The 162,885-nt window shown below is 36.5% G+C and carries 157 protein-coding genes, 1 tRNA gene and 2 pseudogenes; 122 read left to right on the forward strand and 38 right to left on the reverse strand.

Annotation, left to right across the window (positions count from 1 at the left end; all coding sequences use genetic code 11):
- The 3 genes and pseudogenes from JEOSCH030_RS04830 to JEOSCH030_RS04835 all read left to right on the forward strand — a co-directional run.
- On the forward strand, positions 1–437 hold a 437-nt coding region (locus JEOSCH030_RS04830; protein WP_235962222.1), incomplete at its 5' end, for a hypothetical protein.
- 26 nt (positions 438–463) lie between these two features.
- A complete protein-coding gene (locus tag JEOSCH030_RS10940) occupies positions 464–535 on the forward strand; it encodes a hypothetical protein (RefSeq protein ID WP_407929467.1) in 72 nt (23 codons plus the stop codon).
- Positions 536–751: 216 nt separating this feature from the next.
- Positions 752–2,090, forward strand: a pseudogene (locus JEOSCH030_RS04835) (transposase); the annotation flags it as partial.
- Positions 2,091–2,149: 59 nt separating this feature from the next.
- Here the strand turns inward: JEOSCH030_RS04835 and crcB are convergent.
- The 4 genes from crcB to JEOSCH030_RS04855 all read right to left on the reverse strand — a co-directional run bounded on the left by crcB (position 2,150) and on the right by JEOSCH030_RS04855 (position 4,474).
- Entirely contained in the window at positions 2,150–2,512 is a 363-nt protein-coding gene (gene crcB / locus JEOSCH030_RS04840) for a fluoride efflux transporter CrcB (RefSeq protein ID WP_185125501.1), read from the reverse strand.
- On the reverse strand, positions 2,505–2,870 hold the full coding sequence (locus JEOSCH030_RS04845) for a fluoride efflux transporter FluC (protein WP_185125502.1): 366 nt from the start codon (positions 2,868–2,870) through the stop codon (positions 2,505–2,507). Before JEOSCH030_RS04845 ends, crcB begins: the two co-directional genes overlap by 8 nt.
- A 19-nt stretch (positions 2,871–2,889) precedes the next feature.
- Positions 2,890–3,876, reverse strand: a complete 987-nt coding sequence (locus JEOSCH030_RS04850; RefSeq protein WP_185125503.1) for a proline dehydrogenase family protein — start codon at positions 3,874–3,876, stop codon at positions 2,890–2,892.
- Between the two features lie 94 nt (positions 3,877–3,970).
- Entirely contained in the window at positions 3,971–4,474 is a 504-nt protein-coding gene (locus JEOSCH030_RS04855; RefSeq protein WP_185125504.1) for a gamma carbonic anhydrase, read from the reverse strand.
- Positions 4,475–4,553: 79 nt separating this feature from the next.
- Here JEOSCH030_RS04855 and JEOSCH030_RS04860 point away from each other — a divergent pair, with 79 nt between their 5' ends.
- Positions 4,554–5,360 carry an alpha/beta fold hydrolase gene (locus JEOSCH030_RS04860; RefSeq protein ID WP_185125505.1) on the forward strand — a complete coding sequence of 269 codons (807 nt, stop codon included), beginning with the start codon at positions 4,554–4,556 and terminating at the stop codon, positions 5,358–5,360.
- On the opposite strand, the gene JEOSCH030_RS04865 is transcribed toward JEOSCH030_RS04860, so the two are convergent.
- Positions 5,361–5,915, reverse strand: coding sequence for a tRNA (mnm(5)s(2)U34)-methyltransferase (locus tag JEOSCH030_RS04865; RefSeq protein WP_185125506.1), 555 nt, complete (start codon positions 5,913–5,915; stop codon positions 5,361–5,363).
- 45 nt (positions 5,916–5,960) lie between these two features.
- On the opposite strand from JEOSCH030_RS04865, the gene JEOSCH030_RS04870 reads away from it, so the two are divergent.
- From JEOSCH030_RS04870 to leuS, 4 genes are all read left to right on the forward strand, one after another.
- Entirely contained in the window at positions 5,961–6,707 is a 747-nt protein-coding gene (locus JEOSCH030_RS04870; protein ID WP_185125507.1) for an ABC transporter ATP-binding protein, read from the forward strand.
- A complete protein-coding gene (locus JEOSCH030_RS04875; protein WP_185125508.1) occupies positions 6,682–8,229 on the forward strand; it encodes a hypothetical protein in 1,548 nt (515 codons plus the stop codon). Before JEOSCH030_RS04870 ends, JEOSCH030_RS04875 begins: the two co-directional genes overlap by 26 nt.
- A gap of 4 nt (positions 8,230–8,233) precedes the next feature.
- Positions 8,234–8,698: a methylated-DNA--[protein]-cysteine S-methyltransferase gene (locus tag JEOSCH030_RS04880; protein ID WP_185125509.1), complete on the forward strand. Its 465-nt coding sequence runs from the start codon at positions 8,234–8,236 to the stop codon at positions 8,696–8,698.
- A 233-nt stretch (positions 8,699–8,931) separates the two neighbouring features.
- Entirely contained in the window at positions 8,932–11,346 is a 2,415-nt protein-coding gene (leuS, locus tag JEOSCH030_RS04885; RefSeq protein ID WP_185125510.1) for a leucine--tRNA ligase, read from the forward strand.
- An 83-nt stretch (positions 11,347–11,429) separates the two neighbouring features.
- Here leuS and JEOSCH030_RS04890 read toward each other — a convergent pair whose 3' ends face one another.
- Positions 11,430–12,683, reverse strand: coding sequence for a BaiN/RdsA family NAD(P)/FAD-dependent oxidoreductase (locus tag JEOSCH030_RS04890; protein WP_185125511.1), 1,254 nt, complete (start codon positions 12,681–12,683; stop codon positions 11,430–11,432).
- A gap of 82 nt (positions 12,684–12,765) precedes the next feature.
- Between JEOSCH030_RS04890 and JEOSCH030_RS04895 the strand changes: the two genes are divergently transcribed.
- From JEOSCH030_RS04895 to JEOSCH030_RS04925, 7 genes are all read left to right on the forward strand, one after another.
- A complete protein-coding gene (locus JEOSCH030_RS04895; protein WP_185125512.1) occupies positions 12,766–14,400 on the forward strand; it encodes a putative polysaccharide biosynthesis protein in 1,635 nt (544 codons plus the stop codon).
- The gene (locus tag JEOSCH030_RS04900; RefSeq protein WP_185125513.1) at positions 14,400–15,089 is read left to right on the forward strand and encodes a pseudouridine synthase; all 690 of its coding nucleotides are present in this window, start codon (positions 14,400–14,402) and stop codon (positions 15,087–15,089) included. The genes JEOSCH030_RS04895 and JEOSCH030_RS04900 overlap by 1 nt, the downstream gene beginning before the upstream one ends.
- 75 nt (positions 15,090–15,164) lie before the next feature.
- Positions 15,165–15,848, forward strand: coding sequence for a hypothetical protein (locus JEOSCH030_RS04905; protein ID WP_185125514.1), 684 nt, complete (start codon positions 15,165–15,167; stop codon positions 15,846–15,848).
- Positions 15,849–15,941: 93 nt separating this feature from the next.
- A complete protein-coding gene (pepV, locus tag JEOSCH030_RS04910) occupies positions 15,942–17,348 on the forward strand; it encodes a dipeptidase PepV (protein WP_185125515.1) in 1,407 nt (468 codons plus the stop codon).
- Positions 17,349–17,647: 299 nt separating this feature from the next.
- The gene (locus JEOSCH030_RS04915; protein WP_185125516.1) at positions 17,648–18,439 is read left to right on the forward strand and encodes a phosphotransferase family protein; all 792 of its coding nucleotides are present in this window, start codon (positions 17,648–17,650) and stop codon (positions 18,437–18,439) included.
- Between the two features lie 21 nt (positions 18,440–18,460).
- Complete coding sequence (gene trmB / locus JEOSCH030_RS04920; RefSeq protein WP_185125517.1) at positions 18,461–19,093, forward strand: tRNA (guanosine(46)-N7)-methyltransferase TrmB; 633 nt, start codon at positions 18,461–18,463, stop codon at positions 19,091–19,093.
- A gap of 84 nt (positions 19,094–19,177) precedes the next feature.
- A complete protein-coding gene (locus JEOSCH030_RS04925; RefSeq protein WP_185125518.1) occupies positions 19,178–20,371 on the forward strand; it encodes a MalY/PatB family protein in 1,194 nt (397 codons plus the stop codon).
- A gap of 14 nt (positions 20,372–20,385) precedes the next feature.
- Here the strand turns inward: JEOSCH030_RS04925 and JEOSCH030_RS04930 are convergent, their stop codons facing one another.
- Positions 20,386–20,682, reverse strand: a complete 297-nt coding sequence (locus JEOSCH030_RS04930) for a hypothetical protein (protein ID WP_185125519.1) — start codon at positions 20,680–20,682, stop codon at positions 20,386–20,388.
- A 69-nt stretch (positions 20,683–20,751) separates the two neighbouring features.
- On the opposite strand from JEOSCH030_RS04930, the gene JEOSCH030_RS04935 reads away from it, so the two are divergent.
- From JEOSCH030_RS04935 to ccpA, 9 genes are all read left to right on the forward strand, one after another.
- On the forward strand, positions 20,752–21,825 hold the full coding sequence (locus JEOSCH030_RS04935) for a M42 family metallopeptidase (RefSeq protein WP_185125520.1): 1,074 nt from the start codon (positions 20,752–20,754) through the stop codon (positions 21,823–21,825).
- Between the two features lie 3 nt (positions 21,826–21,828).
- On the forward strand, positions 21,829–22,818 hold the full coding sequence (locus JEOSCH030_RS04940; protein WP_185125521.1) for a PTS transporter subunit IIC: 990 nt from the start codon (positions 21,829–21,831) through the stop codon (positions 22,816–22,818).
- Between the two features lie 13 nt (positions 22,819–22,831).
- On the forward strand, positions 22,832–23,650 hold the full coding sequence (locus tag JEOSCH030_RS04945; protein ID WP_185125522.1) for a DUF1444 family protein: 819 nt from the start codon (positions 22,832–22,834) through the stop codon (positions 23,648–23,650).
- Positions 23,651–23,661: 11 nt separating this feature from the next.
- Complete coding sequence (gene ytpR, locus JEOSCH030_RS04950; protein ID WP_185125523.1) at positions 23,662–24,246, forward strand: YtpR family tRNA-binding protein; 585 nt, start codon at positions 23,662–23,664, stop codon at positions 24,244–24,246.
- Between the two features lie 16 nt (positions 24,247–24,262).
- Positions 24,263–25,948: a DNA translocase FtsK gene (locus tag JEOSCH030_RS04955; RefSeq protein ID WP_185125524.1), complete on the forward strand. Its 1,686-nt coding sequence runs from the start codon at positions 24,263–24,265 to the stop codon at positions 25,946–25,948.
- A gap of 15 nt (positions 25,949–25,963) precedes the next feature.
- On the forward strand, positions 25,964–27,265 hold the full coding sequence (murC, locus tag JEOSCH030_RS04960) for a UDP-N-acetylmuramate--L-alanine ligase (protein ID WP_185125525.1): 1,302 nt from the start codon (positions 25,964–25,966) through the stop codon (positions 27,263–27,265).
- A gap of 89 nt (positions 27,266–27,354) precedes the next feature.
- A complete protein-coding gene (locus tag JEOSCH030_RS04965; protein ID WP_185125526.1) occupies positions 27,355–27,825 on the forward strand; it encodes a DUF948 domain-containing protein in 471 nt (156 codons plus the stop codon).
- A 31-nt stretch (positions 27,826–27,856) separates the two neighbouring features.
- The gene (locus tag JEOSCH030_RS04970) at positions 27,857–28,279 is read left to right on the forward strand and encodes a YtxH domain-containing protein (protein ID WP_185125527.1); all 423 of its coding nucleotides are present in this window, start codon (positions 27,857–27,859) and stop codon (positions 28,277–28,279) included.
- A gap of 160 nt (positions 28,280–28,439) precedes the next feature.
- On the forward strand, positions 28,440–29,429 hold the full coding sequence (gene ccpA, locus JEOSCH030_RS04975) for a catabolite control protein A (protein ID WP_185125528.1): 990 nt from the start codon (positions 28,440–28,442) through the stop codon (positions 29,427–29,429).
- A gap of 36 nt (positions 29,430–29,465) precedes the next feature.
- Here ccpA and JEOSCH030_RS04980 read toward each other — a convergent pair whose 3' ends face one another.
- Genes JEOSCH030_RS04980 through JEOSCH030_RS04990 form a run of 3 tightly spaced genes read right to left on the reverse strand, consistent with a single transcriptional unit; the run spans position 29,466 to position 31,897 of the window.
- Positions 29,466–30,611 (reverse strand): acetoin utilization protein AcuC, encoded by a 1,146-nt coding sequence (locus JEOSCH030_RS04980; RefSeq protein WP_185125529.1) that lies wholly within the window; start codon positions 30,609–30,611, stop codon positions 29,466–29,468.
- Positions 30,611–31,246 (reverse strand): CBS and ACT domain-containing protein, encoded by a 636-nt coding sequence (locus JEOSCH030_RS04985; RefSeq protein WP_185125530.1) that lies wholly within the window; start codon positions 31,244–31,246, stop codon positions 30,611–30,613. Before JEOSCH030_RS04985 ends, JEOSCH030_RS04980 begins: the two co-directional genes overlap by 1 nt.
- Before the next feature lie 18 nt (positions 31,247–31,264).
- On the reverse strand, positions 31,265–31,897 hold the full coding sequence (locus tag JEOSCH030_RS04990; protein ID WP_185125531.1) for a GNAT family N-acetyltransferase: 633 nt from the start codon (positions 31,895–31,897) through the stop codon (positions 31,265–31,267).
- A 197-nt stretch (positions 31,898–32,094) separates the two neighbouring features.
- Between JEOSCH030_RS04990 and acsA the strand changes: the two genes are divergently transcribed.
- The gene (gene acsA / locus JEOSCH030_RS04995) at positions 32,095–33,804 is read left to right on the forward strand and encodes an acetate--CoA ligase (protein ID WP_185125532.1); all 1,710 of its coding nucleotides are present in this window, start codon (positions 32,095–32,097) and stop codon (positions 33,802–33,804) included.
- A gap of 139 nt (positions 33,805–33,943) precedes the next feature.
- Positions 33,944–35,611, forward strand: a complete 1,668-nt coding sequence (locus JEOSCH030_RS05000; RefSeq protein WP_185125533.1) for a formate--tetrahydrofolate ligase — start codon at positions 33,944–33,946, stop codon at positions 35,609–35,611.
- A 109-nt stretch (positions 35,612–35,720) separates the two neighbouring features.
- On the opposite strand, the gene JEOSCH030_RS05005 is transcribed toward JEOSCH030_RS05000, so the two are convergent.
- Positions 35,721–38,228, reverse strand: a complete 2,508-nt coding sequence (locus JEOSCH030_RS05005; protein ID WP_185125534.1) for a transglycosylase domain-containing protein — start codon at positions 38,226–38,228, stop codon at positions 35,721–35,723.
- Between the two features lie 412 nt (positions 38,229–38,640).
- Between JEOSCH030_RS05005 and tyrS the strand changes: the two genes are divergently transcribed.
- Complete coding sequence (gene tyrS / locus JEOSCH030_RS05010; RefSeq protein WP_235962229.1) at positions 38,641–39,903, forward strand: tyrosine--tRNA ligase; 1,263 nt, start codon at positions 38,641–38,643, stop codon at positions 39,901–39,903.
- Between the two features lie 63 nt (positions 39,904–39,966).
- Here tyrS and JEOSCH030_RS05015 read toward each other — a convergent pair whose 3' ends face one another.
- From JEOSCH030_RS05015 to JEOSCH030_RS05030, 4 genes are all read right to left on the reverse strand, one after another.
- Positions 39,967–40,701 carry a glucose 1-dehydrogenase gene (locus JEOSCH030_RS05015; protein WP_185125536.1) on the reverse strand — a complete coding sequence of 245 codons (735 nt, stop codon included), beginning with the start codon at positions 40,699–40,701 and terminating at the stop codon, positions 39,967–39,969.
- 44 nt (positions 40,702–40,745) lie between these two features.
- Positions 40,746–41,495: an SDR family NAD(P)-dependent oxidoreductase gene (locus JEOSCH030_RS05020; protein ID WP_185125537.1), complete on the reverse strand. Its 750-nt coding sequence runs from the start codon at positions 41,493–41,495 to the stop codon at positions 40,746–40,748.
- A 30-nt stretch (positions 41,496–41,525) separates the two neighbouring features.
- Positions 41,526–41,939, reverse strand: a complete 414-nt coding sequence (locus JEOSCH030_RS05025; protein ID WP_185125538.1) for a MarR family winged helix-turn-helix transcriptional regulator — start codon at positions 41,937–41,939, stop codon at positions 41,526–41,528.
- 290 nt (positions 41,940–42,229) lie between these two features.
- A complete protein-coding gene (locus JEOSCH030_RS05030) occupies positions 42,230–43,558 on the reverse strand; it encodes a YjiH family protein (RefSeq protein ID WP_185125539.1) in 1,329 nt (442 codons plus the stop codon).
- A 138-nt stretch (positions 43,559–43,696) separates the two neighbouring features.
- Here JEOSCH030_RS05030 and JEOSCH030_RS05035 point away from each other — a divergent pair, with 138 nt between their 5' ends.
- Positions 43,697–44,644 (forward strand): dipeptidase, encoded by a 948-nt coding sequence (locus JEOSCH030_RS05035; RefSeq protein WP_185125540.1) that lies wholly within the window; start codon positions 43,697–43,699, stop codon positions 44,642–44,644.
- 77 nt (positions 44,645–44,721) lie between these two features.
- Here the strand turns inward: JEOSCH030_RS05035 and JEOSCH030_RS05040 are convergent, their stop codons facing one another.
- Positions 44,722–44,883: a hypothetical protein gene (locus tag JEOSCH030_RS05040; RefSeq protein WP_185125541.1), complete on the reverse strand. Its 162-nt coding sequence runs from the start codon at positions 44,881–44,883 to the stop codon at positions 44,722–44,724.
- A gap of 31 nt (positions 44,884–44,914) precedes the next feature.
- On the reverse strand, positions 44,915–45,169 hold the full coding sequence (locus tag JEOSCH030_RS05045; protein ID WP_185125542.1) for a hypothetical protein: 255 nt from the start codon (positions 45,167–45,169) through the stop codon (positions 44,915–44,917).
- Between the two features lie 109 nt (positions 45,170–45,278).
- On the opposite strand from JEOSCH030_RS05045, the gene JEOSCH030_RS05050 reads away from it, so the two are divergent.
- From JEOSCH030_RS05050 to JEOSCH030_RS05080, 7 genes are all read left to right on the forward strand, one after another.
- The gene (locus JEOSCH030_RS05050; RefSeq protein WP_185125543.1) at positions 45,279–46,430 is read left to right on the forward strand and encodes an MFS transporter; all 1,152 of its coding nucleotides are present in this window, start codon (positions 45,279–45,281) and stop codon (positions 46,428–46,430) included.
- Between the two features lie 55 nt (positions 46,431–46,485).
- The gene (locus tag JEOSCH030_RS05055; RefSeq protein ID WP_185125544.1) at positions 46,486–46,755 is read left to right on the forward strand and encodes a hypothetical protein; all 270 of its coding nucleotides are present in this window, start codon (positions 46,486–46,488) and stop codon (positions 46,753–46,755) included.
- 94 nt (positions 46,756–46,849) lie between these two features.
- Entirely contained in the window at positions 46,850–48,043 is a 1,194-nt protein-coding gene (locus JEOSCH030_RS05060; protein ID WP_235962224.1) for a DUF418 domain-containing protein, read from the forward strand.
- Positions 48,043–48,717: a response regulator transcription factor gene (locus JEOSCH030_RS05065; RefSeq protein ID WP_185125545.1), complete on the forward strand. Its 675-nt coding sequence runs from the start codon at positions 48,043–48,045 to the stop codon at positions 48,715–48,717. The genes JEOSCH030_RS05060 and JEOSCH030_RS05065 overlap by 1 nt, the downstream gene beginning before the upstream one ends.
- A gap of 3 nt (positions 48,718–48,720) precedes the next feature.
- Positions 48,721–49,713 carry a sensor histidine kinase gene (locus tag JEOSCH030_RS05070; RefSeq protein WP_185125546.1) on the forward strand — a complete coding sequence of 331 codons (993 nt, stop codon included), beginning with the start codon at positions 48,721–48,723 and terminating at the stop codon, positions 49,711–49,713.
- A gap of 101 nt (positions 49,714–49,814) precedes the next feature.
- Entirely contained in the window at positions 49,815–50,576 is a 762-nt protein-coding gene (locus JEOSCH030_RS05075) for an ABC transporter ATP-binding protein (protein ID WP_185125547.1), read from the forward strand.
- A complete protein-coding gene (locus JEOSCH030_RS05080) occupies positions 50,563–52,482 on the forward strand; it encodes an FtsX-like permease family protein (RefSeq protein WP_185125548.1) in 1,920 nt (639 codons plus the stop codon). Before JEOSCH030_RS05075 ends, JEOSCH030_RS05080 begins: the two co-directional genes overlap by 14 nt.
- 67 nt (positions 52,483–52,549) lie before the next feature.
- On the opposite strand, the gene queF is transcribed toward JEOSCH030_RS05080, so the two are convergent.
- Positions 52,550–53,038: a preQ(1) synthase gene (gene queF, locus JEOSCH030_RS05085; protein ID WP_185125549.1), complete on the reverse strand. Its 489-nt coding sequence runs from the start codon at positions 53,036–53,038 to the stop codon at positions 52,550–52,552.
- Positions 53,039–53,170: 132 nt separating this feature from the next.
- On the opposite strand from queF, the gene JEOSCH030_RS05090 reads away from it, so the two are divergent.
- The 7 genes from JEOSCH030_RS05090 to JEOSCH030_RS05120 all read left to right on the forward strand — a co-directional run bounded on the left by JEOSCH030_RS05090 (position 53,171) and on the right by JEOSCH030_RS05120 (position 62,554).
- On the forward strand, positions 53,171–54,076 hold the full coding sequence (locus JEOSCH030_RS05090; RefSeq protein WP_185125550.1) for an alpha/beta hydrolase: 906 nt from the start codon (positions 53,171–53,173) through the stop codon (positions 54,074–54,076).
- 312 nt (positions 54,077–54,388) lie between these two features.
- On the forward strand, positions 54,389–55,012 hold the full coding sequence (locus JEOSCH030_RS05095; RefSeq protein WP_185125551.1) for a GNAT family N-acetyltransferase: 624 nt from the start codon (positions 54,389–54,391) through the stop codon (positions 55,010–55,012).
- A 31-nt stretch (positions 55,013–55,043) separates the two neighbouring features.
- Complete coding sequence (locus JEOSCH030_RS05100; RefSeq protein WP_185125552.1) at positions 55,044–56,225, forward strand: M20 metallopeptidase family protein; 1,182 nt, start codon at positions 55,044–55,046, stop codon at positions 56,223–56,225.
- Position 56,226: 1 nt separating this feature from the next.
- Positions 56,227–57,501: an amidohydrolase gene (locus tag JEOSCH030_RS05105; protein ID WP_235962225.1), complete on the forward strand. Its 1,275-nt coding sequence runs from the start codon at positions 56,227–56,229 to the stop codon at positions 57,499–57,501.
- Between the two features lie 118 nt (positions 57,502–57,619).
- Positions 57,620–59,161: an L-glutamate gamma-semialdehyde dehydrogenase gene (gene pruA, locus JEOSCH030_RS05110; protein ID WP_185125554.1), complete on the forward strand. Its 1,542-nt coding sequence runs from the start codon at positions 57,620–57,622 to the stop codon at positions 59,159–59,161.
- Between the two features lie 254 nt (positions 59,162–59,415).
- Positions 59,416–59,616, forward strand: coding sequence for a cold-shock protein (locus tag JEOSCH030_RS05115; RefSeq protein WP_185125555.1), 201 nt, complete (start codon positions 59,416–59,418; stop codon positions 59,614–59,616).
- Between the two features lie 127 nt (positions 59,617–59,743).
- Positions 59,744–62,554: an AAA family ATPase gene (locus JEOSCH030_RS05120; protein WP_185125556.1), complete on the forward strand. Its 2,811-nt coding sequence runs from the start codon at positions 59,744–59,746 to the stop codon at positions 62,552–62,554.
- Positions 62,555–62,569: 15 nt separating this feature from the next.
- On the opposite strand, the gene JEOSCH030_RS05125 is transcribed toward JEOSCH030_RS05120, so the two are convergent.
- The 4 genes from JEOSCH030_RS05125 to JEOSCH030_RS05140 all read right to left on the reverse strand — a co-directional run bounded on the left by JEOSCH030_RS05125 (position 62,570) and on the right by JEOSCH030_RS05140 (position 65,482).
- Positions 62,570–63,331: an ABC transporter permease gene (locus JEOSCH030_RS05125; protein WP_185125557.1), complete on the reverse strand. Its 762-nt coding sequence runs from the start codon at positions 63,329–63,331 to the stop codon at positions 62,570–62,572.
- Positions 63,328–64,032, reverse strand: coding sequence for an ABC transporter ATP-binding protein (locus JEOSCH030_RS05130; protein WP_185125558.1), 705 nt, complete (start codon positions 64,030–64,032; stop codon positions 63,328–63,330). The genes JEOSCH030_RS05125 and JEOSCH030_RS05130 overlap by 4 nt, the downstream gene beginning before the upstream one ends.
- A 154-nt stretch (positions 64,033–64,186) precedes the next feature.
- A complete protein-coding gene (gene rpsD / locus JEOSCH030_RS05135; protein WP_185125559.1) occupies positions 64,187–64,789 on the reverse strand; it encodes a 30S ribosomal protein S4 in 603 nt (200 codons plus the stop codon).
- Between the two features lie 222 nt (positions 64,790–65,011).
- The gene (locus JEOSCH030_RS05140) at positions 65,012–65,482 is read right to left on the reverse strand and encodes a GAF domain-containing protein (RefSeq protein ID WP_185125560.1); all 471 of its coding nucleotides are present in this window, start codon (positions 65,480–65,482) and stop codon (positions 65,012–65,014) included.
- A gap of 109 nt (positions 65,483–65,591) precedes the next feature.
- Here JEOSCH030_RS05140 and JEOSCH030_RS05145 point away from each other — a divergent pair, with 109 nt between their 5' ends.
- From JEOSCH030_RS05145 to thiI, 3 genes are read left to right on the forward strand one after another with little or no spacing between them, the layout of a single operon-like run.
- Positions 65,592–67,283: a septation ring formation regulator EzrA gene (locus tag JEOSCH030_RS05145; protein ID WP_185125561.1), complete on the forward strand. Its 1,692-nt coding sequence runs from the start codon at positions 65,592–65,594 to the stop codon at positions 67,281–67,283.
- Positions 67,284–67,336: 53 nt separating this feature from the next.
- On the forward strand, positions 67,337–68,464 hold the full coding sequence (locus JEOSCH030_RS05150) for a cysteine desulfurase family protein (RefSeq protein WP_185125562.1): 1,128 nt from the start codon (positions 67,337–67,339) through the stop codon (positions 68,462–68,464).
- Positions 68,461–69,663: a tRNA uracil 4-sulfurtransferase ThiI gene (gene thiI, locus JEOSCH030_RS05155; RefSeq protein ID WP_185125563.1), complete on the forward strand. Its 1,203-nt coding sequence runs from the start codon at positions 68,461–68,463 to the stop codon at positions 69,661–69,663. The genes JEOSCH030_RS05150 and thiI overlap by 4 nt, the downstream gene beginning before the upstream one ends.
- A 177-nt stretch (positions 69,664–69,840) precedes the next feature.
- Here thiI and JEOSCH030_RS05160 read toward each other — a convergent pair whose 3' ends face one another.
- On the reverse strand, positions 69,841–70,638 hold the full coding sequence (locus JEOSCH030_RS05160; protein ID WP_185125564.1) for an NAD kinase: 798 nt from the start codon (positions 70,636–70,638) through the stop codon (positions 69,841–69,843).
- A 185-nt stretch (positions 70,639–70,823) separates the two neighbouring features.
- Between JEOSCH030_RS05160 and sppA the strand changes: the two genes are divergently transcribed.
- The 6 genes from sppA to JEOSCH030_RS05190 all read left to right on the forward strand — a co-directional run bounded on the left by sppA (position 70,824) and on the right by JEOSCH030_RS05190 (position 75,433).
- Positions 70,824–71,825 (forward strand): signal peptide peptidase SppA, encoded by a 1,002-nt coding sequence (sppA, locus tag JEOSCH030_RS05165; RefSeq protein ID WP_185125565.1) that lies wholly within the window; start codon positions 70,824–70,826, stop codon positions 71,823–71,825.
- 13 nt (positions 71,826–71,838) lie between these two features.
- Positions 71,839–72,417: an RDD family protein gene (locus JEOSCH030_RS05170; protein ID WP_185125566.1), complete on the forward strand. Its 579-nt coding sequence runs from the start codon at positions 71,839–71,841 to the stop codon at positions 72,415–72,417.
- Positions 72,418–72,517: 100 nt separating this feature from the next.
- Positions 72,518–73,414 (forward strand): class I SAM-dependent methyltransferase, encoded by an 897-nt coding sequence (locus tag JEOSCH030_RS05175; RefSeq protein WP_185125567.1) that lies wholly within the window; start codon positions 72,518–72,520, stop codon positions 73,412–73,414.
- An 8-nt stretch (positions 73,415–73,422) separates the two neighbouring features.
- Positions 73,423–74,613 carry an acetate kinase gene (locus JEOSCH030_RS05180; RefSeq protein WP_185125568.1) on the forward strand — a complete coding sequence of 397 codons (1,191 nt, stop codon included), beginning with the start codon at positions 73,423–73,425 and terminating at the stop codon, positions 74,611–74,613.
- 205 nt (positions 74,614–74,818) lie between these two features.
- Complete coding sequence (locus tag JEOSCH030_RS05185; protein ID WP_185125569.1) at positions 74,819–75,130, forward strand: type II toxin-antitoxin system Phd/YefM family antitoxin; 312 nt, start codon at positions 74,819–74,821, stop codon at positions 75,128–75,130.
- Between the two features lie 3 nt (positions 75,131–75,133).
- Positions 75,134–75,433: a type II toxin-antitoxin system RelE family toxin gene (locus JEOSCH030_RS05190; RefSeq protein WP_185125570.1), complete on the forward strand. Its 300-nt coding sequence runs from the start codon at positions 75,134–75,136 to the stop codon at positions 75,431–75,433.
- 252 nt (positions 75,434–75,685) lie between these two features.
- Here JEOSCH030_RS05190 and JEOSCH030_RS05195 read toward each other — a convergent pair whose 3' ends face one another.
- Positions 75,686–76,738 carry an LLM class flavin-dependent oxidoreductase gene (locus tag JEOSCH030_RS05195; protein WP_185125571.1) on the reverse strand — a complete coding sequence of 351 codons (1,053 nt, stop codon included), beginning with the start codon at positions 76,736–76,738 and terminating at the stop codon, positions 75,686–75,688.
- Positions 76,739–76,839: 101 nt separating this feature from the next.
- A complete protein-coding gene (locus tag JEOSCH030_RS05200) occupies positions 76,840–77,340 on the reverse strand; it encodes a universal stress protein (protein WP_185125572.1) in 501 nt (166 codons plus the stop codon).
- Between the two features lie 144 nt (positions 77,341–77,484).
- On the opposite strand from JEOSCH030_RS05200, the gene ald reads away from it, so the two are divergent.
- Positions 77,485–78,600 carry an alanine dehydrogenase gene (gene ald, locus JEOSCH030_RS05205; protein WP_185125573.1) on the forward strand — a complete coding sequence of 372 codons (1,116 nt, stop codon included), beginning with the start codon at positions 77,485–77,487 and terminating at the stop codon, positions 78,598–78,600.
- Positions 78,601–79,350: 750 nt separating this feature from the next.
- Here the strand turns inward: ald and JEOSCH030_RS05210 are convergent.
- Positions 79,351–79,944, reverse strand: coding sequence for a hypothetical protein (locus JEOSCH030_RS05210; RefSeq protein ID WP_185125574.1), 594 nt, complete (start codon positions 79,942–79,944; stop codon positions 79,351–79,353).
- 84 nt (positions 79,945–80,028) lie between these two features.
- Between JEOSCH030_RS05210 and JEOSCH030_RS05215 the strand changes: the two genes are divergently transcribed.
- The gene (locus tag JEOSCH030_RS05215) at positions 80,029–80,712 is read left to right on the forward strand and encodes a metal-dependent hydrolase (RefSeq protein WP_185125575.1); all 684 of its coding nucleotides are present in this window, start codon (positions 80,029–80,031) and stop codon (positions 80,710–80,712) included.
- A 105-nt stretch (positions 80,713–80,817) separates the two neighbouring features.
- Complete coding sequence (locus tag JEOSCH030_RS05220; protein WP_185125576.1) at positions 80,818–82,080, forward strand: DRTGG domain-containing protein; 1,263 nt, start codon at positions 80,818–80,820, stop codon at positions 82,078–82,080.
- Between the two features lie 38 nt (positions 82,081–82,118).
- On the opposite strand, the gene JEOSCH030_RS05225 is transcribed toward JEOSCH030_RS05220, so the two are convergent.
- The gene (locus JEOSCH030_RS05225; RefSeq protein ID WP_185125577.1) at positions 82,119–82,487 is read right to left on the reverse strand and encodes a YtpI family protein; all 369 of its coding nucleotides are present in this window, start codon (positions 82,485–82,487) and stop codon (positions 82,119–82,121) included.
- A gap of 76 nt (positions 82,488–82,563) precedes the next feature.
- Between JEOSCH030_RS05225 and JEOSCH030_RS05230 the strand changes: the two genes are divergently transcribed.
- From JEOSCH030_RS05230 to JEOSCH030_RS05455, 46 genes are all read left to right on the forward strand, one after another.
- Entirely contained in the window at positions 82,564–83,523 is a 960-nt protein-coding gene (locus JEOSCH030_RS05230) for a DHH family phosphoesterase (RefSeq protein ID WP_185125578.1), read from the forward strand.
- Positions 83,524–83,537: 14 nt separating this feature from the next.
- Positions 83,538–86,687, forward strand: a complete 3,150-nt coding sequence (locus JEOSCH030_RS05235) for a DNA polymerase III subunit alpha (protein WP_185125579.1) — start codon at positions 83,538–83,540, stop codon at positions 86,685–86,687.
- A 66-nt stretch (positions 86,688–86,753) separates the two neighbouring features.
- On the forward strand, positions 86,754–87,992 hold the full coding sequence (locus JEOSCH030_RS05240; RefSeq protein ID WP_185125580.1) for an NAD(P)-dependent malic enzyme: 1,239 nt from the start codon (positions 86,754–86,756) through the stop codon (positions 87,990–87,992).
- Positions 87,992–88,414: a FadR/GntR family transcriptional regulator gene (locus JEOSCH030_RS05245; protein ID WP_185125581.1), complete on the forward strand. Its 423-nt coding sequence runs from the start codon at positions 87,992–87,994 to the stop codon at positions 88,412–88,414. The genes JEOSCH030_RS05240 and JEOSCH030_RS05245 overlap by 1 nt, the downstream gene beginning before the upstream one ends.
- Before the next feature lie 24 nt (positions 88,415–88,438).
- Positions 88,439–89,290, forward strand: coding sequence for an acetyl-CoA carboxylase, carboxyltransferase subunit beta (accD, locus tag JEOSCH030_RS05250; RefSeq protein ID WP_185125582.1), 852 nt, complete (start codon positions 88,439–88,441; stop codon positions 89,288–89,290).
- A 2-nt stretch (positions 89,291–89,292) separates the two neighbouring features.
- Positions 89,293–90,240, forward strand: a complete 948-nt coding sequence (locus JEOSCH030_RS05255; RefSeq protein WP_185125583.1) for an acetyl-CoA carboxylase carboxyltransferase subunit alpha — start codon at positions 89,293–89,295, stop codon at positions 90,238–90,240.
- A 103-nt stretch (positions 90,241–90,343) separates the two neighbouring features.
- Positions 90,344–91,303: a 6-phosphofructokinase gene (gene pfkA, locus JEOSCH030_RS05260; protein WP_185125584.1), complete on the forward strand. Its 960-nt coding sequence runs from the start codon at positions 90,344–90,346 to the stop codon at positions 91,301–91,303.
- Positions 91,304–91,315: 12 nt separating this feature from the next.
- Positions 91,316–93,076, forward strand: coding sequence for a pyruvate kinase (pyk, locus tag JEOSCH030_RS05265; protein ID WP_185125585.1), 1,761 nt, complete (start codon positions 91,316–91,318; stop codon positions 93,074–93,076).
- A gap of 18 nt (positions 93,077–93,094) precedes the next feature.
- Positions 93,095–93,841: a hypothetical protein gene (locus JEOSCH030_RS05270; RefSeq protein WP_185125586.1), complete on the forward strand. Its 747-nt coding sequence runs from the start codon at positions 93,095–93,097 to the stop codon at positions 93,839–93,841.
- A 383-nt stretch (positions 93,842–94,224) separates the two neighbouring features.
- Positions 94,225–95,340, forward strand: coding sequence for a citrate synthase (gene citZ, locus JEOSCH030_RS05275; protein WP_185125587.1), 1,116 nt, complete (start codon positions 94,225–94,227; stop codon positions 95,338–95,340).
- A 17-nt stretch (positions 95,341–95,357) separates the two neighbouring features.
- Complete coding sequence (gene icd, locus JEOSCH030_RS05280) at positions 95,358–96,623, forward strand: NADP-dependent isocitrate dehydrogenase (protein WP_185125588.1); 1,266 nt, start codon at positions 95,358–95,360, stop codon at positions 96,621–96,623.
- 96 nt (positions 96,624–96,719) lie between these two features.
- Entirely contained in the window at positions 96,720–98,294 is a 1,575-nt protein-coding gene (locus JEOSCH030_RS05285) for an AbgT family transporter (RefSeq protein WP_185125589.1), read from the forward strand.
- Positions 98,295–98,433: 139 nt separating this feature from the next.
- Positions 98,434–101,037 carry a DNA polymerase I gene (gene polA / locus JEOSCH030_RS05290; RefSeq protein WP_185125590.1) on the forward strand — a complete coding sequence of 868 codons (2,604 nt, stop codon included), beginning with the start codon at positions 98,434–98,436 and terminating at the stop codon, positions 101,035–101,037.
- 8 nt (positions 101,038–101,045) lie between these two features.
- Positions 101,046–101,909: a bifunctional DNA-formamidopyrimidine glycosylase/DNA-(apurinic or apyrimidinic site) lyase gene (gene mutM / locus JEOSCH030_RS05295; RefSeq protein WP_185125591.1), complete on the forward strand. Its 864-nt coding sequence runs from the start codon at positions 101,046–101,048 to the stop codon at positions 101,907–101,909.
- Between the two features lie 4 nt (positions 101,910–101,913).
- Positions 101,914–102,507: a dephospho-CoA kinase gene (gene coaE, locus JEOSCH030_RS05300; RefSeq protein ID WP_185125592.1), complete on the forward strand. Its 594-nt coding sequence runs from the start codon at positions 101,914–101,916 to the stop codon at positions 102,505–102,507.
- Positions 102,508–102,579: 72 nt separating this feature from the next.
- Positions 102,580–103,587 (forward strand): type I glyceraldehyde-3-phosphate dehydrogenase, encoded by a 1,008-nt coding sequence (gene gap / locus JEOSCH030_RS05305; RefSeq protein WP_185125593.1) that lies wholly within the window; start codon positions 102,580–102,582, stop codon positions 103,585–103,587.
- Between the two features lie 77 nt (positions 103,588–103,664).
- A complete protein-coding gene (locus JEOSCH030_RS05310; RefSeq protein ID WP_185125594.1) occupies positions 103,665–104,084 on the forward strand; it encodes an antibiotic biosynthesis monooxygenase family protein in 420 nt (139 codons plus the stop codon).
- 112 nt (positions 104,085–104,196) lie between these two features.
- Entirely contained in the window at positions 104,197–104,667 is a 471-nt protein-coding gene (gene nrdR, locus JEOSCH030_RS05315) for a transcriptional regulator NrdR (RefSeq protein ID WP_185125595.1), read from the forward strand.
- Positions 104,651–105,976, forward strand: a complete 1,326-nt coding sequence (locus tag JEOSCH030_RS05320) for a replication initiation and membrane attachment family protein (protein WP_235962226.1) — start codon at positions 104,651–104,653, stop codon at positions 105,974–105,976. Before nrdR ends, JEOSCH030_RS05320 begins: the two co-directional genes overlap by 17 nt.
- Before the next feature lie 8 nt (positions 105,977–105,984).
- Positions 105,985–106,905, forward strand: a complete 921-nt coding sequence (gene dnaI / locus JEOSCH030_RS05325) for a primosomal protein DnaI (RefSeq protein ID WP_185125596.1) — start codon at positions 105,985–105,987, stop codon at positions 106,903–106,905.
- Between the two features lie 305 nt (positions 106,906–107,210).
- Complete coding sequence (gene thrS, locus JEOSCH030_RS05330; protein WP_185125597.1) at positions 107,211–109,142, forward strand: threonine--tRNA ligase; 1,932 nt, start codon at positions 107,211–107,213, stop codon at positions 109,140–109,142.
- 192 nt (positions 109,143–109,334) lie between these two features.
- On the forward strand, positions 109,335–109,865 hold the full coding sequence (gene infC / locus JEOSCH030_RS05335; protein WP_185125650.1) for a translation initiation factor IF-3: 531 nt from the start codon (positions 109,335–109,337) through the stop codon (positions 109,863–109,865).
- 21 nt (positions 109,866–109,886) lie between these two features.
- Complete coding sequence (rpmI, locus tag JEOSCH030_RS05340) at positions 109,887–110,090, forward strand: 50S ribosomal protein L35 (RefSeq protein WP_185125598.1); 204 nt, start codon at positions 109,887–109,889, stop codon at positions 110,088–110,090.
- A gap of 21 nt (positions 110,091–110,111) precedes the next feature.
- Positions 110,112–110,468, forward strand: coding sequence for a 50S ribosomal protein L20 (rplT, locus tag JEOSCH030_RS05345; RefSeq protein WP_185125599.1), 357 nt, complete (start codon positions 110,112–110,114; stop codon positions 110,466–110,468).
- Positions 110,469–110,660: 192 nt separating this feature from the next.
- Positions 110,661–110,849, forward strand: a complete 189-nt coding sequence (locus JEOSCH030_RS05350) for a hypothetical protein (protein WP_185125600.1) — start codon at positions 110,661–110,663, stop codon at positions 110,847–110,849.
- Positions 110,850–111,337: 488 nt separating this feature from the next.
- Positions 111,338–112,111: a YhfC family intramembrane metalloprotease gene (locus JEOSCH030_RS05355; RefSeq protein WP_185125601.1), complete on the forward strand. Its 774-nt coding sequence runs from the start codon at positions 111,338–111,340 to the stop codon at positions 112,109–112,111.
- 180 nt (positions 112,112–112,291) lie between these two features.
- Complete coding sequence (locus JEOSCH030_RS05360; protein WP_185125651.1) at positions 112,292–113,851, forward strand: alanine/glycine:cation symporter family protein; 1,560 nt, start codon at positions 112,292–112,294, stop codon at positions 113,849–113,851.
- A gap of 108 nt (positions 113,852–113,959) precedes the next feature.
- Positions 113,960–115,036, forward strand: a complete 1,077-nt coding sequence (locus JEOSCH030_RS05365; RefSeq protein WP_185125602.1) for a M42 family metallopeptidase — start codon at positions 113,960–113,962, stop codon at positions 115,034–115,036.
- Positions 115,030–115,773 carry a TrmH family RNA methyltransferase gene (locus JEOSCH030_RS05370; protein WP_185125603.1) on the forward strand — a complete coding sequence of 248 codons (744 nt, stop codon included), beginning with the start codon at positions 115,030–115,032 and terminating at the stop codon, positions 115,771–115,773. Before JEOSCH030_RS05365 ends, JEOSCH030_RS05370 begins: the two co-directional genes overlap by 7 nt.
- A 292-nt stretch (positions 115,774–116,065) precedes the next feature.
- The gene (pheS, locus tag JEOSCH030_RS05375; RefSeq protein ID WP_235962230.1) at positions 116,066–117,118 is read left to right on the forward strand and encodes a phenylalanine--tRNA ligase subunit alpha; all 1,053 of its coding nucleotides are present in this window, start codon (positions 116,066–116,068) and stop codon (positions 117,116–117,118) included.
- On the forward strand, positions 117,105–119,504 hold the full coding sequence (gene pheT / locus JEOSCH030_RS05380) for a phenylalanine--tRNA ligase subunit beta (protein ID WP_185125605.1): 2,400 nt from the start codon (positions 117,105–117,107) through the stop codon (positions 119,502–119,504). The genes pheS and pheT overlap by 14 nt, the downstream gene beginning before the upstream one ends.
- A 115-nt stretch (positions 119,505–119,619) precedes the next feature.
- Positions 119,620–119,883: a cell division protein ZapA gene (zapA, locus tag JEOSCH030_RS05385; RefSeq protein WP_185125606.1), complete on the forward strand. Its 264-nt coding sequence runs from the start codon at positions 119,620–119,622 to the stop codon at positions 119,881–119,883.
- A 3-nt stretch (positions 119,884–119,886) separates the two neighbouring features.
- A complete protein-coding gene (locus tag JEOSCH030_RS05390) occupies positions 119,887–120,414 on the forward strand; it encodes a CvpA family protein (protein WP_185125607.1) in 528 nt (175 codons plus the stop codon).
- 28 nt (positions 120,415–120,442) lie between these two features.
- On the forward strand, positions 120,443–122,152 hold the full coding sequence (gene polX / locus JEOSCH030_RS05395) for a DNA polymerase/3'-5' exonuclease PolX (protein WP_185125608.1): 1,710 nt from the start codon (positions 120,443–120,445) through the stop codon (positions 122,150–122,152).
- The gene (locus JEOSCH030_RS05400; RefSeq protein WP_185125609.1) at positions 122,145–124,472 is read left to right on the forward strand and encodes an endonuclease MutS2; all 2,328 of its coding nucleotides are present in this window, start codon (positions 122,145–122,147) and stop codon (positions 124,470–124,472) included. Before polX ends, JEOSCH030_RS05400 begins: the two co-directional genes overlap by 8 nt.
- A gap of 177 nt (positions 124,473–124,649) precedes the next feature.
- Complete coding sequence (trxA, locus tag JEOSCH030_RS05405) at positions 124,650–124,964, forward strand: thioredoxin (RefSeq protein WP_185125610.1); 315 nt, start codon at positions 124,650–124,652, stop codon at positions 124,962–124,964.
- 49 nt (positions 124,965–125,013) lie between these two features.
- Positions 125,014–126,783, forward strand: coding sequence for an excinuclease ABC subunit UvrC (gene uvrC / locus JEOSCH030_RS05410; RefSeq protein WP_185125611.1), 1,770 nt, complete (start codon positions 125,014–125,016; stop codon positions 126,781–126,783).
- 119 nt (positions 126,784–126,902) lie between these two features.
- Entirely contained in the window at positions 126,903–127,514 is a 612-nt protein-coding gene (locus JEOSCH030_RS05415; protein WP_185125612.1) for a succinate dehydrogenase cytochrome b558 subunit, read from the forward strand.
- Positions 127,515–127,528: 14 nt separating this feature from the next.
- Positions 127,529–129,280 (forward strand): succinate dehydrogenase flavoprotein subunit, encoded by a 1,752-nt coding sequence (sdhA, locus tag JEOSCH030_RS05420; protein WP_185125613.1) that lies wholly within the window; start codon positions 127,529–127,531, stop codon positions 129,278–129,280.
- Between the two features lie 19 nt (positions 129,281–129,299).
- Complete coding sequence (gene sdhB / locus JEOSCH030_RS05425) at positions 129,300–130,076, forward strand: succinate dehydrogenase iron-sulfur subunit (protein WP_185125614.1); 777 nt, start codon at positions 129,300–129,302, stop codon at positions 130,074–130,076.
- Between the two features lie 292 nt (positions 130,077–130,368).
- Positions 130,369–130,812: a MarR family winged helix-turn-helix transcriptional regulator gene (locus JEOSCH030_RS05430; RefSeq protein WP_185125615.1), complete on the forward strand. Its 444-nt coding sequence runs from the start codon at positions 130,369–130,371 to the stop codon at positions 130,810–130,812.
- A complete protein-coding gene (gene murI / locus JEOSCH030_RS05435; protein WP_185125616.1) occupies positions 130,805–131,614 on the forward strand; it encodes a glutamate racemase in 810 nt (269 codons plus the stop codon). The genes JEOSCH030_RS05430 and murI overlap by 8 nt, the downstream gene beginning before the upstream one ends.
- Before the next feature lies 1 nt (position 131,615).
- Complete coding sequence (locus JEOSCH030_RS05440; RefSeq protein WP_185125617.1) at positions 131,616–132,206, forward strand: XTP/dITP diphosphatase; 591 nt, start codon at positions 131,616–131,618, stop codon at positions 132,204–132,206.
- Between the two features lie 12 nt (positions 132,207–132,218).
- Positions 132,219–132,704, forward strand: a complete 486-nt coding sequence (locus tag JEOSCH030_RS05445) for a metallophosphoesterase family protein (protein ID WP_185125618.1) — start codon at positions 132,219–132,221, stop codon at positions 132,702–132,704.
- A 12-nt stretch (positions 132,705–132,716) separates the two neighbouring features.
- The gene (locus JEOSCH030_RS05450) at positions 132,717–133,262 is read left to right on the forward strand and encodes a GNAT family N-acetyltransferase (protein ID WP_185125619.1); all 546 of its coding nucleotides are present in this window, start codon (positions 132,717–132,719) and stop codon (positions 133,260–133,262) included.
- Between the two features lie 77 nt (positions 133,263–133,339).
- Positions 133,340–133,413, forward strand: a tRNA-Arg gene (locus tag JEOSCH030_RS05455).
- 133 nt (positions 133,414–133,546) lie between these two features.
- Here JEOSCH030_RS05455 and JEOSCH030_RS10945 read toward each other — a convergent pair.
- The 5 genes from JEOSCH030_RS10945 to JEOSCH030_RS05480 all read right to left on the reverse strand — a co-directional run bounded on the left by JEOSCH030_RS10945 (position 133,547) and on the right by JEOSCH030_RS05480 (position 136,381).
- Positions 133,547–134,035 carry a tyrosine-type recombinase/integrase gene (locus JEOSCH030_RS10945; protein WP_185125652.1) on the reverse strand — a complete coding sequence of 163 codons (489 nt, stop codon included), beginning with the start codon at positions 134,033–134,035 and terminating at the stop codon, positions 133,547–133,549.
- Entirely contained in the window at positions 133,987–134,586 is a 600-nt protein-coding gene (locus JEOSCH030_RS05465; protein WP_185125620.1) for a phage integrase SAM-like domain-containing protein, read from the reverse strand. The genes JEOSCH030_RS10945 and JEOSCH030_RS05465 overlap by 49 nt, the downstream gene beginning before the upstream one ends.
- Positions 134,587–134,596: 10 nt before the next feature.
- Positions 134,597–135,046: an ImmA/IrrE family metallo-endopeptidase gene (locus JEOSCH030_RS05470; RefSeq protein ID WP_185125621.1), complete on the reverse strand. Its 450-nt coding sequence runs from the start codon at positions 135,044–135,046 to the stop codon at positions 134,597–134,599.
- A 90-nt stretch (positions 135,047–135,136) separates the two neighbouring features.
- On the reverse strand, positions 135,137–135,964 hold the full coding sequence (locus JEOSCH030_RS05475; RefSeq protein ID WP_235962227.1) for a DUF4352 domain-containing protein: 828 nt from the start codon (positions 135,962–135,964) through the stop codon (positions 135,137–135,139).
- 66 nt (positions 135,965–136,030) lie between these two features.
- Entirely contained in the window at positions 136,031–136,381 is a 351-nt protein-coding gene (locus JEOSCH030_RS05480) for a helix-turn-helix domain-containing protein (protein ID WP_185125622.1), read from the reverse strand.
- Positions 136,382–136,769: 388 nt separating this feature from the next.
- Here JEOSCH030_RS05480 and JEOSCH030_RS05485 point away from each other — a divergent pair, with 388 nt between their 5' ends.
- Together JEOSCH030_RS05485 and JEOSCH030_RS05490 are read left to right on the forward strand one after the other, a co-directional pair.
- Positions 136,770–137,153: a LysM peptidoglycan-binding domain-containing protein gene (locus JEOSCH030_RS05485; RefSeq protein WP_185125623.1), complete on the forward strand. Its 384-nt coding sequence runs from the start codon at positions 136,770–136,772 to the stop codon at positions 137,151–137,153.
- Positions 137,137–137,304: a LysM peptidoglycan-binding domain-containing protein gene (locus JEOSCH030_RS05490; RefSeq protein ID WP_407929466.1), complete on the forward strand. Its 168-nt coding sequence runs from the start codon at positions 137,137–137,139 to the stop codon at positions 137,302–137,304. Before JEOSCH030_RS05485 ends, JEOSCH030_RS05490 begins: the two co-directional genes overlap by 17 nt.
- Positions 137,305–137,631: 327 nt before the next feature.
- On the opposite strand, the gene JEOSCH030_RS10790 is transcribed toward JEOSCH030_RS05490, so the two are convergent.
- Entirely contained in the window at positions 137,632–138,591 is a 960-nt protein-coding gene (locus tag JEOSCH030_RS10790; protein ID WP_208454282.1) for a hypothetical protein, read from the reverse strand.
- Positions 138,592–138,682: 91 nt separating this feature from the next.
- Here JEOSCH030_RS10790 and JEOSCH030_RS05500 point away from each other — a divergent pair, with 91 nt between their 5' ends.
- Positions 138,683–139,057 carry a YolD-like family protein gene (locus JEOSCH030_RS05500; protein ID WP_185125625.1) on the forward strand — a complete coding sequence of 125 codons (375 nt, stop codon included), beginning with the start codon at positions 138,683–138,685 and terminating at the stop codon, positions 139,055–139,057.
- A 49-nt stretch (positions 139,058–139,106) separates the two neighbouring features.
- Here JEOSCH030_RS05500 and JEOSCH030_RS05505 read toward each other — a convergent pair whose 3' ends face one another.
- Together JEOSCH030_RS05505 and JEOSCH030_RS05510 are read right to left on the reverse strand one after the other, a co-directional pair.
- On the reverse strand, positions 139,107–139,880 hold the full coding sequence (locus JEOSCH030_RS05505; RefSeq protein WP_185125626.1) for a hypothetical protein: 774 nt from the start codon (positions 139,878–139,880) through the stop codon (positions 139,107–139,109).
- A gap of 32 nt (positions 139,881–139,912) precedes the next feature.
- On the reverse strand, positions 139,913–140,122 hold the full coding sequence (locus JEOSCH030_RS05510; protein ID WP_185125627.1) for a helix-turn-helix transcriptional regulator: 210 nt from the start codon (positions 140,120–140,122) through the stop codon (positions 139,913–139,915).
- 950 nt (positions 140,123–141,072) lie between these two features.
- On the opposite strand from JEOSCH030_RS05510, the gene JEOSCH030_RS05515 reads away from it, so the two are divergent.
- The gene (locus tag JEOSCH030_RS05515) at positions 141,073–141,267 is read left to right on the forward strand and encodes a hypothetical protein (RefSeq protein ID WP_185125628.1); all 195 of its coding nucleotides are present in this window, start codon (positions 141,073–141,075) and stop codon (positions 141,265–141,267) included.
- Positions 141,268–141,754: 487 nt separating this feature from the next.
- Here the strand turns inward: JEOSCH030_RS05515 and JEOSCH030_RS10950 are convergent.
- Positions 141,755–142,300: pseudogene (locus JEOSCH030_RS10950) on the reverse strand (hypothetical protein); the annotation flags it as partial.
- Positions 142,301–142,661: 361 nt separating this feature from the next.
- Complete coding sequence (locus JEOSCH030_RS05525) at positions 142,662–142,853, reverse strand: hypothetical protein (RefSeq protein WP_185125629.1); 192 nt, start codon at positions 142,851–142,853, stop codon at positions 142,662–142,664.
- Between the two features lie 584 nt (positions 142,854–143,437).
- On the opposite strand from JEOSCH030_RS05525, the gene JEOSCH030_RS05530 reads away from it, so the two are divergent.
- Both JEOSCH030_RS05530 and JEOSCH030_RS05535 read left to right on the forward strand, forming a co-directional pair.
- On the forward strand, positions 143,438–144,850 hold the full coding sequence (locus tag JEOSCH030_RS05530) for a DHA2 family efflux MFS transporter permease subunit (protein WP_185125630.1): 1,413 nt from the start codon (positions 143,438–143,440) through the stop codon (positions 144,848–144,850).
- A gap of 132 nt (positions 144,851–144,982) precedes the next feature.
- A complete protein-coding gene (locus tag JEOSCH030_RS05535) occupies positions 144,983–145,612 on the forward strand; it encodes a phosphoribulokinase (RefSeq protein ID WP_185125631.1) in 630 nt (209 codons plus the stop codon).
- Between the two features lie 39 nt (positions 145,613–145,651).
- On the opposite strand, the gene JEOSCH030_RS05540 is transcribed toward JEOSCH030_RS05535, so the two are convergent.
- Positions 145,652–145,972: a MazG nucleotide pyrophosphohydrolase domain-containing protein gene (locus JEOSCH030_RS05540; RefSeq protein WP_185125632.1), complete on the reverse strand. Its 321-nt coding sequence runs from the start codon at positions 145,970–145,972 to the stop codon at positions 145,652–145,654.
- Between the two features lie 147 nt (positions 145,973–146,119).
- On the opposite strand from JEOSCH030_RS05540, the gene JEOSCH030_RS05545 reads away from it, so the two are divergent.
- The 16 genes from JEOSCH030_RS05545 to JEOSCH030_RS05620 all read left to right on the forward strand — a co-directional run bounded on the left by JEOSCH030_RS05545 (position 146,120) and on the right by JEOSCH030_RS05620 (position 162,206).
- Positions 146,120–146,518, forward strand: a complete 399-nt coding sequence (locus JEOSCH030_RS05545; RefSeq protein WP_185125633.1) for a YolD-like family protein — start codon at positions 146,120–146,122, stop codon at positions 146,516–146,518.
- A 112-nt stretch (positions 146,519–146,630) separates the two neighbouring features.
- Entirely contained in the window at positions 146,631–147,263 is a 633-nt protein-coding gene (locus tag JEOSCH030_RS05550) for a DUF1643 domain-containing protein (protein WP_185125634.1), read from the forward strand.
- Between the two features lie 126 nt (positions 147,264–147,389).
- The gene (locus tag JEOSCH030_RS05555; RefSeq protein ID WP_185125635.1) at positions 147,390–148,808 is read left to right on the forward strand and encodes a thermonuclease family protein; all 1,419 of its coding nucleotides are present in this window, start codon (positions 147,390–147,392) and stop codon (positions 148,806–148,808) included.
- Between the two features lie 125 nt (positions 148,809–148,933).
- Positions 148,934–149,488: a VUT family protein gene (locus JEOSCH030_RS05560; RefSeq protein WP_185125636.1), complete on the forward strand. Its 555-nt coding sequence runs from the start codon at positions 148,934–148,936 to the stop codon at positions 149,486–149,488.
- Between the two features lie 1,024 nt (positions 149,489–150,512).
- Positions 150,513–151,127: an NUDIX domain-containing protein gene (locus JEOSCH030_RS05565; protein WP_185125637.1), complete on the forward strand. Its 615-nt coding sequence runs from the start codon at positions 150,513–150,515 to the stop codon at positions 151,125–151,127.
- Positions 151,117–152,064: a hypothetical protein gene (locus JEOSCH030_RS05570; protein WP_185125638.1), complete on the forward strand. Its 948-nt coding sequence runs from the start codon at positions 151,117–151,119 to the stop codon at positions 152,062–152,064. Before JEOSCH030_RS05565 ends, JEOSCH030_RS05570 begins: the two co-directional genes overlap by 11 nt.
- Positions 152,065–152,147: 83 nt before the next feature.
- Positions 152,148–153,437 carry a trigger factor gene (gene tig, locus JEOSCH030_RS05575; protein ID WP_185125639.1) on the forward strand — a complete coding sequence of 430 codons (1,290 nt, stop codon included), beginning with the start codon at positions 152,148–152,150 and terminating at the stop codon, positions 153,435–153,437.
- Between the two features lie 138 nt (positions 153,438–153,575).
- Positions 153,576–154,841, forward strand: a complete 1,266-nt coding sequence (clpX, locus tag JEOSCH030_RS05580) for an ATP-dependent Clp protease ATP-binding subunit ClpX (protein WP_185125640.1) — start codon at positions 153,576–153,578, stop codon at positions 154,839–154,841.
- A gap of 48 nt (positions 154,842–154,889) precedes the next feature.
- Positions 154,890–155,477 (forward strand): ribosome biogenesis GTP-binding protein YihA/YsxC, encoded by a 588-nt coding sequence (gene yihA / locus JEOSCH030_RS05585; protein WP_185125641.1) that lies wholly within the window; start codon positions 154,890–154,892, stop codon positions 155,475–155,477.
- An 82-nt stretch (positions 155,478–155,559) separates the two neighbouring features.
- The gene (gene hemA / locus JEOSCH030_RS05590; protein ID WP_185125642.1) at positions 155,560–156,906 is read left to right on the forward strand and encodes a glutamyl-tRNA reductase; all 1,347 of its coding nucleotides are present in this window, start codon (positions 155,560–155,562) and stop codon (positions 156,904–156,906) included.
- Positions 156,907–156,919: 13 nt separating this feature from the next.
- Positions 156,920–157,744 (forward strand): cytochrome c biogenesis protein CcsA, encoded by an 825-nt coding sequence (ccsA, locus tag JEOSCH030_RS05595; protein ID WP_185125643.1) that lies wholly within the window; start codon positions 156,920–156,922, stop codon positions 157,742–157,744.
- Positions 157,745–157,756: 12 nt separating this feature from the next.
- The gene (hemC, locus tag JEOSCH030_RS05600) at positions 157,757–158,680 is read left to right on the forward strand and encodes a hydroxymethylbilane synthase (RefSeq protein ID WP_185125644.1); all 924 of its coding nucleotides are present in this window, start codon (positions 157,757–157,759) and stop codon (positions 158,678–158,680) included.
- Positions 158,670–159,356, forward strand: a complete 687-nt coding sequence (locus JEOSCH030_RS05605; RefSeq protein ID WP_185125645.1) for a uroporphyrinogen-III synthase — start codon at positions 158,670–158,672, stop codon at positions 159,354–159,356. The genes hemC and JEOSCH030_RS05605 overlap by 11 nt, the downstream gene beginning before the upstream one ends.
- Entirely contained in the window at positions 159,353–160,333 is a 981-nt protein-coding gene (gene hemB / locus JEOSCH030_RS05610; protein ID WP_185125646.1) for a porphobilinogen synthase, read from the forward strand. The genes JEOSCH030_RS05605 and hemB overlap by 4 nt, the downstream gene beginning before the upstream one ends.
- Positions 160,334–161,620, forward strand: coding sequence for a glutamate-1-semialdehyde 2,1-aminomutase (hemL, locus tag JEOSCH030_RS05615; protein ID WP_185125647.1), 1,287 nt, complete (start codon positions 160,334–160,336; stop codon positions 161,618–161,620).
- A 76-nt stretch (positions 161,621–161,696) separates the two neighbouring features.
- Complete coding sequence (locus JEOSCH030_RS05620; protein WP_235962228.1) at positions 161,697–162,206, forward strand: c-type cytochrome; 510 nt, start codon at positions 161,697–161,699, stop codon at positions 162,204–162,206.
- The last annotated feature ends 679 nt before the right edge of the window (positions 162,207–162,885 follow it).

Genomic DNA, 162,885 nt, shown 5'->3' on the forward strand with positions numbered 1-162,885 from the left:
CGATGCAGATGCAGACGCCGATGCCGATGCAGATGCAGACGCCGATGCAGACGCCGATGCAGATGCCGACGCCGACGCTGATGCCGATGCTGATGCGGACGCTGATGCCGACGCTGACGCCGATGCTGATGCCGACGCCGACGCGGACGCCGATGCAGACGCCGATGCGGATGCAGACGCTGATGCAGATGCCGACGCCGATGCCGATGCAGATGCAGACGCCGATGCTGATGCAGACGCTGATGCCGATGCTGATGCAGACGCCGACGCTGATGCAGACGCTGATGCCGATGCTGATGCTGACGCCGACGCTGATGCCGATGCTGATGCCGATGCTGATGCCGACGCCGATGCTGATGCTGATGCTGATGCGGACGCTGATGCCGATAGTGAAATATCTAATGATTCTGATGATCGTGAAGATAGCTTACCATTAACAGGTATTGCTGCTGCACCTGTCGGAATTGTAGCTACAATGCTATTAGTAGCAGGGTCAGTATTGACATTCTTCAGAAGAAAAAATAAAAATAAATAAATAAAATTAAAGGGGCTGGGACATAAGTCCAGTTCCTAAATCAAAAAGCGCACTTGCTTTTCTGGGGCGTCGCGTGAGCCTGTAGTCTCACGCAGACGCTACTCCCCAAGAAGTCAAGTGCGCTTTTTTTATATGAAAATATACGATATCGCTACAAAAAAATAAGACCCTCAGATACAATGTAGTTACGACACAAACAATGAAAAGAGGAATCTTATGTATAAACATTATAACATGAACCAGATTACACTACCACTGGAAACAGAAGTCCTCATTCCAGATAACGATATATCAAAGGCAGTACATACACTGGTCGAGAGTATGCCAGAAGCGATATTTGAAGGCTTCAGACAATCTCAAGGCGCATCATCTAATCACCCTAAAATGATGCTGAAAATCTTACTCTGTGCTTACAGCCAATCGACTTTTTCTGGTCGTAAAATCGAAGCCTTACTTCATGATAGTATTCGAATGCGATGGCTAGCTCAAGAGCAGACGCCATCGTACCGAACCATTAATCGATTTCGTGTGCACCCCAAGATGGCGGCACTGCTTCAATCTGCCTTCATTCAATTTAGAACCCAGCTGGAGTCCAATGGTTTGATTGACTCAGATGCGATATTTATAGATGGCACTAAAATTGAAGCGAGTGCCAACAAGTGTACTTTTGTCTTTAGAAAAAATATCGACCGGCATGAATCGGCTCTGCTGGAAAAATCCAAAGCAAAATATGAAGCACTCGTCGAATCCGAAGTGATTCCGGAAATGATTCGGGAATCAGATGAACCCTTGACGGCATCAGAATTAGCACACATTCACACGCAATTAGAGGATATTGACACTGAACTCACTGAACAGATTAACGGGACTGAAGATATGCCCACTCGAAAAGCCACTCGCTCGGTGCGCTAAGAGATTCGTCAATCTAAGAAAGCCATGAAAGATTACTTGGACCGACGCCTCCATTATCAAACCCAACGCGCACTGATGAGAGAACGGAATAGCTATTCTAAAACAGATCCGGATGCGACCTTCATGCGGATGAAGGATGATCACATGCAGAATGGTCAGCTGAAAGCCGGATATAATCTACAAATTGCCACGAACCATCATTATGTCTTAGGTTATGATGTCTTTTGGAATCCAACGGATACACGGACACTGGATCCGTTTCTCTATACAATGCAGCACACGTTCCAACACTTACCAGAATATATTGTCGCAGATGCTGGATATGGCAGTGAATCCAATTATGAGTGTGTCATCGATAAATATGAACCTGGCGTATTTTAAAGCTCAGGTGAAGCAGACGCTTTCAAGTCCAGACGGCCGTCATCGATATGCGCAACGCAAAATTGATGTCGAAACCACTTTTGGAAACTTGAAGGCGAATTTGGGTTTCACTCGGATGTCGGTTCGCGGGCATCAGTCGGTGCGAAACGAACTTGGCATTGCCTTAATGGCAGTGAACTTGAGAAAACTGGCCCGACACTCTGTCGGTATTTTGCTCAAATTAACAAAAACTGGGTTTGGAATCTTAAAATCAAGATTCCAAACCCAGTTCTATTATTTCTTTAGGGCTTTTGTCCCAGCCCCTTTTTTTAAATATGATATTTATAGAAATACGCTCCCTATAATTAAGCCAAGTGCAGTTGATGCTAATGAAAAAAACATACTTGATAAAGAGTATTTAAAAAACTCTTTAGTTTTCTTCTCCTTTAACAAATTAAATTGGTCTAAGGCAAACTGTGAATAGGTCGTAAATCCACCTAAAAAGCCTGTGGTGATAACGAAATAATACTGTGAGTTTGCAAGGAGTACCATAGCTGATACCCCCATAAGAAATGAGCCAATTAAATTCACGACCATCGTGCCATAAGGCACATCTATTTTCTTAAATATATCTAAATTAGAAATGTACACACGTAGTGCTGCGCCTAATCCTGCTGCGACCATCATAGTAATTAAATTAAGCATTTAATTTCTTACCTCCTAGCGTAAAGCCTAGGAAGACTGAAATTAAACCTAAGAAAAGATTAATTGCGAGATAGATGATAAACACCAGGATATCACCGTAGGATAATAGTAAATACATTTCATAAGATAAAAGAGAAAAAGTTGTAAAACTTCCTAAAAAGCCTTTGATCCAAAACCCATATTTTCCTGGTGCTAATTCTTTGGCGACTAAAAATCCAATGAGTAAAGCACCTGCAACATTTACAAGTAGTGTTCCTGTAAAAAATGGAACTGCTAGAGACATAGTCCCGAGTGAAATTAGAAAGCGTAGGAGTGCACCGAGCATAGCTCCTACGCCTATTAGTAAGTAATTATTCATAAAAATCCTAACTGTCTATTTATTTCTTTAATAATTTTAAGATTCCATAAAGCGCGGCTGCACCCGCAAGTACTGATGCACCAATTTTAACATTTTTATTAGTAGTCACTGATTTAACTACTAAATTTAAGTTTTGTGGTCTTTCTGCAAGACGTCTCATAAAGTAAGCATACCAATCAGTCCCAAATGGTACATAGACACACATATTATATCCGCGTTCAACTAATTCTTCTTGGTAATCTTTACGGAAACCATAAAGCATCTGGAATTCGTACTGATCAGTTGATATATTTTCGCTTTCAGCAAAACGAATCGTCTTTTCAATAATATTATGGTCATGAGTTGCAATAGAAGTAAAACCATTACCTTCTAATAGGTGACTCTTAATAATTTCAAAGAATGATTGATCAATATCAGCCTTGTTTTGGTAGGCTAAAGTACTTGGTTCTTTGTAAGCCCCTTTTACTAGTCTGACTTGTAAGTCTTTATACTTGCGAACATCTTTTTTAGCGTCATAGTAATACGCTTGAATGACTGTTCCTACATTATCAAACTCTTGAAGTAATCTGTCTAAAATAACAAGGGTTGGTGCTTTTGATACGAAATTTTCCATGTCTAAATTGACGAACATGTTTGTTTTCTTAGCAACTGTTAGTATTTCTTTTATGTTGTTATAGCAGAATTCTTCATCTATATGCAGGCCGATTTGACTTAATTTAACTGAAGGATAAGCAGTTAATCCTTCTTCCTGCACTCTTTCAATCATTTTAAGAATATTATTTTTTTCTTTTGTAGCTTCATTTTTGTCGGAAATGAATTCCCCTAAGTTATCAAATGTAACACTCATTCCTTGGTCATTGATGCTAGAGATACACTCTAAAGTGTCTTCAATTCCCGTACCACCAACAACTTTTTTAGCTCCAAAACGTAACCCCATCTGTTTTGATGCATCGTTGAGTGTCTTATTTTCTGATAAACCAATAAATACGTCTCTTACTACTCCCATTACTAATCCTCCTATGAATAAAGCGTTTTCTTTTTATTGCCTAGGACTATTATATATCCTTTTATCTTTAATGTGGTGTAAAATATTAAAATTTTTAATTTTTATAGTTCGCTATATGACCAACATAAGTATCATTAATGCGTTTCATTTCTTCGAGATCCTCTTCTGTGAGTTCACGTACAACTTTTGCCGGTCTACCAAAAGCCATCGTATTCGGAGGAATGACAGTTCCACCTGTTACCAGTGAACCCGCACCAATAAAGGCATTTTCTCCAATTACGGCTTCATCGAGTACAGTAGAATCCATTCCTATTAAAGCACCTTTTTTGATCGTACAACTATGAAGAGTGACCTTATGTCCGACTGTCACATTATCTTCAATAATTAAAGGAATATTTGGGGTTTCATGTAAGACAGATAAGTCTTGTATATTTGTTCTCTTACCAATTCTAACTGGAGCAATATCACCGCGCACAACAGCACCAAAAAGCACTGATGACTCGTCACCAATTTCGACATCACCAATTACTGTCGCGTTAGGTGCGATAAAGGCTTGATCACTAATTTTAGGATTGTGATTCTTATAATCTAATATCATTTTAAATTTCCTTTCTTTTCTAGAGTGTTATAATAAATTCATCATATCAAATTCTTTAAGTATTGTAAGGAGAAAGCTTATGTGGAAGTGGGAAACTGAAAATGAACCTAAGGGTGTTGTCGTCATTGTTCATGATCTTTTAGAACATCATGAGTATTATGATGAATTGATTGTTCAACTCCGTCGTGATGGCTATCATGTTGTTATTGGAGATTTACCAGGTCACGGTCAAACAACACGTGTAAATAAGGGGCATATTAGTAGTTTTGAGCAATATACTGAACGTTTAAGAGAATGGCATAAATTAGCAGAGAGCTACGAGCTACCTACTTTTGTGATGGGCCAAGGCTTAGGTGGGTTAATCGCCCTAGAGGCAGAGCGATTAGGAAAAATCCAACCTGATGGACTGATTGTTCTCAATCCTTTACTGTCATTTAAACAATCATTTATGAATAGAAAAAATACGATTTTAACAAGTGTGAGGATGACGAGTGATGAGTCACGTTTTAATCCTGGCATTAAACACTCATACTTTACAGCAGATAAACACTTCTTAAATCGCTATAAGACTGACGAATTACTTGTCGATAAAGTCTCATATCAATGGTATAAGACAGTGATCAATCAGATGAAGATCACTTCAGAGAATATGGAAGAAATTAATACAGTACCAATCTTATGTATTATGACAGATGATAATCAGATTATTAATCCATATCTATCTGCAAAATTCATTAAAAGAACGCTGTCATCTGACTTTCGTTTTATTATGCTTAATTCAAACGAACATAGCATATTCCAAAGGGAAGATATTGAATATCCTTATTATATAATGAATCAATTTATTCATTCACAGTTGTATTCCATCGGTGTCGTTGTTGATTAATCAGAGATTTTTTTCTATCAGTATTAAAAAAGGTGCATTATTTTTCTGATTAATATATTGATACTGTAAGACAGTTGCTCTATCTTGTGGCCACGTGGCGAGCTCACTTAGTAAAGCATCACGTTCTGTTTGTCCTGATGGATGACCATGATAGATCACTATAGCAATGCGGCCATGTGGAGCAAGTAGCTTAAAGATCTCTTCTAAAGCAAGTTTAGTTGTAGGAAAGTTCGTAGTGATTGCCTTATCTCCACCTGGTAGATAGCCTAGATTAAAAATAGCACCTTTAACAGGTGAAGTAACATATTGACTGACATGCTCATGGCCATCGTGAATATAAGTCACGTTATCGAGTGTGTACTTTTCTTGAGCATTTTCTAGAGCTTCCTTTTGGATGTCAAAGCTGTAGACATGTCCCTGATTGACGAGTTGACTCAAAAAAGCAGTATCATGTCCGTTGCCACAAGTCGCATCGATGACAGTATCTGTTGGCAGTGTAATATCTTCTAGGTAGGATTTAGCTGTAGTAATAATTTTTTGTAACATCTTTATCATCCTTTCAAGTAAACTTATTTTATCACATGAAACGAGTGTCAATTTATGATAGAAGTAAAAGACTTAAGTAAAAAATATGGAGAGAAACATGCCGTAAATTCAGTAGATTTCACTGTAAATGCTGGAGAAATGTTTGCCTATCTTGGGCCAAACGGTTCAGGTAAATCGACTACAATTAAAATGTTAACAGGACTTTTAGAACCAAGCTCAGGTCAGATAAAAATTTTTGATCAAACTTATAGTTTAGATGATATTGCGCTCAAAAAGCGTATGAGTTTTGTTGGCGATACCCCAGATGTTATGGGTAAGCTGACAGGTTCAGACTATTTAAATTTTATAGCTAGCATATATGAAATGGAAGAAAATCGGTATAAGGAAAAACGGCAAGAACTCACAGAGATGTTTAATCTAGAAGATGCTTTAAATCAATTAGTTGAGGAATACTCACACGGTATGAGACAAAAATTAGTACTAACCGCGGCTCTAATGCACGAACCAGAACTCTTATTTTTAGATGAGCCAACTGTTGGACTTGATCCTAAGAGTAACCGTCTCTTAAAGGATTATTTAAAAGCACATGTCAACAAAGGGAATACGGTGTTTTTAACCACACATACTTTGAGTTTAGCAGAAGAAATTGCAGATAGAATTTGCATTATTTATCAAGGAGAAATTAAAGCGCTTGGCACTTTAGAAGAATTGAGAAGCGGTAGTGCACATTCTTTAGAAGAGATATTCCTTGAACTGACTGATGGAGAAGACGTTTATGAACAAACAACTCTTGAAAATTGAATTTAAATCAACAGTCAATTACTTTAAATCACTAGAGACCGCCAAGATTATTGTCTATGTATTCTTGGCTTTTATTATTGCCATGTGGTTGTTACCAATATTATGGATGGTGTCTTCATCATTCTTTATTCAGGCAGATAACATATTAATCGCTAAAGCCTTGTTTATCATTACCATCGGCTTAATTATTGTTCATGCACTTTTCTTAGTAAATGGTCTGATAAAGGACTTGTTTATGGACAGTAGTATTAAGAGTATGTTGCTCTTACCGCTTAAACCAAGAAGTTTATTTTTCGTAAAAATATTTAAGCAGTATATTTTAAAAGTATTTCCTATTAGTGTCTTACTAAGCATTATTATTGGCTTCCCGTTATATATTTCTAGTGGTTCTGTCATTATTCTTATCACTAACGTCTTGTACTTTTTCACCTTAGGTATCATCAGCTTAAGTTTGTCATATTGCTTAGTATTTCTAGTCACAAAAATAACTTCAGCAAAAAAAGTAGGGGAGATACTGACTTTTTTAGGTGCGTTTTTAAGTATCACACCTTATTTATTTATTTTTATGGGTGGACAAAATCTCAGACCAATTATAGATGCATTACCTGACTTTAGTTTTCTTTATGAGAATGTCCTATACGGTGGCTTTAGTATAAAAATGCTGGCAGCTATAGTTGTATGTCTACTTATATTATACTTTTTAAGTCACATAGTGATTACTGCAGTAACAAATATTTTTACAAGTAGTCAGCTTGAATCCACAGTAGTTAAAAGCCGTGGCAAAGAAAAAGTACAAGTGTTTTCAAGAACTCGGTCATTAATACAAAAAGATTTACAATTAACAGTGAGAGATTTCAAAGAGTGGTCTATAGTTTTACCACATTATTTGTTTCCATTTCTGTTTTTATTCCTCATCTCTTCAAATCCAGCAATGTTTGGTGGAAGTAGCAATCCTGATCAAATGATTTTGGCCATTTCTTTGGCAGGATCGGTCATGATATCTTTATTTGTTTCAGCGATGAACACTGCAAGAGATGCTAGAGATTATCAGTTTTATAAAGTCTTACCAATTGATGGTAAAATAATTATAAGAGCAAAATACCTGTTTAATTCTTTAACTATCTTACCTGTCTATTTAGTGATTAATATACTGATGTACCTTTTTATTCAAGCATCTTTATCATCTTTAATATACGCTGTTATCATCTCAATTTTGGTTGTCTTAACAACTGTTCCTATTGGTATGTTTATCGGCACAATTAATCCAGTTGTGTCTAAAAAGAATCCAAGTAATCGACTTGATATTGCAGGAAACGTCATGATTACAATGACAGTGTTTATCATAATTTTTGCAGTAGGTAGGGTGTCATCTTTCTTCTTTATCGGTAATGATATTAATCACCAAGTCATTTTACTCACAATAGGTGTTTTATTTATAACAAGTGCAATATCTGCGTACATAATCTTAAATCGTATAGCAAAAAGATACGACCAAGGTTATCACATCACTTATAAGGACTGATATAATGACAAAAATATCGTATTATAAAGAATTTCCAGTCGGCTGGCTTGAAATACAAGCCAACGGCTCTGCCATTACAAATATCGATTACAGAGAAGAAGGTAAGAGCAATTCCGAAGAAAATGAAATAATTAAGCAGTGCATTGATGAGCTAGAAGAATACTTTCAGGGCAAGCGTCAAGTGTTTGATGTCCCAATAGACGTCAGAGAGCAAGGTACAGAATTTCAAAGAAAAGTTTGGCAAGAACTCACAAAAATTCCGTACGGTGAAACGATTAGCTATAAAACCTTAGCAGGTAGAATATCAGGTAGTAATTATTCAAGAGCAGTGGCTAATGCGAACGGCAAAAACCCAATTTCTATTATTATTCCGTGTCATCGAGTCATTGCAAGTGATGGTGGACTCGGTGGCTATACAGGTGGATTAAATCGTAAAAAAGTATTACTGAATATTGAAGCATCTTGCTAATATTCTGTTTTTCGACTATATTATTAATATTAGGAGTAGTAGCAAATATTTTTATCATAGAGAGCTGATGTGTGGTGGAAATCAGTTAAAATCATTTGTGAACTTACCTGTCGAGAACTGAATATTTATAAGAGTTGCACATTTTTTGTGAATGCGGGTGGTACCGCGGTCTATATAGATCGTCCCATATCTTTTTTAGATATGGGATTTTTTAAATCCAGGAGGAGAAAGAAATGACTTTTAAGCATAGAGACATCGAAAAAAAATGGCAAGAGTTTTGGGAAACGAACAAAACATTTAAAACAGAAGAAAAAGAAGGGAATAAGAAATTTTACGCCTTAGATATGTTCCCTTACCCATCAGGTGCAGGTTTACATGTTGGGCATCCTGAAGGGTATACAGCAACTGATATTGTTAGCCGTATGAAACGCATGCAAGGCTATGATGTATTACATCCAATGGGTTGGGATGCTTTTGGTTTACCTGCTGAACAGTATGCCATTGATACTGGTAATGATATTCATGCCTTTAATGAAAAGAATATTGATAATTTCCGTCGTCAAATTAAAGCACTTGGATTTTCTTACGATTGGGACCGTGAAATCAATACGACGGACCCAGACTATTATAAGTGGACACAATGGATTTTTATCCAACTATATAATAAAGGATTAGCTTATGTTGATGAAGTGCCAGTCAATTGGTGTGAAGCACTTGGAACAGTTTTAGCTAACGAAGAAGTCATCGATGGTAAGAGTGAAAGAGGCGGACATCCAGTTGTGAGAAAACCGATGAGACAGTGGGTACTCAGAATTACAGAATATGCTGACCGTCTACTAGAGGACTTAGATGATTTAGATTGGCCTGAGTCTCTAAAAGATATGCAACGTAACTGGATTGGTAAATCTGAAGGGGCAAATGTAACCTTTGAAATTGCGGATAGCGATTTATCTTTTGAAGCATTTACCACACGTCCAGACACTATTTATGGTGCAACTTATGCAGTACTGGCACCAGAAAATAAATTAGTGGATAAAATTACGACTGATGCACAACTTAAAGAAGTTAAAGACTATCAAGAACAAGCTCAACATAAATCAGAACTTGAAAGAACTGAACTCACTAAAGAAAAATCTGGTGTCTTCACAGGTGCCTATGCAATAAATCCTTTGAGTGGTAATAAGTTACCAATTTGGATTTCAGACTATGTTATTGCATCGTATGGAACAGGTGCGATTATGGCAGTTCCTGCACATGATCAGCGTGACTATGAATTCGCTAAAAAGTTTGATTTAGAAATTATTCCAGTCCTAGAAGGTGGCAATATTGAAACAGAAGCATTTACCGGTGAAGGTGTGCATATCAACTCAGGCCCACTGAATGGACTTAATTTAAAAGATGGTATTCAAAAAGCAATTGAATTGCTAGAAGAAAAAAATAGTGGTGAGGCTAAAATTACTTACCGTCTAAGAGACTGGTTATTTAGTCGTCAAAGATATTGGGGTGAGCCAATTCCAGTTATACATTGGGAAGACGGTACAATGACAACAGTACCTGAAGATGAGTTGCCTTTAGAATTACCAGTAATGACTCAAATTAAACCATCTGGTACAGGTGAATCTCCACTTGCTAATAATACCGAATGGGTCAATGTAGTTAGAGAAGACGGTGTTAAAGGACGTCGTGAAACAAATACAATGCCGCAGTGGGCTGGCTCAAGCTGGTATTTCCTACGCTATATTGATCCGCATAATCAAGAGATGATTGCTGATCCAGAAAAACTTAAACACTGGTTACCTGTTGACCTTTATATCGGTGGTGCAGAACATGCAGTACTTCACCTTCTTTATGCGAGATTCTGGCATAAAGTACTTTACGATATCGGAGTCGTACCGACAAAAGAACCATTCCAAAAACTATACAACCAAGGAATGATACTCGGCGAAGGTAATGAGAAAATGAGTAAGTCTAAAGGTAACGTCGTTAACCCAGATGATATTGTTTACTCTCATGGCGCTGATACTTTAAGACTATATGAAATGTTTATGGGACCGCTAGACGCATCAATTGCTTGGAGTGAAAATGGCTTAGACGGGGCAAGACGTTTCTTAGACCGCGCATGGCGTTTAATCATTAATGAAGAAGATGGTTCAATTTCAAGTAAAATTGTAGATAAAGAAACACCTGACTTAGATAAGGTATATCATGAAACTGTCAAAAAAGTGACTCATGATTTTGAATCCCTATTATTCAATACAGGTATCTCTCAGTTGATGGTCTTTGTTAATGAAGCATATAAACAAGAAGAAGTAAGCAAGTTTTATATTGAAGGCTTTGTTAAATTACTTTCACCAGTCGCACCACACCTTGCAGAAGAATTATGGCAAAGACTTGGTAATGAAGAAACAATTGCTTATACAGCATGGCCTGAATTTGATGACTCTAAACTAGTCGAAGATGAAGTTGAAATCGTTGTTCAGGTAAATGGAAAAGTGAAAACGAAGCTTAAAATTGCTAAAGATCTAGATAAAGACAGCATTGAAAAAGAAGCTTTAAATAATTCAACAATACAAGGACAAATCGAAGGGAAGACGGTTAGAAAAGTAATCGTTGTACCTGGTAAACTTGTTAATATTGTTGCTAACTAAAAGTATTAGGGATAATAATAAGTCTAGTCAAATCAACAAAAATACGACTTAGGAATCTTAAAATTAAAGATTCCTAAGTCGTTTTATTTATGTGAAGCGTGAAACCCTGCAGTATAGCCTGTCACCAAGGCACTGGTAATATTGTAGCCCCCGGTGTAACCGTGAATATCTAATACTTCACCAGCAAAGTGCAAGCCATCTATGATTTTACTCGACATAGTGGAGGGATGAATCTCTTTGAGATTAACGCCGCCTCCGGTGACGAAGGCTTTCTCTATAGACTGGGTACCATTGACAGTGAAAGTAAAGCGTTTAAAGAAATTGATTATTTTATCTTTGTCAGCATTAAGAATGTGATGTCCGCTTGTGGAGCCATCGATATTTAAATATTCAAGCATGAAGACAATCAGACGTTCTTGTTGAATTTGCTTTAAAATATTTTTAAGACTTTTATCTATATTTTCCTTTATTAAAGCATTGATTTTCTCTTGAAATTTACCATAAGGAATATCTGGATAAAAATCTAATTGCATTTTTATATCCTGACGCTTTTGGGCTTGTTGTTCTTTATAAACAAACTGACTGCAGCGGAGGGCAGCTGGACCTGATACACCGAAATGAGTGAAAATCATATCCATCTGATGTGTTACCCGAGCTTTACCATTTTTCTTCAAGACGGATAAGGCGACATCGTCTAAAGAGATACCTTTTAATTTTTCTTCTTTAAAGAATGCTTCAGATGAGGTAATTGGGACTTCTGTAGGGAATAGTTCAGTAACTGTATGTCCGAGCATCTTAGCAAATTTATGACCGTCTCCAGTTGATCCTGTTTGAGGAACGCTTTTGCCACCTGTGGTCACAATGACATTATTTGCTTTAAAAGTTTGACCATCACTACATTTTACTCCTTTTATTTTACTATCTTCAGACAGTATGGCAGCAACTTCAGTTGAGAAAAGGATTTCCACTTTATTTTCTTCGAGCTTATTTAAAAAAACATTGAGCACATCTCGGGCTTTGTTGGACACGGGGAACATTCGTCCATGATCTTCTTCTTTTAACTTCACACCATTAGATTCAACAAATTTTATGATGGATTCATTATCGAAAACTGAAAAAGGACCATATAAAAACTTACCGTTTCCAGGAATATGTTTAATAATTTCTTCGTAAGGGAGTCGGTTGGTCACATTACAACGACCACCACCGGATATGAGTAATTTCTTACCTAGCTTTTTATTTTTTTCAATCAACAACACTTTATTGTCATTTAAACTAGCGGCATAAGCAGCCATAATTCCACTTACACCGCCACCTATTACTATCGTATCGTACATATACTTTCTCCTTTTAGTTTTAAAGTCTCTGTTTATCCATTATAATAATTTGTATGTTTATTATAGATAAGAGGGTTAATTTATGTCGGATCAGAAAAAATTGTTTCGCGGCACATTTTTATTAACGGCCGCAACATTCACTACACAGTTATTAGGAATGCTTTATCTCATTCCATTTTACAGCATAATGGGCGGAGAAGAAAATCTAGCTCTCTACGGATATGCTTATACACCGTACACTATTATGTTGTCCATTGCAGCTGCAGGTGTACCAGGTGCGGTATCAAAGTTTGTGGCTAAGTACAATGCACTTGGTGCTTACGAGACAAGTCGTAAGCTCTATAAATCCAGTTTAATCGTGATGATGGTTACTGGTATTCTTGCCTTCTTGGCACTTTTCTTTTTAGCGCCTTATATAGCAGAAGCACAAAGTGCTGCTGGAGGTAGTGGAGATCATCGCTGGTCGAGTGATGATATCGCAAGTGTTATTAGAGTTGTAAGTTTTGCAGTCATTGTCGTACCATTTATGGCGACTTGGAGAGGGATATTCCAAGGGCATGAATCGTTTGGACCGACGAGTGCGTCTTCTGTCGTTGAACAGATTTTACGTATTGTTGTCTTACTATCTGGAGCTTACATTGTCATCAATGTTATGGGTGGTTCAATTAAAACTGCTAACCAAATTGCAGTATTCGCTGCTTTTATTGGTGCAATCGGTGCAACGATTACCTTAGCTATCTTCTGGAAAAAAAGAAGACCAATGATGCAAGAGCAAACTGCTACAGATAAGTCAGGTATATCTTTAAGTTATGTTGATATGTACAAGGAGATCATTCGTTACGGGCTACCGTTTATTATTGTCAGTGTCAGTATTCCAGTCCTATTATTTATAGACCAAATGACACATAATAATGCTCTGTCTCTAGCAGGTGTACCAGGATCACTTCAGGATTCTTGGTTCGGGATGTTAAACTTAACTACCCATAAACTGGTGATGATCCCAACAGCATTTGCATCAGCTTTTGCCATCACGATCCTGCCATTTATAACGAAAAACTATCAGCAAAAATTATTTGATAATGTTCACGAGCAAGTAAAATCAATGATACTGATGCTCTTGTTCTTCGTTGTACCTGCAGGTTTAGGAATGATGATTTTAGCAGCACCAATCTACACAGCATTTTATAGCTTCAATGAGATTGGGATTATGATTCTAACAATTTATGCGCCAGTCAGTATTGTCATATCTTTATTCTCTGTAACGTGTTCCATCGTGCAAGGTATCGATAAACAGCATCTAACATTTTATGTGGTCATTACTATGTTAATCGTTAAAGCAGCCATTAATATACCATTAATCATGCAGTTCTATACTGTCGGTGCAGTCTTAGGAACAGCGATTGCACTTGGAGTTGGCGTGATTATGAATTTAATTATCATTAAAAAATACGGCAAAATTCGCTTTTCAGCCTTTGTCGCTCCAATCTTTAAAATTATTGTTTTATCGTTTGCCATGTTACTTGCAGTAGAGATTGTATACTACTTCATGATAACTAGAATAGATGAATTCACATCATTTAATTCAATCATCACACTGCTTATCACAGTTCCAGTTGGTGTTTTAGTGTATCTCTTTAACGCCTTTAAAACTGGTCTAGCAGATGAAGTACTTGGGGAACGTGCAGCTAAAATAAGAGCTAAGTTGAGGTTTTTATAATGCGGTTAGATAAATACCTATCGAACGCTAAAATAGGTAGTCGTAAAGAAGTTGGAAAATGGATCAGGAAAGGTTTAGTGACAGTCAATGGTGGAGTAGAAAAAAATCCAAAAACGGATGTCAGTTACCATGATGAAATCTACTTTAAAGATGACTTGGTTAAGCTTGAGGAGTTTATCTATATCATGATGAATAAGCCAAAAGGTGTCATATCATCTACAGAAGATGGGCCGAGTCAGACTGTGATAGATTTGATTGATCATCCACAAAAAGATGAGCTGTTCCCAGTTGGCAGATTAGATAAGGATACGACTGGTTTGATGTTTATTACTAATGATGGAAAGCTTGCTCATAGGATTTTGTCACCCAAAAATGAACATTTTAAAACTTATCATGTCACGCTAAGAGACCAAGTCTCATTAAGTGACATTAAAAGATTAGAAGAAGGTATCGAACTCTCTGATTTTACAACAAAACGAGCAGTGGCAGAGAAAGTTAATGATCATGTAGTCCTTCTCTCAATCAGTGAAGGTAAATTTCATCAAGTAAAAAGAATGTTTGGCGCTCTAGATAATGAAGTGATTGAATTAAAGAGGATAAGCATGAGTAGTCTAGAACTTGATGAGAGCTTGTCACTAGGTGAATATCGTTTCTTAACTGAAGAAGAAATGAAAAATTTAAGTAATTAGGTTTAGTATGAACTGTGTCGGGTATATTTTATATTAAGCGTTAATAATAACAATAACTAATATGAGGTGTATCAGATGGGTAGATTATTTAATTTTGTATTTAAAGTCGGTGCAGTACTTGGTATTGCATATGCAGCTAAAAAATTAGCTGATAATAAAGATGTTGTGAAAGCTGAATATGATAAGGCGAAAGAAGATCCTAAAGCTTATGCACAAAACGTACAAGAAAAAGCTGTAGCTAAAGCACAAGATGTGCAAGACAAAGCTAAAGTAGAGTACAACAAAGCAAAAGAGGATCCTAAAGCATACGCACAAAATGTTCAGGAAAAAGCATCTAATAAAGCTCAAGAAGTACAGACAAAAGCAAATGAAAAAGTAGATGAAGCAAAAGTTGCTGCAAAAGATGTACAAAACAAGGCTAAAGAAGAATATTCTAAAGCCAAAGAAGATCCTGAAGCTTATAAGGAAAACTTAAAAGCTAAAGGTAAAGAAAAAGCTGAAGAAGTAAAAAAAGAAGCTAAAGAAGTAAAAAAAGACGTTGAGGCTAAAACACAAGACGAAGTTGATGCAAAACCGGATAAGGAAACACCTGATAATCTAGCTGAAAGAGAAGCAACACTTGCAGATGAGGGTGGTTTGACTGAAGACGAAATACAAAACTTCGAAAAAGAGCACAACGTAGATGTTACTAATGACGAGGGCGATTTAAACGAAAATCATAATGTCCACGTTGTTACTGACAAAAAGAAAAATAAATAATCTCTTTTATTTTAACTGGAATCATTGATTCCAGTTTTTTTATTTGTGAGTATAGTTATATAATAAAGTAAAAGTAGAATTGGAGTGGACGACATGGATGCTAAATTATTGGTAGAAAAATATAAGGACCAAATGATAGAGGACTTAATCGGTCTCTTAAAAATCAATAGTGTCAAAGGCGAAAGTACAAATGAAGCACCTTTAGGTCAAGGACCAAAGGAAGCTTTAAATTATATGCTAGAACTAGGTCAAAAAGAAAATTTAACGACAAAAAATATTGAAAATCTTGCCGGTCATATTGAATTTGGTCAAGGAGATAAAATATTCGGGATTTTAGGACACGTCGATGTCGTTCCAGCTGGAAATGGTTGGACAAGTGATCCTTTTGAACCTATTATTAAGAACGGAAATATTTATGCTAGGGGCGTTCAAGATGATAAAGGCCCAACAATAGCTGCCTTTTATGCTTTAAAAATTTTAGAAAATGAAGGCTATCACTTTAATCAGAGAGTGCGTTTGATCATCGGTACTGATGAGGAATCAGATTGGACTTGTACTAAAGCATATTTTGAATCTGAAGAAATGCCGCATGCAGGTTTTTCACCTGATGCTGAGTTTCCTGTTATCCACGGTGAAAAAGGGATGACAACTTTTAATCTTGTACAAACAAAAATTGATAATGAGTTTATCGATGGAGATATTCAACTTAAAGCTTTCGTTTCTGGTGAACGCTATAATATGGTTCCTGATACAGCCGAAGCCAAGTTAAATGTCTTAACAAACATGAGTGCTGTCATTCAAAGTTTCGAAGGCTTTATTAGAAAAACTGGACATAAAGGGTCTTATGAGATCGATCGTGGCTTTTTAAACTTGCAGCTAAATGGTCAAAGTGCACATGGTTCAACACCAGAAGAAGGTGTGAATGCAGGTTTAGAATTACTGAAGTTTTTAACTCTGTTAGAACTTGATCCAAGCGGGCGGAAATTTGTAAACTTTGCAGCGGATTATATCATTGATAACTTTAAAGGTGAGCAGTTTAAAATGAATTACGCTCATGAAGAAATGGGGGAAGTGAGCGTTAATACAGGTATCATCAATTACACTGAAGTCGACGGTGGAGAATTCGGAGTCAACTTACGTTATCCAATCGGCTTTGATTTTGACAGTGGGATTGAACAATATAAAGAAGCAATCCAGGATGAAGGTTTTACAGTCGAAGATGTAACAAATCAAGACGCTCACTACGTTGATAAAAATGATCCACTAGTTCAAACACTACTTGAAAGTTATAGAAGTCATGTTGATGATGAAAGAGAAGCCTTTACTATTGGTGGCGGGACTTATGCTAGAACTCTTGAAAGAGGCGTCGCTTTTGGCGCAATGTTTAAAGATACGGAAGATTCTATGCATCAAAAAGACGAACATATGGCAATAGATGAATTACTTTTAGCAACAACAATTTATTTAGAAGCACTTTATCGATTAACAGTTAATGAATAGACTTTTTCCTATTCCCAGAAAGGTTAAAAACTGTTATACTATTCTTTCGAATGAATCCGTATATTTAACATGTTCTAGTTAAGTTAACTTTAAACAACATCTATTTTTTTATTAATTATAAATATAGAGTTGAATCACAGTAATTCAAGGCTAACATTTAGTTGTCAAAAGTATTCATGCTTTTGGTGCTTGAATTATATGTGTAAACCATATAAAATTTTAATCACGAATTAAATTTGCGCTATTCAACTTTTTGCTAGCGCAAATTTTTATTTGAACGAGGAAACGAGGTGTGAGAATTGGATCATTTCTATCAGCTCGGCTGGCAATTAGACCCTTTAGGAGGTTCATCAGGTGAAGCTTATAAAGCTGAACAAGATGGAAGAAAGCTCTTCTTAAAGCGTAATGCCAGCCCGTTCCTTGCTGCTTTATCTGCCGAAGGTATCGTGCCCAAACTCGTTTGGACTAAACGAATCGAAACGGGAGAAGTCGTCACTGCGCAGCATTGGAAAAATGGCCGGGAGTTGACAAAAGAAGACATGGGTGGTGCAAGAGTTGCTCAGTTAATGAGAAAAATTCACACATCTGAACCTTTACTCACCATGTTGAAACGATTAGGCATGAAGCCTATGCTTCCGGAGTTATTACTATTTAAAATTCAGTCATCGTTGTCGCCTAAAGTGAATGCACATCATGTTGTGAGACAAGCGATCCAATATCTCGAAAACAATGTACCTGCAATCGACATAAAAGATTGCCGAGTATGTCATGGAGATGTTAATCATCATAACTGGTTGCTCTCTGATACGGATGAGCTGTTCCTAGTAGATTGGGAAGGTGCGATGATAGCAGACCCTGCGATCGATCTTGGCATGATTTTATATCCATATGTCAACCGTCGAGATTGGCAAGAATGGCTAAGTGGCTACGGTGTTAAACTATCTAATGATCTACTGGCAAGAATGAAGTGGTATACATTCGTTCAAGCAATTACCATGATTCAATGGTATGAGGATCGTAAAAGATTTAAAGAAATGAATGATTGGATTTTATTCCTCTCTAAAGTAATTGAAAAAGATCGACTTATATAAAAGTGAGAGTAGTGAAGATTTTTGAGAATGCGCAATAAACCATGGGCGTTTGACTATTTAAAGTCAAACGCTCATCTCGTGGATGTCGAAGAAAACTATAAAGGTAGAATCAAGGAGTTTTTCCCTAAAGAACAAGACCTTCATATTGAAATTGGTACAGGTATGGGAACTTTCATTACTAGTTTAGCTGCTAGAAATCCTAATATAAATTATCTCGGTATTGAAATTGATAAAAATGTTATGATTAGAGTTGTGGAAAAAGCTGAAGCATTAAAGCTCGACAACCTAAGACTCGTCTTACTCGATGCAAATCATCTTAATGACTACTTCCAAGTTAGTGAAGTGGATAAAATCTATTTAAACTTCTCAGATCCTTGGCCGAAAAATAGGCATGCTAAAAGACGACTAACTCATAGTACTTTTCTAACATCGTATAAAAGTATTTTAAGAGAAGATGCAATAGTTGAATTCAAGACCGATAATCGGGGACTATTTGAATTTTCCTTGATGTCGATGAATGAATTTGGCATGACTTTTCAAAATATTAATCTTGATGTTCACGCCGAAGAACCAGAAGAAAATATTCGTACAGAATACGAAGAGAAGTTCTCTAGTCAAGGCCATAAAATTTATTGGATACAAGCATCTTTCTAAGGAAAGGTGCTTTTTTATATTCGTGTAATATATGCTAAAGAATGCTAGAATAAAAGGATAAGAAACTAGGAGTGGGTGGATAATATGACACAATTTGATTTTAATAAACCGACAAGTCGTGAAGGTACATACAGTGTGCAATATGATGGCACTGAAGCACTTTTTGGAAAGAAAGGTTTACAACCATTTTGGATTGCGGATATGGATATTCAGACGCCTCAAGCAGTACGCGATGCAATTAAAGCGCGTATAGATAATGGTATTTTTGGCTACACAATGTGGCAAAACGAACGCTTTTATGGCCCAATTAAACACTGGTGGTCTACGCGTTTTAATATTGAATTAGATGAGGCAGACATTCATTATGCAGCTTCTGTCTTATACACTGTCGGTGAGGTCATCAGACAAGTGACAAATGAAGGTGATGGTATCATCTTAACGACACCTTCATATAACTCGTTTCCTAACTTGATTAAAGGGAATGATCGTCAAATTGTTGAGTCTCCTTTATTGTTTGATGAGAATAAAAGAGAGTATCGCCTAGACGTAGAAGGATTTACTGAGCTTTGTCAGAGAGATGATGTGACTTTATATATTCACTGTAATCCTCATAATCCAACAGGAAAAGTCTGGGATAAAGCAGAATTAGAAGAAATCAAAGCAATCTGTCAAGAAAATGATGTGTATTTAATTTCTGATGAAATCCATATGGACTTTGTTAGACCTAAGACGGATTTTGTATCTATGGCGTCACTTTTAAAAGAAAATGATCCTGTACTTGTGACAACATGTTTAGGAAAATCCTTTAACTTAGCAAGTCTGCCGCATTCATATTTTATTACTAAAGACCGTAAAATTATTAAGAATATCAATGATGCGATGGGTGGTAGATACAACGTTAATACAGCATCGAGCTTAGCACTTGCTGCAATTGAAGCGGCTTATTTAGAGTGTGGGGAATGGTTAGATCAATTAAATGAACACATCGATTCTAACTTCCAATTAATCAGTGATTATATCGATGAACATTTAAGCGATAGTTTATCATTTGATATTCCTAAAGCTACTTATTTAGGTTGGGTGAGTTTTGAAAAGTCTGGACTCGATGCAGACACTGTCCATAAAGCCTTGGTAGACATTGGTGGCATCGCCTTATCACCTGGTAAATTGTACTTAGACCATGAGAATAAACACTTCAGATTTAATGTCGCTTCACCACAAGCTAGAATTGAGGATGGCTTAGAGAGAATTAAGAAGACTTTTGATGCTTTAAAATAAAAAAATCATGGGGATTACTGTACAGTAATCTCCATGATTTCAGCTGTATAAGGATCTGCTAAGAAGTTGTATTTCACAGCGTCTGGTTCACTTCCTACATGTAACACTCCGCTAATTGTGTTGGTGTTTAAGCCGAATCTATTTTGACCGTCAGCTTGATAGTCGAGTGAGATGAAAGTAATGTCCTCAAACTGTAAGTGTAAGTTGTCGACAATCTTCTTTGTGTCCACTCTACGGTGTAGTAGTAACCAAACGACAATAGGTATCACTGTTACGCTTAATAGTGTAAATATTAGTAAATTACGCTTCATATGTACATCCTCCTTAGATTTAGTTTACCATAGAAAATTAAAAAATTAATAAGAAAAAGGGGTATTTTAATGGAACTATCACAAAAAACTTTAGAGCGTATGAAAACTTTAACAGAGCTTCATGGAGCACCAGGCTTTGAAGATCAAGTGAGAAACTACATGAAAGAATCTTTATCAGAGTACGCGGATGAAGTGATTCAAGATGGACTTGGGGGAGTCTTCGCAGTTAAGAAAAGTAAGAAAAAAAATGCGCCTAAGGTTATGGTTGCAGCGCACATGGATGAAGTCGGCTTTATGGTGACTGAACTTACAGACAATGGTTTTATCAAGTTCACGCCACTAGGTGGTTGGTCAACGGATGTACTACTCAGCCAGCGCTTTTCAGTCAGAACATCGACGAATGAAGAGATTACGGGCGTCATTGGCAGTGTGCCAGTGCACTTTAGACGTGGGGAATCTAAAGAAACTAAAATCTCAGATATGATGTTAGATGTTGGTGCAGATTCAAAAGAAGAACTCCTTGAAATGGGAATTCAAGAAGGGGACTCAATTGTGCCTAAAGTTGAATTTCAAGTATTGAAAAACGATAAAAAGCTTTTAGCAAAAGCTTGGGATAACCGCTATGGTTGTTTAATTGCTATTGAAGTTCTTGAAGCACTGAAAGATACTGACCTAGATTGTGATCTATACATCGGAGCAAACGTCCAAGAAGAAGTTGGTTTACGTGGTGCTAAGGCGAGTGCCAATATGATTGATCCAGATATTGCCTTTGTCGTAGACTGCTCACCAGCAAATGACATGATGGGTAAAAAAGAGGATATAGGTAAAATTGGAGAAGGTACCTTACTGAGATTATTTGATAGAACAATGATTTTAGCACCAAAAATGAGAAACTTTTTACTTGAAACAGCTGAAAAAGAAAATATTAAATATCAATATTATCATTCACCAGGTGGCACAGATGCGGGCAGCATTCATGTCTCTAACAACGGTGTTATGACAGCAGTAGTTGGTATTTGTTCTAGATACATTCACACAGCAAATTCTATTATTAATTACGAAGACTATCTAAACGCACATAAATTACTTAAAACGCTTATTGTGAATACAAATAAAGAAACAGTTGATAAATTGAGAGGCTAAGCTATGAAAAGAATTCTTCATCGTTGGTTTATAGAGGCTATGTCATTTATGGCACTTGGCTTATTTGGCTCCTTGATTATCGGCTTAATTATCAATACTGCAGCAAGTTATATTCCAGGCCTTGGGTCTTTATCGGTCATAGGTGATGCGGCTCAATCGGTCACTGGAGCAGCTATTGGAGCAGCGATTGCTTACGGTTTGAAATCTCCACCACTCGTTATTTTTTCAGCGATCGCTGTCAGCCAGTTCGCCTATGATTTAGGCGGTGCAGCATCATCATATATCGTCTCTCTCATCGTGATTGAACTGGCAAGACTCTACGCTTCAAAAACTAAATTGGATATAATAATCACGCCTTTAGTTACGCTAATCATTGGATATTTTTCAGCGAGTTTAATCGGAGAAGCAGTTGGTGGTTTAATGACAGGCTTAGGTGAAATTATCATCTTCAGTGTCAGCCAACAACCTTTTGTTATGGGTATATTGGTCAGCGTAATTTTTGGAGTGACACTAACAGCCCCCTTATCGAGTGCAGCACTTGCTTTAATGTTAGACTTAAGTGGACTCGCAGCTGGTGCAGCTGTGATCGGATGTTGTTGTCATATGGTTGGTCTTAGCGCCACGAGTTATCGAGACAATGGAATATCTGGAGTGATTTCCATTGGAATTGGAACTTCTATGTTACAGGTACCAAACATCTTGAAAAATCCTTTTATCATCGTTCCACCAGTCTTATCCAGTGCGATTATTGCACCGATTATGACAGTCTTTTTCCCGATGGAAAACAACGCTGCAGGAGCGGGAATGGGGACAAGTGGTTTTGTCGGACAAATCATGGCAATTGAGACGATGGGCCTCTCAATGAATACGATTATTTTAATCTTAGTATTTCATATTATTTTACCTCTGATTATTACTTTGATATTCTATAAGCTGTTTAGACACTTCGGCTTAATTAAGGATCAGGACCAGCTGATTAGTTTAGGAAAATGATTTGGAGGCAAACATGAATATTTATAAATTTCGTGATTTGATTTTAGAAAAATTAAATGACAATCAAGTCACATACAATCATAAATTTGATCGAGAAAAAGAAGAGTTAAGAGTTGAAAGACCAGATAATAATAAAGGTATTACCATCGCTTTATCTAAAGCGGTAAATAAAGCTAAAAATGATATTAAACTAGTTGATGAAATCGCTTATTATGTAGAAGAGACTCTTAAGCGTATGGCAGATGATGAAGGCATAGATGCAGCTGAAGCGGTAATTTATCCAGTTGTTAGAGCGACAAGCTTTGCCAAGGAATCTAAACAAGGCGATCCTTTTATCATCACACCACACACCAATGAAACTAATATTTATTATGCAGTTGATTTTGACAAATCTTATCGCTTGATAGATCAAAAGCTCTTGGAAGATATGGACATGACTAAAGAAGATTTAACAGTTGTGGCGCATAATAATTTGATGAGTCTACCAATAGACGTGAAGATGGAAACCATTCAGGATAATGACTTTTATTTCGTCAATCACAACGATGGTTATGATTCATCAAGAATACTGAACACAGATTTCTTAAATGACATGTTTTCTAAGATGGAAGGCGAAATGATGGTTGGCTTACCACATCAAGACGTATTGATTATTGCAGATTGTAAAAACAATGTAGGCTATGACATTATGGCACAGATGATGATGCAGTATTTTGCTGAAGGTCTGACACCGATTACGTCTCTATCATTTTCATACGATGGCAATAAATTCCAACCGGTATTTATCCTAGGTAAACAAAAGAATTACAATAAAAACAAAGACAAAGAATAGAGGTAAACAATTTGAGAATCACATATAATTTGGACCATATTGGTGATGTTTTGCTAGTGTCACTTAAGAAGAGCGACCAAGTAACATACGAAAAAAAGGGAGATATTACCCTTATTAAAGATGGACAAGAAGTCATCGGCTTAAATATTTTTAATGCTTCAAAAAACCTTGACTTCACTAGTGATCAAGTTGATGATTATGAAATTCTAGTGCCAAAAATTAATAACTTCCTTAAGAAAAATGACATTGAACCTTTAGAATTCGATATTTCACCAAAGTTTATTGTGGGTAAAGTTATTGAAAAATCGGCGCATCCTGATGCTGATAAACTTAATGTGACTAAAGTTGACATAGGTACAGAATTGCTACAAATCGTTTGTGGAGCACCAAATGTTGAAGTGGACCAAAAGGTCGTTGTTGCAACAGTTGGAGCCATTATGCCTGATGGGCTCTACATTAAGCCATCAAGTTTACGCGGGGTAAATTCGAACGGCATGATATGTTCAAAGAAAGAAATGAACTTAGAAGATGATGGAAAAAAAGGAATCTATGTGCTAGATGATTCATATGAAATAGGGCAAGTATTCCCAGTTTAAGTAAAGGTGAGATTATATGGTGAGAAGAAGACGAGAGTTTAATAAAGACAGTCGCATCAATGATAATAAAAGAGAATCGTTTAAGTTTCCGCTTGATATAGACAATTCAAGTCTATCCAATGATGACCAAGACGTAAGGACTCCGTCTGATCAACCATCTGTATATAACAAGCGTGATTCCAAAGAAGAAAAATATCAGTTAACAAGACCTTCTGTAAAAAGACCAACTAGACATACTATCCTTAAAGCAAGAGACATACCGTCTGCAATATACGGCTCTAAGAGAAAGCAACCTGAACGAGATAGTAAAGAAGTATATGGTGAGAAATTTAAAAACTATAATTCGATTATTGTCAGTCAAATCGTTAAGGAACGTAAAGAGAAGGAACAGCGACAAAGAGATATCAAGAAAAAAGAAAATCAGCGTCGAGCTCAACTAGCAGCAGAAGAAAAAAGAAGAAAAGCGCGTATACAGAATGGCGAAATTTCTGATAAAAAAACTGGTGCTAAAAAGAAAGAAAAAGAGCGTCTTAGTGTTCTTGGATCTAAAGAAGAAGTGTTGAGGAAAAAACAGTTACAAAATCAGTCTAAAAGATTAGGCCCGAGTATGAGTCAACCAGGTATCAGTATACTTGGAGACTATCAAGAAACGGATTATCAAGAAGCGGATAAGTTGTTAATTAACCGAATTAACGAAGCTTTTGATACACTAGGTGTTGAGGGTAAAGTAATCGGTTATGTGTCAAATGGAATCATAGGTCGTTATGAAGTGAAGCTAAACCGTTCTTTTAGAGTGGCGAATGTTCCACACTTAAATCAAGCCTTGAAAAAGAATCTAGGATTAGATCATTTGAGAATTATGAGTCCACTGATTGGCACTTCAAACATTGGCTTAGAAGTCCCATTATCAGAAGTTAATCCTATTACTTTTAGAACCTTATTTGAATCAAGTAGTTTAAAACTTCGTAAAAATGACTTTAAATTTGTCTTAGGTAAAACAGTAGATGATAAAATATTTAGTTATGAACTTAGTAAGGCTGGCCATATCTTGGTCTACGGCAATCAAACACTTTATGATACACAACCTGTAGATATGATTCTCTTAAGTCTACTGATGAATCACAGTCCACATGATTTAAGGATTTCAGTCATTGCTGAAGATGATAGCTATGATGATTACTTGGATGTCCCTCACCTATTCGGACACAAAGTGAGCCCGAGTTCAGAACATGCTTTACTAGATGTATTAACTGAGTTAAACAATAGAAATGTACAATTTAGACGCGCGCATGTTAGAAATATACAGAGTTATAATAATCGAGTGAAATTTGAATCAGAGAAAGCGACTATGGTAGTTGTCATCGATGACCTTCAAGGTATTTTAACAAACGAAAATCCAGAAGTTCCACGTGCACTGATTCAAATTCTAAGACAAGGTAAACCACTCGGTATTCATGTAATTGCAAATTATAAAAACACTGATCAAAATATTAGATATGAATTACTACAATTGATGCAAACAAAAATCTCATTTTATGATGAGGACAGTGATGTGGTAAATAGTTCGAATGAACTGACTGAAGGGAATGATACTTTAGTAGTGATTCCAACTTCTAATAAACCGAATCGCGTCTCTATCGGTCAGGTGAGTAAACTGGTCAGACAAAGTGTCTTTGACCATATAAAACATAATAATCGATGAAAGCTTGGTGTAATCGTGAATAAATATCATTTTATCGGAATCAAAGGTGCAGGAATGAGTGCCTTAGCCCAGGTACTGCATGACATTGGTCACACTGTACAGGGTTCAGATATTACCGCAGAGGTGTTTACAGAAGGGCCTTTGCGTAAAAAAAATATAAAGATACTTCCTTTTTCCGAAGATAATGTCGTAGAAGGTTTTACCTACATTGCAGGTAATGCTTTCAAAGATGATCATCCAGAGATTAAAAAAGCAAGAGAAAAAGGTTACGAAGTGATTCGTTATCACATCTTCCTAGCAGACTTTATGAGTAAATATATATCTATTGCAGTCACTGGTTCACATGGTAAAACGTCGACGACCGGTTTACTTTCTCATGTAATGAACGGGTCTGTGGATACAACTTATTTAATCGGTGATGGAACAGGTTTTGGTTTACCTAAAAGTGAATACTTTGCTTTTGAATCTTGTGAATACAAACGACATTTCTTAAGTTATTATCCCGATTATGCAATCATTACCAACATAGATTTTGATCACCCTGACTATTTTGAAGATATTGCTGACGTAGTGGACGCCTTTAAGGAAATGGCCTCACAAGTTCAAAAATGTATTGTAATGTATGGTGGAGATCCATATGTTTCTGATATTAAAAAAGTATCAAAACGTGTCTTAACTTACGGTATAGACAGTGATGATGATATTGTTGCATCCAATGTAGAAGTCAGTGAAGAGGGGACATCTTTTGATGTCACTATTAATGGAAAATATTTAGATAGATTCCAAACGCCAATGTTCGGAGACCATCTAATTTTAAATTCCTTGGCTGTGATTGGTGTTTCTTACCTAGATAACTTAGACTTAGAAGCGATTAAAGCATCCTTTTTATCATACGGTGGAGTCAAGCGCCGTTTTTCAGAAACTAAGTTACACAATATGGTTATTGTTGATGACTATGCTCACCATCCAAAAGAAATAGAGGCAACCTTAGAGACTGCTCGTAAAAAATATCCAGAGCGTGAAATTATATCAGTCTTTCAACCACATACATTTTCAAGAACTGAAAAGTTTTTAAATGAATTTGCCAGTGCACTATCACTGTCAGATAAAGCTTATATTGTAGATATTTTTGGCTCTGCTAGAGAAGAGAGTGGCAATTTATCTTCTAAAGATCTAGTAGATATTATCCCTGGTTCAGAACTTTTAACTGAAGCAAATTTAGAAGGTTTAGACCGTCACTCTGATGGTGTAATTATCTTTATGGGTGCTGGAGATATTCAAAAATATGAGAAACGCTTTACAGAATTATTATCTTAGTAATAAAAGTAATTAATTTTATGTTTATTTTGTTGCCAATTAGGCTATGATAATTAAGAATACAGTTAAGATATAATGGAGGCGTTAAAATGGATTGGCAAATAGTTTTATACATTGCCGCAGGCATAGCAGCAATTGCATTCTTAGTTCTATGTATTGCGATTGCAGTTGTATTATTCTCAGTTAAGAAAAACCTAGACCATGTAGCAAACACATTGGATGGTTTAGATGGACAAATTCAAGGTATTACACGTGAATCAACTGACTTACTTCACAAATCAAATAGACTTGTTGAAGACATTCAAGGTAAATCAGAAAAACTTAATGCAGTGGTTGATGCTGTACAAGGCGTTGGTTACTCAGTAACTAACTTAAATGACTCAGTTGACCGTGTAACAAATTCTATTACTCACAATATTTCACAAAATGAGGAAAAAATTTCTCAAGTTGTGCAATGGTCAAATGTTGCAATGGAAATAGCTGACAAATGGCAAGTAAGACAAAAACAACGTAACAATGCTTATAACAAAGTAAACGTTGATGCCAAAAATAATCTATAAGTGCTTTTAAACTCTGTTAGGAGGTTAGCATATGGAGACGTACAATCGAGATCGATATATCAAAGGCTTAGATAGCTATGATATTGATGTAGAAAAATCAACCGGAAGAGATTTTACTTTTGGTTTAGCAGTAGGACTCTTAGTAGGGGTCGTTGGTGGTCTCTTTATTGCTCCTAAATCTGGAGATGCTTTACGCGATGATTTAAATCGTATAAAAGAATCGGTCAATAATGATTCAAATGATGGTCCATCATTGACTGAAACTCTAGACGAAAAATTTTCTGATGTTAAAGAAAAATTTGTTAACAAGAAAGCTGAAATGGATGAAAAATCTAGAATTAAAAAACTAGATAACTCAGAAGTTCAAGCTCAGAAAAGAGCAATTCAAGATGAAGTTTCAGATGAACAACTGAAAAATGCCAACGTTGTCGATATGTCAAAATATCGAGAATAAATTACAAATAAATGATGATTTTTGTAGAAATATTCAGTCACTTTTAGTGGCTGAATTTTTTTGGTATAATATTGGTATATTTATGCTTTAGCAAACGGGAAAAATTTGTTATCATATATAAAACGCTTACATTATTTGCGAGAAGACTCGGAGGGATAGTATGACAGTAACGATATATGACGTGGCGAGAGAAGCGAAAGTCTCTATGGCAACAGTTTCTAGAGTCTTGAACGGCAATCCAAATGTCAAACCAGAAACAAGAAAAAAAGTAAAAGATGTCATTGATCGACTTAACTATAGACCAAATGCGGTAGCACGTGGTTTAGCAAGTAAAAAAACAACAACAGTAGGTGTCATTATTCCTGATATTTCAGACCTTTACTATTCAGCTTTAGCAAGAGGGCTAGAGGACGTTGCTGAAATGTATAATTACCAAATTATTATAACTAATACTGATCAGGATAGTCAAAAAGAAGAAAATGCCTTTTTAAACCTTGTATCTAAACAAGTCGATGGAATTATTTTCTTAGGTGGTAAATTAAGCGGGAAAGTTAGAGAAGATATTGAGCGTGCTAACATTCCTGTTGTAATTTGCGGAAGTGGTCAAGATGCAATAGAGGTACCAAGTGTTAATATTAATTATTATGAAGCTGCTAAAGAAATCGCAAGTAAATTTATTGCAGATGATACTAAACATCTTGGCTTTGTCACTGGTGGATATTCACGTTACCAAGAAAATCTTATGCTCGAAGGCATGAAAGCTGCTTTTAGTGATGCAGGTTTAAACGGTGATGATTATATCATGCTTGAAGAAGCACGTGATTATGATTCAGGGCGTGACATCTTCCCTAAATTAATTGACAATAACCGTGATGCAGTCATTGTTGTTAGTGATGAAGCTGCAATTGGCATTTTACATGGAGGACATGATCATGGTGTGGCAATGCCACAACGCTTACAAATCGTGTCATGTTCAAATACTAGATTAGTGACTATGGTAAGACCTAAAATCTCTAGTATTTCTGTTCCTTTATATGACATCGGAGCAGTTGGCATGCGGCTTTTAACTAAGTTAATGAATGAAGAAAAAGTTGATTCAAGTGTGGTTGAATTACCTTATTCAGTTGAATATAGAACGACTACAAGATAAAAACAGATCGGAGTAAAACTCCGATCTGTTTTTATCTTATTGGTCAAAATACATAAGTATTCGGTCCAAAGTACTCCTATTTTTTTCGGTAATTTCTATTTTTCTTGGTATTGTCATATAGTCATCTAAGTCATCTTCCCATTTATTTGGAAAAAGAACCTGACACTGATCTTTATAACTTGATATAAATTGATCAGGTAAATATCCTCTCGGCGCATCAATGTCTTTCATTGCTAACCATATTTGACTCCACATACGTGGAACGACTTGCCAAATATTGTAGCCACCGCCACCAAGTGCGATCCATTTTCCATCAGTATACTTATCTGCCATTTCCTTAACGAATCTTGGTATTTTTTCATAAGACTTTGAAGTTAAGGATAGGTGAGTCATCGGGTCTCTGTAGTGAGCATCAACACCGTTTTGACTTAAAATAATATCTGGTTGAAACTTTTGTATCGCTTTTTCTAAACTCTCTGTAAATACCTCGATAAAAGAATCATCTTCTGTAAAAGCATCGATTGGGATATTGACTGTATAGCCAAAACCTTCTTCGGTTCCTCGCTCAGTTGCACTGCCTGTACCAGGGAAAAGATAGCGGCCAGTTTCATGGATGGAATATGTAACGATATCATTACGTGCATAAAATGACCATTGTACTCCGTCACCGTGATGAGCATCTGTATCAACATAAAGCACTTTTTTAGCATATTTTCTAGTGATATATTCACATGCAATTGCTGCATCATTGTAGATACAAAAACCACTCGCTTTACCTTGGAAGCCGTGGTGTAAACCGCCTGCTAAACTCACAGCTTGCTTAGTTGCACCAGACATGACTAAGTCCACTGCAGTTAAACTTGCACCGACGATTAAAGAACATTTTTCATGCATATCTTGAAAGTTCGGAGTATCATCGGTATTCAAACCATATTTGATCTCATCTTCATGACTTAATTCCCCATGACCAGCTTTTTGTACAGCTGAAATATAATCATGTGAATGGACTAACTCTAACTCTTCTAAGGTAGCTGTTCTTGGCTTGACTAGATCACTTTCTTTAAGAAAATCAGAATCCATTAATAAATCTTTAGTTAATTTTAGTCTCATCTGATTAAAGGGATGAGTATCGCTAAAGCGATATTTTAATAATTCATCATCGTAAACAAAAAGAGGTTTCATCAGTGCATCCCACCCGGACTGATTACATTGAATCCAGCTTCTTCCAGCTTTTCAATGGCTATAAGTGGGTTCATAGCTTCAATTCTTAAGACAATAATCTTATGACCTTTTTTCTCTGAATTCGCGTAGATAGAAATACTTGCGATTTTTATATTTAAATCCTTAAAAATTTTACCGAGATCATAGATGATTCCCATACGATCTTGAATATCAATTTCAATAATAGATCCAGGTTCTCTAATACCTGTAAGTTCTAAAAAGGTATTGAGCATATCTTTTTGAGTCACAATACCTACAATTTTTTTCCCACGCATGACAGGAATTGCTCCAATTCCGTAATGATAAAAATCCTTAGCAATTTCTTCAACAAAATCAAGTGGATGACAAGTTGTGACTTGTTGACGCATTATTTTATTGAGTTGTAAATCTAGTGAGATATCTTGATCTTCTCCTGCTATGGAAGGGAGTGCTAGATTCAGGTCTTTATCAGAAACAATACCGACTAAATCATTATTATCATCAACGATGGGGATGTGACGAAAAGAGAGTCTACTCATTAAATTCATGGCGGAGTGGATCGTGTCGTCCTCGTGCAGTGTTTCTACAGGGCTGGTCATTATTCTTTCAACTAACATGATAAATTTCACCTTTCGTCAGATCAAAAATCTATTTTTAAAACGTATTTCGTCAAATTGTTGCATCTGTCTATCATTGATATTTTTACCGATTCTAGCCATCAAAGTATTTGCAGGATGGCCAGTGATTTCAGGATCATTAGTTTGGAATACTTCAAACCCTGCAACTTTCATCAGCTTAATCATTAAATCTTTATATTCATATACATCGAGGCCTGAGTTTTTCAAGTCCCAATGCCAATAGTACTCAGTGGTAATGATAATATAATTTTCTACAAAGTCGTCCTTGATTGATAACTCTAGCATGAGACTCGCTAAGCTTAAACCTCTATAGGCTAAAGATACTTCGATGGCACCGAGTTCCATGATGAAAGGATGATTACCATCAGACCATCTTTCTAAAGGATCTGGATGTAGAAAAGTAACGTAGCCAATGATGGTATCTTCGACACGACAAATAATAATTCTACCTTCATCTAAATCAGCGATTTCTTTCAGCGCTTTAAATTGATCATCAGGGCGTCTAAAAGCAGTCAAACTTTGATCAAAATTATACTGCTCAAGTGTTTTAGCTGGTAGTGGCCCTTCGATAATTATCGTTTGACCTTCTTGTTTAATCTTACTTTGAAAAAAGGTTTTATGATGTTTCAACAAAACACCCCTTAATTTAAGTCACTATAATATACTTTATATTATATATGAGAGCGCTTATATAAAAAAGTGAAAACGGTTTAATTATATATGAGAAAATTTGCTTTATTTAGACTTTTTCATAGAATTTCAAGTATACTTTCAATATAATAGCTTTATACAAAAAAATAAAATTACAAATAGGGGGCGTCGTTAAGATGAAAGTAGAAATATACAAAGCGACCGATCAACATGCCAATATGCCGAATTATGATGAGGCACAAGAAAATTTATCATGGGATGAGGTAGAAAAAGCATTTAGTTGGTATGACACAGGAAAAATTAATATGGCCTATGAGACTATTGATAGACATGTCCATGATGGTTATGGCGATAAGATTGCCTTACATTATAAATTAGATGATGATATTCAATCATACACTTTTAAAGAAATGATGGAAAACTCAAACAAAGCAGCGAATGTCTTAAAAGATATCGGTGTTAAAAAAGGAGATCGTGTTTTCATATTTATGGCACGTTCACCTGAGCTGTATTTTACTTTATTAGGCGCTTTAAAAATTGGTGCGATCGTTGGACCTTTATTTGAAGCATTTATGGAAAAAGCAGTCAAAGACCGCTTAGAAAACTCTGAAGCATCTACTATTATTACAACAAGTGAACTGGTAGGTAGAGTACCAGTGGATGAGCTGCCTGATTTACAGCATGTCGTCGTTGTAGGAGACCAAGTAGATGAAGATCAAATTAACTTTAGAGAATTGTACCAAGATGCAAGTGATGAATTCGATATAGAGTGGCTAGATAAGGAAGATGGCTTAATCCTTCACTATACATCAGGATCTACTGGACAACCAAAAGGTGTCTTACATGTTCAAGAAGCGATGGTTCAACAGTATATTTCAGGTAAATACGTCTTGGATTTAAAAGAGGATGACATCTACTGGTGTACAGCAGATCCAGGCTGGGTAACAGGGACATCCTATGGAATTTTCGCACCATGGTTAAACCGTACAACTAACGTTGTTGTAGGCGGTAGATTTTCTCCAGAATCATGGTACGACGCACTTGAAAAACTAAAAGTGACTGTTTGGTATTCAGCTCCAACAGCCTTTAGAATGCTGATGGGTGCGAGTGATGATATCATCGAAAAATATGATTTATCATCGCTAAGACATGTTTTATCAGTTGGTGAACCTCTAAACCCTGAAGTTGTAAAATGGGGAATGGATGTTTATAAACTTAGAATCCATGACACTTGGTGGATGACTGAAACTGGTGCGCATATGATCGTTAATTTCCCTTCTCTTGATATTAAGGCAGGGTCTATGGGTAAACCATTACCAGGCGTTGAAGCAACAATTATAGATGATCAAGGTAATGAGCTTCCACCTAACCGTATGGGGAATCTCGCACTGAAAAAAGGCTGGCCAGCTATGATGCGTGAAATTTGGAAGAATAAGCCTAAATATGATTCATACTTCATTGGAGATTGGTATATTTCTGGTGACTCAGCTTATAAAGATGAAGAAGGGTATTTCTGGTTCCAAGGTCGTGTAGACGATGTCATCATGACAGCAGGTGAACGTGTGGGACCGTTTGAAATTGAATCCAAACTCGTCGAGCATGAAGCGGTACAAGAAGCTGGAGTCATTGGTAAGCCAGATCCAATACGTGGTGAAATTGTCAAAGCCTTTATCGCTTTAAGAGAAGGTTATGAACCGACAGATGAATTAAAAGAAGAAATTAGAGTGTTTGTTAAAAATGGTTTAGCTGCTCATGCAGCCCCTAGAGAAATAGAATTTAAAGATAGCCTACCAAAAACACGTTCAGGTAAAATTATGAGACGTGTGCTCAAGGCTTGGGAATTAGACTTGCCTGCTGGCGATTTATCATCTATGGATGATAACTAATTGCGGATTTATAAGGAAAATTTCTCAAATTTAGGAAAGTAGACCGTTTTCATGGTCTGCTTTCATTTTTTATGTAATAATGATTATGGAGTTGTGAAATCGATTTACAACGTACAATTACTTTTTAGGAGCTGAGAAGATGGCACATTTGACTGACCAAGAAATTGCGTCCCAAGCAACACTACAACCAATTCAAGATATCGCTGAAAAAGCAGGTATTCCTGAAGATGCGTTAGAAATGTATGGGAAGTACAAAGCGAAAGTAGACATCCACAAACTCGAAGGAGACAAAGAAAAATCTAAGATTGTTCTTGTTTCTGCGATGAACCCAACACCAGCTGGTGAAGGTAAATCTACAGTTACTGTTGGCTTGAGTGATGCTTTCAACAAAATTGGTAAAAATGTAATGGTCGCTTTACGTGAACCTTCACTAGGACCTGTAATGGGTGTTAAAGGTGGAGCAACAGGTGGCGGACAAGCACAAGTACTACCAATGGAAGAAATTAACTTACATTTTAATGGTGACTTGCACGCAATTACTACAGCAAACAATGCCCTAAGTGCATTCATCGATAACCATATTCACCAAGGTAATAAATTAAATATTGATCCACGTCGCGTTTCTTGGAAACGTGTAATTGACATGAACGACCGCGCTTTACGTGAAGTTGTCGTAGGACTAGGTGGACCGACTAAAGGTGTTCCACGTCAAGATGGTTTTGATATTACTGTTGCTAGTGAGATTATGGCTATACTTTGCTTATCAAATGATATCATCGATCTTAAAGAAAAATTATCTAAGATTGTATTCGGTTATACTTATGACAAAAAACCTGTCACAGTTGGAGAATTAGAAGTTGAAGGTGCTTTAGCACTACTACTTAAAGAAGCAATTAAACCAAACCTTGTACAAACAATGGAAGGTACTCCAGCACTTATTCATGGTGGACCATTCGCTAACATTGCACACGGTTGTAACTCAATCATTGCAACAAACACTGCTAGACAGCTTGCAGATATTGTTGTTACTGAATGTGGTTTTGGTTCAGACTTAGGTGGAGAGAAATTCATGGATATTAAAGCACGTATGGGTGGCTTTAAACCTGATGCGATTGTTTTAGTCGCAACAATCCGTGCACTTAAGATGAATGGTGGAGTTGCTAAATCTGATTTAGGTGAAGCTAATGTCGATGCACTTAAAGACGGTGTAGCTAACCTAGGTAAACACATCGAAAACGCTCGTAAATTTGGTGTTGAACCAGTAATCGCACTAAACGATTTTGTTACAGACACAGATGAAGAAAGAAACTTTGTACTAGACTGGTGTAGAGAACAAAATGTACGCGTTGCACTTACACAAGTTTGGGAAAAAGGTGGCGACGGTGGTGTCGAACTAGCTGAACAAGTTCTAGAAGCAATTGAAGCTGGTAATGACTTCCGTCATCTATATGAAGATGAACTACCAATCGCAGATAAAATTAATAAAATTGTTACTGAAGTTTATGGTGGTGACGGCGTTGTTCTTACTGATAAAGCTAAGAAACAAATTGCTGACATCGAAGCTAACGGTTGGGGCAACTTCCCAGTATGTATGGCTAAAACTCAGTACTCACTTTCAGATGATCCTAAGAAACTTGGTCGTCCAAGTGGATTTACAGTAACAGTTCGTGAAGTAGTTGCTAAAGCAGGTGCAGGATTCGTTGTTGCACTGACTGGTGACATCATGACTATGCCTGGACTTCCAAAAGTTCCTTCAGCTATTAACATGGATGTTAATGCAGATGGTAGCTCAACTGGATTATTCTAAGAAGTATTTCTTTAAGTACCTAACTTGTTTTAAAACAAGTTAGGTACTTTTTTTGTAGTTATATAATAGAAGCATGAAAATATCCCTAGCATATGCTAGGGATATTTTCTTAATCGTCGTCTTTGTCTTTTTTAGAACTAGATTTTGATGAACGTCCTCCAACTGAATATCGATCATCGTAGGTTCTTGTGACCGTTCCTCTTAATGATGAGTTAGATAGGCTAGAGTCAATCGATGAGCCCATACGTGATTGAATTGCAGGGTCATTTAGAGAACTTTTATCGGTGAAGATAGTGTCTTCAGCAATCAAACCAGTAATTGGTTTGTCCATGCTACTAGAACAATCATCTTCTAATTCCATAGTCAGAGCACAGAATTTTTCTGATCTCACTGATGATGGTTGTTCGAATTTTTCATAAGCTCCCATTACTTCAGGGGCTGCTTGACTGAGTGCATCAGCCATATAACTCCAGTTATAAATATGAGGGTGTGTTTCATCATCTGTGTCATAGACTTGTGGAATATTTCTGTCATAACCCATCCAAATTCCTAGGGTTACTTTAGGATTAAAACCAATCATCCATGAGTCTACAAAATTCTCTGATGTACCCGTCTTAGCTGACCAATCATAAACGTCTTTTACTGAGTTGTAGTAATCTTTAATGTGGTAAACAGAACCAGTTAAGAATGATTCTTTCAGCATATCTGCAACTAAGAAAGAAGTAGATTCTTTGAAGACTCTAACAGGATCTTCTTGATGTTCGTAAACGATATCTCCATCAGGTGCTGTGATTTTTTGAATCATATAACTTTCGTTCATTTCTCCTTGATTACCGAAAGTAGAGAAAGCATCGACATTATTTTCTACTGTAGTATCTAAAGGACCAAGTGGCAGTGAAGTGATACCAACTAGTTGTTCTGGGATACTCATATTCATTGCATCTAAGTATTGATATGGATTATGATTCCTAACTTCTGACCATAATCTTAAAGTAGATAAGTTATAAGAGTTACTTAGTGCATGTTTGGCAGAAACTAAACCATACTCATCTCCAGAGTAGTTGGCTGGTTCATAACCATTATTGTTAAATTCCTTATCGAGCAGTACCGTATCCGGTACGATTAGGCCTTGATCGATAGCTGGTGCATAGGTACTTAACGGTTTCATAGTTGAACCGGCTTGACGAGAAGTTTGAGTGGCGTGATTGACTTCAGAATTTTCATAATTACGTCCACCGACAAAACCTAGTATCTTACCTGTGTCATTTTCTTTAAGGACAGCACCGACTTCGTGATCTAATATTTCTTCTTCTTCACCTTCAACAGCGTTGATTGCATCTAAACTTGAGCGTTCACCGTAGTAATAAAAACTATTTTCTTTTGTCTCTTGCATGGTGTCGTATATATTTTTATCAATGGTTGTTTCTATTTGATACCCTTGATTTCTTAAGGCATCATTTGCTTTTTGTGTATATTCTTGATTCAGTAGAGGTGTTGAATCGACATCTTCACGAGAGACACCTTCTTCTTCAGCTAAAATATACTTAATAACTTCTACACCGCGTCTTTCGATTTCATCAGTTAAGAATGGATAGTTCTGATTTGGTACAACGACACTTGAAGCCATATTGTCATAGATATTATAAGCTAAAGCTTGATCATGTTCTTCTTGACTGATCACACCTTCAGTTAGCATTCTTGAAAGCACAAATTCCTGACGGTTCTTACCAGCTTCTAGCATATCTGCTTCTTTTAAACTACCATCTTGATTGAATGGTGTATATGCATATGGATTTTGTGGTAGGCCGGCTAAGAAGGCACTCTCAGCAATGTTTAACTCACTTGCTGACTTACCAAACACCCCTTCAGCAGCGGATTCAATTCCCGCTATATTTTGGCCGTTTGCATTTCTACCAAAAGATACCGCATTTAAGTAAGCTTCAAGAATTTCTTCTTTAGATAATATATTTTCAACGCGGAAGGCTAATAAGAGTTCTGTGGCTTTTCTATCAAAGGTTGGGTCATTCGTTAACATTTGATTTTTTACCAGTTGTTGGGTAATTGTACTACCACCAGATCCCGCTTCACTACCTGATAATTCCTGCAGTGAGGCACGCATAAAGGCTTTTGGAACCACACCATTATGTTCATAAAAATGTTCATCTTCGGTAGCGATTAAAGCCTGAGTCACGTTTTCTGATATATCATCATATTTCACTGTTTCGCGTATTAAGTCTGAGCGAAGTGTCCCGAGTTCTTCCCCGGAGCCAAATGTCACAGTCGTACTCTCTGTCATTTCGGTTAAGTTTGTTTTAATTTCGTCTTCTGCAAGCACTTCTTCATCTGATACAAGTGCAGCAAAGTAACCTAGACCGATACTGAAGAGAAATAAACCAATAAGAGTAACTGTTAAAAGTAAGAATAAGATAACATTCCAAATCGTATCATAAGCTGTAAAAAAAGATACTCTTAGAGGAGAACCTGCTTTTTTAAAGCGGGCGACTATATTATTATATTTGTCTTTCGCTGTTTCTCCGTGAATTCTGTCTGTCTTCTTCTCGGAATCAGAACGCGAAAACATCTTCTTTATATTTTCAATAAAGTCATTTTTCTTCATGTCAACCTCCTATTAAAAAGATTATATCATATGTCTATTAAGCTCTCCTAGTAATATAAGGCTATCAGAGAATAGAAATCTAACCATATCATGATAGCTTAAATAGAGTATTTTTCAAGTGAAAACACTTGGCTTTCAAATCGCAATCTTGACTTTTAGCTCTATCAATACTATACTTATATAAATTTAAGATTAGAATCAAACTGTGAGAGAAGTAGTGACTTACTTGATTTAGAGAGCAGGCGGTTGGTGAAAGTCTGTGAAAAGTAAGTTGATGAATACACTCACATATTATGGTTTGATCCGTCAGAAGACGTAACTTCTACAATGAGTAAAATTGTTTGGTGGTACCGTGTCAGCACCCATACTAAAAAAGTATGGGTGTTTTTTATATTAAAAATCAATGGAGGGTATTATGACAACTTTAATAGAAGATTTAAAATATCGTGGTATTGTGTATCAAATGACAGATGAAGAAGAAATTGAAAAAATGCTAGAAACAGAGAAGATTTCTATCTATTGTGGTGCAGATCCGACAGCGGATAGCTTACATATCGGACACTTAGTACCATTTTTAGCACTAAGACGTTTCCAAAAATATGGACACCGTCCGGTTATTTTGATTGGTGGGGGAACAGGAATGATTGGAGACCCATCATTTAAAGCTGATGAAAGAAAATTATTAAGTGAAGAAGAAGTCGATAAAAATGTTCTTGCAATCAAGGACCAATTAGCAAGTATCTTTGATTTTGAAGATGAGAATAGTGCAGTCCTTGTTAATAATAAAGACTGGTTGAAAAATATTAGTTTAATTTCTTTCTTAAGAGATTATGGTAAACATGTTGGTTTGAATTACATGTTATCAAAAGATGCGATTCAAACGCGTTTAGAAACTGGTATTTCATACACTGAATTCACTTACACTATTTTACAAGCTATTGATTTTGGGCACTTAAATAAAGAATTTGATGTGCGTTTACAAATCGGTGGCTCTGACCAGTGGGGTAATATTACTAGTGGCTTAGAATTAATGAGAAGAATGTATGGTACAACAAATTCTGAAGGTTTAACCATTCCTTTAATTACAAAAGCAGATGGTAAGAAATTTGGTAAAACTGAATCCGGTAATATTTGGTTAGATAGAAACCGTACATCACCATATGAATTTTATCAGTTCTGGTTAAATCAATCAGATGACGATGTGGTTAAGTTCTTAAAACTATTTACTTTCTTAGATAGAGATGAAATAGACAACTTACAACAATCTGTAGAAGAAGAACCTCACTTAAGAAAAGCACAGAGAAAACTAGGTGAAGAAATCACTAGATTGATTCATGGTCAAGAAGGTTTAGATGAGGCACTTAAAGTAACAGATGCACTGTTTTCTGGAGACTTTAAAGCGCTTGAATCCTCTCAAATTAAAGACGCGCTTAAAGATGCGCCTTCACAAGAGGTAGATAAAGAAACGACAAAACTTGTGGACTTACTAGTAGAAGCTAATATTTCTTCATCTAAAAGACAGGCAAGAGAAGACATCCAAAATGGTGCGATTTATGTAAATGGAGAAAGACAGCAAGACCTTGACTATGAAATTACTGATGCAGATAAATTTGATCAGGAATTTACAGTCTTTAGAAGAGGGAAGAAGAAGTACACAATTGTAACTTATAAATAAATCATAAAAAGCACACTAATTTCAGATGGAAATTAGTGTGCTTTTTCTTATAAAGGTGCTTATCTATTGTGCAGTCAAACCGCCATCAGCAACAAATTCTGAACCTGTTGAGTAAGATGAATCATCGGAAGCAAGATAAAGAACAAGTTCCGTGATTTCCTCGGGTTGAGCGACTCTTTGTAAAGGAATGAATTTTGAAAATGCTTTGATTTGTTCCGCCGCATCGCCTTGTTTAATCATAGGAGTCTCTATTACTCCAGGATGTACTGAATTGACACGTATACCAAGAGGTGCGAGCTGAAGCGCAGCTGCTTTAGTGAAACCTCTCACTGCAAATTTTGTATCTGTATATCCAACAGCCCCTCCGACAAGACCATTAATGGATGATACATTTACAATAGACCCTTTACCTAGTTCTGTCATTGTCGGGACGACTGCTTGTGTACCTAAAAAGACAGAGACTTGATTAATATCTACTATTCTACGGTAGTCCTCTTCAGTCATTTCCATCATCGGCTTGTTTACACTAATTCCCGCATTGTTCACAAGGATATCAATTTGTCCAAAGGTGTCGTTCGCTTCCTTAACCACCTTGTCCCAATCTTCTTTTTTAGTGACGTCTTGTTTGATAAATTTAGCATCTTTACCAAGACTTTTTTCAAGTGTTTTACCAGCTTCTTCGTTGATGTCAGTAATAATAACTTTAGCACCTTCACTGACAAAACGTGTAGCGTGTGAAGCGCCCATACCTTGTGCGCCACCTGTAACAATCGCAACTTTACCTTCTAATCTGTTCATAAAACTACCTCCTGAAATTTAAATATTTTATATTAAAACAAAAACTATCTAAGTTTGATTGAACCGCCATCTACCATTATTGTTTGTCCGGTCACATAATCTGCATCACTACTTGATAAGAAGACCGCAACTCTACCAATATCTTCCTCAGGGTCTCCAAGTTTTCTTAAAGGAATATTATTAATCATCGCATCATATAATTCTGGAGAATCTTTCTTCCATTGTTCAACCCCACCAGTGAGTGCAATTGGAGAGATGATATTCACATTAATTCCTTCAGGTCCCCATTCATTGGCAGCAACTCTAGAAATTCCTCTAATTGCTTCTTTGGCAGCAGCATATGAAGTTTGTGTTGGCTGACCGTTAAGACCCGCACCAGATGCGAAATTAATAACTTTACCTTTAGATTTCTTCAGTTCAGGATAGGCCACTTGCATAAAGTTAAAAGTAGGATAAAAACCTGTACCAAACGATAGGTCAAACATTTCTTGATTGGTCTCAATAAAAGATGCTTGTTTAGAAGCATGTGCATTGTTGATAAGAATATCTAACTTGCCTCGTTTTTTGACTACTTCAGAAACAACATATTCTACATTTTCTCTTTTGGAAATGTCTGAGATGAAGAGCATGCCTTCAGTATGTTGATTAATTTCTGCTAAAGTTTTCTTACCCATCTCTTCATTAACATCTACAATAGCAACATGAGCACCTTCTTTAGCTAAAGCAAGCGCCATACCTCTACCAATACCAGAAGCACTTCCAGTAATAATTGCAACTTTTCCTTCTAATCTCATTTTAACTATCTCCTTTATAATATTAATTATTTATTGATTTAACTTTTTATATAAGGTGAGCAGTTGTTGTCTTTCATCATCTGTAAGTTTTAAAAATACCTCTTTACGTAAAACTTGCCCGCTTTCAATTGCCTTTTCTAAGATGTCTTGTCCTTGTTTAGTAATAACTAAATATATGATACGCCGATCATTTTCATTTGCTTGTCGTTCAACTAAGCCCTTTTTAACTAATTTATTCACTAGGTGAGTCACCGTTGGTGGCGTGAGTCCTAAAGCTTTTGAAACATCAGAAGGACGCGACGATTCATTATGTTGTAAGAAAGATAAGGTAAGTATATGAGATACGCCTAAATCTTCATTAAAAATTTTATTCCAACGAATCGTCATCTGATTCGTGAATGTATCCATTTGATGGAGGAGGTCAAATATATTTTTATTGGTCATTATTTTCACCTCTCATTAACTTTCATGTCTAATAGTTAGATGTCTAACAATATACTTTTATTATATATATTTTGATAAAACTAGGCAAGGTAAAGATGATTTTGTCTATTTGATATCATTTTTGACATGTCTAATAGACTTTTCCGCTCATTTTGTCTATTCGATATCATTTTTGACACGTCTAATAGACTTTTTAACCGAGAAATATGTATCACAAAATAAACTCCCTTAAAAAGACAAGAAAAATCGTCCACCTTCTTTAAAGAAAGTAGACGATTTAATAGAGATATTTAGAAAATGATAAATGCTGCAACAATAATGATTGGTAGAGTAATGACTGTTCTCATTAAGAAGATAACAAAGAGTTTTCCTAGACCTAATGGAATCTTAGAACCTAAGATTACGCCACCGACTTCTGATAAATAAATCAGTTGAGTAATACTCATTGCACCAACGATGAAGCGAGTCATATCACTTTGAACGCCTTCAATGAGAATAGCTGGTAGGAACATATCAGTAAAACCGATAAAGAGTGTTTCTGACATTGCTGCTGCTTCAGGAATACCAATCCATTGTAGTAATGGAACAAAAGGTAGACCTAACCAAGTGAATATTGGTGTATACTCAGCCAAGATTGTTCCTAATGTACCAATAGCCATTACGACAGGTAAGACACCAAACCAAGTATCAAAGACTGTTTTAACGCCTTCTTTTGCTAAAGAGAACAGGTTAGGTGATTTTTCTGCTTTTAACATCGCCTGATGATAGCCCCAAGAAAATGGGTTGTGTCCTTCAGGTATTGTCTCCTCAAGTTCAGATCCATCATTGTAATAAGTATCTTCAATTCTTGAGAGTGGTGGAATGCGTGGCATAATTAAAGCTGCAATAACACCTGCGACGATGATCGTTAAATAGAACGGACCAAATAAGTGCATCAAACCGATTAAATCTAGTATGACAATAGTGAAGGTAATCGAGACGACTGAGAAAGTCGATGCAATGACACTGGCTTCACGTTTTGAATAAAATCCATCTTCATACTGTTTACTTGTTAAGATGACCCCAACGGTACCATCTCCAACCCAAGATGCTAAGTTATCAACAGTAGAACGGCCAGGTAAAGTAAAGACTGGACGCATAAACTTAGCAAAAATAGTTCCAACGAACTCTAACAAACCGTAATTTAAAAGTAGAGGTAAGAAGAAACCTGCAATAATAAAGACTGTAAATAGAGTAGGTTGTAAATCGTTTAAGATCATGCCACCTGTAGAGTCTGACCAAATCATTTCTGGACCAAACTTAAAGTAACTAAACAAGGCAAATATTGCACCGATTGTTCTTAAAGTGACCCAAAAACTTGAAGTGTAAAAAATGCTTGCCCAAAAACCGGTATCAATTTTTAAGACCCAAGTGTAGATAATGCTTAAAACTGCTGCAATGACAACTGTAATTACGACTAAGAGCGTAATGATCTCTACGGTAATTAAATCATTAATAAAAGTTGCTAAAAAGGCAACTGGTACAGTAGTTTCACCGTCAATGTTTAGTGGTATGAGAAACATGAATATCCCAATTAGAGATGGGATTAAAAATTTTAAAAAGGTAGTTGTATTTTTCATAAGTTAACCTCATTTGTCTTGAATAAGTTATTATATTAAATAATTATACGTAATAATGAATAATTGTAAAGGAGTAAACGTTTTCATTATGTATAAATTATATTATAATAGATTGATAAAGAAAAGGAGAGGATTTTAATGAATATTATTGATACACATTGTGATGCTCTATTGAAACTCCAAGGGGATAAAAGGAATACATACGGATACTTCGGACGAAAGAGACAGTTGGACTATTTAGACTCTGATGAACTTCATACCAACATGAAGCGGAGAATTAAAGGGAAAGTCAAAGTCCAATTTTATGCAATATTCATCTCTCCTGGCATTCCAGATAATGAAAAATGGCAGCATGCCTTAGAACAAATCGATGCCTTTTATAACGAAGTACTGACTATGGATAAGATGGTACACATTAAAAAATTATCCGATATTAAGAATTTAAAAGAAGATGAGTATGGTGCTGTTTTAACTCTAGAAGGTGCAGATGCCTTTGGTAATGATTTAATGAAGCTAAGAACACTCTTTAGATTAGGAGTACTCGCTGTCGGTTTAGTTTGGAACAATGGCAACCTAGTGGCTGATGGTGTCGGTGAAACTAGAGGGACTGGCTTAAGTAAATTAGGTCATCAAGTCGTCGAAGAGTGCAACAAAAATAATGTCTTAATAGATGTGAGTCATTTAAACGTTCACGGCTTTGAAGATGTTATTGAACATGGTAAGTATGTATTTGCTAGTCACTCTAATGCCAGAAGTATTCAGGATCATCCTAGAAATTTATATGATGAGCAAATTGTTAAGCTTATCAACAAGGGTGGAATGATTAATATCGTCTTTTGTCCAGACTTTGTAGCTGATGGGGAAGTAACGATTGATGATTTGCTTTCGCATATCGATAAAATTATTGAACTCGGTGGAGAAAAACATATTGGTTTAGGATCTGACTTCGATGGCATTGTGGACTTTGTCAAAGACCTTGAACACTCTGGAGATTATCAAAACTTACTGACTGCTATAGAAAATAAATATGGTGAAGGCTTCACAAGAGGAATCGCCTCAGAAAACTTTATCAGAGTGTTTTGTTAAAAAAGAGAGCTGGAAAGTATTTTCCAGCTCTTTACTATAAAGCATTTATTTAGCCGTCAATGTTTTGACATCATTTTTTAAATTACTAACCTTTCTTCTTGGTTTTTGATTTCATTGAGTTGCTTCCCAACGCTATCTTCCATAGATTCATCATTTAAAGGATTAACCATAAAAAATTCGGAGTTTAAATCAGAATACATCTTTAATAGTTTTTTAGTTTCTTCTAAATAAGAAAGCATAGACTCTTGTACTTTGACATGTTCATCATCTTCAAGCTGATAGTTTTTTCACTGTTTGCTGAAAATCTTCAATTTGTGGAATCAACTTATCATTAATATCATGGAGCGCCTTATCTCTATTTCTATCCTCTTCGATATTCTTCGTCGTTTCTTCAAAGGCTTTATTTAATCTACTATCATTTCTTTCAAAGCTAGTTAGCAACTGTTGGTAATTTTCTTCTGCTTGATTATTACAAGCACTTAAAATAAGTAAGACAAGCATAAGTATTGGTATTTTTATTTTCATAGATTCACTCCTGATTTTTTTAATAGTTATCGTAATTGAAAGCATATATATTTATTGTATAATAGAAGAGTTGCACTTTAAAATTATTTGAAACTTGGAGAATACATAAATGAATAAAAAGTTAATTGTTACATTTACCGTCGGTATCTTTTTACTAGGTATGATGGAACTTATTGTATCTGGTATTTTAGAACTCATGAGTAGTGATTTAGGAATCAGTCACGCACTTACAGGTCAGTTAATTACAGTCTATGCGGTCAGTTTTGCCTTATTTGGGCCTTTACTCATTCGACTAACCGAAAATATGTCATCAAAATTAGTCGTACTTCTATCTTTAGTTGTCTTTATTATTGGTAATGTTGTCTTTGGCTTATCTTCTACATTTGTCATGTTGTCAGTGGGGCGTGTGATTACCGCTATGGCAGCAGCTGTCTTTATCGTTAAGATTTTAGATATAACGGTTGTCTTATCAGAACCGAGAGTTAGAGGAAAAATGTTAGCAACAGTCTATATGGGCTTTTCAGCAGCTAATGTTTTCGGGATTCCAATTGGGACTATAATCGGTGCTCAATTTGGTTGGCGAGTAATTTTTGCTGTAGTGATTGTCATTGCGATTTTAGTAGGTCTTGGGGTTCTCTTCTTTGTTAACTCTGAAGCTCTAAATGCTGACGTTGCACCAGGTGAGGTCAAGAGTAAGATTACATCTAAGAGAAATGTGACCTTATATATTACAGTTACACTAGCGGTGCTCATTGGTAACTATATTATTTTAGGATATATATCACCGCTCATGACGTCACATGGTTACACTTTAGAGAATGTGTCATTCGCCTTATTGATAACAGGGATTGGCGGTATGACAGGCACTTATCTTGGTGGTAATTTAGTGGATAAAATCGGCGCTAAAATGACAGTCATATCGATGCTTTCACTATTTTTAGTCAGCCTCTTTGTAATGCCTTTTCTCTACGGGACACCAATCTTATTTTACATTAACGTCTTTTGTTGGGCGCTGTTCCAATGGGCAACATCTCCAGCAATTCAAGGTGGTTTAGTAGAAAATATTGAAGGATCAAGCTCTAATGTGTTTTCTTGGAATATGTCCGCTTTAAATTTAGGCATTGGGGTTGGGGCAGTGATTGGTGGAATATTCATCAATAACTTCGATATTTCTTATGGACCATGGCTTGGTTTTGTCATTGTTGCACTCGGAATGGTTGCTGCGATTAACATTAAAACAGGTCAAAAACAAGAGGTTTAAAGTTTCATATCAGTTTAAATTCTTGTATATTTAAGTGATTAGGAGGACGGATTCTATGTTAATGCGCTTGGTTTTAATCGTCATACTCAGTATAGTATCTATCTTTATCATTAACTACACAGGTTATGCATCACTTGAATATACACCGAAAAATATACTGTATGCTTCTATTTTTATAATAGTGGCAACGATTATTTATAAAATACTCATTCGCTTTTTAAAGCTGTTTTTATTTGTAGTCATCGTTGTACCAGTTTTATTTATCTGTTACTACTATCTTTACACATATATTACTGGCGCACCACCAGAATTCATGCAATTTTAATTAATCGCATTTCTTTTATAAAAGAAATGCGATTTTTTAATTTTATTAGTAAGATTAGGATAAGTGAAAATTAATAAGACTAAGAGGTGTGAGTTTGAATAATAATCAGCCAATCCAATTTAAAGAACGGATTCATGAAATCGATGGTATTCGTGGTTTTGCCTTATTAGGAATTCTAATGATGAATATTATGGCTTTTGCTGGACCTGATATTGAAGATGGTCTATCCAGTGAAAGAAGTGAGATTTATACAGGATTTTGGAATGAATTATCTCTGTTTTTTATAAACGTATTTTTTACGACTAACTTTTTTACAATGTTTTCATTTTTATTCGGCCTAGGCTTTTATATTTTCTTATCTAGAGCAGAAGCCAAAGGAAGAAAACTCATACCCTTATTTTATAGAAGGATGTTTGTCCTACTAATATTCGGTTTACTACATGGCATTTTCTTATGGTACGGTGATATTTTATGGACTTACGCGGTAGCAGGTGCCTTGCTCTTTTTCTTCTATAAGGTGAACGCTAAAATGAATTTAATCATTGCAATTCTTTTACTATCAGTGATTTCAGTTTTTATTCTCTTAGGGAGTCTACTTATATTTGTCAGTGGCCAAGAGATGAACGGTTATATTTTTGAACTTGGAATGACCGATGATATTTTGAACGGGACTTATAGTGATATTGTAGAAATGAACATAACTTTACTCGGCATTTCATTTTCTGGCATCATCTTTGTTGTACCAATTGTTTTAGCCATGTTTTTAATTGGTCTCTATTTCGGTCAAAGAAAAATATTCAACAATATTGATGACAATTTAAGCTTATTTAAAAAATTAGCAGCATTTGGATTGGGTCTTGGTCTACCAATTAAACTATTAACAGGCTACTGGACAACTTATGCCGGGGGAGATGTCTTATATTCAACGCTCGGTGAACTATCGAGTTCTTTAGGTGGTCCGCTTATGGCACTAGGGTATGTATCACTCTTAGTGCTATTAATGAAGAAATACAAAGCAATTGTTAAAATACTACAACCAGTCGGTCAGATGGCTTTAACGAATTATATTGGACAAACAGTGATCATGCTCTTGGTTTTCTATGTAGCGAATCTATTTAATAGTATCGATGCAATTTACTTTGTCCCTATAGTTCTACTAGTCTTTACCTTACAAATTGGCTTATCAAAATTGTGGATGTCTAAATTTGCCTATGGCCCACTTGAGTGGATTTGGAGATGTCTGACTTATTTAAGTTTCATGTCGATAAAGAAAAAGGAGTCTAGCTAATGAAGTTACTCATTATTGAAGATGATAAAGTCCTATTAGACGAACTGATTCACCGATTTAATGAATGGGATATAGAAAGCCAAGGAATCAATGATTTTTCAGACGTTATGACTGACTTTATAGATGTTAAGCCAAATCTTGTGATCATTGATATCACGCTACCAAAATACGATGGTTTTTACTGGTGTCGAATGATTAGAAATATTTCTAGCGTACCTATTATCTTTTTATCGTCTAGAGATCACCCTCAGGATATGGTTATGAGTATGCAAATGGGGGCAGATGATTATGTGCAAAAACCATTTAACTTTGAAGTACTCAATGCTAAAGTTCAAGCACTCTTAAGACGGACTTATGAATATAAATCAAGAGATTTTGATGTCTTTAAATATAGAGATGCGGTCTTTGATTTTAAAAAGTTGATTATTACTAGAGGAGACGATGAGGTAGAGTTGACTAAAAATGAATCTTTTATTCTATCTGTTTTATCTCAAAAAATGAATGAAGTTGTCTTAAGAAATGAGATTATAGAAGCACTTTGGGACGATTCAAGATTTATAAGTGATAATACCTTAACGGTGAATGTCAATCGCTTAAGAAAAAAATTGGAATTGATTGGTTTAAACAATGCTGTAGAAACAAAAACTGGTAGCGGCTATATCTTAAAGGGGTAGAACATGTATTTTAAAGAAAATATTAGTGTGATTATTTTATTTCTCATAATGAATAGCTTTATAGTCTTAGTTGGCTTAGTAGATAGTGGTATTCCAAATGTCTCTATCATTTACTTAGTTCTTTTCAATCTATTAATACTAGTAATTTACTTAGCTTGGGATTTTAATAGGAAAAGAACTTTTAGTAAAGAATTTGATGGTTTAAAGACCTTAAACGATATGGAAGGTATTAATAAACCTCATGTGAATGCTCAAAAACAAGTCTATGAAAAATTAGATGAGCTTAGAACTTATCACCAGACGCTCTTAGAAGAAGAAGCGGGGAAAACTAAAGAAAATTTAGATGAACTCACACGTTTTATTCATGATATGAAGATGCCTGTAACAACGATGAAATTAATGATTGATGACTTAGAAGGCACAGACCACGATAAGCTCGCAAGTGAGTGGACAAGACTGAATAACATGTTGAACGAAGTGCTCTATCTACAACGTTTACCTAATATTAAAAACGACTTATATATTGAACGCTTGAATATTAATGATTTAGTAAAAAGGTCTATATTAAAGCTTAGAAGTATTTGTATAAGAAAAAATATTGGCTTTGATGTTAACTTTCAAACAGATTATATTTATTCAGATAAGAAATGGCTGCAATTTGTGATCGATCAAATACTAGCCAACTGTGTTAAATATTCAAGTGATAATGATATCGTCATTGTCGGTATCATGGAAGATGAGCATTTCAAGTTATCAGTGACTGATTTTGGACGTGGAATTAAAGAGAAAGATATCGATAATATTTTCCAAGCAGGCTTTACTTCAACATCTGATCACGATGACGATCAGTCAACAGGTATGGGCTTATATTTAAGTAAGGAAGTTTGTGATATTTTAAATATTAAATTGACTGCTCAATCAGAGTACCAAGAGTACACCACCATGACTTTAAGCTTCAATAAAGCAAATAACTTCTCTAATATCACTATGAAGTGACAATTCTGTCACTTCATAGTGCTTTTTGTTAGGAGAATCAAACGATAAAAGAGTATATAGAGTTTAAACTGTAGTTAATCATTAATACAGGAGGAATTGACATGTTATTACAAGCGAGCAATATTAAAAAAAGTTATGGCAATAAATTTAATCGTACAGAAGTTTTAAAAGGTATAGATTTAAGTTTAGGAAAAGGGGAGTTTGTCTCCATTATGGGGGCATCAGGATCAGGTAAAACGACTTTACTAAATGTGCTTAGCTCAATCGATAAGGTGACAAGTGGACATATATACATCGATGGCTTTGATTTTACAACTTTAAAGGATAAAAAATTGGCAGACTTTAGAAAGACAGACTTAGGTTTTATCTTCCAAGAATATAACCTCTTAGACACTTTGACAATTAAAGAGAATATCATGCTACCACTATCGATACGTTCCATGTCTAAAAAAGAAGCAGAAGATCAATTTAATACGATTTCACAGCAACTAGGCATCAGTGAATTAGCGGATAAATACCCTAGCCAAATCTCAGGGGGACAAGCTCAAAGAACAAGTGCTGCAAGAGCATTTATTCATCAACCTAAAATTATCTTTGCAGATGAACCGACTGGCGCACTAGATTCTAAATCAGCGAGTGATCTTTTGAAAAAATTACAGCAACTCAATGAAAACTTAAATACAAGTGTACTTATGGTCACCCATGATGCTACTGCAGCGAGTTTCTCTAACCGAGTTGTCTTCTTAAAAGATGGTTTAGTCTACACCTCTTTAACACGTGGAGACATGAGTCAGGATGATTACTATAGTGAAATCCTAGATACCCAGCGCGTCTTAGGTGGTGTACTTGATGAATCTAAATAGTTTAATTATCAAGAACTTTTCTAGAAACCTTAAGAATTATGGCTTGTATATATTTGCTTTAGTCTTTAGTGTGTCACTCTTCTTTTCACTTTTGACTTTGACCTTAGATGACAAGGCAAGTAAAGAGATATCACAAAGTACAATGATGACCTCTTTATTCTCAGTTGGTGCCTTTGTCATTGTCATTATTATCATTTTCTTTGTCATGTATGCGAATTTAATTTTTATCAAAAGAAGACATAGAGAACTTGCCTTATTTCAACTTATCGGCATGAATAAGTCTAAAGTGTTTAGAATTTTACTCGTTGAAAACTTCTTCATTTACTTCGGCAGCTTAATTTGTGGAATTATTTTAGGATTCTTTATCTCAAGACTCCTATTGATGATCTTAATGAACATTATTGGCGTTGACCTCTTAGTTGAAATGAACTTTTCTATAACAGCTGCCCTTGTTACAGCAGGAATCTTTATCTTAATTTTTATCTTTTTGCTGATACAAAACAAATACTTTTTACACCGTCATCAGTTAATTGACTTGTTGAAACTGAATAAAGTCTCAGAAGCTAGTCAAAAACCGATTGGACTTGCTACAGGACTATTCGGTGTTTTAGGTATTATTATGGTTGCAGTGGGTTATTTCTTATCGACTAAAATGTTTGAATGGGCGATGGAAAATCCAATACTGTTGCCGGTCTTAATGATTGGTATTCTCGTTCTAACAATCGTCGGAAGCTATCTCTTATTCAAATGTGGGATTGCTTTAATCTTAAATATTTTCAGAAAGAGAAAAGCAGGCCATGTTAACGTCAATGATGTGCTGTCAACAACATCAATCATGTTTAAAATGCGTTCAAATGCCTTCTTGCTGACAGTAATTACAGTGATTACAGCAATCAGTATAACTGCGATGTCGCTATCATATATCAATTACTATTCTACAGAAAAAATGTTAGAGAGTACTGAGCCTTATGACTATACAGTAGAGAATAAAGAAGACCTTGATTATTACGAAACTCTCTTAAAAGATCATGGTTATGACATAGAAAAATATGAAAAAACTTTTATGAGTTCTCATGTTGAGATGGATATGGAGAGTCCATTACCTGAACAAGAAATCAGCTATCCTATTGTCAGCGATGAAGAATTTGAAGGGTATGACTTAAAAAATAATGAAGTGTATGTCACAGGAACCTTAGCAATCTTAGACTTTTTCACTAACATGGAGGAAGGGACAGCCGTTACTTTCGTGAATGATGATAGTTACGAAAAGACTTTAGAAATTACTAAAGTATATACAGAAGGTATTCTACCTTCTAGGCTGACATTTGGTATGCCTGTTTTAATCGTAGACGATCAAATCTATCAGGAGTTAAAAGAAAATGAAGCCTATGAAAAAGAGCATGACATGCCGACGGAGTTATTCGCCTTTAATATCGTTGATGGTGATAACGATGAGATATTAGAGTTAATGGATAAAGAAGAAAATCCTAGCTTTACATCTAAGCAAAAATCTTATGATGAAATGATTCAAATGTCAGGCATGTTGATGTTTATCTTAGGATATCTCGGATTCGCTTTCCTTCTCACATCAGGTTGTATTTTATACTTCAAACAAATTGATGAGTGTGAGAATGAAAAAGGATCATATAGAGTTTTAAGAAAACTCGGCTTTACAAACAATGAAATCTTAAGAGGACTTATCTATAAGATGATTATCTCATTTGGTATTCCACTGATTATCGGTCTACTGCATTCACTATTTGCAGTTAAATCAGGCTGGTTCATTTTCGGTATTGAAATGTGGAAACCGACTCTAATTGTCATGCTAGTCTATACGATTCTGTACTCAATCTTTAGCTTAATGTCACTGTTATATTATAAGAGAACAGTGAACAATAGCTTATAAAATATAAGATCACTAGACCAAGTGTCTAGTGATCTTTTTTACTTATTTATAATAATTGCCTACGCAATTATCTATTATCTACTTTTTCAGGGTACATATCATGATTCATCATTCTGTGATTACTCATCTCTTCATATTTAGTCCCTGGTCTTCCGTAATTGACATAAGGATCGATGGAGATACCACCACGTGGTGTGAATTTACCCCAAACTTCAATATATTTAGGATCCATTAATTTCACCAAGTCATCTAAAATCATATTCATACTCGACTCATGAAAACCACCATGGTTTCTATAAGAAAATAAATAGAGTTTTAATGATTTACTTTCGACCATCTTAACATCGGGTATGTATGAAATATATACTGTTGCAAAATCCGGCTGACCAGTCATTGGACATAAAGTCGTAAACTCAGGACAATTAAATTTAACGAAATAATCTCTATTTGGAAAGTCGTTGTCGAAGGTTTCTAAGACTTCAGGATTGTATTCGTAATTGTACGGTACTTCTTGGTTACCTAGTAAAGTTAAATCTTTTGAATAATCTTTTGACATGTTTGAATTCTCCTAGATTAATATTATTCAGTCACGATTTCATTATACAATTCTTTCAAATAGTTGTCTTTTATATATCTTACTTTGAATTTTTTGATAATATTGAAGTAAGAAAGAGAGGCTCGACATATTATGAAGATAAAAAAGTTTAAAATCGGTGACTATCATGCCGAAGTGACCGCTATTCTTGGGGAGACTGGTGTTAAGTTTGAGAAGAAACCAGCTATCGTCATATGTCCAGGTGGTTCTTATATGTATGTATCTAAAAGAGAAAGTGAAGCTGTTGCATATGATTTTCTTAAAAGAGGCTATCAAGTATTCATTTTAAACTATTCTACAATTGGCACCATGATAGAAAGAGAAGGTCGACAAGCCTCAAGAGATGAACTTTATCAAATTGCTTCTATGGTAGAAGATGATAGGGTGTTAGGTTCAGAGTTTCCAAATCCGCTTATTGAACTTGCTTTAACCTTTGCACATATCCGTGAACATATTCATGAATATAATGTTGATTCTGATAATATTGGAGTGATTGGTTTTTCTGCTGGTGGACATCTAGCCGCTAGTTTAAGTGTACATTGGAATACGGACTGGTTAAGTGATTTAGTTGGCAAGGAAGCCAGATGGTTTAGACCGAATTTTCAAGTGTTAGCTTATCCAATTCTTGATTATGAATTGAACGGCGAAATCGCAAAAGAACGTGGTGTTGGTGACCCGATTTATATGTCCATGGCTAGCCGTATGGTTTTTGGTGCTAAAATAGAAGATGACATACTTGATAAGGCAACCTTAAAAAATCATGTGAGCTCAGATACCCCTAAGACTTTTATTTGGCACACAGTGGGCGACCGCTTAGTATACGTAAAAAATGCTTTAGACTTTGCTGATGCACTAGAAAAGGCTGGAGTACCATGGGAAATTCATACTTTTAACAAAGGTGATCACGGTTTAAGTGTGGCGAGTGAAATTACGGGTACTGTCAATACTCACGTGCAAAAATGGATACCCTTAATGTTTGAATGGTTAGAAGGAAAATAAAAAAAGCCGCTAGTACTAGCGGCTCACATAATCCAAGTGATATTCAGTATACAATTCTGAATGGTAAGGATAAATCAACTGGACGATCAGATCATTTTCATCAAGGTCGGGATGATTTGTAACACATTCATATACAAAATCGTTTACTGAGGATCGCTCCTCTTGTATGTTATGGATTATTTTAAAGAATTTGTGATTTTCATTGGAGTTCATACATTTTATTAATATGTTCATGCTAACCAACTCCTCAGTATGAATATAACCAAACAGAAGAATAGCTAAACATCATATATAAGAAAGAAGGGATTTTATATGAACTTTGTAAAATTAACTAAGAATGACGTCGATGATATGTGCCTATTACAGGACTCTGTCTATGAATTTTTAGAGCAAAAAGAAGTCTTACAAAAATTGACTAGAGAAGAGTTTGAAAAGGGTGTTGAACAAGGTTATACAGCAGGAGTCTTTGTAGATGGTCAACTGGTAGCCCTCCGAACTATGTATTTACCAGATCTAGATGAAGAAGAGCACTTGGCTGACGACGTTGGTGTCCCTCGTGAACGCTCTATTTATTCGGAAATATCACTTGTTCATCCGAATCATAGAGGACAAGGTTTACAGACGAAGATGGGTGAGTTCTTAATTGATCAAGTGAAAGGTTCAGGAGACTTTGACTATATATTCTCTACTGTTATGCCATCCAACTTAGCGAGTCTAAAAGATAAGTTTAAACTCGGCTTCAAAATCATGAGAACACGTCTAAAGTATAATGGTAAAAGAAGACACATCTTGTATTTACCATTAGAAAGTGAACTTAAAGCAGATAACGAAATGATTAAAGTTAAGTATGACAACTATGATTGGATGATGAACGATGGTCAAAATTATATTGGCTGGAAACTAGACGGAGAATTTATAGAGTACTATAAGAAATAAGATAAAAAACGTAAATAAGGGCGGGAAATGAATGTTAAAAATTGAAGAAAAACTTATTCAAGATGCAATAGATTTTAGAAGAGTCTTGCACCAATATCCAGAACTTAGTGCAGAAGAAGTTGAAACTTCTAAAAGAATCCAAGAAAAATTAAAGGAGTATGGTATTCCTTTTCAAACAGGGTTTGCAGACACTGGCATATTAGGAATTATAAAAGGGGAACAAGAAGGTAAAGTGATAGGTATAAGAGCAGATATTGATGCTTTACCTATGGAAGAAATTTCTGGTGTGGACTTTTCTTCAAAAAATGATGGGGTCATGCATGCATGTGGACATGATGCTCATACTTCTATGCTTATTCATGCAGGTAAAATTTTAAACGATAATAAAAAGGATTTAAAAGGGACAATCTTATTGATATTCCAACCAGCTGAAGAGTTATCACCAACAGGTGGATCTCAAAGAATGATGGATGACGGTGTCTTTAATGAATATGAACCGGAGATGCTCTTAGCGCAACATGTCTGGCCAGACTTAGAAGTTGGGAAGTTTGGCGTTATGGCAGGACCAATTATGGGTAATTCGGATAAATTTAAAATTATTATTAAAGGTTCTGGTGGTCATGCCTCCATGCCACATAGCACAACAGATGCTCTGATTACGGCAAATCAAGTCGTCAATGTATTACAAACTCTAGTGAGTAGAAATGCTAATCCTATGGAACCTGCAGTGTTAACTGTCGGCCGATTTGAAGCGGGGACTAAACATAATGTCATTGCAGAGACTGCAGAACTTGAAGGTACGATTAGAACTCAGTCTGATGAAACAAAAGCTATGATGAAAAAACGCTTCTTTGAAGTCGTAGAGAATGTAGTGCATTCCATGGGAGCAGAGTGTGAAATTATTTTTGATGACGGTTACCCTGCAACGGTAAATGATGAAAGATGGGCATCTGCACTAAGACAATCCCTTGTGAAACTTTACGGAGAATCTGCTGTACCATCCCTACAACCAAGTTTAGCTGGAGAAGACTTCTCTAGATTTTTACAAAAATATCCTGGTGTCTATTACTGGCTAGGTACTTCTGTTGGAGAGGGTCAAAAACCTTTACACAATCCTGCCTTCCGCTTAAATGAAGATGCTTTTAAATACGGCATTACAGGCATGGTTAATATGGCTGTAGATACCTTAAATGCACTGTCGGAGGAAGCGTAATATGAGTGAAAGTTTGACTCAAATGAGACGGAGATTCCATCGTTTTCCAGAAGTAGGTTTCACTGAATATATTACGACTTATGAAATTTATCGTGCTCTAGAAGGTACTGGTTTTAAACGTCATCTTGGGCATGATGTCTTGGTACCGAGTAAAAGAGTCGGTGTACCATCACAAGAGACATTAGATGGTTCTTATCGAAGAGCTCTGGACTACGGTGTACCGAAAGAGTTTTTAGAGAAGATTAAAGATGGTATGACAGGACTTGTAGCGACTATTGATACCAAAAAACCAGGTCCTCATTTTGCAGCACGCTTTGATATCGATGGTTTACCCATTACAGAAAGTACAGATGATGATCATTTTCCTCACACTGAAAACTTCATATCGACACATGATGGTGAAATGCACGCCTGTGGTCATGATGGGCATATTACTGTCGGTCTTAACGTCGCTAAATATATCAGTGAGAACATTGATCAGCTAAAAGGAAAATTTACTATTATTTTTCAAGCAGCAGAAGAGAGCGTCAGAGGTGCACAGGCAGTGGTTGAAAAAGGCTGGTTAGACGATGTGGATTACTTCTTTTCCTTACATTTAGGCATTAGAAAATTACCTGTTGGAACAGTCTCTTTATCGACTACAGATTTCTTAGCAACTACTAAATTTGATGCACACTTTACAGGTAAATCCGCACATGCTGGTGTCGAACCTAATGAAGGTAATAATTCATTGTTAGCAGCATCAACCGCTGCCTTAAACTTAAGTGCAATCCCGAGACATAGAGATGGGACAACGAGAATTAATACAGGGTCCCTAAAGGCAGGCAGAGGACGTAATGTTGTGGCGGATAGTGCAACTATGGAAATAGAAAGTCGGGGAGAAACGACTGCTTTAAATGACTATATGTTTGAGCGTTCAGTCAAAGTTCTTAAAGCTGCAGCAGATATGTATGATAACGATGTGGACATAGAAATAGTGGGGCAAGCAATAAATGCAAATATAAGTTCTGATTTAGTTAAAGAAATCAAAGACACAGTTCAAAATACAAATGGTGTCATAGATCTTAAAGACAGTTTACCGCTTGGTGCGTCAGAAGATGTGACCTTTATGATTGACCGTGTACAAAAAGGTGACGGACAAGCAACCTATATGTTGTTTCCTTTTGACTTGAAATTCGGTCATCACCATCCAAAATTCGACTTGGATGAAGCCGTTTTACCACTTGCAGTTGAAGTTCTACAAAACATCACTAGATCAGTAATGAAAGCGGATTAAAAAATTTGCTAAAATGATAAAGAATAGTTGGAGAAATCATTAAAGAATGTTATCTTAAAATTGCGGAAAAAATTAAATAAGTTTTAAAGGATATTAAAAACAAAGGAGAATTTATTTTATGATACCGTACAAACATGAACCATTTACTGATTTTACAAATGAAGATAATAAAGCTTCATTAAAAAAGGGGTTTGAAACAATTAAGAAAGACTTTGGCTCAGAGTATCCATTAATTATTAATGGTGAGAGAGTCTTAACGGATAAAAAACTTGCATCTTATAACCCAGCTCAAAAAGACGAGGTCATTGGCCAAATGTCTCAAGCAGGTGAAAAAGAAGCATTAGATGCAATGGAAGTTGCAAAAGAAACATTTAAAGAGTGGAGAAAATCTACATTTGAATTCCGTTCAGATGTGCTTTTCAAAGCAGCAACAATTATCCGCAAAAGAAAATTTGAATTTACTGCGCTTTTAGTAAAAGAAGCAGGTAAACCTTGGAAAGAAGCGGATGCAGATACTGCAGAAGCAATTGACTTCTTAGAATACTATGCAAGACAAAATATAGAACTAAAAAATGGAAAACCTGTTGTTTCACGACCAGGAGAGAAAAACAGATTTGACTATATCCCATTAGGTGTAGGTCTAGTAATTTCTCCTTGGAACTTTGCTTTAGCAATCATGGCAGGAACAACATCAGCAGCCTTAGTTACAGGTAACACAGTCTTATTAAAACCTTCATCTAAAGCTTCAGTAATTTCTTACAAGTTTGTTGAAGTCTTAGAAGAAGCAGGGTTACCAAAAGGTGTAGTGAACTTTATCCCTGGTTCAAGTCGCGAAATCGGTGACTTACTAGTAGAGCATAAAGATACTGCATTCGTATCATTTACAGGCTCACGCGATGTTGGTGTTAACATCTATGAAAAAGCAGCGATTGTTCAAGAAGGACAAATTAACCTTAAACGCGTTATCGCTGAAATGGGTGGTAAAGATACAATTGTTGTCGATAGCAGTGCTGATTTAGACTTAGCAGCAGAAGCGATTGTAACATCAGCATTTGCTTTCTCTGGTCAAAAATGTTCAGCATGTTCACGTGTCATTGCTTTAGAAGATATTCATGATGAACTATTAGAAAAAGTAGTTTCACTGACAAAAGATTTAACTATTGGTAATCCAGAAGAAGATAACTTCATGGGACCAGTGATTGATCAAGCTTCAGTTGAAAAAATCGAGAAATATCTAGAGATTGGTAAAGAAGAAGGTAAACTAGAAGTTGGTGGAACAATCGATAATGAAACAGGTCACTTCGTTCACCCAACTGTATTCTCAGGACTTAAGCACGATGACCGCGTGATGCAAGAAGAAATCTTTGGACCAGTCGTTGGTTTTGCAAAAGCATCTAACTTCACAGAAGCGATTGAATTTGCAAACGATACTGACTACGGTTTAACAGGTGCAGTCATCACTAAGAATAGAGAACACCAAGAAGAAGCAAGACGTGACTTCATGGTAGGTAACCTTTACTTCAACCGTGGTTGTACAGCAGCAATCGTCGGTTACCACCCATTCGGTGGATTCAAAATGTCTGGTACTGACTCTAAAGCAGGTGGACCAGATTACCTTACACTTCACATGCAAGGTAAAACTTCATCTGAAATGTTCTAAGTATAGATTCATCACCCCAAGGTTAAGACTTCTTAACTTTGGGGTATTTTAAATATAAGCTCATTTATATAAGATATGATTATATATTTTAAATTATTTTCTCTTATTTACTTGTCATAAGACAAATCCTATGGTATATTAAGAATGTAGTTTTTAAGCAAAGTTTAAATAGTTCTATTTCGTAAATGAAAAAACTCTTTTAAATGTTCAAAACTGCAAAAATAACACGTGCATAAGCACAAGGAGGTTTTTTCATGAATGAAGGAACTGTAAAATGGTTTAACGCTGAAAAAGGTTTTGGTTTCATCGAACAAGAAGCTGGAGACGACGTATTCGTACACTTCTCTGCTATCCAAGCTGATGGGTACAAAACTTTAGAAGAAGGTCAAAAAGTTACTTTTGAAATCGAAGAAGGACAACGTGGACCACAAGCTGTTAACGTTGTATCTGCTTAATATAGAGTAAAAGTTTTTAGAGATATCCTTAAGGGTATCTCTTTTTTTTGTCTTTTTTTTGTCTTTTTTTACGATATATTTCTACTTTTAGTGTAGTATATAGTTAAGATATTAAGGGGGACTTAATATGGCTAAAGATATTTTCATTGGAAATAAGAGAAACGAAGTTGTATTTCAAGATGTATTTACATCTATTAAAAATAAAGATCGAATGATTTTCTCTAATATTGACGGATGCCATACTCTCATAGATGGTATGACAATTCCAAAGACTGGCTATTCAGAAATGAGTGGTCACCCTGATGACATAGCGACTATTAGTGCTGGAATTACAGTATATGGTGAGTTACATATTCAAGATTTAATCTTGGATTTCTCCTTAACTGATGAGCGCTCGGGTGAAAGAATTTATGTCGATGGGGGTAAATTGATTTTAGATAATGTCACTATTATTGGTAGTGAAGTTACCCGGAGTCCTGTCTTTATTAATAATGGACAAATTGAAATGAAAAATACGACTATCCGATCAAAAGCTCATGATAGCTATGATTTAGAAATGATGAATAATTGTCAAGGTAAAATTAGTCATTCGACTATGGGGTGCATGGTAGTTAATGCATCTGAACTAAATATGCATAATATTTTTTTAGATAAAGGCCTAACTATAGGCAAATCTTCAAATGTGACTGTAGACAACTCAAAATTTAATTTCTATGAATCACAGAGCCCGAGAATTGTTAGGGTCGATGACAGTAACTTCAAAATATCTAATACTGAAATTATAGGTGAAGATACCGATAATCCAATTCGAGCCTTTAATTCTGAACTTGACTTAAGTAATGTTAAACTGCTAGATGTTAGGATAAATGGTTTTGGCTTGGAATTAAATACTTCTAAGGCAGTTGTGAAATCGTCAGAAATTAAAGGGATTTTTGTTAAAGAATCAGAACTCACAGTCCCTGATGAGTTAATCATATATGGATTTTTTGAAATCTTTCAAGCATCAAAACTATCGATAGAAACGCTCAATGTGAACATTGCACCACCGAAATATGCAATGAAATTACACGATAATTCTAGAGGTCAGATCAATCATTTCCTTTCGAACTATAGACCCCTTGTTTATCTAGATAATAGCCATTTAGATATTACAGACACACAACTTAACAATGGTGGAAACATCACTATTGAAGCTTCAGGGGACTACACAATTGAAGCTGATGGTGTAGAAATCAGAGAAACTCTGTCGACTCATGAGACTAAAAAGCAGACAGATGATCAGCAAAAAGAAGACAAATATGTTAAAGGTAAAGCCCTTGAAGAATTAAATAACTTAGTTGGACTTGATGAAGTCAAAGAGTCTGTTAGAAAATTTATCAACTTAGCTAGGATTAATAAAAAGAAAAAAGAACAAGGTTTACCTGTCAGGCAGTCATCACTTCATTCAGTTTATCTCGGTAATCCTGGGACTGGGAAGACGACAGTTGCACGGTTAGTCGGGCAAGTTTTATATGAAGAAGGGGCATTATCTAATGCTTCATTTGTAGAAGTATCTAGACAAGATTTGGTATCAGGTTATTTAGGAAAAACAACTGAGCAAACACAAAAGAAATTAGAAGACGCACATGGTGGGGTCTTTTTCCTAGATGAAGCCTACACTTTAAATAGCCAAGGTGGCACAACGAACTATGGTCAAGAGGCACTCGATACAATATTAAAATATATGGAAGATAACAGAGATGACATTATGATCATCTTTGCTGGTTATACTAAAGAAATGTATGACTTCTTTAATATGAATCCTGGCCTCAAATCGAGAATTCCACATTACTTTGATTTTGAGGACTACAGTTTAGATGAGCTAGCTGAAATTGGTGTTAAAGAACTCGAGCGTGAACATTATACATTTGATCATGATAAGTATAAGAAAGAGATAAAAAGAGCATATTCTAAGTCAGCTGATAGCAGTAATGCTAGATTTGTAAGAAACTTTAATGAGAAACTCATTTTGGAACAGTCAAATCGAATAGTTGAAGCTGAGCTGTTTGATTCAGAAGAATTTCTATCGATAACAGATGATGATTGGATGAATATGCTTGGTAATGAGGATGAGACAGATAGTCATTTGTCTAGTCTCTATGAAGAATTAAATAGCTTAACTGGACTCGATAATGTAAAAGATTTTATTAGTCAATTAGTAAAAGAAGCTGAGGCAAATAAATTGTTTGAAGAAAAAGGGATGGACATAGGAACGCACACTTATCACATGACTTTTACTGGTCCACCAGGGACAGGTAAGACGACAGTGGCAAGATTAATTGCGCGTTTCTTAAAAGCTTTAGGAGTCTTAGCTGAAGATAAATTAATCGAAGTGGATCGGTCAGATTTAGTAGGTTCTTATATTGGTCACACTGAAAAAAATACTAAGAATGCGATAGACCGAGCCATGGGCGGCGTACTTTTTATTGATGAAGCTTACCAACTTTCACTTCAAGGTAGTGACAATGATTTTGGTAAACAAGCCATTGAAACTTTAATTACAGCCTTAGAAAACTACCGCGATAAATTTGTGGTAATCTTTGCAGGGTATACAGATGATATGAATCGCTTTATGTCATCAAATGAAGGCTTACGTTCTAGAGTACCTTATACTATTGAGTTTAAACAGTATTCAGCTGCAGAAGTTGCTGACATAGTGATCAATAACCTAAAAGGAAAATGGCGCTTTAACGAGGATTTCTTAAAAATGATGGTAATGAGTAGCTATGAAATGCTTGAAGATACTGATAAAACCAGTGGTCGATGGGCGAGAAATTATACTCAAAAATTACTGATGAAACATAAGAATTATATTGTAAATGAAAATGTAGCATCTGAGGATTTTGACTTTATAACAGATTCAACAATACTCGGAATGACACAAGAAGATATGAGCTAATCCAAGAAACTTGGATTAGCTTTTTTCTTCTAGGCCGATAAACTGAAGCTTATCGTTAAATAATTTCGGATAAGACAGATATCCGACGATAATAGAGGCAAGTGTTGCGGTCATTAGGATTAAGAAGAGAATTAAAAGTTGATAGAGAACAGCTTCTAAAGGATCTGCTCCACCGATAATTAAACCACTCATCATACCTGGTAGTTGCACAAGTCCCATAGTTTTTTGTGACTCAATAGTTGGAATCATACTCGTTTTAATAGCTGATTTTAAACTAGTGGAAATCGCAGTCTTTTTATCCCCACCAAATGATAAAATCAATTCAATGACCTCATCACTATCTTCAATTTCCTCTTTAAACTTACTGACGAACAGAAGTGAAAGTACCATGCTGTTACCGATAACCATACCGGAAATTGGTATGACTTCTTGAGGGGTGAACTCAATAATGCCTAGGCTGAGCATGAGTCCCATGGAGATGACTTCAACTGTCACCATGGATAAGAGAATAATCCATGCAATTCCAGGAATACCACTGCCTTTTTTAATGACATTTTGTGTCGCCGCAGCAATCATGACGATAATCATCAAGATGATGTAAATCGGATGATCAGCTTCAAAGACGAAGGTGAGTATATAACCAACGATTAAGAGTTGGATTGTTGAACGAATCGTTGCAACAATGATGTCTTTTTCTAAACCCAGTTTTAAATAAATAGTGAGTACTAAAGGAATAATGACAAATACAAGAGATAGGGCGAGTTGAGTAAAAGTCATGCGTCTTCACCCCTGACAAAAGCAGAAACATATGGATTATCAGACTGATCGATAAAGTCTGCATGACCGTATTCTAGGAGCTCACCGTGACGAAGAAACCACATATCATCACTGACTCGACGTGCTTGATCTAAGTCATGAGTAATCCAAATCGCAGTGAGGCCACTATCCCTTTGGAGTTGACATACTAAGCGTTCTATTTCCTTAACCATACGGTAGTCGAGACTGCTAGTAATTTCATCTAAAAGTAGCACTTCAGGTTTGTTGACTAAAGTCCTAGCAATACTTAAGCGACTCTTTTCTCCACCTGACAGCACTTTGACCTTTTGGTTGAGATCAATATGAGTCAAGTCGACCCTTTCCATTAATTCTTTAGCTATACTTTCATCTAGCGTATCATTAAAGATCGTCTTTGGTAGACTTAAATTTTCAAAGACCGTACCCTCAATCATTGGTGAGCTTTGAAAAGCCATGCCAACTTTCTTTCTCAGTTCGATGATGTCAATGGTCTCAATATCCCGTCCCTTAAAGAAAACCTTTCCTTTACTAGGAGATAAAAGTCCATTGATATGTTTTAAACACGTTGTCTTACCAGCACCACTTGGTCCAACAAGTGTAGTAATTTTATTTTCTCTAAAAGTGCCACTAATATTATGTAAAATATCATTATGGCTGACATTTTCAAAACGAATTAAAGTCATAGTCCCACCTCAAAAAAGTGATTTAACCTATATATTATAGCACTAATATGCCCACATACTTTTGAAATAAACATTTAATTTAAAAGACATAAAGAAAAGCCTGAGAACGGTAGTAACACCAATGTTCTCAGGCTTTTTACTTTGATGAAAAGTCTTATCTTGAGTAGTACTCAACGATTAACTGTTCATTAATTTCAGCGTTTAATTCGCTACGCTCAGGAAGTCTGTCGAAAGTAACTTCTAGGCTATCTTCATTGAATGTAAGGTAGTCTGGAGTGAAGTTGCTTAATTCTACAGCTTCTGCAATGATATCAAGTTTTTGTGATTTCTCACGAACACTGATAACTTGTCCTGGTTTAAGAAGGTAAGACGGAATGTCAACACGTTGTCCATCAACAGTGATGTGACCGTGGTTAACTAATTGACGAGCTTGACGTTGTGTACGAGCAAGTCCTGCTGCACGAACTACTGCATCTAATCTAGTTGCAAGTAAGATCATGAAGTTTTCACCGTGAACACCTTGCATTTTACCAGCGCGGTTAAATAGTGTACGGAATTGACGTTCGTTAACTCCATAAAGGTAACGAAGTTTTTGTTTCTCTTGAATTTGTTTACCATACTCAGAAAGTTTAACTCTTTGAGTTGGACCATGTTGTCCTGGTGCATAAGGACGACGTTCTAATTCTTTACCAGTGCCTGTCAAAGAAATTCCAAGACGGCGTGATTTTTTCCAGATTGAACCTGTAAAACGAGCCATATTAAGCTCCTCCTTGTGTTTTTAAAATTTATGCAAAAAACACCATAAGGGGTATAATCTCCTAAGGGGGTATGGATTCTAAAGTGCCTTCGCCTCATAGCATTGGTTACACAGCACATACCTGCCGCGGGGAATACATACTATCTCTTAGTGATTATCCGCTACTTATCTGTTCATTTACACAATATAATATCTTACAGTAATAATGATTAATAGTCAATACTAAATATATGGGATTAGTGTTTCTACAAAGGCTTTTAGACCAAGGCGATCTTCTTCAGTAAAACGGGAATAAATTGGCGCATCAATATCAAGAACCCCAATGCCCACACCATCTTTATATATCGGTAACACAATTTCTGATTTACTGTTAGCGTCACATGCAATATGTCCAGGGAATTCATTAACATCATCGACGATGAAGATGTCGTTGCCACGAAAGGCTGTTCCACATACACCTTTGCCGTTTTCGATAGTGACACATGCAGGTAGGCCTTGGAATGGTCCTAATACTAATTCGTTTGTTTCTTCTTGATACAGATAAAAACCAACCCAGTTGATGTCTTTTAAGAACATATTGAGTAGGCTAGAGGCATTTGCTAAATTCGCAATGCGGTCCGTTTCATCTTCAACGAGACTTTTTAACATTTTATTGAGCGTTTCATAATCTTTAATTTCTACTTGTGTAAACATAGGCGCCTCCTGTTTATATATAAGCTGATTTTAAAGAATTATACATTTATCTGTTTTAGAAGGCAATGTTTTAGGCTATAATTAAACTAATATATAGGAGGTAAAGTGTATGTGGATGTATATTTTAATTGCGATTATTATTATAGTAATCGTTGCAGCAGCTGTTCTCTTATATTTAAGATCTGTTAAGACTCAGATGGTTGAACAGCAGGAAAAGAAATTGGAAGAGGTTAAAACACTTCCATTTAAACTAGATTTAAATAAGTTAAACAGCTACAACTTACACGGTGAAGTCAAAGAACTGTATGATGGTTGGCAAGCTGAGTGGAACGATACAATTAAAACTCACAGTACACATGCATTTGATGCAATTAATCAGTCTAAAGAGAGTATAGAGAAATTTAAATTTTCTAAGAGTACAAAAGACAATGAGGTCGCAGAAGAAAACATTGATCTTATACAAGAAAAATACGATGAGTTGACTGGCGATATTGCACAGTTCATGGAGACTGTCGAAAAAGGGAACAAGGAATATATTGAAAGTGAAAGGCTTTATCGCGAAGCAAAACGAGATGTGCTTGCGAATGGTCATAAGTTTGGTGAAGCTAAAAAACCTCTAGAAGAAGTCATTAAATCTTATGAATCAGAAACTGAAAAATACGAAAAAATGGTCAATGACGGTAATTACATTCGTGCAAATGAATTTATCAATAACACATATACAGAATTGATGAATTTAAAAGAAAGTATGGATGAAATTCCACTACTTATTAAAGAAGTTAAAAAAGAGTTGCCACAGCAATTCCAAGAGCTCAGATATGGTTGTAGAGATCTAAGAGCACAAGGTTACGATTTAGACCATATTAAGGTAGAAAATAGACTGTCTACTATGAAGAGTAATCTAAACCGTGTTGAACCGCTTGTTGCTAAGCTAGAACTGGAAGAAGCGGATGCTATACTTGATAACATTCATGATGAGTTAGATGATATGTATGACTTAGTTGAACATGAAGTTAAGGCGAAGAATAAGTTCGATCAAGAACAAGATGTAATTCAAGATGAGTTATATAAATCAAAAACGCTTAACTATACTTTACGCACAGAGATTGAATATATTAAAGAGCAATATCATATTGATGAATCCGATGTTCAAAAAGTCTTTAATTATGAAAACGAAATCGAAAACTTAACGGGTATTTTCAGTGAGATGATCAACGAAACTGAAAAAAATACGACACGTTATAGTGCACTAGTTGAAAATATCGACTATTTAAAAGACAATGCACATACGATTTTTGAAGATCAAAACGCGATTCAAGATCACTTAGTTAATTTACGTGAAGATGATAAGGAAGCGAGAGATAATCTAGCTTACGTTAACACACGTAAAGAGAAGGTCTATAGAGACTTAATGTCTTCTAACTTAGTGGCGATGCCGGAGCAGTTTATCGTTATGAAACATGAAATTGAAGTTAACATTAACGAGATTGAAAACTACTTCAAACGTAAACCACTGAATGTTGAATACGTAAAAGCAAAAGTAAATGACACAGTCAAAATGGCTAATAAATATGAACAAGAAGCAAATGCGGTCATGAGGGATTCTCAATTAGCAGAATTAATGATACAATACGGAAACAGATTCCGGACGACTGACCAAAGCATGAGTCAGCAATTAGATGAAGCTGAGCGTTTGTTTAAAGAAAATCGCTACAAGCGTGCACTAGATGTTGCTAGAGATGCAATTGAAGCTAAAGAGCCAGGTAGTGCAGCAAGAATTGAAAAACAATACGATAACTAAAAAAATGACTTAGGATATTTATCCTAAGTCATTTTATGTGAGAGGTGAAGAACTTGATATATTTCGATAATGCAGCAACAACAAAGCCGTACCAAGAAGCTTTGGAATCATTTAATAAAACGAGTGAAAATTACTTTTTTAATACCGCAAGCATTCATCAAAGTGGTAAAACAGCTAGTAAACTTTTAGAAAGTGCAAGACAACAAATTCTAGATTTGATGTTTTTAAAAGACTACGATTTAGTATTTACGTCATCGGCGACTGAGAGTAATAATATCGCTATTCAAAGTACTTTGAGAAGAAAGAAAGCATTTGGTTCAACCATTCTTACTAGTGAATTGGAGCATCCAAGCATTGTGAACGTCTTAGAGGAGATGAAAAATGAAGGGTTTAATGTAAAATATATTAAAACTAATTCAGCAGGACAAGTAGATATCGAACACTTTAAATCGATTCTAGATAACGATACGATATTTGTTACAACTCTAGCAGTAAACAATATTATTGGTAGTGTTCAGCCCATTGAAGAAATGGTTAAAATTTTAAAGGATTTTCCGAAAGTACATTTTCATGTTGATGCGACCCAAGCTATCGGTAAAGCAGATATAGATTATAGAGGTGTCGATACAGTTAGCATTTCTGGCCATAAATTTAACAGTGTCAAAGGTGTTGGAGGCTTATTCGTTAAGAAATTAGCTAACTTAAGTCCAATACAATATGGTGGGGGACATGAGAAAAACATTAGAAGCGGCACAGTTAATCTACCAGCTATCACATCAATGGCTAAGGCTTTAAGGTTAACTTTAGAAAATGCAAGAGCAGTCAATCAACGATTGTCTAAATTTAACGATCAAGTAAGAGAGGCTGTTAGTGATTTAAAATCAATTTATGTGCAAAAAAAATCAGCGCCTTATATTATTAATCTTTCCTTTATTGGTGCTAAAGGAGAAGTTGTGGTGAATGCCTTGTCAGAAAGAGGTATTCTTGTTTCAACAACGAGTGCTTGTGCTTCAAAACTGACAACTTTAAATGAGACACTACTTGCTATAAAAATGGATGAGGCTGTAATAGAAGCCAGCATTAGAATTTCTATGGGCAAGGATACTAACCAAGAAGACGTTGACGAATTAATTAAAGCCTTAAAAGAGGTATACGAAGAATTAGGAGATGTACTGGCATGAAATTTGATCATATATTAGTACGTTACGGAGAACTGACTTTAAAGACTAAGAATAGAATGATGTTTGTTTATGCACTTAGAGACAGAATGAATCAGGCTTTATCAAACTTTGATGTAGAAGTGAGAGCGAATAGAGACCGTGCCTATATCGACATTAATGACGAAAATCCATACGAAATCATAGACAAACTCTTGAATATTTCGGGCATCTTGAGCATGTCTCCAGTTGTCAAAATAGCAAAAAGTGATGATGCTATGAAGGAAACAGTTCTTAAATTCGCTAATAGTATAGAAAGTGGGCATACTTTTAAGATAGAGGTTAAAAGAGCGGATAAAAATTATCACTTAGACACCTTTGGCATTCAACAATTACTTGGTGGACAAGTGATGGAACATACTGACCACCTCACTGTCGATGTAAAGAAACCAGATTATAAAATTATGGTTGAAATCAGACCAGATGCAATTTATATGTATTACGATTCAATCAAAGGACTTGGAGGTCTACCACTCGGAACTGGTGGTAAGGCACTTTTAATGTTATCCGGTGGTATCGATTCACCAGTTGCTGGCATTGATCTAATGAAACGCGGCGTTGAAATTGAGGCAATTCATTTCCACTCTCCACCTTATACCAGCCCGCAAGCGACAGAAAAAGTGAAAAAGTTAGTAGATATCATGAGTGATAGAACGGGCTTCGACATTAAACTTCACATCGTACCATTTACTGAATTACAAACGACAATCTATGATAAAGTACCAGATAATTTATCGATGACATCTACAAGACGTGTGATGTTAAGACTGAGTGAAAAATTAAGTGAAAAGATTAATGCAGAAGCGATTGTTAATGGAGAAAACTTAGGACAAGTCGCATCTCAAACTTTAACAAGTATGTATGCAATTAATGAAGTAACAAATTTACCAGTTCTCAGACCTTTATTAACTTTAGAAAAAAATGATATTGTTGCCATGGCTAAGCGCATGGGGACATATGAAACTTCAATTCTACCTTTTGAGGATTGCTGTACAATCTTTAAACCAAAAGCACCAAAGACAAAACCAAATCTAGAAATGGTTAAGAAATTTGAAAGTAATGTAGACTTTGAACCGATGATTGAAAAAGCTCTAAATAATATCGAAGTGTATATGCCATCAAAAGAATCAGAAGAAGTAGATGATTTTTCAGATTTACTATAAAAAAACAGGGATATAAGCTCTGAGTATATAGAAAAATAAGCGATTATGCTTTAAAAGCCGGACGTTAGACTTCTAGGGGAATAGCATCTGCGTGAGACTACAGGCTCACGCGATGCCCCTGAAAAGCTAACGTCCGGCTTATTTGTTACGGGAATAGTTTTGGCACAGATTTTTTTATTAGAGGAAGTTTCTTTGAGTTTTATGCCAAAAAGTATTGTTATCTAAGCGAATTGTTTTAATATTATCGTCACTCAGTCTCACTTGTATACGTTCAATGTTTTGTACAGTAAGTGCTTCATTATCCATACTCATGATTGGATAGTATTCAATTGACGTATCGACGACAATTGATAAAGGTCTCTCTCTTGATAAGAGAAAGCTTCGGCCTAGAGTTCTGTGACTGTTATTGTTGACTGATCCCATCTCAGTGACTTGCATCGCATTAACTAATGGGTCAACAATCGCTCCACCAAGTGATTTGTTGTAACCTGTTGAACCAGTTGGTGTTGATATTACTAGGCCATCTCCATTAAAATGTTCGAAGAGAAAATCATTGATGTAGATATCCATCAACATTGTACGAACTAAATTCGAACGGATAGTAAATTCATTTAGACAGTAGTTCAGCTGATGATCATTAATTTTAACTTCAATGATAGGGTAGTGTCTGATTTCAAAATGAGGATCTTTAAAGACCTCTCTAATCTCTTGAAGATTGTGGTAGTTAAAATCAACATACATATGATGGCGATTTTCTAAACCAATACCAATATACAAGCAATCATTTCTGAAATTCGACTTTCTAACTGCTTGTAAAAAAGCACCATCAGCACCAACAGAAGCAATGATATCTGCAGTTTCATGAGACTTTGATATCGTATAGCCAAGGTCTTTAAAGGTATGTTTTAGTGTGTCCATTATCTGTTCAGAATTCTTACTATTCGGTTCAAAAAAATATATTGAAAGTTTAGTCATGAAGATATCTCCGTTTCAATCAATTATCAATTTTGTATTTTATATAGATTAACATAGTAAATTTAAAAGTTCTATTGAGGGCTTTAAGACCTTAAATCTTTCTTAAATTCGCTCTTCATTTATTGTTGACTTAAAGAGTAGAGTGTTATGATAAACAAGAAATTAAAAGTAGGAAGGATGTTACTATGAAGAGAATCATCGCTTTAGTCTCAGCGATTGCTATTGTCGTTTTAGGACTGGGTATATCGTTTATGTCTTCTTTATGGGCAAGTGATTGGGAGGACATGTTTGCCGATTTTTCAGAAACAATGGCACCTGCAAACACTGTGCTTGAAGACGGAGATGTTGGAAATAAAATTGCAGTGATTAACATCGATGGTGTCATACAGGATACTGGTGCAAGCGGAAGCGGACTATTTCAAGCAGAAGGTTATAACCATCAAATGACCATAAAAGCATTAAAAGATATTGCAGAAGATGATACTTATAGTGCGGTACTACTCAAAGTTGATTCACCTGGTGGTGGCGTCTTTGAAAGTGCGGAGATACATAAGCATTTAATGGCAGTTAAAGATAGCGGTAAAACAATATACAGCTCAATGGGTAACATGGCTGCTTCAGGTGGTTATTATGTATCAGCACCAGCAGATCAAATTTTTGCAACTGATCAAACAATGACTGGTTCTATTGGGGTCATTATGCAAAGTATGAACTATGGTAAGTTAGCTGAAGAATACGGTATTTCTTTTGACACTTATAAGAGTGGTAAGATGAAAGACATGATGTCAGCAAATAGAGAAGCAACAGATGAAGAAAAAGAATATATTCAAAGTATGGTTGATACTATGTTCCAGGACTTCGTTGATGTTGTCGCAGAAGGTCGCGGTATGTCAGAAGAGGAAGTTAGAAAACTTGCTGATGGTCGTGTTTATCTTGGAACACAAGCGATTGAAAATGGCTTAGTTGACCAAAATGGTTATTTTGATGACGCTTTAGCTGCCTTGAAAGAAGAAGTAGGTGGCACGCCGCAAGTAGTAGAAGTCGGCGGAGAATCTAGCTCAACTCTACCATTTGGAGTTAAGGTCAACAGTGCACTTCAAAACTTACTCGGTGGTGGAGAAGTGAAGATGGTTCAAGAATTAATTGATAACCGTCAAGGTGTTCAACCGATGTATCTATATGAATAAGGAGGGATAAAGTATGAATGAACAAGTAAGTATCAGCCAAGATACGGATTATATCAAACAGCTGGACAATATGACTCATGCAGGCTTTTTCCCGAGACTTATATCATATATCATTGATGTATTGGTGCTTTGGGGACTCAATCAGCTCATCATTGTGCCTATACTATCTATTTTTGATTTGAGAAATGTCTATTTTGGTATAGAAGCCTTGTCTTTAGCAAATATTGGAACAGTGCTCCTTTACTACATTTACTTTACCTTGATGACTTACTTCTTTAAGCAAACCTTAGGGAAGATGGTGTTAGGAATTAGCGTGGAGTCTAAAGATGGGTCTAAATTATCATTCAGTCAGACTTTCTATAGAGAAACTATAGGTAGAATTATTTCAAACTTTCTTCTCTACCTACCTTATCTTGCTGTATTATTTACAGATGCTAAGATAGGCTTGCATGATTTCATTGGAGATAGTCATGTAGTTTTAAATAAGTATAAGGACAATGCTGAAGTGATAAAAAGAGAACTACCAGAAGTAAGTAAAGTACAATTATCTACTGTTTCAGAAACAAATCATAGAGAAGAACGTAATTTCTAGTGTTTACTGTTTGAAGGTCATGACGTAATTTAATATAATTAAGAAACTAGGGCTATCCTGAATATGGATAGTCCATATTTTGTTTAAAGAGGGATTAATTATGGCAGATACAAGTATGGAACGTATGTACCAAGCTTTGATAACTAGAGTAGACGAAATCATTAAAGAAAAAGATATTCCAAGACTTGAAGCATTAGCAGAAGCACTTTTACAAGTTCCGAGCGAAGGGACTTTAAGCGAAAAAAGAAAAGCGTTTCAGTTCTCTTATCTTTATCAAGTTAAAGAAGAACCAGTTCAACCCAATCACCAATTAACACCAGATGCAATTGGTTATTTAGTTGCACATATTGTAGATTTATTTACAAAAGGAGAAAGTGCGAATTTAATAGACATCGGTAGTGGTACTGGCCACCTTGCGATGACTGTTAAAGAAATGGTTGAGAATGTAGAACTCTCAGGTATTGAAGTGGATCCATCTTTAGCTGAAATTAATGCTAACTTGTGTGAGTTCTTGGAAGTACCAATGAATATTCATCCACAAAATGTAATCGAACCTAGTCGTGTAAATAATGCAAATATTGCCATCGGTGATTTACCAGTAGGTTATTATCCATTACCAGCGACGGATTATAAAACTGCTTTTAAGACAGGACAAAGCTTCGCTCATTTACTCATGTTAGAAGCGGGTATGAACTTAATCAATAAAGATGATATTGGGGTTTTTGTAGTACCGTCTAATATTTTAGAAGAAAATAACGAAACGATAAAAGAATATATATCTGAAGACGTTTCTTTACTGATGTTTTTAAATCTTCCATCCACTATATTTAAAACTGAAAAACAACGTAAATCGTTGATTGTCTTGAAAAAAGGCTTTTCACCTTTAATCAACAACGAAGTCTTAATTGGAGATGTACCTGACTTTAAAAATACGGTTAAGATGCAAGAATTCATCAGGCAATTAGATGAGTGGCATGAACAATACGACAGAAAGTAGTGACACCTATGACTAAGATAATTGCAATTAATGCCGGAAGTTCATCCTTTAAATTTGAATTATTTGAGATGCCTGAAGAAACAGAATTAGCAAGAGGCTTAATCGAGAGAATAGGTTTAGACAATGGTGTGTTTACTATCACTTATGGTGATGAAAAAGAAGTAATCAAGAGAAATTTTAATGATCACAAAGAAGCGGTCGATGTGATGTTAGATGCTTTAGTTTCTAGAAATATTATTACTTCAGTCGAGGAAATTGATGGTACAGGACATAGAGTTGTACACGGGGGAGAAGCTTTCTCTAAAGCAAGTTTGATAGATGATGACGTTGTTAAAAAAATTGAAGAATTGTCAGAGTTTGCACCTTTACACAATCCTGCCAACTTAATGGGAATTAAAGCCATGAGAGAGCTTTTACCAGAGACAGTTCATGTTGCTGTTTTTGATACATCCTTCCATCAAACTATGCCAGAGAGTTCTTATTTGTATAGCTTGCCTTATAAGTATTATAAAGACTATAGAATTAGAAAATTTGGCTTCCATGGTACCAGTCATCAGTATGTGACCTTACGGGCAAGTGAAATCTTAAAACGTCCTTTAAAAGAGTTGAGATTGATCAGTTGTCACTTAGGAAATGGTGCGAGTATTGCTGCAGTGAAAGCAGGAGAATCAATAGATACCTCTATGGGCTTTACCCCCTTAGCTGGTGTAACTATGGGAACACGCTCAGGTAATATAGACCCATCTTTAATTCCTTATATAATGGAAAAGACTGAAAAAAGTGCTGGAGAAGTACTTAAAGTTTTAAATAAAGAATCCGGACTATTAGGGATTAGTGGATTTTCTAGTGATTTAAGAGATATTACCAAAGAAGCAAAGAAGGGTAATGAACGTGCAGAAGTAGCACTCGAAATCTTTAGCTCAAGCATCCACAAATATATGGGATCATATGCAGCTAGAATGGGTGGCGTCGATGCCATTATCTTTACTGCGGGTGTAGGTGAAAACTCTAGTTTAATCAGAGAAAAAGTATTAGATAGTTTAGAATTTATGGGTGTCTACTTAGATAAGAAGACGAACGATGAAACTAGAGGAGTAGAAGCGACAATCAGCCATCCATATTCACCAGTGAAAGTACTAGTGATACCAACGGATGAAGAAGTTATGATAGCTAGAGAAGTCATGGAGAAAATGGATTAGGGTCAATGGTTTTAGGCATATATTGTAAATTATTCACAATCAAATAACTGTTAGCAAAACGCTATCACTTCACGCCCTGCGGTCAATCGATCGTGGGGTATTTAATATGACAATGGACATCATGTAAACAATCGTACTTTATTTAGTACGTAATATGGTGCTATAATGAGTGCATATAATATATACGGTAAAGGAGGACAAACTCATGAAAGTATTAGATATTGAATACACGAATTTAACGGACATGAAGAAATCTCCGAGTAAAGCATTTGAAAAAGCGAAAGAAACTAACACAGGTGTGTACGTATTTCGAAACAGTAAACCTTACGGTGTTGTTTTAACGAGCGAGCAATACGAAGAATTAAACAAAAAGATAGAAAGCTTACAAGACAAAATAGACGAACTTACAATTAGTAAACGCCTTACGGATCCCGACGTTAAAATTTATACAGAAAAAGAAGTCCTTGGGGATAGATTAGACAATATCACATACGATGACGATGACGGTTGGGAGTAACTTATGTATGAGCTACAGTTTACTCAATACTCTCAAGAAGAATTAAACAAGCTAGACGGCAGTAAAATGCAATTTGTCGATAAAGCTTTCAAACGTATTAAAGATAGAGGTATGAAAGCAGGACAACCATTAACGGGAAAGCTCAAGCATTGCAATAAGTTAAAGAATAATAAACTTGGTTTACGTATTATATTCCGACAAGTAGACAACAAAATAGAAGTGATCGAGATTGTTGCGATTGGTAGCCGAGCAGACAAAGAAGTATATAAAGAAGCAACTAAACGTATTAGTGAAGACGATTGATTATGAAAAGTCAATCGTCTTTTTTATATGTGTTGTTAGTTTCGTACATAAATCGGTGAACAACCATTATAATACGTAGCATGATTTCGTTAAAAATTGCTAAGAAGGATTAGGCTTAATGGTTTGAGTGACGTCGTCAAACTCTCGATGGCACTCAAAACCAAAAAATAGGATATGAACATAGTCATATCCCATAAAACACTATTTCATTTCACTTATAAACATAAATGACAGTATGTCATAGATTAAAATTTATTTTCTTCTCGCATCTACTTCTTTTATACCTTCTTTTACAAGTGGAGCCACTTCTTTACCAAATAATTCAATGGTTCTTAGAACTTTATCATGACTCATTACCCCAACTGGTGTTTGCATTGTGAAGCGTTCAATGCCCATCGTCTCATAAAGCATCACAATTTTTCTTGCCACAGTTTCAGGGCTACCAACGTAAAGTGCGCCTTCTGGATCACTCATCGCATCAAATGCTTCTCTTGTATAAGCACCCCAGCCACGTTCACGGCCAAGTTTAGTCATAGATGCCGAAATAGCAGGATAAAAGATATCTCTTGCTTCTTGATCAGTATCCCAAATAAAGCCATGAGAATTAGTCGCAACTTTTAATTTTGAAGGATCGTGTCCTGATTTACGTCCAACTTCTCTGTAAAAATCAACGACTCTCTTAAATTGGAAGGGAGAGCCACCAATAATTGCTAAGACGAGTGGGAGACCAAGACGCGCTGCACGTTCTGATGATTGAGGTGTACCGCCACTTGCGATCCAAATCGGAATCTCTTTTTGCACAGATTCAGGAAAAATATCAGCATCTTGTAAACCGGCACGGTGTTTACCTTGCCAGTTAATTTTGCCACCTTTTTGCAGTGTCATTAATAAATCAAGTTTTTCATTGAACAATTCATTATAATCATTTAAATCATAACCAAAAAGTGGGAAGGACTCGATAAACGATCCACGTCCTGCCATAATTTCAGCACGACCATTAGAAATACCATCAAGTGTAGAAAAGCGTTCAAACACACGCACTGGATCATCAGATGATAAAACAGTTACACCACTAGATAGACGGATATTTTTACTTACTGCTGCACCGGCTGCGAGTACTATATCAGGTGCACTAACAGCATAATCTTTTCTATGATGTTCACCGATTGAAAAAACATCTAGACCGACTCTGTCTGCAGTTGCAATTTCTTCTACAAGTTGATTTAATCTCTCAGCATGACTAACGATTTTACCAGTGACTGGATCGAGTCCAGCATCACCAAAGGTATTTATTCCAAGTTCCATAAGAACCTCCAAAAATGTATTTTCAAACTGAACTAATTTTACATGAAAATCGACAAATAAAAAAGCAATGCGCTCTAATGAACACATTGCCTAATGTAAAACTAATTTCTGTGTTGCTCGATAAATTCTTCTGTAGCAACCTTCGGTTCGAAGTCAGAAGGTAATGTTTCAGTACGTACAACTAAGACGTCACATTTTGCATTACGTACGATAGCTTCTGAAACAGATCCAATGATGAATCTCTCAACAGCGTTAAGACCTGTAGATCCACAGGCAATTAAGTCTGCACCGATTTTTTCAACGGCTTTTTTAGGAATGACTGATTTTGGAGAACCATAATCAATGATTTTATCTACATGCTCAACACCACTATCTAATGCCACTTTTTCATACCCATCAAGTAATTTTTGTGCGAATTCTTGCGCACGCGCTGAAATAGATCTGTCATAAGCTTCAACTGATGCAAAAGAACGCGTATCAATTACATTAATGATGGAAAGTTTTGCATTGTTACGTTTTGCAGCTTCGACCGCTTTTTGAAATGCCCATTCTGCTTCGTGTGATCCGTCTACTGCGACTAGGATGTTTTGATATTGTAACATTTAAAATCAACTCCATTTCCTTTTCTTATATATATTATACCACATGTATGCGGTACCAAAACTTTAAATATTTAGTTAATTTATGACGCATTTCTATAATCTCTGTGTTACAATATAATTGTTTGAGAAAAGGGGGAATAAGTAATGATTATCGGTTTACCAAAAGAAGTTAAGAATAACGAAAATAGAGTGGGATTAACACCTGGTGGTGTTTACGCTTTTGTACAAGCTGGCCACACTGTTTTAGTTGAAAAAAATGCAGGAGAAGGTTCATTCTTCCACGATGCTTCTTATGAGGAAATGGGTGCTACTATTGTAGAAACCGCTAAAGAAGCTTGGGATGTTGACATGGTTGTCAAAGTTAAAGAGCCGGTCAAAGAAGAGTTTGATTTAATCAAAGAAGAGTCAATCTTATTTACTTATCTTCATTTAGCACCTGAAGAAAACTTAACACAAGTGCTAGTTGATAAGAAAGTAACGGCGATTGCTTATGAAACCATTCAATTACCTGACGGTTCATTACCATTACTTGCTCCAATGAGTGAAGTTGCAGGACGTATGGCAACACAAATTGGTGCAGAGCACTTAAGAGCAATTAACGGTGGTAAAGGGATTCTTTTAAGTGGAGTACCTGGAGTTGAAAAAGCAAAAGTTACAATTGTTGGTGGGGGAGCTGCAGGAACTAACGCAGCTAAAATGGCAGTTGGACTTGGTGCAGATGTTACAGTCTTAGATTTAAATCCTAAGCGTTTACGTGAGTTAGATGATTTATTTGGACCACGTATTCAAACATTGATGTCAACACCTTTAAATATTAAAGAATCCGTTGAAACTTCAGATTTAGTTATTGGTGCAGTCCTAATTCCAGGCGCTAAAGCTCCAAGACTAGTCACAGAAGAAATGATTAAAAATATGGCACCAGGTTCGGTCATTGTCGATATTGCTATTGACCAAGGTGGTATTTTTGAAACGACAGATCGTATTACGACTCATGATGACCCTACATATGTTAAACATGACGTCATCCATTACGCTGTAGCAAATATGCCAGGAGCAGTGCCACGTACTTCTACTAATGCCTTAACAAATGCAACTTTACAATATGGTTTACTTATCGCTAATAATGGTTATAAAGAAGCTGTTGCAAAAAATCCAGTTATTGCTGGTGGATTCAATACCTTCCAAGGCCACATTACTTATAAAGCTGTCGCAGAGGCACAAGGTAAAGAATACAAAGATATTATGGAATTACTAAAATAATAAGAAACGGCTTGGAATCTGATTTTAAGATTCCAAGCCGTTTTTTATTAATATGCATCGTTGTCCTTGAATAAATCCGGTAGAGGATTGGATGTCCATTAATTTTAAAATTTGGGCACTCGATGTCCAGTACATGGGGTCCAGTTTATTGTCCCCCGCGTAGATATCTGGACTTCGTGATGTTCTCATTGTCCTGATAAACCGTTACCTGGACTTCGTGGTGTTCTCATTGTCCTGATAAGCTGTTACCTGGACTTCGTGATGTTCTCATTGTCCTGATAGACCGTTATCTGGACTTCGTGATGTTCTCATTGTCCTGATAGACCGTTATCTGGACTTCGTGGGTCTCTCATTGTCCTGATAGACCGTTATCTGGACTTCGTGGGTCTCTCATTGTCCTGATAAACTGTTATCTGGACTTCGTGGTGTTCTCATTGTCCTGATAAACTGTTATCTGGACTTCGTGATGTTCTCATTGTCCTGATAAGCAATTTAAAATAAATCCTATCTACAATTTGCTTCATTTCATTCGGAAATGTCCGAATATTTCATGGATAGATTCAACTTTGTCCTTGAATAAATCCGGTAGAGGACTGGGTGTCCATTAATTTTAAAATTCAGGGCTCGATGTCCAGTACATGGGGTTCAGTTTAAGCCCCTCCGGAGGACAATGAGCAACTCTCATTGAACTGCCAGCACTCCAACAACAGTGCGATTCAGAAATCCGTCATCATCCTCATCCTCCGAAGTCTACAATCTCTTCTTCGGCTCAATCGGATCTACGACATAGACATCAAAAGGAATACTTTTCTTCAATTCTTCAATTTGACTTTCGTGTACGAGTGGAATAATGTCAATGCGTTTTTTGACATGCATTTTTAACTTGGCAATCGCTTGAAGTTCCTGGAAGTCATTGATGTCAATGCCTCTTAAATCATACATAATTCCAGACACGTCATGGTCAATAAAAATTTCGGCCAAGCGACTATGAAGAAAATAAGGGACTCTGGTAAAGCTTGGTCCAACGATAAAGTGCTTGTCTTTAATTTCATTCGACAAACTTTCTAATAAAACAGTGTCGACGTCATGGAAATCACGCGTGAAAATTTGATCGACTATAAAGCCGTCTGCTTCACTTTGGCGAATAGTCTCAATCAAAGTATTTTCTAACATAAACGCATCTCTTTCATAGAAATTATTAATGGATATAAAGATTTCAACATCTGGAGTCAACGCTTTTTGCATGGGAATGAGTACATTATTTGGCGCATTGAAGGTACCTGTAGTAAATAATTTGTTATGGGCTTTAGTATCTAAAGCATGACTTAAATATATATGTTTCATTTTAAACTCCTTTGATGATTAATTAATAGAAATTAAGGGAATAATATGTTTAGGATAAAAGAATACTAAACAGGAGTGAGTCGAATGACTGTTAAATTTCATGGACACGCAGTCCTATCTTTTACAGATAATGATTGTGATGTAATTATTGATCCATTTATTACTGGCAACGAACTAACTGACTTGAAAGTAGAAGATGTTAAAGCTGATTATATCATCTTAACACACGGACATAATGATCATGTAGGGGACACAATTGAAATTGCTAAGAATAATGACGCAACGGTGATTGCACCGGTTGAGTTATCTGATTATCTAAGTAAGCAAGGTCTCAACACAGTTGATTTAAACGTTGGTGGTGAGGAAGAGTTTGAGTTTGGTAAAGTGAAATTTGTGCATGCTTTCCATACTTCAAGCTTTACTGATGATCAAGGCAATAACCATTATACTGGTGAAGCGATGGGCTTAATCTTAAACATCCACGATAAGACGGTCTATGTAACAGGAGATACAGGCTTGTTCGGTGATATGGAGCTCATTTCTAAAGTCAATGGACCAATTGACGCATGCTTCATTCCAATCGGTGGTCACTATACTATGGGCATAGATGATGCGGTTTACGCCATAAATAATCTCATTAAACCAGTCTTAGTCGTACCAGTGCACTATGACACTTTTCCACCAATTAAAGCTGACCCTGAAGAATTTAAAGATAAAGTTAATGTCAGCTGTGAAATTTTAAAACCTGGTGAATCGGTACACTATTAAAATAAATTAGCATTGAGGGTTAGCCTTCAATGCTAATCTTTTTTGTGTCTAGAATTCTTCGTGCTATGATAACAGTAAAAGAAGAAATGAAAACAAGGTGAAGGTATGTCAAAACATGAAGAAATATTAAAATACATAAGAGGCTTAAGAGAAGGTAGTTCTTTATCCGTTCGTCAAATATCTGCCCATATGGGTGTGTCCTTAGGGACATCTTACAGAGCTATTAAGCAAGCTGAAGAAGATGGCCTAGTTAAGACTGTAGAAAGAGTCGGGACTTTCCGCATCGTTCAAAGAGAAATTAAGAATCACGGGAAAATTATGTTTAGAGAAGTTAACCGAGTGATTCAAGGGACTGTACTCGCAGGAGAGGCTTATTTAGATAAGGAAATTTCCAGAATTTTAATCGGTGCCATGCAGACAGATGATATTATGAAATATCTAGAGCCAAGTGGTCTCTTAATAGTAGGTAACCGTGAACGGTCGCAAAAAAAGGCACTTGAAATGGGGGTAGGTCTGCTCATTACAGGTGGCTTTGGTACGGGTAAAGAAATTTTAGATCTAGCAAGAGAAAAAGAACTACCCGTTATTTCAACGAGCCATGATACTTTCACTTGTGCTTCAATTATTCACCGGGAAGTCTATAGCTTATCCTTGTCGCAAAATATTGTGACAGCAGGGAGTTTAATGGTCAAACAAGACCAGTATACAATTGATATTAAAGATTTGGATAAGGATATTCATCCAGAAGATAAAAATATGATTCTCTTAGATGGCAATCGTTTTGTAGGGGCGATTAAATCAAAGGATTTAAGCGAGATGAGTCCAACCAATTACACACCATTCTTACTACCTGATTATAGTGCAGAAGAAGATACGACGGTGTTATCATTACGTCAAATCATGAGTTGGCACCAGTTAAATACGATACCCGTTGTTGAATCAGGTGATTATAGAGGCATTGTACACAGACGAGAAGTCTTTAAAAATATATCATCAAGAAATTTAAAATCCGGCATGTCGACTGACCAGCTAATCGATAGGGAAATTCAAATCGATAACAACAAAATTAAAATCCGGGTTATGCCCTTTATGACGGATGAGTATGGGGCTCTATCTCAAGCAAACTTTATGCGCTTGTTAGAGCGTTTGATACTAGTTGTTTTACAGGAGAATCAAATCCACAGTTATCATATTGATACATATAATATTATGAACTTTAAAGTTGTTCAATTGTATCAGGAAATTGAATTGCTGGGACAAATTCTTGATAAGGGGGAAGAGTTTATCCGTTTAGAAATTGTCTTAAATATTCACGGAGAAGCGTATTCAAAAGCAACCTTCCTCATTCAACATTTTAACGAAAAATAAAAAGGCTTCCGGGAAAACCGGAAGCCTTTATGTATAGACTACGCTTTTTTTCTTTTAGCTTTATTTCTTTTTGCAGCTTCAAATTCTTGCCAAGCTTTTTCTTCTATAGGTAGATTACCTTTAAAGTATTTACGAGCCTTGTTAAAGTAGCTCAATTGGTAAGCCCCAAAGATGATAAAGATACCGCCGATTAAATAAGCGACAAGGGTATGAAATTGAACGATTGAGTTCAAGCCGAAAACAAGCATAAAAAGAGCGAACCATATACGAGAAATACTATTATAATATGCGCTTCTAACATCTCTGACATCTCTAATTTTACGTACTTTATAGAAGATGAATAAGATGAAAGTAACGACAATTGCTGTGACTAAAAATGACACGGCAAAAGTGTATAAGAATTCCATCCGTTACAACTCCAATCTCTTATGTAGTATAATTGAAAGATGAATGTAAGTAAATTGATATTGAGGAGTTTGACCATTGTTTAAAGAATTGACACAGAATTTAAACGAGCTAAATAGTAGAAGTGAAGCAGTCAAAGAAATGATTGAAAGCCATAAAGAAATTGTGATTTTACGCCATCAAAGACCAGATCCAGATGCCTACGGTTCACAGTTAGGTCTAAAAACATATCTTCAAAACAAATATCCAGAGAAAACAATATATGCTTATGGAGAAGAAGAAGCATCACTTAGTTTCTTAGGATCAATGGATGAGGAGAAAGATTTAGAAGATGTACTAATTATAGCAGTGGACACTGCCAATTTAGAAAGATTAGATGGTAGTCTCAACTTTAAGAAACATTTAATTAAAATAGACCATCACCCTGATAGAGAACAATACGGTGATGTATCAATCGTCGAGACAGCCGTGTCATCAACAAGTGAACTACTCTATCTTTTAATGAGAACTTGGGATGAGGAGGCAATCGATAAAGATACTGCAGCACTCTTATATATGGGGATTGTTGGAGACACTGGTCGCTTTTTATATAATAATACGACTGAACTCACGCTCTTAGTTGCTTCAAAACTAATTAAATATGGTTTTGACGCGAGTGGCCTTATTACTAAGATGCATCAAACATCAAAGAATGCCTTCCAATATAAAGGATATATTATCGATCAAGCTGTCTTTAGACCATCAGGTATTGCATATACTTACGTGCCTAAAAATATTATGGAAGACTATGGTTTATCGGTCTCAGAAGCTGGTTTGGATGTAAATATATTTAGAGAAATTGATGAAGTTAAGGTCTGGTTCTTAGCGCTAGAAAATGAAGATGAAATTAGAGTTCGCTTACGTTCTAAAGAATTAGTCATCAACGACATTGCAGGAGAGTTCGGTGGCGGCGGCCATCCTTTAGCGAGTGGTGTCAGAGTGAAGGACTTAAATGAACTAGATACTCTTATCAAGAGAATAGAAGAGAAAATGTTATAAAAGGTGTGTACTGTATGCTTAATTTAAATGTTCACTCAGCATTTGATTTTTTAAATTCGAATATTACCTTACCGCGCCTCTTAGACACTTTAATAGAGGATGGTCAGACGGCTTTTGCAGTGACCGACTTCAATCGAATACATGCTGTGTATCAGTTCATGAAGGAAGCTACAGACAAAGACATTAAAGCGGTACCTGGTATGGAAATTTTAATTGAAGATGGGCTGACAGGCATACCGTTAGTTTTGTTAGCCAAAGACCAAAAAGGTTACTTAGAGCTCGTGAGATTATCTGCCATGTTGAGCTATAAAAGATTAGTACGCACACCACTGCAGTATTTAGTTGATAATATCAAGCATTCCATTGCCATCATTAAGACTGATGAAGGGAAAAAAGCACTCCAAGAGTTAAACATTAGTGATGAAGATAAATACATGTCATATCAATGTGAGGGTATGTATAAAAAAGTGTTTATCAAGGCTAGTCACTATGTGAATCCAAGTGAGAGAGGGTCTTTAAAGGTACTGAATGCCATTAGAGATAACGAAAAACTAAGTCCAGAACATGTCAGTGAACTGACTGGTGATGAACACATTCAAGTGTCAGCTAGTGTGCCTGAAGAAGCGAAGGGCTTTATCAAGCACAATGAAGAAATATTTGCTAAGTGTGAAGTACCATTACCTCAAGTCGACCATACCTTACCAGTCTTTAAAAACCCTTATGATGAGCCGTCTAAAGACTACTTATGGCGGCTCCTTCAAGATGGCTTTAAAAATTTAAACTTAAGGGATTCGAAAAGTCTTTATCAAGAAAGAATGAAGTACGAATACGACATTATCGTCTCTATGGGCTTTGAAGACTACTTTTTAATCGTTCAAGACCTAGTCGCCTATGCTAAAAATAATGGTATATATGTTGGTCCTGGGCGTGGGTCTTCCTCAGCGAGCTTAGTGTCATATATTTTAAATATTACTGAAGTTGATCCACTTGAATATAATCTCTTATTTGAGCGTTTCTTAAACCCAGAACGAATTAACATGCCGGATATTGATATCGATTTTGAAGATTCTAGAAGAGATGAAGTTGTCAATTATTTAATTAATAAATATGGAACGATGAATGTGAGTAATATTGTGACCTATGGAACACTCAGTGCCAAAATGGCGGCAAGAGATGTCGGACGGGTACTTGGTTTTTCTGAAGATGAGTTGAAGCTCATATCGGGTATTATTCCATCGACCTTAGATGCTACTTTAAGTGATGCCTTTAATAGTAAAAAGTTTAAAACGCTTGAAGCGTCTAATGAAAAATATAAGGTGTTAAAAGAAGTGGCTTTAAAAATTGAAGGGCTACCTAGACATACTTCCACTCATGCCGCAGGTGTTTTACTATCAAGAAGAAAATTAACAGACGATGTACCAATTCTCTTTCAAGATGAGCACGTCTTAAGTCAGTGGCCAATGAAAGATGTCGAAGCTGCTGGTCTGTTAAAAATTGATTTACTTGGACTGAAAAATCTATCATTGATTCGTTATATGGTCACAGCAATCAAACAAGTCGATAAAAACTTCTCCTTAAGTCAGGTGACTGATGACCCACGCGTTTATAAAATGCTATCACTTGGCATGACCTTAGGTATTTTTCAGTTAGAATCAAACGGCATTAGAAGAGTGATTGAAAAATTCAAACCAAAAAGTATTAACGATCTAGCAGCAGTCTTAAGTTTATATCGACCAGGACCAATGAAGGAAATTGATAATTTCATCTACAGAAAAGAGTATCCTGAAACAATCGAGTATTTGCATGAAGATTTAGAAGACATACTAAAAGAAACCTTTGGAATTATCGTCTATCAGGAACAAATTATGCAGATTGCCGGTAAGGTTGCAGGCTTCACTTATGGTCAAGCCGATATTCTTAGAAGAGCCATGGGGAAAAAAGATCGGGAAACCTTAACTCAAGAACGTTCACATTTCTTAGACGGTGCCGTAAAACAAGGCTATAGTCAAGAACTTGCAACGCGGATTTTTGACTTGATCATGGAGTTTGCCAACTATGGTTTCGTTAAAAGTCATGCGGTCGCCTACAGTAAAGTCGCCTACGTTATGGCTTATATAAAATTACATTATCCAGCTATATTTTATTCTGTTATTTTAACCCATCATAAATCTAACGAAGAAAAGACGAATTTAATTTTAGATGAATTAAAAACCTTGAAGATACCGGTGCATCTTCCTGATGTTAACCGTTCTAAATGGCAAAATACAGCAGCTGATGGTATTTTGATTGGATTTTCTATGATTTCAGGTCTATCTAAACCCTTTTATGATGCCCTTCATAAGGAAAGAAAAAACAGAGGGGATTTTAAAGATATATACGATTTTGTCAGTCGAGTCGATTTTAAATTTACAGCAAAATTGCTCAGAAATTTAATTATTTCAGGTAGTTTTGATTTTTGTAAAGAAAATAGAAAGACCATGCTTCAATCGATTACAAATGTCTTAGAGGCCGCTGGAGATGAATATCATCACGAGAGTTTTTTAAGTTCACTCGGCTTTAGTTTAAAAAAAGACTTTGTCTTTGCTGAAGAAATGAGTGCCCTTGAAAAGATTGAAGGAGAGAAAGAAGTGCTTGGTTTTTACACTTCTGATCATCCAGTCTTGATCAAACATAAAGCTATGGAATATATTCCTTTCTCATTTATTCATCACAACAAAAAGCACGGCATCTACTTACTCTACCTAGAGGATAGCCGCACTATAAAAGTGAAAAAGACTGGTCAAAACATGGCTTTTTTAACTTTATCAGATGGATACACAACAATAGATGGGGTCATGTTTGCAAAAGAGTACTTTAAATACCATCCACTCCTTAATGAAGGAATTGTCGTTGCCAGTGCGACACTTGGTCAAAGAAACGATAAGTCTCAGTTAGTCATTGATCGTTTATATACACCGGCACATTACCGAGAAGAATATATTAAACGGACCAAGAAAATCTACATTAGAAATATAGATCAGGATAAAATTAATGCTTATTTATCTAGAGATGGCATCCCAATTTATGATTTTAAAACCAAGCGCCAAATTGGTTTTATCAATATTAAAGAAATTGGTCATTTGATTGATTCTATCGACGCAGAAAATTTTAGATTAATCGTGTAAACTTGTTGTAAACACAGGCTAATAATGATAATATACCGTGGTATGACCACTAGAGGAGGAAATCATTTGTCACTAAGAAGCGATGCATTAGAACTACACAAAGTTAACCAAGGCAAACTATCAGTGAATTCTAAAGTTGAACTAAAAGATAAAGAAGCTCTGTCATTAGCGTATTCACCTGGTGTAGCTGAACCATGTAAGGAAATATACGAAGATGAAAGAAAAATATTCGATTATACAATTAAGGGAAACACTGTTGGTGTAGTCACTGACGGTTCTGCAGTGCTTGGACTTGGAAATATTGGCGCCTCAGCGAGCTTACCAGTTATGGAAGGTAAGAGTGTGCTCTTAAAAAACTTTGCTGGAGTCGATTCTTTTCCAATTGCTTTAAAGACTAATGATGTCGACGAGATTGTGAACACTGTGAAATTGATGACACCTGTTTTCGGAGGTATTAATCTAGAAGATATTTCAGCACCTAGATGTTTTGAAATAGAAGCACGTTTAAAACAAGAAGTAGATATACCTGTCTTCCATGATGACCAACACGGTACGGCCATAGTGACACTGGCAGGACTAATCAATGCAGTGAAACTGACTGGTAAAACCTTGTCATCTGTAAAAGTTGTCTTAAACGGCGCAGGAGCAGCAGGTGTTGCCATAGTCAAACTGCTTCACAGTTTTGGTGTCAAAGATATGATCATGTGTGATTCTCGTGGTGCGATTTATGAAGGACGTCCTGAGGGTATGAATAAGGTCAAAGATGAAATTGCACTATTTACTAATAAGGATAATGTAAGTGGTAATTTAGTAGATGTCATTAAAGATGCGGATGTATTTATCGGTGTGTCAGTTACAAACGCAGTGACTAAAGAAATGGTTCAGTCCATGAATGCAGACCCAATCATTTTTGCTATGGCGAACCCAACACCTGAAATTATACCGGACCTTGCTAAAGAGGCTGGTGCCAAAGTCATTGGTACAGGTCGCAGTGACTATCCTAATCAGGTCAATAATGTCCTAGCATTTCCTGGTATTTTTAGAGGCGCTTTAGATGTTCAATCTACACATATAAACGAAGAGATGAAAAAAGCAGCAGTGCTTGCTATAGCGAACACTGTTGCTGAAGAAGACTTGGCTTATGACTATGTGATTCCAGATCCCTTTAATCCAGAAGTTGCACCGACTGTAGCTGAAAAAGTAGCAGAAGCTGCAATGAATACAGGCGTATCACGCATTAAGGTCGAACCTCAGTATGTCTACAACAAAACTAAAAAATTAATAAGTGAGTTAAATAAAAATTAATGGAAAATAAAAAAGGTCTCGAGACAATTCTTGAAGAAATAGATAAAATCATCGAAGATCAAAACATCGGTATAGGCGAAAAAATACCATCAGAACGATATTTAAAAGAACGCTTAAACGTCAGCAGGCAAAGTGTTAGAGAAGCACTACGTGCCTTAGAACTGATTGGTGTCATCTATGTTAAGCGGGGTGAAGGTACTTACCTTGCTAACATAGATAGTCATCAACTCTATAAATTGATTGCTAAATATTTAATTCGCACAGATCGTCAATATGAAGAGCTAAATGAATTGATGCATATGATCGATTATTACTACGAGCATAAGTATCAAGGTATGAAGACGGTTAAAGATGATGACAATCAAATTGTTAATCGAATTTATTCTCTTTTAGAGAAGTATGCAAATGGCTATGAAAATTAGCCGAATGGAGGTTGTCTTGAAAGTATGTTAAAAGATATTTTTTTCAAATTAAACAAAAAAGCTAGCGATGATAAAAGAAACGATCACTTAGGTGAAACTGAAAAAATAATGACTAAGTGTCCGAACTGTAAAAAGATCCTTTACTCTAAAGATCTTCATAAGCGTTTAAATGTGTGCTCTAATTGTGACTATCATTTACCAATCACGAGTACAGACCGTATGGCAGCACTACTCGATATTGATACAGAAGAACGCTTATTCGAAAATGTGACGTCAGGTAATCCTTTAAACTTCCCAAATTATGAAGAAAAGCTTCAGTCTGATAAAGAAAAAACAGGATTGAATGAAGCCTTAGTTGTGTCTCGTGGAAAGATTATGGGTCATGAAGCGGTTGTCGCGATTATGGATGCCCGTTTTAGAATGGGAAGTATGGGCTCAGCCCTTGGTGAAAAACTCGCTAGAAGTTTTACCTATGCAACAGAGCACCGTCTTCCAGTTATTATCTTTACAGCAAGTGGTGGGGCGAGAATGCAAGAAGGTATTTTATCGCTTATGCAGATGGCTAAAGTCAGTGTCGCATTAGAGAGACATAGTAAGGCAGGACTTTTATACATCTCTTATATGACGAATCCAACCACAGGTGGAGTGTCCGCTTCATTTGCTTCTGTTGGGGATATAAATATCGGAGAATCTGGTGCTTTGATTGGTTTTGCCGGTCGTCGTGTTATCGAAGAAACGATTAAGGAAAAACTTCCAGATGACTTCCAAACGGCTGAATTTCTCTTAAAACACGGCCAACTTGATGACGTTGTTAATCGTACAAATATGAAGCGCTATCTTGGAACGCTCTTAAACATGCATAGTGAGGTGAACTAAGGATGGCATTTGATTTTGAAAAACCGATTACTGAATTAGAAAACAAAATTAAAGAGCTTGAAAAATATGCTCATAAAAATAAACTAGATCTGAAAACAGAGATTAGTTTCTTGGAGAAAAAAGTGAAGGATAAAAAAGCTGAAATATATTCTGATTTAACCCCTTGGCAACGCGTTGAGATTGCACGTTACATTAAGCGACCAACTGCTAAGGAATATATAGCGGCCTTATTTGAAGATTTTGTTGAATTAAAAGGGGATCGTCTTTATAGCGATGACAATGCCATCATTGGTGGTATTGCGATGTTTAAAGGACGTCCAGTCACTGTTATCGGTAACCAAAGAGGAATGGATACTAAGGATAATATCGCACGTAACTTTGGTATGGCTCATCCTGATGGTTATAGAAAAGCCTTACGTTTAATGAAACAGGCTGAGAAATTTAAGCGTCCGGTAATCTGTTTTATCGATACTAAAGGTGCCTATCCAGGGAAGGCTGCTGAAGAACGCGGACAAAGTGAATCAATCGCACGTAATCTAGTAGAGATGGCTGGTTTAACGGTTCCTGTAATCAGTATTGTCATTGGTGAAGGTGGTTCTGGTGGTGCGCTTGCACTTGGTGTATGTAATAAATTATATATGCTTGAGAACTCAACTTATTCAGTGATTTCTCCAGAAGGTGCCGCTTCTATCTTATTTAAAGATGCGTCATTAAAAGAAATCGCTGCTGAGTCTTTAAAAATCACAGCAGATGACTTACTAGAACTCGGTGTGAGTGATGGAACGATTAGTGAACCTGCGGGTGGAGCGCACCAGGACAAAACTTTTGTCTTTAATGAAATTGAGACTGTCTTAGTGGACGCCCTTGGTGATTTAAGAAAACTAAATGGTGACGAACTTGTCGAACAGCGCTATGAAAAATATATGGCTATTGGTCAATACGAAGAATAAGATAATCGCAGCCGCTAATTATTAGCGACTGCGCTTTTTCATATAAATAGACGTGAGTTTTAGTATTGTGCTATGTTAAAAGTGAAGAGAGTAGGGTGATAACTTGCGTAAAATTGCTGTCTTAACAAGTGGTGGGGATGCACCAGGTATGAATGCAGCGATACGTGCTGTAGTTAGAAAAGGGATCTTTGAAAATTTAGAAGTTTATGGTGTCAGCCATGGTTATGAGGGCTTGATTAATAATCAAATTAAAAAGATGGAACTTGGTGATGTAGGAGACATCATACATAGAGGGGGTACAAAGCTGTATTCTGCACGGTCGGAAGAATTTCTAACGTTAGCTGGACAAAATAAGGCGGTAGCTAACCTTAAAAATCTTGGCATAGAAGGTTTGATTGTCATCGGTGGTGACGGCTCATATCGCGGTGCGAGTCGGTTGTCAGAGCTCGGTATTAAAACAATTGGTATTCCAGCGACCATTGATAATGACATTGCAGGTACCAATGAAACAATTGGTTATGATACTGCTTTAAATACGATTGTTGATATGATCGATAAAATTCGCGATACAGCAACTAGTCATGAAAGAACTTTTATCATTGAAGTGATGGGACGGGACTCTGGACAGTTAGCACTTAATGCAGGGCTTGCAGCTGGAGCAGAAACGATTTTCATACCAGAGCGTCAGACTAAAATGTCGGATGTTGCCGCTCGCATTCAAAGTGGACTAGAGCGAGGCAAGAAACATTCCTTAATAGTTTTAGCTGAAGGAGTAATGTCAGCAGAATCTTGTAGCCTTGAGCTAGGTAAATATATTAATATAGAAACTAGGTTGAGTGTTCTTGGTCATATTCAAAGAGGTGGTAAGCCGACAGCAAAAGATAGAGTCTTAGGTTCGAGGTTCGGTGCCTATGCGGTAGAACTCCTCTTGGATGGCCAGACGGACGTAGGTACAAGCATTAAAGATGATAAGATGTATTTTGTTGAACTAAAATCTGTATACAATCAAAAGAAAAATTACGACAGTAGTATTTATCAGCTTTCAAAAGAACTATCAATCTAGGAGGATTCAATAATGAGAAATACAAAAATCGTTTGTACAATTGGGCCAGCTTCAGAGTCAGAAGAAATTTTAGAAAAAGTGATTCTAGCAGGTATGAATGTGGCACGTTTAAACTTTTCACATGGAGATCATGCTGAGCATTTAGCGCGTATAGAAACAATTAGAAAAGTCGCTAAACGTTTAGACAAGACGGTCGGTATTTTACTCGATACTAAAGGGCCAGAAATTCGTACGCACAGCATGGAAAATGGGCAAGTGGAACTGGAAAAAGGACAGCAGATTGATATTTCTATGACAGAAGTAATCGGTAATAACGAACGCTTCTCAGTATCCTATGAAGGTTTGATTGATGATGTCGATGCGGGAGACTATATACTTTTAGATGATGGTTTAGTAGAACTTCAAGTAGAGCGTATCGATAAAGACCAAGGTCTGATTACAACGACTATTAAAAATAATGGTGTCTTAAAAAATAAAAAAGGTGTTAACGTTCCTGGTGTAAGTGTTAATCTTCCAGGCTTAACTGAAAAAGATAAGGAAGACGTATTGTTCGGTATTGAACAAGGGGTGGACTTTATTGCAGCAAGTTTTGTCAGACGCCCGCAAGACGTTCTTGAGATTAGAGAGCTCCTAGAACAAAATAAGGGTGACTATATCAAGATTATTCCTAAGATTGAAAACCAAGAAGGTATTGACAATATCGATGATATTTTAGATATCTCAGATGGTTTGATGGTTGCACGTGGTGACCTTGGAGTTGAAATTGCTCCAGAGACTGTACCAATGATGCAAAAAGAGTTAATCAGAAAATGTAATTTAGTCGGTAAACCGGTTATTACAGCAACACAAATGCTTGATTCTATGCAGCATAACCCACGTTGTACCCGTGCTGAAGCAAGTGACGTTGCTAATGCAATCTACGATGGTACGGATGCAGTTATGTTATCAGGAGAAACAGCAGCGGGTCTTTATCCTGTTGAAGCGGTACAGACAATGTCGAAAATTGCGATTTCAGCAGAAGGTGCACAGAACTATAAAAAACTGTTATCTGACCGTACGAAATCAACAGAAACGAACATGGTTACAGCAATTGGTGTATCAGTTGCACATACTGCACTTAACTTAAACTGTAAAGCAATCGTTGCTGCAACAGAAAGTGGTCATACTGCAAACATGATTTCTAAATATCGTCCACATGCAAATATCGTCGCAGTGACACCATATGAACATGTTGCGAGACAATTAAATCTTGTATGGGGTGTGAACCCGATTGTTAAGGTCGGTCAAAAGAATACAGATGACCTGTTAAATACATCAGTTAATGCGACCTTAGAAAAAGGTTATGCAGCTGAAGGTGACTTAATCATTATTACAGCAGGTGTACCAGCAGGACGTGCAGGAACGACTAACTTGATGAAACTTCATGTCGTTGGTGATACTTTAATCAAAGCTCAAGGGATCGGTAAGAAATCTGCTGTTGGTGAAGTGATTACAGCAAAAAATTATAGTGAATTGGAAAAGAAAGATACAACTGATAAAATTGTTTTAGTGCAATCTGTTGATGCCTTGATGACACCACTCTTAATTAAAGCAGCTGGCTTAATTACAGTAGAAGGTGGTTTAACGAGTCAAGGTGCGATTGTTGGCTTAAACTTAGAACTTCCAACCATAGTTGGAGCAACAGAGGCCTTTGAAGTGTTAAAAGATGGCATGCTAGTGACAATTGACAGTGAACAAAGCGTTGTCTACAGCGGTCATGCACATGTTTTATAAAGAAGTAGAGGTGGATTTATGAACAAGACATTTTTAGTCTTATTCTCAAGCTTTCTTCTTTTCCTCACAGCTTGTAATACAAATGAGACAGAAGAAGCTAACCAAACTGACTCAACAGAGGAGTCTGAAGAAAATACAAATTCAGAAGAAGCAGCTGACAATGGAGAGCTGACAGCTGAAAGCTTAATTACAGCTGCTGAAGAAAATGCTTCAGGTAAAGTATCTTATTCAGCCGATCAAAAGGTAAACTTGACCCAAGGTGAAGAGACAGAAACATATCAAAATGTCTTAACCATTGGTGAGCAAGATGAAATGAAATCAGCAGTAAACAACAACGGAGCTGTAGAAACTCACTATATCTATCAAGGTGATCATTATGTTTATCAAAATCAATCACTTGAACAAGTTGAAGGTGTAGAAAACCTTGAAGGCAACAGTTATGAAGAAATAGTTGCTAAGTTAAAATCATATCCAGAAGGCGAACTCTCTAATTTAGAAGACGGCTATGCGATTACAATTGATATAACAGAACCTGGATCTTTAGAAAATGTCTTTGACTCAGAAGCTGATTTTCTACAGCAAGTTGAAGCGGTCGACGGTACTTTACAGTTGTACTTTAATGCAGATCAAGTCTTTACTGGTAGTGAATTTGAAGGTAGCTTAACCATTGATGGTGAGTCAGCAGATGTCAGCGGTACCGTAGATTATTCAAGAATCGGTGACGTTGATGTGATTGAAAAACCAAGTAACATGACAGAAGAATAATATAGAAGTTATGTAGCTTAGAAACCTTAAATATAAGGTTTCTGAGCTTTTTTTGTCTTTATCGGACGTCGTTGAAAATTCGATGGCTGATATAGCCTTTTATCGGACGTCGTCAACACCTCGATGGCGCGCAATTCAGCTATTTTATACTTCCACTTCAAATGATAAACATTTACTTATAGATTTGAATAAGATAATTAATTCTTCCTTATGCATGTGTTAAACTATAATAAGTTGGGTATAGATTCATTGTAGGACAAGCCATAGAGTATTATTTTGAAATATTTTTCACAAAAATAGGGCTTTTGGCAACATAAACAATCTTACAACAACTTTGGTATACTAGCTTTAAACATTCTGTTACATATTTAGGAGGGGGATTTATGACTGGTAATAGTGGTTTAGAAGGTGTAGTAATTGGTGAGTCTAGAATTAGTTCCATCATTGGTGCGCAGTTAACTTATTGCGGTTATGAAATTGATGATTTGGCAGAAAATGCTGAGTTCGAAGAGGTCGTTTATCTGCTATGGCACGACAAATTACCTAATGCAGAGGAACTTGCAAGCTTTAAAAAAGAATTATATGAACATGCGTTTTTAAATGATGATGCTAAGAACTTTTATAAAACATTTGTAGATAAAAGTGTGCATCCGATGAGTGCTTTACGTACAGCGGTGTCGCTTTTATCTCATACGGATCCAAATGCAGAGGAACAAGGGGAAGCTGCGACTTTAACTAAAGCAATACGCATCCAGAGTAAGATTCCTTCAATTGTTGCGGCTATCGCACGTACGCGTAAAGGTTTGGATGTAATTGATCCTGACCCTAACTACGGCTATGCTAAAAACTTCCTTTACATGCTAAATGGAACAGAACCAACTGAGGTCGAAGTAGAAGCAATGAACAAGGCATTAATCTTACATGCTGACCATGAAATTAATGCCTCTACATTTGCTGCACGTGTTATTGTGGCGACTTTATCTGATATGTATTCTGGTATTACAGGTGCAATCGGGGCCTTGAAAGGACCACTTCATGGTGGCGCTAATGAGAAGGTAATGGCGATGCTAGAAGAAATTGGTTCTTTAGATAATGTTGATGACTATATCCATGACAAGCTTGCTAAAAAAGAAAAAATTATGGGTATTGGCCACCGTGTCTACAAAGAAGGCGATCCACGTGCTAAGTACTTAAAAGACATGGCGCGTCGCTTAACAGAAGAGAGTGGAGAACCTGAACTTTATGAAATGTCAGTTAGAATTGCTGACATCATTAAAGAAGAAAAAGGTCTCTTACCTAACGTCGACTTCTTCAGTGCGTCAGTTTACCATTCACTTGGAATTGAGCACGAATTATTTACACCGATTTTTGCTGTAAGTAGAACATCAGGTTGGATTGCTCACATCTTTGAGCAGTATGAAAACAACCGTTTAATTCGTCCACGTGCGGAATATAACGGTCACACTAACAGAAAATATGAACCGGTTGAAAACCGATAAGATACGGGGGAGAAACAATGGCAGGAGAAAAAATTGTAACTAAAAATGGAGAATTAAATGTTCCAAATCAACCAATTATTCCTTTCATCGAAGGTGATGGAATTGGACCAGACATTTGGGCAGCTGCCAGTCGTGTAATCGACTCAGCAGTAGAGAAAGCCTATAATGGTGAGAAAAAAATTGAATGGCTAGAAGTTCTTGCAGGACAAAAAGCATATGACCAAACTGGTGAATGGCTACCTCAGGATACTCTTGATAAAATTAATGAATATCTAATCGCGATCAAAGGACCTCTTACAACGCCAATTGGCGGGGGATTCCGTTCATTGAATGTGACTTTACGTCAAGAGTTAGACTTATTTGCTTGTTTAAGACCTGTTCGTCACTACACAGGCGTACCATCTCCAGTAAAACACCCTGAACACTGTGATATGCAGATTTTCAGAGAAAATACTGAAGATATTTATGCAGGTATTGAATTTAATGAAGGTACACCAGAAGTTAAAAAAGTAATCGACTTTTTACAAGATGAAATGGGTGTTGAAAACATTCGTTTCCCTGAGTCATCTTCAATTGCAATCAAACCTGTATCTAAAGAAGGTACTGAGCGTTTAGTGCGTTCAGCTATTAATTACGCAATCGAACACAAAAAACCATCTGTGACACTTGTTCATAAAGGAAACATTATGAAATTTACAGAGGGTGGTTTCAAAAAATGGGGTTATGAACTTGCACGTAATGAGTTCGGTGACCAAACATTTACTTGGGCTGAGTACGATGAAATTGTTGAAAAAGAAGGTAAAGAAAAAGCAAATGAAGTCCAAGACCAAGCGGTTAAAGATGGTAAGATTATTATCAAAGACTCAATTGCTGACATCTTCTTACAACAAATTTTAACGCGTCCAAAAGAGTTTGATGTGGTTGCAACAATGAACCTAAATGGAGATTACATTTCCGACGCGCTTGCAGCACAAGTTGGTGGTATTGGTATCGCTCCAGGTGCTAACATCAACTATGAAACAGGTCACGCTATCTTTGAAGCAACTCACGGTACTGCACCTAAATACGCTGGTCAAGATAAAGTAAACCCTTCATCAGTTCTTTTATCAGGTGTCTTAATGTTAGAACACCTTGGCTGGCAAGAAGCAGCGGACTTAGTGAATGCTGCGATTGAAAATACAATAGCTAAGAAAGTCGTCACTTATGACTTTGCTCGTTTAATGGACGGTGCAACAGAAGTTAAGACTTCTGAGTTTGCAGATGCACTTATAGAAAATATGTAACACATATTTTGTTGAAATTATTTGAACCGAATATTATACTTGTAAAGGCTGTCACTGGGTGACAGCCTTTATTTTTTACTCAGGAGGGTTTTTGCAGTGGAGGAATCAAAACAGAAGCATGGTCTATTTCAAAAGTTTCTGGACTTTGTGGAATGGTTAGGTAATAAACTACCACATCCAGTTACTTTATTTATCATGCTAGCAGTATTAACACTTCTTGCATCCGCAGTTTTATCGATGTTTGATGTGTCAGTTACTCACCCAGGAGAAGGTAATGAAACTGTCGAAGTTACCAATTTACTCAACGGTGAAGGTATTAGTTACATATTTGAAAGTATGACAGATAACTTTATAAACTTCGCACCTTTAGGTGTTGTACTACTGACTATGTTAGGTATTGGTGTGGCAGAGCGCTCAGGATTAATTGGAGCCGCTTTAAAAGGCTTTGTACTCGCTATTCCGAAAAACTTAATTACAGCTGGTCTAGTATTTGCAGGGGTAATGTCATCTGTAGCGTCTGATGCAGGTTATGTTGTCTTACCACCACTTGGTGCCCTTATATACTTAGCGCTTGGTAGACATCCACTGGCAGGTCTTGCAGCAGCATTCGCAGGGGTATCCGGTGGATTCTCAGCAAACTTACTCTTAAGTGGGACAGACGTTATGCTTGCAGAATTAACTTCTGCAGCAGCAACAGTGATTGATCCTGCCTATGCAGATTCTATTAACGTCGCTATGAACTGGTACTTCATTGCTGCCAGCGTCTTTCTTTTAACACTAGTCGGGTGGTTTGTTTCAGCTAAGATTGTCGAGCCGAGACTTGGCACATTTACTATGTCTAAAGAACACGAAGAAGAATTAGCTGGTGATGAAGCAGCTGACATGCAAAGCTTAAAACCAATCGAGAAAAAAGGTTTAATCTGGGCAGGTGTCGCTATTGTAATCGCTTTAATTCTTGCAGCTTTACTCGTTGTCTTCCCATCTTCACCGATGCGTGGACCAGATGATTTAGGCTCATATATGGATACAATTATTCAGTCACCATTTATGAGTTCACTTGTACCGATTATTGCAATCCTTTTCTTCATACCAGGTGTTGTATACGGTATTGTGACTAAGGAAATTAAAAACGATAAAGACGTTGCCAATCAGATGACAGATACAATGGCATCTATGGGCATGTTTATCGTCCTCGCTTTCGCAGCAGGTCAATTCGTTGCCTATTTCACTGAATCAAACATTGGTATTGTTATCGGTGTCTACGGTGCTGAATTATTAGAAAGCATGAACTTAACAGGTATTCCGCTCTTGATCGGCTTTATGCTAATCACAGCGGTAATCAATCTATTTATCGGTTCAGCAAGTGCCAAATGGGCTTTAATGGCACCAATCTTTGTGCCAATTCTTATGCAACTTGGCTATTCACCAGAGATGACTACAATGGCTTATCGTGTAGCGGACTCATCGACTAACATTATTACACCGTTGATGACTTATTTTGCCATCATCATTGCCTTTGCACAGAAGTATGATAAAAACATCGGTATCGGTACTTTGATTTCAGTCATGTTACCATACTCAATTTTCTTCTTTGTCTTCTGGGCAATTATGTTAATTGTGTGGAGTATCTTCGGTATTCCTCTCGGTCCAGACTCACCGATTCATTATTAAATATTAAACTTGGATTTTCCTTCAGGGAAATCCAAGTTTTTATTTTTTTGAAACTCTAAGTATTGAGACCAATATTATTTGGCTTATCTACCCTTTGAAAGGTATAATTTATAGTAAGAAGAGACTAAAGGAGACTATTATGGCTAAATTAATTCTCATGGATGGTAATAGTATTGCCTTCCGCGCGTTTTATGGTTTACCACTCTTAACCAATAAAAGTGGGCTCCATACCAATGCTGTGTTTGGATATGCTCGACTCTTAGAAAAGGTCATTAAAGAAGAAGATCCTGACTATTTCTTAGTTGCCTTTGATGCCGGGAAATCGACATTTAGACATAAACAATATAAGGAATATAAAGGGGGCAGACAAAAGACCCCACCTGAGTTAGGCGAACAATTTGCACCAATCCGTCAACTCATCGATGCTTATGGTATTAAGCGCTTTGAGCATGAGGACTATGAGGCGGACGATATCATTGGAACTTGGACGAAGCTTGCTGACGAAGAGGGACTAGAAACAATCGTCATCACAGGTGATAAAGACTTAACACAATTAGCAAGTGAAAAGACCAAGGTCTACATTACAAAAAAAGGTGTGACAGACATAGAGGTCTTTACGCCTGAACACTTAGCTGAAGTGTACGATGGTTTACAGCCCTTACAAATCATTGACTTAAAAGGTCTTATGGGAGATAAATCAGATAATATTCCAGGTGTACCTGGCGTCGGCGAAAAGACTGCAGTCAAGCTGTTAAAAGAATACGGTAGTGTCGAAAATGTTCTTGATAATCTCGACAAAGTGACGGCTAAAAAACTGAATGAAAACTTAACAAATAATAGAGATATTGCATTGATGAGTAAAGATCTTGCGACAATTTATAGAGATATGGACTTTGACTTTAAGATCGATGACTTGAAATTTAAAGATGAAGACCGTCCTGAAAAATATGAGCTATTTAAAGACATGGAGTTTAATTCACTCTTAGATAAGATGGACGAACAGGAAGTCGAAGAAGTTGCTGAATTCACAGCTAAGCCAACTACATCATTTAAGGATTTTTCTGATGCAGTATCCGTATTTTTAGAAGTACACGGTGAAAACTACTTAAAACTTCAACCTGAATTTATCGGTATTAGTGACGAACAATTTGTTATGACTAAAAAAGTAGAAGATATTGATTTAGAGGACTTTAAGGAATTCCTCGAGTCACGTAAAACAGTGAAGACCTATGATTTAAAAAGACAAGTTGCGCTCTTAGACCATCTAGATATTAAGTTCGATCACTTTACAGATGACATCATGTTAGCGAGCTTTTTAATTAACCCATCTAAAAAAATTATCGATGTCGCTGAAACTGTTGCTGATTTTAATATTTCAATTAACAGCGATGACTTTCATTACGGTAAAGGTCGTAATAAAAAAGATCCAAGTACAGAAGAAACAATAGACTTTCTTAGCGATAAAGTTCAAGCTATTCATCAAGTAGCTGACTTAATGACAGAAAAACTTAAAAAAGATGAAATGTATTCACTGTGGCATGATTTAGAAATTCCATTAGCTAAAGTGCTTGTACAAATGGAATTAAAAGGTATTAAAGTTCAAAGAGAACGCTTAGAAAAGATGGAAGTTGAACTCCAAGGACAGTTAGATGATATCGAAGAAAAAATTTATGAGCTTGCTGGAGAGAAGTTTAATATTAATTCTCCTAAACAGCTCGGTGTCATTCTCTTTGAAAAACTGGAGTTACCAGTCATTAAAAAGACTAAGACTGGATATTCGACTGCGGTGGATGTCTTAGAAAAACTTCAAGATAAGCATGAAATTATCGACTACATCTTACATTATCGTACGGTCTCAAAACTCCAATCAACTTATGTCATTGGACTTCAAGACGAAGTGAGCGAAGATGGACGGATTCATACACGCTTTAACCAAACTCTAGCTCAAACAGGTCGTTTATCATCTGTAGAACCGAATCTACAAAATATTCCGATCCGTCTAGAAGAGGGTAGAAAAATTAGACAAGCTTTTGTACCTTCTAAAGAAGAAAACGTGCTTTTAGGACTGGATTACTCACAAATCGAACTTAGAGTGCTTGCTGCGATTACTAAAGATGAATCCATGATGGAAGCCTTCAATAATGATATTGATATCCATACAAAAACTGCTATGGAAGTCTACGGTGTTGAGCTAGATGGTGTCACACCAATCATGAGAAGAAATGCTAAGGCGGTTAACTTTGGTATTGTCTATGGCATCAGTGATTATGGTTTAAGCCAAAATTTAGGTATCACACGTAAAGAGGCAGCTCAGTTTATAGATACTTATCTGTCATCTTTTAAAGATGTTAAGCAGTTTATGCATGATGTGGTTCAAGATGCGAAAAGAGACGGCTATGTGACAACCTTATTACACAGAAGACGTTATCTGCCGGATATTAATAGTCGTAATTTTAATGCAAGATCCTTTGCAGAAAGAACTGCAATGAACTCACCAATTCAAGGTTCTGCAGCAGACATTATTAAACTTGCTATGGTTAAATATGCTGAGAGTGAAAAGGTTAAAGATTTTGATGTAGAACTACTTTTACAAATCCATGATGAATTGATCTTCGATATTCCTAAAAGTCAGGTCGAGGATTTTATCCCAGTGATTACAGAAATTATGGAGGACGCACTTGAGATTGGTGTGCCCCTAAAAGTAGAAGCGGGTTACGGCAAAGATTGGTATGAAGTGAAGTAGGTGGAAAGATGCCAGAGTTACCAGAAGTAGAGTTAGTTAAAAGAGAGTTGACACCTGTTATAAATAGAAAAATTACAGGTGTTGAACTGTCATCTTATATATATAAGGGCCATCGTGAAGGTAAGAAAACCATCATCAAGGAACCAATCGATTCATTTATCCAAACTGTGACAGGTAAGACTATTTTACACCTTGGTCGCCGGGGTAAATATTTATATTTTATTTTAAGTGATGATTTTAAAACGACGCACATTATCAGTCATTTGGGCATGAGTGGTGCCTATTTTATAGTCAATGATCTTGATGATATCAAAGAAGATAATTTTAAAAAGCACCGTCAAGTCATTCTTAGTCTAGATAATGGGCAAAAACTGATTTATTCGGATATTAGACGATTCGGTGAAATGCACACCTATGATAGTCTACAAGATTTCCCGCCCTTTAAGCGGATGGCACCTGAATATACCGATCATTTAAGTCGAGAACATTTTATAAGAAGCTTACATTCAAAGAAATTCTCAGAAAAAATGATTAAGGCTGCCATTATGGATAGTGAAGTGATTCCTGGTGTCGGTAATATTTACGCTTCGGAAAGTCTTTATCTGTCACATATCTTACCCACAAAAAAGGTGAAGAATATTTCAGATAAACGTCTGTCTAACTTATTTGATAAGATTTGTGAGGTGTTTGAACTCTCCTTATCAAGAGGTGGCTCGACGATTTCTGACTACCGTTCTGTTACAGGCGGTAAAGGTGAAATGCAGCACAGCTTTAAAGTTTATCAACAAAAGCAATGTCCTTTAGGGCATGACTTAAAGACAAAAGTGATCAATACAAGAAATACATTTTACTGTACAACATGTCAGAGGTGACTAAATGAATAAGGTAATTGGTCTTACTGGTGGAATTGCGAGTGGTAAGACAACGGTAAGTAATTATTTAAAAGATCAGGGTTTTGTGGTCTTAGATGCCGATGAGTATTCAAGAAAGACAACAGCAAAAGATGGTCCTGCTATTCCTCAAATTGTAGAGGCATTCGGTCAAGATATTTTAGATGAAGATGGCAATTTAAATAGGGCGAAACTCGGTCAAATTATCTTTAATGATAAAAGTAAGCGACAGATACTCAATGAAATTGTGCACCCTTTAATCAGACAAATGATGAATGCTGATCAAGAAAAATATATAAAAGAAGGGCATGTTTTCTTAGACATTCCCTTACTCTTTGAAAATGGACTCGATAAAAATTGCGATTTGATTATTACAGTCTATGTGGATGAAAAAGTCCAAATGGAAAGACTACAAGCTAGAAACAATTTAAGTAGTGAAGAAGCGAAATCAAGAATAGATAGTCAGATGTCTCTTTTAGAAAAGAAAAATATGAGTGACATCGTCTTTGATAACAATGGTGATTTACCTTCCTTGTACAAACAAGTGGATAAATTTGCTAATGAATTAAAAAGTATGTGAAAACGCGTTCAAACGGACGAGTAAATGTGTTATACTATTTAAGAAAAATGAACTTTTAAAGGAGCTCTAGTCATGAAAAAAGTTGCAATTAATGGTTTAGGTAGAATTGGTAGGATGGTATTTAGAATCGTTCTTGATTCAGAGGAGTTAGATCTTGTTGCAATCAACGCAACTCACCCTGCTACAACAATCGCACACTTAATTAAGTATGATTCTACACATGGTACTTATGACAAAGATGTTCAAGTTGTTGGGGAAGACAAAATTTCTGTAGATGGTAAGGAAATTACGATTACTAGTGACAGAAACCCTGAAAACCTACCTTGGAAAGACTTAGGTATTGATATTGTTATTGAAGCGACCGGTGCATTTAACCACGGAGACAAAGCACAAGCTCATATAAATGCGGGCGCTAAAAAAGTCCTCTTAACCGGACCGTCTAAAGGTGGTAACGTTCAAACACTCGTACGCGGTGTGAACTGTGCAACTTTAGATACAACTTCTTATGATGTCTTTTCAAATGCATCATGTACTACGAACTGCTTAGCACCTGTTGCTAAAGTTCTAAATGACGAATTCGGTATAAAAAATGGTCTTGTAACAACAGTACACGCTTATACAAATGACCAACAAAATATTGACAATCCGCACAAAGACTTGCGTCGTGCGCGCTCTGCAGCAGAAAATATTATTCCAACATCTACTGGTGCTGCTAAGGCGACTGCTTTAGTTTTACCAGAACTTAAAGGAAAACTTGATGGTATGGCACTTCGTGTTCCAGTATCAAACGTTTCCTTAGTTGACTTAGTTGTTGACCTTGAAAAAGAAGTAACTAAAGAAGAAGTGAACGAAGTATTCAAGAAATACGAAGCGGACGCTATGAAAGGTATTCTAGGTGTCAGCGATCAGCCACTAGTATCTAGAGACTTTAACACTGATCCACGTAGCTCTATTGTCGACTCAGACTTGACTATGGTAATGGATGGTAACAAAGTTAAAGTACTTTCTTGGTACGATAATGAGTGGGGATACTCAGTAAGATGTGTAGAATTAGCAGAAATGATTGCTAAAAACATTTAACAAAGATGACAAAGGGAAATGGCAAAGGCCATTCCCTTTTTTGTTATACTTAAATAAAATATATTTCGGAGGTCAATATGAAACTAGTAAAAAAAGATGGTCAGAATTTTGAACTCAACATTCACGCTGAAACTGTAGACTTTAAAGGTGAAACATATGACATCATCATCCATGACGGTGATGTTGGACGTGCTGGACACATCGCTTCTAACAACTTCCTAGTTAAATATGATCATATCGATTTACTGATTGAACAGTTTAAAGGACGTAAAGGCAATGTCGATAAGTATCAAGGTTTTGAAGGCTTTATGCTAATCAGAAACGGCAAGAAGATGACCGTATTAACTGGTTGGTCATCGACAGAAGCTTTCCAAGCTTGGGTAGACTCAGAAGCTTTCCAAAACTCTCACGTGAAAAAAGAAGCGCGTGTTAAAGCTGAAGGTAGCGAGCATTTAGAAGAAATGCCAGTTCGAGAAAACTATACAGTAGAAGTTTAGAACAATCATCTCACTAGTTGGCACTAGTGAGATGATTGTTTTTACTTTCCAAGTAAGGTGTTGAGAGTGTTATAATGAGTTAAGTATTTTAACTATGAAGAGGTGAAGTCTAATGCGCTGTCCAAATTGCAGACATACTAGTTCAAAAGTTGTTGACTCAAGACATGCAGATGAAATGAATGCCATTCGCCGTCGCCGTGAATGTGATAACTGCGGTACGAGATTCACGACTTTTGAAAGGATGGAACTATCACCGTTAGTCGTCATTAAAAAAGATGGAACGAGAGAAGTCTTCGACAGAGCAAAAGTCTTAGATGGCTTGTTAAAAGCTTGTGAAAAAAGAGCGATTCCATATGAAGAAATTGAAAAACGGGCGGACAAAGTAGAAGCAAACTTAAGGAATTTAAATAAGGCTGAGATTACATCTAATGACATTGGCGAATCAGTTATGGAAGAATTGATCAGCTTAGATCAAGTGGCCTATGTCAGATTTGCTTCGGTCTATAGGGAATTTAAAGATGTCAATCAATTGATGGATATCGTCAAAAATCTCGAAAAGGGTAAGAATGAGCATGAAATTTAACCAGCGCTTAAAACCGAATACGGAGTTTATCGTCTATAAGACTTATCAGTTATCTTCTGATCATCGAACAATTTTAAGTGATCTTTATCTTCCACTTATTGGGACAGGTGCGTTTTCTCTATACTTTTACTTACATGAATCAACAAGAGATGATAATATATTAAAAATTCGCTTCCACAGAGAAGTGATTGATGAACTAAATACTACCTTAAGTGAATTAACCACTTATTTAGATAAGCTTGAAGGCATTGGGCTCATTCGTTCTTACATGTCAACAGAAGAACATGCAGACCGTTTTGTTTACCGTTTGTCTTCACCACTCAGTGCTGAGAAATTCTTTAAGGATCCTATGTTGTCCATGTATTTATTTAGTCAAATCGGTACGGTTAAATTTAACGATAAAAAAGAACGCTTAACATATCCTGACTTACCCGACAACCTTACTGAAGTGACTAAAAAGTTTACAGATGTTTATCATCAAACCAATGATCACAACTTCACTGTACCAAATGAACAGTTTAAAGATGAGAACACAAGTCGAGGACCAACCGTCGATTTAGACGACTTTGATTTTGAAGTCTTGTTTACGCATTTAAAAGGAACTCGAGTTGATAAAAAGTTCTTTACTAAAGAAGCGAGTAGACTCATTGTTCAACTTAGTGATTTATTTAGTTTGAATGCCTATGATTTAAAACAAATTCTCTTAGCTTCAACTAGTCCACAGTTTGGTATTGACTTAGAGACTTTGAAAAGAGAAGCGAGAAAATACTATCAAAAAGAAAGTGGTAAGAGTGTCCCAACATTTACTCAACAAGAAAAAAATGAGGAAATGGAAAATCTGTCTTATTTTGAAAGACTAGATAGGGTGAGTCCACTAGACCGCATTAATGACTTAAGACAGCATCAGGTGAGTGAAAACGACTTAAAAGTTGTGACTGAAGTCATTGTTAAAACAACTTTAGAAAATGGTGTCATTAATATCTTGCTTGAATATGCTCTGCAAATGAAAGACGGGGAATTACCACTCCGCTATGTCATGACCATTGCAGAAAACTGGCAGAAAGAAGGATTCAGAACTGCAGAGGAAGCCTATAAGTCTATTATGGACTTTCGTGATAGTCAGGCAGAGAGAAGAAAGAAAAAGTCTTATAACAAAGGAAATTCAGGTGAATCAGAGCCTGCTTGGTTAAAAGATAGAGCGAAGGATAAAATATCTGATAGAAAAATTCGTAAAAACCAAGGAACACTTAAGACAGCGAGAGAAGATGAAGCTTTAAGTGATATGATTAACAAATTTAGGGAAAATTAGGTGAGTCTATGGAACCGTTGAGCAGTTATATTAAAAACTCACAAAAAATACAAGAAAATAATGACCGCATTTATCATGAAATCGTCAATCACCCGAAGATGAAAGCATTTATGGCTGCACATGAAGGTGAGATTACCAGGTCTATGATTCAAAATGACTTAATGGTCTTAAAACATTATGTCAATCAAAAAGATGAATGTGAACCGGCAGGTGACGGTAAATGTCTTAGTCATCCGGATGGTTTTATTATTAAATTAGAAATTCGTCAAGGACGCTTCAATATGGTCTACAAAAAGTGTCCAATCAGAGAAAAATACGAGGACTTCTTAAAGCGTGAAAGTTTAATTCAAAGCTTCCATATACCGAGAGATGTTAGAGAAGCGACCTTCGATTCGATTTATATCAATGAAGGGCGTAGACAAGTCTTAGAAAATGCCATTACAAAAGCTTCCAAAATCGCACGTGGTGAAGACTACAGGGGACTCTATCTGTACGGTGAATTTGGCATAGGAAAATCCTATATACTCGGTTGTATAGCAAATGAGTTAAAGGAAAAGTCAATATCATCAATGATGATATATGTTCCTGAGATCTTAAGAGATTTAAAAGCAGGCTTTAACGACGGGACAACAAATGAGAGGTATGATGCGATTAGAAATGCTGAAGTTTTAATCCTGGATGATCTAGGTGCTGAGGATGTTACCGCTTGGAGCCGTGATGAAGTGATTACAAGTATTTTAAATTACCGCATGGTTGAACAGCTACCGACTTTTATCAGTTCAAACTTTGCCATCGATGACTTAGTGGGTCGCTATGCCTACACTAAAACGAACGGTAAAGAAGAGACCAAAGCGCTTAGAATGGTCGAAAGAATTCGTGCTTTATGTGAAGAAGTGGAATTAAAAGGCGATAACCTGCGCCGCTCATAGCTTGATTTTAAAGATTAAACGTGTATAATGAATGCTATATTTCATTAATAAATCCAATGGACAAGACAGTTTGTACCGTTTATTTTTAGAGAGTGCACATTAGCTGAAAGTGCATAATAAAGGCGGATTGTTACTACCAGAGAAGGATGGCTCTTTAATCGGAGTCCGGTTTGAACCGATATATTCTCACTGAGGCATGAGTTTATGCGAATCAGGGTGGTACCGCGTCAAAAACGCCCCTATATTTATAGGGGCGTTTTTTTCTTTTTATTTATAATCTAATTAAAGTATTGGAGGAAATAACCATGACAGAACAAATTCAAGTTAAATTTCCAGACGGTAATGTTAAAGCATTCGATTTTGGTGTCACTCCAGAAGAAATTGCTGCATCAATTTCTCCAGGTCTAAAAAAAGCAGCACTTGCAGCTAGAGTCGATGGTGAACTTTACGATTTAACACGTCCGCTTGAGAGTGATTCAGAAATTGCTCTAATTACAAATAAAGATGAAGAAGGCTTAGAGATTCTTCGTCACTCAACAGCTCACCTGATGGCACAGGCTTTAAAACGTCTATATGGTGAAGTACACTTTGGTGTCGGTCCAGTCATTGAGGAAGGTTTCTATTACGATTTTGATATGGAAGAAAACATCTCATCTGAAGATTTCCCTAAAATCGAAAAAGAAATGAAGCGTATTGTGGATGAAAACATTCCAATCGAACGTCGTGTTTTAAGTCGAGATGAAGCAAAAACTTTCTTTGAAAATGATCCATATAAACAAGAATTGATCGATGCCATTCCAGAAGATGAACTCGTGACAGTCTATAGCCAAGGTGAATTTACTGACCTTTGCCGCGGAGTCCACGTACCGAGAACATCTAAAATTAAAGTGTTTAAACTTTTATCAACAGCGGGTGCTTACTGGCGCGGAGATTCAAACAACAAGATGTTACAACGTATTTACGGTACAGCCTTCTTTGATAAAAAAGATCTTGCTGCTTACATGGAATTATTAGAAGAACGTCGTGAAAGAGACCATCGTAAGATCGGCAAAGATATGAAACTCTTTGAAAACAATCAACTTATCGGTGCTGGCTTACCATTATGGTTACCAAATGGTGCAACAATTCGCCGTGAGATTGAGCGCTATATCGTCGATAAAGAAGTTTCACTTGGTTACAACCATGTGTATACACCAATCATGGCAAACTCTGATTTATACAAGACAAGTGGCCACTGGGATCACTATCAAGACGATATCTTCCCACCAATGAAAGTCGGTAATGAAGAACTTGTACTACGTCCGATGAACTGTCCACACCACATGATGATCTATAAAAATGAACGTCACTCTTACCGTGAACTACCGATTAGAATTGCTGAACTTGGTATGATGCACCGCTATGAAGCTTCAGGTGCTGTTTCAGGTTTACAACGCGTTCGAGGTATGGTTCTAAATGATGCCCACGTCTTTGTTCGTCCAGACCAAATCAAAGACGAATTCATCAGAGTAGTGGAATTAATCCAAGAAGTTTATAAGGACTTTGGAATCAACGATTATAAATTTAGACTTAGCTACCGTGATCCAGAAGATAAAGAAAAATATTTCGATGATGATGACATGTGGCAACGTGCTGAGAGTATGTTAAAAGAAGCGGTTGATGAAATGGGACTGTCTTATGTAGAAGAAGAAGGAGAAGCTGCTTTCTATGGCCCTAAACTTGATATTCAAGTAAAAACAGCTCTAGGGAAAGAAGAAACTTTATCAACAGTACAGCTAGACTTCCTTTTACCTGAGCGCTTTGACTTAACTTATATTGGACAAGACGGTGAAGAACACAGACCAGTCGTGATCCACCGTGGTGTCGTGTCAACTATGGAAAGATTTGTTGCCTTCTTAACTGAAGAGTACAAAGGTAACTTCCCACTATGGTTAGCACCGCACCAAGTAGAGATTATTCCAGTTAATGTCGATCTTCACTACGACTATGCTCGTGAAATTTACGATGAGATGAAGAGTCAAGGTATCCGCGTTCACATCGATGACCGTAATGAGAAGATGGGTTATAAGATTAGAGACGCTCAAATGAAGAAAATTAAATACCAAGTCGTAGTCGGCGATAAAGAAAAAGAAGAATCACAAGTTAACGTACGTAAGTACGGTGAAGAAAAACAAGAAACATTTGATAAAGAAGAGTTCCTTTATCAATTAATAGATGAGATCAGATTGAAAAAATAAGTTTGACAATACTGTAGAACTGCTGTATAGTATTAAGAGTTGAAAGAAACGAACAAGTTGGAGCTCCCGCTTCACACCCGCCAGCTAAAGCGACCGGGTAAATTGGGAATGGAGTACAGTAACTACTGTGCTCTCACTTCTGAAGGCGGGTGCGTAAGCATTCGCCTTTTTTGTTCGTTAATATTTATGGAGGTGCTACACATAGCTAAAGATCAGACTTTGATCAATAATCGTATTCGCGCAAAAGAGGTTCGTTTAATCGGAGCAGACGGTTCACAGCATGGAATTAAGCCAACAAGGGAAGCAATCGAATTAGCAGAAAATGTTAACTTAGATTTAGTACTTGTTGCACCAAATGCTAAACCGCCAGTTGCACGTATTATGGATTACGGTAAGTATAAATATGAGCAACAGAAGAAAGAAAAAGAAGCTCGTAAAAAACAAAAGGTGATTAACCTTAAAGAAATTCGTTTGTCACCAACAATCGAAGAGCATGACTTTAATACAAAATTAGGACATGCTAAAAAATTCCTTAGTAAAGATGATAAGGTAAAAGTTTCAATTCGTTTCAAAGGCCGTGCAATTACGCACAAAGACATTGGTCGTAAAGTTCTAGAACGCTTCTCAGAAGCGCTTAAAGAAGACGGTCAAATTGAACAGCGTCCAAAAATGGAAGGTCGTTCAATGTTCCTAGTCGTTGCACCATTTCAAGACAAAAAATAATTAATTTCGGAGGATATTATCATGCCAAAAATGAAGACACATAAAGGCTATGCTAAACGCATTAAGAAAACTGCTAACGGTAAATTCAAACGTTCACAAGCATTCACTAGTCACTTATTTGCTAACAAATCTACGAAACAAAAACGTCACTTAAGAAAATCTGCATTAGTTGCTAAATCAGATGCAAGAAGACTTAAACACTTATTAGCTAAAGCGGCTAAATAATAATAAAAGGAGGAGTTAGAAATGGCTCGCGTAAAAAATGGATTAACATCACGTAAAAGACGTAAAAAAGTATTAAAACAAGCAAAAGGTTATTTTGGTGCTAAAAGCACTTTATATAGAACAGCTAAACAAGCTGTGACAAAATCAGGTCAGTATGCTTACCGTGACCGTAAGCAAAAGAAAAATGAATTCCGTAAATTATGGATTTCACGTATCAACGCTGCAGCACGTATGCACGATATTAGCTATAGCCGTCTAATGAATGGTCTTAAAATTGCTGGTATCGATATCAACAGAAAAATGCTTTCTGAAATTGCAATCTCAGACGAAAAAGCATTCGCTGAAATTGTAGATCAAGCTAAAAAAGCTTTAAACTAATATAAATAAGAGGCAAGGATAAGAATCCTGAGCCTTTTACATAAAGTAGCTTAGAAATCTTCTTAGATGAGATTTCTAAGCTACTTTTTTTTGTTTTATGTGGGAGTTGTTGCGTAGGCATGGGTGTTTAGATGGAGTGATTTGATTGTGATTGGTGATAAGTCGAGTTGAATTTTGATTTTTATCACTGAAATGGGTGGTGGCGGTGATAAGTTAGGTTTATTATGGGGACTTATCACTAAAAGAGATGAAAATGGTGATAAGTCATGTTTAATTCAGTCATTTATCAGCAAAAGAGGTGGAAATGATGATAAGTCATGTTTAATTCAGGTACTTATCACCGAAAGTATCGTCCATGATGTAATAGAATCTGAAGGTTAGTATACATAGTTGTATAATTGATACGTTCAATAGACTTTTCATCTTATTTTGTCTATTTATCACCACTTTTGTCATGACTTATAGACTTTTTAGCGCTTTTTGTCTATTCGCCATCACTTTTGCCATGACTTATAGACTTTTTAGCACTTTTTGTCTATTCGACATCATTTTTGTCATGACTTATAGACTTTTCAGCGCTTTTTGTCTATTCGCCACCACTTTTGTCATGACTTATAGACTTTTCAGCACTTTTTGTCTATTCGCCACCACTTTTGCCATGGCTTATAGACTTTTTAGCACTTTTTGTCTATACGACATCACTTTTGCCATGACTTATAGACTTTTCAGCGCTTTTTATCTATTCTACAGTATTCCTAACATACCCAATAGAATTTTCAACTCCCACCTCCCCACCCTCAACTCTCAAATGAGATTGACAAGCATTTATCCACTTTAATATCCTTAGTATATGAAAAGAGGGGATAAGCATGATTGCGAATAGTCAAATTCTTATGATGGCAATTACAGGAATCATATCGTTGTTGCTGCCATTTATATTTATAGTCATTTTAAAAAGAAAGTATAAAATTTATTGGCTACCGATGCTAGTGGGAGCAGCTATTTTTCTTGTCTTTGCCTTAATTTTAGAGCAAATTTTACATATGATAGTCCTAAAACCTTCGGTAGACGGTCAAATCGAACTGCTTAATCAATCTCCGTGGTTATATGTGCTCTACGGGGTTTTAGCAGCTGGAATTTTTGAAGAAACGGGACGCTTACTTGCTTTTTATAGCATGAAAAGAAAATACAAAGATGTCGGTACTGCCGTCTCATACGGGATTGGACATGGTGGTTTTGAGGCTATCGTCGTCGTTGGACTTGGCATGGTAAATGCCATAATCTTATCTTTCATGATAAACTCCTCTTCACCGGTCTTAAATGATTTACCGATTGACATGGATCAATTAGTAAGTGATCAAGCTTGGTATATGTACTTACTAGCGATATTTGAAAGAATTATTGCCATGACCTTACACATCGCCTTATCTGTACTCGTTTTTTATGCGGTCATGAAAAAAGGAAAGATTTACTACTACTTTTTAGCAATTATTCTTCATGCTTTAGCAAATACGAGTGCTGCAATGATGCAAGCTGGCCTTTTAGACAACATATCTCTGATGTACGCATCACTAATTATAATGACGCTCGTCACAGTTTTCCTTAGTCGTATGGTAAGTTTAAATCAAGAAAATATTATTTAAAATTAGTCAGCTCAAGGCCATATGGCTCTTGGAGCTGACTATCTTTTTATCAACAGACCTTATCACATCAATAATGTAAGCGATAACAAAATTTTCGAAAATCTATGGACAGGTCAGCCGAAATAGAATATATTTGAATGGTAATTAAATATATAGAGGGTTAAAACAAAGGGGAGCTAAATTATGGAGACAATCGTATCGTTTTTAAACGATATAGTTTGGAGCTGGCCACTGCCAGTTCTACTTGTTATCTCTGGTTTGTATTTCTCGATTAGGATGAAATTTTTCCAAGTGAGATACATCAAAGATATGGTCCGTTTAATGCTTAAAGGGGAAAAATCAGATGAAGGGATTTCCAGTTTCCAGGCGATTGCAGTGTCCTTAGCCGGGCGTGTCGGAACAGGGAATATCGTCGGTGTATCAACGGCCATCTTTATCGGTGGACCGGGTGCAGTATTTTGGATGTGGCTGATTGCATTCTTAGGTGCGGGTTCTGCTTTTGCAGAGTCAACTTTAGCACAGGTGTATAAGCAAAGAGAGGATAACCAGTACCGTGGGGGTCCAGCTTACTACCTAGAAAAGGGGTTAGGTGGTAAATTTGGTAAGTTCTACGGAATGTTGTTTGCGGTTGTTACTGTAATCTCTTGTGGTCTGTTATTACCGGGGATTCAAGCGAACTCAATTGCTGGTTCAGCAACCAATGCTTTTCCGATTGATCACTGGATGGTCGGTGTTTTTGTAGCGGTCATCTTAGCCTTAGTTATTTTTGGTGGAATTAAATCAATCGCCAATGTTGCAACTATTTTAGTGCCTTTCATGGCAATTATCTACATTCTTGTTGCAGTGATTATCGTTATTATTAATATTCAAGATGTTCCAGCTTTACTTGCCTTAATCTTTAAGAGTGCATTTGGGCTCGAGCAACAATTTGCAGGTGTACTTGGTGCGATGATCATGATTGGTATTAAACGTGGTCTGTATTCAAACGAAGCAGGTCAAGGGACAGGTGCACACGCAGCTGGGGCTGCTGAGGTGTCTCACCCAGCTAAACAAGGTTTAGTACAATCATTCTCAGTCTACATTGATACATTATTTGTTTGTACAGCGACTGCTTTAATGATCTTAATGACAGGTATGTACAACGTCTCAGATGGTAATGATGGTTTAATTATAGATAACGGTGTCTATGAAGAAGCAGCGGATGGTACAAAAGATGTCAGTGGAACAGTTGTTTACACACAAGCAAGTATTGACCATGCCTTCTCAGGTATGGAATCCTTCCAAGAAGGCTTTGTAGGATTTGGGACTTACTTTATTGCATTTGCCTTATTGTTCTTCTGTTACACCACAATCTTAGCCTATTACTATATCGCAGAGACCAACATCATTTATATTACTAAAGGTAAGATGACTTGGTTAAAACCAGTCCTCGGTGTAGTCCTAATCGCATCTGCCTTCTACGGTACAGTATCTACTGCTGAAACCGCTTGGATGATGGGGGATGTCGGGGTCGGAATGATGGCCTGGATCAACGTTATCGGTTTACTGATTTTACAGGGTACTGTAATCAAGGTCTTTAATGACTATGAAAGACAGTACAAGCTTAAGAAACAAGGTAAACTTGACGGAGAAATCGTCTACGTTCCAGGTGACAATGATTACAAGGTAGAAACCTTCTGGCACCGTGAAGCTGTTGCCGAAGAAATTAAGGAAGAATACGGATATCCGGATAGTAAATAAATTTAAAGAAAGGGCACTCAGTTGATAATGGAGTGCCCTTTACATTTGTACACGTCAATAATTCGGTATGTTAAAATAGAAATAAGAAAAAATCAAAGGAGTCTTATTATGGATAAACAACTTGAAATGCTTAAAGACTTAACAGATGTTAATGGGATTGCAGGCTTTGAAGCTGATGTAAAACAAAAAGTGAAGACTTATCTCGAACCTATCAGTGATGAAATTATTGAGGATAATTTAGGTGGTGTCTTTGGGAAGAAAACTGCCAAATCAGGTTCTAAAACTATTTTAGTTGGTGGCCATTTAGACGAAATTGGCTTTATGGTGACTGAAATCGATAAGGATGGTTTCCTTAAGTTCTCTCCAGTCGGTGGCTGGTGGAATCAAGTCATGCTATCACAAAGAATGAGCGTGACAACAGCTAAAGGTGATGTCATAACAGGGGTCATTGGTTCAAAACCACCTCACGTTTTAGAAGCAGCTGAAAGAAAGAAACCAGTTGATATTAAAGATATGTTCATAGATATCGGTGTCGCTTCAAAAGAAGAAGCTGAGGACGCGGGTGTTGAACTCGGTTCTATGGTGACACCTTACACTGAATTTACAGTGATGCAAAACAAGGATTACCTTTTAGCTAAAGCTTGGGACAACCGCTTTGGGACAGCTCTATCAATAGATTTATTAAAAGACTTAAAAGATCAAGATCTAAATATTAATTTAGTGTCCGGTGCATCCGTCCAAGAAGAAGTTGGCTTACGCGGTGCAAAAGTTGCTGCTAATAAAGTTAAACCGGATCTCGCAATCGCAGTAGACGTTGGTCTTGCCATGGATACACCAGGCATGCAGTCGTCAAACGGTAGCGGTAAACTCGGAGATGGACCACTCTTACTGTTATTAGACGGCTCTAATATCGGACATGTACCATTTAGAAGACACATTCAAAAGCTTGCTAAAGAAAAGAATATTCCAGTACAACTACAAGCCATTCCTGGTGGGGGTACAGACGCAGGTAGTTTCCATGTTTCTAACGACGGAGTACCATCAGTTGCGATCGGTGTTCCATTACGCTACATGCACTCAAACGTCTCTATCATGCATAGAGAAGACTATAAGAATGCAGTTAAACTTGTCTCAGAAATTGTTAAATCATTAGACGATAATAAGGTGGAAGAAATCATTTGGTAAAGTCTGTCATCTCTTCAAAAGATAATAAAAAAATAAAAGACTATCGTAAATTGAATACGACTAAAGGTCGTAAAAAATCAGGACTATTTTTAATAGAAGGCGAACACCTTGTTGAAGAAGCAATCAAACACGGTGTCAATTTTGAAGAAATCATCATCAGTGAAGGTTTTGATCATGATTTAGAGCTCTCAAATAAAGCGCTTATGTATGTCACTGAAGAAGTCATGAAATCTTTATCAAGCCTTGAAACACCGCCTGGTATTATCGCCATTGTTAAAAATGTAAAAGAAAGAAAGTTATCTTATAACCGTGTGCTCTTACTAGAAAATATCCAGGATCCAGGTAACCTTGGAACTTTAATAAGAACGGCAGACGCCTTTGGTTTTAAGACTATTATTGTGTCACCAGATACAGTCGATCCTTATAATCCTAAAGTGTTAAGAGCTGCACAGGGGAGTCATTTCCACTTAAACATCTTAACGCGTCAAGTATCTGAAGCGGTCATGGCCTTCAAAGGCCTTAAGATTGGGACCTCTTTAGACGATGCGGTTTATATCGATAGCTTTAACAAGCCAGATGATGATATCATGCTCGTCTTAGGTAATGAAGGTAGTGGCTTAAGAGAAGATACTTTAAATATGATGGATATCAATGCTAAAATTGATATGGTCGGAGATAGTGAAAGCTTAAATGTCGCAATCGCTGGTGCGATCTTAATGCATCACTTTAAATCTTGATTTTAAAGAAGAATCGGATATAATAAGCATATCAAGCTAATAAATTTACTTCGCTAGAAGTCAGGAATAAATGATTAGAAGACCGTTTTAGAGAACATTAATCATCGCTGAAAGTTAATGTACGGTTGAATCAGTGTTCACCTGGTTGATGAAGTATCGGGTAGACATCACCATATAGATGTATTAAGAGTCTGCTCATGCAGAAAATTAGGTGGTACCACGGAACTCCGTCCTTTTATATAAGGACGGAGTTTTTATTTTTTATAAAGGAGAGAGTATGATGACTGTAGAAATGACTACAATCTATGATGAGTTTAAAGAAAAATTATCAAACATCACATCGAGACAAGCCTTAGCAGATTTAAAAGTCCAATACCTAGGTAAAAAAGGGCAAGTGACTGGTCTTATGAAAGAGATGAAAAATCTCTCAAATGAAGAAAAACCTGCTTATGGACAAAAAGTAAATGAATTAAGACAAAATATTACAAGTGATATTGACAGAATAGATGAAGAGCTTCATAAAGAAGAACTAGATAAAATACTCAGCGAAGAAACCATCGACGTCACTTTACCAGGACGTGCTAAAGAAATTGGAGGGCCACACCCGATTACCCGCATTATCGATGACATTGAAGATTTCTTTATCGGCCTAGGCTATGAAATTAAAGAAGGTTTTGAAGTTGAACAAGATTACTATAACTTTGAAGCTTTAAATTTACCGAAATCACATCCTGCACGCGATATGCAAGATACCTTCTATATTTCAGAAGAGATTCTCTTACGTACTCACACCTCTCCAGTACAAGCACGTACTCTAGAAGAGAAAAAAGGTGTCGGTCCAGTCAAAATTATTTGCCCAGGTAAAGTTTACCGCCGTGATAGTGATGATGCCACACACTCTCACCAATTCACTCAAATTGAAGGGCTCGTTGTCGATAAAAACATTCATTTATCAGACTTAAAAGGAACGCTTGAATTGTTCGCTAAAAAGATGTTTGGTAACGAGCGTCAAGTTCGTCTTCGCCCAAGTTATTTCCCTTTCACTGAACCGAGTGTAGAAGTCGATATCTCTTGCTTTAAATGTAAAGGAGCAGGTTGTAACGTCTGTAAACAATCTGGTTGGATAGAAATACTAGGTGCGGGCATGGTGCATCCTAACGTTTTAGAAATGGCTGGCTTTGATTCTACAGAGTACTCAGGCTTTGCCTTTGGTATGGGACCAGACCGTGTCGCTATGCTGAAATACGGCATTGAAGATATTAGACACCTCTATACGAATGACTTAAGATTTATTGATCAATTTATTCCGACAGAAGATGGAGGATTAGAAGATGAAAGTATCTAGAGAATGGTTAGAAAGCTTTATTGATATCGATGTGTCGACTGATGAATTGAGCGAAACAATTACACGTGGTGGCATCGAGGTTGATGCGATAGAAGACTATACAAAAGACATTAAAAAACTCGTTGTCGGCTACGTTAAATCAGTAGAACCTCACCCTGAAGCGGATCGTTTAAATATTTGTCAGGTGGATCTTGGTGAAGAAACCGTTCAAATTGTGTGCGGGGCACCGAACGTTAAAGCGGATTCCTATGTCATTGTTGTTAGAGTCGGCGGACGCTTACCAGGTGGCGTGAAAATTAAAAGAGCCAAACTTAGAGGGCAATTATCTGAAGGTATGATATGTTCTCTACAAGAAATTGGCATTAAAGAAGACTTTGTACCGGAAGCTTATAAAGAAGGAATATTCATCTTTGACAGCGAACAAACAGCGGGGGAAGATGCGCTAAGTGCACTTTACTTAAATGACCAAGTATTAGAATTTGATTTAACACCTAATAGAAAAGATGCCTTATCTATGTTAGGTGTTGCTTATGAAACTTCAGCCTTATTTGGCGGTATGATTCGTAAACCTAAAATTGAATATACTGAAAGTGATGAGCGCGCAGAAACATCAATAGAAAATCTCAATCTTGATGCGGTGCCATTTTATAGTGCTAGAGAAGTTAAAAATGTAGTGATAAAACCATCTCCACTGTGGATGCAAGTGAGATTAATCAAAGCGGGTATTCGTCCGATCAATAACGTTGTTGATATTTCGAACTATGTTCTCTTAGAATATGGTCAACCACTCCACATGTTCGATAAAGATGCGATAGGTTCAGATAAAATCGTGACACGTTTTGCTGAAGAGGGAGAAACATTTACCACTTTAGATGGCAATGAAAGAACACTAAAAGCTGAAGATGTTGTTATTACTAATGGCCAAGAGCCAATTGCCTTAGCAGGGGTCATGGGTGGCTTGAATTCTGAAGTCACTGATAAAACAAAAAATGTTGTGATTGAATCTGCATATTTTGACCCAATCAAAATAAGAAAAACGAGTCACCGTCTCAACTTAAGAAGTGAAGCTTCACAAAGATTTGAAAAAGGTGTATCTCATGAATTTATTTTACCAGCCTTAAACCGTGCGGCTTACCTCTTAGAACAATATGCAGAAGGTACTGTACAAGCTGGCATTCAAAGTGATGGACAACTAGATTTAGAACCTAAAAAGATTACGACGTCCACTGACTTTTTAAACAATCGTCTTGGTACCGAGCTTTCTGATGATGAAGTTTTAGACACACTCGGTCGTCTAGGTTTACTTGCAGAAATTGAAGCAGGGCAACTCGAAGTGAGTATACCGTCTCGTCGTGATGACCTTGTTATTCCTGAAGATATATCAGAAGAAGTTGCTAGAATTTATGGCTATGATAATATTCCATCAAGCTTACCTAAATATTCTAAGATTACTGCAGGTAAATTGACTGATGAACAAGCTAAGTTACGTGTGATAAAACACCAGCTCAATGCTCACGGTTTATCAGAGGCAATCAACTATGCCTTAACAAGTGACAAGAGAATTGGTGAATTTTCAGAGCTTAAAGACTCTCTCAACTTACTGATGCCAATGAGTGAAGACCGTGCAGCTCTTAGAACATCACTTCTTCCTCACTTAGTTGATAATGCGACTTATAATTTAAACAGACAGTTAAAACATGCGAGTTTATTTGAAGTCGGCAAGATATTTAAGACTAATGGCCAAGATCAATTGCCAGAAGAAATCTTAATGCTAGCAGGAATCATGTCAGGTCGACAAAATGAAACAGCTTGGACAAAAGATGGTCAAGATCCAGACTTCTTTACCTTAAAAGGTGTCGTCGAGTCCTTATTTATAAAACTGAACTTGAACGACAGAATTAGCTATGTTAAAAGCCAACGCTTTGAAGAACTACATCCAGGTCGTACTGCTGATATTTATCTTGATGATAAAGTTATCGGGGTAATTGGAGAACTTCATCCTTTATATAGAGAGGCACATGACCTCAAGCAAACGGTTGTTTTTGAGTTAAACTTAGAAGAAGTTTTAGCTGAAAAAACAGGTAATATTGTTTATGAGTTCCTAAGTAAATATCCGTCAATTTCTCGTGATGTTGCTCTAGAAGTTGACAACACAGTCTTAGTTAAGGATATTGAAGACTTGATAACAGATGCAGCACCGAACTATTTACAAGCTGTTTATCCATTTGATGTTTACGAAGGTGAACACATCGAAGAAGGTAAAAAATCAGTTGCCTTACGTCTCACTTATTTAAATAAAGAGGATACGCTAACTGATAAAGATGTTGAGAGCGTTCATCAAAAAGTACTCGATGCGCTTGTGAATAAAGGTTATATAGTAAGATAAAGATAAGCGTGCACTTGGCACGCTTATTTACTTGAACTTGAATTCATAAAATAGTAAAAGTATAATGAGATTAAATTGACTTTGTGTGAGAAAGACAAGGAATGGGGGACGTCACATGAGTGGAAAGAAGACCAGAATAGCCGTTAAAATATATCATGAAAATTACACGCTAGTTGGCCAAGAAGACGAGGCACATTTAAGACTGATTGCAGATAGTGTCGATGAGAAAATAAGAGCGATTGCCAGTAAAAACCCTGGCTTAGATACAACGAGAAAAGCAGTGCTTACGGCTTGTAATATAATGGACGATTATATAAAGTTAAAAGAAAAATGCGATCGACTTGAAAGCGAAGTAGAAGCGCTAAAGAAGGAAAATTAATTTATGACTTTAATCTTATTAATTATTATAATAATCGGCTTGATTGCAGGTTACCGTCGGGGGCTCTTACTACAAGGCATCCACTTAATCGGTACCTTAGCCGCGATTGTGATTGCTGCAAAAAACTATGAGAAGCTCGGTAGCCGCTTTGACTTAGTCATGCCTTATCCATCAACTGCCGGTGATAATTTAGTATTAGAAAACATAAGCAATCAGGAATACGGCTATTATTACATGTTTGCCTTCTTTCTAATCTTTATTGTGTCAAAAATCATCATTCAAATTATTGTGAGTGGCTTTGACTACTTCCAACAAGTGACCACAGGTGGGTTAGTTACATCCATCGGTGGCATCATACTTGGAATTGTTGAAACGATTTACATTTTAGTTGTAGTCTTGGTCTTTGTCGCAACTATTCCTTATACACCAGTCCAAGAAGCAATTGCTAATTCTGGACTAGCTAATTTCATTATTGATCACACATTGGTCGTGTCAGACAAATTAATAGAGTGGATACAAGTAGAGTCATAGAGATATGACTCTTTTTTTGGAGGATAAAATGCTTAAAAAAGATGTCATTCGATTATTAGAAGAGATCGCAGTATATATGGAATTAAATTTAGAAAATACCTTTAAAGTGTCAGCCTATAGAAAGGCAGCTCAATCACTTGAAAACGATGAGAGAAGTTTAGAAGAGATAGGTGATGTCGGTAAGCTTAAAGGAATTGGTAAAGGTACAACTAGCGTCATTGAGGAATTTGTAAACACGGGACAATCACAAGTGCTAGAAGATTTAAAAGAAACAGTACCAACTGGTCTTGTACGCATGTTAAAGATACCGAGTTTAGGACCTAAAAAGATTGCTAAGATCCACGATGTGCTCGGTATTAAGACGATTGAAGCCTTAAAAGAAGCTTGTTTAAACCAGGAAATCAGTCAGCTCCCTGGTTTTGGAAAAAAGAGTGAAGCAAACATTCTTACTAATATAGATACGGTGCTCAGTCGTCCAGACCGTTATCCAATCGATAAGATTTTAAAGTTTATTGATTTAGTAGAAAAAAGCATTAAAGCATTTGGTGTTAAGCGCTATGATATCGCTGGTAGTTCAAGACGAGTTAAAGAAACTTCAAGAGATTTGGATTTCATCCTAGAAACTGATGATATTAGTGGTTTTACAGAATTTATGATTGGCCAAGCTTATGTGACCAATGTCGTCAGTCAAGGAGAGAAGAAACTATCGCTTGAAATTGAAGATGACTTCGATAAGATTAACGTGGACTTTAGATTTGTTCAAGGTGAAGAGTACATTTCGACTTTACAGCACTTTACTGGGTCAAAAGATCATAATGTTAAAATGAGACAGCTTGCTAAAGAACGAGGCGAAAAGATTTCTGAGTACGGGGTTACGACAGAGTCTGGCATCAAGACTTTTAAATCTGAAGAAGAATTTTATCAATATTTTGGTTTGGATTATATTCCACCAGCCATGAGAGAGACCGGTCAAGAAGTCGATATCGATATTAAAGATATTGTTAAACTCTCAGATATAAAAGGTGACCTTCACATGCACACGACTTATAGTGATGGTGCAGCAACAATTAGAGAAATGGTCGAAAGTGCAAGAGAAAAAGGCTATGAATATATTGTCATTACTGACCACTCTAAGAGTTTATTTGTGGCTAACGGCTTAAGTGAGGCGCGTCTTTTACAGCAAATTAAAGAAATCAAAGAGATCGATAAGGAATATGATGACATTGATGTCTATGCAGGTATTGAAATGGATATTTTAGCAGATGGTAGCTTAGATTATGACGAGGAAATTTTAAAGCAACTCGATTACGTTATTGCTGCCATTCATTCGTCCTTTTCACAGAGTGAGAATCAAATCATGACGCGTCTTAAAAATGCGATGGACAACCCTTATGTCAGACACATTGCCCATCCGACTGGTCGTTTAATTGGAGTACGTGATGGTTATGATGTAGATATGGAAGCACTGTTTGATTATGCTAAAGAAACAGGAACCATTTTAGAAATTAATGCCAATCCTAGACGTCTGGATCTATCGAGTGAAGTGATAAAAAACAGGGAAGTTATGTTTACTGTCAACACAGATGCACACCATCCAGATCATTTTGATTTTATGAAGTATGGTCTAGCGACCTTACAAAAAGGTTTTATCAACAAATCACAAGTGCTCAATACACTATCGCGACAAGCATTTAAAGAATTTATTAATAAAGGTAAGTTGAGTGATATTCATGAATGAAAAAACATTTAATACGCTCGAGTTTCATAAGATCTTAAATAGTGTCAGGGAGTTCGCTATTTCTGATAAGACAAAAGAAGCGATTAATAATGACATTGTAGAAACCGAGCGCGACATTATAGAAAAAAATATATTAGAAGTTGATGATGCATCGACTATGCTCCGCTATGGTCATGTAGAGCTTGCTGGGATTTCTGATATTAGAGAATTCGTTAGACGGTCAGAAATAGGAAGTATCTTAGGCGTACGTGATTTTAATATGATTGCGAGCTTGTTAAACCGTAAAAAAACTCTGGAAAATTTAATCGCCAATTTTGAAGAGGATGAGATTGTCTTAGAGCATATAAAGCCCTATGTTTCAAACTTAGAGGACTTACATTTCATTTATAAGAAGATTAAGGAAACCGTTGATGAAGCCACAGTCTTAGACCATGCTTCGACGACACTCTTAAGAATTAGAAGAAAGATTTCTAGTGAAGAAGGAAAAATTAAGGACAGGCTTAATGATATTGTGCGAAAAAATGGTCGTAAGCTATCTGATAATATCATTACAACGAGAAATGGCCGTTATGTTATTCCAGTTAATGTGGACTACCGCTCAGAATTTAAAGGGATTGTTCATGATGCATCTCAAAGTGGACAAACCATCTATTTAGAACCAACGGCTGTTGTTGAGATGACCAATAATATTTCTACTTTAAGAGAAAAAGAAGCGACAGAAATCACTAAAATTTTAAGTGAACTGACCAATGATATTGGTGAGCATGCAGAAGACTTATATGTCTATGACGAAGCTTTACATCATTTAGATATGGTCTTTAGTAAAGCAAAATACGGTGCGCATATTAAAGGATCAAAGCCACATTTAAGAGATGACGATACCATTCGTTTAATTTCAGCCTTTCACCCGCTCTTAGATTCTGAAACAGCAGTGAAAAATGATATTTACCTCGATAATCAAACCCAAGCTGTTATTATTACTGGACCGAATACAGGTGGTAAAACGGTGACTATTAAGACAGCTGGACTTGCAGTCTTAATGGCCCAAGCAGCGATTCCAATTCCTGCAAGAGATGGTTCAGAAGTGTCAATCTTTAAAGACGTCTATGCAGATATTGGTGATGAACAATCCATTGAACAGTCCTTATCTACCTTCTCGAGTCATATGGTGAACATTGCCGATATTTTAAGATCTGCGACTGACGATAGTCTGATCATCTTAGATGAACTCGGGGCCGGAACTGACCCAGAAGAGGGGGCAGCTCTAGCGATTAGTATCATTGAGTACTTGCTTGACCAAGGTTCAAAGGTCATTGCAACGACACATTATCCACAACTTAAATCCTTCTCTTACACAAGAGATGATGTCACTAATGCGAGTATGGAGTTCGATGTGTCTAGTCTATCGCCGACTTATCGTTTATTGATGGGCATTCCTGGTAAATCAAATGCCTTTGAAATCTCTGATAAACTCGGTTTAAAAGAAAGCGTCATCGACCGAGCCAGAACCCTAACTGGTAGAGATAACATGGAAGTCAATGATATGATTACGGCTCTAGAAAGACACACAACACTTGCTCGTGATAATGAAATTGAAACGACTGAACTATTAAAAGAAACCGAAGATCTTTATCGAAATCTAAACGAGCAAAATGAAAACTTTAAAGAACTGAAAGCTAAGATGATAGAAAAAGCGCAAGAAGAAGCCAATCGCATCGTCAAACAAAGAGAACTTGAAGCTTCAGAAATTATTAAAGAATTAGAGATGATGAAAGAACTCGGTGTCGATAGCATACAAGAACATGAACTGATCGAAGCGAGAAAGGCTTTATCGGATAGTTATTACCAAAAGGATATTAAAAAAGATGTGCGTAATGAAACTGATGAAGTGCTGAAAGTTGGCGATGAAGTAGATGTCTTAACTTATGGTCAAAAAGGTGAGATCATTGAAGTCGATCAAGATGAGGTCACTGTACAGATGGGTATTATCAAGATGAAGCTCGATAAATCAGAAGTGAAAAAGAGAAAAGCCAAAAAAGTTGAAAAACCCGTCACAATCAGACAAAATAAAAGTCATGTTAAACGTTCACTTGATTTACGAGGCGAAAGATATGAAGATGCACTCATTCGACTTGAGCAATATCTTGACCAGGTGCTCTTATCGAACTACACTGAAGTTGAAATCATTCACGGTAAGGGGACTGGCGCACTTCAAAAAGGTGTGCAACAATATTTGAAACGTCATCCTAAAGTGAAGAGCTTCCGTGGTGGTATGCCATCTGAAGGTGGCTTTGGTGTGACGATAGTAGAAATGAAATAGGTGGAGTAGATGGATAATTTTGATATGTATAAGCTCGCAAAAGTCCTGATTGTTGTCAGCATTATCATGTTTGTCTCAGGGATTCTGTACTTAGTATTTTTTACTTGAGCAATACCGTTGAGTGAATAAAATATGTATTGTATAATAAAATCACTATTATTATGGAGGTAGTTTTAGATGGCTATTATTGAAGTTAATGATTCAAGTTTTAAAGAAGAAATTGGCAGTGGTTTAACACTCGTAGATTTTTGGGCACCATGGTGCGGGCCTTGTAAAATGATCGCTCCAATCTTAGAAGAGTTAGCACCTGAAGTTGAAGGTAAAGCTAATATTGCTAAATTAAATGTGGATGATAACCAAGCAACAGCAAGTGAGTATGAGGTAATGAGTATTCCAACATTAATTCTTTTCAAAGACGGCGAGCCTGTTGACAAAGTTGTTGGATTCCAACCGAAAGAACAACTTGCTTCATTAATAGAAAAACACGCATAAGTTTAAAAAGTCGCCTATGGCGGCTTTTTTTCTTTAAAGAAGGGATTATATGACTGAATTAAAATTAAAACTATCTGTCTTACCAACTGAACCTGGCTGTTATCTAATGAAAAATGATGATGGTGAAATTATCTATGTAGGTAAGGCAAAAAACTTAAGGAATAGGGTGCGTTCATACTTCTCAGGTGCACATGATGAGAAAACCATGAGATTGGTACAAGATATCGTTGATTTCGATTATATTGTGACTGCATCAGAAATTGAATCTCTCCTCTTAGAGAATACTTTGATAAAAAAACATCAACCGAGATACAATATTCTCCTAAAAGATGATAAATCCTATCCCTTTATAAAAATCACTAAAGAAAAACATCCTAAACTCGTCGTAACGAGAATCGTTAAACCGAAGACTGGTATTTATTTTGGACCCTATCCAAATGCTTATAGTGCGCACGAGACAAAAAAACTGCTAGACCGAATTTATCCGCTTAGAAAATGCAATACGATGCCTGATAAACTCTGTCTCTACTATCATATTGGTCAGTGTTTAGGACCTTGTGTCTTCAATGTGACCGATGAACAAAACCAAGAGATGATCGACGGGATTACCAACTTCTTAAATGGTGAGACGGATTCTGTTATGGCAGAACTAAAAGAAAAAATGGAAAATGCTGCGGCGGAATTAGAATTTGAAAAAGCCAAAGAATACCGTGATTTGATGGGGCATATAGAGAATACTATGGCCAAACAAAATATGCTGACTAAAGATATGACAGCAAGAGACTGCTTTGGTTATGCAGTAGAAAACGGCTGGATGTCTGTCTCAGTGCTCTTTATTAGAAGCGGTAAACTGATAGAGAAAAAAGCTGAAATGTTTCCAATCAATGATGATATAGAAGAAGAATTTTTTAGATTCATTATGCATTTCTATGATTTAAATTCTAACCTTCTACCAAAAGAAGTTCATATTCCAAAAGAGTTTAATGTGGATCTCCTAGATGAAGCACTACCAGTCGCAGTAAAAGGGCCAATGAGAGGGCCTAAGCGCCAAATGGTCGACTTGGCTAACAAGAATGCTAAGATTGCTGTAGAGAACAAATTTGAAATGATTGCAAGAGATGAAGAGAGAACAATTAAGGCTGTTGAAACCTTAGGTGACATCATGAATATAGAAGCACCGAGAAGGATTGAAGCCTTTGATAACTCTAACACCCAAGGTGTAGACCCCGTCAGTGTTATGGTGTCCTTTATCGATGGTAAACCATCTAAAAAAGACTACCGCAAATATAAGATTAAAACAGTTGTTGGACCTGACGATTATGCTTCCATGAGAGAGGTTGTTCGCCGGAGATATACTAGGGTCCTAAAAGAAGGCTTACCTTTACCTGACTTGATCATCGTCGACGGTGGTGTCGGCCATATGAACTCAGTTAAGGATGTCTTAATTAATGAACTGTCTTTAGATATTCCAATCGCAGGGCTTCGTAAGGATGATAAACACGCGACTGCCGAACTACTTTACGGTGATGATGCTGAAGTCGTCCCAATGAAAAAGAACTCGCAGAGTTTTTATCTGCTTCAACGAATTCAAGATGAAGTTCACCGCTTTGCGATTAGTTACCATAGAAACACCCGTCGTAAGACAAGTATTACTTCACAGCTCGATAAAATCGAAGGCGTGGGCCCAAGTCGTAAGCGGAAGCTACTAAAAGAGTTTGGCTCCATTAAAAAGATGAAAGAAAAAAATGTGGAAGATTTTAAAGAGATTGGGATCCCTGAAAACGTTGCAAAAAACATTGTCAAAAAACTAAGTGAATAAGCGTAATCATGCGAATGTAAGCATATTCTGAAAATGGACCAAAGTCACCTTGATTTGTTATTTAACAAAGAGTAAAATGATAAGTAAAGTTTATAGACAAATAGTTAGGGGGGGCTTTCGTGTCAAAACAGGATTCAGGATTTTACATTCGCAGATTACATTCATTACTTGGAGTGATTCCACTCGGGGTCTTTTTAATCCAGCACTTACTAGTTAACTTTACTGCTACATATAGTGAAGAAGCATTTAACTTTGCTGCAGGGATTATGGGTAACTTGCCTTTCGTTATTTTACTAGAGGTATTTATTATCTATCTACCAATTCTTTTCCATGGTATTTACGGTATTTATATCGCATTCACTGCTAAGATGAACGTGGGTCATTATAGTACATATCGTAACTGGATGTTTGTATTACAGCGTGTGAGTGGGGTCATTGCATTTATCTTTATTGCAGTGCACGTCTACCAAACACGCGTCCAAGTGTTCTTTGGTGATGAAGTGAATTTCCAAATGGTCGAAGAAGTTGTTGCAAATCCATTTTGGTTAGCTTTTTGGTTAATCGGGGTTGTTGCAACAGTGTTCCACTTTGCTAATGGATTATGGTCATTCATGATCACATGGGGCATTACACAGTCTAAGCGTTCACAGCAAGTCATGAGTTACTTAGCAATCCTAGTGTTCTTAGTTATTAGTACAATCGGAGTAATGGCAATCTTAGCGTTTGTATAAAAGGAGTGTAAATAATGGCGGATAATAAAATTATTGTTGTCGGCGGGGGTCTCGCAGGTTTGATGGCAACAATTAAAGCAGCAGAAACTGGTGCAAATGTAGAACTATTTTCAATCGTTCCAGTTAAGCGTTCACACTCAGTGTGTGCACAAGGCGGAATCAATGGGGCAGTAAATACGAAGGGTGAAGGTGACTCACCTTACATACACTTCGATGATACAGTTTACGGTGGAGACTTCTTAGCAAACCAACCGCCTGTTAAGGCAATGACAGAAGCAGCACCGAAGATCATTCACTTACTTGACCGTATGGGGGTAATGTTTAACAGAACATCTGAAGGCTTACTAGACTTTAGACGTTTTGGAGGAACACTTCACCACCGTACAGCATATGCAGGTGCAACAACTGGTCAACAGTTACTATATGCTCTAGATGAACAAGTAAGAAGTTATGAAGTTAAGGGGCAAGTTGATAAGTTTGAAGGTTGGGAATTTTTAGGTGTGGTTGTGGATGATGAAGGTCGTGCACGTGGAATTACTGCCCAAGAAATTACTTCAGGCGAAATTAAAACCTTTAAATCAGATGCTGTAATTATGGCAACTGGTGGCCCTGGTATTATCTTTGGTAAATCAACAAACTCTATGATCAACACTGGTTCTGCAGCTTCAATTGTTTATCAACAAGGTGCAGTATACGCTAACGGTGAATTCATTCAGATTCACCCAACAGCAATCCCTGGTGACGATAAACTCCGTCTGATGAGTGAATCTGCACGTGGTGAAGGTGGACGTGTCTGGACTTATAAAGATGGAAAACCTTGGTACTTCCTAGAAGAAAAATATCCTGATTACGGGAACTTAGTTCCTCGTGATATTGCGACACGTGAAATCTTTGATGTCTGTGTGAATCAAAAACTTGGTATCAACGGAGAAAACATGGTCTATCTTGACCTTTCACATAAAGACCCACATGAGTTAGATGTCAAACTTGGTGGAATCATCGAAATCTATGAGAAATTCACAGGCGATGACCCACGTAAAGTACCGATGAAGATCTTCCCAGCTGTACACTATTCAATGGGTGGACTATACGTCGACTACGACCAAATGACAACAATTCCTGGACTATTTGCAGCAGGAGAATGTGATTACTCACAGCATGGTGGTAACCGTTTAGGCGCGAACTCCTTACTATCTGCAATCTACGGTGGTATGGTTGCTGGACCTAAAGCTGTTGAATATGTCAATGAATTAGAAACATCATATGAAGATATCGATGATTCAGTCTATGACAAATACGCTCAAGCTGAACAAGAGAAATTCGATAACATTCTAGCGATGGATGGGGAAGAAAATGCTTATGTGATTCATAAGGAACTTGGTGAGATTATGACAGCAAACGTTACAGTGGTGCGTCATAACGATAAATTACTAGAGACTGATAAGAAAATTGTTGAACTGATGGAAAGATATAAAAACATCAACATTAACGACACTCAAAAATGGTCTAACCAAGCAGCCTTCTTTACACGTCAGTTATGGAATATGTTAGAGCTTGCACGTGTTATCACGATCGGAGCATATAACAGAAACGAATCACGTGGGGCTCACTACAAGCCTGAATTCCCAGACCGTAATGATGAAGAATGGTTGAAAACAACGAAAGCTCACTACCAAGGTCCAATGATGGCACCAAGTTTTGAGTATGAAGATGTAGATACTAGTCTAATCGAACCACGTGTTCGTGACTATTCGGCTAAACATTAAAAGAAGGGATGGCAAAACAATGAGTACGGAAACAAAACAAGAAACAATAAGACTAAACATTAAACGCCAAGAAAGCCCTGAAACAGCAAGTTATTGGGAGGAATTTGAAATTCCTTACCGTCCAAATATGAACGTTATTAGTGCTTTGATGGAGATTCAAAGAAATCCTGTCAATGCTAAGGGGCAAAAAACGACTGCAGTAACATGGGACGCAAACTGTCTTGAAGAAGTATGTGGTGCATGTTCAATGGTGATCAATGGTAATGCACGTCAGTCTTGTACTGCTTTAATTGATCAGTTTGAACAACCGATTAAATTAGAACCAATGAGCACTTTCCCAATCGTTCGTGACTTACAAGTTGACCGTTCATTCATGTTCGACAACTTAAAACGTGTTAAAGCATGGGTACCAATCGATGGTACATATGATTTAGGACCAGGACCAAGAATGCCTGAGAAAAAACGTCAAGTTGCATACGAATTATCTAAATGTATGTCATGTGGTGTATGTTTAGAAGTGTGTCCAAACGTTAACTCTAAATCAGACTTCATGGGTGCAGCACCAATTTCACAAGTTAGATTATTTAACTTACACCCAACAGGTAGTATGACTAAAAATGAACGCCTAGACGCTTTAATGGGTACTGGCGGAATTGCTGAATGTGGAATGGCACAAAACTGTGTTGAAGCTTGTCCAAAAGGAATTCCTTTAACGACTTCAATCGCTTCTATGCAAAGAGAAACAACTTTCCACATGTTTAAATCATTCTTTGGTTCAGATCACGAAGTAAACTAAGATATTTAAGACAGGGCTAGAACAAAACATTCCTGTTATATAAAGCCGGACGTTAGCTTTTCTGGGGCATCGAGTGAGCCTGTAGTCTCACGCAGATGCTTTTCCCCTAGAGGTCTAACGTCCGGCTTTTTAAGTATATTCAATTATTTTTCTTTAACTTCAGAACTTTTGTCCTACCACTTTTATTTTATCAACTTTAAAAAAACTACCATCCTATAAGCTAAGCTCATCCTATTTTTTTCTTTCGATTTACGTTATTATTAGTCTAAAGGACTTTTAAGGGGACGACTGTATGTACGGAGAAAGTGATATTATTTCAATAGAAAAATCTTTAAGGTACATTGCCGGACGCGTGAGAGCGAATGGGCGAGAAATATTAAAAGATCATGATATTTCACCACTTCAGTTCGTCGCACTTCAATGGGTGGGGGACAAGGAAGGCATTACCATTGGTAAACTTGCCAGTCATATGTACTTAGCTCATTCAACGACGACAGACATAGTAGATAAATTAGAGCGTGCGAATTTTGTAAAGCGTGTTCGCTCTGATACCGATAAAAGACAGGTCTTGGTCATTATGGAAAGTCGTGGTAAATCACTTATACAAAAGGTCATAGACAAGCGAGTGGCTTACATTGCAGAGATTACAGCAAACTTAGAAGAAAGTGATCGAGTCATTCTCCCAAGGGTCTTAGAAGAAGTATTAAGAGAAAGTGAGAGATTGATTAATGACTAGACCAATTGGAATTATGGATTCAGGTGTTGGTGGCCTGACAGTGGCTAAGGAAATTATTCATGCCTTACCATCAGAATCAATTATTTATTTTGCCGACTCCTTAAATTGTCCATATGGACCACAGTCCACCGATAGTGTGTATAAGCATACAAAAGCCGCGGTGGATTTTTTAATTAAGGAAGGTGCTAAGACAGTTATAATTGCCTGTAACACGGCAACAGCTGCTGTTATGCCAGCCTTAAGAGACGAAGTGGATGTCCCTTTGTATGGGGTCATCAATCCCGGTGCGCTCGGTGCGGTTAGAAAAAGTACGCATAATGAAGTGCTCCTCTTAGCAACTGAAGGCACGGTGAAATCAAAAGCTTATGACAAAGCTATTGCTGATTTTGATAGTGATATCAAACTCACAAGCGTTGCCTGTCCAGAATTTGTTAACCTCATAGAGAGTGGGGAATATAGAAATAAGCTCCGAACTGAACAAGTGATCTCAAACAAACTTGAGGCGTATAAAGACTCTGGCTGTGACACGATAATTTTGGGTTGTACACATTTTCCTTTAATTGAAAAAGAAATATCAGCCTTCTTCAATGATGAAAAACATATGGTGGATGCAGGTTTTGAAACGGTGAATATTGCCTTATCCCAACTCCATCGTAAAAATTTATTAAATACACATAAAGAAACACCTAAACATACCTTTTTTGTCCATGGCAAAAATGATACATTTGAAACCATTTTGAATACTTGGATTCCAAATATCGACTATTCAATCAAAGAAATTTATTTAACAAAGGAGCACTAAGATGACAAAGATAGTAATTGCGAGCGGCAACCAAGGAAAAATTAAAGATTTTAAAGCGATTTTCTCAGACTTTGAAGTGGTAGGGATTAAAGAAATTTTACCTAACTTTGAAGTAGAAGAAACAGGGACAACATTTAAAGAAAATGCGATCTTAAAAAGTGAAGCGGCAAGCGAGGAACTTAATCTACCAGTAATCAGTGATGATTCAGGACTATCAGTAGAAGCGCTAGAAGGTAGACCAGGTGTGTATTCTGCAAGATACTCTGGAGAGAATGCAACCGATGAAAAGAACAATGCTAAACTCTTAGATGAACTCAAAGGCGTAGAAAACCGTGCAGCTTACTTTACTTGTGTACTCGCCATCAGCATTCCAGGTGAAGAAACAAGGACCTATGAAGGCACGCTAGCAGGAGAAATATTAACAGAAGCACATGGTGATGGTGGCTTTGGTTATGATCCATTATTTAAAACTTTAGATGGGGTTTATCTCGGGACGATTAAAGCTGAAGAAAAAGGGAAAATTAGTCATAGAGGTAAAGCCTTAGAGAAATTGATGAATGACAAAGAAGTATTTAAAAAGTTACAGAAATAAGGGGATGTCAAGATGAGAGTATTAGTAATAAGTGATAATCATGGTGAAAAGAATATTTTGAATGAAGTCTATGACGTAGTAAAACCAGATGCTGCCATTCATTTAGGAGATAGTGAATTTCCGTATGACAGCGAAGAAATCTCAAAGTATTTAAGAGTGAAAGGGAATACTGACCGCGATGACACTTACCCTAAAGAAGGCTTGTTTGAAGAGGCAAGCATGTTCTATACACACGGTCACTTGTATGGTATTAAACAAGACCGACAACAGCTCGCTGAAAAAGCAGATGAAGTTGGGGCAAAATATGCGCTCTATGGCCATTCACACGTTGCCAAGGTCGAACGTCTTAACGGTGTCTATTGCATCAATCCAGGCAGTATTTCATCGTCTAGAAACGAATATCCTGAGAGTTATCTAGTCATCGATACTGACAACAATCTAGCAAGCTATTACAGCCGTAAACATCAGTTGATGGATGAATTTAGTTTAAAAGAATAGGAGCTAGTCACCATGAGAATCGAAGTTGATGAAACCATTACCCTAAAACAAGTTCAAGCTTTTGAATATCAAGACATGTTTGATTTAGTCGATAAAAATCGTACACAACTGAGAGAATGGTTGCCTTGGTTAGACTTTGTCACTGAAGCGGATGACTATAAGTCGACCATTCAAGCTTGGGTTGAGAAAAACGATGCAGGAGAATCGATGACCTTAGGGCTCTATGTTGATAATCAGCTCGCTGGTATGTGTGGCTATAACACAATCGATTTAATGAATAAAAAAGGCGCTATCGGCTACTGGCTTGCAGAAGAGTTCGGTGGTCAAGGTGTGATGACCAGAGCAGTGAAAGGTCTAACGGACTATGGCTTTAAGCAGCTTGAACTTCACCGAATTGAAATTTCTGCTGGAGTCTTTAATAAAAAAAGTAGAGCCATTCCAGAGCGTTTAAACTTTTATAAAGAAGCGATTTTAAAAGATGCAGAGTTTTTATATGATCATTATCATGATTTAGTCTTGTATAGAATGATAAAAGATGATTGGTTAACGGAAAATTAACAAATCATATAAAAAATTAAAAATAGTCGTTGACTTTCACTAGTATTGTTGGCTATAATAGAACTTGTCTTGATTGAGTCCCGGTAGCTCAGCAGGATAGAGCAATGGCCTTCTAAGCCATCGGTCGGGGGTTCGAATCCCTCCCGGGACGTCTGAATACTTTTTTAAACCCTACTAATCACCGTTAATCGTTGATTTAATAGGGTTTTTTTTTTTTGTCATGTGATTTGAAGTGATTAAAATTGAATATAGATGTCAATATTCTGTCAACGAAACACATACCCCTATAGGGTATCGTTATTTTCTATAGAATTTAGGATATCTTTAACGATACTTTCAGAACTTTCTTTTGAACTATTAAAACGATGTCCATAGAATTCACGTGTAATATTTATGTTCGCATGATCAACTCGTTTTGAAACATGTTCGTCATCGACACCTTTATCGATTAAGTAGGTAATGTGTGTATGTCTGAGTGAGTGGAGTATTTTATGTCCTTTGATGCCTGCTTTGTCTAATGCATATCTGAAATGTGATTTTACTGCAGTGTTAGATCGTTTGAGGAAAGTGCCATTTAAATTGATTCTAAGGCGTTCTATTTGTGATTGGATATGTTGGCTATCGGCATGTGATATTTCGACTGTACGTTTCGCATTTACCGTTTTCCCGCCACGTATGAATATCGTTTCGTTCTCAAAGTCAAAATCCTCGTATCTTAGATTACTTACTTCACCAAATCTAGCACCTGTGACTGTAAGATGAATAAAAATAATCCGCTTGGTGTATTCATTTCTTTAATGACTTCTTTTAACTTCTCGTACTCAAAATCTTCCATAAACTTAACATGTTCAGGCATATCTTCAATCTCACTTTCTAAGCGTGCGTTGAATGTAGGATTACGTTTTGCGATTCCATCGTAGACTGCCTGCTCATAACATGCTCTAATCGCCTGATGATCTTTCTTCATTGTGCCTAATGTATATTGTTCGCCTAATTGATTCATATACTCTTGATATTCACGTTGTGTGACATCATTAGGACGTACATTATCACCAAAGTAGAGTAGGAACTTTCTAAGAGCATTAAAGTATCTCAAATAGGTTTTATGAGTGACGTACTTCTCTTTATACGTTTCTACCCACAAGGTAAAGTATTGAGCGAAGTTTAGATGAGCATATTTATTTTGTTGTTTCATTGGATTTTCTAGTATCTTTTCTATAACAATTTTAGCTTCTTTCTTAGTCGCAAAACCTTGCTGTCTATACCGTTTGTTTTTATATGAAAAATCAAATCCCCACTTACCATTTATCTTCTTCGGTTCCATTCTATCCCTCCTAAAACTCTATACCAGACACTTTAGAGTGATTGACTAACATATCTATCCTTTTAAGTGCAACACCCTCACAAACGCCAAAATACGCCATTAAATCCGTTGCCTGATAGAGTCTGTTTTTGGTGATTAGTTTTTCTGGCATCTGTAAGAGTAGACCAAACTTTTCTGCTTCTGCTTCTTGATATTCATTGTATGATCGTGGCATATTGTGTTGATGTGTCTCATGTAAAAACATGTGTCCTGCTTCGTGACAAAATGCTTTGAAAATCTCATGCTTTTTATCAAATTTTAGTCCGATAATATCAACACCAGACTTTTGTACATAAAAGTTGGATTGGGGATTGTAGAGTATGTGTACATTAAACATATAAGCTAGGTGTTCTATATTTAAATCAGTCACATCTAATATGGATAAATCCACGATGTCATTTACTTTCTGTTCGATTCTCATGTCAAAACCCCTTTATTTTAGAACATATGTTCGGTTTAAAGTTTAAAAAATTACTGACCACTGTGTAACCAATGGTCAGTTGGTTGGAGATTATTGTAAGTTTATAATTCCTGTTTGAGTTCCAAAAATTCCTGATTGAACTTGTAATTGCTTAGTCTGGCTATCTACAACACCTTGAGTTACATCATAGACGATAAGAGCATCACGTGATGAACCAGGGTTTAATTTTTCTGCAAGCAATCCAAGATTATCAGGACTGATTGCTTGGTTAGCATAAGTAGAAGCAACGCTGTCAGGTTCGTATACTGTTTCACCATCTACAATTTTGAAATATTCACTCATCATCATGATAGCTTCATTTTGATTGTTCGTGACAGTTACGTCTAAAACAAGATAAGTGTCATTTGCATTAGATGTCATTACATCACCAACTGAATCTTGTTGTGTGACACCGTGAACTGTAAAGTCTAGGTCGTCAACTGTTAAAGTATCTCCAATTCCCACTGTTTCAACAGCTTCATCTTCTTCAACGACTTCTTCATCTTCTGATGCACTTTCTTCTTGCTCGCCGCTTTCAGTTTCCACTTCTTCTTCAACATCCTCAGCAGGTTCTGTCTTTTCAACTTCCGTTGTTTCTGATTGGTCAGTTTCTTCAGTTGATTTTTGTTCAGACGTTTGTTCAGTTGTTGATTGGTCTGCACTTGTGTTTGTAGCAGTATTGGTATTTTCCGTACCACTTTGGGCACCTAAATTAAATACAACAGCTAATGTGATTACACCAGTGACCACCCATTTAGCAGTTTTGTTCCAGTCTGCATGTCTCCACATTAAATAAAGACCGACTGGAAAGAAGATAATAAGGAATAGAATTATAAACCAATTCCTTTTACGCAACGGCACTTTCTCTTTCTCAGACATAACACAATCCTCCTATGATTCTAATATATGTAAATTTACTCTATAAATAATAGGGCAACGCCCTAATTACTTATCCTTATTCTGTTTATACTTCAAGAATTCAATTTTCTCATTAATCTCACGGATCAATTCTTTCTTTACATCATCTGGTAGACTGTCAAACGCTTCTTTATCCTTAAACATGAAGGCATCGAAGTCGTCTGATGTTTCGTTGTGTTTTGGTTCTCTTCCTAATAACTCATCTACAGAACAGTTAAGTGCATCAGCCAAACTAATTAAATCTTCATCGTTAGGTTTAGTATATCCACGTTCCCAATTAGATATCACTTGAGAAGATGTACCAACTTTATCAGCCAGTTCTTTTTGATATAAATTATTCAGTTTTCTAATACGTTTTATATTGTTTGAGACAGCCATAACGGACTCCTCCTATCCGTTACCATAATATCAGTTAATAACGGTTTTTGTTACCTTAATAACGAAATTGGATATTTTTATATATAAAAGTGTTGAAATTAACGGAAGTGGTTAGTATAGTGTAATTAACGGATAGCGTTAGTGTAGGTGATATAACATGATTAATCAAAATATCAAGACTATCCGACAATCCAAAGGACTTACTCAAAAGTTTGTCGCTCAACAACTATGAATGTCGCCGATGTAATATTACAGAATTGAGAATGGTTTAACTAAAGTAGATGCTAATATTCTACCGAAGTTAGCAGAAGAATTAGGAGTTAAGCCAGCTATTTTTTTTAAAGACTCACTAACGGAAATGGTTAGCGAAACGAAAGAGGTGAAATAATTGAACGACTTATCTGTAGAAGTTAAGGCAAAAGAAATTCATGAAAAATCAACAAGCAATAAATCAACAAGTGCTACAACTTATAAAGTACAATCTGGTGATACGCTATCAGGTATTGCTCAGAAGTTCGGAACAACTACAAAGGCATTACAGAACTTAAATGGCATCAGTAATCCTAATAAGATTTTTGCAGGACAAGTATTAAAAGTGAAAGGCACTACTAAAGCAAAAACAAGTACCTATACAGTCAAACCTGGGGATACCTTGAGTGGGATTGCTAGTAAGTATGGTACAACCACAAAAGCGTTACAGAACTTAAATGGTATCGCCAATCCTAACTTAATCTATGCGGGGCAAAAAATTGATTGTGAGTGGAAAAGCTAAATCAACACCAAAATATCACACAGTTAAATCAGGCGATACAGTCAGTGGATTAGCTGTGAAGTATGGATCAACTCAAAAGCAAATTGTAAGCTGGAACAAGTTAGCATCTGCGGATAAGATTTATGTAGGACAGAAGTTAAGAGTGAAGTAAAAACATCATAAACAAGTGATTTACTACAAACAATATAGTGATTTAACAATCCCCTCAAACAGTTACTGGAATGGCTGTAAGAGGGGTTGTACATAAAAAAGAGCCACCCGAATCGTCATCAAATTAGTTTGACATATTATAAAAAGGGTATTATATTATTAACAATGGCAGAATGCCCGTTTTAACAATAGAATTGTCGAAGAGATTCTAAGCGTATGTTAAGTACGTGACATCTATTGGGCTCCCTTTGTTGGGAGCTTTTTTAAATTATGATAAATATTTTAGAAACTTAACCATCTCACAGCAGGTGGTTTTTTTAAATAAATTTTAGTTTTCTTCTAGTAGAGAATGTAATTCTTCAAGTAATTCATCTCTATAGTTATTAATTTTTAAAGTAGTAAGTTCTTTTTTAGAATTAACAATATTTTTATATTTAATATTGAATAAATGATTTAATATTGATTTCCTTGACACAGAATGTATTATTTTATGTTTTCTAAATACAGGATACTTTTTATAAAAAGTTATATTTTTTAATGCTATTTCTTTTTCTTTTTCAATTTTTATTTTTCTTCTATAAAAATTTGTATAATTAAATTTAAGTTCTTCCTTCATATTCAATTTACAATCTTTAAAATTTTTATACTCTCTTATGGTCATATTCAAATTCAGTCTTCTACGTAAATCTTTATAACCAAACATTCTCATACTACGTCTTTTTATAGGTCTTCTTAAAATTTGTCTTGTATTTTCTAATAGAATCTTGGTCTCTTTTGGACTTAGAAATGCTTTTTCTTTACATATTTTCATATAAATTATTTTAGGATCTATTCCATCTATATACCATTCTTTAATGATTGGCTCTATATAAGAAAAATATCCTCTTAATCCAAATTTTCCTAATGTCTCTTTGGCTATTAAAGTATGTAATATCAGATGTTCAAAAAGATCACAATATACCAATCTGTCTTTTGTTTGATATTTAAAAGGGTACTTATTCACTCTAATGAAATTAATATTAGATAAGTTCTCAAACTTGTTTTCGTCTATATGGTGACAGTATAAACCCTCTTGAGTTCTAGAATACTTTCTTTTTGTAATGGATTTTATTTCACCTCTAAGGAATCGTTCATATGATTGTTCACTATAATAATCAACTGTAGCAGGTCCGTATTTCGATAGTAGATATTGTACTGCTTCTGTATATGTTAATTCCAACAATGACAGGTACTCATTTAACTTATCTGAGTAATTTTCTAGATCGGTATTTTTATGAGATAATTCCATTATAATTCACCTTCTTATCATTATTTAATTCAGTATATCATCTTTACAGGTCAAACATACGTTCGATATAATTATCTTGTGAGGTGATTATATGGACTATCGTGAGCTTCCACAATCTGAGCTAAACAGTAACATCCCACAAGGTCGAGGCATGATTAAATGGGCACCGTTTGCCACCATGCCCGAGCAATATGAGAATGTGGATAAGATGATTGAGGCACAACTACACGTGCCAGAGCCATGCTTAACAGAGGACTTACTACAAGCATTAGAGTTAAAGTTGCGTGAGTTAATCGACTGTAATGTTGTATTACGTTACTGGAGTGGTGGTTATGAGCACCAGATCGAGTGCAAGATAGAGCATATAGACAACTGGAGTAGAGTAGTCACGGTGTCTAAAGGCGTTAGCTTGGTATACGTAGAGTTTAAGCATATATTTGAGGTTAGGGAGTATGATTGGATATAAAAATAGGACTTACATTCGCCTACTATGTGGCGAACATAAGCCCGGATAATTATTCGCTAAAATCATACGTAAACAATTCGTCGTCACTACGCTTGAAATCTACGCCCGGTACGATCACATCAACGGATTCTACCTCGCTAGGCTCCACGTTCTTTAAGTAGAAGGACACCGTACCCTCCGTCTTAGTATCGCTCACTAAGTCCCATTCGGGAAGGTTCGATACATCTCGGTCAAACTCGACCTGTGTGCCGTCATTAGTGACGATGATAGTACGCTCTAATGGAACCATTCGGCGCTCCTTGACTGTATTCTCTACGGCATACTCTACGTCTATGAGCGTGCCGTGAGCGAACTCTGAACGCTCAATGTCCATTACCTTTATAATGACGTCGCTCATCTCAAATGTCCGGATAGCGGTATTATTAACTGCGTCCGACAGCTCTTTACTTATCTCATTGGCGACATCACTAGCGACTGCAATCGGATTGCTCTTACGTCTCTCCGCCAATGACGGCCCTACTTCGAATTGGTGGCGTTCGGAGTTGTCAACTTCGGTCTCAGCGACCTCTTCCGTTTCATTTTCAATCCTTTCGGCAATATCGGCAGGAGTTTCTTCGGTATTAAACTTGCGAGAATATTCTTCTACGTCAACGTTAAACTCTTCGGCCTCTTCCGCTCTCATATTCTTCCACGCTTCTAAATACGCATCCGCATCGGATACCTCAGCGACTTCTCCGTTAGGTAAAGTAACCGTTTCTTTATCGTCTGAACATGCGGTAAGTATCGTTGTGAGCGCCAATGTGGCGATCAATATTCGTTTCATTTAACATATTCTCCTTTTATATCAAGACCTGCCTACTCAGACAGGTCTTTTATATGTTTGTTGTAGTATTCAGACAGTTTTTCAGCAGTTTCTAATGCCATGCGATCTATACTTCTTTCACCATCTCGATACTTTCCTAATAGTTGTTGACTAACACCAGTAGATTTACTAATTTTATATCCCGTGACTAAATTGTTTTCCCAAGCATTAAATAAATCTTCAATATCTTGTCTTAATGACATGTGTATCACCCTTTATTTCATGATTAAAACGATGAGTAAGATAACTTGGAGTATCAAGTTAATAATCATTAGTGTGCGTAATACATTGTCTTTTTCATTTGTCATATTATCCACTCCTTTGTATAATATGAGTAAGAGGGGCAGACAAACTGCCCGTTACTCTGTTTACTTGAAGAGCGCTACAATGATTGAGATTAGTGAGATTATGATTTGGAGTATCATCAACACTATTGTCATTTCGTTGTGTCGCTCTTCTTTTCCTTTTCGAAGTCGATTCAAGTTTTCACCCCTTCCTTAACTTCTATATATAGTATACCGTGGTTTAGTATATGTGTATAGTGATATCGTGAAATTACGTCGATTTTATCGAATTCTTTAAAATTCGTTTATATGAGCGAATGTGGTATTATAAACACATAAGGGACTTGCTCCCAGTAAAAACATTTTTGGAGGTTCTTCCATTATTCAAAAGGCTTAAAGCTAAAAAAGCATAGTGCAGATATAACTATGCTCAGACTGTTTTGGGAGTTTACAGTTCTGTCTGCAACTGTGAGTGTGTTGAATTTTGGTCCCGGTAGGTGACAACCTTCCTATCCACACTCTTTTTTATTTCCAACAAAATATACAAAAATAGCGTTCATGAAAAGAGCCACCTGGGAAGAGGTGGCTTAATTATTAAAACCGACTATATAATAGAAGAAACTATTCAAAAATAAATGTTCATGTCAATATTATGTCAATCTAGCCTCAGAAACATTGATATGATGGGAAAGCACAATCCCTCCCGGACGCTAACTAAATTGAATGAGTTTGAAGAGAAAAAGACTTGTTCTCGCCGAAATCCTTGTAGATAAGGATTTCGGTTTTTTTGTTATTTGTAGAAGAATAATAGAAATTTGTTATACGATAGAATTAAAGCACAAAATATATTAGAGGGTGGAGGGATTTTGGTGAAAACTGCAAAATTGTCAGATATACGTAAAAGAAATGCAAAACGAAGAGAACGAGGTCTGCAAGCAGCCAAACGTGTCAATCCTAACTACTTTCCAGGAATGCGTTCATTCGACAGACCTCGTAAAAATCCAGAGAAACAAAGAATTCTTGAAGAGATGCGAGAGCGTGAATATGAATTAAAACGTAAATAAAGCTGATTTATATAATATTGATGATAATGAAAAATATAGAGCACTTTTGATAGCTATGGCATATAGCATGTAGTATTATAAAAAGTTATAATTGTTCTAATAAAAAATGTAATTCGTCTAGCAATTCATCTCTTAAGTCATTGATTTTTAAAGAGTTAAGTTCTTTTTTTGAAGAAACAATATTTTTATATTTAAGATTGAACAACATACTTAATATTGATTTTCTAGATACAGAATGTATAATCTTATGTTTCCTAAAAAGAGGGTACTGATTGTAAAAGATATTATTTTTAATTACTAGCTCTTTTTCTTTTTTTATTAATTCTCTTCTTTTTAGCAATTTTATATGAATAAATTTTAGTTCATTCTTCATATTTTGTTTTTTAACTTTGAAATTGTTGTATTCTTTTATATTCATATTTAAATTTAATCTTCTGTGAAGATCTTTATAACCAAACACTCTCATTTGACGTCTTTTGTCAGCTTTCTTTATAATTTGATCTATATTATACAATATGATTTTAGTTTCTTTTGAACTTAAGAATGCTTTTACTTTACAAGTTTTCATCCATTCTTTTTCAGGCTCTAAGTCATCTATATACCAATCTTCAATTATTGGTTTTATATAAAATTTATACCCTCTTAATCCAAGTTTCCCTAGCGTTTCTTTTGCAATTAAAGCGTGTAGTATCAAATGTTCAAATAAATCACAATAGACTAACCTGTCTTTTTTTTGATATTTAAAAGGATACTTATTCACTTTAATGAATTTGATATTAGACAGATTCTCGAACTTATCTTCACCTATATGGTGACAGAATAAACCTTCATTAGTTCTTGAAAACTTTCCTTTTGTAATAGATTTGATTTCTCTTTTTAAGAACCTTTCATACGACTTTTCACTGAAATAGTCACTATTAGCAAGTCCATATTTATTTAGTAGATACTGAACTACTTGTGAGTACGAGAGGTTAAGCAGGGACATATAACCATTTAATTTTTCAGAGTTATTATTTATAGGTAAATTTTTCATAACATTTCTCCTTCTATCATTACTAAAATAACTCTACCATCTTATATAAAAGACTTTTCACTCAGAATAATTCCTAATATTTTCAAGATAGTTTTTCGATAGCTTCTCAGCGTTCTTGAAAGTGTGATTATCTATTTTTCTTTTCCCATTTCTAAGTCAGTAATATTTGACTGACTCATTCCAGTTTCTTTATGTATTTTTTAAGCGTTGATGGTACTCTCTAATTATTTTTCATTTTTTCTCAAGCTTTAACACCTCAATCATTTTCTGATCAGATATGTTGTCACAATAATTATTGCTATTCCTATCAATCCTACAAAAAATTCTTTCCTATTTGTTTTTGATACTTTCATAGTAAATTTCATTGATTTAGACTCCTATAGTATTTTTCAAGTTTAATACCAGTGACAATTCGTAGGTTTTCCACTTTAATTTTGCCACACTTCAGTTGTGATAACTGATGTTGTGAAACACCTGTCTCTTTACTGACTTTATAAGCTGTAATGACATTGTTATTCATTAAATCAATTAAATTTTTGATGGATTCTATCATGCGGTCAACTCCTTTTTTAAAAAAGATAATGGTACAAATATTATTAGTATTATATAATTTTTCATTCAATTTTATGTTTCAATTTATATGTTTTTGTAAACAGGTATTTGAAATTTCGTGATTGTAATAAAAATGAAAATCAAAAATTATTGTTAGTTATTAAAAATCCATATATTCTGAAAAATATTACTCATTTTTTTACGTCTTTTCCTTAAAAAAAGCATTGTTATTTTTCACGATTTGAGAGCAAAGAGGATTGTACTGTTCTTATCCCTTGAGCTAGTTGACTTCTTCCATAATATAAGTAAAAAGACACGACTCTATGCAATCGATTACAACGTATAGATGAAATTCCTTCATACAAAACTTACTGGAATTAAATAGAAAATATTTGTCTAAAGTGTGAACGCATCCTGTTCTACAGTGAAAATTTTATTAGAAATTCTAAAATAATTTTTGATATAGTTTTTAACAGACTAATAAATTTCATTTGAAGTACCGTAATAACAGGATAGTAATTTCTTGTTTTTATGTATTTTGCAAAATTGTTACGTCAAAATATATAGGAATAGGAAGTAATAAGCATGGATTCACATTTAAAAGTAGGTCATCCAAATTTCATGGCAGCTATTTTAATGATTGGGACTTTTATCGGTTTATTCGGTGAAACAGCATTAAACATGGCATTGACCAATATCATGGATGATTTTTCAGTTAGCGCAAGTATAGGACAATGGTTAACTACCGGATATTTACTAGTGTTAGCAATTCTCGTACCCTTATCATCATATTTAGTCCGTTGGTTTACAACGCGTCAACTCGTATCAGGAGCACTTATCGTATCAATAGTCGGAGCACTGATTGCAGCGATTGCACCAAGTTTTTCAGTCTTATTAATTGGCCGTTTAATTCAAGCAATCGGCACAGGGGTCTTTTTACCACTGATGTTTAGTGTTGTACTCATGATTTTCCCTATGCATAAACGTGGAGCAGTGATGGGGATCGTCGGTTTAGTCATTACAGCAGGACCGGCATTAGGACCAACTTTAAGTGGTTTAATTATCAGTGCATCAAGCTGGAATTTTATCTTCGTCGTTATGATGATTTTAAATCTAATTTTATTAATACTCGGTGCACCAAAAATGGAAAATGTATCGAATATTACTAAACCAAAAATTGATATATTATCACTAATTTTATCTACAGTCGCATTCGGAGGTATTGTTTACGCACTTGCAACATTGGCAGAACTTCCTTTATCAGATTGGTCGGTATGGGTGCCTTTTGCAGCAGGCATACTTGCCTTAATATTATTTACAGTTCGTCAGTTTAAGATGGATGAACCGATGATTAATTTGACTGTTTTTAAATATCCAATGTTTGCAGTTGGAACAATTTTAATGTTCGCGACCTTATTTATAATTTTATCTGTAGCAATACTCATTCCACTTTACTTTAAGAGTGTATTAGCTTACACAGCCATCGTTGCTGGACTCTTAATGCTACCAGCCAACTTTTTAAACATCGTCATGTCACCTGTTGTAGGATCGAGTTTTGATAAAGTAGGCGCGCGTGTCTTTACTCGTCTCGGATTCACACTAATTACAATTGCTGCGATTATTTTAATTATGATTATTTCAGCATCCACACCAGTGTGGCAGGTGGTTGCAGCGCTATGTATCTTATTTGTCGGTGTATCAATGACAATTATGCCTGCACAGACCAATGCAATGAATCAACTACCACCACAATTGTATGCAGATGGCTCTGCAGCTATGAATACATTGACTCAAGTAGCAGGCGCAGCAGGCACAGCAGTCGCAATTACATTGTTTACTGCCGGACAGAATAAATATATACAAGAATTTGGTGCAGAAGTCCCTGCTGATTTTTTAGCAGGTGGAATCAACTTTGCATTTTATGCAGTATTGATCACCGGTATTGTTGGATTAATTATTTCACTTTTTATTAAGAATAGTAGACCGTTGGTTAAATAGTGGTTATAAAACGTCTCTTAAGTTGGTATTAAGTCCAACTTGAGAGGCGTTTTTAATTATAAAGAGATATTCTTCTTCTTTACCGTATAGGGTATTATGGTTAGAATTAATTTATCATTAGGGAGGAATGTTATGGATAATTTTATTAAAAAAATAAAAGAGAAAATCGATTCGGTTGATGAGACTATATTCATAGCTATTTCTGGTCATGGGGCAGCAGGTAAAACTTCATTTGCTCAAAAATTATGTGAAGAATTGAAAGAGCCATATAATTATTTGAACACTGATTCATACATTATAGAGGGTAAGTATCTTCACAATACCTTGGCGAGTTACAAAGTAGATGGTCAGGTATCTCAATATAAAATTACTGCTTGTATGCCTATACGTCATGAGTTAGCCAGCCTAGAAAGGGATATACAGCTACTGAGAAATGGTGATGATCTTATTACGATAGATAAGCCATGGGATCCTCAAAAAATTTTAAAAGGGAGAAGGAAGATAACTATTGTAGAAGGAATGTCTGTTGCTTTCCTAGAGCCATTTGATTTCGATTTATCAATATACATTTATACGGATTCAGAAACTGAACTTCGACGTCGAAAAATTAGGGATATTGGTGATCGTGGCAGAGATTTAAATACTTTAATCGCTGCTCAGGAACATAGGCGTCACCAATATGATTTGTTTATGCACCCTCTAAAAGATAAATTTGAGAATATAATTGATTACTCTGATGATGTATTTAGAGTTATTAAATAAGACCCTTAGGTATCAGGTTATACTGAAGGGTCTTATATCTTATTCCACAGAATAACGATCATTTAATTTTTCTGTATGAGCCTTGAACACTTCTTCTAAAGAAATGTCGTATTTATTCGCAATCACAGCGACGTTACCTAGCACATCTCCGAGTTCTCCTATAAGTTCTTCGCGGTTATTATTATAGGTTTCTTCTCTTTCATCTGGTCTATCTCGTCCGATTTCTAAAGCGCGAATGGCTCTAGCAACTTCGCCAGTTTCTTCTGCAAGAAAACCGATTCTGACAAAAATATCTAAATCAGACCATCCTCTTTGTTTATAATATTCTCTCACCCAGTCTTGAAATTCACTCGCATTCATAAAAATTCCTCCCACACAATAGTCGGTCTTATTATAACAATGGAAAAACTAATCGTATAGACGATAAAATGCTCAAAAAAGTAATGATATTTTTATCTTTACTTATCGAACGTATGTTCTATATAATTATGACTAAGAGGTGATGACATGGGGGATAATTATAGTGATTTAGATTACCGTAAATTGCCAGCTGATCAATTAAACAATAATATCCCTGAAGGTCGTGGCATGATTAAGTGGGCCCCGTTCGCAACCATGCCGGAGCAGTTTGAGAATATTAATCATATGATTGAGTCGCAGAGTCATCTAGCTGAACCTTACTTAACAGAGGACTTACTTCAGGAATTAGAATTGAAATTACGGGAACTGCTCAACTGTAATGTAATTTTACGATATTGGCATGATGGATATGAGCATCAGATTGAATGCAGAATTGAGCATATCGATAATTGGAGTAGGGTAGTGACGGTATCTAAGAGTGTGCATTTAATACATGTTGAATTTGGTCACATATACAGTGTAGATAAGTATGATTATTTGCCTTAAAGGTGATGGTGAGTTAAAGCCTACCTCTGCTAACAGCCACCTATTAGTTTCCGACTTACATTAAATGGGTAAGTTTAAAGTAAGTCAAAGACAAACTAGAAGGTGATTGATTATGAAAAAATCTCGTAAAATATCGAAATTGAAAGAGAAAAAAGCAGATATAAAAAATGTGAAGATGGATAAGGCTTTAGGTCAAGCTTGGTTTAGAACGGACGCGGAGGATGGAAATAAAAGAAGGTATTTCTTAGAACGTCGTTGGGGTAAAGGCAGTAAGGTGCTTGGTGTCATTCTCATGCACCCAAGTGATGCTGATGCAGCAATCTTAGATCAGTCAACCAACAAGGTAGGGCTTTTTGCCGTGAATTCTGATGACTACGATGCCATGTATGTCATCAATCTTTCTCCTATATTTGTGAAGGACTCTAAATCACTCATCAAGATGGATGAAGAGCATTTTGATGACACGGATTATAAGGATCAAAAGAAAGCATTTAAGACAGTATTCAATAGTGCGGATGATATCGTCCTTGCCTGGGGTGAAGTCGGCCAAAGGTTGTTCGATAAAAAGATAAAAGACGATAAAGATTTTTCTAAGCTGTTTAAGAAGCATTTAAAAGAAAAACAATTCCTCATTTCCGATGCGAATGATAGTGAAAATAACCCTCGGTTCCCTTACCATCCAGCAAGTCATGGTGATATGTCGTTTATCAACGGCAATGATTTTGTCAAAGAATGGCTAGAATAAAACTGTAGTGAACCCCTTAAAAATTTCATTTTAAGGGGTTTTATTATGTAAGAAAATTAATAAACACTTCGTTTTCTAAATAAACATGGTATAATATTTACATTATATTGTAAATGAGGGAAAGAAGTGTTAGTTTTATTTCTGTTTTTAGCTTTCATGTGTTTCGTAGTTTCTTATCTTGTATTTAGCTTTTATCTTCACGCTAAATATACAGATAAAGAAGCTTATATGGAAAAAGGTCAGCTGGTAGATGATAAGAAAACCATGCTAGGCGCCTTTATTTTCTGTATTAGTTTTAGTATTATTTTCCTGTTAATAATTACCATGGTTTCATCTACTGTAGGGATGCAAGATTTCTGGGTGGCAATTGTACTTTACCTCTTAGTGTCCTACATTACGAGTCTGCTCACTGCAAGACAGCAAAAGAAAAAATATCAACGCAATGATTTTAAGAGATTGAATCGTAATAGTCTAATTCTCCTAATCATTACTTTTATATTTTTTGGTGTGACAGATGATTCGATTGAAACTTCCTCAAGTGAATCCACTGCAGGTGAAGCGGTGGAGCAAACAGAAGAAGTGGATGAAGAAGAGACTGATCAAGCAGCTATAGAGAAAGAAAAAAAAGCTGAAGAAAAAGCGGCGGCTGAGAGGGAAAAAGAAGCTGAAGCTGAAAAGGAAAAGGCTGAACAAGAGCAAGCGGCTAAAGAACAGGCAGCCAAAGAAAAAGCGGAGAAAGAAAAACAAGAACGCATCGCTCAAGAGAAGAAAGAAAAAGAGCAGGCGGAAAAAGAGAAAGCCGAGAAAGAACGTTTAGAGAAAGAAAAGGCTGAACAAGAAAAAGCTGAAAAAGCGAAGGCTGAAGAGGAAGCTAAACAGAGTGGGCTCATACCGGTCACTCTATACAGGGTAGTCGATGGAGATACGGTTGATGTTTTCGATGAAAATGGGGAAGTCATTAAATTAAGATTACTCTTAATTGATACACCTGAAACTGTTCATCCAAGAAAACCTGTTGAACCATTTGGTCCTGAAGCATCTGCGAGATTGACTGAATTACTTAACTCCGGTGAACAGCTGTCTATAGAATATGATGACGGTGCTAAAACCGATCACTACGATCGACATTTAGTATATTTATACGTTGGAGATACTAGTGTTCATGAGGTTTTACTTGAAGAAGGACTTGCAAGAGTCGGCTATATTTACGAACAGCAAAGATATCTAGATGACTTTAGAGCAAAAGAGCAAATTGCTAAAGACCAGCAAATTGGAATTTGGTCATTACCTGGATATGTGAATGAAGCAGGAGAGGGCTTTAATTCTGAGAGTGAAACAGAATCGACGGTTGAGAATGAAAGTTCTACTTCTAACAACAGTCAAACTAGCGGTAGTGGTGAAGTGAACACAGCTCCAGGGGGCGTAGAATTCTTTAATAACTGTACTGAATTAAACGCAGTATATCCTGATGGTGTTTCAAGTGCTCATGCTGCTTATCAAAGTAAAATGGATAGAGATAAAGACAACTGGGCTTGTGAAAAATAAATCCTAAAAAATTCGAGACCGTTTATCTACAATATTTTGTAGACGAGCGGTCTCATCTTTCTGAAAGCTTGAAAATATTATATAATCAAAATTACATATATATACATCTAGAATAGAGGAGAATTATGCTAAGACCAATACTTTACATATTAGCAATTGTGATTGCTAACTTTATTACAGCTTATTTTGCACCACTTGTATTAGGGATTTTTATCATTCCGTGGGGAACAGTTTTCGTTGGACTGACTTTTGTATTTAGAGACCTAGTTCAACTTCAATATGGTAGACGAAAAACCTACTATATTATTGCGGTCGGTTTAGGTATATCCGTACTTATGTCAATCTTCTACGGAGACATGCTACCGATTACGATCGCCTCAAGCTTATCGTTTATTTTATCAGAAGTAGTGGATACAGAGATTTTTACAAGATTTAAATTGGGATTTTATAACAGAATTATGTTATCCGGTGTTCTAGGCGGACTCGTCGATAGCATCGTCTTTATAATCATTGGATTGTCTCCATTATTTACAGGCATTTTGACTTGGGAACAAGTTCCTTATGCAATGCTCGGCCAGCTTGTATTTAAAGTCCTATCCCAGTTGATTACACTATTTGTCATTCACTTTGGATTTAGAAAAATTAAAGAAGAAGCGGATGAAAAGTTGAGTTATTCGTAGGGGTTTGGATAGGTTAAAATTATTTTGAAGAAATTTAAGAGTTAAGTTCTATATTTCCCTGTCCAAACAGTTTTTGGTCAGGGAATTTTTATGAAATGAACATGATGAGGATTTTACCTGGACTTCGTTCGACGCTTATTGTCCTGATAAGCGTTTACCAGGACTTCGTTCAGCGCTCATTGTCTTGATAAGCGTTTACATGGACTTCGTTCAGTTCTCATTGTCCTGATAAGCGTTTATCTGGACTTCGTTCAGCGCTCATTGTCTTGATAAGCGTTTACATGGACATCGTTCAGTTCTCATTGTCCTGATAAGCGTTTATCTGGACTTCGTTCAGCGCTCATTGTCTTGATAAGCGTTTACATGGACTTCGTTCAGTTCTCATTGTCCTGATAAGCGTTTATCTGGACTTCGTTTGACGCTCATTGAACCGATAGCGCGTTATCAGGACATCGTTCAGTTCTCATTGTCCTGATAAATTTTTTAACCTGGATAAACTGGACCCCATATACTGGACATCGAGTGCCTGAATTTCAAAATTAATGGACATCCAGTCCTTCATCCGTTTTACTTAAGGACACAGATGAACTTTTCCATCAAAAATACGGACTCCGGAGGACAATGAGCAACTCTCATTGAACTGCCAGCACTCCCGGAGGACGATGAGCACTTCTCATTGAACCGCCAGCGTCCCCGGAGGACAATGAGCACTTCTCATTGAACTGCCAGCACTCTCGGAGGACAATGAGCAACTCTCATTGAACCGCCAGCGTTCCCGGAGGACGATGAGCACTCCACATTGAACCGCCAGCCTCCTTCAATCAACCAACCCACCAACCCCCACAACAATGTGACTTTTTTTCATATAAATGTTATTCTAAATAGCTCGAAAGGTATTATAGATTGTGTTAATATATCTTTTATCTTGATATGAATTAAAGTGCGAAAAACACACGAAACATACACATACAAAATCACAAAACAAATACAAAAACACATTGATTTAACTAAGAGGAGACTTACCATGAATAAATTTGATGAACAAATTTTAGTCGTAGATAGAGATAGTCTATTCAATAATGAAGAAAACACTTTTAACGGCTTTATTTCAAAGGATGACACTCGTTACCAGGAAATTGTGAAAACTTTTAAAGATTTCCAAGTGAAGCGCCGTGGTGATATGGAGGAAGATCCTTCTTTTAAGCAGTTAATTAGCTACTGCATTATCGCTAATGGTGATGAGACTTTGGTCTACAAACGCTTAGAGGGTGGCGGTGAACAGAGACTGCATGGTCTTTTATCAATCGGCATCGGTGGCCATATGAATGATGTTGTAGATGAAAAGACTATAGAGGATAAACTTCGCATCAACGCTTTAAGGGAGTTAAACGAAGAGGTTGGCCTAGATGAAGCAGATGTGGAAGGTTTTGGCATTCATGGTTTAATCAATGATGATAACAATGAAGTGGGTAAAGTTCACATTGGTCTTGTTCTAAAGGTTGAAGTGGATAAGGATAAGATTGTGAATAAGGAAGAAGATACGATTGAATTGACATGGGCGAAAAATGATCTGTTATCAACCATGTCTCCTTTTGAATCTTGGAGTGAATTGATTATTCGTGATGCATATGGACAATAAAGTTTCTTCTCACAGACGCTTTATTGCTAAGATGGAGCGAGACTTAAAGTCTTATTATGATGAGGCGGATAGCAAAAGTTTTGTAAAGACTTACAACACTTATACCAATTTGTCCCAGCCATCTGACTACATTGAAGAGCTCTACTATGAATCATTACTTGATTTAGACGAGTCCCAAAAGATAGTAGAACATGCTCTAAAAAGAATGAATCAAGGTCTAGGCGATTATGAAATGCACACAAATTTTTTACTAGAAGCATTAAACAGTGCAGGGCGTCATGCTGAAGTTCTTGAATTTTCTGAGCAGCTTTTAAGAGAGGACATTCCTCACGAGTTTCGCTTTGGCATTCAGCAACATAGAGTGCGAGCAGAGGAGAGTATACACAGCTTCATTAACAATCCTGAACAAAGAATCAAGGTCACTAAAGAAGACTTCCAGAATTTTGATTTTCTAGATAAGATGACTTTTTTAGAAGATATCACGGAACTAGTGGATCTTTCATATAAAGACCTTATTTTACAGGAGATAAAAGATGAGAATGAGCCCTTAGTCTACACACAGATGTTGCTCTATTTAAGAAGCATCAATTATAAAGGTTCACTTGAAATCACCAAACTCGGGGAAACGATGACCGTCCAACCTTCACAACTGCCTGAGCTCGATAAGTTTTACTTAGTCAGTGATGTACTACCTATTTTAATGGATATTTTAGATGCGACGAACCCTTCATTAAAAGATGAAGCTGAAATTATGCTCTATGGTCATTTACTCTATATCTATCCATTTAAGCCTGATTTTTCGAACGAGGACATTGCAGATGCTTATGCACATTATTTGCAAGATTTAATCGGTCAAAGTTATGATAAAAACAATCATCACGAAATCAGAGCATGGATTGAAAAAATTGATAAAACCATGATTGAAAACGAACAGTAAAACCTAAGATTTGAAACCATATAAGGATATGTTATAATATATTGGTTAATTGAAAAAAACGACTTGATGGAGGAAATTTAATTATGTCTCAAACATGGGAAAAACAAGAAGGTAATGAAGGAATTTTAACAATTACTATTCCAAGTGAAGAGTTAGACACTGCACTAGATGCAGCATTTAAAAAAGTATCTAAGGATGTTTCACTTCCTGGATTCAGAAAAGGTAAAGTACCACGTCAAATGTTCGAAAAACGTTTTGGTGTTGAATCACTATACCAAGATGCTTTAGATATTCTTTTACCTGAAAACTATGCTAAAGCAATTGAAGAAGCTGACATTAACCCAGTTGCACAACCAAGTGTTGATGTTGAGCAAATTGAAAAAGGTAAAGACGTTATCCTTAAAGCAACTGTAACAGTTGAACCTGAAGTTAAATTAGGTGAATACAAAGGTCTTGAAGGTGAAGAAATCGACAGAGACGTAACAGACGAAGAAATCGATCACCAAATCGACCACATTACAACTGAGTACTCTGACCTTGTAGTTAAAGAAGAAGGTACTGTTGAAAACGGTGATATCGCAACAATTGATTTCCACGGTTTTGTAGACGGTGAAGCTTTCGAAGGTGGTCACGCACATGACTACGAGCTAGAAATCGGTTCTGACTCATTCATCCCTGGTTTTGAAGAACAAATGGTCGGCATGGAAATTGGCGAAGAGAAAGACGTTAACGTCACTTTCCCTGAAGAATACCACGCTGAAGAACTTGCTGGTAAAGAAGCAGTCTTCCAAGTTAAAGTGAGCGCACTTAAACAAAAAGAAACACCTGAACTAACTGACGAGTTCGTCTCAGAACTTGAAGGTTATGAAGCGAACACTGTTGATGAGCTTAAAGCTGAATTAGCTGAGCAAATCAAAAAACAAAAAGAAGAAAACTACGAAGTTGCACTTAAAGAAAGCTTAGTATCACAAGCAGCAGACAATGCTGAAATCGATGTACCAGATGCTATGGTTGATACAGAAACTGACCGTATGCTACAAGAGTTTGAAGCAAACTTATCTCAACAAGGTCTTAACCTTGAGCTGTACACTCAATTATCTGGTCAAGACGAGAACGCTCTTCGTGACCAAATGAAAGAAGATGCACTTAAACGTGTACGCACAAACTTAACATTGAGACAAATCGCTGACGAAGAAAATATCGAAGTTACAGACGAAGACGTTGACAATGAAGTGAACCGTTTAGCTGAACAATTCGGCATGCCAGCTGAAGATGTGAAAAAAGCTTTAGGCGATGCTACAATGATTAAAGAAGACGTTAAATTACAAAAAGCATTAGATTTACTAGTTGATAACCGTAAACAAGCTGAATAAGCTTAAATGACTTTTAGTATATAAATGTAGAAGCTCTGCACTTGTGGGTGTAGAGCTTTTCATCCATATGCAAGTCAATTGATTTAGGGTAACTTTTCTAGTATATTTACTTGGAACTATAGAATGAGGTGTATATAAATGTTTAAATTTAACGAAGACGATACGGATCTTACTTGCTCATTCTGCGGTAAGGACCAAGAACAGGTCAAAAAGTTAATTGCTGGTAGTGGTGTTTACATTTGTAACGAGTGTATTGAGCTCTGCTACGAAATCATACAAGAAGAACTAAAAATGGACGATACTCAAGTATTCGATTATATTCCTAGACCACAGGAAATTCTTGAATCTCTAGATGAGTATGTCATCGGTCAAACAAATGCTAAACGTGCATTGAGTGTAGCGGTGTATAACCACTACAAACGTATTAATAATATTGGAAATGACAATGAAGACAACGTAGAAATTGCCAAATCTAATATTGCTTTAATCGGACCAACAGGGTCTGGTAAAACATTACTCGCTCAAACACTTGCACGTACACTAAACGTGCCATTTGCAATTGCTGATGCAACAAGTCTAACTGAAGCGGGCTACGTTGGTGATGACGTTGAGAACATTCTTCTCCGTCTAATTCAAGCAGCTGACTTTGATGTAGAAAAAGCAGAACAAGGTATTATTTACGTAGACGAAATCGATAAAATTGCGCGTAAGAGCGAAAACACATCGATTACAAGAGATGTATCTGGTGAAGGGGTTCAACAAGCACTCTTAAAAATTCTTGAAGGTACAACTGCAAGTGTGCCACCACAAGGTGGACGTAAGCACCCTAACCAAGAATCGATTCAAATCGACACAACAAATATTCTCTTTATCTTAGGTGGAGCCTTTGACGGTATGGAAGATATCATCAAACGTCGCCTAGGTGAAAAAATCATCGGCTTTGGTGGTTCAGGCCAAGACTTCTCTGACAAAGATGAGTTAATGTCTAAAGTTAGACCAGATGACCTTCAGTCTTATGGTTTAATTCCTGAGTTCATCGGACGTGTGCCGATTATCTCTAACTTAGAAGAGCTAGATGTTGATGCTTTAAAATCTATTCTTACAGAACCAAAAAATGCCCTTGTTAAACAGTACAAGCGCATGATGGATATCGATGATGTAGAATTAGAATTTGAAGAAGATTCACTCGATGCCATTGCAGAACTTGCTATTGAACGTAAGACTGGTGCACGTGGCCTTCGTTCAATCATAGAAGAGCGCATGGTGGACATCATGTTCAGAGTGCCATCAAATGAAGATATTAAGAAAGTCGTTATTACTCGTGAGACAATCATTGATGAAAAAGAACCATTGATCTTTGACTCTGAAGGTAAAGAAATTAAAGACGATAAAAAAAGTGCATAAATTTTAAGGCTGTCGCTAAGACGGCCTTTTTTAAGAGGAAGTGACTATGTGAAAATTAATCCAAGTAATGTTGATATCATTATTTCAGCAGTATCCAAAGAACAATATCCTGAAACAGGGCTAAAAGAAGTCGCTTTATCCGGACGTTCTAACGTCGGTAAATCATCATTCATCAACGCTATCTGTGGCAGAAAAGGTGTGGCACGTATTTCATCCAAGCCCGGTAAGACGATCACTTTAAATTTTTATAATGCAGATAATAAGTTTGTCTTCGTCGATGTACCAGGTTACGGTTACGCTAAACAATCAAAAACTGAGCGTGAAAAATGGGGCGCTATGATCGAAGGCTATCTGACAAAAAGAGAAAGTTTAAGCTGTGTTGTTCAACTGGTTGACCTCCGTCATCCACCGACACAAGATGATATTATGATGTATGATTTTCTGAAATACTACGAATTACCAGTCATCGTAGTCGCAACAAAATCAGATAAGGTACCAAGAACCAAGATTCAAAAGCATATCAACGTAATCAAAAGAGACTTAGAAATGGAAAGTGAAGACCAAATTATTCCATTTTCTTCAGTGGATAAGCAAAAACTACCCGAAATTATGACAGCTTTAGAAAACTTTATCTAGATAGCTTGAAATTGTCCTAGATAAGAATTAGTCTAAAGTATGAGACTTATAAAGTGTTAAAGAGTGTTGAGGGGGCAATACAGTGCATATTATTGCATTAAGTTTAAATTATAAAAATGCGAGCGTAGAAGATAGAGAGAAAGTAACCTTTCAAGATGATGAAGTGGTGGAAGCCCTTCATGCGCTACGTGATCAAAAAAGCATACTAGAAGCAACATTACTGTCTACCTGTAACCGAACTGAACTCTATGTAGTGAGTGATCAAGAACACACAGGTGCTTATTATACGAGGAAATTTTTAGCTGAATGGTTTGACGTTGACTACGACACAATTAAAGGCATGACTGAATTAAAAGTGGCTGAAGAAGCAGTTGAACACTTATTTAAAGTCACAGCTGGACTGGATTCTATCGTCTTAGGTGAGACGCAAATTCTCGGTCAAATTCGTCAGGCATTTTTAATTGCACAAGAAGAGCATACAACAGGAACGATCTTTAATAAACTCTTTAAAGAGGCGATTACTGTCGCTAAACGCGGACACAATGAGACAGACATTTCAAAAAATGCTGTATCAATGTCTTATGCTGCGGTAGAACTTGCTAAAAAGATCTTTGCCAATGTGAAAAAATCTAAAGTCTTAGTCATTGGGGCAGGGGAGATGGCAGAAGAGTCACTCTTGAACTTAACGTCTAACGGCATCGAAGATTTAGTGGTCGTCAACCGCTCAATCGATAAGGCTAAAGCGCTCGCTGATAAGTTTAAGGGTCGTGCGACGCTCTTAGCAAACCTCGAAGAAGAACTACTTGATGCTGATATTGTGATTTCAAGTACTTCATCGAATACTTATGTCATCGATAAAGAAATGATGGACCGTGTGAGTACAAAACGCGGTAATCAGTCTTTAATCATGATTGATATCGCTATGCCTAGAGATATTGATCCTTCTATTAGTGAATCCGATACAATTTATATATATAACGTGGATGATTTACAAGGTTTAGTGGATGCTAACTTGAAAACAAGAGAAAAAGAAGCCGAAAAAATCATGAATATGATCGATGGTTCTAGAGATGATTTCGAAGAATGGTTAAATGTCCAAGGTGTGGTGCCTGTCATTCAAGCAATGCGAACTAAAGCTTTAGATATTCATTCATCTACTTTCGAATCATTAGAAAGAAAATTACCAGACATGTCCGAGCGTGAGCGTACCGTGGTGTCTAAACATATGAAGAGTATTATCAATCAAATGTTAAGAGACCCAATTATCTTTACTAAAGAAATTGCAGGCTTAGCGGACCGTGACGAAAAATTAAAAGATATTGAAGCAATGTTTCATATAGAAGAGGAAGTTGAGAGCGAGCGTGCCAAGTCTAAAGAGAAGAATATTGAAAAACTTCAAGCACGTAAAAAAGAGCTTAGACTGACTTAAGCAGGTGGAAATTATGGAATTACTATTCCGTTTGCAAGAAATCATATTACTTTTATATTTCATCAGCCTTTCTCTCTTGTCATATGATCTATTTACTAGAAATCGACAAGTCAGAAAGGCTGCTCTGTATGTGATGACACCCGCTGTGATCTTACATTTCCTAACTGTCGTACAGCTAGGTATGAGCCTAAAGCGCATTCCAATCATGACTTTTTCAGAAGGGGTGCTTACTTTAAGTCTTGGCCTCATCGTACTCGGTGTCATTCATTTTTACAGAAATAAAAGTGAGTTTGTGCTCTTGTTTTACTTATTAATTACTGTCTTTTTATTAATATTTTATACTTTTTCATCATTGAATTTTAATTCAACAGCTTTGACATTAAATATTGTCAATGAGTTATTACTTGTACATATTGGCAGTGCTTTGATTGCTTATGCAATCTTTTTTATATCGATGATACACGCAGTGACTTTCTTAATCCAAGAGCGGAATTTAAGAAAGAAAGACTTTAACCGTTCTTTCTTTTCACTCTTTAGTGTAGAAACAGCAAAAAAATTAATGATTAGGCTGGCCTTTATCGGTATGCTCTTCATGGTAATCTCTATTATAATAGGCATTGTCTGGGGTATACAGATTATTGGATATCATGTCTTTTTAGATCTGAAGGTCATCGGCACAGTCATGCTCATCATTTTGTATGCCTTGATTTTAACTGAGATGAAGTTAAACGGTAATATGAGGCGATTTGCTAAGTCTAACATTATCTTGTTTGCCTTAGTCATGATCAACTACCTCGTTATCTCAGAGTTTTCAAATTTTCATTTATGGTCATTATAAGGAGAGTTAATTATGAGAAAAATTGTTGTCGGATCCCGTCAAAGTGGACTCGCATTAACACAGTCCAAGCAATTTATTAAAAAACTACAAGATAAATTCCCCGAACTTGAAGTAGAGATAAAAAAGATCGTCACTAAAGGGGATCGCATCGTAGACGTTCAGCTGTCTAAAGTTGGAGGAAAGGGACTTTTCGTTAAAGAAATCGAAACAGCACTTTCTAATAAGGAAATTGATATGGCGATTCACAGTCTAAAAGACGTACCAAGTGTGCTACCTGACGGCTTTAGTATTGCATGTGTGCCTGAACGTGAAGATATGAGAGATGCTTTTTTATCTAATAATAAAGTATCTTTTAAGGATTTGCCTAAAGACAGTGTCATTGGAACGTCGAGCCTTCGTCGTGCAGCTCAGTTAAAAGCAATTAGAGATGACATTACAGTTAAATGGGTACGCGGGAATATCGATACGCGTATTAAGAAGATGGAGTCCGGTGAATACGACGCGATTCTTTTAGCTGCTGCTGGCTTAAAACGTATGGGTTGGTCAGACAATGTCGTCACTGAATATTTTGAACCTGAAGATTTCATTCCGGCAATCGCCCAAGGGGCGCTTGGAATTGAAGTGAGAAGTGATGACCAAGAGCTTATCGATATGTTGCAAGCTGTGCATTCAGAAGAAACAGCCTTATGTACAAATGCAGAACGTACCTTCTTAAAACGCATGGATGGTTCTTGCCAAGTACCGATTGGTGGATATGCAACTCTAGAAGACGGAGAGCTATATTTAACTGGTTTAATTATGTCAGAAGATGGCAATGAAAGATATGTCGTTAAAAAATCACACGAAGATCCAGAAACACTCGGTAACTTAGTTGCTGATGAAATGGAAAAAATGGGTGCTAAAGATATTATCGACATGATTAACAATGAAAAATAAAACAACTGTTTTTGTCACTCAGATGAAATGTCAACTTCAAGATGAGGACTTAAATATTGTCCATTGTCCTTTAATTCAAACGAAGATGATGGACTTTGATACAGACTTATTAAAACAACATTATGATTTACTCGTCATGACTTCTAAAAAAACGGTCGACTATCTCAGTCCGTATTTTAAGGACTTAAATGTCGACCGTATCGCAAGCATCGGTAAGAAGACTTCAGAAGCCTTGGAATCACACGGTTTAAAAATTGATTTTGAACCGCGTCAATTTACTCAAGAAGGCTTTATAGAAGAAGTTGAAATTACAAAAGGGCAGGACATACTCTATCCGGCTAGTCGGGATAAAAGACCCCTCATGCGAGATTATATGAGGAATGCTGGGGCTAATGTGACAGAAATTCCACTCTATTATCCTGAGGCTAAAGAAGAAAGTTTATCGATGATAAAAGACCATCTAGCAAATATAGACTTTCTGACCTTGTCTTCGCCTTCAGCGGTAGAGGCCTTGATGACTCGCTTTACACCAGAAGATTTAAAAGACCTAGAGATTGTCGCTATTGGTCACGTGACAGAGAGTAAACTGAAATCATATGGTCTTTATGCACGAACGCCGGAGCATGAGACTTTAGAAGATATGATTAATTATATTAAGGAGCGTATTGGGAAATGAATTTTGATAGACATCGTCGTTTAAGAAGAACAAGCTTTATGAGAGATATGGTACGTGAAACTCACCTGAGAACAGAAGACTTAATCTACCCGATTTTTGTCGTTGAAAAGCCAGATGTCAAAGCTGAAATACCATCTATGAAGGGGATCTACCAAATCTCCTTAAACCTTTTAAAAGAAGAACTCGATGAAGTGGTTAAACTTGGAATTAAGAGTGTGGTCTTCTTTGGAATTCCAAACCATAAAGACCCTGAAGGAAGTGGTGCTTACCACGACCATGGTATTGTTCAAGAAGCATGTCGTTTATCAAAACAACTTTACCCTGAGCTCTTAGTCATACTCGATACTTGCCTATGTGAATACACAGATCATGGCCACTGTGGCTTAATTGATCCAGTGACGAAAGATGTGGATAATGATGCGTCATTACCGCTTTTAGTCCAAACGGCTGTCTCACAAGCAAAAGCTGGTGCAGACATTATTGCACCATCTAATATGATGGATGGTTTTGTCGCTCACATTAGACAAGGCCTAGATGAAGCGGGCTTTAGTCATATTCCAATCATGTCTTATGGTATCAAATACGCCTCTAAATTCTACGGACCGTTTAGAGATGCTGCAGAATCCACACCATCTTTTGGTGACCGTCGTACTTATCAAATGGACCCTGCTAACCGTCTAGAAGCTCTACGTGAATTAGAATCAGATGAACTTGAAGGTGCAGATATGATGATTGTTAAACCTGCCTTGTCGTATCTAGACATCATCAGAGATGTAAGAAATGAGTCTAACTTACCAGTTGTTGCTTATAATGTGAGTGGGGAGTATGCCATGACAAGAACGGCAATTGATATGGGACTCCTAGATGAAGAAGTGATCGCCGAACAAATGATTTCCATGAAACGTGCCGGTGCAGATATGATCATTACTTATTTCGCTAAAGAATTAGCTGAGAAAATAAATAAGGGAGAGATATAAATGTACGATAAGTCAAAAGCACTATACAAAGAAGCAGTAGAAGTCATGCCTGGTGGGGTGAACTCTCCAGCAAGAGCGTTTAAATCTGTCGGAGATCATCCTCTCTTTATCGACCATGCTAAGGGTTCAAAACTCTATGATGTCGATGGTAATGAATATATTGATTACTCCTTAAGTTTTGGGCCATTAATTTTAGGTCATGCTAACGATAAGGTCGTTCAAGCGGTTCAAGAAGCGGCTGCTAAAGGGACTTCTTTTGGTGCACCAACCGAATTAGAAACTAAGATGGCAGAACTTGTAATTGAACGTGTGCCATCTATCGAAATGGTCCGTATGGTGTCTTCAGGTACTGAAGCGACACTTGCAGCTTTACGCCTCGCACGTGGTTACACTGGTAGAGAAAAAATACTTAAATTTGAAGGCTGCTACCACGGTCATAGTGACTCGCTCTTAATTAAAGCAGGTTCAGGTGTAGCAACACTTGGACTCCCAGACTCTCCAGGAGTCCCAGAAGGTACAGCAAAAAATACCATTACTGTTCCTTATAATGATCAAGAAAGCTTAAAAGAAGCCTTTGAAAAATTCGGAGACGATATTGCCGCAGTGATTATGGAACCAGTTGCAGGTAATATGGGGGTTGTACCACCACTTGATGGCTACCTTCAATTTGTTCGTGATATTACAGAAGAAAATGGCACTTTACTGATTTTTGATGAAGTTATGACAGGCTTTAGAGTGGGTTACAACTGTGCCCAAGGCTACTTTGGTATTACACCTGACTTAACTTGTCTTGGTAAAGTTATCGGTGGTGGACTCCCAGTCGGTGCTTACGGTGGTAGAAAAGATATTATGGAAAATATCGCACCAAGCGGTGACATCTATCAAGCGGGTACTTTATCAGGTAACCCATTAGCGATGAGCGCAGGATTAGAAACTTTAAAACAACTCTCTCCTGAGAGCTACGAAGATTTCAACGCACTTGCTGACGAACTTGAGAAAGGTCTAAAAGAAGTATTTGCTAAACACGATAAACCCATCACAGTTAACCGTGCAGGCTCAATGATCGGCTTCTTCTTAACTGAAGGTCCTGTAGTAGACTTTGATTCAGCTAACACAAGTGACTTAGAACTCTTTAGAAATATGTACCAGGCCCTCCTAAACGAAGGCGTCTACTTACCGCCATCACAGTTCGAAGGTATGTTCTTGTCAACAGCCCACACTAAAGAAGATATAGAAACAACCATCAGAGCCTTTGATAGTGCATTAAGTAAAGTATCTGGTAAATAATTTAAAATTACTACTTCATGCTTCGATATTTATGTGTATAATAGTAGTGATAGAATTATATGGGGGGTAAACGATAATGAGCGATAAGAAACGTCAAACTGGTAAAAAAGTCGATGGTCAACCTCGCTACATCGACAAAAACGAAACAAAGAGTGGTAAAGGTACCTCTAATTTATATTGGTTAATTCCGGTTATTATTGTACTTTTAATTGTTCCAGTGATGATTTATCACCTTGGTAGCGGTAGTGGTGAGGAAGATACTGCTAGTGAGGAAACAACAAGTGAAGAAACAGCAGATTCAGGTGAGTCTGAAGAATCTGAAGGTGGAGACTCAGAAGAATCTTCTGAAGAAGGTGCTTCAAGCGGTGACGTCGACGCTGAAGGCATTGCACGCGACAACTGTGCATCATGTCACGGTCAAGACTTCTCAGGTGCAATGGGTCCAGCTTTAGCAGGTACTTCACTATCTGAAGAAGACTTCACAACAACAGTTCGTGATGGTAAAGGTTCAATGCCAGCGTTCTCAACAGACCAAGTAGCTGATGAAGAACTAACAGCACTGTATCAATTCTTCTCTGAACAATAAAGTTCAAGGCAAACTCTTATTTAGAGTTTGCCTTTTTTCTTTTTTCGGATAGGGTATATGAGTAGAGAAGCTGTGATGATGTTTGCTGGTGGTTGGAGTGTTGGCGGTTCAATGAGAGTTGTTCATAGTCCTCCGGGGGTGTTGGCGGTTCAATGAGAGTTGTTCATAGTCCTCCGAAGGTGCTAGCGGTTCAATGAGAGTTACTCATAGTCCTCCGGAGTCTAGATTTTTTTGGAAAGATCCGTCTTTGTCCTTATGTAAAACAGATAGAGGACTAGATGTCCATTAATTTTGAAATTTTGGCACTTAATGTCCAGTTTATTTATGCTATCAGTACAATGAAGACACGACGAAGTCCAGGTAACGGCTTATCAGGACAATGAGAACACGACGAAGTCCAGGTAACGCGCTATCAGGACAATGAGCACTCGACGAAGTCCAGATAACGGCTTATCAGGACAATGAGGACTCGACGAAGTCCAGGTAAACGCTTATCAGGACAATGAGCGCACGACGAAGTCCAGGTAACGCGCTATCAGGACAATGAGCACACGACGAAGTCCAGATAACACGCTATCGGTACAATGAGCGCCGCTCATAGTCCAGATAAACGCCAACAAAATTTTTCCACCCAGAAAAATCCAAAATTATAACCCAACCCAACCCAACCCACGCCCAC

It is taken from the genome of Jeotgalicoccus meleagridis, from assembly GCF_903994045.1.
GTDB classification, from domain to species: domain Bacteria; phylum Bacillota; class Bacilli; order Staphylococcales; family Salinicoccaceae; genus Jeotgalicoccus; species Jeotgalicoccus meleagridis.

Bases quoted from the DNA above. Each gene is read 5' to 3' on its own strand.
- mutM (WP_185125591.1), top strand. From the start codon at position 101,046: ATGCCAGAGTTACCAGAAGTAGAGTTAGTTAAAAGAGAGTTGACACCT.
- JEOSCH030_RS05015 (WP_185125536.1), bottom strand. From the start codon at position 40,701: ATGAACAGATTAGAAGGTAAAGTTGCGATTGTTACAGGTGGCGCACAA.
- JEOSCH030_RS05175 (WP_185125567.1), top strand. From the start codon at position 72,518: ATGGCAGATACAAGTATGGAACGTATGTACCAAGCTTTGATAACTAGA.
- JEOSCH030_RS05170 (WP_185125566.1), top strand. From the start codon at position 71,839: ATGAATGAACAAGTAAGTATCAGCCAAGATACGGATTATATCAAACAG.
- JEOSCH030_RS05245 (WP_185125581.1), top strand. From the start codon at position 87,992: ATGGAAAATAAAAAAGGTCTCGAGACAATTCTTGAAGAAATAGATAAA.
- ccsA (WP_185125643.1), top strand. From the start codon at position 156,920: ATGGAATTACTATTCCGTTTGCAAGAAATCATATTACTTTTATATTTC.
- murI (WP_185125616.1), top strand. From the start codon at position 130,805: ATGACTAGACCAATTGGAATTATGGATTCAGGTGTTGGTGGCCTGACA.
- pheT (WP_185125605.1), top strand. From the start codon at position 117,105: ATGAAAGTATCTAGAGAATGGTTAGAAAGCTTTATTGATATCGATGTG.
- JEOSCH030_RS05505 (WP_185125626.1), bottom strand. From the start codon at position 139,880: ATGAAACGAATATTGATCGCCACATTGGCGCTCACAACGATACTTACC.
- JEOSCH030_RS04865 (WP_185125506.1), bottom strand. From the start codon at position 5,915: ATGATAAAGATGTTACAAAAAATTATTACTACAGCTAAATCCTACCTA.
- JEOSCH030_RS05310 (WP_185125594.1), top strand. From the start codon at position 103,665: ATGAAACTAGTAAAAAAAGATGGTCAGAATTTTGAACTCAACATTCAC.
- JEOSCH030_RS05140 (WP_185125560.1), bottom strand. From the start codon at position 65,482: ATGTTTACACAAGTAGAAATTAAAGATTATGAAACGCTCAATAAAATG.
- JEOSCH030_RS05430 (WP_185125615.1), top strand. From the start codon at position 130,369: ATGTACGGAGAAAGTGATATTATTTCAATAGAAAAATCTTTAAGGTAC.
- JEOSCH030_RS05540 (WP_185125632.1), bottom strand. From the start codon at position 145,972: ATGAATGCGAGTGAATTTCAAGACTGGGTGAGAGAATATTATAAACAA.
- JEOSCH030_RS05320 (WP_235962226.1), top strand. From the start codon at position 104,651: ATGAGCATGAAATTTAACCAGCGCTTAAAACCGAATACGGAGTTTATC.
- sppA (WP_185125565.1), top strand. From the start codon at position 70,824: ATGAAGAGAATCATCGCTTTAGTCTCAGCGATTGCTATTGTCGTTTTA.
- JEOSCH030_RS04845 (WP_185125502.1), bottom strand. From the start codon at position 2,870: ATGAATAATTACTTACTAATAGGCGTAGGAGCTATGCTCGGTGCACTC.
- JEOSCH030_RS05235 (WP_185125579.1), top strand. From the start codon at position 83,538: ATGCTTAATTTAAATGTTCACTCAGCATTTGATTTTTTAAATTCGAAT.
- JEOSCH030_RS05105 (WP_235962225.1), top strand. From the start codon at position 56,227: ATGAGTGAAAGTTTGACTCAAATGAGACGGAGATTCCATCGTTTTCCA.
- sdhA (WP_185125613.1), top strand. From the start codon at position 127,529: ATGGCGGATAATAAAATTATTGTTGTCGGCGGGGGTCTCGCAGGTTTG.
- JEOSCH030_RS05400 (WP_185125609.1), top strand. From the start codon at position 122,145: ATGAATGAAAAAACATTTAATACGCTCGAGTTTCATAAGATCTTAAAT.
- JEOSCH030_RS04860 (WP_185125505.1), top strand. From the start codon at position 4,554: ATGTGGAAGTGGGAAACTGAAAATGAACCTAAGGGTGTTGTCGTCATT.
- thiI (WP_185125563.1), top strand. From the start codon at position 68,461: ATGAAATTTGATCATATATTAGTACGTTACGGAGAACTGACTTTAAAG.
- JEOSCH030_RS04965 (WP_185125526.1), top strand. From the start codon at position 27,355: ATGGATTGGCAAATAGTTTTATACATTGCCGCAGGCATAGCAGCAATT.
- JEOSCH030_RS05570 (WP_185125638.1), top strand. From the start codon at position 151,117: ATGGACAATAAAGTTTCTTCTCACAGACGCTTTATTGCTAAGATGGAG.
- clpX (WP_185125640.1), top strand. From the start codon at position 153,576: ATGTTTAAATTTAACGAAGACGATACGGATCTTACTTGCTCATTCTGC.
- JEOSCH030_RS04880 (WP_185125509.1), top strand. From the start codon at position 8,234: ATGACAAAAATATCGTATTATAAAGAATTTCCAGTCGGCTGGCTTGAA.
- JEOSCH030_RS05185 (WP_185125569.1), top strand. From the start codon at position 74,819: ATGAAAGTATTAGATATTGAATACACGAATTTAACGGACATGAAGAAA.
- JEOSCH030_RS05210 (WP_185125574.1), bottom strand. From the start codon at position 79,944: ATGAAACATATATATTTAAGTCATGCTTTAGATACTAAAGCCCATAAC.
- JEOSCH030_RS05095 (WP_185125551.1), top strand. From the start codon at position 54,389: ATGAACTTTGTAAAATTAACTAAGAATGACGTCGATGATATGTGCCTA.
- JEOSCH030_RS05350 (WP_185125600.1), top strand. From the start codon at position 110,661: ATGGGTGGTGGCGGTGATAAGTTAGGTTTATTATGGGGACTTATCACT.
- JEOSCH030_RS05195 (WP_185125571.1), bottom strand. From the start codon at position 76,738: ATGGAACTTGGAATAAATACCTTTGGTGATGCTGGACTCGATCCAGTC.
- JEOSCH030_RS04895 (WP_185125512.1), top strand. From the start codon at position 12,766: ATGTCGGATCAGAAAAAATTGTTTCGCGGCACATTTTTATTAACGGCC.
- JEOSCH030_RS05215 (WP_185125575.1), top strand. From the start codon at position 80,029: ATGACTGTTAAATTTCATGGACACGCAGTCCTATCTTTTACAGATAAT.
- pyk (WP_185125585.1), top strand. From the start codon at position 91,316: ATGAGAAATACAAAAATCGTTTGTACAATTGGGCCAGCTTCAGAGTCA.
- JEOSCH030_RS05190 (WP_185125570.1), top strand. From the start codon at position 75,134: ATGTATGAGCTACAGTTTACTCAATACTCTCAAGAAGAATTAAACAAG.
- trxA (WP_185125610.1), top strand. From the start codon at position 124,650: ATGGCTATTATTGAAGTTAATGATTCAAGTTTTAAAGAAGAAATTGGC.
- JEOSCH030_RS05560 (WP_185125636.1), top strand. From the start codon at position 148,934: ATGCTAAGACCAATACTTTACATATTAGCAATTGTGATTGCTAACTTT.
- JEOSCH030_RS05510 (WP_185125627.1), bottom strand. From the start codon at position 140,122: ATGTCATTAAGACAAGATATTGAAGATTTATTTAATGCTTGGGAAAAC.
- JEOSCH030_RS05040 (WP_185125541.1), bottom strand. From the start codon at position 44,883: ATGCTTTCTTATTTAGAAGAAACTAAAAAACTATTAAAGATGTATTCT.
- JEOSCH030_RS04940 (WP_185125521.1), top strand. From the start codon at position 21,829: ATGAAAAGAATTCTTCATCGTTGGTTTATAGAGGCTATGTCATTTATG.
- JEOSCH030_RS05025 (WP_185125538.1), bottom strand. From the start codon at position 41,939: ATGACCAATAAAAATATATTTGACCTCCTCCATCAAATGGATACATTC.
- JEOSCH030_RS04905 (WP_185125514.1), top strand. From the start codon at position 15,165: ATGGGTAGATTATTTAATTTTGTATTTAAAGTCGGTGCAGTACTTGGT.
- JEOSCH030_RS04870 (WP_185125507.1), top strand. From the start codon at position 5,961: ATGATAGAAGTAAAAGACTTAAGTAAAAAATATGGAGAGAAACATGCC.
- JEOSCH030_RS05565 (WP_185125637.1), top strand. From the start codon at position 150,513: ATGAATAAATTTGATGAACAAATTTTAGTCGTAGATAGAGATAGTCTA.
- JEOSCH030_RS05145 (WP_185125561.1), top strand. From the start codon at position 65,592: ATGTGGATGTATATTTTAATTGCGATTATTATTATAGTAATCGTTGCA.
- nrdR (WP_185125595.1), top strand. From the start codon at position 104,197: ATGCGCTGTCCAAATTGCAGACATACTAGTTCAAAAGTTGTTGACTCA.
- JEOSCH030_RS05005 (WP_185125534.1), bottom strand. From the start codon at position 38,228: ATGAAGAAAAATGACTTTATTGAAAATATAAAGAAGATGTTTTCGCGT.
- JEOSCH030_RS05180 (WP_185125568.1), top strand. From the start codon at position 73,423: ATGACTAAGATAATTGCAATTAATGCCGGAAGTTCATCCTTTAAATTT.
- JEOSCH030_RS04875 (WP_185125508.1), top strand. From the start codon at position 6,682: ATGAACAAACAACTCTTGAAAATTGAATTTAAATCAACAGTCAATTAC.
- pruA (WP_185125554.1), top strand. From the start codon at position 57,620: ATGATACCGTACAAACATGAACCATTTACTGATTTTACAAATGAAGAT.
- JEOSCH030_RS04935 (WP_185125520.1), top strand. From the start codon at position 20,752: ATGGAACTATCACAAAAAACTTTAGAGCGTATGAAAACTTTAACAGAG.
- JEOSCH030_RS04850 (WP_185125503.1), bottom strand. From the start codon at position 3,876: ATGGGAGTAGTAAGAGACGTATTTATTGGTTTATCAGAAAATAAGACA.
- queF (WP_185125549.1), bottom strand. From the start codon at position 53,038: ATGTCAAAAGATTATTCAAAAGATTTAACTTTACTAGGTAACCAAGAA.
- JEOSCH030_RS05470 (WP_185125621.1), bottom strand. From the start codon at position 135,046: ATGAGAATCGAACAGAAAGTAAATGACATCGTGGATTTATCCATATTA.
- JEOSCH030_RS05475 (WP_235962227.1), bottom strand. From the start codon at position 135,964: ATGTCTGAGAAAGAGAAAGTGCCGTTGCGTAAAAGGAATTGGTTTATA.
- JEOSCH030_RS10790 (WP_208454282.1), bottom strand. From the start codon at position 138,591: ATGGAATTATCTCATAAAAATACCGATCTAGAAAATTACTCAGATAAG.
- JEOSCH030_RS04985 (WP_185125530.1), bottom strand. From the start codon at position 31,246: ATGTTAGTTGAAAGAATAATGACCAGCCCTGTAGAAACACTGCACGAG.
- JEOSCH030_RS04945 (WP_185125522.1), top strand. From the start codon at position 22,832: ATGAATATTTATAAATTTCGTGATTTGATTTTAGAAAAATTAAATGAC.
- polA (WP_185125590.1), top strand. From the start codon at position 98,434: ATGGCTAAATTAATTCTCATGGATGGTAATAGTATTGCCTTCCGCGCG.
- JEOSCH030_RS05125 (WP_185125557.1), bottom strand. From the start codon at position 63,331: ATGACTTTTACTCAACTCGCCCTATCTCTTGTATTTGTCATTATTCCT.
- JEOSCH030_RS05390 (WP_185125607.1), top strand. From the start codon at position 119,887: ATGACTTTAATCTTATTAATTATTATAATAATCGGCTTGATTGCAGGT.
- rplT (WP_185125599.1), top strand. From the start codon at position 110,112: ATGGCTCGCGTAAAAAATGGATTAACATCACGTAAAAGACGTAAAAAA.
- JEOSCH030_RS05045 (WP_185125542.1), bottom strand. From the start codon at position 45,169: ATGAAAATAAAAATACCAATACTTATGCTTGTCTTACTTATTTTAAGT.
- JEOSCH030_RS05465 (WP_185125620.1), bottom strand. From the start codon at position 134,586: ATGGAACCGAAGAAGATAAATGGTAAGTGGGGATTTGATTTTTCATAT.
- JEOSCH030_RS04900 (WP_185125513.1), top strand. From the start codon at position 14,400: ATGCGGTTAGATAAATACCTATCGAACGCTAAAATAGGTAGTCGTAAA.
- uvrC (WP_185125611.1), top strand. From the start codon at position 125,014: ATGACTGAATTAAAATTAAAACTATCTGTCTTACCAACTGAACCTGGC.
- pepV (WP_185125515.1), top strand. From the start codon at position 15,942: ATGGATGCTAAATTATTGGTAGAAAAATATAAGGACCAAATGATAGAG.
- hemL (WP_185125647.1), top strand. From the start codon at position 160,334: ATGTACGATAAGTCAAAAGCACTATACAAAGAAGCAGTAGAAGTCATG.
- JEOSCH030_RS05605 (WP_185125645.1), top strand. From the start codon at position 158,670: ATGAAAAATAAAACAACTGTTTTTGTCACTCAGATGAAATGTCAACTT.
- JEOSCH030_RS05075 (WP_185125547.1), top strand. From the start codon at position 49,815: ATGTTATTACAAGCGAGCAATATTAAAAAAAGTTATGGCAATAAATTT.
- sdhB (WP_185125614.1), top strand. From the start codon at position 129,300: ATGAGTACGGAAACAAAACAAGAAACAATAAGACTAAACATTAAACGC.
- JEOSCH030_RS05545 (WP_185125633.1), top strand. From the start codon at position 146,120: ATGGGGGATAATTATAGTGATTTAGATTACCGTAAATTGCCAGCTGAT.
- JEOSCH030_RS05220 (WP_185125576.1), top strand. From the start codon at position 80,818: ATGTCAAAACATGAAGAAATATTAAAATACATAAGAGGCTTAAGAGAA.
- JEOSCH030_RS05550 (WP_185125634.1), top strand. From the start codon at position 146,631: ATGAAAAAATCTCGTAAAATATCGAAATTGAAAGAGAAAAAAGCAGAT.
- leuS (WP_185125510.1), top strand. From the start codon at position 8,932: ATGACTTTTAAGCATAGAGACATCGAAAAAAAATGGCAAGAGTTTTGG.
- JEOSCH030_RS05525 (WP_185125629.1), bottom strand. From the start codon at position 142,853: ATGATAGAATCCATCAAAAATTTAATTGATTTAATGAATAACAATGTC.
- JEOSCH030_RS05055 (WP_185125544.1), top strand. From the start codon at position 46,486: ATGTTAATGCGCTTGGTTTTAATCGTCATACTCAGTATAGTATCTATC.
- JEOSCH030_RS05500 (WP_185125625.1), top strand. From the start codon at position 138,683: ATGGACTATCGTGAGCTTCCACAATCTGAGCTAAACAGTAACATCCCA.
- JEOSCH030_RS05100 (WP_185125552.1), top strand. From the start codon at position 55,044: ATGTTAAAAATTGAAGAAAAACTTATTCAAGATGCAATAGATTTTAGA.
- rpsD (WP_185125559.1), bottom strand. From the start codon at position 64,789: ATGGCTCGTTTTACAGGTTCAATCTGGAAAAAATCACGCCGTCTTGGA.
- JEOSCH030_RS05450 (WP_185125619.1), top strand. From the start codon at position 132,717: ATGAGAATCGAAGTTGATGAAACCATTACCCTAAAACAAGTTCAAGCT.
- ald (WP_185125573.1), top strand. From the start codon at position 77,485: ATGATTATCGGTTTACCAAAAGAAGTTAAGAATAACGAAAATAGAGTG.
- JEOSCH030_RS05440 (WP_185125617.1), top strand. From the start codon at position 131,616: ATGACAAAGATAGTAATTGCGAGCGGCAACCAAGGAAAAATTAAAGAT.
- JEOSCH030_RS05530 (WP_185125630.1), top strand. From the start codon at position 143,438: ATGGATTCACATTTAAAAGTAGGTCATCCAAATTTCATGGCAGCTATT.
- JEOSCH030_RS05130 (WP_185125558.1), bottom strand. From the start codon at position 64,032: ATGACTTTAATTCGTTTTGAAAATGTCAGCCATAATGATATTTTACAT.
- acsA (WP_185125532.1), top strand. From the start codon at position 32,095: ATGAAAGTAGAAATATACAAAGCGACCGATCAACATGCCAATATGCCG.
- JEOSCH030_RS05035 (WP_185125540.1), top strand. From the start codon at position 43,697: ATGAATATTATTGATACACATTGTGATGCTCTATTGAAACTCCAAGGG.
- JEOSCH030_RS05620 (WP_235962228.1), top strand. From the start codon at position 161,697: ATGAGCGATAAGAAACGTCAAACTGGTAAAAAAGTCGATGGTCAACCT.
- zapA (WP_185125606.1), top strand. From the start codon at position 119,620: ATGAGTGGAAAGAAGACCAGAATAGCCGTTAAAATATATCATGAAAAT.
- crcB (WP_185125501.1), bottom strand. From the start codon at position 2,512: ATGCTTAATTTAATTACTATGATGGTCGCAGCAGGATTAGGCGCAGCA.
- polX (WP_185125608.1), top strand. From the start codon at position 120,443: ATGCTTAAAAAAGATGTCATTCGATTATTAGAAGAGATCGCAGTATAT.
- thrS (WP_185125597.1), top strand. From the start codon at position 107,211: ATGACAGAACAAATTCAAGTTAAATTTCCAGACGGTAATGTTAAAGCA.
- tig (WP_185125639.1), top strand. From the start codon at position 152,148: ATGTCTCAAACATGGGAAAAACAAGAAGGTAATGAAGGAATTTTAACA.
- hemC (WP_185125644.1), top strand. From the start codon at position 157,757: ATGAGAAAAATTGTTGTCGGATCCCGTCAAAGTGGACTCGCATTAACA.
- ccpA (WP_185125528.1), top strand. From the start codon at position 28,440: ATGACAGTAACGATATATGACGTGGCGAGAGAAGCGAAAGTCTCTATG.
- JEOSCH030_RS05480 (WP_185125622.1), bottom strand. From the start codon at position 136,381: ATGGCTGTCTCAAACAATATAAAACGTATTAGAAAACTGAATAATTTA.
- JEOSCH030_RS05255 (WP_185125583.1), top strand. From the start codon at position 89,293: ATGGCATTTGATTTTGAAAAACCGATTACTGAATTAGAAAACAAAATT.
- JEOSCH030_RS05090 (WP_185125550.1), top strand. From the start codon at position 53,171: ATGAAGATAAAAAAGTTTAAAATCGGTGACTATCATGCCGAAGTGACC.
- JEOSCH030_RS05000 (WP_185125533.1), top strand. From the start codon at position 33,944: ATGGCACATTTGACTGACCAAGAAATTGCGTCCCAAGCAACACTACAA.
- pheS (WP_235962230.1), top strand. From the start codon at position 116,066: ATGACTACAATCTATGATGAGTTTAAAGAAAAATTATCAAACATCACA.
- JEOSCH030_RS04955 (WP_185125524.1), top strand. From the start codon at position 24,263: ATGGTGAGAAGAAGACGAGAGTTTAATAAAGACAGTCGCATCAATGAT.
- JEOSCH030_RS05070 (WP_185125546.1), top strand. From the start codon at position 48,721: ATGTATTTTAAAGAAAATATTAGTGTGATTATTTTATTTCTCATAATG.
- citZ (WP_185125587.1), top strand. From the start codon at position 94,225: ATGACTGGTAATAGTGGTTTAGAAGGTGTAGTAATTGGTGAGTCTAGA.
- JEOSCH030_RS05355 (WP_185125601.1), top strand. From the start codon at position 111,338: ATGATTGCGAATAGTCAAATTCTTATGATGGCAATTACAGGAATCATA.
- accD (WP_185125582.1), top strand. From the start codon at position 88,439: ATGTTAAAAGATATTTTTTTCAAATTAAACAAAAAAGCTAGCGATGAT.
- JEOSCH030_RS04930 (WP_185125519.1), bottom strand. From the start codon at position 20,682: ATGAAGCGTAATTTACTAATATTTACACTATTAAGCGTAACAGTGATA.
- JEOSCH030_RS05020 (WP_185125537.1), bottom strand. From the start codon at position 41,495: ATGAGATTAGAAGGAAAAGTTGCAATTATTACTGGAAGTGCTTCTGGT.
- JEOSCH030_RS05080 (WP_185125548.1), top strand. From the start codon at position 50,563: ATGAATCTAAATAGTTTAATTATCAAGAACTTTTCTAGAAACCTTAAG.
- rpmI (WP_185125598.1), top strand. From the start codon at position 109,887: ATGCCAAAAATGAAGACACATAAAGGCTATGCTAAACGCATTAAGAAA.
- JEOSCH030_RS05030 (WP_185125539.1), bottom strand. From the start codon at position 43,558: ATGAAAAATACAACTACCTTTTTAAAATTTTTAATCCCATCTCTAATT.
- JEOSCH030_RS05365 (WP_185125602.1), top strand. From the start codon at position 113,960: ATGGATAAACAACTTGAAATGCTTAAAGACTTAACAGATGTTAATGGG.
- gap (WP_185125593.1), top strand. From the start codon at position 102,580: ATGAAAAAAGTTGCAATTAATGGTTTAGGTAGAATTGGTAGGATGGTA.
- JEOSCH030_RS05225 (WP_185125577.1), bottom strand. From the start codon at position 82,487: ATGGAATTCTTATACACTTTTGCCGTGTCATTTTTAGTCACAGCAATT.
- JEOSCH030_RS04980 (WP_185125529.1), bottom strand. From the start codon at position 30,611: ATGAAACCTCTTTTTGTTTACGATGATGAATTATTAAAATATCGCTTT.
- icd (WP_185125588.1), top strand. From the start codon at position 95,358: ATGGCAGGAGAAAAAATTGTAACTAAAAATGGAGAATTAAATGTTCCA.
- JEOSCH030_RS05535 (WP_185125631.1), top strand. From the start codon at position 144,983: ATGGATAATTTTATTAAAAAAATAAAAGAGAAAATCGATTCGGTTGAT.
- JEOSCH030_RS05445 (WP_185125618.1), top strand. From the start codon at position 132,219: ATGAGAGTATTAGTAATAAGTGATAATCATGGTGAAAAGAATATTTTG.
- JEOSCH030_RS04855 (WP_185125504.1), bottom strand. From the start codon at position 4,474: ATGATATTAGATTATAAGAATCACAATCCTAAAATTAGTGATCAAGCC.
- JEOSCH030_RS05200 (WP_185125572.1), bottom strand. From the start codon at position 77,340: ATGTTACAATATCAAAACATCCTAGTCGCAGTAGACGGATCACACGAA.
- JEOSCH030_RS04970 (WP_185125527.1), top strand. From the start codon at position 27,857: ATGGAGACGTACAATCGAGATCGATATATCAAAGGCTTAGATAGCTAT.
- JEOSCH030_RS05115 (WP_185125555.1), top strand. From the start codon at position 59,416: ATGAATGAAGGAACTGTAAAATGGTTTAACGCTGAAAAAGGTTTTGGT.
- JEOSCH030_RS05160 (WP_185125564.1), bottom strand. From the start codon at position 70,638: ATGACTAAACTTTCAATATATTTTTTTGAACCGAATAGTAAGAATTCT.
- coaE (WP_185125592.1), top strand. From the start codon at position 101,914: ATGAATAAGGTAATTGGTCTTACTGGTGGAATTGCGAGTGGTAAGACA.
- JEOSCH030_RS05065 (WP_185125545.1), top strand. From the start codon at position 48,043: ATGAAGTTACTCATTATTGAAGATGATAAAGTCCTATTAGACGAACTG.
- JEOSCH030_RS05120 (WP_185125556.1), top strand. From the start codon at position 59,744: ATGGCTAAAGATATTTTCATTGGAAATAAGAGAAACGAAGTTGTATTT.
- dnaI (WP_185125596.1), top strand. From the start codon at position 105,985: ATGGAACCGTTGAGCAGTTATATTAAAAACTCACAAAAAATACAAGAA.
- JEOSCH030_RS05050 (WP_185125543.1), top strand. From the start codon at position 45,279: ATGAATAAAAAGTTAATTGTTACATTTACCGTCGGTATCTTTTTACTA.
- JEOSCH030_RS05270 (WP_185125586.1), top strand. From the start codon at position 93,095: ATGAACAAGACATTTTTAGTCTTATTCTCAAGCTTTCTTCTTTTCCTC.
- JEOSCH030_RS04925 (WP_185125518.1), top strand. From the start codon at position 19,178: ATGACACAATTTGATTTTAATAAACCGACAAGTCGTGAAGGTACATAC.
- JEOSCH030_RS04890 (WP_185125511.1), bottom strand. From the start codon at position 12,683: ATGTACGATACGATAGTAATAGGTGGCGGTGTAAGTGGAATTATGGCT.
- hemB (WP_185125646.1), top strand. From the start codon at position 159,353: ATGAATTTTGATAGACATCGTCGTTTAAGAAGAACAAGCTTTATGAGA.